The organism is Desulfobacula phenolica (assembly GCF_900105645.1).
GTDB classification, from domain to species: domain Bacteria; phylum Desulfobacterota; class Desulfobacteria; order Desulfobacterales; family Desulfobacteraceae; genus Desulfobacula; species Desulfobacula toluolica.
This window is the reverse complement of record NZ_FNLL01000006.1, coordinates 1-230686: the sequence shown is the minus strand read 5'-3', so window position 1 is coordinate 230686 and position 230686 is coordinate 1. Positions and strand designations below refer to the sequence as shown.

Here is a 230686-nt window from a genome sequence, read left to right as displayed (position 1 = left end):
CTCTGATTTGGTGCCCGTCAACATGGATTTTTCCGGATGTCGGCAGTTCAAGGCCTGCCAGCAGGTTTAAAAGAGTTGTTTTGCCGCAACCGGATTCTCCCAGTATAATGACAAAATCACCATCATCAATGGAAAAAGAGATATCCTTTAGTACGATATGATTGTATATTGCGGATGTATTGTAACGCTTTGTTACTTTGTCGATTTTTATTTTCAATGATTTTTTTCCGACAGGGCGGTTAATATAAAAGAATTGTCCACAAGGGTATTTACATCAATTTTGTTTTTGAAAACCCCCATCGCGTCTGTCATATAGTTTTGAATCATATATAGTGCATCAATATCCGCAATTAATAAGGACGGATCAAAGTGTATGCCTGCTTTTAAAAGCATCTGCCGGGTGATTCCTTTGTTTTGTCCAAAAAAATTATGTGCCATAAAAAGAATGTCATCGTTTTTTGTGTCTTCAATGTGTTGCCCGGTTTGGGTAAATAAGGAGATGACTTCTTGAACAGCTTCGGGATGGTTCTCTATAAAAGAGGTTTTCAGGACAAATACACAGCAGGGATGGTTTTTCCACAATTTTTCCGACAAGCAGATTTTTGCGGCAGTTTTTTCATAAACCGCTTTGCTTCCATATGGCTCTGCAACGGCAAAGCCTGCAATGTCCTTATCCTGATCATTTTTTAACATTTCGCTCATCAAAAACGGGTTGACAACTTCACTTGCAACGTCTGTATCATTGTCGTCATGGGCACCAAGCTTAAGTCCAACAGATGATAAAAGCCGGTGAAAAAGCATGTGTTGAATGGAAAATTTTGAAGGAATAAGCACTGTTTTGCCCTTGAAATCAGAAAGATGTTTTATGTGGGAGGCACGGTTTTTCACAATAATGCTGCCGGACCGGTGGGTAAACATTAAAACTTTGATAGCAAGGCCTGATGCAAAAAGCTGGATTGCCATGGGAGACGGGATAAATGCACCATCGATATTCCCACAGGTCAAATCGTCACAGACTTGATTCCAGGAATTCATGGCAATGGTTTCAAGGGTTGAGTGAGTAAGGTTTCTTTTGCTTTTTTTCAGTTGAAGAGCGGCAATACCGAGAATAAGGTGATCAACAATTTTCAGATGCCCGATACGAATACAGGGAGTGTCCTTCATTAATATCTCTTTTAGTGGATCTGGCAGTATTAATACAGCTTTTAAATTTATTGTTTCATAAAATGATTACTCTTAGCACAGCCTCCAAAGCTTGGCAAGGCAAAGAAATTCAGCTTAAAAGGTTGGGTTGATCTTAACCCATCGTTTATTTGCTGGTATGAGTAAATACACCATCCCAGTTGATATCGGGTGGGTTTTTTATGAAAAACTCACATCTTTCCCGGTATATCGTATATAATTTTTGTTCAGGATAGGTTGCTGTAAGTTCACTGAAATATTGTTCTGCTTTAATAAATGACTTTTTTCTGTAAAGATTCAGACTCTTTGTGTATTCTTCAATTTCTTTGCGGCGCTGAGCCATGTTTTCCTTAAGTCCTGCATAAACCGTAAAGATTCTAACCGGTTCGGTTTTTCCCTTAACTCTTACCAGATCTAATTCCTGGGTTAGCATCTCATGAGAACAATTTTTGAGGATAGTCTCGCTGACAAGCAATTGAACACCGTAAAATTTTGTCAGGCTTTCCAGTCGGGAAGCAAGATTAACATTATCACCGATAATGGTATAATCAAAAATATCGGCTGATCCCATATTGCCCACCCTGCATCGGCCTGAATGCAACCCGATTCCGATGGCCAGACAAATGCCGAATTTTTTTTTAAAATCTTTGTTTAACCTGTCCAGTGCGTCCAGCATTTCTATTGCTGCTTTTATGGCAAACCATTCATGATCATCCACATCCACTGGGGCATTCCAGAAACACATAACGGCATCTCCGATAAATTTGTCGTGGGTTCCATGATTGTTGATAATAATTCTCGTTACCGGGGTAAAATAATCATGCAGCAATAAGGTGACTTGTGAAGGAGAAAGACGCTCGGAAAGTGTTGTAAATCCGCGAATATCCGAAAACAGGATGCTGATATTTTTTTCTTCTCCTTCAAGGCTTAATTTTTCAGGATTTTCAGCCAGCTGGTCAACGACTGTCTTGGATACATATTTGCTGAAGGCACTGCGGAAAAACTTTTTTTTCCTTTCGGAAAACCAGTATTTTTGGGTGGTTAGAATAGAAAAATTCACAACCAGCACCACGATGGGGAAAAAAGGGGACACCCAGATATTCAACCGGTCAAGTGTCCACAGGCCGCCATACCACGCGCCAAAACCAAGTACGAGTGTGACGGGCAAGGTCAAGGCAGCATTGGTCCATCCGATCAACACGGTTGTGATAAATCCCCATGCAAGAATGCAGAAAAGCTCCAGGCCCGGAGTCCAGTCCGGCCTGTGTATAAAATCACTGCTCAAAATATTGTCCACAATAGTGGCATGAACTTCAACGCCCGGGAATACCTGATCAAGAGGAGAAACCCTGATATCCTTCAGCCCTGCTGACGAGGTTCCCAAAAAGATAATTTTTCCTTGCAATTCTTTTTGATTCACCTGATCTTCCAGAATTTTACCGGCAGAAATATAAGGGAAGGTTTTGCCGGGTCCCCGGTAATTTAACAGCATGGCACCGTTGGATTGCAAGGGTATAACCGTGTTACCGATTTTTATTGATTCAATGCCTCCGCAGGTTACCTTGATGGCCGGATCAGGTATTTTTTTGTTAAACGCCTTTAATAATGTCGCCAGGGACAGTTGCGGATATAGTTTGTTTTGCCAGGAAATGAACAAAGGAGTTCTCCTGAGAACACCATCCTTATCCGTCAAGGTGTTCATAAAGCCGGCAGGAGTGCCGCCTTGTAAAAAAACCGGCAGGGGCGGGACCAATTTTGAAGCTTTGAAAAGATAATTGTGAGCCGGTTTTGCTCCGGGTTCCTTTATTTCAACTGCATTCAAATCAGGGGGTATCATGGTCACATTGATTTTATCATTTTTTTCAAAATCAAAAGAATATCCCAGGACATATGGTCCTTTGTGCAGTATGGTTGCCAAAAGCCGGTCATTATCCAGAAGTCCTTCCGGTATGCCTGAAAACCCTATATCGACATGCAGCTCTTTTTTAAGAGCTTTTTGCAACACAACAGGTGATGTTCCGTCAGGTTCTGCAAAAAGAATATCCATTCCCACGGCAAGAGCGCCCGCCATACTGATTTTTTGCAGCAAAAGGGCCACACGATAGCGGGGCCAGGGCCATTGTCCGAATCTTTCAAGACTGTAGTCATCAATATCAACAATCACAGCGGTATTTGTTTTTTTTCCTGAAGATATTTTTTGAATAAAAACATCATACAGTTTATATTCCAGAAGGCTTAGATATGCTGGTTTAAAGATATATATTCCGGCAGTCAGCATGGTGATGGCAAATCCTACAGCCACGATGGTCCAGTTTTGTTTTTTAAACACTCTTGATATTTTTTGAAAAATTTGTGTCATTAGTCTTTTTTTTATCCTTATTTTTTAAAAAATATTGCCTTTTAAGATTGCTTATATGCTTCTTTGTTAAAACAATATATTTCTTGACAAATTTAACATGCTGGGATTTATAGTAATCTGCACACAGTGGTATTTCAATGAAAAAATATTATGGCGGCACTATGATACCGAGGAGACAAAATGCATAAATTGATTTTAAATTGTTTGGTGATTCTTTTTTTTACAGCTGGTTTGTCAATAAACAGTTATGGCAGTGATGAATCTCAAAATATTAAAAATCCGGAATCAGGACTTACCCTTCATGCTCTTTTAATGCAGCTTGAGGAAAATCACGAGGAAATAAAAAGTTTTAAAAGCCAGGTTAAACAAGCCCGGGCTCTTTATTTTCAGAGCAAAGCACTGTATTATCCAACCATGAATCTTGTGGCTGATGGCGGCATAGAAAAAATAGACAAAGAATTCACCAATGATACAAATGAGAACCGTTACAATATTACATTAAGAGCTGGCCAGTTGATAACGGATTTTGGAAAAACAAAGGATGTTGTTGCAAGGTCAGCCGTTTTTCTTGATCAGGCCAAAGCCCGGCTGGAATCAAGCCGTCAGCAAATAATACTGGAAGGAATCAAGGCTTATATAAATGTTGTCCGGGCAAGAGAACGGCTCAAATCCGCCCGCCTGTCAGAAGCCAGAATTAAGGAGTTAACCGGGATTGAAAAAATTTTGTTGGAAAAAGGGGCTGGTCTTTCTTCTGATGTGCTGCAGGCAAAATCACAACTTGTCGGTGCCATGGCAATGAGGGTTGAAGCAGAAGGTGAACTCAGCATTGCAAAAAATCGTTTCCGTGCTGTTTTTTCTCGCCTTCCAAACAACCGGGAAATTTCTCAATTCAAAGATATTGATTTTCCTCACAATAACTTGCCGGTTCGCTTAGATGATGCTGTTGCCAAAGCCCAAAAACAAAATCCGGAACTGTTGATTACTCAATATAATACCCAAATTGCCAAAAAAGATATAGATATTGCCAAAAAAGCGTTTTATCCGGGATTAAATTTTTTTGCCGAAGCGCTTAGAAAAGACAATGATGCAGGTGTCAAAGGATATAGCAATGAAGTGTCTGCCGGTGTAGAGTTAAGATATAATTTTTTTAACGGCGGCGGAGACAAGGCAGCATTAAATTCAGCTTTGGCAAACAAAAAATCTTCCTCATACCATACCGAATATATTCAGAGGCTTATCAAGGAGCAAGTCAGCAACAGCTGGGATCAGTTGTCGATCTTAAAACAAAGAAGTGAACTTTTAGACCAGCAGGCAGATATAGTGGAAAATTTTTTAATGCTGGCTAAAAAAGAGCGTAAAATGGGAACAAGATCCCTTTTGGATGTTTTAAACGGTGAAATTAATTATATCAATGCTATTGCAACATCAATCACAGCCCGTCAAGATACAAAGATTGCAGCCTACAATCTTTTGTTTTCAATGGGAAGCATCAATTTGCAATTGTTTGAGTAATGGTGTCCGCCAGCCATGATTCATCAATACTGCATAAATATAGATTTATATTGATTTTGTTATGAAAGAATTTATTCGCCGGTTTCTCCGAAAACCTGTATTGGCAATAGAAATTATTGCAGCCACTTTTTTTATCACTGTTCTATCGCTTGCCATGCCGCTTTATGTCATACAAATCTTAAACCGGTATATCAGTTATGGTTTTCATGGTACGCTTATCACTTTGACTACAGGGATGCTGATCGCAATTTTATTGCAGCTTGGATTCAGGATACTTCGAACAAAGATGGCCAGGGCAGTCAACCAGGAACCCAATGACACATTATCTTTAGAAGTGCTTACCATTGTAAGTCAAGCAAAGGCAGAATCTTTTGAACGATTTTCAAAACCAAGAATTCAAGAAGCGATTAACAGCGTTCAGACTGTTCAGAACTGCTATGAGGCTCAAATTTTGAACACCCTTATTGACGCCCCTTTTTCCCTGTTTTTTGTCATGGCAACCTATCTGTTGAGTCCGGTACTGGCAGGATTTTCATTACTGGGCATTGTCATCGGATTGTTTACAGGATGGTTGAGCATAAGAAAATCTCAACAAGATTCGGAACAGCTTTTGCAGGAAAGTTTAAAGCATCGAAACTTGAATTATTCCGCTGTTAATGCTTTTGACACTGTCCGTGTTTTCGGTGCTATTGGATTTCTTCAAAATCTCTGGCAGGGCCAGCTTTTAAAAATTAATACGCTAAGGGGAAACATAACGGATGCAAAAGAGTTGTCCCAGACTCTCACGTTGTCGGGCAGTTCTTTGACAAGTGTTTGTCTTTATGCGGTTGGTGCAACCATTGTGGTTCAGGGCGACTTGACTGTGGGGGCATTGATTGGTGCAAATATCCTTGCAGGAAGGGCCTATCAGAACATTACCCGGCTTGTTCATGTCAGCTATTTGCTGAGCAAAGGCAAAGAAGCATTCAAAGAGATTGCTTTGCTTAAAAAATTACCATTGGAATCCGGCACAGGTTCAGCCCTGAGAGAGTATAAGGGCCAAATTGAATTCCAGGATGTTGGATTTGCCTATCCCAACACTCCTCATCCGGTGTTTGAATCCTTGACATTCACCTTGGAACCCGGGAAAGCTTTGGCTGTTTATGGCCGGAACGGTTCTGGAAAAACGACCTTGGCAAAATTGCTTGTGGGTCTACTGGAGCCAAGAAGGGGAAGCATATTGGCTGACAAAGTCAATCTTCAACAGCTTGCCGCACCCTGGTGGAGACGGCAAATGATTTATATGCCCCAGGAACCGTCATTCATAAATGGAACCATAAGAGAGAACCTTCTTTTGTTGAATCCGGATCTGGATGAGGCGGTATTCAATAATATTCTCAGAACAGCAGATTTAAAACAGTTTCTTGATCTGACTTTAAATGGACTGGACACGCTTATTACAGACAATGGGAAGAATTTGCCATTGGGTATCAGACGCCGATTGTCCATGGCTCGAGGCCTTGTCACCAACGGCCGGCTTGTGATAATGGACGAACCCACTGATGCCATGGATGAAGAAGGGGTTCGGGCGGTTTACACCACCATGAATAATCTTATGAAAGCAAATAAAACTATTATTGTTTTTTCAAATGATCCCAAAATATTAAAAGGGGCCTCATCAGTTCTTAATTTGAATATTAAACCCAAACCCGAGTTGACGAACCAGGTCATGCCCGGGTTAAAAAGAGAATAATATTTATGTCCTTTTCTAAAGCTCAAAATCCAAGTCGTGTTACACATGCTTTTTTTGTTTTGATTGCTTTGATGTGTATCAGTTTTGTCTATTGGGCCTATCACGGTGAACTGGATATTGTCAGCGTTGCAGACGGGCAGGTGGTTCCGACAGGAAAGATAAAGCATATACAGCATCTTGAAGGAGGGATCATACGGAAAATAAACATAAGTGAAGGAGATGAGGTGATAAAAGGTCAACCCCTGATTGAGCTTGAACAGATCATGAGCGGGGCAAGCCTTGACGAAATGCTGATGAGAATGGACGCGTTAACCGTTGATATCATTCGGTATACCGCTTTGATAAATGATTTGGAAAATATGATCTTTCCAAATGGTTATGAAAAAAAACATCCCCGGCTGGTTCAGGATGCCCGGCGACTGTTTGTTGCCCATAAAAACAGTGTGCAGAGCAAAGTTGATAAATTGACCAATATTGTGGAACAAAAAAAACAGCGGATAAAAACCATTGCGTCTGATCTGGAAAACAAGCGCCAACGTCTTCCTTTGCTTGAAGAACAACTTTCATTATCTGAAGAATTGTTAAAAGACAACCTGACAACCCGTTATAAGCATATTGAAATCATGCGCAAAACCAAAGAAATTGAAGGGAGTATTAAAAATGACATGTCAGCTTTGATAGAGGCAAATCATGCACTGGCGGAAACCCGGGCGAATTTAAAAGAAGTGGCATATGTCTTTAAAGAAAAAACCATAGAAAAACTCAAGCAAGCCCAACAGGAACACAATGAATTTTCAGTAAGATTGAAAAAATTTGAGGACAGTTTGAAAAGAACGGTGATTCGTTCGCCCATTAATGGGGTCATTAAAAAATTATATCTGGTCACAAAGGGGGGGGTTATCAAGCCCGGAGACACCATAGCCGATATCGTGCCCTCTGAGGAAAGGCTTATTATCGAGGCGCATCTGTCAATATCCGACATCGGCTATGTACAAAAAGATCAATCGGCATGGTTGCAGCTGCCGACGGCAGATGCCCGTAAATATAACAAGTTGCCCGGAAAAATTGTCAACATTAGCCCGGATACATTTACCAGTGAAAACGGGCGGACATTTTATAATGTACTCATTGAATCGGAAAAAAATTATTTTCAGTCGGGTGATCAAAAATATAAGTTATATCCCGGGATGGTTCTGCTTGCCTATATCCATATCAGCAAGCGAACGGTTCTGGACTATATTGTAGATCCGTTTATGAACACACTTAGTTTTTCCATGCAGGAGCGGTAATAGTGAATATTGTATTTATTCATCCCGGTTTTCCGGGTCAATTTCGATTTCTGGCAGAAATGTTTGGTAAGGATAAGCGCAATAAAACCATCTTTATCACTTCGGTAAACAAGAATAAGGACAGGCAGATTCCCGGAGTACGAAAAATTATTTTTTCTGAAAAAATGCCTGGACGTAAAACCGGTGCCCCGTCGCCTCCAACTTCGCCCGGCCTTTCTGTCGCCAATATTCTTGCCGGCTTGAAAAAACAAAATTATATTCCAAATTTGATCATAGGAACTTCCGGGTCCGGTACATGCTTGTATGTGAAAGATGTTTTTCCTGACACGCCTTTTTTATGCTTTTTTGAATGGTTTCACAATCAGGATAACCTTCCTGACAACCTTAATTCAACTGCTGAACCGGATCTTAAAGTCCGCATGAAACTGAGAAACCGGAATCTGCCGGTTTTGGCCGATTTGTATGCATGTGATCATGGCATATGTCCCAGTGGCTGGCAAAAAAGCCAATTTCCAAAAGAGTTTCATTCAAAACTGAGCGTGGTTCATAACGGAATTGACATTGGTTTGTTTCAGCCGGGAAAGGATCAAAAATTTAAAACCGGTAATTTGGATCTGTCCGGCGTTGGCCAGCTGGTCACCTATACGGCAAATGTCCTGGCCCCTTATAAAGGGTTTCAACAATTCATGGAATCGTTACCGGCTGTTTTAGAACAAAAACCGGATGTCCATGTGGTTATTGTGGGAGCGGATCATGTTGTTATAAAAGATAAATCCGGCAACAAGGCATCTTATAAATCATTGATCCTTGAAAAAGTCAAACTTGATCCAGATCGGGTTCATTTTATGGATGAGTTGATCCATGAAGAGTATAAAAGGCTCCTTCAGGCATCGGCTGTTCATATCTGCCTGGATTCCCCTCTGGTTGTTTCAAAATTTTTGCTTTGCGCCATGTCCTGTGAATGCCTTGTGATTGCTCCCGATATTGCACCGGTCAAGGAAGTGATCACGGATGGGGCCAACGGGATCATTGCAGATTTCTCTTCCCCGGATAAAATTGCTGAAAAGATTGTGGCATGCCTGGACTATCCCTCTTTTATGACGGCGGTCAGGCAAAAAGCAAGACAGACTATTGCTGAAACATATGCCATTGAAAAAAATCTTCCGCTGCAATTGGATATCATTAAAAAATTGATTCATCAGGGTAAACCACTGAAACAGTTTGGATGATTGAATATTCGTGTTATCAGGATGTATGGGGTAAAGATAATTCTTCAGTTTTGCTTTTTGATGCAATGATGAACCGGTAACATTGAACGTATCGTTACCTTGTTTTCTGAGGATTTGGTCATCTCCAGGCCCTCCGTAAAGGATGTCATCCTGTCTTCGCCATCAAGGATGTTATCATTTGTCTACCCGTTAATGGAATCGTTTTCTGATCCACCGTAAAGATTATCATTCCCATCCTCTCCGGCAATGAAATCATTCCCTATCTCTACTAATATGAAATAATCGTTTTGCAATGTTCCTTTTCAGCTTCAGCAAATTAGCAATAATTTTAGCAATAATTGTGTCGTTTTATTAAGCTATTCATTGGTGCCGCATGAAGTGCCGGATTGTTTTTTTTTAAACGTTTTACTATAAAATAAAATAAATCTAATAATAAAGCACAAAAAATAGCTGTCTTTTGTAAAAAAAATATCAATTATCTAAAAAAAATATTTTGGTTTAGCATAGTTGACCTGTCATAAAAGGTGCTATTTTGAAAAAATCAATGTGTCCTTTCGGTAAGGTAGCGTGATTTTTTTCCGGTGGATCTTATTGAATTTTGAATCATAAAACGAATATTTATAGCCGATGACAGATATTTCCTGGTTTTATTGCAGATAAGAGTCTGATTTTTGTGCTTCACTAAATTAAATATCAATAGTATATAAGAAATTAACTGAGATGATCTTGATATGGCTGATAGAATAAGATAAAACAGATGATAAAAATAAAGATTAAAAATAAAGATTAAAATGACACAAAATTCTGATAAACAGGTCACCAAAGATTATTTTTTGAAACCTGGCTATATATATCTGCCGGACAGACCCACTACGATTTCAACTGTATTGGGATCGTCAGTGGCGGTTAGTCTGTATGACAAATCCCTTAAAACAGGTGGAATGAATCATTTCCTTTTTCCATATATTGAAACCCGGAAAAAAACAACGGCCCAGTATGGAAATATTGCTGTTCTGACCTTGATTCGAATGATGGCAGCCAATGGATCTGATATTTCAAACCTGGAAGCGCAACTGTTTGGTGGTGCGTTTAACCCGGAATATTCAAAAAAAGACATTGGCAAAGACAATTTGAAAACAGCCAGGCATATTTTATCCGGGAAAAAAATTAAAATAGTTTCAGAAGATATCGGTGGTGAATTGGGCAGGAAAATTGTCTTTAATACAGGCACCTATGAAATTGCGATATTAAAGGTGGACCGGTTGAGAGAGTCGGACTGGTATCCGTATTCAGGTGACAGGTAGCCAAGATCACAGCCGTCCTTTTTGAATGATGGCGATCAGCAGCCAGATTCCCATAACGGCAGCAGCAAGAAATCCTGCAATCCCGATCACGGATACCCCAAAAAGCATAGGCGGAACTTTTGAGTTAATAAGTATTGCCGACCCCAATATCAATGCCGCTATAATGATTGAAAAAGAAATTCTGTTGCTGGTCTGGTCCTGGGTGTTCAACATTTTATCCAGGCCTTTAATGTTTATATCAAAAGACAGTTTTCCCGATTTTATAAGGCGCATGATCTCAACAGCATCCGTTGGAAAGATCCTGAGCAGTTTATAAGATTCTCTTGCCATACCCATCAATTCTTCAGTGATTCTTGAAGTTTTAAACTTTCGGTATTTTGCAGCCGTCACATATGGAATTGCATGGGAAATCATATCAAAATCAGGGTCAAGCTTTTTAGCGACACCTTCAATGGATATAAATGCTTTTATCATCAGGAAAAAATCCGGTGGTATTCGAAGTTTATGTGTCGCACACATTTCAAGGAATTGGTTGACCATTTTTGCGGTTTTAATATCTTTTAACGATTTTGACAGGTGCAGGGATACAAATTGAGACACATCTTTTTCAAGACGTGTTAAATCCGGCTGGATTTCATATTCAGCCAGTTCACACACCAGCCGTGAGGTGAGTTTGAAATTATTGGTGGTAATACTGTGAATCAGATCCACAAAAACCTCACGGGTGGCCTGATCAATAAATCCCGTCATCCCAAAGTCCACAGGGCAGATACGGTTTTTTTCCATGATAAAGATATTGCCGGGATGTGGGTCTGCATGGAAAAATCCATGTTCAAACACCTGCTTCATGATGAAATCAGCCCCCCGCCGTGTGATCAGTTTTTTATCAAGTCCGGCGGATTCAATTGCCTCAACATCATCCGCCTTGATTCCTCTGATATACTCCATGGCCAGAACCCGTTCGCTGGATTCTGCGTCATAAACTTTGGGAATCTGTATGGTTTTGTCATCTTTGAACTGCTGTGCCATTCGTTGCATATTGGATGCTTCAATAGAGTAATCCAGCTCTTTTTCAAGGGTTTTGGCAAATTCTTCCACAATTTTGACCGGTTTAAACAGCGCTACTTCCTCAATATTGTTTTCCATGATGGAGGCAAGGTGAAGCATGATTTCAAGGTCTGTTTCAATGGTTTTCCGTATGCCGGGTCTTTGAATTTTTACAGCAATCTGATCCTTATTATGGGTTTGCGCCCGGTGAACCTGTCCAATAGAAGCACTGGCAAAAGGCGTTTGTTCCATTGAATCAAATATTTTTTCATGGGATTTGCCAAATTCAGAGGCGATAATGGTTTTTACATGTTCAAATTCAAACGGCTGAACATGGTCCTGCAATTTTTCAAGTTCATTTAAGAGGTCAACGGGGATGAGATCCGGACGGGAAGAAAGAATCTGGCCCATCTTGATAAATGTTGGCCCAAGTTCTTCAAGCATCATTCTGATGCGCTGGTTTTTGGAAAATTTTTCTACTTTTTCATGTTTATTGACAACGTGAATGAGCTGAAGGCCCGATTCAATGTATCGTTCAATATTCATGGCATCAATGATGTTTTCAAACCCATACTTTAAAATGACACCAATGATGTGCTGATACCGCATCAGGTTGCGGTATCGCTTGCTTACCCGGCCGATTTTTTTAATGCTCAGCATAAAAGCTCAACAATCACTCATGGGTGGTCAGACAGTTTTTTCGTAAGGTCATCAATCCGGTCATTGAGTTTTTTGATATCTGATTTGGATGGCAGCTCCAGCTTTAACATGATCTTTTCTATGGTTTTTTCAACTTTTTTATCAAATCCTGTCCTTGCTTCTTCATATTTTTGCTGGCATTCCTGTAAAAAATCTCTTGCTTCATCCTGGCTCATTTTGGATTTTTGGGCAAATTCCTTTGCCAGGTCTTCAATTTCGTTTTTAGATCTTAAGGCCAGCCCCACACCGGTTAACAAACTTTTTTTCAGATATTCAAACATGTTCCCTCCAATAATTTTATATAAAAATGGCCATGGCGGTTATTTTGATCCAAAAGAGACATCCAGAATATCTTCCACACTGGAGTCGCCTTCCAGAATGGCATCCATCTTACCATAAGCTGACGGCAAAAGAGTATGAATAAAAAAATTAGCCGATTCAATCTGGCCTGCGTAAAATGCGATGTCTTTATTTTTTTCAGCTTTTGCAGCAACAGTTTTCTTTTCAAGACTGCCGATTTTTTGGGCAAGTATGGGTGCGGCAATAGATGCCCTCCACAAATGCATCCATGCAAAAGTGACTTCCCCTGTCACTTCAAGAAAAGGATGGGCAAAGGCAAAGGCATTCAGGACTTTTTCAGATCTGGCCCTTTCTCCGATATCCCGGGCAAGGGCTTCAAGTCGGGATACTGCATGGTTGACTTTTTCAGCCAGTTTTTCAATACTTTTAATTTGTTTTGCTGCGTCAACAGTCTTTCTCATCTGATTAATGAAGTATTGAAAACTTTTTTTGTTATTCAGGCCAAGTTTTCTGCCGATAAGATCCATTGCCTGAATACCATTTGTGCCTTCATAAATCATGAAAATTCTTGAATCCCTCATGAGCTGTTCAACCGGGAATTCACGGATATAGCCATAGCCGCCATAGATCTGTACGCCATGTGAGCATACCTCGAATGCCTTGTCTGTGATATGCCCTTTTAGAATGGGGGTCAACACTTCAACCAGTGCAATTGTATCTGATTTGAGTTGTTTGTCATCTGTGGTGTGTATGATATCAACGCATTTGCAATAATAATAGATCAAGGAGCGCATACCCTCAGTGTAGACTTTCATGTTCAGCAGCTGGCGTTTCACATCAGGATGCTGGATGATGGTTACATTTTGGGCTGCCGGATTTTTGCCGGCAAGCAGATGTCTTCCCTGTACCCTGTTTCTGGCATAATCAAGGGCATACATATAAGATGCAGATGCAACTGCAAACCCCTGCATGCCTACAAAGGCACGCGCTTCATTCATCATTCGGAACATGGCTGCCATGCCTTTGTTCTCTTCTCCCAAGAGCGTGCCGATGCATTCTCCTTTGTCTCCAAGGGAAAGAGATGCGGTTGCACTCCCGTGAATGCCCATTTTGTGTTCCAGTCCCGTGCACACGATATTGTTGAAGTCCCCCAGACTGCCGTCGTCATTGACACGATATTTGGGAACCAGGAACAAGGAAATTCCCTTGGTGCCGGCAGGTGCGCCGTTAATTCTGGCAAGTACCGGGTGAATGATGTTGTCGCACAGGTCATGGTCTCCGGCCGAGATGAAGATTTTTGACCCCTGTATAGAATAAGTGCCATCCTCTTTTTTGGTTGCCGTGGTGGTCAGCGCCCCTACGTCTGATCCTGCATGGGGTTCTGTTAAAACCATGGTGCCGCCCCAGATACCGGCAAACATTTTTTTCATGTAAAGTTTTTTTTGTTCTTCAGTGCCAAAGGCTTCCACCAGCTTGGCCGCACCGTGGGTCATGCCGTAGTAGAGCATGAATGCTGAGTTGGCACCCACCATGTGTTCCAGGACGGCACATCCGACAAGTTTTGGCATTCCCTGACCCCCAACATCAGGATCATCACACATGGCAAGCCATTCACCTTCACAATAGAGTTTCCAAGCCCGTTTAAAGGATTCCGGAACTGTTACCCGGCCGTTTACAAGTTTGCATCCTGTCTCATCCCCATCCTTAAACGTGGGAAGAATTTCTTTTATGGCAAGGTTTCTTGCTTCTGAGACAATCAGGTCAATGGCTTTTTTATTAAACTCTTTAAATGCTTTATGTTCAACCATCTTGATCTGCTCATGCAAAACAAAATCTACATCTCTTCTGTCACAGATAAGTTGTGCCATATATTCGTCCTTCCCTTTATGTAACTGTTTTTGTTTTACCTTGAACAATGCCGTCGGTTTTTAGGCAAAATAAACAGCATTGTCAAGTTATGAGCGTGGAAAAGTTTGATAGTTTTTCGTTTTTTTATAAAATTGTTAACAACGTTTTCGGGTTGATTGTTATACGAAAAAATTAATTTTACAATACAGTAGTTTGATTTTACAGGTTTTTTTTTGCATTGGCAAGGGGGGAGTGACAGCGATATTTTCCACCATTGAATTCAATATTCTTTTTGTAATATCTGTTTTGATGGATGGGTCTTTGATATGTTTTTTCTATATGAAAGTCTTTAACAATCCAAACAGTGACTTTCATGTTTTGTTGTAGGCAAATCTTAAATGAAATATCAGGTTTGCCTGTGGCAATTACTACAAAAATATTTAAAGCTCAAAAAATCAATTATTAAGTAGACGAAGAATTTATGTTGTGATACAGAAATAAACATGGATATCAAATGCTGGGGCTCAAGAGGGTCCATCTCTGTATCGGGTGAGAAATACAAAAAGTATGGTGGGGATACAACCTGTGTTGCAGTTACTGCAAAATCAGGGGAAACGATCATTATTGATGCGGGAACAGGTATCCGTCGCCTGGGCAATTCCTTAATCAAACAAAAGATCACCCGGTATTATCTTTTGTTTACCCATGCCCACTGGGATCATATTTTGGGAATTGCTTTTTTCAGACCGCTGCAATTCAGTAACGTTAAAATAATATTACAGGATCGTAAATTTTCAGATATCAGTACCCGGGCTGTATTGGCTGAAGTTATGAAACAGCCTTTTTTCCCGATCAGTTTAAAGGATCTGAGAGCAGATATCAAATTTGACACTGCATTAAACGATACATTCACCATCGGGTCTGTCAGGGTTGAAACCATTCCAACCAGCCATAACGGCGGAGGGTTGGGGTATAAGTTTATTGAAGACAAAAAAACATTTGTTTTTTTAACAGACAATGAACTTGGATTTGATCATCCTGAAGGAAAAGGCTTTGACGCGTATCTGGAATTTTCACGAAATACAGATCTCTTGTTTCATGATGCAGAATACACTGAAAATGAGTATAGCTTAAAAAAGGGTTGGGGGCATTCGTCGATTCAGGATGTATTGGATCTGGCATTAAAAGCCAACGCGAAAAAACTTGGGCTGTTTCATTTGAATCAGGACAGAACCGATGCCCAGATGGACAATATTGTCCGGAAGTGCCGGTCTGAACTGAAAAAGAAAAATGCCGTCCTCGACTTTTTTGCAGTCCCCTGCAATATGGAAATCCATCTTTAATAATCTAAGGATCAGGGACTTAAATCCCTACTCATGAAACACCTATCCAACTTTTCTTTTTTGCACACTGTCCGTATCATGTTATCCTGGAAAATGATGGCCATGTTTTTTTTTGGTTTCTCCTCCGGGTTTCCATTTTATATTGTCAAGGACGTATTAAAATTGTGGATGACAGAGTCCAATATAGATCTGACGACCATCGGTCTTTTTTCCGCCCTAAGTCTTCCTTACACCTTGAAATTTGTCTGGTCTCCGTTGATGGACGGATATGTTCCATGTTTTTTGGGCAGACGCAGGGGGTGGATTTTGATTGCTCAATTGGGGCTTATGATAAGTATTGCACTGATAGGGCAATTTGACCCTTCAGATTCACTGTTTGGAATTGTTTTCATGGCATTGTGCATCAATTTTTTCGGGGCAAGCCAGGATATTTCCCTGGATGCATTCCGGCGCGAATACCTGACCAGCGATGAACTTGGATTCGGCACAGGGGTATGGATGAATGCCTGGCGTCTTGGAATGTATGTTGCAATAGGTCTGTCACTTTTAACGGAGTTAAACATCAGTTGGGCCACAATTCACATCCTTTTGTCCTTGATGATGGGAATTGGCATGTTAACAACCTTGTTTGTTTCTGAACCAAAAATAGATGAAGGTCCGCCGGTTTCAATTAAAGAGGCGGTTGTTGAACCTTTTGTTGAGTTTTTCAAACGCAACAGTGCTATGCTGGTTCTTTTATTCATCTTATTATATAAAATAGGCGACAATATGGCAGGTGCCATGACCATTCCTTTTATTCTTAAAATGGGGTTTTCCAAAACAGAATATTTTGTCATTGTCAAAGGCATCGGAATGTTCGGACTGTTTGGCGGAGTGATTCTCGGGGGGGCTGTCATGATTCGCCTGGGCATTGCCAGGTCCCTGTGGGTATTTGGTGTTCTTCAAGCCTTATCTACTGCGTTCTTTGCCATATTAATTGTCATGGATCATAATTCATTGATCTGGCTGGACTACCGCCAGATTATTCTGGGGTGTGTTGTAGGGTTTGAGTTCTTTTCCACGGGGCTTGGGCAGGCAGCCTATGCAACCTATATGGCGATACAGACCAACAAAAGATTTACCGCTACCCAATATGCATTGCTGACAAGTTTAATGGCTGTTCCCGGGGTTTTTGCCGCATCTGTTACAGGGTTTATGGCGAAATATCTGGGGTGGGATCTGTTTTATCTTTTGTGTGCCGGGTTTGCTGTTCCGGGAATGCTGCTGTTGTTCAAAATTGCACCCTGGAATGCAAGCAACGAAGCTCTGGAAAAAGGATTTTGAGTGTAAATCAGCTTTTTTATGCAGCCGATTTTTAAAAAAATCGCCACAGTCGCCACAGGCAGATCCGGCCTTTCACATTGGTTTGACCAAACCATTCATATAAAATAGTGCTTGACAAAAAACACCCGTTTTTTTACTTAGAAGCAGGTGATTAGCAAACACTATACGATATGGATGTATTCTATATAACCAGACCGCTTTACTTGATATGTAAAGGTTTTAGCATATTGTGCAACCCAATTGCACCGATATAAATAAACTGACTATAATTAAACTGATCAGAATAATTTCGTGGTCAGATAAAACTTATTACAGAATACCGTTTTTAAGCCTTGATAAGCATCAGGCCAATGTTTTCAAGGCTCATGGAAAAACCGGGTTCTATATGTCTTTTTGCGAACAACTGATTTGCAGGTGTTTCGGTCAAAACGGGAAATTACATGAAAGCCTGATCAGTTGAGGAAAATTCAATTGTCAGGTTTTTTTTGTTTGGATCTTTGTTTGTTTTTGGGGAATAATTTAGAGCATACAGGGTTCATAGCTTTAAACTGTAAAGCTTGTTTAAACGGTTAGGAGGTTAACTAATGACTCAAGATTCAACACCACAGAAAGATATTTCAGGTTCTGTCATGGTTCTTGGCGGTGGAATCGCAGGAATGCAGTCTGCAATTGATTTGGCCAATTCAGGGTATTATGTGTACCTGGTTGAAAAATCATATGCCATTGGTGGTATGATGGCACGGCTGGATAAGACATTTCCGACCAACGACTGCACAATGTGAGTGATTTCACCTAAACTGGTCGAGGTCGGCCGGCATCTGAACATCGAATTGTTGACAAATACGGAACTTCTTGAGGTTGATGGCCAAGAAGGAAATTTTACTGCAAGGGTGAAAGAAAATCCAAGGTTTGTTGATTTGTTGAAATGTACGTCATGTGGGGAATGCGCCAAGGTGTGCCCTGTGGAAGTGCCCAGTGAACACAACCAGGGGCTTGCACCGCGAAAAGCTGTCTTTAAACAATACGAACAAGCCATACCGGGTGCATATGGGATTTCCAAAAGATCTACTGCCCCTTGTAAGGCAACTTGTCCGGCTCATGTGAGTATCCAGGGATTTATCGCTTTGATGAATCAGGGCAATTATGCCCAAGCGCTTAAGCTGTTCAAACAAGAACATCCTTTTCCCGGTTCCTGTGGCCGTGTCTGTCACCATCCCTGTGAAGCGGTTTGTACAAGAGGGGATGCGGACGAACCCCTGGCCATCCAGTACCTTCACCGGTATCTGGCTGAACTGGATTTTGAAGAAGATGATCCGTATATTCCTGAGGTTGAAGAGAAGCGGGATGAAAAAGTGGCTATTGTCGGTTCCGGGCCTGCAGGCCTTACCACGGCTTATTATATGGCGCAAAAGGGGTATACCGTTACCATATTTGAAAAACTGCCGGTCAAGGGCGGCATGATGGCTGTTGGTATACCTGAATACCGTCTGCCCAAGGCTGAGTTGGCAAAAGAAATTGACGTTATTGAAAAACTTGGTGTTGAGATCCAAACTTCGGTTGAATTCGGCAGGGATGTGACCTTGGAAAGTCTTAAAAAAGACGGGTACAGCTCCTTGTTCATGGCCACAGGTCTCCATGGTTCCCGCGGGTTGGGTGTTAAGGGCGAAGACCTTGACGGCGTGATCAAGGGGGTTGAGTTCTTGAGGGATGCAGCCCTTGGCACAGCTGAAAAACTGACCGGCAAGGTCATGGTTATCGGAGGCGGTAATGTGGCGGTTGACGTTGCCTTGACAGCCAGAAGGCTTGGCTCTGATGATGTTACCATGGTTTGTCTTGAAAAGCGGGATGAAATGCCGGCCTGGGATTATGAGATTGAAGAGGCTATTGAAGAAAAGGTTAAAATTATCAATAGCCTTGGACCCATAAGGTTTATTGAAGCCAACGGAAAAGTAGGTGAAGTTGAGTTCCAGGAATGTACCTCTGTATTTGATGAAAACGGCAGGTTTAATCCCCGGTATGATGATTGTAAATTAACTTGCTATGAAGCTGATACCGTTATTGTGGCCATCGGTCAGATGGGAGTTCTGGATTTTGCAGATGAACAAGGCATTGCTTTGACGCCTCCCGGCGGACTTGAAGCTGATCCCGTGACTTTGCAGACGCCCATTGACTGGGTATTTGCCGGTGGCGATGCGTTTTACGGTCCCAAATCTGTTGTGGATGCCATTGCCAGTGGAAAGACTGCGGCACAAAGTATGCACAGGTTCATCAATGGTGAAGATTTGATGGAAGGCCGTGAAGAAAAATCCTGGGATTATGAAAAACCCGATATTGATAATGTCCCAAGACTCCAGAGGCCGATACCTGCAAAAATCAGTGTGGAAGAAAGAGAAGGCAATTTCAGGGAAGTAACCTTGAATCTTGCCAAAGAAGCCATTGACAAAGAGGCGGCCCGTTGTCTTTCCTGTGGTATCTGTTCGGAATGCTACCAGTGTGTGGATGCCTGTCTTGCAGGGGCGATCAACCATGAAGAACAGCCGAAAATAAGAGATCTGAATGTGGGGTCTGTCATACTGACAACCGGTGCAACAACCTTTGATCCGTCAGGGCTGGATGATATCTACATGTACAACCGGTCACAAAATGTGATGACATCTCTTGAGTTTGAAAGAATTTTAAGTGCGGGCGGCCCCACCATGGGCCATCTTGTCAGACCTTCTGATGAAAAAGAGCCTGAAAAGATTGCATGGCTTCAATGCATCGGGTCAAGGGATACCAACCGGTGCGGTAACGGTTATTGTTCATCGGTCTGCTGCATGTATGCAATTAAAGATGCCATGATTGCCAAAGAACATTCCGACAAGGAACTGGATGCGGCCATATTTAATATGGACATGCGGACCTTTGGCAAAGATTATGAAAAGTATTATAACAGGGCCGCAGACCAGGAAGGGGTCAGGTTTGTAAAATCAAGAATTCATTCTGTAGTTGAAGAGCCTGGAACAGACAATCTTATTCTCAATTATGCCGATGAAGAAGGCAAAATGCACCAGGAAGTCTTTGACATGGTTATTTTGTCTGTGGGGCTTGTTATTCCGGAAGAGAGTGTGGCTCTTGCCAACAGGATAGGAGTTGAGCTGGACAAGTATAATTTTGTTAAAACCCCAACCTTTAACCCATTGCAGACATCCAGGCCGGGGATCTATGTATCCGGCTCTTTTCAGGGCCCCAAGGATATTCCTTCTTCCATAACAGAGGCAAGCGGGTCTGCATGTGCAGCCGGAATAAAACTTGCTGCAGCGCGTCATACCAACACAAAAACCGTTGTCATGCCTGAGCAAAGAGATGTTTTAGGAGAAGAACCCAGAATCGGGGTGTTTGTCTGTAAATGCGGCATTAATATTGCCGGGATTATTGATGTTGAGGAGGTTGAAAATTATACCAAGACACTTCCCAATGTCGTGTATACCGGTGAAAATCTGTTTACCTGTTCCCAGGATACCCAGGTTTCCATTAAAGAAATTATCAATGAACACAACCTTAATCGTGTGGTGGTGGCGTCCTGTACACCCAAGACCCATGAAGGCATTTTCATGGATACCCTGGAAGAGGCGGGTTTGAATAAATATCTGTTTGAAATGGCCAATATTCGAAATCAGGATTCCTGGATGCATTTTCACGAGCCTGAAAAAGCGACCCGCAAAGCCAAGGATCTGATTCGAATGGCAGTGGCAAGGGTGGCAACATTAGGGCCGCTGCATGACAAAAGAATCTCGGTCATTGACAAGGCATTGGTGATTGGCGGCGGTGTGGCCGGTATGACGGCGGCAAAAGGTCTTGCAGATCAAGGTTACCATGTTACCCTGGTTGAAAAACAAAATCATCTTGGGGGGCTTGGAAACCGGTTGCACCATACAATTGAAGGCGATGATATAAAAGCTTATTTGAAAGAGCTTATTGACACGGTTGAGAATCACGATAAGATTGAAATTCTTAAGCAGGCATTGATTGTCGAGTTTGGCGGATATAAAGGCAATTTTAATACTACGGTACTTGTCGGCACATCAATGGAAGAAAGAAAGATTGACCATGGTGCCATGATTGTGGCAACCGGTGCAACAGAATACCAGCCCACGGAATTTCTTTACAATGAAAGCGAGGCTGTGGTCACTCAGCTTGAATTATCCGACATGATGGAGGAGAACAAGGTTGGAAATCCTGATCGTGTTATCATGATTCAATGCGTGGGCTCAAGAAACCAGGAAAATCCAAATTGTTCACGAGTATGCTGTCAGAGTGCAGTTAAAAATGCCATTGCCTTGAAAGAAAAAAATCCTGATACAGATGTGTTTATTCTTTACAGGGATATGAGAATGTATTCCATGCTGGAAGAGTTTTACACAAAAGCAAGGAATATGGGGGTGATTTTTTCACGGTTTGATCCTGAAAACAAACCAGAGGTAACCAAAGGCCAAGACGGTAAGCTGTCTGTGACATTCACGGATCATGTGCTGGGATGCAAAGTGGAAGCAAGTGCGGATCTTGTTGTCTTGAGCGCCGGTGTTAAGGCTGCGGATACTGAAGAACTTGCAACAATTATTAAAACCAACACAAATGCAGAAGGCTTTTTTATGGAAGCCCATGTAAAGCTCAGGCCGGTTGAAGCGCCCACGGAAGGAATTTTTATCTGTGGCACTGCTCACGGACCAAAATTAATTACCGAAACCATTACGCAGGCTATGGCAGCAGCATCACGGGCAACCACATTCCTTTCTCAGGAATCTTTGACCCTGTCGTCTGTAACCGCAGAAGTGATGCAGGAAAATTGTGCTGCATGTCTGGTTTGCGTCAGATCCTGTCCGTATAATGTGCCGGTTATAAATGAACTTGGGGTAAGCTATATTGACCCTGCATTGTGTCAGGGATGCGGGGTGTGCGCATCTGAATGTCCTGCTAAAACAATAAAATTAAACTGGTATGAAGATAATCAGTTGCTCAGCAAGGTTGAGTCTTTGCTGGAGGGGGTAATATGACAAAAGATTTTGATCCAATTATTTTGGCATTTTGCTGTAATTTTTGAGGGTATTCAGCTGCGGACCTGGCAGGTTCCATGAGATTGAAGATCCCGTCAAATTTTAGAATTATTCGTGTTCCCTGTACCGGAAAAGTGGATATTATTCATATCTTGCGAGCCTTTGAAAAAGGAGCCGACGGGGTGTATGTTGTTGGTTGTATGGAAGGCGATTGCCATTACAATGAGGGAAATTTCCGGGCCAGAAAACGAGTTGAACAGGCGGCCAGGATTCTTGACAAGGTCGGAGTTGGAGGCGACCGTGTGAAAATGTTTAATTTGTCATCCGGCGAAGGACCTTTGTTTGCCCAGTATTCCATTGAGATGGATAATATGATTAAAAAATTGGGGCCAAGCCCTATCCGGGTTGCAAAACAGAACAAAAAAAAACAAAAGGCAGCTTAAAGCCGTAACCATAAATAACAGCTAAATATGAGGTTGGTTTATGATAATAGCAGAGAAAAAACCCATTGAAGAGATTATTGATGAAGTCAAAGGCTTCAACCGGATACTGATACTCGGGTGTAATGAATGTGTGACGGTTTGTGAAGCAGGCGGTAAAAAGGAAGTGGAAGTGCTGGCGTCTGCGTTACGAATGTATTTTATCAATCAGGGCGATGAAAAAATAATTGATGAAAGAACACTTGAGCGCCAGTGTGATCATGAATACTTGGAAGAAATTCGCAGTAATATTGATGATTATGATGCCGTTATTTCTCTTGCCTGTGGTGTAGGGGTACAGTTTGCCGCAGAAAAATATCTGACCACGCCCTTGATTCCGGGGGTAAATACCATATGCCTTGGTGCTAATGAAGACAGGGGGCTTTGGACGGAAAGATGTCAGGCTTGCGGTGCGTGTGTTCTTGCTAAAACCGGTGGTATCTGTCCGATTTCCAGATGTGCCAAAAGATTGCTAAACGGCCCTTGTGGCGGTTCATCCAATGGTAAATGTGAAATCAGCAAAGATGTTGACTGTGCCTGGCAGCTTATAGTAGATAGATTAAAAGCATTGAATAAAATGGAGGATTATGAGAAAGTTGCACCGATAAAGGATTGGTCCACAGATAGAGCAGGCGGGCCTCGAACGGTAACCAGGGAGGATGTGAAAATATGAATGCTTTAAATACGGAAAGCAGGCTGGAAAAAGTTTTAAAAGCAGGGCATATAGGTGTCACTTCTGAATGTGGTCCTCCCAGGGGAAGCGATGCACAAGAAGTTAAAAAAAAGGGCTTATTGATCAAGGATTATGTGGATGCGGTTAATGTCACCGATAACCAGACAGCCATGACAAGAATGTCTTCCCTTGCCGCATGCATACACCTGAAGTTGATGGGGATTGAACCTGTTCTGCAGATGGTGACACGCGATAAAAACAGGGTTGCGCTTCAAAGTGATATTCTGGGAGCAGCCTCCTTTGATATTCCGAATATGCTGTGCCTGTCCGGTGACCATCAAAGTTTTGGCGATTGTGCCCAGGGACAGAATGTTCATGATCTTGATTCCATGCAATTGGTTCAGACGGTTCGCTACATGCGGGATGAAGGAAAATTTCTGGGTGGGGACAAGATCAAGCGGCCACCGAAAATGTTTGTAGGCGCTGCTGCCAACCCGTTTGCCGATCCTTTTGAGATCAGGGTGCCGCGTCTGGCCAAAAAAATTGCCTGCGGTGCTGAATTTATCCAGACTCAGTGCATTTATAATCTGGATAAGTTCAAAGAGTGGATAAGATTGGCTGTTGAAAGGGGACTGACGGAAAAAACCTTTATCATGGCAGGCATGACTCCCATGAAATCAGTTGGTATGGCCAAATACATGAAAAACAGGGTGCCTGGAATGGACGTGCCTGATGAAATTATCAAGCGTCTGGCAGGTGTTGCCAAAGATAAGCAGGCCCAGGAGGGAATTGATATCTGTGTGGAACACATCCAGGAACTCAAGGAAGTGACAGGAGTTTCAGGATTCCATATCATGGCCATAGAGTGGGAGGAAAAAGTTCCTGAAATAGTTGAAAGAGCAGGGCTTTACCCAAGACCGGAATTATAGTTCAAGTCCCTGTTAACGATATTGAAGGGATAGTTGAAAATATCGAAAGGATACAGTTAAGGGAGCCCCCCTTTACCTGTATCCTTTTTTATATTAAGACTTAAGTGAAAATATTACTCCAAGGAGACAAGATGGCCGTAATTGTAAAATATATTGTTGTCAGGAATGGAGAGGAAAAAATGACATTTGCGACAAAAAAAGAAGCAGACGCATATGATAAAATGCTTGATATTGCCGACAACTTGTTTGAATTCCTGGAAGGTTCAAAAATAAAATTCAGTGAAGATCAGCTTGAGGATATTTCTTTGTTTATAGCAGAAAACAGTGAAACAGTGATTCCTATTTTGCGGGGGGTCAAGCCAAAGAAAAAAGAAACTAAAAAGCCTGAACAAAAAGAGAGTGTCCCCAAAAAAGTAAAAGCACAAAAGAATTAATAACTGCTTGTTTCTATCATAATATTTGCCGGGGAAAATGGTATTATAACAGTGAAATAGGGAATTGTAAGCACCCACAGAGATCAGGTTAAGATTTTTGCAGGTGCTTTATGATTAAAAAATTATTTTTTTCGGTCAATATCAGCAACAGCTTTCTGGACAAGTCGTTGAACCATGCTGTCCATTGTGATTCCACCAGCCTGGGATTGAGATAGGCCGAGAATGGATGTGCCTTTTTTACCCAACTCCATTTTATCTTCAAAATAACCGGTTGATACTTGTTCGGAAGTTGAAGCGTCCATGATTTTATATCTCATGCCAATAATCCAGACACCGGCGGATTCAGCGCTTTTAATAGAAGAAATAGCGGTATCGCCTATAAAACCGTCTTTACCGCCCACTATAGCACCGAAAATACTTCCAACAGCATCACCGCCAAATCCCTGGTTTGCCTGGGCTACTTTTTCAGCTTTCAGAACATCCAATTGTGCAAACCATTTGGTGGTTTTGAATTTTCCTTTTCTAAATTTTTTTAGAGACTCTGTATCACCCATATTGGCCGCCAGGGTAATTTCATTGAGCATGGGGCCTAAATCCGATCTTTCAAGAACCCTGAAATTGGCGTTGCCCAGTTCCAGTTCCGCATAATCTGCAATGTTATTTGAAGTTATTTTTTGAGCAAATGTTGCGTTATTGCTTTTTATTTTACCTGGTAAAACCACAAGCACAGGTCCTTTGATATGTGCGTTTTCATAGGTGATGGGCTGGTAGATCTGTTCGTCGGCCATTGCATTGGCCTTTTGTGAAGCACTGCCGCCCCCTGTTACTCCTGAAACGCATCCGCACAGCATGAACATACCGGAAAGTATTAAACCGGTTGCAAGTTTCAATTTTTTCAATTTCATCCTCCATAAATAATGAATTAATAATGAGTTATATTCTATAATACAACTATAGCACTACAAACAATTTGTGAAAAAATACTTTTTCACATCCTTATTTAAAAATCATTCACTGCAGCAAGGGCTTTTTCTGCAATTTTATTGCCTTGTTGAGATAATTGTTGAACCGCTTCCGGATTGATCCTGGCCACCTGGGTCATTGTTGCTTCGGTTCTGGCTAAATTCTCAATTCGTTCAGGTGTTGCCTCGGATAATGATGCCGGCAGGGTCTTGTTGAACTTGCCGGGCAGGTCATCAATTTTATGGGTTGTATGAAAATCAACCCTGACGACATCTCCCCGGGCAGATACCAGCTTAAATACATCTTTTCCGAATTTTCGATTCAAAGGCTTGATAACCGTATCGTTTATGATATCGGTAAAATTTCCACGGGTTCCGGCAAAATCAATTTCATAAAACGACAGTCCTTGGGCATCAAAATTACGAAAATCAACATTCATGACCGGACGAAGGCCGATCATTTCTTTTTTAAATAATGTTCCCGTGTCATAGTCCGGCAGGCCAAAAATTTCAAGCTGGAAGATTTTTGATGTTCTCATCAGATGATCTTCAAAAAAACCTTTGGAAAATTGTTCTCCAATGAGTTTTCCAATATCATCCATGGCCGCGTCTTCATCTGACCAGCTTTTGTTTCTCGGTATTGTGTTGTTAAAATAGACTTCCTCTGATGTATAATTATTAATGCATTTAATTGTCCAGGAAGTGAGAACATATTTAGTTATTGTCAGGCCGGAGGCTTGAAGTGTAGCTGTAAGCGATTTGAACTTAACCTCTCCTCTTATGGAAAAATCTGATGTTTTGATATGAGTTGCCAAGGTTGTGGCATTAGACTGATTTTTCGGCATAGTGCGGTCTGCTGTTTGAGCGTCTAACTGACCGGCATCTTCCGACCAGACCCGATAACCAAATTTGGAAAACCGTTCTTTTAAAATGTTTTCTGCGACATCAGAGCGTTCCGGGGCAACTCTTGATCCGCGTTTTGCATCCCTGATGGTAATGGCCACTGATATTTTCGGATTCCCATAGTCCTTCAGCAGACTTAGCCGCTCTGTCTTTGACATGACCTGAAGGGAGTCCTTGATTGAAGAAAGGTAAACCTCAGCTTTTAAAAGCATGTGCATAAAGCCGTCTTCTCCTTTCCATGGAGGGCTTTCTTTTATAACCCTCTTGATCAGTCCCTTTGTCCGGGTTAGAATTTTATCATGAATCAGGGCATAATTTTCAACAAGGGTTGAACTTTCAACATAACTGCCCACTGCCTTTTCAATGACCTGCCGTTTTGCATCCTGCCGCAAGGCGTCAAGAAGTTTGCCTTTGTCATTTTGATAGATATCTGCTTGAGGATCTGCAAGGCCTTCTGCTGAAACAAGAATGGTCTTGCCGGCAGCATTGGCCAAGTTCGGCGAAAAACAGGCCATCAGGCCTGCCATAAAAAAAAATAAAACAAGAATAATCGGATTTAATCTTTTTTGATGTTGATAAGTGTTCATGATTTTTATGCCTTAAAAGTCTGTTACACTTTCTATTTTTGGTTTTGTTTCAGGCGGTTGCCTGGGATTAAAGTTTTTTTGTTTGCCTGAATTCTTGCAATAATCGTTGTAAAGACGTGCGACCACCAGGCCGGATTTTTCTTTGACAAGAGCCAGGGCTGCCGCCAATGTGTTTTGTCCTGCAAAAGACTCTCCTTGTTCCGTCACCCTTGAAATGACTCGTCCTGCTTCATCCACAAGGGTAAAAATTATGGTTATGGATACCTCATTCACGCCTACAATATGATTTACCCTTGTTTTGTGTTGAATTAATCCCCTTAAAATAAAATCAGCTTTTAATTTGCCGGCAGCATTGGCAGCCGCATTCATATCATTGGATAAAAAGGCATTTATTTCAGCTCTGGCGATCCGTGCTGTTATTTGTTTTTGAGAGTAAGTTTTTAACCCCAGTTTATGAAGCTCGTTATTTATTGGAAGGAATAACGGGTCATAATCTGCCCGACCGTCTTCCTGGCCGATGATTACGGCAATTTTTTTTTCTTTAAGGTCATCCCGGCAGGCAATGGACAAAAGTCGGTCAATTTTTTTTTGGGTTTTGTCCTGTTGCTGTTTTTCCTGTAGTACCTCTTCTTTTTCATATTCGCTGAAAGAAAAAGAAAACACAATCGCAGGATAAAACATCAATATCAGCAAACACCATAAACTATTTGGTTTTTCCATTGAATATCCTTTGTTAACAGTATGTTCCTGTATTTAAATATTTGACATCGGTATATTTATATTGCTTGCTTTGTCGTTATATTCCTGCCTTTGATACTTGCCGATGTTTCAGCATTTATTCTCTGGCGAACCGCTACCATGTCTTGCCCTTTTTCAGTGATGCGAATTTCTAGTTCAATGACACATATAGATAGCAAGCAGCTTTTTGTCAAGAGAACTAAAGGGCCAACAGGTGCCTTGTTTTTAATAAAGTATTGATGTTTCAGCTAAAAATAATTATAATGCCATGGTTTTTTTGTTGATTTTTACCTGGAAATTTAGAGGGGAAGAAGCGTTAATGGGAGTTAAAAATTGGTCGGAATATTTGCAGCAGCATACGGTACTTTTAGTTGCCGTTGTTGTTGCTTTTTTTGTTTTGGAATTTGGGATTTTTGTCAGCGCCTCCATGCGTTCGGGAAATCAATCATATATGCAGGTGTTGAACGATTCCAATGATGTTGTTTACCAGGTCAATGGGTCAACCATGACAAAGTTTGATAAATATTATTTTCAAAATATCTTTGGCCCACTTGAAAATTATCGGGTCAGACTTGTCACCAAGGATATTCCTTTTCCTTTCAGGGCTTGGTTTTCTGCGGCCGTAGGGATTCCGGTTGGGCTGGTTCTGCTGATAGGGTTTGTGTTAAAAGCGGTGATGACCTTTCTTCAGGGAAGCGAAGAATCTAAAGAGGATTCCGGCAAGATTCCGGCAGACAAAGCAAATAAGGTTGATACTTTTTTTTTCCGTATCAGCCGGTTTAATATTTTTATTATCGGGTTTCTTATTTTTGCAGGTGTCTTCCTCTACTGGGTCATTCCTAACCTCCTCACTTTTCTTGCCCGCACAGGCATGGATATCATTGTCGATTTCAAGTGGTTTTTTGTGGCTCTGGGTGCAGCAATGTTTTTTCTCTTTGCCTGGTTTATGTACATGAAGTATAAACTTGCACAAAAGAGCATGGAGGTTCAAACTGAGATCAGGAAATACGAACTTCAGCTTGAGTATAAAAGAGCGGCCGGAACAGTTAACGCCCTTGGTTATGATGATCAAGCAGAATGCAAGATGATCGACTATGTGGAACAGGAACATGTTAAAGAAGATGATGACAAAAAGCAGGATAACAAAGAACAATGAATATTATAGCCATTTTGATATCAAGGAGAGAATAATATGGAGTTGAATGGGAACATGTTTGATGATGAGACTCTCCACCCTGGCAGCTGCTGCCGGAGGAACGACAGGCACGGCATATTTTTATTAACCCAAAATGTTGAGGACAAATACCTTGGCTGAACAAACATATATCATTGGAATTGATCTTGGTACAACCAACAGCATTGTGTCATATACAAAAATAAATCCCGCAGAAGGTGAAGAAAATACCATCAAGGTATTCAATATTCCCCAGCTTGTGGATGCAGGGGTTGTGGTAGAGAGGGAGATGCTCCCCTCATTTATTTTCATGCCTGAAAAACACGATGTGTCCGACGGTGCCCTGGAGACGGGTTTTGGAACCGGAAACGCTATAACTGTGGGGGAATTTGCCAGAAATCGCGGTGCAGAGATTCCTCAGCGCATGATTTCGTCTGCCAAGTCATGGCTCTGCAATACCCTGATCGACAGGAACAAACCGGTGCTGCCATGGAAAGGGCCGGGAGATATTTCAAAAATGTCTCCGGTGGAGGCTTCTTCTGCTATTTTATCCCATATCCGTGATGCCTGGAATCATGTGATGGCAAAAGACAATAAAGATTTTATAATAGAAAATCAGGATGTCTACTTGACCGTTCCCGCCTCTTTTGATGCAGTGGCCAGGGAATTGACGGCAAATGCCGCCACAATGACCGGTTTTGAGAATATAACCCTTCTTGAAGAGCCCCAGGCCGCTTTTTACTCCTGGATAGAAGCCCTGGATGACAAATGGCGAAAAGTTGTTAAAAAAGATGACACTGTGCTTGTATGTGATATTGGTGGGGGAACTACGGATTTTAGTTTGATCCGCATCTCGGAAGAGGAGGGGGATCTTGTACTGGAAAGAGTTGCCGTGGGAGACCACCTTCTTGTGGGCGGGGACAATATGGATCTTGCCCTGGCCTATTTTGTTTCCCAAAAGCTGGCGGAAAAAGGCAAGAAACTGGATGTCTGGCAGATGCAGGGCTTGAGCCACAGCTGCCGGAATGCCAAAGAAAAAATGCTTCAGAATCCGGAAATGGATAAGTTCCCCGTCACGGTTCTCGGGCGGGGCAGCGGTTTGATCGGTGGAACCATTAAAATAGACCTTGCAAAAACAGATGTTGAAAATATTCTTGTGGATGGGTTTTTCCCTCAATGTGACAGCAATGCTATGCCGGTTGCGCGACAGAAATCAGGAATCCGGGAGCTGGGTCTCTCTTACGAGGCAGATCCAGCAATCACAAAACATATGGCCAAATTTCTTTCCCGGCAAAAATCAAATGGCGAGAAAATGGAGATTCCCAACGCGGTTCTGTTTAACGGCGGTATCATGAAGGCTGATCCGGTACGAAAAAGGATTCTGGATACGCTTTTCTCATGGCGCAAGGAGGCAGGGCTTGACTCGCCTGAGGTGCGTGAAATTGCTTCGGAAAATTTTGATCTCTCCGTGGCAAGGGGTGCGGCCTATTACGGTCGGGCAAGAAGGGGAGACGGCATACGTATTCGGGGCGGCCTGGGACGATCCTATTATATGAGTATTGCGGCGGCAATGCCTGCGATTCCCGGACTGCCTGCACCGGTCAAGGCCCTTTGCCTTGCCCCTTACGGTATGGAGGAAGGCACCGAAGCACATGTGGAGGACCAGGAGTTTGTCATTGTGGTGGGAGAAGAGGTCAGTTTTGATATCATGGAGTCAACATGCCGTCATGAAGATGTTGTGGGAACTGTGGTGGAGGAATGGGAACAAGGCGAGATAGAAAATATGAGTACCATTGAAACCGTGCTTGAAGGAGAGTATGGGAGCGTGATTCCTGTGACCATTGAAATCAAGGTGACGGAAATAGGAACCCTTGAATTCTGGTGCGTTTCAAGGGAAGATGGCCAGAGATGGAAGCTTGAATTTAATGTACGGGAGAGAGACGATTTTGAATCTTGATGCCATTCGATATATCATTGGAATTGATCTGGGAACAACCAATACAGCGGTCTCTTATGTGGATCTTGAAGAAGGCGGTGGCAGGGGAAAATCTTATGCAAAAGGGATAAGAATTTTCAAGGTTCCCCAGCTTACAGGTGCAGGAGAGGTGAACAGGCTTTCGGTTCTTCCCTCTTTTCTCTACATCCCGGGTGAGTATGACATATCGGAAAATTCCGTTTTTCAGCCCTGGAACCCCACCCAGAAAAATTTTGCAGGGGCTTTTGCAAGAGATCACGGATCAAAGGTTCCTTCCCGTCTTGTCTCGTCCGCCAAGAGCTGGCTTTGCCATGATAAGGCGGACAGGCGGGCAAAAATTCTTCCCTGGGGAGCGCGAACGGATATGGGAAAAGTTTCGCCTGTGGATGCCACCTGTGCTTACCTGGAGCATATAAAAAAAACCTGGAATGCCGGGCGGGGAAACAATGAGGATCTTTACCTTGAAAACCAGTTTGTCGTGATAACGGTTCCCGCCTCTTTTGATGAGGTGGCAAGGGATCTGACTGTTGAGGCAGCAAAAATGGCCGGTCTTAAAAAAGTCACCCTGCTTGAAGAACCCCTGGCAGCCTTTTACAGCTGGCTGATTAAGCACGAAAAAGACTGGGCCAGGCATGTTAATCCGGGAGAACTTATCCTGGTGTGCGATATCGGCGGCGGTACAACGGATTTTACCCTGATTACCCTGAGAGAAACCCAAGGCACCTCCCGGTTTGAAAGAATTGCCGTGGGGGATCACTTGATCCTGGGAGGCGACAATATTGACCTTGCTTTGGCTCTAAGCGTGGAGAAAACTTTTGATAAAAACAGGCCGGCCCTTTCCGGAGACCGGTGGAAAGAGCTTTGTCACCAGTGCCGCCGGGCCAAAGAAAATATTCTGAGCGGCAAAACCGATGTGGAACATATTGCCATGAGGGGAGAGGGCAGGAGTCTGATCAAGGGTACGGTTTCTGCAAAACTGACCCGGGAGATGCTTGAAGAGACTGTCCTGGAAGGGTTTTTTCCGGATGTGGATATTGAAACGGTAAAAAAAGCTGACACGAGAAAAGGGATCAGCGAATTCGGGCTTCCTTATGAGCAGGAACCTGCCATGACAAAACATCTGGGATGGTTTCTGGAAAATCACAAGGCTGATATTGAACAGCTGCTCAACAAGAACCATGCACCCGACCATATTTTCTTTAACGGGGGATCACTCAAACCCAAAGTGATTACGGAAAAAATCAGAAAGGCTGTGCGGTACTGGTTTAAAGAGGAGGATGAGACCCTTCCCAGAGTCTTGGAAAACCCTGATCCTGATCTTTCCGTTGCTCTGGGCGCATCCTACTATGGTCTTGCAAAAATCGGCAAAGGCGTCAGGGTGGGAAGCGGCAGTCCCAGGGCCTATTATCTTGGAATTTCTGTTTTGGAAAATGGCAAACAGACTTCTGCCAAGGCTGTATGCCTTGTGGAAAGGGGGCTTGATGAAGGCACCGATATCCGGCTTGAAGGCAAGAAAATGACCGTGCTTGCCAACCGGCCCGTGAGTTTTGAAGTGTTCAGTTCCAGTTACCGTTCCGGCGATAAATGCGGTGATGTGGTTGATGTGGATGAGACTCTCACAACCCTTCCTTCCATTCAGACCGTCATCAAATTCGGCAAAAAAGGTGAAGCAGCCGAGATCCCGGTTCAGGTTGAAGCGCAATACACTGAAATCGGAACCCTGGTTCTCTGGTGCCGTTCCCTGGCTAGTGACCACCGGTGGCAGCTTCAGTTTCAGCTTCGTTCGGGAAATGGTGCGGATGCTGTTGAGGTTGTTGAAGCGGAAGTGTATGAGGAAAAGCTGGTTCAGGCGGCACTGGGTGTTATACAAACCGCTTTTTCCAAAGAAAACAAACAGGATGGAGCCGGGATTCCACTGGTATCAGTGCCCAAAACCATTTCAAAAATGACCGGGACCTCCAAAGCCAAATGGCCCCTTTCCTTTGTCCGTGCCATTGCCGATCAGATGCTGGAAAATATTGAGGCCCGGAAAATATCGGCACAATTTGAACACCGCTGGCTTAATCTGACCGGTTATGCTGTTCGTCCCGGCTTTGGTCAAAGCTTTGATGAAGAAAGGGTCAAAAAAATATGGAAAATTTTTAAGCAGGGGCCGGTCTTCAATAAAAGTGCCCAGGTCAAATCCGAGTGGTGGATTCTCTGGCGGCGGGTGGCGGCGGGTCTTACCGCAGGTCAGCAGCGGCAGTTTGTTCAGGAACTGAGTTCCCTTATCAGCCATAAAAAAACAAGCGCCCCTAAAATTTCTCCCCAGGAGCGTCTTGAAATATGGATGGCAGTGGCCAACATGGAACGGCTGCTGGTCAAGGACAAGGTGAAATGGGGCAACCAGCTTTTGTCCGAGATGATTGCTAAAAAAGCAGTTGACCAGCATTTCTGGTCCTTGTCAAGAATTGGGGCAAGAGAGCTTCTCTATGGGTCTGTTGACCGGGTAATTCCCCCGTCAAAAGTGGAGCCGTGGATTGAAAAGCTGATGTCTCTGAAACGGCAGAACCCAAAACCTGTGGCTACGGCCCTAATTCAGCTGGCAAGAAAAACCGGGGATCGCATGAGAGATATTAATCCGGACAAAATTGACCGGATACAAGACTGGATGACAAAACAAAACATTTCCGATGCCATGACAAAACCGCTTCATCATGTGGTTTGCCTCAGTAAAAAAGAGGAGAACACTATTTTCGGAGAAGCGCTTCCTTCGGGGATTGTTCTTCATGGGTAGTTAGCTTTCCTTCTTCTTTGTTGGCAATTTGTGCTGTATTTTTTTTGAGACGATTGTTATGGGGGTGGTCAGGAATGAAGACATCGAGGAGACAATACCCAAATGATGAAAAACTCATACAAAATTAAGGGATTCAGCTCTGTTGTTTTTAGATTCTTAAGGGTTGTTATTGTTCTGGCCGTTGCTGTTGGTGCTGCAAAACTGCTCATCTCTTTAAAAGAAAAACCTGAAAAAAAACAAATTGTTAAAACACCTCCAAGTGTAAAAATCATGGTGGTAAAACCGGTTTCAAAAACTATGACCATAGACGCATATGGCACGGTAAAACCAAGAAAACTGGTAAAAATTGCCGTTGAGGTTCCCGGACGAATTGATTATTTGCATCCTTCTTTTATTGAAGGGGGGATGATAGGCAAGGGAGATCTTCTGGTCGGGATTGATCAAAGATCGTATCAACTGGAGCGGCAGACAGGGCAGGTGAGAATCCGGCAGGCAAACGCGGATATTGAGAGCTTGAAACAGGATATTGAAAATTTGAAAAACGATATCCTGCTTTCAACGGCCAATGTTGATTTAACCCAAAAAGAACTTGAAAGAGTCAAAACATTGACCCGTAATCAATTTGCGTCGAAAAACAGCCTGGACAAGGCTGAACAGCAATATTTGCAGGCAAAGATTCAATTGCAGAATATCCGTAACCGGCTTTTTTTGACAGATACCTTGATGGAGCAGAAAAAGGCAGCCCTTGCCATGGCCAGGGTTGATTTGCAAAAAGCCGACCTTGCGTTGCAAAAAACCCGTATTAATTCTGAGTTTAATGGGTTTGTCCTGGATAAGTTTGTTGAAAAAGCAGAATATGTCACCCCAGGTCAAATCCTGGGAGCAATGTATCAAAAAAACAGCCTGGATGTTGATGTGAGAATCCCTTTGGAAAAAATGAAATGGATTGAATCTTTTTTTCACAATGGAAAAATGCCGGTTGCAAAGGTAATCGTGGCTAATTTTGACAGCATAAAAACATATGTATGGGACGCGAAAGTCGCCAGGTTAAAGGCCAATATCGATGAAAAGACAAGGACTTTGCCCATGACACTTGAAATACTGAACCCTGATGTCAAAATAAAACATATATTTGATTTAAGACCGGGCACATTTGTCAAATGCAGCATTATGGGACAGACTTACGACAATCTTTTTGTATTGCCAAGGCATCTGTTAAGAGACGGTGATGTTTTTTTTACGGTAAACGACAGTCATTTGAAAATGAAGAAGGTCACTGTTTTAAGAAAATTTGAAGAAGAAATTTATATTAGCAAAGGACTTGCTCCGGGCGATAAAATAATCACATCTCCGCTTCCCGGTGCCAGGGAGGGAATGGCCTTGGCCATAAAATCAAATGGGAACTAAAACATGAAAGCATTGGGAAATTGGTCTGTTGAACACAGGGTGTCCGTGAACCTGATCATGATTTTTCTCATTGTGGCAGGCCTGTATACGATTTTAAACATGAAACGGGAAATGTTTCCCCAGTTTTCTCTTGATATGATAGATATCTCGGTAGTATATCCAGGAGCATCCCCGGAGGAGGTGGAAGAAGGAATCTGTATCAAAATCGAAGAGCGGCTTAAAAGCCTTGAAGATGTCAAAACAATGTACTCGACAGCCCTTGAGGGGCAGGGTTCGGTATTGTTGGAATTAAAGGCCGGGACAGACATAAATGAAAAACTTGATGAGATTAAAACCCAGATTGATCTGATTGATTCATTTCCTGATCAGGCGGAAGACCCGGTTGTCGTGGAAATTAAAAACAATGATCCGGCCATATATCTTGCTGTTTACGGGGATGCTGACGAAAGGGTGTTGCGCCATACAGCCGAAAAAATAAGGGACGATCTTGTAGAAACCGATGACATTTCACTTGCAAGCCTTATTGGTGTCAGGGACTATGAAATTTCCGTTGAGGTGTCAGAAGAAACCCTGCGGCAGTTTAATCTTTCTTTTGACCAGGTTGCTGCTGCGGTAAAAACAGGAAGCCTTGATCTGCCCGGGGGCAAGATCAAGACAAAGGGGGGGGAGTTTCTTGTTCGTGCCAAGGGAAAACGCTACACTGGCGAGGAATTTGAACAAATTCCAGTGGTGACAAGAGAAGACGGGACAACCCTCCGGCTTGGGGATATTGCAACAGTTATCGATGGATTTGAAGATACGGATATCAAGGCACGTTTTAACGGTAAGCCTGCTGTACTGGTTGTTGTCCGGCGTACGGACAGTCAGGATAACATTGCCATTTCCAACACGGTAAAAGCGTATATTGAAAATCATAAAGATTCTCTTCCCAGAGGAATTGTCCTGGGATATTGGTTTGATATGGCCGATATGGTACAGGGCAGGATTGATCTTTTGTTGAAAAACGGCATCCAGGGCATATTGCTGGTATTTATCGTGCTGGCTTTGTTTCTTGATCTCGGACTTGCCTTCTGGGTGGCGGCAGGCATTCCCATATCCTTTATGGGGGCTTTTCTTGTTCTGGATTATTTGGGTGCCTCCATAAACATGCTCTCCTTGTTCGGGTTTATCATGACATTGGGTATTCTGGTGGACGATGCCATTATTGTGGGTGAAAATGTCTATACTCATTATAAAATGGGGAAATCTGCCAAAACCGCAGTGATTGACAGCATTGGCCGGATTGGGGCACCGGTTGTGATGGCCGTGACCACAACCATTGTGGCATTTATACCGCTGATGCACATTGCAGGGATTATGGGCAAATTTATCTCTATCATGCCCCAGACTGTGATCTGTATTCTTGTCATTTCTCTTGTTGAAGCCTTTATCATTTTGCCAGCCCACCTGGATCATGCATTGACACCGGCAAAAAAGAATAAAACCTTGATTTGCCGTGTCTGTTTTTCCTGGCTGGACTGGTTGAAAAAAGATCTTTTAGACGGTCATAAATGGTTACGGGACAGGGTTGAAAAAGCCTTGACCGGCTTTATTTACTCAATTTATACCCCTGCTTTAAAGTATTGTGTCAAGAACCAATATTTTACACTTGCCGTTGGGTTTGGGGTGCTGATTGTCAGTATCGGCTTTATGGCAGGCGGTCATGTGCCTTTTGTGTTTTTCCCGAAAACCGACAGCAACTGGATTGTCGCAGACATTATCTATCCCTTGGGAACTCCTTTTGAAGCTACGGAAAAAACCATAAAGCAAATTGAAAAAGGGGCTGTTGAACTTAATTCTTTTTTCAGGCATAGGGTGGCAGGAGGAGAAGATCTGGTTGTCAATCATTTTTCCCAAGTGGGTATCATTCCCAGAAGAGACTGGAAACCTGGTGTTTACGGAGGGCATTGCGGAGAAGCCTGGATAGAGATCCAGCCTGCATCAAAGCGGCCTGATATCTCCGCGCCCGATGTGACGGCAAAATGGCGTGAATTGACCGGAGATATTTTAGGGGCTGAACAGCTGAGCTTTTCCATTATAGGCGGAGGGCCAGGTGGAAACCCCATTGAAATTCAACTGGCCGGATTTGATCTGGAGCAGCTGGAACTTGCGGCAACCGCCTTGAAAAATGAAATTGCCAAATATCCCGGGACTTTTGATGTTACGGATAATTTCAGGCCCGGTAAAATGGAAAAACGCATTCATATCAAAAAAGGGGCCGGGTCATTGGGCATAACCATGGCAGATATTGCCACACAGATACGCCAGTCCTATTATGGAGATGAAGTTTTAAAGATCCAGAGAGGCAGGGATGATATCAAGGTAATGGTGCGCTATTCTCAAAAAGAAAGGGAATCGGAATCCAGTATTGATGAGTTGAGGATAAAAACCCGTGACGGCAGGCAGATCCCGTTGAACCAGGTGGCGGATATTGAAATGAAAAGAGGGTATTCAACCATTCAGCGGGTGGATAGAAAACGGATCATTACTGTTATTTCAGATATTGATGAAACTGCTGCCAATGCAAGACAAATTGTTGAAGATTTGAAAGAAAATTATCTGGACACTCTTGTCAACCGGTTTCCGGGAGTGAGTTATGATCTGGAAGGCCAGGCCAGGCGGACCGAAGAATCCATTGACAGCCTGAAACTGGGATTTTCCCTTGCAGCCATGATCATGTTTTTACTTCTTGCCAGCCAGTTTCGCTCCTATATCCAGCCGGTGATAATCATGACCGCCATTCCCTTCGGTCTTATCGGTGCGGTTGCCGGTCACTATGTCATGGATCTTGATATCACCATGATCAGTATTTTCGGAATTGTTGCTTTGTCCGGTATTGTGGTGAATGATTCATTGATTTTAATTGATTTTATCAATTCAAAAATCAGGCGAGGTGCAGGCATGTTCGCCTCTGTTATTGAAGCCGGTCAAAACAGGTTCCGGCCGGTTCTTTTGACATCTGTGACAACTGTTGCCGGACTTTTTCCGCTGCTTTTGGAAACCAGTTTCCAGGCCCAGTTTTTAATTCCCATGGCTGTTAGTATAAGTTTCGGCCTCATTGCAGCCACTGTTTTAACCCTTATTTTTGTTCCTGCTCTATATGTTGTTATTAACGACTTGACAAGACTCTTTGTTGCAGGAGAGGATGAAATCAAAGTAGAAGATGAAATCAAGTAAAAACAAACCATCATTATATAAAGCAATCAAATAGAAAATTAACCTAATAAAAACAACAACCCAATAAAAAAATAACCCAATAAAAAAAGCAATCAAAATGGACAATATATTTAATAAAAAATTTTGGCTCACAGAGTGGGAAAAGGATAAACAAACAGATACCTACAATGTTCATAAAGGTTTTTCCACCCCGGAATACTGGGATAAAGCTGCACAAACATATAATCAGAACAAAAAGGAAGTCCGGGATCGCCGCCTGGAAAAAACTCTTGAATTTTTAGAAAGAAGCGGGCTTTTGTTCAAGGGAATGACCGTCCTTGAAATCGGTTGCGGGACGGGTATGCTTGCCATTGAACTGGCAAAACAGGGAGCAAAGGTGACTGCCCTTGATTTTTCCCAAGGGATGCTATCTGTATTTAAACAAAACATTCCCAATGAAATTAAAGAACAGATCACTATTCTTCATGAAGATTGGTATAAGACGGATATAGCAGCAAACGGATGGGAAAAGAAATTTGACCTTGTGATTGCATTCATGTCCCCTGGTGTTGCAGGCCCTGACTCTTTTTTCAAGATGATGAGTTGTTCAAAAAAAGGCTGTGCCATAAGGGGATGGGCTGCAAAAAGAAAGCATACCATTCTTTCAGATCTGTGGCAAAAAATTATGGGAATCCCTTTGGAAGATAAACCGCAGAGCATTTTGTATAAAATAAATTTATTGTTTTCCATGGGTTTTTTTCCGGAGATTACCTTTGATACCATTGAATGGGAGCAAATTGTTTCAATTAAAGATGAATTTGACAGCCAGATGGCTTTTTTTCAAAAGGTAAGCAACAAACCTGAAGTTGAACTTGAAGAGATTATCCGACGTCATCTTGATACTGTCTCAACACCTGACAATCATATTGTCAGGCAGCATAAAGGGCTGACTGCCACGGCTGTCTGGATAATTGACAAACCTTATCCATAACGGTTGGAAATTAATCCTGCAAGGAGATGAGTTTACATGAAATCAAACGGGCGTATTTCCATTTTTCCTTTCATACTGCTAATAAAGGAATATGAGAATTTGTCATTTGTTTCAAGTCATTCCAATGTAAGCGATCAGTAAACCCCATCTTTTAGTTTGGCTCAGCACATGAGAAGATAACCTAAATTCAAATTCAAGGAGAGTTATAAAATGTCGGACAGGCCCAAAGAAGCCAAACGGAAGCATACCCAATTTCTGGAAACACCATATAGAAGAATGGTCCAAATCAGGATTATCCCAGAATGCTTATTGTCGATAAAATGGTTTAAAACCCAACCTGCTCATCTATTGGAAAAATAAAGTCAAGCGCCAAAATCTCCCGGCAGAGTTTGCCCAGGTGCTTGATGGTGCAAATTGCTGAGCTGCTCAATTCCCGTAGAGAAAAACTTATGTTGAATATCGATTCAGGATATCAGATCGAAATACCGAACGGTTTTTCCCTGACGACATTGGCGCAGTTACTCCAGGTATTAAGGATGGAACAGACATGACCATAACCAACACAAAGACGCAGGAAACATGTTATGACAATTCATTCATTACAGGTTTAATTTAATATAACTGATATTAAAATGAATTCCGGTTAATCGCCAAATTCAGAATTGCTGCATAAAAGATGTTCCCGTGATCATCCTTATCCCTGTCTGCTCAGTTCATCCTTGCTTCGTTTTCAGGTATAAACAAGGCTTGGGAGACAGCTGAAAGGCTTGAGCTGTTGAGGATTTTCAGCTGCTTGTTATAGCGGTTGCAAAGTTTTTTTACTTTAAGACATGCGCCATGGCTGTTGCAGTTAACCGGACATAAGACCACGTCGCACTGCTTGACTTTTGCTTTCAGATTTGTATGTGAATTTTTCATATATCCGTCATGATAGTTGAATTCTCCTCCTGCGGTTTCAACGATTTTTCTGTAAAGTGATTCCATTTTGGTTAGTCCGCCGATCATAAATATCCGTTTGGCACAGAGCTGATATCGTGGGCATGTATTTTCAGTACAATTACCGCTGATTTGGCAATTGCTTTTTTCAGTGCAGCCCGGAGATGCACAGAGTTTGAATCCCTCTACCAAGGAGTGGATTTCCTCTTTCATCAATTCGTTTTTATTCCTGACACTGAAAAGCTCTATCTGGATGGATTTTTTTTCACGTTCCTTGATCCTCAACTTTTTCTGTTCGTTTTTAATGCATTGTTCAAGATCAGTGATTTTTAACTCTAAGCTGCGGGTGGTATTTTCCTGATAGCTCTTCGGATCAAGTGTTTTTTCCAACTCAGTTATCCTTGTTTGCATGGTAAGGTTTTCAGCCTTGAGCAAGGCTATTTTTTTTTTGTCTGCCTTTCGTATATCAGACAGTGTTTTGAATTCTTCATTTTTAAGGGTTATTTTTTTTTGCATTTGTGTGAGGATTTCCTCTGACCTGCGCTGTTTTTGCCGGATATGAAAAATTTCAGTCATGTTGGCATGTGCCTGCATATGTACTTCTCCGTAGACATCCTGGAGCAGTTCCATATCGGTGTTTTTATAGGAAACGATGGCATACATCATGGGGCCTACGTTTCCTTTTTTTAATTGTTTCTTCCAAAGTGATCGTATTTCATGATCCGGCAGGCCGTTGATCCGAATCATCAGCTTACGGGCAATGTTTAGGATATAATTGTTCACCTTTACCGACACATGGTTTTTATCATGAAGCTTTATCATGATCTGCTGGTGGTATTCATAGGGCTTCATTTCCTTTACGTTATAACCACATTTCTTTAAAATGTTTTTATGCTTTTCAACAGAAAGCATTGCACCAATAATCGGACACTTGAAATGGCTTTTCACTTCCCAGATGTTCATAAATTTTGACAGTATATCTGACATGTTTTTTCCTTTATTCTGATATTATTTCTTGGTTGAGTGTTTTTTTTAGTTTTTAAATAAAAGTTTGATTTCATACTTTTATCCTTAAAGTTAAAGATAACAAAGTTTGGATTGTCCAACTTTTTAAAAGAGAATATAAACTGGGTATCTGGGTTTTGTCAATAAAAAAAGTTAGGCAAGGCTAATTTTTTTATTAAAGCTAATAGAAGTATTCAATTCCAATTATCCGGACAGTTTTAATTCCTATCGTTTTTACATTTGTAACGCCTTCTTTCTTGTTTTTAAACTCATTATCTGACTTCCTTGTCTTATCTTTATTGCATGAAACTGGATATTTGCTTTGTCAATAAAAAAAATAGGTGTAGTTATATTTATCTTTTAAGACTAATATCGCGTCTGCGATTCCATGTATCCGGACAGTTTAGTTTCTCAGGATTTTTACGCTTTCAATGTGTTTTTTTTTGTTTCTAACTCCCTTATGGAGCATAAAAACTCCCTCTCGGGGTAGTAAATAATGATTTTTATATGTTAGGAGTGCCAAATATTTTAATTAAAAGCTAATATTGTATTGATTTATAATCAGGAGGTTGAATGGTCGGAAAAATATTTTTTATTGCAATTTTGTGTCTGTTTTTAATTCCGGGATTTTTTTGTGTAAATGCTCTGGCGTTAACAGGCCGGGATGTGATGGTCATGGTTGATGAGCGTGAAGATGGCGATGATTCAAAAACAATTGTTGAGATGACCCTTGTAAATCACAGGGGAAAAAAACGGGTAAGGCAGATGGTCTCTTATAGAAAGGACTATGGCAAAGATTCCAAAAAGCTGATGTGTTTTAAAAAACCAGCAGATGTCAAAGACACCTCTTTTCTCTCGTGGGAATGGGATACACCTGGCAGGGATGATGATAAATGGCTCTATATGCCGGCCTTAAGAAAGGTAAGGAGAATTTGTGGGGAATCCACCAATGATTATTTCATGGGAAGTGATTTTACCTATGATGACATGGGCAAAAGAAATGTTGATGAAGACACCCATTTCTTAACCGGAGAAGAATCAATCAATGGCTCAGACTGCTGGAAGATTGAGTCAGTTCCCCTTGAAAAGGACACCTATTATGACAGAAAAATTCTGTGGGTCAACAAGGATGCAAAGGCTGTTGTTAAAGCTGAATATTATGATTCCCAGGGTTTGATTAAAACCTTTACGGTCAAGGATTTAAAGCTGCACAACAATATCTGGACCATCTTTGAGATGGAAATGCAAAATACAAGGGAAAATCATACCACAAGAATGAAGATGAGTAATGTTAAACACAATATCGGCGTTGCGGATTCTTTTTTCCAGACTGCTACAATATCCCGGGGTATCGTCAGGTGAAATTTTGTCGGATAAAGGCCTGCCTTGCGGTTTTTTTGGGCTTTATTTTTGCCGCAACATCCCATGGTTTTGAATTTTCAGGTCAGGAATTTGATTTTTCAGGATATGTGGAGACACGGCATTGTATGCAGGTTGAAAGCCCCAATGATCTGCTTGCATCAGAGACAATGGCAAGGCTTGAAACGCGAAGCTTTAAGGACGGTTGGTCTTTATTTACATCAATAAATCTTTCGGCAAATCATAAATTGGAAGATGAATCAGGAATTTCGATGCATGAGGCATATATTGATTATGTTGCTTCATCATGGGATTTACGTCTTGGAAGGCAGATTGTTATCTGGGGAAATGCCGATGGCGTTCGCATCACGGACAATATCTCGCCTTCTGATCTGTCTGAATATATCACCAGGGATTTTGATGAGATCAGGATGGCGGTTGGTGCCGTAAAATTAAGGTTCCTTGGAACTCATGGTACAGGCGAGGTGATTTATATTCCGTTTTTCAGGAAGGGTATTTCACCGGATAGAGACAGCCCCTGGTCTTTGGGAAATTTATCCGGCAACAACGCCACGGCCGGGAATGAACCTGAAAAAAATATTGAAAACGGGGAATTGGGAGCGAAATATGCCCTGTTTTTGCCGGGGTTTGACATGGCATTTTCATATTTTTATACTTGGAATGATTTTCCGTATTATGCGTATACCGGCAATACTGGTTCGTGCCGGGTAAATCCGGAGTTTCACCGTCTCCATATTTTCGGTTTGGAATTATCCAGGCCCTACAAAGATTTTGTTTTCAGGGGTGAGGCGGCTTTTTTTCATGGTAACCGTTATTTGTCAACACCCAGGGATGCTTTATTTGAGAAAAAAGACCAGGTCAAATGGCTTCTGGGTCTTGACTGGTCACCGGGAAGCAACTGGTTTTTGTCGTTCCAGGTTACAGAAGACAGAATCCTTGATTATTCAGCAAAGATTCAGCAGACAAAACAATCAGCAATGGTAACGGCGAATATCTCTAAAAAATTATTCAGGGAAAAGCTTATTTTATCAGGGATGCATTATTTAAATCTGGATGAAAAGGACAGCTTGACCCGGCTCAGTTCGGAATACCAGGTCATGGATGGTTTTTCCCTGTTTTTTGGTTCGGATATCTTTACAGGAAAAAGATCAGGCGGTTTTGGAAGATACAAGGATAATACCCAGGTATGGGCCAGGGCAAAATATAGTTTTTAATTATAATGAAAATTTTACAAAAAATTACAGGGAGCAACCATGATTGAAATTAAAAAAATCAATTGGTTTTTTTATGGGCTGGCTAAATTGATAGTACGGTTCAGGTATGTGAATATCCTTTTGTTTATTATGGTTTTAGGCATTGCTTTTTCAGGGCTGTCAAAAATCAAGACCGAGGCCGGGTGGGACGGCTATATGCTTGAGAATTCCGCATTAAAAATATCCGAAGACGAGTTTAAGGATATTTTTGGAAACAGTGATTATGTGGCGGTCATGGTGGAGGTTGACGATCTTTTTACGCCTGAAATTCTGTCTAAAATAAGGGAGCTTGGCCATGAGCTCAAACAAAAGATTCCCTTTGCAGACGATATCATGTCAATAACGGATTGCGAATTTTCCATTGGAAATGAAAGCGGCATTGAGATCATAAATCTTGTTCCGGATATCATCCCGACAGATCCCGGACAGTTGGAGGAAATAAGAAATCTTGCCCTTTCCAAAAAACTGCTTGCGGGAAAACTTATTTCAAAGGACAGTACCCAGTCCTGGATCATGTTAAGACTTCACCCCTTTCCGGATGGGTGGCGAAGCAAAACCAACCAGGGTGCTGATATGGTTGTGGGAAAAACGGCTGTCAAGATTATCGGGCAGGATAAATATCAGATACTCAATCCAAAATCGGCAGGCCTTCCGGTTCTTTCCCATGAAAAAATGAATTTTTTCAAACATGAGATGAAAAGAACCATGGGGCTTTCCCTTCTGGCATCCCTTGTTGTGCTGTCCCTGGCACTGCGGTCTTTCAGGAGTGTTTTGATTTCCATTCTTGTTGCATTCGGCAGTGTTTTTATCACCTTTGGGATTCAGGGGCTTCTGGGTATTTCCATTGATATTGGAATGGTAGTTGTCCCGATATACCTTGGTATTGCAGTTTCCATCGGTTATTCCATCCATGTGTTTTTGTTTTTTGACAGGGAATTTGCAAAAACAGGCAAAAGAAAAGAATCCATTTATCATGCAATGAAAGAGACAGGGTGGCCCCTTCTGTTTACAGCGCTTACCACCATTGGAGCTCTTGCCTCTTTTCATTTTGTAGAGGTAAAACCTGTCAGGTGGATTGGTTCAGCAACTTCCCTGCTGGTTGCCGTGATTTTCTGCATTGTAATTATAATGATTCCAACCTTATTAAGTTTTGGAAAAAATAAAACGCCCCAACTTGAAAAAAAACGTGCAAAAAGCATCAATCACAGGCTTGGAAATTTTATGGACAGCCTTGGTATAATGGTACTTGCCCGGCCCGGGTCAATAATGGCGGTTTTTGTTTTTAGCGTCCTCATATGCGGGTTTGGTCTTACGTTTCTTGAAGTCTCCTTTGATATACGAAAAAACATGGGATTAAAAGTTCCCTATGTTGAAAGATTGGATTATGTCAGTCATTCCGAGGTGGGCTCTCTTTATTCTTATAACCTTGTTGTTGAGTTTAAGGAAAACGGCATGGCAAGGGAACCTGAAAATTTAAAGAAGCTTGATCAACTCATGCAGGAGGCTAAAGGATATAAGCTTACAAAAAGGGTGACATCCATTGTTGAGATCATAAAGGACATGAACCAGGCGTTGAACCAGGGAGATCATGAATTTTATAAAATTCCCGAAACCCGGGAAATGGTTGCCCAGATCATGCTCCTTTATGAGAACGCCGGTGGAAAAGAAGCGGAAAAATGGATTGATTATGATTATAGACGCTTAAGGTTCATGGTTGACCTGGAAGATTATAATTCCTTTGAGGCAAAAAATGAACTGTTAACCTTAAAGGCAAGTGCGCAAAAAATGTACCCAAATGCCACAATTTCCATGGCAGGTTCCATAGCCCAGTTTACAGTCATGCAGGACGTGGTTTCCTGGGGGCAGATCGTTTCTTTTTTCGTAGCCATATGCGTTATCACCCTGTTGATGACCATTGTTTTCGGCAGCTTTAAAACCGGGCTTATTGCCATGATTCCCAATATTACCCCGGCCATAGCCGTTGGAGGACTCATGGGATGGGCAGGTGTTCCCCTTGATATGATGACCATTACCATTATGCCCATGCTGCTGGGCCTTGCCGTGGACGACACCATCCATTTTATCAACCATACAAAACTTGAGTATGAGCGATGCGGGGATTATCACATGAGTACAAGAAAAACCTTTACGGCCATAGGGGTTCCTCTGTTTCTAACCACTTTGATCATCATGGCGAATTATTCGGTTTACCTGACTTCCATCGCCAATGTTTTTGTTATCATGGGGACATTAACAATAGTGGGTATCCTGTCAGCCCTTCTAACCGATTATTTTGTTACACCGATATTGCTTGTCTGGGCAAAACCCTTTGGGAAATAGCCCGTTAAATCAACCCGATAAACAGGAGAAGAAAAATGAACAAAAAAATTACCATGTGTTTTACTTTGATTGCAGCACTTGCTTTTTCCACCAGTGTGTTTGCCCATTCGGTCTGGATCAACTCGTTTGAATCCCATGCCCACAAGTCCAGGCATGCCATGATTTCCCTGGGATGGGGGCATGCTTTGCCCATGGATGATATCCTTACATCTCCAAACGGCCGGATTGCCATTGAACAATTTGAACTGATTGATCCAAATCTTAAGAAAACAGATCTTATCAAACCGGAATTCAAGCTCAGCAAGCCGGATCTTACCACAGGCAATTTTGATCTTTTTGCCGCTGACCTTGGCACCCAGAAAATCGCTCTCAAAAAAGACAGCGCTGAAGGTGTGTATCAAATCAGTGCAATGTCAAAACCCACATTTTACACCCAGTTTATTGATAAAAAAGGCAATAAACGGCTTAAACTGAAACCGAAAAACGAAGTCAAAGACATTAAAAAAGTATTAATGGCCGTTAAATATCAGGCCTTTGCCAAATCCTACCTCACGGTTGGCAAATGGACCAACCCAAAACCCCTTGGTCACGGTCTGGAAATTATTCCTCGCACTGATCTGAGCAATCTGCATATAGGTGATCTGGTTGAGGTGGATGTGCTTTTTTACGGCAAACCCCTGGATGCCAAAGCCGGGAGTATGGATTATATCACCGCCCATAGCAGCAGCTTTGGACAAAGTGACGGTTTTTCATTATTTTCTTACATTAAGAAGGGAAAAGCCCAGTTCCGTGTACTCAGTTCAGGTCAGTGGATGATCGGTGTCAGCCACAAGGAAGATGTGACCAAAGACGGTCCTCTCAAAAACCTCTACGGCAAAGCCAATCAGGTTTACCATGGTGGCAGTCTGACTTTTAACGTTAAATAGACCAGGTCTGTACGGCAGGCTGTTTTAAAGCAGCCTGCCTTGCCATGGAAGTAATATAGCTTTTCAGCAGGGCGAAATGGCAGGTGCCATGATTCGTACGGGATTTTAATTTTTTTAATTTCGCACTTTGACAACGCCCTTGAATGATATGGATCTCGATACTGCAAGGAAATGGGATAAATCGTCAAGTATTTATAATACAAGAAAAAAAGAAAAGGAACTTGTAAAAATGCAAATCATTAAAAGCAGGGGCAGGCTTTTTATAGTTGTGGCTTTGGTCTGGCTTATTTCCGCCCAGGTACAGGCACAAGATGCGGTACAGGTTGATACAATCACCATAACCGCCAACAAGATGGAAGAAAACATCCAGGATGTGGCGGGCAGCGTATCAGCCTTGAGTGAAATGCAGATAGAGGATGCGGGAATAAATTCATTTAATGATATCCACATTCATATCCCGAATTTTTCGAGCTATGCAAGCGGCAACATGGGCGGTTATGACAGCATAAGGGGACAGACCAATCTTATAACTTCTTCAAGAGCGGTTGGTATATATGTTGATGACGTGCCTGCAATTCTCTCTTCATGGACAAAGCTCACAAATCTCTATGAAACCGAGCGCATAGAGGTATTGAGGGGACCTCAGGGGAACCTGTACGGATTAAACTCCGCCGGAGGCGTTGTAAATATTATAACAAAAAAACCAGGCAACACCTTCAGGGCAAATGCTACGGCGGAATACGGAAATTATGATTTAAGATCATACAAGGCTTCGGTAAGCGGACCTGTTGTTAAAGACAAACTTTTTATGGGATTTGCAGGAAAATACAAAACAAGGGACAGCTATATTGAGGAAGAGGGCGCGGATACGCACAAGGACAACTGGATTTCAGGCAGGTTTCAGATGAGATGGGTTCCTTTGGATACGACAAATATTCTGTTTACCTCAATTGATGAGGATAGCGATTCCGATCATGGAGTATGGGTTCCAAAGGACAGTGATCCCTTTAAAATTAAAAACATGGGACTTGATGAAAAAGGTGATACATATGGAAATATCAGGTCTCTGAGAATCAAGCATCATACACCATGGTTTGACCTTACATCAATAACGGCAAAGGTTTCCGGTGAATCTCAAAGTGTTGGCGGAAAGGATTTCGTTTCCGGAGGGGCGAATCTCAAGTATATGGTTAATGATCAGGACAGTAACAAGTGGATGCAGGAGCTTCGCTTTGCTTCCACGGATAAAGAAAATGCTTTTCAGTGGATTCTTGGAGGGTTCTATCTTAAAGGGGAAGAGGATACCAACGGTAATTTCTGCAAAGACACCGGAACCATTGATGCTCCCACCGGAATATATGCCGATGATATAACCGAATCTGAAATTGAAACAGACATATTCTCATTATTCGGGCAGGCAGGGTATACCTTTCAGGAAAGACTGACTATTACTGCGGGACTTCGTTATGACAGGGATAAAAAAGAGACCGATTTCCTTCACAACGCGAATGGAACGGTTATCGCAGACTATGAGGCATCCACAACCTGGGATGCTGTTTCCCCCAAGCTTGTTGTGGATTTCAGGGCGAACGATTCAATCATGACCTATGTGAGCGTTGCAAAGGGATATAAATCAGGAGGTTATTCCTCACATATGGGAGATACACCTGAAGATGCCATGTTTGATCCTGAATATGCATGGTCATATGAGACGGGAGTGAAAACAAACTGGCTGAACAACAGGATTATTGCGAACATGTGCGGATTTTACACGACCGTGGACGATATCCAGATAATGTATACTGATCCCGACACATGGCAGATGAGTTATAAAAATGCAGCGGAAGCAACTCTCTGGGGAATTGAGCTGGAGACAATCTTCCGCCCGTTTGCCGGGCTGCAGGTTATGGCATCTTTTGGCTTGCTTGAAACGGAATTAGAAAAACATGAAATCAGGGAATATGAGGGAAACCGTGTCCCATTTGCCTCAGATTATAATGCAGGACTCGTCATACAGTACAATTCTCCATGGGGAATATACATCAGGGGCGAAGGTTCCTGGTTCGGTAAAAGTTATTTCGGCGAGGATAACAAGTACAGCCAGGAAGCCTATATGATTGCAAATTCGAAAATAGGATATGAAACTGAAAATTTTAATATCAATTTTTACATAAAAAATGCATTTGATAAAACATATTATAACTTTGTCAACTGCAGGGGTGGCGTAGAAAAAGGAATATTAGGCACTCCCCTCACATGCGGAGTTCAGGCAACGCTGAGGTTTTAAGGCCTTTGCTAAAGATTTCAAAATTCTCAATTCAATCCCGGACCATGACCGATTTTGAATGATATGGATCTTTATATTTCAAGGAAATAGCTGGAATTTCCGGATACTATAATAAAAGGGAAAAAAGAAAAGGAAAATTTGAAAAATGCAAATTCTTAAGAGGGCAGGCAGGTTTTTTATGTGCCTGGCCATGACTTGGATGATTTTTGCCCAGGCACAGGCACAAGAATCGGTACAGGTTGACTCAATCACCATAACCGCCAATAAGATGGAAGAAAATGTTCAGGATGTATCAGCCGGCATAACTGTTTTTACTGAAAAAAGCATTTCAGATTTAAGGATTGATTCAATCTCGGATGTGGCGGCCTATACACCCAATTTCATGATCTATGAAAACGGTATTTCAGGTGCAAATGCTCCGGTCATGAGGGGGATGTTTGCCGATATTCATTCCCATTCCGTATCCGCCGGCATGTATGTGGACGGGGTTCCCATTCTTGACGGCATGGCCTATGAACAGGATATGCTTGATATTGAAAGGATTGAGGTGTTAAAAGGCCCTCAGGGCACGCTATATGGTAAAAGTTCCGAGGCAGGTGTTATCAATATAGTAACAAAAAAGCCCGGCAATATTTTTACAGGCAAAATCGCAGGTGAAGCCGGTATGGACAATAAACGCAAGGCTTTGGTTTCCATGTCCGGCCCCATGAAAAAAGATAAGCTCTATTTTGGAATCTGTGCCCTTCAGGATGAAAAAGACGGCTGGGTTGAGGATAAAAATTCAGGCGAAACCGTGGATGATATACAGCGCCGGTATGGCAGCGCAAAATTGAGATACACGCCGGCTGATAATCTTGACATCGTTTTGCAAGGATCAATCCGTCAATATGATGATGAACAGGGACATATGAATTTAACTCCCATGGGAGCTGCAATGTATGGCCTTGCAGCTCCTGAAAACAGAAAGGTAACCAGTGATTTTTCAGGGGGCAATAAGAGCAAAATATCCTCACAATCCTTGAATGTTGACTGGGATGTTACTGAAAACCTTAAAATAACATCAACCACTGCCCATCGAAAGTTAAGCAAGGATATGGTGCTGGATTATGATTTTTCCCCCCAGACTTTTTTGCATTGCGTTAATAACGACTCAAATGCCAAGTTGTCCCAGGAGTTAAGGACCGGTTTTTCAAACGAGAAACTTAAGCTTGTAACAGGCTTTTATGCTGATAAAGATAAAATCGTTTCAGATTATACTTTATACTCAATCATTCCGGGCATGGCAATGGCTTCTAAAGACGAAATAAAGGGGACATCCGGTTCTGCGTTTACCCATGCCGGTTTTTTACTTGGTGAAAAACTGACGATTCTTGGCGGGCTGCGATATGATTATCAGAAAAAGGAGTATGAATCTGCCGGATATTCAATTGATAATAACTGGGATGAAATTTCTCCCAAAATCGGGGTGGAATATAAAATTAAACCTACAATAATGACCTATGCCGGCATTTCAAAAGGCTATCTTTCCGGCGGGTTTAATCCTTATGCCCATGAACAGGCGTATCTGTCCTATGATGAAGAAAAACTGTGGTCCTATGAAATTGGTGCAAAAAGCAGCTTTTTTGACAACAGGCTTATTTTGAATGCTGCTGTTTATTATATGGATATTGATGATTTGCAGGTACATGAAATGATTGATTCTGCACGATCCTATACAACCAATGCTGCCAGGGCAACAGGAAAGGGCTTTGAGCTTGAACTTACCGCCATGCCTGTACGGGGACTGAGTTTCATGGCAGGAGTTGGCTTAAGTGATGTTGAGTTTGATGAGTTTAAAGATGCAGCAGGAAATTACAAAGGCAATAAGAAACCCTATGCCCCGGAATATAGCTTTAATGTGGGCGTTCAGTACAGGAGCGTCACAGGGTTTTATTGCAGGGCTGATATAACGGGATATGGGGGTATGTATACGGATAAGAAGAACGAGTTTAAAAGAGATGCCTACGAGCTTGTCAATGCAAAGATCGGCTATGAAACAGAGAAATTTGATGTGTATATTTACGGGAAAAATATATTTGATAAAGCATATGATTCCGTCTATGGAGATGGGTTCTATGTAAATTACAGCAAACCTGCCGAAGCCGGAGTGACAATCACATACAGGTTCTAAAAAAAGGTGAATTCATGAAATTAATACGCACACAGATCAAGAAGGGTTTGGCCATTTGCCTGTTACTGCTGGCTGTTTCCGGCATTTGCCATGGAGAGGAAGAATAATACAGGCTTGAGTCCGTCACCGTTACGGCAGACAAAAGAAAAGAAAATATCCGGGATGTCCCGTCGGCCATCACGGCATTTACCGAAACGGATCTTGAGGATGCCGATATCGTAGATATCAAGGCTGTTACAGACATGATCCCCAATATGATGATCGATTCCGGAATAGGAGGCAATAATAATGTTATTTTCCGGGGGATCGGTTCCAGCATGTTTACCGGCAAAAATCCTGTTGTTCTTTATGTGGACGGTGTTCCCTTTGATCAGGTCTCCCATTATGGCGCGGACCTTGTCAATATTGAACGGGTGGAGGTGCTTCGCGGTCCCCAGGGCACCCTGTAAGGGAAAAATGCCATTGGCGGTGCCATTAATGTCGTCTCCAAAAAACCCGGCAATACCATGGAATCAAAGGCAAACATACAGGCGGGCTCGAATGAAACCTATGGTGTCAAAGGTTTTATTAACGGACTCCTTATAAAAGATGAATTGTTTTTCGGCCTGTCTGCCAATTATAATGAATCAAGGGGCTTCATGAAAAATGAAGATCCGGGCCAGGATTATTTTGATGCCAAAGAAAATAAAAATGCCAAGGCCCGGCTTCGATGGCTGCCGACAGATCAATTTGAGGTTAATTTCCATGCCGGTATTGATCAGTTAAGAAACGGTTCCGACACAAGCATTGCCCCGGGTCCACTCAGGTACCATGAAAAAAGAAATCCGCATTCAGTCACTGGAAAACAGCGGGCGATTAAAATGGATGGGGGGACTCTACTATTCCTTTGAAGAACAGGATTATCATGATTTTTCTATAACCTATGATACCATGGCGTTTGGCCATAACACCAAATATAACTGGCCCGGGAACAGGAGTACAAAGACCATGGCGGCCTTTGGGCAGGTGACCGTCCCCATTGCCGGTTCCCTTGATTTTACAGCAGGACTCCGGTGCGAAAGGGTTAACAAGGAACTTGACTACCGGCATTATGATACCCGCACCGATACGGGAGAACGGCTTTCCTCCGTGGAATGGAGCCGGGAAGAAGACTGGGATGCCCTGCTGCCCAAAGCTGTTTTGTCCTGGCGTATGAACAAGGATGCCATGACCTATTTCAGCGTATCCCAGGGGGATCTGGCCGGTGGTCTTAATGCAAACGGGGATGATAAAGAGACTGCCAAATTTGATGAGCAGACATCCTTGAATTATGAAATCGGTGCCAAGACGGCCTTTCTTGACAACCGGCTGTTTTTCAATGCCGCCAAAGCCCACAGCCAGGGCATTGAGCTGGAATTAAAAGCAAGACCTTTGCAAGGCCTTGATATTTCCACGGCTTTTGGATGGACGGATGCCGAGTTTGATGAATACAAAAATTATACCGGGAAAACCCCAAAGCAGATGCCTGCCTATACCTTTAATCTTGGCATCCAGTACAGGGTTCCCTGTGGATTTTTTGTGCGGGGTGAGATGGAAGGGCTTGGCAGAACCTATTATGATGAAGCCAACACAATCAAGCAGGATGCCTTTCAATTGTATCATGCCAAAATCGGTTATGAAGCATCAAATTGGGATGTCTACCTTTATTGCAATAACCTGCTGGACAAAGAGTATTTTTCTTCCATGTCCTTCGGCAGATTCTCCGTTGCCGAGCCGCGTACCTTTGGTGTTCTTGCTTCTGTTCAAATACACGATTCCGCTAAAAAAATAAACAGAGTCGTTATCGGCCTTGCAAAATTTATGGTTTGTTCGTTTTATAAATCAGGAAGTGGTTATGAAACTGCATTCAATTTTTTATTGGGATGATTATAACACAGATTCTTTTTAAGAAATTAAATTTAAAACAAGGAGCTTTGATGAATAAGTTTGAAAGTCAAAAAAAAATAGATCAACATGTTATATTGAAAAGCACGGTATTTATAGTTGTTTGCCTGCTGTTTTCTTTTAATGCCTATGGACATTCTCTTTACATACAGTCCAGTCGTTATAAGGTACATGAAGGAAAACGGTCGCCTCTGTTTTTTTGCTATGGTCATCATATTCCCGTTGATGACGGTGTAAAAGGAAAAAAACTCAAATATATCAAGATACAGTCTCCCGGAGCCGCTGTTCAGGAACTAGAAATACGAAACGAGACCTGCTTGCATTCATATATGGTTAATTACAGCACTCCCGGCACCTATGTGCTGTCGGCTGAAACCACTCCCGGTTATTACACCGTCTACATTGATAAAAAAGGGCGTGAGCGTCATACCATCAAGCCTAAAAGCGCTGTTATCAAAAATGCTCAGAAAATTATAAAAAGCCTTTACAGTAAACAGTACACAAAAACATATGTGGTGTGTGATACTCCTTCCAGTAATTTTCCATCCCATGTCGGACTGAATCTGGAACTTGTGCCGGTCAAGGATATTTCAACATTGAAATCCGGAGAAACCTTGGAATTAATCGTCTATTACAAAGGGAAACCATATAAAGGAGAAGGAACCTGGGATGCCACTTTTAACGGATTTTCAACTGAATCCGAAGATAATTTTTATCCGAAAACCAGAGTATCAGGCAGTGATAGAATAAAAATTCCCATTCCTAATGCGGGAAGGTGGTTTGTTCGATATTTTATTAAAATTGATGCCAAGGGTGAAGAACTGGAAAAGTTTTCTCAAATGAAATATACAGCCTCTCTGGTATTTCAGATACCCAATAAGAAAAAAGAAGCCAACCTTTAAATGACGACCGTGGCAGATCAAGCTACCACAACTAAAAATTAAAGAGTTCTGATTCTTAAGAGATTGAAAGTTCTTTCATATAAAAAAAATCAAAAAGGATTACATCATGAAAAAATTGATGCCGACATATTTTCCTGAACAAAATTACCATAAACTGCCCTATCTTGCAGTTCGCTGGGAAGCGGTTAAAACCGCTTTGCAGTTGGGTATTTTTGATCACTTGCTTGAGCCGAAAAATGCTTCTGATCTTGCGGCACTGATTGAGGGGGACCCAAAGAATACCGAATACCTGCTCAACGCATTGACCGCACTGGGGTATTTGCATAAAAAAGACGGCTGTTTTTGCAACAGCGAGCAAACAGAACGTTTTCTTACCAGCCGGGGAGAAACCGGCCTGGCGGAACATTTGCTGACCTGCGACCAGTGGAATGAACCCGTTTTGAACGGACAGATGCTTAATCTGATCAGGGAGGGGGCGCCTGCAACCAGGGATATGGTATCTGAACAGGTTTGGGCGGATTCTGCCCGCAAATCAATTAATAGCATCCGTTGCGGCAGAGCCCAGAAAATCGCACGGTTACTTTCTACCTTTCCTGATTTTGACCGGTGGCAAAAGGTTCTTGATCTGGGTGCCGGACCGGGGCTTATAGGAATTGCTGTTGCCGCCGCTCACGTTAGTTTGCAGTGCCATCTTTTTGACCGTCCCACGGTGGTCAATGTAGCACAGGATATGATTGAGGAATATGGTATGGAAGACCGTGTGAAAACCATCAGTGGTGATTATTCTGTCGATCCATTAGGGGAAGGTTATGATGCTATTATCGCAAGCTATACCCTAAATTTTTACAATGAGGCCAAAAAATTAGCCCTGATTATGGAAAAATGTTTTGCGGCATTAAATTCAGGTGGCTGCCTGATTATATTTTCAGGTGGTTTGAGTGCGGAAAAAACCCAACCGGCTGATCTGATTGTCAGCTGGCTGTCCAGCTCTTTAATGGGACAAGAGTTTTCCTTTGAAGAAAATGTGTTGCCCCGGGCCATGCTTTCAGCCGGTTTTGCCTCAGTGCGTACCAAAGCGCTGAATGATCAGCTTATTGCACCATATGGGATGGCTGAATTTCATGTTGCCCGTAAGTTGTAATATGCAGACAAGTCAGCAATTGCCGGTTGAATGGATTATAGATATCGTTTCTATATGAAACTTTTCAAAACACAGACAGCAATTTTTAAATTTTGTTGCAGGTAAATCTGGAAGAAATATCAGGTTTGCCTGTGACCGCAATAAGGAGATTCAAGTATTGATTTGTTTTAAAAAAAAGATGGTTCTGACAGTTACAGCAATTGCTGTTTTTTTTGCTATAACCGCCTCGGTTTTGTTTGCTCATACATTGTACATGAATGTTCTTGATAACGAGGATGGAACCGTAACAGTTGAAGGAATGTTTTCCACGGGAAGTGAAGCTTCCGGTCTCCCCCTTTACCTGGAGGATACAAAAGGTGAAGTGATTAAAAAATTAAAAATGGATGAGTCAGGAGAAATAACCTTTAAGGCGCCTGATGTTCCATATATGATTTTTCTGGACGGAGGACCCGGGCATACTCTTCGCGAAGAAGGGCCGTTAAACCAATAATGCTGTTGGCCACAGTATAAAATCAACTCAAACAGGAGAAAAAAATGAATAAAAAATCTATCATGTGTTTTACTTTAATTGCAGCTTTGATTTTTTCCACCAATGTATTTGCCCATTCTTTGTGGGTGAATCTTAACGAGTCGTTTTCACATCCTCCTGGACATGTCATTTCTTCATTGGGATGGGGACATTCCGTGCCCATGGATGATTTTCTCATGTCAAAGGGGGGAGCTGTAACCATTGAACGTTATGATCTGGTGGGGCCGGATAATAGCAAAACAGCCATGCCTCTGCCTGTAATCAAACAAGAAAAAGTATTTGAATCCAAAACCGGTATGAATATTGTAACCGGCGATTTGGGTCTTAGAAAGATATCTCTTACAGAGGATACACAACCCGGCACCTATCAAGTGATTGCAGAATCAAAAGCCACTTTTTTTACCGGGTATGTTGATAAAAATGGAAAAGTTAAAATGACAACAAAACCCATGGATAAAATCAAGGGAGCAAAGAAATTTAATTACAGCACAAGATATAAAGCTGTGGCTAAATCATACATGGGGATTAAAAAATGGACCCAGCCAATGCCGGCAGGCCATGAACTCGAACTGATGCCCACATGTGATTTAAGCAATGTCCGTGCCGGTGGTATTGTGAGTTTTGAAGCAAGCCTTAATGGTAAAAAATTAAATTGTGACATGGATGGGATGAATTATCTTCTTGCCAAAAGCAATACTTATGGGGTTCCAGACGGGTTTATGCTCAGTGCCTATATCATGGATGGAAAGGCCCGGGTCAGAATTCCCACAGCAGGGGAATGGGTTGTCATTGTCATGGTTCAAAAAGAGGTGACACCGGAAAATGAACTAAAAGACCTTGTTGGAAAATGCACAATGGTTCATTACGGAGCAACCGTCAGTATGAATGTGAAACCTTGATTGAGCCGGAGTTCTGATGTCGGATTACAACGGCAGACAGATTTGAACAAAGAAATGGAATGATAAATTTGGAAAATAATCAATTGAAGTAGCGTTTTTTTTAAGGAAACCAAGTTATGATTTTTGATAAAGATTATTATCGGTGGATTTGGGCTGTAATCTTCGCAGCTGCCCTGTCCCTGGCTCCATTATCAGCAACCTTTGCAGGGATCGGGGAAAAAGGTTCAGGACAAAACACGACCCGGCAGGAAAATGCCCGGGGGGAGCATAAATTAGAATCCATCACCGTAACCGCCCAGAAGCAGAAAGAAAACGTTCAAGATGTGCCTGTGAGCATTACGGTGTTTAATGCCCAGTCGATTGAGGACAGAAAGATTGAATCGGTAAAAGATATCGCCGATTTTGTTCCGAATCTGGCCATCATCGATAATGGTATGTCAGGCATGGGTACGCCATCCATGCGGGGGCTTCATGTTGCTCCCTATACCTATACAACAACAACCGGCTTGTATCTGGACGGTGTCCCCATGATAACGGGTGCCGGTTTTGAAGAAGCTCTTATTGATATTGAACGCGTTGAGGTTCTCAGGGGACCCCAGGGCACCTTGTACGGCAAAAATACGGAAACCGGGGTGATCAATATCATTTCCAGGCAACCGGATAATGAATTTAAAGGAAAAGTGTCTGCGGCAGGGGGAGAAGATAAAAAACAGGAGATGTCATTCAGCCTGAGTGGTCCCATTCAGCAAGACAAGGTTTTTTTCGGTGTGGCAGGGCAATATTATCAAAAAGACGGGTTCATCGAGAACACAGATACCGGCGACATGGTGGATGACAGAGAACACTGGTTCGGCAGGGCCCATCTTCGCTGGACTCCGGTGGAGGAACTTGATGTTTCCCTTATTGTTTCACGGCTCAAATATGACGAGGGTGATGCAAATATGAATTTGACGGAACAAGGCGCCGCCATGTTTGGCCTTGACGCCCCCCTTGAGCGTAAGGTGACATCCAATTTGGATGGATGTAACAAGGCTGCCAGGAATGCGCAGTCCCTGAAGCTTGTTTACGGCCTCACCGATTCTCTCACCCTGACATCCGTTACAACCAACAGGGTTTACGCGGACAGAGCTGTGTCTGACTTTGATTTCAGCAGCGCCACCATGATGCATGTCGTCGATAAAGACAACAACTATGAAAAAATATCCCAGGAGCTGCGCCTGGATTCATCTGCAGAGCAATTAAAATGGCTTATCGGTTTGTATTACGATAAAGATCAAAACGATATCAACGTTGTCCAGGACTCAATGGTTCCGTCAATGGTCGGGGTGAAGAGCCGGAGTACCAGCGGGGACGCCTATGCCGTGTTTGCAAATCTCACCTGTCCCTTGATCGGACAACTCAGCCTGGTCGGCGGTTTGCGCTATGAACAGCAGGATCAGGAGTATGAGGATCATATGAGCAACTTTAAAGTTGACGATTCATGGGATGCTTTGACGCCGAGGATCGGTCTGGAGTATCAATTCTCTACCGCCATCATGACCTATGCAGGCGCTTCAAAGGGATACCGGTCCGGCGGGTTCAACAACCTAACAACAGATCCGGAATATTACAGCTATGATGCGGAAGAGTTGTGGTCCTATGAAATCGGTGTGAAAAGCGTATTTTTCAATAACCGGCTTGTGTTGAACGGGGCTGTTTACTACATGGATATTTCCGATATGCAGGTGGAAGAAGCTGTTGGCCCGCTTACCTCCTACATGACCAATGCGGCGGAAGCAACGGCCAAAGGGGTTGAGCTGGAGATGACGGCAAAGGTGATGGACGGGATGACCCTGATGGCGGGCGTCGGGTATAACAATATTGAATTTGACCAATTTAAAGACATCAATGGGGATTACAAAGGCAATAAAAATCCCTTTGCACCGGAATATTCCTTTAATGTCGGTGTGCAATACCGGCACGGCAGCGGGGTGTATGCCAGGGCTGACCTGATTGGTTACGGCAAGACATATTTGGACAAGGCAAATGAATATTCAAGGGATGCCCATGAAATTGTAAATACAAAAATCGGTTATGAAACCGAGAAGTTTGATATTTACCTCTATGCAAAAAATCTTTTTGACAAGGAATATGATTTAGTGGGGTATTACGGCGGGATGTATACGATCTACAGTGATCCCAGAGAAATTGGCCTGCAGGCGGTTTACAGGTTTTAAACTTAACATTTTTTATAAGGAATAATCCATGAAAAAATCGTTGCCGACAGATTTTCCAGAATTGAATTATCATGAACTGCCCTATATTGCAATTCGCTGGGAAACGGTTAAAACAGCTTTGCAGTTGGGCCTTTTTGATCTTCTGCCCGAACCGCAAAGTGCTTCTGATATTGCTGTGCGGGTTGAGTGTGATGCAAAAAATACCGAATACCTGCTCAACGCATTGACTGCACTGGGGTATTTGTATAAAAAAGACGGCCTTTTTTGCAACACTGAGCAGACGGAGCGTTTTCTTACCAGCCGGGGAGATACCGGCCTGGCCGAGTCCCTGCTGGCCTATGATCAGTGGAACGAACCGGCTCTGAACGGTAGGATGCTTACGTTGGTCAAGGAGGGCGCTCCTCTCAGCCGTGATATGGTATCTGAACAGGTGTGGGCGGACTCTGCCCGCAAATCAATTAACGGTAGCCGTTGCGGCCGGGCTCAAGGAATCGCCCGCTTGCTTTCCTTGTTACCCGATTTTGATCAATGGCAAAAGGTTCTTGATATTGGTGCCGGTCCGGGCCTGATAGGGATTGCCGTTGCTGCTGCACATCCTACGTTAGAGTGCTGTTTGTTTGATCGTCCAGTGGTGATTGATGTGGCACAGGAGACAATCAAGGAGTACGGTATGGAAGACCGGGTGAAAACCATAAGCGGGGATTATTCTGTCGATCCGTTTGGAGAGGGGTATGATGCAATTATCGCCAGTTATACTTTGAATTTTTATAATGAAACTGAAAAACTGGCCCCAATTATGGAAAAGTGCTTTGCTGCATTAAATCCCGGTGGCAGCCTGATTGTTTTTTCAGATGGTTTGAGCGAGGAAAAAACCCAACCCACTGATATGGTTATCAGCTGGCTGCCTACTTCGTTGATGGGGCAGGACTTCTCTTTTGAAGAAGAGGTGTTGCCCCGGGCCATGCTTGCGGCCGGTTTTGACTCGGTTCGTACCAAAACATTGACCGACCAGTTTATTTCACCTCTTGGGGTGACGGAGTTTCATGTTGGGAGGAAACGTTAAAATGCAAAGGATGTTTGAAATAAGGTTATTTTATCTGGAGGATACAAACGGTGAAGTAATTGAAAAAGTAAATAGGAGGAATTGAGTAATCTGCCAAGTGGGCTTAATAAGTGTGAGGACGACTATGTGTTCTTGCTTTTGTCCGGTTTTAATTCTCAGTTGATGAAATAAGCCGATCATTATCTGAAATTGAGATAGATATATTCTCATTTGTGCTTGACTTTTATTTTATCGGTGATTATAAGCTTAAGTACTTTGTTCTGGTGCTTAAAAGCATAATAGGGAATTCCGTGAAAATCGGGAACGGGCCCGCCGCTGTAACCGGGGACGAATGCCGCAGAAAATCCACTGCCTGAATTATTTCAGGTGGGAAGGGGCGGTTGTAGGACGAACCGGAAGTCAGAAGACCTGCCTGAACAAAATGGTTTATTTCTCGTGGACAGAGAAAGCCATACTATGATTTTAAGGGATGAAAACGGATATCCTCAACCAATTTTATATTGGTTGAGGATTTTTTTTTGCATCAAGCTATGTGAAAGTTAGCGTTTTTTTAAATTTTATTATGGACTCAGGAGGCAAATAATACTTGAAGCCAAGAAACTAAAATTCAATATGGATACCTTGGCGCAAAGAAAACCTCGGGTTCTATTAAGCTTTGAATCCTGGGTTTCAACTAATCGGTTATGGCACTTGGGTTATGCCGATGCAGGCAGCACAAATGAAAAAGATATTACTGATACCATCTACTCAGACCAATAATAAAGAAAAAAACCTGATTAACATTCCCCCATCCATTGGTACAGGGAGTATTGAAATTATTCATTTGAATTACGGTATTCGATTGGTCATTGCGGATTACAGCCTGAACCAGCCGACTATTTTGGAATGCGGAGTGTCTGGTACTTCTTTCGGATTCGGCTTCTGCCTTTCGGGGACTATAGAGTCACATCCGCCATATTTTAAGGAATCGTTTTTTGTAAAAAAGGGGCAAAGCGGTTTTTTTTCTTTCCCGGACACTCTTGGTTACACTGAAATAATCGGCCTTGAGCGAGTGATCAGAATATCGATTTTGATGGACCTGGATCAGATGTCAGCTTTTGTAATGGAATACCCGGATCAGTTTATGAGCGTATTGATAAACATAAGTGAAACCTCTTTTCGTTTTCCAGATATGATTTCTCAGCCCATGTGGGGCGCACTTGACAAGATACTGCATTGTCCTTATCACGGGTTAACCCGCAAATTTTTTATTGAAGGCAAAGTCATGGAGCTGATAGCCTACAAGATGGAACAGCTGGAAATAGAAAATTGGCAAAATCCTGAAGAATCTGTTTTAGCACCCAATGAAGCTGATTGCGTTTGTCATGCCGCCCGATTGTTAACTCATGATTTGGAAAATGCACCGGGTTTGATAGAACTTGCCCGTTCCGTGGGGATGTGCCGCAGCAAACTGCATCATTGTTTTTGTAAGTTCCATGGTATTTCCCCTTTTGAGTATCTGCGTAACCACCGCCTTGAGGCTGCCAGACGCCTTTTGAATGAAGGTAAAATGAACGTTACCGAAATCGCTTACAAGGTTGGCTACAGAAGCCTCAGTCATTTTTCCAAAGTATTTAAACAATATTTTGGCTGCCCGCCCGGAAAATGTTTGAAAAATGCTGTTTCCTTATCAAATAGACGATTGCGCTAAAAAAATAAACATGACCATTATCATATTCCCAAAATTTGTGTTCTATATCTTCAGGAATTAATTAAAATCCGCAGTACTAAGGAGAAGGAAATGCAATTATAGAGCCATGTTTTTAAAATAAGGAGAAAAGGACGGTTGGAGTAATTCTCTCGTGGATGAAAGAGGAGTTTATGCTTAGAGAAAACAATGTATTAAAATTATACGGTCTGTTTTTACTATTTTTTATTTTTTTTGTTACAGGCAATGCAATCGGAAGACAAAATGAAATTACAATAATTGATGCCATGGGGAGAGAGGTAACAATTAAACAGCCGGTTAATCGTATAGCCTTTAGTGGCACCTGTATTGCTGAAGCGCTCAGGTTAATCGGTGTTTGGAACAAAGTGGTTGGAAGAGGATATATGGTTATACCGGATAAACATTTATATCCGGATATCGAAAAGTTAACTGTTATTGCCATGGAACCTCCCGGCCCTTATAACATTAATTGCGAAAAGTTATTAGAACTTGATGTTGATCTTTTGATTACAATGAGTTTTTCATTTGAGGGGTTTAAAGGGATGAATGATAAAATAAAATCCCGTACCAAGGTGATTGCTTTAGACATGTTTCAACCGGATACGATAAAAAAAAATTTTGAAATTCTGGGTAAAATATTCAATGAAGAAAAGAAATCTATGGATTATCTTAACTGGTCTGAAAATGTGATGAACAAAATTGTTAATAAAACCTCCAAGCTTTCTTTGGCGCAAAGAAAAAAATATTTTTTTAAATGGAGTTTCGGCGGGTTTGATGAAATTAGGACTCTCTCCGATAAATTTTCGGGAATGACCAAAGTAAATGAAATTCTTGGCGGGATAAATATTGCAGCAGATTTAAACAGAGCCTGGGGAGGGATACTTGATCCTGAATGGCTGATTCAACAGGATCTTGATATCATCATATGTCAGGATACAATATTGAATGGTTATGGCATAGGCGTTGATAATAATGAGGTTATCAGGTCTTATAGAAAAAAAGTTATGGGGCTTTCCGTCCTTGCATCCAGCAAAGCCGTAAAAAACAAAAAGGTTTACATGATAAGCCCTCAATTTATGCATTCTTCAGGCTTTGTGATTTATTTTGCATATCTGGCCAAATGGTTTCATCCGGATCTTTTTCATGATTTTGATCCTGAATCTATACATCAAGAATATTTAACCCGTTTTATGGACGTTGATTACAATTTAAAGAAGCATGGCGTATTTGTTTATCCTTATTCCACAGACGCAACAAGGTTTGATCAATGAGCAATTTATCGGCAATCCAGCAGAAACGTATTGATTTGAGACAATCCTATTTAAAACACAAAGGCAGAAAACAATTATTTGTTGGTATTCTAATTCCAACACTGTTGATTCTTGTGGGATTTGCCGTGTCAAACGGCTCTGCAAGTATTTCATTTGCAGATGTTTTTACTGTTATTTTAAAAAAAAATCTACCTGGATTAAATTTGGCGACCGTCCATGCAGATGTTATTATCTGGCAGCTCAGGCTGCCCAGAATAATAATGGGTGTTATGGCCGGTATGGCCCTTGGTTCTTCCGGAGCAGTGATGCAGGTTGTCCTTAAAAATCCTTTGGCTGATCCTTATATGCTGGGTATCGCTTCTGCGGCAAGTTTTGGGGCATCCCTGGCAATTATTTTCGGCATAGGTTTTTGGAGTGGACCCTATTTGGTTATTGGCAATGCTTTTTTCTTTTCCCTGTTATCTTCGTGTTTAATACTTGGTTTGTCAGGAAAAAAGGATGCATCCCCCGAATCCATGGTTCTTACAGGCCTTGCACTTCTTTTCTTTTTTCAGGCCCTGACAACGATTGTTCAATATTTTGGAGATGCAGATGCTGTTAAAGCTGCGGTTTTCTGGACAGTTGGAAATCTGGGCAAGGCTGACTGGAGCAAAATTTCAATATTGTTCCCATTGGTTATGGGGGGCTTGCTGCTCCTTTTCTGGAGATCCAATGACTTGAATATAATGAATGCAGGGGATGCCACGGCTAAAAGCCTGGGTGTCAATGTCGGATTTACCAGAATTTTTAATATGATTATCTGTTCATTGCTTGTTGCCGGTGTGGTAAGTTTTACAGGAACCATCGGTTTTGTCGGCCTTGTTGCTCCCCATGTTGTCAGAATGATTATTGGTTGCGACAATAAATTTCTTGTGCCGGCTTCAGGACTTGTGGGTTCTGCTCTTTTGATTCTTGCCGACACTGTGGCACGAACTGTCATGTCTCCGATAATTCTTCCGGTGGGCGCTGTTACCTCTTTTTTCGGAGTCCCTTTATTTGTTTATTTAATAATTAAAAAAAATGGAACAAACCAATGAGAATTGATATTCGTAATCTTGACTTTTCCTATCCAGGCAGAAAAGTTCTCCACGATATAAACGTAATCATGGATGATTCTGAAATCGTTTGTTTAGTCGGACCCAACGGCAGCGGCAAGAGTACAATTGTAAAATGCATTGAGTCTCTTCTTGTTCCTGATAAAGGCCGGATACTTCTGGATGGCAAAGAATCCAGGAATATGAAAAGAATTGATATGGCTAAAAAGATAGGTTATGTACCCCAAAGCTCTAATCTTACCTTTTCCACAACGGTTTTTGATGTTGTTTTAATGGGTAGAAGACCTCACTCTTCATGGCAAAGCAGCATGATAGATATTGATATTGTAATTGATATACTTGTTTTATTGGAGTTGGAAGACATTGCCTTAAGGCAGTTTAATCGTCTCTCAGGCGGGCAACAGCAACGTGTTTTGATCGCAAGGGCTATGGCTCAGCACCCCGAATTATTACTTTTGGATGAACCGACTTCAGCCCTTGATATAGCCCACCAACTGGATATAATGAATATTATAACTGATTTTGTGAATGAAAAAAATATGTCGGTGGTTATGGTTGTCCATGATTTAAATCTGGCAGCAAGGTATGCAGACTCAATCATCATGCTCAAAAATGGGAAAATATATGCAAAGGGTAAACCGGAAGAAGTTTTTACAAAGGAAAACCTTGCCTTTGTCTATGATGTTGAGGCTGCAATTGGAAGCCAGAAGAACAAAGTCACAATTATTCCCATTGCCAGGAACGGCTGCCGTCTACAAACCGGAACCTGACCTTTGATTTTGAAGGCGTTGTGCTATTTTTAAACCGGGATGCCAGATAGGTGCTTGATCACAATGTGGGCCAATGGGGTCATGATTTTTACTTGTCTTAAAGGCGTATCAATTGGAGCATATTGTGGAATATGTGCCAATTGATGCAACGAAGAAGACGAGTAAAAAGACAAGCCATATGGCGGGTTTTGTTTTTTTCAAGCTCCTAATGCAAGGGAAAATCTTGTTCGGGATATAAGAAACCAGCCAATAATAATTTTTTTAAAGGAAGGCGCACCGGCTTTTGAATCAATCAAATTCAAAGCAATAGTGCTATACGAAATTTTCCGATGACCAAAGCGAATCAATCGGGTTCCCTTTTTGCAAAAAAATCCTGAATTGATCTGAAATTCTATCATCATTTACAACGTGATCCCAAAATTTATGAGCTAAGCTTTTAATCATCCATAACTGTTCCTCATCAATATCTATTTTATCGATATTTGGCGGTTTAAAAGAAAATGGCGGGACTTCCCCTCCGCTTCTTGGTGCAAACCCCATGGAACACATATCATAGACCGGCAACAACTGGAATGAATCATATTCTATCGTTAGACTCAAATTTCCTAAATGCATATCTGTATTATTTATGAGACGGCCAAAATGCCATAAAGATTGTGCATCCAGAGCATTTTGTTTAGAAACCATGTTTTTTTTGCAAAGATCTCGCATGATTAAAGCCCAATTATTTCCCAGGCCGACAAACTCTGCATCAATAACTTTGAGAGAAATCATTGGTAATCTGCCGAACTCTTTGAACCTATCGAATCGCTGTGTCTCCAGAAACAATCTCCCGTCTATATCGAAAAGCCTGGGCTTGGCAGCGGGAAAGAAACCGGTGCTAATAATTTTTGCGGCCCAATATTCTGTAATTAAAATATCACGCCATCTTGCTGCAATTTCGTTATCCCCTTTAGGGGTGAATTTGACAATCACATGAGACGAAAGGTCTCCATTAAAAGCTGTAAATTTTGGCTGCTCACCGCCAGCCGATGAACCCGGGACATCTCCGCTCATAACGTTTTCTGCAAGTGCAGGATAGTCCGTATCAGACACGCAGGCAGGTTTGCGTTTAACACGCAGTAACGACGGTTCTCCAAATATAAAACACCCAGGCAAATCATCACCATTGGAAATCAAATAACGACCAATGTGATTGGTAGTCCAGGTGTCTGGGTTAGAAGGAAAATCATCTGATTGTGAGGCTATCGCATGGGCAATTTGTCGGCCTAAAAAACCTTGGGGTCTTAGGTCGTATAGGAAATAAGGCAGGTCATCATACAGCCCGTCTCCATTCTCACCAAGTAAAAGGGGAGAGAAGTCTCTGACTATTTCCACAAAAAAGCCGCCATAGTTCAAAGGCCGTATGTAAGCAATTAAAATAGTTTCCCCTGACACATTGATCATGCTTAAAGGCAGTTTGTCGTTAGCTCCAAAGGCGTTGCGGGTGGCCGCATATCTTGTTGAACGCCCTCTTTTTAACTGTATGACACTATCTCCCTTTTTTTTTAATAGGCGAGAAACCGTACTCTGGCTCAGGCCTGTTGCCGCCTGGATCTCTTTAGATGTTGAGGGGCCTCGCTCTAAATATTCGGTTATTGAAAGTGTCATGCTTTATTCTCCAAAACATCAAATGGGTGATAAATCGGGTTTGTGTTTGAATAAAAAAAAGGCAATCATAATTTAAAAATTAACAATTTATTCAATTAATTATAAAATTAAATTAGACGAATTTGACTAATTATATGAATAGTAACATGAATGTCAAATGAATTCGAGAGGGACGGTGGAAAATAGTCGAGAATCTTGTCTGCTAATGGTTTATATCTTCCGTATGGTATCTTTATTCCTTCCAGTTCAATGCCGATCCGGGCAAATTGTTTTTCTGGACGGCAAAACGGAAGGGCATTTTAAAGCAGTTTGTCCGGTTTCTGGGGAATGGTAATTTACCGGATTTATAAATTTTTTTTTCAGTGTTCCGGGATTGATGTTAAACTGCTTGCGAAACGCGGCACTGAAATGGCTGATATTTGTATAACCCACCATGGATGCAGCTTCGGTAACCGATATGTTTTGCTCTTTGAGCATGTGCCAGGCAGTTTCCATTCTATGTTTTTTAAGATAAGCAAATATGGTGGTGTTAAAGGTTTGTTTAAACCCTTTTTTCAGCTTGAATTCATTAATACCGCAAATCCTTGAAAGAGTTGCAATGGTAGGCGGGTTCTGGATATCCTCAAGCAGAATATGTCGTGCCGAATGAATGCTTTCAAGATCGGAGCCGGTCATGTGAAACGGTTTTGAAATCAAATGTTGACCCCCTAAGAGTTTAAGCTGCATGGCCAGAAGTTCCAATGCCCGGCTTTCATAAAACAGGGTACTGGCACTTCCGGTATAGGCCGGCGGATGAACAATCTGCAGGGCGGTTGTTATCATGTCCCGGCTCATGGGGCAGGTAAAGTAAGTCTTTTTTTTACTATCAAACAAGTCCCGGACTTTTTGGGATGCCTGGTCCAGGTTTTCTTCCAGGTAGGAAAATAAAAGATCTGGATCAATTTTAAGGCATACGCATGCCAGGGACTGGTCTGGGTCAAGATTCATCTTCCCTTCAATATTAGGAAGACAGGAGACCATATTCATGCCCGGTTTATGGACTAATTCAATGGTTTTTTTTGGGTTCAGGCCTTTAATTCTGTGGACACAGGAACCTGAAAGAAAAAAGGAAAAATCCACAGGTGCATTTTTGACTTCAAATTCAATGTGTGGATAGATTTTGGTTGAATTTGTGCAAAAGGATAAACAAAGGCCGGGTTTGACAGGAATGACTTTAAATATCTGTTCCGGATTTGCCATGCCTGTGACGTCATAGACAAACCTGCCATAGGGATTTTGGGAGCCTTCATCCGGGGGGGTATAGTCTGATTTATAAAATACTGATGCGCTCATGATTTGCCGGCTCCCTGTTCCATTTGCCGGATCAATGCCAAGGCTTGTTTTTTATAACGGGAATGGCAAGATGCCTTTTCTAAGGCTTTTTTTGCAATCTCATGTCGGCCGGCTTTGCAGGCACAAAGCCCGTGCATGAACAATGATTTTGAATCGGATTTTTTCAGTACGCATGCCTGTAAAAATGCTTGCGATGCCTTGTGAAATTCTTTGTTGTCATAATGAATCCAGGCTTTGATTTTCCAAAGGGCCTGGGATTTCGGATGGATTTTCAGGCCTTGTTCAGCAGCCCTCATGGCTTTTTCAGGCTTGCAGGCCTCAAGCCAGGCAGATGCCAGCCGTTCATATGTTTTTTTTTCAGACTTTTTTTCAATGACTTTTTCATAGTGCAGTGCAGCTTTAAACGGAATCCCCAGGTTGTTATAAAGGTCAGCCAGAAGGGTTTGTTCGGCAATGGCCAGGGGGCAAAGCATACCATAGACTGATAAGGCTTCTGCTGCTTTACGGTATTTATTCATGTGCAGATACAGGTTCGCTGCAACCCTGAAAAGACATGCATCAGGATTTTTTTTATCCAGCAGGTTTTCAACAATGGCAATGGCTTTTTTTGCCTGTTGTTGTTCAATGGAGAGCCGGGCCATGAGTTTGACCCAGCCGGCTTCAGGTGGCCCTGCTTTGCCGGATGTGAGAAACTGCAGATGGTTCAGGGCTTTTTCAGATTTTTTGTCAGAGATATGGGCTACAGCAGCATGGAACAGCAGTAAATGATTTTTCCGTCCCGTAAGTTCATAGGTTTTTTCCATGGCAAGGGCTGCCTGGTTAAATTTTTTAAGGTCAAAGCATATTTTACCCATATTCTGCCAGGCCGGGGCATAACCTTCGCACATGTCAATGGTTTTTTGATACTGGGCAAGGGCCTGAGAAAGCAGATCTTTTTCAACCAGGAGATTGGCAAGAGTATAGGCTACATAGGGATGGTTTTCATCGGGATACTCCTGGTTGAATTTGAGAAGAGTCTGTCTTGCATTTGAGGGGTTGTTTTCATTTATCTGTTTTTGAGCAGCTACCAGTGCAATGCGGGCGTTGCGGCTCAAGGTCTTTTCATCCGGGCATTGAGCATCTGCGGCACCTGTGCCTGCCGGTAATAATACAAAAACAAGAAACAACCACAAGGCTGTCACATATTGTGTCCGGGGTCTTTTCTTTTTCATTATTGGGCCTCCATTTTAAAAATAATGGTAGTGGTGACCATGGTGGCGACTTTCCTTCCCATCAGCTCACCAGGTGAATATTTCCATGAGGAGATTGCATTGATAACGCTGTCATTGAAAATACCCGGAACACTGGCCTGGATAATCGTAATATCAGACACTCGTCCCTCCTTGTCCACCAGGAATTTTACCTTGACCTCACCTTCAATTCCCATGCGTTTGGCACGATATGGATACCTGGGGTGATTCTTAAATGTAGGCATGGGAATGGTATCTACTGCGTCTTGATCCATTACAGCATCAAAGTCCGGCATGGATCTGGCATCCAAATCCTGCACCACGGGCTCCTGTGCCGGGGAAAACACAGGTACCCCGCCTGATATTCTTTGATCAATATTAAGATCCATGGCAGGTATATTCAGTTTCAGCTCTCTTTTAGCAACCTTTTGGGGCTTTTGACGGGTGGCCGTATAAATTTTTTCCGGTTCTTTTTCCGGTTCTTTTTCCGGTTCTTTTTCCGGGGGGGGCTCTTTGGTCTTGGTCTGCGGGGGGGCAGGTTTGATTCGTGTGAAATTCACCACATTCAGGCTTTCAAGATCATCCTTTTCAGTTTCCATGATGATCAGGCCGGGTAAAGAACAGAACAACAGCATATTTATGATAAGTGCCCCCAGAAAACCCTGTACAAGATAAGATTTGAATACAAGGTTTTTCATCGGTTTTCACCGCTTTTTTTAGATGCGGCAATACTCACCCGCCTGGCCCCGGCCAACCGGCACTGGTCCATTACCCTGATTACAATACCGGTATAGCTGATTTTGTCGGCTACAATGACTACTGATCCTTCGGGGTTCTCTGAAATGGCCCGGGTGATGTGGGATCTTAAGCTCCTGATATCAATTTTTTTGCCGTCAAAGTGAATGGTTCCTTCATTGGAGACTGCTACCAGGATATTTCCGTTTTCAGTAAGAGCGGCTGATGATGCCGACGGTCTCTGGACATCAATTCCAGTCTCCCTGACAAAGCTTGTGGTCACCATAAAAAAGATCAGTAACAGAAAAACAAGATCAATCAGCGGGGACATATTGATGCCCACTTCTTTGCTTCGCATCCTGACAGAACTTCTGACATTTATCATTTTAAACTCCTTTTTAAAATCATAACCGCCTCTTCTAAACGGGTCCTGGCCCGGGACGACTGCCTGTATAAAAAAACACTCATGAAAAGCCCTGGTATGGACACCAAAAGCCCGCTTTGGGTGGTGACCAGGGCTTCTGAAATTCCGCCGGCCATAGCCCTGGCATTTCCTGTGCCAAACAGCGTGATAACGTCAAAGGTAGTGATCATGCCGGTGACTGTGCCCAGCAGTCCGAACAGGGGGGATACTGCCGCCAGTACTGCAATGGTTGCCAGGAAACGTTCCAGCCGGGAAAAAAGCGGCATGGCACATTCGTCAATGATCCGTTTGTCTGCCACACGGTCATGGGTTCTGCGGCTCATGATCTGATTGATAAGGTAGGCACGGATTCCCGGATGTTTGTCAGGCCTCTGATCCTGTTCAAGTATACGGAACATCTGGTGCAGCTCTATATCTTTTTTTTCAAGCCTGAAAAAAAAGATTGCCCGGTCCAGGATCAATGTCCACATGATGCAGGAACACAGGATAAGGGGAACCATAATCAGTCCCCCCTGCCTCAGATAAAGGTAGATTTCATTTGCCATATCCATTGGTTTCTATTTGATCTCCCTGTAAATAATATTGGTCAGGGCGACGGCCTTTTCTTCCATATCCCCTATCACATGCTCCACCCGTCTGCACAAAAAGGTGTACAACAGCATGATGGGGATGGCCACGCCCAGTCCCATCATGGTTGTCACAAGGGCGGTTGAGATGCCGCCGGACATCATTCTCGGGTCTCCGGTGCCGTACAGGGTGATGACATGAAAGGTGGAGATCATTCCTGTAACAGTTCCTAAAAGTCCTATGAGAGGGGCGATGGACCCCATGATATTGAGCATGGGAAGGAATCGTTCCAGTCTGGGCAGTTCCTTTAAAATAGACTCCTGGAGGATACTTTCCAGGGTTTCCCGATTTTCAGATCTGGCACCCAGGCCGGACCGCAATACATTATAAACAGGGATTTTCTTCTCTCCTACCATGGCGTTGCAGTCTTCCCAGAGCCCTTTGGCCGCCAATTGGTTTACCTTTCCCATGACTTTGTCTGTATTGGCATGGACCCTTCCCAGGAAAAATGTTCTTTCAATACCGATGAATACGGCAAACATACCCAAAGCGAGAATGGGCCAGACCAGTAATCCTCCTTTTTGAATCTGATCCTTGAGGCTTTGTTTGTGGGTGATCTGGCGAAGGGCTCCGCCCCTGGAAATATCGATAAAGACTGAATCGGATTCACCGCTCATGTATCGGTCCAAGGTTTTTCGGACATGCCGGGAGGGAAGGGCGGACAGGGCATACAATTGGTTGCCTTCAGGGGAATAATTTAAAAATCCTGTCTTGTCCCCAAGCCTGTAGGCAGCAGTGAATCCCCCAAGGATCAGTACATCTCCCCGTACCTTTTCACCCGTATCCGAGACAAAATTCATTGGTTTTAGCTCAATGCCTCCGGCAAGCGCGCTTTCTTCCAGGAAAAGATTTGAGATTGTCTTCATATCATCAATGCCGGGGAAGCGGTCGGTATCCAGAACAGGGGCAAGTTTGTCCCTGCGGCCGGTATCATCCGCCGTATACATTGAGGCGGTAAGTATGGCGCTGAGGTTTCCTGCCGCCACACGGACTGCACCGGATAATTCGTCCATTTGCGCCTTGTCCCGGGCAGCTTCTTGTTCCATCGTTTCATTTTCAGTATGCAATAATGCAATTTCTTGATCTATGGTTTTGATATTTTGTTTCAATTGTGTGTTTCGGGCTTCAAGGCGGTCTATCTCCTGAGTGATTGAAAGTTTGCTTTTTTGAATATCGGTTTGGCTTTGTTGATCCCTTTCAAGGGTCATTTCCAGTTCTTTTTTTGCCATCAAGGCTGCCTTGCGCATATCTTCGGCATGAAGGGGAGATATGAAACAGATCAGCACAAAGAGAGTTAATAATGTTTTTTTCATGGTCGTACAATCCTTCCCAGGGGTAGTTTAACAAGTTCAACACTCCGTTCCAGTCTCGCCATGGCAAGAGCTTTTGCCATATCCCGGTTTACATCTTCGGGCAGAATTTTCCAGTTTTTTTCCCTTATGTCAAAATAACCGCTTTTTTTCTTGTCAATGGTCTGGCAGAAAAGCGATACCCGGCCCAGCCTGAAAACATTCACCAATACCTGTGTGCCTTCAAAGGTGATTGTTTTCTGGCTTGCCTCTATGGTGGTGCCGTATTCCGTTTCAATCTGGAGGGCTTCAAAAATCCGCCTGAATTTTTCTGCTGAGGATTCTGTTGGGTCCACCATCATGTCTTTCAGGGAATCTATTCTTGCCTGTCTTTCAGCCATTAGAAACGGCAGATCCTGCTTGATATGGGTTTCAAGTTTTACCAGTACGGAATCCAGATAATCGGACAATTCATTGCGTACACGGTCAGCCTCTTTTTTCTTGCGCTTGTTTTCCGCATGTTTTTTTTCTTCCAGGGTCTTGAGGCGCATAAGCTTTTGCAACTTTTTTTCCATACGTTGTTTTTCTTCCCTGAGCCGGTTAAGCTTGTCCGACAGATCTGCTGCTTTTTCAGTCCAGGCAGTTACTCTTTTTTGAATTTTTTTTTCAACATCCATGGCTTTGGATATTTCATTACGGACAGCATGACTTGTGATATCAAAATTTTGAGCTAAAGACGGGGGCAGGGCAATCAAACATGTCAGTCCTGCTATAATAATATTTAATAGTATCTTTCGATAATACACTGAATTATCTCCTTATTTTCCGAGGGTCTTTTTTATATGAAAGTCTTAAAAAAATCATACAGAGACTTTCAATCTTTGTTGTTGGCAAGCCAGGATGAGATACCAGGTTTGCCTGTGGCGGTTAGTAAAAAATCCGCCGATAAGTTCGATACTGAAAAGATTTGAAAATATGCTATATAACATAATATTATTTGTTTCAACTAAAATTTTAATAAAAATTAAATTTAATTAGCTTTGAGGTCAAATGATTTTAATTTTAAAATTTTTATTATAAACAATATAATGTTTTGTATGTCAAACATATTAAATTAAAACAGATGATTTATATGATAGGTGTCAGTGTTTGTCTTGTGTGATTTTAAAAGATAAGAAAAAAAGAGTTTGTGTAGGCTATCTTTTTAGGGTGACGGTGTAGATATGTGCTTGATTTTTTAATAAAAAAAGTTAGGCTTGGCTTGTTTTGTCGAAAAGGCTAATCGCTGTTCGGGTTAATATCATTATGGGGGCAAGTGTCAATTTTGTTTATAAACTTTTTAAACTTATTAAAGGTCTGTTGATTCATTGCATGTTCCATTTGGCATGCCGTACGGTCTGCTGTTTTTTCATCCACCTTTAAAACTCTATAGAAAAAATCTTTTAAAAAAATATGACGGCGCTCAATCTCCAATGCGATTTTTTTGCCTTCAGGGGTTAATGTGACATATCCATAGGGCTCATAGTTGATAAGTTCTTTTCCGGCAAGCTTTTTTAACATTCCTGTAACGGAACCTCTTTTAATGTCCATTTTCTCGGCAATATCCTTGGAACGGGCAACGGTTTTTGTTTTTTGTAGTTCAAGTATGGTTTCAAGATAATCTTCAAGACTTTCTGAAAGTTGATTTTTTTTGGCCATGTCATTTCTCCATTATATTTGTTTTTATATGTTTATATTTAAACATATAGTAAGTCAAATAATTATTTTGGTCAAACGACTAATTCTTTTGTCGGATTGCATAAAAGTTAGGCGGAAAAAAATATTTTACAGCTCCTTTTACAGCTCCATGGTTAATCAGTTTCAGGGTGTCGTTGTAAACTGGTTTTGTCGTTTCGGATCAATCTTGCGGAATTGAGTACAACCAGCACCGAACTTATATGGTGAAACAAGGCGGCAAGCCACGGACTCAGGATTCCCACCGTGGCAAGTACAATGCCGATGGTATTGAAGCCAATGGCCCAGGCATAATTTTCCTTGATAATACGGATCAGTTTTTTACCCTTTTCCAGGATGACAATCAGGCTTGCGGCATCATCCCGCATCACTATGATGTCGGAAGACTTGACAGCAAGATCAGCTTTGGTACGTCCAATGGACAAGCCACCGCCGTCACCGCAGCCATTCGAATAAGACCGGCTGTAAGGTCTTTTGTGAGAAATCCGGTAACAATAAATACTCCCAGGGCATAGATGACCACACCGGAAATAAAGAATTGAACAATCCTGTCAGCGGTGATGTGAGTTTTGGGTTTAACCTTAAGGGATGCTTCTATCTGTTTTGCCATTACATAGAAAAATCCCTTGTTCCCTGCCTTTTCTGCCTTGATTTTAAGCTGAGACGTGGTGGTGATTGAACCCGATGTTACGCAATCTCCCGTCTGCTTAAACAAGGCAAAGGGCTCGCCCGTGATAACGGATTCGTCAATGGATGAGGCACCCTCTGTGATCACTCCGTCAAAGGGTATCATCTCCCCTTGGGGAACCACTACCTCATCACCAGGGCAAACTTGGTCAATGGGAATTGCCTTGATGATACCATCCTTTACAACCCGGACGACCTTGTTTGTTTCCCTGGTGAGGGCTGCAATTTTACGTCCGGTCCTTTCTATGATGGTAAAAGATATTGCAAGACCCATGCTGATAAACCATGCAACCAATGCACCGCTCAATATTTGTCCCGCCAGAAGAGAAACTATCATGACGGTTACCACCAGAAGATCTGCGGTTACCTTTTTCATTTTGAACAGGGCAAGATAGAGAGTCTTCAGGTACATTGCAAAGCAGACAAAATAGAAGATCATTCCTATCCATTTAACAGGTGAGAAGTCTGTCCATGAATTCAGGGTAAAACATATAACAGCAGTGAAAGCAACTATTGTTCTTTTTATAAATATTTTTGCAGTCATTTTTTTCTCCCGGAAACAATTAGTCATACAGAACTTTATATGCCTAACATAAAGAAGTAAAAGGGGCAATCTAAAATTGAGACATCCGGACTTGGCTTGATTTTTGTCTCTCAGCTTAAAAAACTACTTGACAAAATAATTCCATAATGACATTTAAGGTTTTCAAGTCTTAATTAGGTTAGCCTAACATAAGAATATGATACTTATAACTTAGATTCTGTCTAATAAAAAAAGGATGGGTGATAATCTAAGATAATTAAACCACTATCCTTTCATAAACGGAAACGGGCTCATTATCTGTGATTAAACCATTGATTTTTTAAGGAGAGCGTATGACTTTGGATGAACTTCAACCGGGCAATGAATGTAACATTAAAAAACTGTCAGCACGAGACAAGCTGGGACAAAGGCTTATGGATATGGGGATTTATCCGGGCCTGAATCTCAAAGTTGTAAGGAATGCCCCATTGGAAGATCCCCTGGAAGTGGAAGTAGACGGTTATTTCATCAGTCTGCGTCATGATGAGGCCCGTTTTATAGAGGTGGAACGTAATGGGGACAGATAAGCTGCTTGTCAGCCTGGCTGGCCAGCCCAATTGCGGGAAATCAACCGTTTTCAATGCCCTTACCGGTGCCAAACAGCATGTAGCCAATTATCCCGGTGTAACCGTGGATAAGATGGTGGGTTGGTATCATTGTAACGGCACCCGGGTGGAAGTGGTGGATCTGCCGGGTACCTACAGCATGACATCCTATTCTCCTGAAGAACGGGTGTCCAGGGATTTTATCCTTCATGAAAATCCGTCCGTGGTCATTAACACCATGGATGCAAGCAACCTCAAGCGCTGTCTGTATCTTACTTTTCAGCTCCTGGAAATGGAAATTCCGGTCATTTTAAACCTGAATATGATGGATGTGGCGAAAAGTCGTGGAATGGCCATTGACCGTGCAGCCCTGTCCAGGCAACTGGGTATTCCAGTGGTTGCCACGTCCATGAAACAGGGCCGGGGTAAAAAAGAGCTTATAGATGCCGTACAGGCTGTTGGAAACCGGAAAGCCCCCCAGACTCCGGTCCGGGTGGATTACAAGGAAATGGAATCCTATCTCAGGGATATCAGGGATTTGCTTAAATCCGGCACAGATTTTGAGGATGTATACCCCATACGCTGGATGGCCATCAAGCTCATGGAAGGTGATGAGGAGGTCCGGCGCCTTATCCGGGAAAAAGTATCTCGTGCAGAAGAGCTTCTGGCAAGGGTTACGCTCATCAGGGAAAAATTTGAGACAGACCTTGAGGAAACAGCGGAGATGTATGTGGCCCAGTGCCGGTACATGGCGGCCGAAGCCGTTTGCAAACCCTGCCTGACCATGCCTGCTACGGCAAAAAGACCATTATCCGATAAAATTGATAATGTCGTCTGCCATAAATTTTTAGGGCCTGCCGTCATGGTGGGTGTTATCTGGCTTTTGTATTACCTGTCCATTGTCCAGGGCTATAACCTGACCAATTATACCTGGCCTTGGCTGGCCAAAATACGGAATCTTGCGGCAGCGGCAATGCCTGATCCGGGATTTATCGACATACCGCTGATCCGGGCCTTTACTTTGTGGCTGGTGGACTCGGTCAATGCCCTGCTCAATTATATTCCCATTTTTTTCATCCTGTTCGCATTGATTGCCATGCTGGAGGACAGTGGGTACATGCCCCGCATGGCATTTATCATGGACAGGCTGTTTAACCGTTTCGGCCTCCACGGCCAGTCCACCCTGCCTATGGTGCTGGGCGGCATTTATGTGGGGGGGTGCGCGGTCCCCGGTGTAATGTCCTGCAGGGGCATACCGGATGAACGCTCCCGGCTGACCACCATCTTTATTATTCCAATGCTTAACTGTCTTGCCAAGGTGCCTCTTTATGTTCTACTGATCAATATTTACTTTGCAGAGCACAAGGCAATGGCCATGTTTTTTATTTCTACCATAAGTCTTTTGATGGTGCTGCCCGTATCAAAGCTTCTGACCATGACGATTTTAAGGAACAAGGAAACCGCTCCCTTTGTCATGGAAATGCCTCCCTACCACATGCCTACCATTCGTGGGGTTCTGGGACGGGCAATAGAAAGGGTCTGGATGTTTATCCGCAAGATTACCACCATTGTGGTGGCCCTGGCTGTGGTCATTTTCATTCTTTTGCAATTCCCCGGCATCAGCAGGGAAAGCATTGACAATTATAATGTAGGAAAAGATAAGGCCATTGCAAACTTCCGGGAAAAGATTGCAGACACCTCCTATGAACAAGCATTGGAAGGGAAAAACCTCATGGCCATGATTCTTTTCTGGGAGAGTTATAAGAACAAGAAAGTGTTGACCAGGGGACCTGAGGCAGGCAAGGTTCTAAAGGAGAAATTTAAGGCCAGGAATCCTGTTTTTTTCACTATTGCCCAGCCCGGCAAGGATAAGGTCGCTAAAAAAGTGAACAGGGCATTTAAAAAACTGGTTAAGGCCAGAAAAAAAATTTTGCGCGAGATGCGTAAGGAACGTATTGATCAAAGTTTTTTGGGACGTCTTGGGAAGGCAATTGTACCGGCGACCCAGTGGGCCGGTTTTAACTGGCGGGTCAATGTAGCGCTGCTTTCCGCTTTTGCTGCCAAGGAAAGCTCAGTTGCCACCCTGGGAGCCCTGTATGAACAGGATGATGCAGGTGAATCCCTTGAAAATCGCATGGCCAAAGGAGAAGAAGGATTTACTCCTCTGCATGCTCTGGCCCTGATGATGTTCATGGTATTATATCCGCCCTGTCTTGCCACTTCCATTGCCGTGAAACTGCTGTCGGGTTCTGTAAAGTGGATGATGTTTTCTATGACATACCAAATGCTTCTGGGTATCATTGTTTCAACCCTGATTTTTACGGGCGGAAGCATCCTTGGACTTACAGGGCTTCAGGCAATGGTAGCATTTTATGGGCTGGCACTGACCATCACAATTATAATGGGTTTTATTAAACCAAAATCAGAACACGCATAAAAAAAGGAGATTGATTTCATGTTAAACAAAACAAAATTTTTCATCGGCATAATAGGGTTTGGATTTTTTATGGCGGGAATCTGTTATGCCCACACACCCTTATGTTCCTGCTATGACAACGCAGACGGTACAATTACCTGCGAAGGAGGATTTTCAGACGGTTCTTCTGCTTCAGGAGTGCAAATTAGAGTAGAGGACAAGGCTGGCAAAATACTCATCAAAGGTAAAATGGACGAAGACAGTGAATATACCTTTGACAAGCCTTCCGATTCATACAAGGTGATATTTGATGCAGGTGAAGGCCATAAAATTGAAGTGGACGGCAAAGAGATTATGGAATGAGATATGAGAACCGATGGTTTACTACGGCTTAAATCCCACGATGCTCATATGGAAAAAATAACAGAATGTTAAAGGAGAAAATTTAGATGAAAAAGTTGTATGTTATGTTAACAAGCTTGGCTGTTATGGCGATGACGGTTCCTGCATTTGCTCATTTTCAAATGATTTATACGCCGGAAGCAGCCTTGAACAAAGGCGGCAAAATTCCTCTGGCTTTGGTATTTACCCATCCCTTTGAAGCCGGTCATACCATGGATATGGGAAAGCCCGAGCAGTTTTTTGCCGTCCGTTCCAGAGGAGAAAACACACCCAAGAAAATTGATCTTCTGGACAGTTTGAAACCCATTACCTGGACCAGCCTGACCAATTCGGGCAACGCCTGGGAAACCACTTATTCCGCCCGGGGAGGTGATCATATTTTTTGTCTGATTCCTGATCCTTACTGGGAAGCCAATGAATCTTTTTATATCAAACAGAACACCAAGGTCATCATTAATGTGGGCGGAGAGCCTGGTGCATGGATGGAGCCTGTCGGCCTTCCCACGGAAATCGTTCCCATGGCCAAACCCTATGACCGCTGGACCGGCAATGTCTTCCAGGGCCAGGTACTTTTCAACGGTAAACCGGTTTCCGGTGCGGAAATTGAAATCGAATTCATGAACCACAAGCCCTTGCTGGACAAAAAAACCTTTGCCAAAGAAGCCAAGGCCACTGCGCCCCAGGACGCCTTTGTTCTCCAGACCATTTTTGCAGATGAAAACGGTGTATTCACCTTTGGTATTCCCAAGGCAGGATGGTGGGGATTTGCCGCACTTGACCTTGATCCCGACTATACCCACAAGGGTAAAAAGTGTTCCAGGGATGCTGTTATCTGGATCAAGGCCGTTGATATGAAATAGTAGCCTTCCTGCAGTTTGTACATTCTGTGCAGACTGTTTATGCCGGGTCCTGTTTGGTGAGTGCGACATCTTTTATGATTTGTTTCAACCATCAGACAGTACCCGACTTTTTTAAACATATCCCTGGGAAAAATGCCATGACACCTGTTATTGAAGTTAAACACCTGGTCCATTAATAAGCACCTGGCTAAAATTTTTTCCGATTCCAGCTTTGAAGACGGCCTCTCAATCAGGAAATTTCATTGCTATATACAGGAAGGAACTTGTGTCCAGGTGTTTATGGGAAAAATATCATTTGCAAAGACTTGAACTTTATAGTTATTTCTGGAAACATCACCGTGGATCATGGAAAATTTTACAGCTTATCTTGGTATCACCCTTATCAGTTGCAGGTGGGGTCGTTTTTATGATTAAACGTTTTGTCAATACTTGCAAAAAAAAGTAATGATGCAGTTGCGGCATAGGGGTGTGCATTCTTGTCAAAAAAATCATGCCCCCGGATTTTCACCGGATTTTCAAGTGATACATAAAAAATAAAGGCCGTGTAAATCCATTTCTTTTCAGTGTGTATGGAATTGGTAGCTTGTACTGGTTTTTATTTTTTAGGTTGTCAGATGTTAATATGATATTATAATAAATCCATATTCGCTATAATAATACTAACATTAATTTTTTTCTTAAGAGGTGGTTTATGACTGATGACAGCAAGCCGATTACACCTGAAATAGTTGAAGAAGAGAATGAAAAGTCAGATGGTCAACTGGTTCAGCAAATCTCAAAACCGGATGTTTTATACTTGATTCCCATTACGGGACGGCCTCATTTGCCTGCACAGGTTCAACCCCTTATCGTCAGCAAGCAAAGATGGGAAGAAACACTGACCAAAGCATCCAAAGATTCTAAAAATCTTCTGGGTATCGCATATGTGAAAGAAGTAAAAGGAAAATATATATATAAGGAAAATTTTCCCAAAGTAGGATGTGTTGCCAGGATGATGAATATAGCAGATGTTCAGGGGAATATTCAGTTTATTGCCCAGGGGCTTGAAAGATTTCGAATCAAGCGGTTTCTTTCGGATAAACCCCCTTTTGTGGTTGAAGTGGAGTACTTTGAAAAAACAAAAGAAAATGAAGATGAGCTTAAAGCCTATGCTATTGCTATTATCAATTCCATCAAGCAATTGCTTTCATTGAATCCATTATATTCTGAAGAGGTAAAGCAATACCTGGGAATGTTCAGCCCGGACCAACCCTCACCCCTGACTGATTTTGCCGCTGGAATTACCACGGCATCGGGTGATGAACTGCAGGAAATTCTGGAATTTTCATCTGTTATAGAACGTATGAAAAAAGTGATGATGCTGCTTCAAAAAGAGATAGAAATAGGAAAGCTTCAATCCAAAATCCAGAAAGATATCAATATTCAGGTGGATGAAAGCAAGCGAACCTTTTTTTTGAAAGAACAGCTCAAAGCAATTCAAAAAGAACTCGGACTGCAAAAAGATGATAAAACTTCGGATGTGGATAAATTTAAAGAAAAGTTTAAAAAACTTGATCCGCCCGAACATGTGGTGAAGCGGTTTGATGAAGAGATTGAAAAATTATCCGTGCTGGAGACAGGATCAGCTGAATACGGAGTCACCAGAAATTACCTGGACTGGATCACCGCTTTTCCATGGGGAGTCCATTCCGAAGACAATATTGATATTCAAAGGGCTGAAGAAGTTCTTGACCGGGATCATGCAGGGCTGTCGGACGTCAAAGAAAGGATTATAGAATTTTTTGCCGCCGGTATTTACAAAAAAGATATTTCAGGTTCCATTATCCTGTTTGTCGGTCCTCCTGGTGTGGGTAAAACCTCCATTGGAAAATCAATTGCCGAGGCCCTGGGAAGAAAGTTCTACCGGTTCAGCCTTGGCGGGATGAGAGATGAGGCCGAGATCAAAGGGCATCGAAGAACCTATGTGGGGGCATTGCCTGGAAAACTGGTACAGGCCTTAAAGGATACGGAAGTTGCAAACCCGGTGATAATGCTGGATGAGGTGGATAAAATCGGGGCATCTTACCAGGGGGACCCTGCATCTGCTTTGCTTGAAGTGCTTGATCCTGAACAAAATTCAGAATTTCTGGATCATTACATGGATCTTCGGATTGATTTGTCAAAGGTTTTGTTTATCTGTACGGCCAATCAGCTGGATACCATCCCGCGGCCTCTTCTGGACAGGATGGATCGTATTAATCTGTCTGGCTATATCACGGAAGAAAAAATGGAAATTGCAAGAAAACATCTGTGGCCAAAGCTTTTACGGCGAAATAACCTGACATCTCAGGTGATCACCATAACAGAACCCACCATCCGGTATCTGATTGAAGGATATGCCAGAGAAGCCGGGGTCAGAAATCTTGAAAAGCAGCTCAATAAAATCATCAGAAAAAGCATTGTTACAATATTAAAGGAAAAAAAAGAGCAGATCAGGATCAACATTAAATCCCTGGAAGATTTACTGGGTCCGCCGATTTTCAAACAGGAAAAGCCCATGTCCGGCATTGGGGTGGTAACAGGTCTTGCATGGACCCAGATGGGCGGTGCAACCCTTCCCATTGAGGCGGTTCGGGTTCATGAAAAAAATGCGGGATTTAAACTTACCGGCAAGCTCGGGGATGTGATGCAGGAATCAGCAGCCATTGCATACAGCCATGTCAGGGCCAATCTGGGATCATTTAAAATCAGTAAAAAATATTTTGATAATGCCTTTATACATATCCATGTTCCTGAAGGAGCAACCCCGAAAGACGGCCCAAGTGCAGGTGTCACAATTGCAACAGCCATAGTGTCCCTTGCCACGGGCAAGACCATCAATCGTCCCCTTGCCATGACAGGGGAGATCACCTTGACAGGAGATGTCCTTCCGGTCGGTGGAATAAAAGAAAAAATTATTGCTGCACGGCGGACCGGTATTCGAGAAATCATTCTGCCGGAAGGGTGTACGCCTGATTTTAAAAAACTTCCCGAACATATTAAAGACGGTATTGATTTCCATTTTGCAAAAAAATACAAGGACGTGTTTAAAATTGTCTTTAATGATTTCTAAGGCAGTCATTGTTTTTTTAAGGGCTCCTGAAGAGGGAAGGGTAAAAACAAGACTTTCCAGGGGATTGAGCAATGCCTTTGTGCTGGAGTTGTATAAGGCATTTGTCTGCGATACCCTGGAAGCTCTGTCATTAACCGGGGATAAACACCTTTATTTCTGGCCCAGGGGAAAAGAAAAAACACTTCAAGAATGGCTTGGAACTCAGTATCAATATTTTTTGCAGCAAGGTGAGAATATCGGACAACGAATGGCCAATGCATTTGTTGATATATTCAAAAAAGGATATGATTCAGCCTTGCTTGTCGGTACTGATATACCGGAACTCAGCACAAATTTGATTTGTCTTGCTTATGATGCGCTTCAAACCAAAGATGCCGTGATCGGCCCCTCAAGTGACGGCGGGTATTATTTGATAGGATTTGAAAAATCCGCGTTTTCAAAAAACATGTTTGATGGAATTGACTGGTCAACATCGGCAGTTATGGATCAGACGATTAAGATTATGAACCGGATGTCCATTCGGTATGGATTGCTTGAAGAAATGAATGATATTGATACGCCAGCGGATTTTAACGCTTTGATTGAACGGGTGAAAAAAGGCGGAAAGGCAGGAAAAAGAACTCATCGTATTCTTGACGCATATGAAGACGGATATATCAATTATCATACCTGTGTTAAATGAGCAGGAAGGTATAAACCAAGCCATAGAAAAGATTTATCAGCAGGACTTTTCAGGAACATTGGAAGTGATTGTGGTGGATGGAGGCAAAAATGGCAGTACGATTTGTTGCGTTAAAAACAAAGATGTCATAACTGTTGTTTCTCCTCTTGGAAGAGGTTGCCAGATGAATTCTGGTGCAAGAATGGCTTCCGGGAACATTCTTTTGTTTCTTCACTGCGATACAAGTCTGCCGGAAGGCGGTCTGAATGCCGTGCAAACAGTGATGGAAAATTTGTCTGTAAAAGCAGGTGCCTTTGATCTGTCAATTGCCGGCAGGGGTTTTTTTTACAGGATGGTTGAAAAAACAGCTTCCCTTCGTTCCCGTATCACAAGGATTCCCTATGGTGACCAGGCTGTTTTTATCAGGAAAAATTATTTTTTCGACATCGGGCAATATCGTGAAATTCCCATTATGGAAGATGTTGATCTGATGGTAAGAATCAAACAAGACAAAGGCAGATTAAAATTTATAAACACCCGGACATCCACATCATCAAGGCGATGGGAGCAGGAAGGAAGGATTTACGGAACCCTTAGAAACTGGGCGATTTTAACCTTGTTTTTTTTAGGTGTCAAACCTGAAAAACTGGCAGGTGTTTATAAAATTAAGGGGAGCAATAAGGGAGGGTTGACAGATTTGAAATCTGTCAACCCTCCCAAGATCAAGATAGATTCATCAGATTAGATCAGTTTTCTTATTCTTGACCAGACCTCTTCTGGAAGCTGGGCACCCATGACCTGGCAGGCCTCATAGCCGCATGCGGAAGCGATCTGTCCGCTTTTTTCAATGGAAAATCCATGGGCAATGCCAAAAAGAAATCCCGCAGCCCAGAGATCTCCTGCTCCTGTTGTATCAACAGGGGCTTTTCCTTTGATGGCATCAATTCGTATGATATCGTTATGGTGCGAGACATAACTGCCTCTTTCTCCAACTTTCAATACCCCATAGGATACTCCCTGGGATAATTTTTCAACGGCTTTTTGTTCGTCATCAAATCCGGTATATGCTTTTGCTTCATCTTCATTGGCAATAAGGATATCAACAAAGTCTTTTATGATATCTTCGAGAATATCGCCTGATGCATTGACCACTTCAAAACTTGCCAGGTCCAGAGCGACCAGAGATCCTGCCGCTTTGGCAGCCGTTAGTGCAGCTATCATTAAGTCCCTGTTGAATAAAAGATAACCTTCAATCATGGAGATGGCAGTATCTTGAAACATATCCGGCGTGATTGAGTTTGGGTCAAGCTCTGTGGATGCACCTAGAAAAGTGAACATTGACCTTTGAGCATCCGGTGTTATAACCGATAAGACCTTGCCTGTCGGAGAACCGGAGATTGAAACAAGGGGTTCAACATTGCAGTCGACCATCTGTTGTTCAAATGTTTGGCCGAACTCATCATCTCCTCTTCTGCCGATAAACCTGGCATCACCGCCAAGGTTGCCTATCCCGACAATGGTATTGCACGCCGCACCACCTGGAACAACAAAAGGGGTTTGGTTTGTTTCAGCTAATATCTGCTGGATATCCTTATCCCCCACAAGGGTCATTCCGCCTTTTTCTTTTTCAAGCGTTTTTAAAAACTGATCGGATTCATTGATTAAAATATCAACCAAGGCAGATCCGATTCCTGTGATTCTCGTTCGTCTGTTTTCCGGCATATTTTCTCCAAACGTGTTAAGTTCCATTGTCATAAAATCATCAAAGAATAAAAATTATGAAATAATTGTCAAGTAATTTATAATTTAATGAAAAATAATAAAGTTAGGCGGATTTTTTTATTGACAATAAAAATCGGGACTTGTATTTTGGATGGGAACTAACATATCAATATATTTTGATATGTTTATTTTTAGCTGAAACGAATATTGAATTGACAATATAATTATCCCAGATAATAAGGAGTTTGGAATGTCAGAAAAAAAATCTTTCATGTTTACATCCGAATCTGTAACAGAAGGTCATCCTGATAAAGTAGCAGATGCCATATCTGACGGTATCCTTGATGCCATAATGACTCAGGATAAAAAATGCCGGGTTGCGTGTGAAACATTGGTAACCACAGGCCTTGCAATGGTTGCAGGAGAAATTACCACAGACTGCTATGTGGATATTCCGGATGTGGTCAGAAGCACCATCAAAGATATTGGATATAACTCTTCAAACATGGGATTTGACTGGCAGACATGCTCGGTTGTTACAAGCATTGACCAGCAATCAGCTGATATTGCCCAGGGAGTGGATGAAGGCGCAGGACTTTACAAAGAGCAGGGTGCCGGTGACCAGGGTCTGATGTTCGGTTTTGCCACAAACGAAACCCCGGAACTGATGCCCATGCCAATTACCTATGCCCATAAACTGACCAAACGTTTGGCCCAGGTCAGAAAAAACGGTGCCCTTGATTTTTTAAGGCCTGACGGAAAATCCCAGGTAACCGTTGAATACATAAACGGAGGCCAGCCCAAAAGGGTTGACACTGTTGTTGTTTCCACCCAGCATTCGCCTGATGTTTCTCATGATGATTTAAAGGCGGCCATCATAAAAGAAGTCATTAGAAAAGTAATTCCTGAAGAGATGATAGACGGGGATACCCGTTTTTTTATTAATCCCACAGGCCGTTTTGTTGTGGGAGGCCCTATGGGAGACTGCGGGCTTACCGGCAGAAAAATCATTGTTGATACCTATGGCGGCCAGGGCAGTCATGGGGGAGGATGTTTTTCAGGAAAAGATCCTTCAAAAGTAGATAGAAGTGCATCCTACATGGGCCGATATATTGCAAAAAATCTTGTTGCATCCGGTGTGGCTGATAAATGTGAGATCCAGGTGGCATATGCCATCGGGGTTGCCCAGCCTGTATCCCTTCTGGTTGATTTTATGGGAACAGGAAAAATATCTGAAACCAGGGCTGTTGATATTGTCAAAGAGGTGTTTGATCTAAGGCCTGCCGCCATCATTGAAACTCTTGATCTGCTTCGTCCTATTTACAGGAAAACATCAGCTTATGGACATTTTGGAAGAAAAGACCCTGATTTTTACTGGGAAAGAACAGACAAAGCTGATCAGATAAGGGATCTGGCCGGATTATAGTTGCCTGTCCTCCGGGATTTTAAGTTTTGATAAAAGCCGCTCCAGCTTGAAAATTAAAGTTGAGGCGGTTTTTTATTGACAATAAAAACCGATACTTGTATTTTTGACCAAAAACAACATATCAATATATTTTGATATGTTTATCTTGAAGTGAAATTAATTAAGGAGTATTTTTAAATGTCACAATTGAGTAAAGACCCTTCCTATATCGACCTTGACCTTGATCTTAAATATAAGATCAAAGATATTGCCTTGGCTGAAGAAGGCCATAAGGACATGCAGCTTTCAGAAAAGGAGATGCCGGGTCTGATGGCCATCAGGGAAAAATATGGGCAGGAAAAACCCCTTCAGGGATTAAAAATCATGGGCAGCCTGCATATGACCATCCAGACCGCCATGCTCATTGATACATTGTATGAACTGGGTGCGGATATTCGATGGGCATCCTGCAATATTTTTTCCACCCAGGATCATGCAGCCGCAGCCATTGCACAAAAAGGATCGGCAGCCGTCTTTGCCTGGAAAGGGGAAACTCTTGACGAGTTCTGGTGGTGTACGGAGCAGGCATTGATCTGGCCTGATGGTTCTGGGCCTGATCTGATTGTCGATGACGGAGGGGATGCAACTCTTTATGTCCACCAGGGTGTGAAAGTTGAAAAAGATCCGTCTTTGCTGGATAATCAATTCAACAGCCTTGATGAAAAATGTCTGATGAAACGCCTGGGAGTGAGTTTTCAGGAAAATCCTGAAAAATGGACCAACATTGCCAAAAAAATCAGAGGGGTTTCAGAAGAGACAACAACCGGTGTTCACAGGCTTTATCAGCTGGCTGAAAAAAACGAACTCTTGTTTCCCGCTATCAATGTGAATGATTCCGTGACCAAATCTAAATTTGATAACCTTTACGGATGCAGAGAATCTCTTGCAGACGGTATCAAGCGGGGAACCGATGTCATGATCGCGGGTAAAACCGTTGTCATAGCCGGTTACGGGGATGTGGGCAAGGGTTGTGCCGCGTCCATGAAGGGATATGGTGCCATTGTCTGGGTCACTGAAATTGATCCTATTTGCGCACTCCAGGCCGCCATGGAAGGCTACCGGGTTGTGACCATGGAAGAGGCTGCACCTCACGGAGATATTTTTGTGACAGCCACCGGCAATTACCATGTGATCAAAGGAGAACATATGGAGCAGATGAAGGATGAATCTATTATCTGCAATATTGGTCATTTTGATAGTGAAATAGAGATGAGCTATCTGGATAATCACCCAACGGCCTTTAAAATAAACGTTAAACCCCAGGTGGACAAATGGACATTGGAGTCGGGCCGGTCCGTTATTGTTCTTGCCGAAGGACGGCTTGTGAACCTGGGTTGTGCCACAGGACATCCCAGCTTTGTGATGAGCAACAGCTTTTCAAACCAGACTCTGGCTCAGATTAAACTGGCCAAGGAAGATCTTGAAAAAAAGGTGTATACCTTGCCCAAGGAGCTGGATGAAGAAGTGGCAAGACTGCATTTGAAAAATCTTTCCGTCAGCCTGACCACGATGACTCAGGAACAGTCTGATTATATCGGTATTCCCATCAACGGCCCGTTTAAAGCAGATATTTATAAATATTGATTTTGTCTGTTTGGGGCTTTGGGTGAAAAGGGGTAAGGCTTTAGTCTGTGATGTTAAAGTGGTTCAAAATTTTGAACTATTGCCAGTTAATTTTTTATATTATTATTTCAATGTGTTATGCTTAATATGAAAAATAATGATCTGTTTTGGTTCAAGATTTTGAACTTTTGATGTTTGAAAAAACAAACAAGGGTATTTCTTGAGTTGCATGCTAAAAAGAATATTGCTTTAAATAACTGTAAAATAAGTGGTTTTTGAATTTGTTGGTTTTTTAAAATTATGTGGTACGATCCTTGCTTTATTAAAATACAAAAGATTGATTTTTTCATCTTTTTTCCCTTTTCTTAATTAGGCTGCTTCCAAAAGAAGCAGCCTTTTTAAGTTTTAATTAAAAGTCGCTGTTTGTTTTTTTAAAGACTTTCATAATAAGAATAAACAATGGAGTATGTCCGTGGATTTTAATCCCTGTATGAAACACCAGTTGATACGTAAAACCGTAAGAGAGTTTGCGGAAAATGAAATCAAACCTCATGTTTCCCTTATGGATGCGGAATCACGGTTTCCCTGGGAAATTGTTGAAAAAATGAAGCCCTTGAATTTCTTCGGACTTCAGGCACCAAGAGCTTATGGGGGTGCAGGCCTTGATACCATAAGCTATGCCATTGTCATTGAAGAATTGTCAAGGGTTTCGGCTGCACTTGGGCTTTGTGTTACTGTCCATAACAGTGTGGGGATATTCCCCTTACTTAAATTCGGGACCACAGAACAGAAAGAAAAATTTGTACCTGCCATGGCCTGGGGGGACAGTATTGGCGCTTTTTGTATTACCGAAGCCAATGCAGGTTCTGACGCAGGTGGGGTGGAAACCAATGCCGTGGAGACTATGGACGCATTTGTGTTGAACGGCACTAAAATTTTTGTTACCAATGGTGGTGTATGCGGTACAATACTGGTGTTTGCCGTTTCTGAAACCGAGAATAAAAAAAATCGGGCCAGTGTCTTTATCGTGGAAAAAGACCGGCCCGGATTTAGTGTGGGTGAGATAGAAGACCTTTGCGGCATGCGTGCCAACCCTGTGTCGTCCCTGTTTTTTGAAGACTGCAAAGTGCCGAAAACAAATCTTTTGGGCAGGTTGGGGCAGGGAATCAATATCGGGTTGACAGCTCTTGATACTGGCAGGATAGGGATTGCAGCCCAGGCCCTTGGCATTGCCCAGGCAGCTTTTGAAAGTTCGGTCTCCTATGCCAGGGAACGCCAGCAGTTCAACAAATCCTTGTCTAAATTTCAGACCATCCAAAATTATCTGGCTGACATGGCCACCAAAATAGATGCATCACGGCTTTTGCTGTACAGGTCAGCTGCGTGCAAGGACGGCAACAAACCTTTTTCCTCAGAAGCATCCATGGCAAAGCTTTATTGCAGTGCCACGGCAAAAGAGGTGACTGATATGGCCGTCCAGATCCATGGCGGATATGGTTACAGTAAAGAGTATGACGTGGAACGATATTTCAGGGATGCCAAGGTGACCCAGATTTATGAGGGAACCAGTGAAGTCCAGAAAATGGTGATTGCCCGGTCTATTCTGTCCCAACCCAGTTGAATTTGTCCCAACCCAATTGAATTAAGGTAAAGCAAATGTTGAAGATTATCGTATGTATCAAACAGGTCCCCATGGTGTCGGAATTGCCCTGGGATTCCAGGACAGGAACTTTGAAGCGGGACCTGGCCGAAGGAATGATGGACCCTGCAAGTCGAAGAGCCCTTGAGGCGGCATTGCAGATCAAAGAAAGCCGGCCTGCCCATATCTGTGCCATTGCAATGGGACCTGCCATGGCCGAAGAAATACTGCATCAGGCCCAGGCTCTGGGAGCTGATGAAGGGGTTTTGCTGACGGACCGGAGAATGGCAGGGGCAGACACCTTTTTGACCAGTCATATCCTGGCGAAATTTATCCGGCAGGAATGCAAGGATTTTTATCTGGTGCTGTGCGGCTCACAAACCAGTGACAGCGAGACTGCCCAGGTCGGTCCCCAGCTTGCCGAGGAGTTGAATATCCCGGCTGTCACCTATGCCAACTATGTGGAAATAAAAGATCAAACTATTGAAGTTCAGCGCCAGGTGGATAATTTTTTTGAAATTTTGAATATGGATCTGCCCGGATTGGTGACCATTGATCTTGGTGCCTATAAGCCCAGGTATCTTGCCCTTGAAGGGGTGGAAACGGCTTTTGAAAAATCTTGCATCAGGCAAATTAACGCTGAAAAACTGGGACTTGATGCGTCATTTAATGCCTTAAAGGATTCTCCCACAAGGATTGTTGATGTCTACTCCCCTACGGCTCAAAAAGAGAACAGGGTAATGAAAGGTGCGGTTAAAAAACTGGTGGATCAGTTGTTTGACGAATATGGCAAAGTGATCAGTTCTGCCATGGGCAAGGATCTTAAAACACATGAGCATGATGAGGCATGATGAACAGCAATAAAGATATCTGGGTTTTTGGCGATTACAGAAATTATTTTCAAAACAGGGTAACCCTTCAGATCCTTGCAAGGGCGGTTGATCTTTTTTCCACGACAGGCTCAAGCGTCTGTGCGGTTGTGTTTGGCCGGGATGTGGATGAATATGTGGCGGAATATATTGCCCATGGTGCGCAAAAAGTCTATGTAATGGATGATCCTGCACTCAATACCTACTCTATTGAGACATATTCATGGTTGATGAGTCATCTGGTAAAACTGTATAAGCCTGAAACCCTGCTGGTTGGTGCCACAAGATTCGGCCAGGAGATTGCCCCAAGGGTTGCGAAAAAGCTTAAAACAGGTTTGACTGCCGATTGTATTGATCTTGAACTTGATGAAAAAGGGCGTCTGGTTCAGATTGCGCCTTCCTTTGGCGGCAATTTGATTGCAAAAATCATCACTCCTGTGCAGCGCCCGCAGATGGCAACAATCCGGCCTGGAACTTTCCAGGAGCTGCCCCATGATTATGATGCTAAAGGTGAAGTGATTTGCCTGCCGGTTCCCGAAGATCTTCCAAAGGATGCCATCCGGCTTATCACATCCGAGCGCAGGCCTTCCGAGAAACAGAAAATTGAAGATGCAGATATTGTGATTTGCGGGGGCCGGGGCATGGGAAGTAAAGGAAAGTTTAAAAAGCTTTTTGAGCTGGCTGAACTCATGAATGCCGAGGTTGGGGCCACACGACCTGTGGTTTATTCTGAATGGGCATCTCATGACTCTTTGGTGGGACAGGCCGGGAAAAATATAAAGCCGAAAATACTATTGTCATTTGGTATCAGTGGTGCGATTCAGCATACGTCTGCATTAATGGGTGCTGATTTTATTATTGCGGTCAATAAAAATCCCAATGCCACCATGATGAAAATGGCGGATCTGGCTATTGTTGCAGATGCCAACCAGATGTGCCTTGGTATCATCAAGGCCATAAAAGAGAAGATCAGAACTTGAGTCTTAATTGTCTTTTTTGTCTGTTTTTTTATCGGTAATAAAATTTTTTATTTTTTTTATGTGGGGAATCAATACCATAATGATAATGGCTGCAAACAGGTACTGGATCATGTGAAAGCGCTGCTCTAAAAAATCAAAGCAGTAAAACCAGACAATGATGGCGGCCAGGGTGCCTGAAAACGTGGCACTGAAATTTCTGAACGGGTTTAACCTGATCATGTATCCGATAATGGAGCCCACCACAGGTCCTGTCACCGGGAGCGGAAGCATGACAAAGATAAAAATACCGATCCAGCCCAGGGGTTTTACTCTTTGTGTCTGCTCAAGAGCTTTTGCAGACAGCCGGTCCATGAATTTTGTCAGCCATTCAGCCTTTAAATAATTGGTGGTGCTTAAAACAAAGGCGGCATAGGTGAAGCAGACAATGAGTACTTCAATATAAAAATTGTATATAATGGTGGGAAGGGCACCAAATTCATTGAGAATACAAAGGCCAATGCCTGCGGCCCGGCCACCAAAAGCATGGGCAAAAAAAACAAGAACAAGGGTTTTGGCTATGTGAAGTTCGGTGATGCCATAGAATCCGATAAGAATCAAGAGCAGCGCACTTAAGACAATACCGCTTATCAGAAGTCTTCCTTCTGTTGTATTTAAAAGGGTGTTTTTCATATCTTTTTTTACAATGTTAAAGTCATTATTCCAGCCAGAGTTTTATAGAGTAAGCCGGGAATAATGTCAAGAAGGATACAATCTTCAAATCCACCACGGTTAGTTGCTTTTTTTATAAAATGGCCCTTTTTAAAAGCAACTCCTTTTAATTTCCTTTAAACCGTTTTATACTGTTAAAAAAAGGTGATTGATGTTTCTGCTATTTTCGTTGTTTAAGATTTTTGATTCGTTACAAGGTAAACCTAAATTAATTCAAACCTAATTTTATTGGAGGCTCAATGAAAGATATTCTGATTAAAGAGGTAATGATACCTGTTTCAAATTATGTGACAATAAAAGAAAATAATACATTGTATGAAGTTTTTCAGATCCTTGAAGAAAACAAAAAAGATAACACAAGACATGCTCACAGAGATGCAATTGTGGTGAACGGCAAAGGCGAATTTGTGGGAAAAGTAACCATGATTGATATTTTCAGAGTGCTTGAGCCTAATTATAAAAAATTGATCAAAAATTATAAAGACGGTACTCTGACAAAAGAGTATGTAATGAAAGCAGTTAAAGATTTTAACCTGTGGCGTGAACCCATGTATGACTTGTGTCAAAGAGGTTTTGGCTTAATGGTTTCAGACGTTATGCATATACCCGAAGATCATGAGTATGTCCGGGAAGACGATTCCCTTGAACAAGCCCTTCATAAATACGTCATGGATGTCCATCAGCCTCTGATTGTTAAAAAAGAAGATGAGATTACCGGCGTGCTGAGGTTTGGAGACCTGTTTGAAATTATAAGAAAAGCAATGCTGGCCTGTCCGATTTAAGTTTGTTTTGAGTTGTGCGTTTAACATATGACAGTGTTGCCAGCGCAGATATAAATGGTGTCAAAACCATTGTGATACCGGATTAAACGCTTTAACACCGCCTGTTGTCTGTCTGGCATTCTGATTCCTTCTTTTTTTCAGACAGCCGCAGCGTTCTTCTTGCAAGGGCTTCCCTGTTTCTCCTGGCATCTTCTTTTGTCACAAGCTTCAGAGGAGGTACTTTTACGGGCCGGTTGTTTTCATCTAAGGCAACAAAGGTCAGGTAGGCAGATGCAAGGTGGGTCTTTACCCCGGTCAGCAGATCTTCGGTTTCAACCCTTGCCCCGATTTCCATAGACGTTTTACCCGTCATGTTGATGCCTGCTTTTACAGTTATTAGGTTGCCGATAAATGCGGGCTTGTGAAAATCCAGGCGATCTATGGATGCGGTGACGCAGATTCTTCGGGTATGTCTTACTGCTGTAACACCTGCGGCATTGTCGATTTCTTTCATGATGACACCGCCGTGAACAATCCCTGCCGGATTGGCATCCCCGGGCAGCATGACCCGGGAGATAATTACGCTGGAATCTTGTATGTATCTTTCTTTTTTCATTGAATCCGCCTTTGCAGTCTGTGTTAAAAATGCTGTTACTTTAAGACACAGTATCCGATCAAAATTAGTTCAAGTCAATCAAAGAATTATAACGCCATGAAATGATGTTATATATGTGTCTGCCTTATTTTTCTTGAGGTAAGTATCTTGTCCGGGCATATTGGCGTTGGACCGGATTGAAATTTTTGATATTTCTTTTCGGAAAAGGACATGATATTTTGTGTAAAATAATTGCCATGGGTGGGCTTGGTATTTCATCAAGGTTTGCCCATAATAAAGGTTGAAAGTTTCTGTGTGAATTTTTTAAGCCTTCCTTATGACGGCCATGGCAGATCATTCTGCCACAATAAACAATGAAAGATATTTGATTTCAGCAAGTTAAAAGTTATTTTATATAAAAAAAAGACAAAAAAAAAGAGAGAGTGAAAGTGAACCTGTTCAAAATAGATGGCGATAAATGTGATAAAGACGGTGTGTGTGCCATGGCATGCCCTGTTCATATTATTAAAATGAGCGAGAAAGGGCCGATTCCGGTAAAGGGGGCTGAAAAAATTTGTATCCAGTGCGGCCATTGCGTGGCGGTTTGTCCGAAAGGGGCTTTGAGCCTGGGGTTTCTTTCGCCGGACCAATGCATGCCCTTTGAAAAGGAACTTGAACTGACGGCAGTTCATGCCGAGCATTTTTTAAGATCCCGCAGGTCTGTGCGAAAGTACAAGGATCAGCCCGTTCCAAAGGATGTTTTTGAAAAAGCCCTTGCAATAGCCTGCTGTGCGCCGACTGCCGCAAATCGGCAAACCGTTAAATGGCTTGTAGTCGATAAAAAGGCGGATGTAGTAAAAATAGGTTCCCATGTGGCCGATTGGATGAGGGATGTCGTCAAAACCCGTCCAAAGTTTGCCCGGATACTGAATATGGAAGTTTTGATTTCCGAATGGGATAAAGGGATAGACAAAATATGCAGGGATGCTCCTCAGCTGGTGTTTGCTTATGCATCCGATGTGTTTGGAAATGCTGCGGCAGATTGCCATACTGCGCTGGCATACCTGGAACTTGCCTTACCCTCTTTCGGTCTTGGCAGCTGCTGGGCCGGGTATGTTAATTATGCGGCAAGCCAGTGGCCCGCGCTTGCAGAGGAATTGAGCCTGCCTGAAAAGCATACCTGCCATGGCATACTCATGGTGGGATTTCCAAAATTAAAGTATCACAGGGCACCGAGAAGAAATGCCCCGGTTATCCGTTATCATATTTAATATATACGCCAAGTATTCAGTTTGTTTGGGCTTGATCGCAATGTCTATCAGTACTCCCCAATGGCCGATGTTGTAATCAATTTCGTTTGTATTGTGATCAAACCCGTTTGTTTCAATATAAAAAGAAATTTTATATGGCTGAAAAACTTACCTATGAAGAATTAGAAGAAAGGGTTCTGCAATTAGAGCAGGCACTGCAACTGGAGACTTCTTCCCGGACACAGCAGCTTTATGAGGGTTCTCCCATCGCATACCAGTCATTGGATGAAAACGGACTTATTCTTGAGGTGAACTCATCCTGGCTTGAGGCCCTTGGATATTTGCGTGAAGAGGTGGTTGGAAAATCTTTTCGCCACTTTTTACACTCTGACTGGAAAAATCATTTTAATGAAAATTTTCCCCGTTTCAAGGCTGTTGGAGAGGTGTTGGGGGCTGAGTTTGAAATGGTTAAAAAAGATGGCTCATCCATTCTTGTTTCATTTAACGGGAAAATAGGGAAGGATGAATACGGTTGTTTTCAGCAAACCCATTGCATTTTTCAGGATATCACCAGATATCGGAAAAAAGAGGATGAACTCAGGCAAAACAAAAATCTTCTCAAATTGATTGTCAACAGTTTTAACGGTTTTATCTATACTGTTTTGGAAAATTATCAAATTGAATTTATGAATACCGCTTTGCTCAATTATGTCGGCTATAATGCGGTGGGTGAAAATTGTTTTAAGGTCATTCACGGGCTTGATGAAAAATGTCCATGGTGCCGTGGCAAAAGCGTATTTTCAGGAGAAGTTTCAAGCTTTGAGCAGAAAAGCCCGAAAGACAACAAATGGTATTATTATGCCAGTACGCCTCGATTGGATTCCAATGGAAAAACTGTGGCTCAGCAGATTGTTGCCATAGATATCAATGATCGGAAAATAAGGGAAAATGAGCTTGAAAAGAGCAAAAAACAACTGCAGCAGGAAAATATATTATTAAAATCCGTAAAAATTAATCGTTACGGCCTTGATAATATAGTCGGACACAGTCTCCAAATGCAGAGAATTTATAACCTTATTTTGGATGTTGCTTCTTCCGATGCAGGAGTTCTTATATCCGGGGAGTCAGGTACGGGAAAGGAACTTGTAGCCAATGCTATTCATAATTTAGGGTCTCGAAAGGATCAGGTGTTTTTACCGGTAAATTGTGGAGGAATCCCTGAAAACCTGATTGAAAGTGAATTTTTCGGATATCAAAAAGGGGCCTTTACCGGTGCAAATATTGATAAGTCCGGTTTTCTGGCAATAGCAGATGAAGGCACCTTGTTTCTGGATGAAATAGGGGATATTAATTTGAATATGCAGGTAAAAATGCTTCGGGTCCTTGACGGAGAAGGATATACGCCACTTGGCGGCAATATGCCGATCAAGCCTAATATACGCGTTATTGCCGCTACTAACAAAGATTTGAACAATCTTGTAACAAAAAAAATTATGCGTGCTGATTTTTTTTACAGAATAAATGTTGTTCCAATACATATTCCTCCTCTTCGAAAAAGAAAAGAAGATATTATGCTTTTAATTTATCATTTTTTGCGAAGATTCAGCGGGAAAAATCCCATTCCTCATATCCCTCCCCAAATAATGACGGAACTGGAAAATTATGATTGGCCGGGTAATGTCCGGGAGCTGCAGAATATTATTCACAGATATGTTGTTTTAAATAAGCTTGATGTGTTTGATTCTTTTTTTTCAAAACGAGGTGAGAACGAATCTGTTCAGGAAGTTGAATTAAGTCTGAATCGCCAGATTCTTAATTTAAACGATGCAATTCAGAAATATGAGAAAAAAATAATTACCCATTGTTTGAAAAAAAATCAATGGAATCAAAGCAGAGTTGCTTTGATTTTAGGGGTAAACAGAAAAACACTTTACACAAAAATTAAAAAGTACGGCATTGTGAAATTCTGAAAAATGCCTCATTTGAGGCGATTTGACCCCACGACATGCGATTGCTATTTTATTACAGCGTGTTATCATGATAAATGTGCAACAATGGGGTGGTTCGACCCCATTGTATCAATTTTGCCTTATCTTCTTTAAAAACGAAATTATTCTATTAAATCAATGAAATAAAAAATATTGTTTATATGGCATATTAATTGCTAATTAAATAAACGCGATGAAAATTTTAATAATTGAAGATACAGAGCCGATTTCAAAGTTACTGAAATTACATATGGAGAAATGGAAACACAAGGTAACAGTAGTTGATACCGGCAAAAAAGCTTTAGAGATAATTAAAAATGAAATATTTGATCTTATTTTGATGGATATTTTTCTTCCGGATACTGTTGCCTATGATTTAATTCCAAAAATGAAAAAAGAATGGTCTGGTATGAATATCATTACCATGACCGGCTACAGTTCCAAGGATGTTGAAAAAAAAGTCCGAAGCCATGGAATTATGTACTACATGGAGAAACCGGTTTCTCTTGTTGAACTTAAAAGTATTATCCAGCACATGAACAAAAAAATTGAAAACTAACTCATATTTCGCAATCTATTTTTAGTGATTTATTTTGATAAAATTCGCCAATAACAGCCATAGTAAATAATATCATTCCTTTTCAAAACAAGGCTGCAAAGCTGAAAAAGCTTGATATCATATTGTTTTTTTAAAAAAATATAAAAAGAATCATAAAAGGAGACATTATGAGTTGGAAAAATTTAACCATTGGGAAAAAAATTGCAACCGGATTCAGTCTTGTTATAATTTGTCTGGTGATACTGGGAGGCATAAGCTTTACCGGCGTGGGCAATATAGTGAAAAATGCTTCTGAGGTTATTGCCGGAAAGTCTCTTGATGGAGAACTTGCCCAGAAAGAAGTGGATCATCTCAACTGGATCGGTGAAGTCAATAAGCTGTTAACAGATTCCAATGTCAATAAATTAAATGTGCAGACCGACCATGTTAAATGCAGTTGCGGCAAATGGCTGTATGGTGAGGGGAGTCAGAAAGCACAAACCATTGTTCCCTCCCTGGCACCGCTGTTAAACAAGCTTAAGGAACCGCATCGGCTTTTGCATGAATCCGCAATTAATATCGGCAAGGTATATTCACAGGCCGACCCGGGGCTTCCCGGATTTATCGCAAGCAAGCTCAGTGATCATCTTGAATGGGCATCAGTTATTCAACAATCCATACTGGAAAATCAAAAAAATATTGACATACAAACAGATCATGCCCTGTGTGAATTTGGCAAATGGCTTTACAGCGATGCTGCCGCAAAAACTGCAAACTCGGATACGGAACTTGGACAACTGCTTGAAAAGGTTAAAGAACCCCATAAAAAACTGCATGCGTCAGCAAAAAAAATAATGTCATCTTACAAACAGGTAAATGAAGGCCTTCGAAATACACTGAGCATGAGGCTTGATGATCATAGAAAATGGTCGGACGTCATAGCCCGGGGGCTTATGGCGGGTTCAACAATTAATGTGGAAACAGATCCTGATAAATGTGATTTTGGCAGATGGCTTGCATCAAAACAAACTGTTGAACTGATGGAAAAAGATGCTAAGTTTAAAGAAATTTTTACAAAAGTAAAACCGGCCCACGATGCTCTTCATAGGACAGCTGTTAAAATCAATGATGCCATTTTGAGGGGCAATCCAAAACAGGCAAAAATTATTTTTAACACAGAAACAACTCAATACCTTACAATTGTTTCAGACCTTTTTGGCCAGGCAATACAATATGAAGACAGTCTGGTGGCAGGGCGCGATCAGGCCATACAAATTTTTAAAAATGAAACCTTGCCAATGCTTTCAGAAACAAAGCAGCTTTTGGATAAACTTAAACACAGAGCCCAGAAAATGCTTGAAGGTCAGTACCAGGCGGCTGAGATTTATGCCAATCACACAGTACCCAATCTTACAATGGTTCGAACGATTCTTAATGAATTACGGCAGGAAGTCAAAAAACATATTCTCACAGATCAGGCCATGCTTGAAGCTGCTACCATAACCAAAAGAAATGTGGCAATTGTTTCGGTTGCGGCCATTTTTGCCGCTATTTTTCTGGCTTTTGTTATTGCCAGGGGAATTATCGTTGTGTTGCAAAAAATTACTCTTGGGATGAGCGAGGGTGCCAATCAGGTGGCTTCAGCAGCCGGCCAGGTGTCTTCATCAAGCCAGTCCTTGGCGGAAGGTTCGTCACAGCAGGCTGCTTCCATAGAAGAAACATCATCCTCAATGGAAGAGATGTCTTCCATGATAAAGAAAAATGCTGAGAGTTCAAACCATGCCGATACCCTTATGAAAGATGCCAACCATGTTGTTATTACGGCAAATAACTCAATGGAACAGTTGAAAAGATCAATGGAAGATATTTCCAAGGCAAGTGAGGAAACTTTTAAGATTATAAAAACAATTGATGAGATTGCTTTTCAGACTAATCTGCTGGCCCTTAATGCCGCTGTAGAAGCTGCCAGGGCAGGAGAAGCAGGGGCAGGGTTTGCGGTTGTGGCAGACGAAGTAAGAAATCTTGCCATGAGGGCGGCGGATGCGGCAAAAAACACGGCTGAACTTATTGAAGGCACTGTTAAAAAAGTTAGTGACGGGTCAGAACTCGTATCAACTACAAGTGAAGCCTTTGCCAAGGTTGCAGACACTGCTGTCAAGGTTGGAGATCTTGTTGCTGAAATTTCAGATGCGTCTGGTGAACAGGCCAATGGAATAGAGCAGGTGAACGTGGCTATTTCAGAAATGGACAAAGTGGTTCAACAAAATGCCGGCAATGCAGAAGAATCCGCTTCTGCGGCTGAAGAAATGAATGGCCAGGCTGATCAGCTAAGAGATTATGTGGGTGAACTGGTTATGATGGTTACGGGCAAAAAAGAGCCGAATGTCAGTACGGGCAGAAATAAACAAGTGAAAACAGCTTCCCGGCATTTGCAATTGTCCGGTTCCGGAAAAAAACAAACGCCGGTTTACCATCCAAAAGAGGTTAAACCGGAACAGATCATTCCGTTTGATGACGATGATTTTAAAGATTTTTAGCATATTAAAATCAATCGTATAATTAGGGCGGGATGGTTACGGCTCCATCCTGTCCTGCATTTTATAAGATTTATAAAATTGTTAGGTAAAAAAAATATGAGACACGGACTTCTGATATTAAGATCAGGCATTAAGAACGGATAGGCCATTGGGATATAAATAAAGGGAAAAAGGGAGGAGGCATGAAGATTAAATATGGAATTTTTGCATTGATGCTGCTCCTTGTCATATTATTTTCAGGCGCATCCTCATATCAAAGTTATCTCAGGCAGCGGACCATGCTTATTAATGGTATTGATAAACAACTTTATACTGCTGCCATGATGGCCAGGGCCACTTTGCCCATTGATTATCATGACAGTATCGTTGATGCCGCTTCTGTGGCAAAAAAAAGATTTGATGAAATTGTTAACAGATATAATGAGCTTTGTGTTGAATTGGAGATGGAGTACCTTTGGAGCCTGATGAAAATCAATGGAGAAATTGTTTTCACCTCCTCGACATCTCCTGATAAAATTACAAATAATGAAAATCATGCCAAATTTTTTGAGAGTCATACAAATCCTGAATTATATGAAACCGCCTTTTTAACTCAAAAACCACAGTATCAGCAGAATATGGATAAATGGGGGAAGATTCAGGTGGTTCTAATCCCTTTTATGGACAGTCACGGCAGGCCATACCTGTTTGGTGCAGGTATGAAGCTGTCAAGGGTGGATGGGTTGCTCAGACGTAGTATGAACGAGTCAATAATTCTTGGAGCAGTTTTTTTGCTTGCCGGACTGATACTCAGTTATATTCTGGCAAGAATGCTGTCGGTGCCTTTGAATATTCTTGCTTTTGAAACTTCGAAAATAGCTTCCGGTCAGTTTGATAAAAAAGTTAAGGAAAAGGGCTTTTATGAATATGTTGTTCTCGCACAAAGTTTTAATCAAATGGCTTTGGCAATCAATGAAAAGATAATTGCCCAGACAAAAAGTGAAGAAAAATACAGGTTGTTATTTGAGAAAATGATGGATGGTTTTGCGTTACATAAAATTATTCTCAACCAAAACAACCAACCTGTGGATTACCGGTTTGTTGAAGTGAACAAAGCTTTTGAAAAACAAACAGGGCTGAACCGTAATGATATTATCGGCAAAACAGTAACTCAAGTGCTTCCAGGTACTCAGGCCGATACTGCCGACTGGATCGGCAAATATGGAAAAGTGGCATTAACCGGAGAAGAAATCAGTTTTGAACTTTTTTCTGAAGTACTGTCAAAATGGTATCAGGTTGTGGCCTATTCGCCTAAAAAAGGATATTTCGCCACCATATTTATGGATATCACCGGGCTAAAGCGCGCGGAAAATAGATTGCAAAAGAGTGAAAAGAAATATCAAGCTATCATGGAATCAATGAAAGAACCGATATATAAGGGTTCCAAGGATTTGATCATTGAATATATGAACCCAACCATGATTGCAAAAACAGGTCGTGATGCAACCGGAGAATATTGTTTCAAGGCGATTCACGGTTTTGATGAAAAATGCCCGTGGTGCAATCATGAAAACGTTATAAACGGCAACACCAATGAGTTTGATGTGGTCAGTCCCAAAGATAATTGTTCATATCATATCTCTTCAACTCCACTTGTGAATAATGACGGCACCATCTCCTCATTGAATGTGTTCAGGGATGTTACTCAACTGCAAAAAATGGAAACCATGCTCAAGCAATCCCAGAAAATGGAAGCCATTGGCACTCTTGCAGGTGGTATTGCCCATGATTTTAACAATATCCTTTTTCCCATCCTGGGTCATGCAACAATGCTGCTGGAGGATGCTCCGGAAGACAGTCCGTTCCGCAACGGCCTGAATGGAATTTACAGCAGTGCATTGAGAGCAGGTGAACTTGTAAAACAGATTCTTACCTTTTCCCGTCAGGAAATGAATCAATTACACCCCATGAAGATTCAACCGATTGTCAAGGAAGCTTTAAAGTTTATCCGGTCTTCAATCCCGGCAACCATTAATATCAAGAATGATATCAGGCCTGAATGCGGTGTGATTAAAGCTGATCCCACACAGATTCACCAGATTGTGATGAATCTTACAACCAATGCATTTCATGCCATGGAAAAAACAGGCGGGGACCTGACAGTCGTTTTAAAGGAGGTGGAATCAGATGAGCATAATATTATAGCGCCTGATATAACTCCTGGTGTTTATGCATGTCTCATAGTTGCCGACACAGGTGAAGGGATGGACAAAGAGTTGATATGTAAAATTTTTGACCCGTTTTTTACTACCAAAGAACATGGAAAAGGTACTGGAATGGGACTTTCTGCAGTGCATGGAATTGTTAAAAGCATGGGGGGTGCCATTCATGTTTACAGTGAGCCCGGCATAGGAAGTGAATTTAAACTCTATTTTCCCTTGGAAGACAGTTGTTTTGAACAGCAGACAACTCAAACCCATGAGGCAATGCCGACCGGAGTGGAACAAATTTTGCTGGTGGATGATGAAAAAGAGATTGTTAAAATGGAAAAACAAATGCTGGAAAGGTTGGGGTATAAGGTTACACCGTTTTCCGACAGCCGTGAAGCCCTGAGTGCTTTTCGTGATGATCCTGATAAATTTGACATGGTTATCACTGATATGGCAATGCCAAATTTGCCTGGAGATAAACTTGCAGTTGAATTGATCCGAATACGTCCTGATATTCCTGTCTTGCTTTGTACCGGGTTCAGTGAAACCATGTTTGCTGAAAAGGCCATGGCTCTTGGTATTAAAGGTTTTTTATTGAAACCGATTGTAAGAAAAAAACTTGCAAAAAAGATACGCGAAGTACTCAATGACAATAAGCATCAGCAGATGCCCAACTGATCCAAGCAGCCTGGGGACATCAATGACATCCCCCATTTCCATGGTTTTAACAGTTATCTTACATAACCCTCATCAACCAGCATGCCGCCTCCTTGCTGACTGGCAGCACTGTTTGCAAGGATATCGGCTCTTTCATTGAGAACATTGCCGGCATGTCCCTTGACCCATTTAAAGGACAGCTTCGGGAAATGTTCAACAAGATCAAGCATGACAGCCCAAAGATCAGAATTAAGAGCGGGTTTCCCGTCAGATTTTTTCCAGCCTTTCTTTTTCCATCCTTTGGCCCACCCCTTGGTGATCCCGTTGATCGTGTATTGGGAGTCGCTGTGGATCGTTACAGGGCAGTCACGGTCTTCAATGTTCTTTAAGGCAGTTATAACAGCCATCATTTCCATTCGGTTATTGGTGGTGTGTTGGTATCCTTGAGAAAATTCATGGGTTGTTCCGTTTGACTGAATTATGACACCATATCCTCCCGGTCCCGGATTGTTCAGGGCAGATCCGTCTGTGTAGACCGTTATACTGCCGGACTGGCCTTTGGGAATGCTCACGACTTTTTCTGATTCACTATTATCTTTTTCCCTAATAGCCGGTATCTTTGACGGCATGGTTGCAAAGACCTGATAAACACTTCCGGGATGGTTAACATGGTAAGCCTTTGCTTCTTTAGAATTTGTAAAGATTGCTCCATGTCCGGTTTTTGACGTTGATATGGTATGGTATTTCATAAAACTCCTCTTTGTCTGATTTAAATAAACAGGTGTTATATTACAATAAAATCAGATTAAATGGCAGCATAATGGATGGCCTTTTAAAATAAATAATTGATCATGCGTAAAAAACAGCTTCTCACCATCTGTTTTACGGCATTATTTGACATGTCTGATGCAATCAGACTTTTATTTTTATTTATAGTGGATTCTTATGTGGAATTTGGTATGAATTTGTGTTTAACTTAGCGTTGCTTTGGAGACTTTCCGGAAAAGGGGATTTTTTGGTGAAACTGAATAAAAAAAGAAAAAGGCTGCTGTCATTATCCGGACGTTGTACAGTTTGCTTTTTAACGGTTTGCGTTTTATTGTCAGTATCTTTTTCCATTGTTTTTTTTATTACAGGGCGCAAACAGATGATGGCCGATCTTCAAACCAGGCTTTTGAATATTGTTTCTGTCAGCCGCTATTTCGTGGATAAAAATTCCCACGAAGGCCTTCTTGATTTTAAAAAGCCAGATACTGCATTATATCGAGACATTCAAAAAAGTCTTCAAAATATTCGTGATGAAATCAATGATATCTATTATGTGTACACTATGACAGGAAATGATAAGGGAGAAATTGTTTTTTTGGTGGATGCAGAAGTAAATCCTTTGACAGCGGCAAAAATCGGTCAGGTCTATGAAGAACCGGGTACTGCCCTTAAACAATATTTTTACAAGATGTCGGGACCTCTGGTAGAAAAAAAGATATACACCGATAAATGGGGAAGCTGGCTTTCAGGGTATATCCCTTTAAAGAGTACGCGATATCCGATAATCCTTGGTATGGATATTTCCGCAAGCACAATAAAACAATACACAGATAAACTTTTGATCCAGGCAGTTTTAATTTTCTTTTCATCATTTCCATTTATTCTTCTTTTTGGTTACCTCATTGGCAAAACACTTGTTAATCCCATTATTCAGATGACCCGGGCCTCAGAAGAGATCGGTAAGGGCAATTTTGATCAAAGAATTTTTGTTGAAAGAGATGATGAATTAGGAGATCTTGGCGACAGTCTTAATATGATGGCAGAACAGCTTCAAAACAATCATGCTGAGATGGAAGCTATGATCGTAAAATACCGGGGCCTTTTTGACAACGCAATAGAGGGTATTTTCCAATCGAGCCATGAAGGAAAACTCATTACGGTTAATAAGTCACTTGCTGCCATGACAGGCTATGGATCTCCCGGGAATATGCTGGAAAAAATAAAGAATATGGATGAAGATTTTTACGCATTTAAAGAGGATAGAAAAAAATTTTTGCAGCTTATTGATAAAGATAAAAAAGTGTACGGGTTTCGATTTCAGATACGTCGAAATGACAACTCTTTTTTCTGGGCTGAAATGAATACACGTTATATTGAAAGTGAAGATCTTTTCGAAGGTAGGATTTTAGATATATCAGAACGCCTTGAGGTTGAAAAAGCTGAAAATGAACGTCTGGCCGCATTGGCTTCATCTAATGCAAAAAGCAAATTTCTGGCTAACATGAGCCATGAGATCCGTACTCCCCTTAATGCTGTTATCGGGTTAGGAGATCTCCTGAGAAGAACAGCTTTGTCTGAAAAGCAGGAGCAGTATTTGAGTAAAATGAACTCTTCTTCCCATGCTCTTCTTGCTCTCATCAACGATATCCTTGATTTTTCAAAAATAGAAGCAGGGCATCTTGAGCTTGAATCTATACCTTTTTCGCTCTATGAGGTTATAGAAAACCTCACGGAGATGTTCGGCCTTAAGGCAAATGAGAAGGAAATCGAATTTCTTGTTGCAATTGAAAAGGGAACACCCAACGCTTTAATTGGAGATCCGACACGCTTAGGTCAGATTCTCATCAATCTTACGGGTAATGCCCTTAAATTTATTCAAAAAGGTGAGATTGTTATCAAAGCGGGACTTGAGGAGGAAAAAGAGGATGGTTCTCTTGTTTTTGGTTTTTCTGTCAAGGACACTGGACCCGGAATTGAACCGTCACGCATCAACAGTATTTTTGACTCTTTTACCCAGGAGGACCAATCTGTTACGAGAAAATATGGCGGAACTGGGCTCGGTCTTGCCATCACAAAACAATTGGTGGAAATAATGGGAGGAGACATATCTGTTGAGAGCAAGCTTGGTGAAGGCAGTACGTTCTCGTTTACCGTATGCTTCAAATCCCAGCCCTTGGACAAGCAGCTGATTATTAACCCTCCAAAAGATCTTCGAGGGCTTAGCGTTCTTGTGGTTGATGATAATCAGGCAGCAAGGGAAATTATCAGTGAAATAATTGTCTCTTTTCAAATGAAGGTGGAAATTGCCTCTTCAGGTGAACAAGCTCTTTCTATGCTGAAAAATAAAAACAACACCTACGATCTGATTCTCCTTGACTGGAAAATGCCCGGTATGAATGGAATAGAAACAGCAAGGCAGATAAAAAGAAGTGTGAAATTGGATAAACTGCCTATCATCTGTATGATATCAGCCTATGGAAGAGAAGATCTCATGCAAGAAGCAGATCGGTCTTTTCTTGATGTTTTTCTTCATAAGCCGATCAATCCTTCACTTCTTTTTAACTCTATAATGGAGATCTATGGGCGAAAACGACAGGATGAAAACTTTCAGAGAAATGGCTTTCAGGAAGGTGATTTTTTAGGCAGCGCCCAGAAAAACACTGCGGCCATTCCCCACATCAAAGGAAATATCCTGCTGGTGGAGGATAATACAATTAACAAGGAAATTGCTCTGGAGTGGCTCACCCAGGCAGGATTAAACGTTCTTTGTGTGGAAAATGGGCGTGAAGCCATTGACCAGCTTGAAGCCAGGCCTTTTGATCTTGTATTGATGGATATTCAGATGCCGGTCATGGACGGTCTTGAAGCAACCCGTATTCTCAGATCAAGAAAAAAATTTAATTCTCTGCCGATCATTGCCATGACAGCCCATGCATTGAGCGGAGACAGGGAAAAAGGCATAGAGGCCGGGATGAATGATTATATAACCAAACCCATTGATCCAGCCCTTCTTTTTAAAACACTTTCCATATATCTTAAGCCTTGTTTACGATCAGGAAGAATTAACTCTTCAAAAAAGAGTTTGCCCCTCCACTTGACTGATATTGCAGGCATAGACCTTGCTACAGGGCTTTTTAGATCCAATAACAATACCCTTCTATATGAAAAACTGCTCAAAAGTTTTTACAACGATTTTTTTGATGCTTCTGAAAAGATCAAGACTATGAAAAATGAAAAAAAATATGATGATCTCAAGCGATATCTTCATTCAATAAAAGGTATTGCCGCCAACCTAGGGGCTCAAAATCTGTCCGATAAAGCCGCTGATCTGGAAACCGTACCTGATTTTTCAGGTAAAGAAAATAAAGAGTTCTTAAAAGAGATTAAAAAAGTTATGGAAGGACTTGCCGATTTTTGTAAAAAAACAAAACAAGAGATACAAACAGATCTGAATTTGCCCCCGCAACCTCCTTCTGTGATAGATGTGAATACTTTTATTAACCTTTTACAAGAAGTTGAACACGATATCTTTGATGATCTCAATTCTGTGAACCGATATATCAACAAACATGAGCATAGTTTTCAATATTATTTAGGCGCTGAATCCTTTGATCTGTTAAAATCATATCTGTCTGACTTTGCACTGGAAGAGGCTGAAGAACAGATTCAAAGTATTATTGATCATTTAACTTCAGGAGTTAATGCTTAATGCACAACAACAGAAAATCTTTGCCCAAAATTCTTATTGTGGATGATAATAAGCAGAATGTAGAACTTTTGGTCAGCCTTTTTGAACAAGAGTTCAGAGTTGTCCCGGCAACATCGGGAGAAAGGGCTCTTAAAATTGCAACATCCAAGAATCCGCCGGATATTATTCTTACCGATATTATGATGCCTGAAATAGACGGTTACCAGCTATGTACATCGCTTAAGAACAATCCTGAAACCCGTCATATTCCAGTTTTATTTGTTACGGCGATCTCAGAGGTGATGGATGCCACCAAGGGGTTTGAAGCAGGGGCCGTGGATTATATAACCAAACCTTTTCATCCTCCAATGGTTTTGGCCCGGGTCAATCTTCACCTTGCCTATCAGAGAAAACAAAAACTGTTAGAAGACTTTGCCTTTATAGATGCTCTTACCGAGATACCCAACAGACGAAGATTTGATCAGGTGTTTGAAAATGAAGTGCTTCGTGCCTGTCGTTCTTCACAATCCATATCCCTTCTTTTTATGGATATTGACTTTTTTAAAAAATATAACGATACCTATGGACATGGCAAAGGTGACAGCGCTTTAAGACAGGTCGCCCTTATGCTCCAGAGTACCTTAAAAAGAGCAGGAGATTTTGTTGCCCGTTATGGCGGAGAAGAATTTGTAGCTGTTTTGCCCTATGCCGATGAAAATGAGGCGTTTGACATATCTGTTAAAATACGAGATGCCATAGCAACACTTAAAATACCCCATAAAACCTCTGAAGTATCGCCCTATATAACTTTAAGCTACGGCCTTATAAGTATTCTTCCCGATATGAAAATAGGTTTGGAGTTAATTGTAGAAGCGGCTGACAGGGCATTGTATGAAGCTAAAAGAACAGGACGAAATAAAATCTGCCGTGGAAAAATATGATCTCAATTCTTTTTTTGGCCGGTTTGTACAATTTCGTGTCAGGGAAATACTAAGACACCTGCAAAAGATATTATAATATAAAAATTAAATTAATTTTTATATTATAATCCCTATTTATGCGTGTATTACACATCTTTTTAAAAAACTAGGGGTTTTTACCTATTGTTTTTTTCATCCTTCCTTTATACAAATAAATGGCAAAAAAATATTACTTGTTTATAGACTGTTTAACAGATTGTAATAGTAATTTACAGAGCGGAACTATGATTATATTACGCTGGGTTTCAGCTGACAGTTTGCAATTATAGTAATCCTGCTTTTATTTTTAGTTGCACGATTTGTGACTTGTTAAAATCGTTAATTTTGTTTTTTAGATCTTCATACAGTCAGATTTTTGCTTATCAATACGGTTACCAATATACTTGATAAAATTAAGTATATTATGCATAAAGCAGATATCGTCTATCTGTAAACAAATGAATTTGAGCATCATAACAATTATTTAAACTCAAGGAGGAACGATCATGAAGTTGCAGAATGTTCGCTGGAATTGGCTTAAAGCCATGTATATTTATTCCGCAGTAATAGCAAGTGCCTTTGGATTGGGCATACTACTTGCGCCCGATATGATGATTTCCATATTTAAGCTGCCCCCACAGGAACCGGTTATGTTCGGTATCACGGGTGGAGCTGATCTTTCTGTAGGTATTTGCTGCATACTTGCCTTGGTTCTGAAAACCCCCCTTAAATTTTCACCTGTTCTGTTTTTTCAGATGACTTATAAATTACTTTGGTCAATATTTGTTATCTTGCCCATTCTATTTAGGGGTGAATTGCAAGGCTATGGATGGTTCTTTTTCTTAAGCTATCTGACCTTTATTATCGGGGATATCATTGCAATTCCTTTTGCTTATATCTTTTCAAGCAATGAAGCAGAGTAAACAGGAAAACAACTGTGGTTCCCGGGCATTGCTATGAACATCTTTATGTATATCATCGCTTTTGATGTCCGGGAAACTTAAATTTTAAAAGCAAGGAGGTTTACAGTGCAAATTGATTTTCATCACACAGTTACCTACGTTACGGCACGGCTGGCAAAGTTTTCAATGCAGGATGCCAATATAATCAGCCATTCTGCTCAATATGTGGATGACGCAGTTAATTCAGGCAGCATAAAATTTCGAAATAAAGCCATGTACAGTCGGATCAGTTCAGCCCATAAAATGCTGGATTATCGAAATTTTGAGGAGCTGGCCAATCATTTTACATGGGTGCCGTTTCATTTTTTACCGGGAAACGGCGGGAAAAGGGCAGGGGATAATCCGGACGGCAGTTTTGTCAACAAGCTGGTCTGTTACCCGGACAGTTATGTTGCAGAAGATATGATGAAATCCTGCATCGACTGTCATGACTTGCCATACGGGCTGCACAGGCTGGGCATTAGCATGCATGTGCTGGCAGACACCTTTGCCCATCAGGGTTTTGCCGGTATTAATCATCAAATAAACGAAGTTGAAGGCTTAAAGAAAAAAGATGATCATAATACAACTCTTTTGGATAAGGTGGCCAACTATTTTGCTCATTGTTTTAACCGTGAGACAAGCAAAATAATCAATGATGCCTTTCCGCTAGGTCATGGTGCAGTACTGACTTTTCCGGACCTGCCCTACCTGAAATGGCAGTATAAAAATGGCTTTGGAAAAGAGATTGTGCGGGATAATACAAAAATTTTTATGGATGCCGTAAAGAGAATGCACCAGGCTATGGTCTGCTTTCGGATGAAAGATCCGGATTACACTCTGGAAGATTGGGATGAGATACCCGCCAAAGACCTCAATAAAATCGAGGAAAATTTCAGGGCCTTTGAAGATGAAGAAGGCGAAGACCGCCATATGAAATGGTTGAAATCCATTGCTGCCGGCGATTTTAGTTTTGCTGAAAAAGGCGAGGAAAACTTGTCATATATACAAAATGGTAAGGATTCGTGGAAATATAAGGCACTGAAAACGAAAAGGGAATCCGAGACAAAACACGAGTTGTTTCCATTCTCCCCTGAATTCCTCCGGAGTGACTGGAAACTGTTTCATGATGCTCTACAGATCCACAGGATTGATATCATCAGGAATATCCTCCCAAAATACGGAATCTGTGTGGCCTGACAAGGTACGTTTGAATTGATATGTTATCTTTCAATAAACAGTAAAAAATCTTTGATTTCAAGAAGTTGGAAATTCTTTCATATGAAAAGGAAATTTGACGTGTATAAAAAAACAGATGAAGTAAGAGATAAACTCAAGGAGTATACCCCTGGAAATCTGAAAACAAAACTTCCCCTGCTGGATACATTGCTGGAGTTGCACCGCAGCGCCACTGCCGCCGTCGATATTGAAAGAGCCAAGTATATGACGGCCTATCTCAAGGAAACCGAACATCTGAACCTGCCCATGCCGGTCAGAAGAGCTGAGGCTGTTGCCGGTTATCTGTCCAACAGGGAAATATGTTTCCATGACGACAATATGCTCGGCGGGGCCACCACTGCCAAAGCTCTGGGAGCCCCGGTTTATCCCGAGTTTTTTGGTTTGAGTATCTGGCCTGAGCTGGGAACTATCAGTACAAGAAAAGATAATCCACAGTTTCTTGATAAAAAAGATGCCGATATTTTGAATTTTGACGTATTCCCCTACTGGATGGAAAAATCAATGTCCGAGGAAGTCCGGAAAGTGGATCCTTTTCGGCAGGGCCTGCTGGAAAAAATGATTATCTATACCATTGCCAAGGCCGCGACCATTTCACATACCACTCCTTGTTATGAGTTGGTACTTGAAAAAGGGATTCAACGCATAATGGAAGAGGCGGCAAACAAAGAAGAGGAACAAGGCAATGATAAGGAAAAATTGTTTTTTTACAGGTCTGTCAGGATCGCGATGCAGGGCATACTTGATTATGCAGCCAATATTTCCAGGGAGGCGGCCAGGAAAGCTGATAATGAAACCGACCCGGAACGAAAAAAAAACCTTCAAAGTATTGCAGAAATTTGCAAAAGAGTTCCGGCAAAACCGGCAGAAACCTATCATGAAGCTGTAAATGCCCTTTGGATCTGTCAGGTCTGTGTGTTTGCAGAAAACTCGAACATGGCCATCAATCCAGGACGCCTTGATCAAATATTATATCCTTATTTTATCAGGGATTATGAATCCGGAGTGCTTAGTATTGAGGAGGCGCTGAATATTTCAGGGTCCTTGTGGTTTAAAATTGCCGATAATGTTAACCTTGTGCCGGAAGCTGCAGAAAAACTTTTCGGGGGTGCGGGCGCGGTTCCCGCTGTCACCCTTGGCGGAGTGGACAAAAAAGGGAACAATGCGGTCAATGAACTGACATATGTTTTATTGAAAATCACGGAGCTTTTGCCGATTCGGGACCCCAATGTAAATGCCAGGTTTCATCCGGAAAAAAATCCCGTTGAATACAGAAATGAGGTCAGCAGGGTCATCCTGACCAACAAGGCCATTCCGGCTTTTTTCAATGATATTCAAAATATCAGGACCCTTGTCAACCAGGGGGAGACTCTTGAGCATGCCCGAGATTATGCCGTCATAGGATGTGTTGAGCTGGGAAGCGCCGGAAGGGATTACAGCGCCAGTTCCTCCATATTCATGATGATGTATACAATTTTATACATGACCCTTCACAACGGCCGAACAACGGTTACAGGAGAAAAACCGCTCTGGAAGGCAACCGGTAATCCATCTGAGTTCAATACCTTTGAAGATTTCTGGGATGCCTATGCGGAACAGACAAGGCTTATGGCTGAAAATGCGATCTCATTGAACAACACCTATGGAAAGACACACCAGCAATTCCTTCCGACTCCGCTTTTGTCAGCCATATTCAAAGGACCTTTGGACAAGGGCAAAGATCTGATTCAGGGTGGGGCGATCTATAATTCTTCAGGAGTCACTCATATTGGTTTTCCTGATGTCTGCGATTCCATTTGTGCCATAAAGGATCTGTGTTTCAATGAAAACGACACCGGCATGAATCTGTCCCTTGCCGAACTGGTTGAGGCGGTTGACAATAATTTCAAAGGGCATGAGTTGCTTTGCGCATATCTGAAAAACAAGGCGCCCAAGTACGGCACAGACCATCCTGTTGCCGTTGATATTTCCGGAAGATTAATTGATCTTGGATATGAAGTGTTCAACACAAAGCAAAACTATAGGGGCGGCAATTACAGGGTTGCTTACTGGACAATGACAAACCATGCAGGATACGGCAGTGTAACAGGAGCCCTGCCCAGCGGAAGAAAAGCAAACATACCTTTTTCCAGCGGCATCACACCGGCTTCACAGATAGACACTTGTTTGACAACCGCACTCAATTGCGTTGCAGGCCTCAACAGCAAGCATATACCCGGAGCCTATGCCCTGAATATGAAATTTTCTCCCGTGGAATGTTCTCTTGAAAATGCAGATCGATTTGGAAGCGTTGTTCAAGCCTATATGGAAAAAGGCGGACAGCAGGTTCAGTTCAATATACAGGATTATAAAACTCTGGAAGAAGCCAGAGCCGATCCTGACAGCCATCCCCATCTTCTGGTCAGAGTGTCAGGATATTCTGCTTATTTTAAATCCTTGAACGAGGCAATGAAAGACGAATTGATTATGCGAAGCCAGTACAAACTCTCTTCAGGTGAATTTGTCCCATTAATCAAAAAGGAGTCTTAATATGAATTTATTTGATCAGCTCGAGGGGCTTTCAGAAAGGATGCAAAAAACACTGATTGCAAACAACTTGAGAACACTTAAAAATGATATTGAAAACGAAGTTGCCGGAGGAGCCCTGGACAACCTGCTTTATCTGCTGCTCAAGGCCATGAGCCTTTTGTTTGTTGTCAACAAAGATTACCGGAAAAACATCAAGGATTTTACCGCCTCATATGCCATCTGCAGCAGGGACAAAAAAATAGATGTTTCTGCCGTATTCAAAAAGGTCAATGTGTTGTTTGCTCAACAAGACGGGATGAAGGCTATGGACAGCCTTGTTGAAAACCCGACCACCACAGTGACGTTCAAGGACGGAAAGGCAATGGCTGATTTCCTGCTGTCCGGTAATACCGATGTGATTGCAGGGATGCTGAATAACCAGTTGAGCGTTTCAGGAAACCTGAATTATCTTTTCAAATTCATATATTTGCTGTGGCTGATTCCTGAACTGCTGGGAATCAATGATTTTAAAGAATTGTTAAAAGATCATGCATAAGTGTATCACAACCGGACCGGAGCCATTGATTTTCGATATTGCCAGAGGATCTTTTGTTGACGGTCCGGGCGTGAGGACAACAGTCTTTTTTAAAGGCTGCCCCCTTTCATGTCCCTGGTGTCATAATCCCGAATCCCAGAATTATGAAATGGAGACCATGTTTTTTCCGGAAGACTGTATTCATTGCGGCAACTGTACCAAGGGAAAAAAATGTTTTGCACTTGCACGGCGGAATATCGGGAAAACTTATTCTCCTGAACGGCTGGCAAGTCTTGTGTTGCAGGACAAACACTATTATGAGACATCAGGGGGAGGGGTGACATTTTCCGGGGGAGAATCCCTGGGGTTTATAGATTATATCTCCCGGGTAATCTTGTTGCTAAAAAAAGAGCAGATTCATATTGCCGTTCAAACCTGCGGATATTTTGATTTTAATGAATTTGTTTTAAAAATTTTGCCGAACATTGATTTGATCTATTTTGATTTTAAGATCATGGATAACGAGATTCATAAGCGCCTGCTTGGGAAGTCAAATCATCTTATACTTGAAAACTTCAGGCAGCTTCTTGAACACGATATCTCCGTACTGCCAAGGATTCCCCTGATTCCTCATTTTGTGGCAAACAAAGAAAATCTTGCCGCCATAGCTGATTTCTTTTTAAAATACAGAGTAAAGCATTGTGAGTTCCTTTATTATAATCCAGGTTCGCGGGAAAAAATGATCCGGCTGAACCGTAAGCCTCATGAGAATTTGAGTGACAAACCGGTTTCCATGGCTGAAAACAGAGCCTGGATAGACTATTTCAAACAGAAGATAAATGCCTGATAAAATATCAGGTTTGTCTATGATACTGGATGGCTTTGTCCAACAATGCGTTAAAGGTTTCAGGGTCAAAAATTATCAGGCAGGGATACTGAGCGTAAAACAGCTGCCCCGGCCTTTTGTACTTGTCACATCAATTTTCCCGTTGTGATACTGGACAATATGCTTCACAATGGCCAGTCCCAGGCCTGTACCTCCTTCGTTTCGGCTTCTGGCCCTGTCCACCCTGTAAAACCGGTTAAAAATTTTGGACAGGTGTTCCTTGTTCATTCCATTGCCGTTATCCTTGATCATTATATCCACAAACCGGCCCTGACTTGTGACCGATATGTGGATTGATTTTCCTTCAGGGCTGTATTTAACAGCATTGTCCACGATATTTATGATGGCCTGTTCCATTAAACCAGGATCAACCATGGCAGAAATATCCTCCGGGCAATCAATACTCACGGAAATGTTTTTTTTCTCAATGCTGAAATCACAATTGCTGACAGCTCCCTGAATCAAGCCTGAGATATTGTGTTTTTCAAGCTGGATTTTGGTTCCCTGAAGGCGTTCAAGTTTTGCCAGGGCCAGCAGATCATTGATCAGATCAATCATCCTGTCTACATTTTTTTCAATAATATTTAAAAAAGCTTCCCCCTCTTTAAGCTCATTTTTAACCGTCATTTGCTGAAGGGTCTCAACAAAGCCTTTTATGGTTGTAAGCGGTGTTTTCAGCTCATGGGACACATTGGCTGCAAAATCTATATGCATTCTTTCAAGTCGCCGAATCCTGGTGATATCATGAAAAATAATCAAGGTTCCCATCCGCCGTCCTGCTGTTTCATAAAGCGCTGTTGAATGGATATTTAAAATTCGTTCTTTATCCCCTGCAATAACAATATCATCTTCAACCGGCTTATGGGTTGCCAAAGCTTTTTGAATAAATTTTTGAAGTTCAAAATGCCTTGCTATTTCAAGTATATACCTGGCTTTTAACTTTGATGCTGAAAAACCAAAAACCCTGGCTGCAGCATCATTGATTGTTATGATTTTTTCATTTTTATCAATTGCAATAACACCTTCTTGCATACTGGAGTGGACTGCCTCCAATTCCATGCTTCGATTTTCAAATGCCGTGATTTTATCATCCAGGGCTTGTGCCATATGGTTCATGGTGACGGCAAGTTCAGATAATTCTTCTGATTCAGGAACCGCAATTCTTGCCGTAAGATTCCCTTTGGCAAATTCGGCAGTGCCTTTTGTCATCTCTTCAACAGGATGACTGATTCTCCCGGCAACATAAAGGCTTGTCAATCCGGCAATAATAATGGTAACCAGCAGCGCAATCAGAATATTATTCCGGATGGATTTGATCTGTGTGTCTATGCCGGAGATGGATACGGCTGTTCTCACAACAGCGGCAACCTCTTTGTCCTGCAGAACAGGCAAAGCAATATACATCATATTCTTATCCAGAGTTGCACTGTATCGCACACAGACACCTTTTTTCCGTTTCATCGCCTCCATTATTTCCGGCCGTTTCATATGGTTTTCCATGGTTGCAATATCACCTGAAGAATCCCCTATCACAACACCTGACGGCAGCAAAACCGTTACCCTGGTATCTGTTTTTTCTTCTATATCTTTGCAATGCATATCAATCTGATGATAATTATCAGGACCATTTTTCAGCATATCTGAAAATTTTTTTTGCAATAATGTTGTCCTGATGGTCAACTCTTTTTCCGAGTTCTTCAGAAAAAACTTTTTAAAATAACTGGTTGAGTATGATGTGATCGCTGAAAGCGAAAGAAAAATTATCAAAAGAAACGAAGGGAAAATATGCCAGATTAATTTCTTTTTTCTTTTTTCCATTTTTATTCTTTAAACCTGTAACCAACACCCCGGACGGTTTCAATAGAGGATGCATGATTTTTTAATTTTTTTCTCAGGCCGACAATAACAACATCAACACTTCTTTCGGTTACAGAATAGCTTTCACCATGAATTGCATCAACAATCTGTTTTCTGGTAAAGACCCACCCCTTTTTGTCCACAAGAAAGGAGAGCAGTTCAAATTCTGAAAAAGTCAGATCCAATACATTTCCTTCAATTGTCACCAGATGCTTTGCCCGGTCAATGATCAGATCTCCTTCCTGGTTGATCCTTTCCGGCGGCTGGCCCAAATCTTTTTTACGGCGGCGTAATATGGAACGGATTCTGGCAATCAGGACTTTGGGGCTGAAGGGTTTTGAAATATAATCGTTGGCACCGATTTCAAGCCCTATAACGATGTCGGATTCTTCTCCTTTTGCCGTGAGCATGACAATGGGAATGTAACTTGTGTTGTCATTGTTTTTAAGGTATTTGGTGACCTCAAGTCCGTCAATTCCCGGCAGCATCAGATCAAGGACAATCAGATCCGGATGGAATTGCTTGGCCATTTTTATGGCCTGTTCACCGGTTAATGCCGTCAATATGCCATACCCTTCATTTTCCAGATTATATTTGATCAACTCAACAATATCTTCTTCATCATCCACGATCAGAATGGTTTCTTTTAACATCTTTTTTTTCCTGTATGCATAAATTTATTATTGTTTCAAATAACTGCCACTGGCAGACCTGGTCATTCAACTTGGTTTGCCCACAACAAAACATGAAAGTCACTGTTGAAATTTTCGAAAACTTTCATATAAAAATTGAGAGGCCGGGCATTTAAGTATGCCTGATAATTTCGCCCTCTATCAGATAGATCACCTCTTCCGCAATATTGGTGGTATGATCCCCGATACGTTCCAAATGCCTGGAAATAAGGTACATATTAATAATTTCACCCACCATTTCAGGATGTTTTTGTATGTCTTCTTTCATTGAATCATAGGCATCATTTCGCATGATGTTCACATCAGAGTCCATATCTCTGACTTCATATGCCATATCCACATCCATTTTTACAAGGGCATCCAGACTCATTCTGAGCATTTTTGCAGTCTGCTCTCCCATGGCAGTATAATCATACCTGAACTTATTGGGATTTTCAGAAGATGCCTTGAACCGTTTTGAAATATTTGCTGCATAATCCGCAATTCGTTCAAGGTCATTGTTTATCTTGACAACTGCCACAAGAAAACGCAGGTCCATGGCCACCGGCTGGTACAGCGCAAGAATCTTCAGGCACTCCTCTTCCACTTCGATTTCACGTTCATCCACTTCAAAATCCGTATCAATGATGGTCTGTGCCAATTTTAGATCTTCTGTTTTGATGGCATACACAGCTTTTTTAAACCGGTCTTCCACCATGGCCCCAAGGGAGAGGATCTCTTTTTTTATTTTTTCTATTTCTTTTTGCAAATGGCTTGCCATGATTTTCTCCTTATCCGAATCTTCCGGTAATATAATCTTCGGTCTGTTTTAATGCCGGTTTGGTAAACAAGGTGTCGGTATCGTTGACTTCTATGAGTTTTCCCATATAAAAAAAAGCGGTTCTGTCAGACACCCGTGCTGCCTGCTGCATATTATGGGTGACAATGATAATGGTCAGTTTTGAAGACAGGGTGGTGATCAGTTCTTCAATTTTTTGCGTGGCAATGGGATCAAGGGCTGAAGCCGGTTCATCCATCAACAGCACGTCAGGTCCCACAGCAAGGGCTCGGGCAATGCACAATCGCTGCTGCTGGCCCCCGGAAAGACCAAGAGCGGATTCGTTCAACCGGTCTTTGACTTCATCCCAGATAGCGGCCTGTTTTAAGCTTTTTTCCACAATTTGAGTGATTTTTGCCCTGTCTTTAACGCCATTGACCTTTAATCCGTAAGCAATATTTTCAAAAATAGATTTGGGAAACGGGTTGGGCTTTTGAAATACCATGCCGACCCTTCTTCTCAGGCTCACCACATCAACCAACGGATCGTAAATGTCATTTTCATCCAGCATGGCCCGGCCCTTGACCCGGATGCCGGGAATCAGATCGTTCATGCGGTTCAAGCATCTTAAATAGGTGCTTTTCCCGCACCCTGACGGACCGATAAGCGCTGTTACCTGGTTTTCGATAAACTCAATTGAAATTGTGTGAAGGGCCTGAAAGTTACCATAAAAAAAACTCAGATCCTGAGTATGCATTTTAAAATTGTGTTTCATTGAAGCTAAATCCTTAACTTTTTTCTCATTTTAGACCGCAGAATGATTGCTGCAAGGTTCATGCCGAAAACCAGGACAATCAGCACAAGGGCGGTTCCGTATTGCAGGTGCCTTGTGGCTTCAATATTGGTTCCTGCCGTGGCCAATACATATATGTGATAGGGCAATGCCATGACTTCATCCAGAAGGGAACCGGGAAGATCAGGGGTAAAAAAAACAGCGCCGGTATACATGATCGGGGCGGTTTCACCTGCCGCCCGGCTCAACCCCAGTATTGATCCTGTAATAATTCCTGGAAAAGCTGACGGCAGCACCACTTTTCTTATGGTCTGCCATTTGGTTGCCCCCATGGCAAGGGAAGCTTCACGATAGGTGTTGGGAACGGCCTTTAATGCCTCTTCAGAAGCACCGATGATCACGGGCAGGGTCATGATCCCCAATGTCAAGCCGCCTGCTGCAATGGATACTCCCATTTTCAGTACGATACAAAAAAAGGCAAGTCCGAACAATCCAAATACAATGGACGGAACCCCGGCCAGATTGTTAATGCCCAGGCGGATGATCCTGACCAGTTTGCCCTGTCTTGCGTATTCATTTAAATATATGGCAGAGGAAACCCCGATGGGCAACGCCACCATAATGGTCATCAAACAAAGAGACAATGTTCCCACAATACAGGGTAAAATGCCGCCTGCCGTCATGGAATCTTTTGGCGGCTGGGTTAAAAATTCCCATGAAATGGCCCGCCATCCACGGGATACCATGAAATATACAATCACTAAGAGCGCTGCACCATTGAGCAAAGCCGCTGCTTTTAACAATAAAAAAAATATCTTCTGTGCCAATAACCTCTGTTTTATCATTATAAGGATGCCTCTCCCACCTGCCTGAATTTATAGGAAATATAATCGGCAATCAAATTAAAAACAAATGTAAATGCAAACAACACAATGCCAATGGCAAACAAAGCGTGATAATGCTCACTTCTGAATGGTGCTTCAGCCATTTCCGCTGCAATGCTTGCCGGCAATGGCCGTACCGGATCAAAGATGGATGAGGGTATCATGGCAGCGCCGCCTGCGGCCATCAACACCACCATGGTTTCTCCGATGGCACGGGACAGCCCGAGAATAACGGCTGTACATATGCCGGACAATGATGCAGGGATAATAACTTTTGCAATGGTTTCAAAATGGGTGGCCCCCAGGGCAAAAGAGGCTTCTTTTAAAGCCGTGGGGACGGAAAATACAGCATCCTCTGAAATACTGCAAATGGTGGGAATGGCCATGAACGCCAGCATCAGGGATGCGTTAAACATGTTTAACCCGACTGGAATGTTAAAAAGTTTTTGAATAAACGGCGCCACAACCACCATACCGAAAAAACCAATGACAACCGATGGCATGGAGGCCATCAGTTCCACAATGGGCTTGACTATTTCAGCAACCCGGGGGGAAGCAATCTCCGCCAGGTAAACGGCTGTCATTATTCCCAATGGAACCGCCATCAAACCTGAAAGAAGTGTGACACACAAGGAGCCCAGAATAAGGGAAAGAATTCCGAAATCCGCAGGGTCATCCGTGGGATACCAGAACTTGCCGAAAACAAACTCTTTGATACTGATATGCTCTAAAATGGGTATGCCTTCTATAAAAAGAAATACCATGATCAAAAACAAGGCGGTTATGGAAAACAGTGCAATGAGCAAAAATCCTGACTGCACTGTTTTATCAATATGCTGACGTTTCAACATTTTTCTCCGTTACACATTAGAACAGCGGGATGGACCCGGCTTGTTTTACAAGTTCCTGTCCCTTTTGTGACAGGATAAACGATAAAAACCCCATGGTATCACCTGTCGGCCATCCTTTTGTAAACATGAACAAGCCTCTGGCAATGGGAAATGATCCGTTCAAGGTGTTTTCTTCTGTTCCGGGTGTTCCGTTGACTTTTACAGATTTGATGTCGCCATTCAGATAGCCCAGGCCGACATACCCTATGGCACCCGGTGTGTTTGCAACCGCCTGGACAATACCGCCGTTTGAAGGCACGGTCAGTGCGCCGGGAATGACCCGTTCTTTTTTCATGACCAGATCTTTCCATACGCCAAATGTTCCGGACGAACTGTCCCGTGAAATCACGACGATTTTACCAGGTGTTCCGCCGACCTCACTCCAGTTTGTTATCTTTCCAAGATAAATATCCTTCAGCTGTTCCAGGCTAAGATCGTCAACCGTGTTTTTGTAATTTACAACCGGAACTATCGCGTCCAGTGCAACCCTGAAGGGCACTGGATAAACGCTCTTGTCGTGTGCCAGATCAACTTCTTTTTGCTTGATAAAACGCGAGGCGTTCCCAATGTCGGCCGTACCGTCAATGATCGCTTTTATTCCGTTCCCGGACCCTCCGCCGGAAAGCGAAATTTTTACGTCAGGATGTTCGGCCATATAAGCTTCAGCAGCTTTCTGAGCAATGGGCAAAACCGTTGTAGAGCCTTTTATCACCAATTCTCCTGCAAAAACACTTGATGATATCATCAGTAAACAGAGCATAAAAATAAATACGGGTACATATTTGTTCATATTTTCTCCAAAATAATTTTAAAGATTGTATTATTACAATTGACCTCATGGTTAATTTAAAGAGGAGTCTACTAAGTTTATATTAGAATTTTATTAGAGTTGTGTTACGGCAACATTAAATGATTCCGGTGCGGAATGCTTTCAGAGTTTGCCCGGTATGTTGTATATGAAAGTATATTGCCAGGGCTTTTTTATTGTCGATGTATAATTAACAATCAGGACTTCCGGTCAATTCTGGATCGGATTTAGTGCCATCGGCCATAATTGGAAACGCTGCAATATCCCAGGTTCTGTTTTTGCTGATTTTTTGATCTGTTTTAAGTGGGTTTCCCAGGGCTGTTATCGGCACTTCTTTTGTTGTTATCTTTTCCGGGTGTTTATCTTCTGTTAGTGTCATGTTTGCTGTATGGCCTTGGCAGTTGTGACGATTTGATGTGCCGGATGTTCCGATAACGGCAATTAGATTTTGTACCATTTGAATCATTTTCCGGGCTTCCTGCAACACACTTTTTGATGCAATAGCCGACTCTTTTGCATGGGCTGTATGCTGCTGAATTAATCTGTCCATTTTTATCACTGACGCATCTATCACACCTATGCCATCGGATTGTCTGCCGGACTCTTCCACAATCTCTTTAATGCAGGTTTTCATATTAACAGAGTTATCCAAAACCTCCAGAAAAGTATCTGAAACCTGCTGCATCATATCAATGCATTTTATGACATTATTCTCAGTGGTATGGATGAAATTTTCGCTAACCTTGGCTGCTTGTGCAGACCGTAAAGACAAATTCCTGAACTCTTCAGCCACAACGGCAAATCCGGCTCCTGACTCTCCTGCACGGGCGGCTTCGACAGAGGCGTTCAAGGATAATAAATTGGTCTGGAATGCAATGTCATCAATGGTTTTAATAATCCGGGCCGTTTCTTTGCTCGAATCCTCCAATTCTCCCATGGTGATTTTCAGCTCATTGAGCATACGGTTGGATTTATTTGAAACCAGCTGGTTCTGATCAACCAGGCGATTGGCCTGATCGGCATGGTCGGCATTGTCTTTTATCATGACGGATATCTGAGATAAAGACGCAGCCGTATCTTTCATGGACATGGCCTGTATACCTGCACCATTTGCCACTGAATTGCTGGCAGCCGTAACCTGGCGTGCAGCATCCGTGACATTTGCAGCACTTTTTTGAAGTGCGGATGCAACAAGTTCCACCGGAGTTATTATACTTCGGGTAAAATAAAGACCTGCCACAAGGGACATCAAAAGAAAAACACTGCCTATCAGGATGGTAAATCGCTGAAGAGAGTCTGCCACTTTCATAAAATCTTCAACTTTCTGAGTGACAACAATCGTCCATTTTTTTGCATCAACCGTTGAAAAACCTGCTATTTCATGCAGGCCGTCACAATTGTATGTGTCAAGGCCGGTTTCCATTGATAAAACAGTTTTGGCAAAAGATTCCATGCCCGGTTGCTTTTTTATGTTGGTTTTCATGACATGTTCAGGATCAGGATGGGCAATGGTACGACCATTTTGATCAATCATATAAGCGTATCCTGTCTGGCCTATCTGTGTTCCGGTTATAAGATTTGAAACAGCATCCAGTTTCAGGGTCATTCCGACAGCACCTGCAAATTGTTCACGTTTATCAAGTATGGGGGCACAAAAAACAATGACCGGTTTCTGGTTAAATTTGGACAATAAAACCTCGCTTGAACAAGGTTCTCCGGATTTTTTGGTATTTATAAAAAAATGTTTTGCACTTATATCCTTGCCGAAAAAAGGAGTTTCCCCGGAACCAAGAGTCCCGGCAAAAATAATACCCTGGGCGTCAGCTATAAAAATACTCTCGTAGTTTGCACCCATTTTTTTAACGGTTCTGTGGATGGTCTTATTCAGCCTCTTGGCAGTCAGATCATCAATGCCCTGTCCTCCGTAAAACCGGATATCCATACCCCCAAAAGACCGGAAATTTTCAGCAAGACTGCGGATAATTCGAATTTGTTCTGCCAGCACCAGATTTGTTGACTGTGCAAGACCGGCTGCAATTCTGACCGCTTGCACCTTGGCATCATCTGACACGGTCTGTTGTATTTTATGGCCTGAAAAGTAGCCGAGAACCAGCATTGGAAGAGTTACCATTAAAGCCGCCGCCATCATAAGCTTGAACCGGATGCTTTGTTTTTTTATGTTCAATTTTTTCAAAATCACCTCCATTACACCCATAATTTTATAAGTAAATCATGTGCATGATCGTCTTTATTTGGGCAACCCTAATCAATCGGTATTCAAAAATCAAGTTAGCTTTTGGTTAGCTGGAATGCAGGAATTTTCCAAACCAAAACTCAATGACAAAAGGATATTTTATGACCGATTTGGAGCAGCTGATATTTGAGATTAATGCAAAATTAATGATTATATTGCAGTTGCTTTTTACCTGAGCGTCTGATATTTTTTTATGCATTTTATCGAATTGTTAAGTGATGTTTTCAACATCTTCATTTATAAGGATTATTATTTTGCACTCAAGCTCTGAAATCAGAAGTAAACTTGAAGACCTCTCTATAGAATTTATCCTGGTTGATGTTGATAACCCTGAGTCATTTTCAAATAGTATCACCTTGTTAAAAGACATTAATAACATGTCAAAAAAAAGCGGCATGCATGAGATTACCTCATGTGTTAAACAGATCCGCAATCATATTGAACAAGTAACAACTTATAAAAAAAATGAAAATCATGACGCCTTAATTCATATTGAAGATATCATTTCAGAAATGAAATTGATCGTCGATCATTTAACCCTGGGCCAACAAACTGATAATGAAATTTGCAAGGCATCAAACTCCAATCCGCCTGAAACTGCATCAAAATCTACGAATAAAAATACAAGTATACGCCATCCTGAAACACTTCCTTCTTATTTGAGCATGGAGGATTTTGCTGAATTTTTATCCTCTCAGCAGTCAGTTCTGGATAAATTTGAAACTCTTGTTCTTGAATTTGAAAAAGGTGACCTAGTACATTCTCCAAAAGAGATGAAACGTATTATCCATACAATAAAAGGAGAAAGTGGTTTTCTGGCGCTAAAAGAAGTTGAAAAAATCTGTCACCGGACTGAGGATTTGTTTTCACAAGACGTGACTGTAAAATTTGCTGAAATTCTTTTTAGCGTAAAAGACTGGTTGTCTGATACATTTTCAGTGTATTCAGGAGCAGATGCTTCTCCAAAAGATTCCGAACAAATTCTTAAATTACTTAAAGAGTATGAAAACAAATCAGGTATGGAGCAAAAAAATCAAAATGATTTTGCTTCTCATCACAAAATGCCTTCTGATACTCAACCCGTAAAGGCAGAAGATGCCAAAAGCAATACGTCTGTAAAAAAATCCATAAGGGTTGATTCAGACAGATTGGATCATTTGATTGATACAATCGGCGAACTTTCCACTGCAGAAGCTATGGTAATCCGAAATAACGACAACAAAGACAAAAAATCTTCCGAATACAGAAATTCGCTGCGAGCGCTCAGTGAGATCACAAAAGAACTTCAACGAATTGGACTGTCATTAAGGATGGTTCCTTTAAAAGCTCTGTTTAACAGGATGAAAAGAGTTGCAAGAGATTTGTCAAACAAAAACAACAAGCAATTTGATTTTATCACAAAAGGAGAAGAAACAGAGCTGGATAAAAACCTGGTTGACGGCCTGAGTGATCCGCTTATTCATATTATTCGAAACAGTGTCGATCATGGCATTGAACAAAACATTCAAGATAGACTTAAAGCAGGTAAACCTGAAATTGCCACGGTGACTCTTGAAGGATATCACAAAGGCGGCAGTCTATATATTGAAATTACAGATGACGGGAAAGGAATTGATACCAAAAAACTTATTGAAAAAGCTATTTCAACAAGAATAATTGACGACGCATCCCAGCTTGATCAAAATTCCATTTATAATCTTATTTTCCACCCGGGGCTGAGTACCGCAGATCAAGTCACTGATATTTCAGGCCGAGGAATTGGTATGGATGTGGTAAAAACAACAATCAACCAATACAATGGTAAAATCCATATTGAGTCCACACAGAAAATCGGAACAAAGATTCAGATAAAACTTCCCTTAACCCTTGCGATTATGGATGGTATGATTGTTGGTGTTGGTGATCATAGATATGTAATCCCAACCCTTTGTGTTTTGACTTCCATAGAACTCAAACCTGATATGATTTCAAGCGTCTTTCAAAAAGGTGAATTTATTAAAGTACACGGCAAGATTATCCCTTTGTTCAGGCTTCATAAATTTTTCAATCTTTCCAATGATATCTCAAATGGTGCCTCAAATAACAATACGGGTATTGTTGTCGTAGTGGAAGACTCCGGGTTCAAAGCTGCACTGCTGATAGACAAGCTTCTTGCCAAGCAAAATGTTGTTAGAAAAAATTTGGGCACTTTAATGGAAAATATTCCAGGCATTTGCGGAGGTACAATTATGCCGGATGGAAAAGTCTGTCTGATTCTTGATATAGCAAGGATAATATCAATCGCAAATGGAATATCCACTTAAAATATCATAAAAATAAAATCCTGTTTCGACCCATATTCTTGGCTTTATAAAGAGCTGCATCCGCTTGTTTTATGAGCATATCAGACTGTTTTGAATTGCTGTCCTTTGATTTTTTCAGGAAAGCCACTCCAGCACTCAATGTTATTTGAAAAGAAATGTGATCATATTTAAACACATAATCAGCCACATCGTTTCTTATTCTTTCACAGACGATTTCAGCTCCGTTTCGGTCCGTATCCGGCAAAATCAGGCTAAATTCTTCTCCCCCATACCGACAGGGAATATCATATTCGCGAACTGCATTTTTAATAATATCAGCAATTTTTTTTAAAACCGCATCACCAACCACATGACCATATGAATCGTTGACCATTTTAAAGTGATCAAGATCAATCATGCAGAGTGCTAATTTTTTTTGATATCTTTGTGCGCCGGAAATTTCACGAATCAGAGCTTCAGTAAAATATCGCCTGTTATAGATGCCTGTCAGTTCGTCTTTTGCAGACAAATCTCCCATTACCACCATTGCTCTTTCCTTATCCTGATTCAGATAATGCTTTTCAAGAACAAATTCAATGGATTCCAACAAGGATTCTTTGTCCAGTTTTGTTTTAGACAAATAATCACCTGCTCCATGCCGAAGTATTCTTGAAGCGATACTCTCACTTCCTTGGCCTGTAAGAATAATCACAGGAAGATTTAATTTTTTCAGGCGTAAAAAATCCAATAATTCAAAAGCATCTCCATCAGGCAATAAATAATCAAGGACAATCAGATCAAAGTCTTTTTTTAGCAGCAATGATTTGGCATTGCTCAAAGAATCGGTATTCTTTATATATTTGTATTTTGTATCCTTTAGCAAGGCGCGGATATTTTCAAAATAAGCATGATCATCTTCCACATGTAAAATTTTTTCTTTCTGATGAATGTCTACAATGTCAGCTCCGGCACTGTAAGTTTTTTTGACAATACGTTTGACCCTTTGTATCTTTTTGATGATATTTGCGATCCTGTTGCCTGAATCACTTATCTTTGAAATATATTCGGTTAGTTTTTCAGGATCATTTCGATCCAGCTTCAGTAATTCAATATTTCCGAGAAGAATCATCAATGGTTGATTTAATTCGTGAGCTGTTGCACCTGCCATTTGCAATAGAACTTTAAGTCTTTCTTCTTCAATAGCGGTTTTTTGCTGTTTAACAATTTCTTCATTCGCTATCCTGAGTTCTTGCTCCACCTTTTTTCGTTGTTCAATTTCCTGCCGGGCTTTTTTTTGCATTTCCCGGTAATCAATGATTCTGTAGGACAGTTCAGTAAAATCTTTTATGGCAAAAAGAGCGTAATACTGATTGTCTCCCTCTGCGGGAACATTTGAAACAGTTGTTTGCAATATCCTGAATTGACCATTTGAAAGTTTTGACGGAAAAAGATGCCCGTGAAGCTGGGATGAAAATATTGCAGGAGGCCCCCCTGAGAGGATAGGATCTATTCTGCAGGTATATTTTTTTTCATTAAAATGAGGGTATATTGTTCCCAGTTTTTTGTTTAAAACGTCAGCTTTTTTTTTTTTTGTCCAGGATTCAATGCAATTGTTCCAAAAAACGATATTATATGCTTTATCAACCACACAAATAGCTATGGGAACATTATCAAGTAAACGGAATTGTTCAAGGGAATATATTATTTTATTCATTTTCTATAATTCTTCGATCATTTCAATCAGTCTATCCAAGGCAGAAACTTCAAAAAACAACATAATATCTCCATCAATATTCAGTTCTTTGATAATGAATTTTGTTTTTGCAAGTAAAACTTTCATATCAAAGTCAACAGCTTTTTCAGAAAAAATATTTTCAGCAAAATCTTCTATATACTCTGGTACGGAATACTTAAAATAGGATGAAAAAATATTGGAGATTGATCCCATTACGCCATTTAAAACAACATTGCCGATTTCACATAGGGTTCCGGATCGAATTGAATCAAAATCCATTCCTATCGGATTTTCACCAACCAGACTATTTACTAATATCATGGCTGTTTCACTGGGAAATATCAATTCGGCACTTCCTGAAAAAGGACCATCAAATTTTAGGATGACAGTTGACAGTTTTCCTTTGCTAAAGGCTTTTACTTCATTGTTTAATTCTGAAATGTCAAGAATTTTTAATAAAGGAACTTGAAGAATAATATGAGAGTTCAACATTGTGTTCAGAATTGAAGCGCTTTTGCCAACACCAATATTTATGAGTTCCCTTAACGCTTCTATTTGCTTTTCTGTTGTTTTCATATATTTCTCTCAGATTTATCTATATTTGCAGAGCTTTTTCCAATACTTGCAAAACCTCTTCCACCATTGGCGGTTTATTGAGGAAATCAAAAGCTCCTAATTTTAAACATTTACTTTTAGCAGTATCCTGAATATCCGCACTGCATACAATAACTGGTATTTTAATGTTTTTTTCTTTTAATATCTCTAAAACTTCATACCCGTCCATCTCAGGCATTAAAAGATCAAGAAAAATACAATCCGGACATTCGTCTTTGATTTTCTCGACTCCATCCATGCCATTTTCCGCCTCGACAATTTCATGTCCGGAAGAACTAATCATTCCTGAAAGACCTCTTCGAGTCAACCAGGAATCATCTATCAATAGAATTTTAGCCATAACTCCATTTCCCATTTTTTTTCGGATATTACATTCTTTAAATTCCAACAAATAATTTTAGTCACAACTTAAAGTATTAATGGAATCCTTTCAATAAGTTTTTCAGGCTCGATAGCTTTTTACCAAATATTCATTGCAATTCTCCATATACGCTTTAGTTGCTAATCCACAACCACAAGCCTTCCAATACTAATTGATAATAACAGATCAATTGTTTTATTTTTGCTGTTTTTGTATCACAGATCATTTGCAGCCCAATTGCAACCATACCCATATTTTATATTTTTCACTAAATTGGCTGCTGGCTGGCAAACCCTTTTGTTTACCAATACCAAGCACTGGAAGTCAAATATCTTTTTTAAATATAGCAAAAAAAGAAATGATTCATAGGTTTGATAGCTCAATATATTTTACGGTAAAACAGCCTGATTGATATCTGCTGAATACTCTAATCTAATAATGGAAAAACCGGCTCAATATAAAAAAGAGCCGGTCTGTCTAATTGGGAGAAATAAAAATAAAATTTATTTATTTTTTGTATTTTAAATGCCTATGAGTGAATAGGCATGACTTTGCGATATACTTTATTAAAAGGCAGTTTATTTCCATTAATCGTTAAAAGATCCTCTTCAATGGTGATACCAAATAAAATTTTATTTTCTTCAAGATAGGGACGGATCAACTTCCAGTCCGCATCTGTCAACTCTGCAAATACACCGCCGTTTAAATGTTCATCCACCACTTTTTTGTCCGGGTCTCTCAGGTAAATGGCCCCGCCTGAGGCAAGGGAGAACAGGTTGGAGCCAGGGTAGGGCATGGGAAGATCAATCACCTTGCCGTTATCATCAAAGGTAATCCCGTTGACAATGACAAAACCGCCGCCGTTCAATGGATCACCCGCCATAAAAGATTCTGCCAGGTAATCAAGGCAAGTTCCATTGATCACCACGCGGGGGCCGCCTGTGGCATTGATCAGAGGACGTCCTGCAGCATTTCCCAGGATGTAGACTTCGCCGCCTTTGGCACCATACATGAAGGTTTGCCCCACATCTCCGTGTACCACGAATTTGCCTCTTTTCATGATCTGGCCCAGCTGGTCCTGGGCATTTCCGTGAACATGGATCTGCATGCCGTCAATCCCAGAGGCCATATAATCCCCGGAGCTGTCGTACACATCAAATCGAACTTCATCAGAATTCGGCCCAAATCCGCAGCCGGTAAATCTCTGGCCTTTGTAGCCATAGCACAGATACTGTTTCCATCCCAACCGGTAGGCCTTGTTGATCAATCTTGAATCACAGTTTTTACCTTCCGGTTCAAATTCTTTTGCATTCACCACAAGGATTTTTTCATTTTCCAGGGGGGATCGCAAGTCCTTCCGGGTCGCCCGGTCAATATAAACATACCTGCTGTTTTGATGATCGCCTATTTTGGGAGAGGATTTGAAAATAGCGGCAAGGCTTTCCCGGATGATCTGGAGAACAGAGCTTCGTTCTTTATTGCCTGTTGGAAAAATCCTGTCATTCAAATGGGTTAACAGATTAATAGCCAGGGCTTTTTTATCATCGTCCGTGCCGGCCAGAGCTTCTATTTTATGACACAAATTCAGGATCTGTTGAAAATGCAGTTCAGTAAATTCAGATATGCAGTATTGTTTGAGTCCCTGTAAATCATTTTCGTGAAAAAATCCTTCAATTTTTGCTGTCCGGGCATTTTTTTCAACCACAGTGGAGATATTCACAGATACGTCAAAATGCATCTGACCCTCAGGTGTTTGAACGATCTCACCAAATTTATTCTGGGTGACCAGTTTTTTTGAGCCGTCGCCTTTTCCCGAATCCTTGATGGTAAAGGTAAAGGCACCGCCATCTGTTGAGCTGCCGCCCCTGGCATTCCAGTATTTGTCGGCAATGGGGCAAAATCGGCTGTCTTCGGCTGCAATGCTTTGCAAGGTGGCATCAATGGCCTGTTTTTCAGAGCAGACAAGACCGATCTGGACATCGTCGCGTTCCTGGAGGGCAAAGACCTGGGGCCTGAGCATGGCCGTATCCGTGATACCGATCAATTGCATCAGGTCCTTGTACGGGTCATTTCTGGCAATGATGAAAAACCAGGGACCGTCAGGGGAGCCGGTCATGTGCTGGGACTGGATATAACGGTAAACCTGCTGCTTTTCAGGAGAGAGGCAGTCAAAATCATACTCCGTGGTCGGTGCCAATGCCTCTATGATATATTCCAGTGGATACTCAAACACCCGGTTGTACAAATCCAGCAGCAGCACAGCAGTCTCCGTGTCTGTCAGGAACTGGGGATAGATGTTGTGCTGGTTCAAGTACTCGCTGACAGCATGATAATTGGCAAAATCACCATTGTGTACCAGGGCTTCATGCATGCCGGAAAACGGATGTGCCCCGCCCGGATGCCACAAGCGCCCCCGTGTGGGATACCGCTGGTGGGCAATCCAGCCATGGGCCCTGAAATTGTCCAGGCAATAATATTGGGTGGCCTGTTCGGCATAACCCACTACTTTGAGGATCATCACGTTCCTGGCATGGGACAGGACAAAAGCCTGTTTTTCCCCAAGTGAGGCATAATAAACCTGGTTCAGCCGGTTGGAGTTCTGGAAGACAAATTCGTCTTCCGCCTTTCTTTTGTCCATGTCATAAAAATGATTGGCCTGGATAAATTTTTCAAGCACGGCAGGCCTGACCCTTACAAAATAGCGCCATACATCCGGCGGCTTGACCTCCAGACCGATACTGGTGTAATCATCAATCGTCGGTATTTTTTCAGATGAGTAGACGTCAAAAAAGGGTGTGATATTGGTGGCCTCCACCCGGGCAATGGCTGTATCATCCAGGTATGCCACCTGCAAAAGGTAATGGTCTTCCAGCACATCCTGCGGAACCCCAAGATCGCCGGCACTCAATCCCACCGCAGCAATGCCGCCGCCCTTGCCGTTACCCCGGTTATGCATTTGAACCGAGGGTTCGTAAATATGTTTTCCTGCAACGGGAATGGAGGCCATAAATCCTGTCACGCCGCAGCCGCCCTCTTCATCGCATTTGTTCACAGGTGTCTTAATGTGGGGAAGTCTGCCCCTTGAAGCCAGTATATTGTTTATGATTTTATTCTTGTTGATGTTTGTCATTATCAAAATTCCTTATTGTTAACCGTTAATTGCTAACCGTTAACAGCTAACCGTTAACCAAAATTATAAAACCATTTTGTAACCGGGTGCAGGCTGGTATTTTTTTCTTTCCTGTTCATCCAGATAATCCAGGTGTACCAGAAGATCTGACCGGCCCCGCAGTTCCCTGATGCTTTTCAAGCCAAAAGACCTTAAAATATCGCACCACTGTTTGCGCCAGGCCATGTACATGTTGACCAGCCGCTGTTCCACATAATCTTCATCAATCATGTATCCCAGTTCCGGGTCTGTGGTTGCGATCCCACGGGCACATCCCCGGCCGCTTTCACAATTGCCGCACCTGACACACTCAACCGCCACAAGATCAGCTGTTCCAATAACACACCCGTCAGCACCCAGGGCAATGGCTTTTGCCACATCAAGCCCGTTCCGTATGCCGCCGCTGGCGATCAGGGTGATTTTGTCCCTGGCACCTTCCGCCTCAAGAAAGCGGTGAACCTTTGGAATGGCATATTCAATGGGCATGGCAATGTTCTTTTTGGCAATGTCAGGGGCCGCACCAGTGCCGCCGTAACTGCCGTCAATATGAATGATATGGGCACCGGCATAATAGGCCCCTATGGCCACCATGTCCACATCCGTGGGGGTGGACACCTTTATGGAACACAGCACATTGTGGTTGATCTCTTTCATCCAGTCCACATGCTTTTTATGATCTTCAACAGAATATACGGAATGAAACGGAAACGGTGAAAAAAGAGAGCTGCCCACAACGGTTTCTCTCATTTCAGCAACGGCCTGGGTGACTTTTTCTCCCAAAAGATGACCGCCAAGACCTGGTTTTGCTCCCTGGGCATACTTGAATTCCATAATAGGGCAATTTTGTATGGTTTCTTCTCTGACCCCGAAAAGGCCGGTGGCAACCTGGGTGATCACATGTTCTTTGTAGGGAAGAAATTGGGGCGGATATCCCCCTTCACCGGTACATGTAAGGGAATTGAGTTTTTTGGCAGCCCTTGCCCGTCCGACAATCACGGACAAAGCTGTGGACCCATAAGACATGCCGCCGCCGTAACAGGGCATGGAAATGGTTTTCAGGGGGCGGCCGTCTCCTGTTTTATTCAGGTCAATACTGGTGTCTATTTCCTCATCACGGATTTCAATGGCAAAATCCGGGTCAGGTTTAATAAAACGCATCTTGTCAAATCCGCCGCCGGAATTGCCCAGATTATATTCCAGATCCACATGAGGAGGTTTGCCGGTTTCCGCCATGGCAAAATGGCCCAGCAGCATGTCGGGAGTCCATCGGTAATCGCCCATGGTGTCCAGAAGAGGATTTTTTTTCATGACCAGTGCGTCTTCCGGGCAGTGTTCAATGCAGTAGTGGTCTGTGTTTTTGCAGTCAAATCCGATGCACTTGTGTTCAACCGGCCTGAAAGGAGAAGCATGATTGTCCGGCATGATATGAACGCCAAAAAGACAGATTTGCGCACATTTTCCACAGGAGACACAGTTTGAATTTCGTTTGATGATATATTTTCCAATGGTATTGCGAAACCGTGAAGGAGTCTCCCTGGTTTCGGGCAATGGATTTCTTGGTTGTTGTTTTAATTGATGTTTTAATTGGCTCATAACTTATCCCACGTCTATAGATAATTTGCGTTCACCAAAAATCGGCGCAAAACTTTCTTGTTCAAGATCTTCAAACCACATGGAACGGCCGACTTCACCTCGAAGTCTTCTGGCTTCCCTTAATCCCATGGCACCCATCATTTCAAGCATCTGGTTTCGCCAGGCCCCCATGAGATTTACGATCCTATTGCTGCCGTATGCCGGATCAATGGTTTCCATTTCAACAGGACAGGGCAACTCCTTTTTGCAACGGCCGCACAGCCGGCATTCCATGGCAATGAGCAGGGGAAGATCAATAACAACCCCGTCTGCCCCGCAGATAATGGTCTTGTTAACATGTTCGGCCATTCCTATCCCGCCCGAGGCAAGGATGTTGATCTGCTGCCGTGTAGCGGCATCAATCAATGCCAGGTGAATATCTCTTAACATATCCTTGATAAATCGCGGATTTTCTGACTTAAATTCCCTGCCGTTTGCATCGGCATAAACATGGAGGGTGTCGATGTCTGTTTTAGAAAGGTCGGCACAAATTTGGGCATAATCAGAATCAGCCCTCAAGGGCAGGCCTATACTGATACAAAGGGTTTCATTTGTAGACTTTAAAGCAGAGATTGTTTTTTCAATACCCGGTTCGTATTCAATTTCAACCATGTCGGCAAGTGCCATAAGTTTTGAATAATCTTGAAAATTTTTCTTTGTGACCACAGGAATAATGGTGGATACAAACGACATGAGATCTTCACTCACATCTGCTGCCGGAACAAACATTTTTGTTCCAATAGTCCGGGCTGCTTTGAGCATTGAAACACGGACATCCTTGCTTAATACGCCAAAATCAGGCTGCTGGAACACGATGGGCAGCGGGATCTCAAGGATAGGCTTTACATCGACTGCAAGAGACCCGTCCGTATTAAAGCCAAGCCTTTCCGGCCGTCTTGAAAGCTCTATGCAGGTATTGATATATTCACGGCCATGGATGCCGTCCCGTGTGGGCCGCACAATCTCGGACATGTCCGTCCACATGGAGTCAAAGCCCTTTCCCACAAAAGGTCCCCTGTATCCGGCACCCGATACGGGAATGCTGCCGGTATGGGCCTGATACCAGGTGCGGTGAAGAATATCGGGTGTCCAATACTCATTGCCGATCTCCCGGTATTCAGGATTGACCACACGGGAAAAAATTCCCTTGGTGCATTCCTGGATGCACCTGAAACATGAATTGCAGGTGTACAGATATTCAGGCTCCTCCATTTTGCTCATATGAAGGTAATTTTCCTTGAAAATGTCATACACACATTTTTTTTTCACACACTCTTTGCAGCTTCCGGCACACTCTTCCCTGAATTCTATGGTGGCATATTTACCCACGGGATAAAATCTGGGCAATGCAGGCGTTGTATGGATATTATATTTTTGAGGCATATGCTGACATCCTTTTGTTTTAGTTCAAACCGGCCTGTTCCACAATCCTGGCAACAGCGTCTTCCCATTCAATGGCCATAATATGAACCCCGTGTACCCCGGTAAGTTCCTTGAGGGCCTCAATGGTTTCAAGGCAGATTTTAATGCCTTCGTCTGCCTGGCACTTTTTTTCAACACCGTCCATTCGTTTGATGATCTCTTCAGGCACATCCATACCGGCAACTTTTTTGTTCATATACCGGGCCATGCCAGCGGATCTTAACGGAGTGACGCCACCGAGGATATACCCCTTTTGTGTCAGGCCTTCCTCATTGGCCAGCCTGATCCATTCCTTGAACCGGCCCATATTATAGATGCACTGGGTCTGAACAAAATCCGCCCCGGCATCAAACTTTTTGCCCAGCCGTATTACACGGTATTCAAAGGGGTCGGCAAAAGGATTGGCTGCAGCGCCGATAAACATCTGAGGAGCCACATCCAGATCAAACCCGCTCATGTCCTTGCCTGTATCCCGCATGTTGCGAACGGTTCGGATGAGATTGACAGAGTCGATGTCAAACACATTTCTGGCCTCCGGCTGGCTGCCGAATTTCTGGTGATCTCCAGACAAACATAAAATATTTTTGATACCAAGAGAATAGGCTCCCATGATATCCGATTGAATGGCAATTCTGTTGCGGTCCCTGACCACCATCTGCATCACCGGTTCCAGGCCTGCGGCAACCAGGTGGGCGGAAGCCGCAATACTTGACATCCTGACAATGGCAGTTTGGTTGTCTGTGACGTTTACCGCATCCACAAAGCCCTTGAGCAGCTTGATTTTTTTATCAATAACCTCTTTGTTAGCCCCTCTTGGAGGGCCGCATTCGCCTGTTATTGCAAATTCACCCCTGGAAAGTTTTTCATGAAGCTGGCTGTAAGTTTTCATATGATATGATCCTCCCTGATCAATTTTCTGGGTCCGCCGGAAAGACTGGTATTCCAGCTTTTTGGAGGGATATAGTTTTTCAGATTGGAAAGTTGCCCCAAAGTTGTCAGCCGTTCAATAATCAGGTGCCAGGCACATGGAGTATTTGGATCGACTTCACAAACACCGTTTTGGGAGCCGCCGCAGGGTCCGTTGAGTAATTTTTTAGCGCATCTGGTGACCGGACAAACACCTCCGAAGAGAGCAAGGCCGCAGTTACCGCAACCGGAGCATTCTTCGGTAAAAATACCCGGGCTTTCCTGGATACCGATAAAGGTGGTATTTACACCCGGTAACACCACTGCTTTTGCAAACCGCTTTGCCAGGGCCTGAACACCTGCACCACAGGCAAGGGAAAGGACGGCATCATTTTTGCCAACCCCGGATGATGCACATTGTATAAACTCATTTTCACACTGGCGCTCAATGGTCAGTTCTTCTATTTCAATGGATTTGGCCATTTTCTTGAACGCAAGCCTTAGAGCGGATGCAAGAACAGCCACTTCGTCTTCACCACCTGCAAAGCATGTTTTTACACAGGTGCCGCAACCAAGGATTAAAATTTTTTTATAGGGTTCTGTAAGTTGAACAATCTCATTAATGGGTTTTTGACTACCGGTTATCATTTTATACTCCACTTTTTTTGGGGGACAGGTTTGGCACATAACATCCATGCGGATGGTATTTTTTTTATATGAAAGTCTTCAAAAAATTCAAACAGCGACTTTCAATCTTTGTTGTGGGCAAACCAAGGTGAAAGACCTGCCCGTGGCAGTTATATGAAAGTCTTTAAAAATCCAAACAATTACTTTCAATGTTGCTTGTGGCAGGTCAATCTGCCATTGCCGTTATTAGAACAGCATCTATGGGATGATGAATTAATTTGGATAATTTAAAGCGGGATTCGGGCCGATCGTGTCAAGCTCCAATACCGTTTTTCGGATAATATCTTTAATTGAATCGCTGTCGCTTGAGGTTGTGTTGAATATGTTCAATCGTCTTCCATCCATTCCAATATCATCTAAAATGGCTTTTACATACTCAACCCGTTTTTTCGCCCGTATGCTGCCCTGGGCATATCGGCAGCCTTTTTCAGGGCAAACCAGTACCAGAACGGCATCAGCTCCTGCTTCAAATGCCTTTAAAAGATGGATATCCTTTGTCATTGAGGAGCAGGCCATTTTAACGGTTTTAATTTCACAACCGTCAAACAGTGAAACGGTTTCTTCAAAAGAGTGTAAACAGTGAAACAGCGTAAGTTTTGGTGTGCTATGAATTTTCATTTTTTCTTCCCAAAATCAAAATAAAAAAAGGCATTTGCCCAGGTTATAATTTGGGAAAACGCCTTTGTTTTCTTTTAACTTTGCTAATACGCCTTTGTATTTAGCCAGATAAGTTAGGTTAAAGACTATTGTTTAAAATGTCAAGGGTTTGAAAAAAATAAAATCTGGATGGGATGTCAAAATGCACACTGACTGGCAGAATCGTTCCTGAAATATAAACATTTGGATATAAGTTGATTTCTGTACATGACAATAAATTTTACTGATTGAGAGGCTGTCTTAAAAGTTGGAATCGGAAAAAAAATTTTAATCCAGGTGCTTACCAGTCACAGCACAATTGTCCTGCGTTTTTTTGCTTAGCTTGAATTTTTTTCTATTCTTACGAATTGTTTTTTGATATGTGATTGTATATCATCTTTATTCAAGCAATTTAAAAACAATTTAAAAAAAAGAAACTCAAAAAAAATCGGCCTTTTGTAGTGAAGAAAAAAATTGATCCGGAATCAAAAAAAATTGCCAACCGGGATCTGCTGCTTCCATATGGAGTGCCCTATTTTGCATATGTGGGCATTGCCTCATTGAGTCAGGGCACAATTTCTGTTGAACTCAGCTATATTTTGAAAATCATTATTGTTCCTTTTTTTTTATACTGGGGCTGGAAATGGTATACCCCCATCACGGGCCCCAAAAGAGCTTTGGCATCCGTCTGTTATGGAATTGTTTTCGGGATTGCAGGTTTTGCAACATGGTGTCTGCTGATGGCCCCTTTTGTTGATGTTTCAGGCGATCCCTGGTCCGGTTCAGGATTTTTTTTACGACTTTTTGCCGCTTCATTGATTGTTCCGGTTTTTGAAGAATTGTTTATCCGGGGATATATATTGCGCGTGGCGCTTCAATGGGATATCAACAGGCAAAACAATAAACTAAAGTCACCTTTAAATGAAACATTGGATCATAACAGCCTCAATGATGTCAAGCCGGGTGCCTGGAGCATTATGGCCATTTGCATCTCAACATTTGCATTTGCAGCCGGCCACCTTTTGGCTGAGTGGCCGGCCGCTGTTGCTTACAGTATTTTGATATCCATTTTATGGATCACAAGAAAAGATCTTTTGTCCTGCATGGTCGCGCATGGGACAACCAATCTTACCCTGGGGCTATATGTCTTTTTTTCCGGCCAGTGGGGATTCTGGTAGGCAAAATAAACATTTTTTGAAAACAGTTAAGAGGACGACTCATTATTAAAAATCTCATTGGAGAGAACCACAGCTTCGGCCACTTCACGGATGGATTTTCTTGAATCCATGCTTCGCTTTCGTATCCAGCCATAGGCTTCGTCTCCGGTCATCTTTCGATTATGCATGAGAACCTCCTTGGCTTGTTCAATTTTTTTGCGGGCTTCCAGCTCCTCCTGGATAACACGGGTTTTTACCATCAGTTCCGTATTGACAATGGCAACAGCCGATTGATTGGCAACCACACTTAAAAGATTTATTTCCGTTTCGGAAAATTCATGGGGAGTTGCTGTAAAACAGTTTAAGACCCCAATGACTTTTTCATCTTTTGTTATCAAAGGGATACCAACCATTGAGACAAGGCCCAGTTTTTTAGCCATATCTTTTTCTTTGAACCGGTCGCTTTCCAACACATCGTTCAAAACCAATGGTTTTTTGTGTGTCGCCACATACCCCACAACACCTTCATCCAGGTTCAAAGCCCGATCCTTGATATACTCCGGTGAAATGGACTGGGTGGCCTTGAGGCGAATTTTCGGTGGTTTTTCATCTTCGTTGACAATCCATAAAGAACAGATCTCAACTCCGGTAACCTTTGCGGTTACCATAACAATCAGTTTTAAAAGGTCTTCGATAAACAGATCCGATGTAATGGCACGACTGATATCGGTCAAAGCCTTTATATAGTCGTCATATGTCTGTTCCGGTTTTTCCATAATATCCTCTATGCTAATCAAAAATCACAATTCATTTTCAATCAAAAAAATAATTCATTTTGTTTTTTTACAGGGCAGAATTGGGGATTAAATCCCATATCCCGCACGGACAGGCTCCTTTACAGAAACCGCAGCCAATACAAAGATTTGCATCCACTGTATATTCAAATGCACTATTGTCTGTTTCAATTCTTTTAATGGCAGCTTCAGGACAGATTGCCACGCAGATTCCGCAATCCCTGCAATTTCCGCAGGAGGCACAATCCGCACCGCAATCACTCAAATTGTCGGCAATAGTTCTGGGGTTATAATATTCAAGACTGATCCGCTGCTTGTCCACCTGGGGCAAACGATCTCCATGATTCGGACTTTTTCCGCTGATGATCCGGTCGATGTTACGGGCAACTCTTTTTCCTGCCCCAATGGCATCCGTGATCAAACCGGGTCCTACAATATCTCCAATGGCAAATATTCTGGGGTCGGAGGTCTGGTTGAATTTGTCAACTGTAACAAATCCGTTTTCAATTTTAATGGTATCATCAAGAAAATCAAGATCCGGAACATCCCCTATGGAGATTACTACAGTATCGGCCTTTAAAAACTCATCATCCTGGAGGAACAGGCCTTTTGACGTAATTTTTTGAGTAAAGCAGGGCCACTTGAAAACAGCACCTATTGCCTTTGCATCCTCTTTTTCCTTGCCAAACGCAGCAGGCTTTTGAACGTCAATCAAGGTGATTTCTTCGGCCCCCAGGCGGTGGGCTTCGGTTGCCACATCACACCCCACATTTCCGGCACCAATGATGACCACTTTTTTTCCGGGTGCAGCCTTGTCTTGTTTGGCACTTGCAAGAAAATCATTGGCAAACACGGCTTGTTCAATGCCTTTAATCGGCAGAGATCTCGGCTTTTTAGCGCCCGTAGCGACAATGGTGAAATCATAGTCATATTTGATTTTTGAAAATTTTTTGCTGTCTATGGTCTGGTTTAATTTTATGTCGGGAATCATGTTTTTAACCCGGGTAAGTTCTGTTGCAAGGGTCTCTTGGGGGAGTCTTGAACCGGGAATAATAGAAGAAATTTTTCCGCCAATGGTATCGCTTGTATCAAATAATGTTGCTGTATGCCCCTTTAAAGTTAGTTGCCATGCAGCTGAAATGCCGCCCGGGCCTGCACCGATAACGGCAATCTTTTTTTTGCTTTTTTTAGCGGGTGTCGGCAATTTGACGTTTTCCCCAGCCTTTCCCAAAAGCCGTACATCAATTGGAGACAAATAATTCTGATGCCTTGTGCAGGAGGCCATACATGGGCTGGGGCAAAGATATCCGCAGACAGTCGCCGGAAACGGGGTGTATTCAAGGCCCATGCTGACGGCCTCGTCAATATTGTCCAGCCTGACCATATTCCATCTTTGCTGAACCGGAATACCTGTGGGACAGGCAGCCTGACATGGCGCCATATATTTTCCCTGTTCCCATACCGGAATGTATCGTCTCAAATCCCCCCGGGTAATTAAGGGAATGGTTCCTTTTTCTGTCTCCTGAAGATCGCCGATCAGCCCGCCTTTGCCCAGTTCCTTGTCCCACACCTGTTCTCGGAACCAGGACATGGATGGCTTTTCAGGTCCCTGAGCTTTTTCCCTGGCGGATTTTGCTTCAATAAGCTGCCACTGGGAACGTTCTGAATATGATTTTAACAGATCGCTTTTATTGATTTTTTTCAAGAAAGCATCCAGGTTGATCACCAGCCATTGCCACTGTTCATCCGACAATGTGGATAGTTTGGCATCTTTTTGTGAAAAGCCATTTACACTGCCCCGGACAAAAACCTTTCCCCCCACCATACCCACAAGGGGTCTGTATCCTAAAATTTGATCCTGAGGATCTGCATTGTAACCGCAGATAACGGCAATACCACCTGCCATGAATTCACCAAAATAATCGCCTGCAGAACCCAGTACCCAGAGTTCGGGCGGTTCAAATCTCGGGTTTCTTTTGGTCATGGTCATGCCACGGGCACCAATGGAACCGCCGATATAGACTTTGCCCTGGGCAGCTCCGTTCATGACCCCATTGGAAGCATGTCCGTGGACAATGATTTCAGCACCTGCATTGAGCCAGCCAACATCGTCAGAAGCCGGCCCCATGACTTCAATCCGGGTGTTTGCATTGCCCATAGATCCTGTTCTCTGACCGGACTGCCCCGTAATCCGAATGTGGATATTATCGCTTCCTCCATCCCAGAGTCTTCCGCCGATACCATGTTGCCCGTATCCTTCTACTTCAATATTTCTGCGGCCGTTTTTAATATGATGATGAATGATCTCTTCCAAGATCCTGGAAGGAATTCTTTTTTCATCTTTTTTGCCGGATAATTTAATAAATGCATCTTTTTTCATAAATCACACATCCTTAGACCACATACTTTATATTGAGGCGTTGAGCTGCCGCATGATCATCAATTCCAAGGGCATCCGACATCCCGATGGGCAACGATGTTGAACGCCCAAGCGGAGCAACGATCTTTTTAAGCTCGGTATCAAAGCAGACAAAAAGATCGACGATTCTTTCTGCCACGTCTTCAGGATCAAGCCTTCTGTAAAGCCTTGGATCCTGGGAGGTGATGCCTTTGGGGCAAATTCCAACATTGCACACATTGCATCGGTCTTCTTCGGTTCCAACGCAACCGGCAGCCGCCTGCATCACATATTTTCCTATCTGAACTCCACTTGCCCCCAGCATTATCAATGCAGCTGCATTGGCTGCAAGGTTTCCGTTTTTTCCAATACCTCCACCGGCAAAGATGGGAATTTCATTTTGCTTTCCGATTTTGGTCAGGTTCAGATAATTATCCCGGATACAAGAAGCAATAGGGTGACCCATATGATCCATGGAAACCGTATACGCAGCACCGGTCCCACCATCTTCACCGTCAATGGCAAGCCCTGAGGCATAGTCGTTCCGGGTCAGGTTGTTCAATACGGCAAGGGATGTCGAAGATGCGGAAATTTTTGGATAAACCGGCACCCTGAATCCCCATGCCATGGACATGGACAAAATCATTTTTGCCACAGACTCTTCTATGGAATACTGGGTCTGATGGGTTGGCGGACTTGGCAGGCTCACGCCCTGGGGCACCCCGCGAATGGCGGCAATGAGCTTGTTGACTTTGTGCCACATCAACAGTCCCCCGTCCCCTGGCTTGGCTCCCTGGCCGTATTTGATCTCAATGGCACAGGGGTCTTCTTTCATGTGGGGAATGGCATGGATGATCTCATCCCATCCAAAATACCCGGATGCAATCTGGAGAATTACATATTTTAAAAACCTGGACCGCAGCAGCCTTGGCGGGCATCCTCCTTCTCCTGTGCAGATCCTGACCGGCATGCCAAGCTCCTCGTTCAGGTAGGCAACCCCCATCTGGAGACCTTCCCACATGGTGGGAGAAAGAGCGCCAAAGGACATGCCGCCGATGATCAACGGATAAATTTCTCTGACCGGAGGAATCCATCCTTTTTCCCTCAACCTCTTCATGTTTTCCCTGGGGGAAAGTACACGCCCCAGAAGAGTTCTCATTTCAAACTCATGGCGGCCCGCATCAAGAGCAGGATCGGTGAGCATGGAGATACGGGTGAACTTGATCCTGTCCAGTACGGATTGGGACGAATTTCTTCGGCCTCCGCGTCTTCTGGGGACACCTTGTTGGTTAACATGAAATTTGAGCCTGTCCAGTCCTGGGTTTTTCACCGGGGCAATGGCATCATTTGGACAGGCCATGGTACACATGGCGCATCCTATGCAGGCATTTTCCACCCGGGTTGTCTGGCGAATACCGTAAAAAGTGTCATACTGGTTGGAATGGTCTTTATCTTTTTGAATAGAGGTTTTAATGATTCGTTTTTGAAACACATCCAGTTCAATAGCCTTGACGGGACATACCGCAGTACACTGACCACACAGGGTACACCGGTCGTTGCTGTACCGGATCTGCCAGGGCAGATCATTCAGGCTTAAAGAGGAAGGTTCAAGGCTTCTGTTTGACGACATATGCTTACCTCCTGGCGGTCGGGGCTGACAATTGCTGTATCAATGTGCATGGGTTGTATATCTTTTGATTTATCCCGATCCGGGATCACGGCATCAAGACCGCAGATTTCAGAGGAAAGTCCAAACAGACCGGGTTTTCCACCCACCACACCGGGGCGAAGTTTTTTTCTGTCCTGAACCATGAACATGGAATGGTCCGGCAGGGTCCCGATAACACAATTGGGACCATCAATAATAAGGGGCCTGCAGGTTCGTTTCAAGTGTGAAAGGAACAGGGCATCCGGGTGTTGCTGAAGATCATCTTCCTGTAAAGGAGTAATCACATGTTTATAAGCATCAATTCCCAGTTCAAGGCCAACCATTGAATAGTGAAGGATATGAGCAAACACCTCGGAATCGGAATGATACCCCATATAACCTGGAAATTTCCTTGATGACAAAAAATCTTTGATAGGAATAAAAGCTGTATTTTCTCCATTTGTCATGGTGCAGTAGCCATTGATAAAAAACGGGTGGCAGGCATAAAGATTGATTGCATAATTTGTATTTTGACGGCCCTGGGCCATAATAATTCTGGCATTGAGTTCTTTTCTATCCAGGCCCAGATGTTCGGCCAACTGCATGGGATCACCGATCTCCTTGATCATTATGGTATCCGGCCAAAAGGAGAAGACCATCATATCTTTTTTTTCTTCACCCATTTCACGGATTTTCAACAGGATCATCATCAGCCGTCTGGAAATTTCATCCGGTTCGAGATTGTCCCAGTCTTCGGGCAGTTCGTAGGCTCTGATCAGGTAAAGATCTCGCTTGGGAATGCCCTTAACCGGTTTTTTGGGAACCTTTAAAGAAATCTTATATTTGGTAAGAAACCCCTGGTCCATCATGAAAAGATCCAGACGCCGGATACCTTCTTCGCTGAATATACCGGATAAAATCGGTGCATCTTTCATCTCTTCAAAAGGGCCACCCAGATCCTGAAGCAGCAATCCCACGCCAGATCCGTCATGACCCTCTTTCATCACATCAAGGGCTTTGACGGCAAGCATGGGACTTACAGGATCCTTGCTGGTAAGTGCAAACAGACGACACATTATATCTACTCTCCTTGTCTTTAAAATATCAAAGCATTTGCTTGATTTTTTTAAAAAAAGTACTTTAGGGTAAATCTTTCAAAAACTTCAGTGTAAAGAACGAGCTTTTATATGTCAATAATTTTATTTGTTTTTCAATAGGTTACATAAACTGGGGTTACGTCAACACGATGGTTGTAATACAGCTATAAAACAAGATTATTCAAAGGAATTGAAAATCCAACATTTTGATATAATTCTTGAATTTTCAGCAAATCCTCTTCAAGGGTTTTTCCAGGGTTGATTTTACCAATCCAGCGGGTTTTTTTTGCCTGATTATCAAGATACCAGCAGAGAATAGGCACATTCGCCCCTTTTGCAATATACCAGAAACCTGTTTTTATGGATGCAACATTTTTTCTTGTGCCTTCCGGCACCAGTGCCAGGATAAGATTTTTTCTTTTTTCAAATTCCCTGACTACGGTTTTAACAAATCCATGGGTTTTATCCCTTTTTATCGGCATGCCGCCAAGGCTTTTAAGGATAATGGACATGGGGAAAAAAAAACACTCCGTTTTAACCAGAAGCCGGGCATTGATCTTTGCAATTCTGATATAGGTCAATGCCCGGACAGTATCCATGTTCGCTGTATGAGGAAATCCGATCACCACACATTTGCCGGTCCAATAATCCGGCAGTTCATCATAGGTCCATCCCATGAACCGATATAATAATTTGCCTATCAGGCTCAATATAGATTTCAATTTGGTTCGTTCCTAATGATGGTGTCCGCAGCCGCCTTCCTTTTTGTTCTTTTTTGTCTGGCAAAAATCAAATATATGGAACGGCTTGAGTTCGTCTTTTTCAAGAAGGTCCAGGTTTTTCAGTATGGTGTCTTCTACAGCCTGATAAACCTTAATGCCTGATGACGCAAGGTTCCTTTGAGACCCGTCCCCCATGCATTTGGTTACAACCGCATCCACATTGTCTTTTTTTTCAAACAGGCCGGTTTTACATCTGGAGCCTTCAGCTGAAAGCTTTTGATTTTTTTTAAGCTCAATTTCCCGGGTTTCCATGTCAACAATTAAAAAATTTTCAGCAACACCAAAATGTTCATCCACGATACTTTCCAGTCCGTTATTTTCCTTAACAGGAAAGGCTATCCTCATTGCATCCCTCCAAAAAAAATGATCAATTCTTAACGCCATCATACCAAAATAATAAGGTAAAAGATAAGAATTTATTTTATAATGACAAGAGTGCTTTTCTTGAATTCAGATTAAAAACAGTTCATAATCACCATATATAATATGAAAGGCCACAAAAATGAAAAAATGCCGGATACTTATTTTTATTTTAGGATTATGCATCCTTTCAAATCTGCATGTTCATGCAGATGAAAAGGACAATATTCTTGTGGGCGCGTTTTCCCAACAGACACTTGAAGGGTGGGAATCTAAAAAGTTTGTTAACGAAACCACTTACTCGCTTGTCATGGTTGACGGCAACATGGTATTGAAGGCAGGCAGCCAAAACTCTGCCTCAGGGCTGATAAAAAAGATCCGGGTCGATCTTGAAAAATTTCCGGTACTGAACTGGCGATGGCGAATTGAAAACCGGCTGGCAGGCACTTTTGATGAAAAACAAAAATCCGGTGATGATTATGCTGCCCGGATTTATGTAGTAGTTTCCGGCGGTATTGCTGTTTGGAATACCCGTGCCATGAATTATGTATGGGCTAAAAATTCTTTAAAAGGAGACGTCTGGCCCAATGCTTTTGCTAAAAAAAATGCCGTGATGGTTGCTCTGCAATCATCTCAAGCTCCGGTATCGGTATGGCATGCGGAAAAAAGAAATATACATGAAGATTTTAAAAAATACTTTGGCAAAAAGATCCGATTTATTGATGCCGTCGTGCTGATGAGCGATACGGATAATACAAAAAAAACGGTGACGGCATATTACGGAGATATCTATTTTTCAACCAGATGAAAGGAAGAAAGTATGACCACACACAATTGCGGTAACTGTAGTTTTAGATCAAAATATGACCACAATCCAAAATCATTTTTAGGCAGGATATGGAAATGGCATGCAGGCTGGTGCCCCGGCTGGAAAAAATATATGAAATCTCTTCCAGACCAGGAACGACTCAAACTGGCTGAAAAGTATGATATGAAAAAGTATAAATAATACTGTTACAAATATTATAAAAGAGGTTCGAAAATGCAGTTTTCCGAACCAAAATCGTCCTTTTTCCTTGCAGGCAGGGTAGGGTCGGCAATCTGGCTGTCATTGTTCAGGATATAGGCGTATCTGTGTTCTCCGGAAACAACCGGAAGATTGAGTTCCCAGTAACCGCTGTTGCCGATTTTTTTCATGGAAATCCGCTGCCACCCGATGAAAGATCCGGTCAATTCCACCTGGTCTGCGGCAGGGTCGAAAAGAACGAACCGATTGCTAAAGGAGTGGGGCCCCGGAGACTGAAAAAGGCTAAAAAATATCAGCACGGCTGCACAAAACCCGGCAGCCGTGAATCCCAAGGACTTTAAATAATTGTTTCCTCCCGGCGTTTCCTGATCGAATCCAGGGCTGCATTACGGGCAATGGTGTAGAGCAAGGCACAATTATTGTTCTTGCAGCGATACCTGGAAAAGTACCGGGTGAAGCTTTCCTGCATGAAATCAAAGGATCTATGGTAGTCCCCGGTCAGGCGGAGCAGGTAGGAAAATACTCTGTCTTTATTTTTCCTGTAAAAACTGTCGTATGAATCCACTTTTTCCTTTAAATTTAAAAATGTGCCTGGCTCACCCCTCCACCATTACCACCGCCTCCACCATTGCCACCACCACCGCCACCCCCACAGCCACCGCCACCGCCACTTCCGCTGCCGCTAACGCCGCTAACGCCGCCACTGCTATCATTGTCACTTTTACCGCCTTTGCCAATTGATTTGGCATGTTGACGGGCAACCTGCCGGGATGATGCCTGATGTGTCTGCTGAGCGATTTGGCTGCGCAATTGCTTGATTTCCTGATGGGAGTATTTATTCTGCAGCGACTGGCACAGAATATCGGATACATCAGAAGTCCGGACACCCAATCGTGACATGGTACGAACGGTCAGCATGGTTTGCATGGCCAACTGCTCGTTCTCCGCCTTGTTTTTCGTTTGTTGACGAGACTGAGTGCGAACCTGCAACTGGGTTCTAACTGTTTCCAGATCCTTGGTATTCATTCCGGCTGCCAGACTGTCAGCAAGTGCTTGGGTAATGGAATTAATATTTTTTTTATCATCGGACAATGATTTTGCAAATTGGTTTGCATATGCATAGCGACTTTTCACAGCTTTCATGGCCGAGATGATTTGTTGTTCCTTGGCCTGCTTGGCCATGCCTTCTATGGCTTTGCTCATTACCGGTTCAGTAGGCAATCCTGCCCTGGCAGTATCCATGACCACCTGTTGAACATGAATTCGGCTCTGTTCCCGGACGCGGTTTTGAATCATCAATGTCAGCATTTCCCGGGCCTGGGCTTCTGGTATGCCAAGGTTACTCATCTCACGGACCTGCTGCTGAACGCTTTCCATGGCTTGTTGTGAAAGCATCTGTGATTCCTCAGTCAATGCGGATGATACAAGATAAAACAAAAACAATTAAAATAACTTTTTTCATACTTCCTCCTTATAACTGCCACGGGCAGACCCGGTATTTCACCTTGGTTTGTCCACAACAAAGATTGAAAGTCTATGTGTGAGTTTTCAAGACTTTCTTGTAAAAAAAACATGATCTTCTGTCTATATAACGGGGTAAGGCATGAAAGGTTACAATAAAAATATCATTATCAAAATCCAGTAATCAAATGTGACTCTCCAAACAAAAGATTGCCATGCCTGTATTTTTCTGGTAGCGATTGCCTGTTATTTGATTAGTTGTTTTGGGCTTGATTATAATGTCTGCAACCCGTTACATTTGCTGAACCAATTGAGCCCGGCTTATGTTATGATCAAGCTCGTTATTATTTTGAATAACGGCCATGGCAAATTGATCTGCCACAACAAAAAATGAAAGAGATTTTATTTCAACACGTTAGAAGTTCTTTTATATAACTGCTACGGGCAGACCTGGTGTTTTATTTAAGATTTGCCCACAAAATCACATAACAAAATATCCATACTTATTTGTTACCGGACCTTCTGTTATCCGGTACACTGATACGTCAGCATTTTACCATAACGGCAAAAAGGGAGGTAAAAATGAAAGTAAATAAAGTCGATCACATCTGTATTGCGGTTAAAAACATAGATGAAGCTCGTAAAATATGGGAGCCTGTACTGGGTAAATCCGGGCCGGATGATGAGTACATAGATGAACCTGAAAAAATCAAGGTTGCAAGATACTGGGTGGGGGAAGTGGGGTTTGAGTTGATGGAATCTACAGCCCCTGATGGGGATGTTGCCAAGTTTATAGAAAAAAAAGGCGAAGGTGTCATGCTGATAAGCTTTAACGTTGACAATACCCGTGAGTCCATGGATGAACTGAAACAGAAAGATTATCCTTTTATCGGCGGTGCCCGTCCGTTCAGGGATTGTGAATTTGCATTTGTTCATCCGAAAAAAATGAACAATGTTATGCTCGAACTCATTGATGATAAGGCAAAGATGTTGAAAGATTATTAGCAGCAGGCAACCCGGATACCTTAAATATGTTCGAGGTGGTCCAAGCTCAAAGGAAAAGCACAAGCAGCTCAAGCTTATCAAAAAGGTATTCCCACGCAAAGCGCGGGAATACTTATAAATTAAGAGGGTCAATCTCCGGAACAAATTCTTTTTTTAGCATATGAAACAAGTCCGCCCGCATTGATCAATTCACTGATAAAATCAGGATAAGGCGCAGCTTTGAACACTTTTTCACGGGTAATGTTTTCAATAATGCCGGCACTGAGATCAATTTTCAGCACATCCCCGCTTTCAGACCCATCTACAGCTTCGGGACATTCCATAAGCGGAAGGGCAATGTTTATGGCATTGCGGAAAAAAATTCTGGCAAAACTTTTAGCAATAATACATGAAACACCAGCTCCTTTAATGGACCATGGAGCTTGCTCACGCGATGACCCGCATCCGAAATTGGTTGACGCCATCAATATGTCACCTGGTTTTACATTTTGGGCAAACTGATCATCAAGATTTTCAAGGCAATGCTTGCCAAGATCCTCAGGAGTGGGCAAATTGGCATATTTTGCAGGAATGATTACATCCGTATCAATGTTTGCTCCGTATTTATGCAACAGACCTTTAATCATGTTTCATCACCTCCTCGGGATTTATAATTTCTCCGGCCACGGCACTTGCAGCAGCCACCGCTGGTCCGGCCAGATAAATATTGGCTTCCGGACTTCCCATTCTGCCGATGAAGTTACGGTTTGTGGTGGATATGCAATGCTCGCCCGATGCCAGCACTCCGGTATGTCCCCCCAGACAAGGCCCGCAGGTGGGAGTGCTTACGGCAACTCCCGCTTTGATGAATGTTTCGATATATCCTTGTTTAAGGGCGGCAAGATATACTTCCTGGGAGCCTGGAACAACAATGCATCGAATAGAAGGATGAACATGACGGCCCTCGAATATTGCCGCTGCATTGGCAAGGTCACTGAGTCTGCCGTTTGTGCAGCTTCCTATGACGGCCTGGTCTATTTTAGTTCCCGATGCCTTGCTCACCGGAACCGTGTTTTCAGGCGAATGAGGCATGGATATTTGAGGCTCCATATCGGTAACATCATATGTGATAATTTTTTCATATTCAGCGTCCTGGTCTGACGCATACACTTCATAGGGGTGCTTTGCTCTTTTTTCAACATATTCAATGGTTTTTTCATCCACACCGAAAAGACCTGCTTTTGCACCGGCTTCAATGGCCATATTGGACATTGTAAAGCGATCATCCATAGTAAGATTGTCAACAACCGGTCCGGTAAACTCCATTACCGAGTATATTGCACCATCCACACCGATCTGCCCGATAGTATAGAGAATCAAATCCTTGCCGCTGATCCATCTGCCGGGAGTGCCTGTATAAACAAATTTAATGGTGGGCGGCACTTTAAGCCAGATTTCTCCGGTTGCCATGGCAACGGCAATATCTGTTGAGCCCATTCCTGTTGAAAATGATCCCAATGCCCCGTATGTGCAGGTGTGAGAATCTGCTCCCACAACCAGTTCACCCGGTAATACCAGGCCTTTTTCCGGCAGTATCACATGTTCAATTCCGCTTTCCTGGCCGCATTCAAAATATTGGATGCCCTGGCTGCGGGCAAAGCTTCGCAGATTTTTATTGATTTCTGCTGCAGCAATGTCTTTTGCAGGCACGAAATGATCCGGCACAATCACGACTTTTGTTTTGTCAAAAACCGCCTTTGCCCCCATCTTTTCAAACTGTTTAAGCGCCATGGTTGCAGTAAGGTCGTGGGCCATAACCATATCCACTTTTACATTAACAAATTCTCCGGGACTGACCCGTTTTTGGCCGGAATGAGCGGCTAATATTTTTTCTGAAATATTCATTTAATTTTCTCCGGCTTTTTTTATATATAAACGCTGCCTTCCATAATACGGCGTGCAGTACGAAAAATTTCGGCAGTTTCCAGTTCAAAGCCATTCTCTTTAAATTGTCCGCCCACCCTCATGGGAAGCAGGCCGGAGAAATGACCAATGACAACTTCATCATTTGTTGCCTTGCCTGCCGGGACACATTCATGGGCAATGGTGCCGGGAATTTTAGCTGCCGTACCTGTTGCAATGGCACCTGTAACAGGGTATGCCTTATGCATCATGCCCGCAGCATAGACCTTGGCCATAATATCAAAATCTTGAGCAAAAACATCGTCACCAGACACATAATTTTTATAATCCATGGGTGAGCGCACAACAGCCAGCATGGGTAAAAGCGGGCTTCTTCCGGCAAGATCCGTTAATTGGGCAACCTTGAGCCTTATGGCCTCCATCCTGTTGATCAGATCTTTATTGCTGTCGTGTATTTCAGGGGTTTCACTGCCGTCAAGACCCAGATCTTTTCCCCGTACAAATGCCACAACCGTTGAAACATCAACAACAGAGACTTCAATATCACCTGCCCCTTCCACGGATATTACATCAGTGAGGTTGCCTGTTGGAAGCAAACTGCCTGTTATCAAACCTGCCGTATCTGAAAAATCAATGGGAATTTTAGCACCCGTGCCAGGCACGCCATCCATTTTATAATCCCCATTGTAAACGGCCTTCCCGTTATTTACTTCCACGGTGGCTCCCAGATAACGTTCTACTGTGGGGCACCATATTCTCACATTCGTATAGGGTTCAACGCACTTGACAAGCCCTTCATCAATTGCAAATGGTGCAACAGCAGCCGTAAGATTGCCACAAAGAGTATTAAAATCCACTGTAGCATTTGTAATTCCCACTTGGCCGAATATATAATCTATATCTGCATCAGGACGGCTTGACGGGCCTATGATGACTGATTTGGAACTTAAAATATCAGCCCCGCCCAATCCGTCAACCTGCCGTTTATCAGGGCTTCCCATAACCCGCAGAATTGTTTGGGTTCTTTTTTCAATATCCAGGGGCAACTCATTTGCATGAAAAAAAACACCTTTGCTTGTACCGCCCCGCATGATGACACATTGTAATTTGTTCATGAGTATGCTCTCTTAAGAATCAGGGTTGACAATTATTTGTAAAAACTCAGCTCCAGCTCGCGCATTTCTTCAAGGCCCATGAATTTATTAAACTCATCAAAGGTCACCATATTATCCAGAAAACCTTTGGAACTTCCGGTGTTCTTGATCTCAGTCATAAGGCCGGTAACTGCTTTTTTTATGGCATAGGTTGATGCCACCGGAAAAACCACTACATTATATCCGATTTCTTCAAGTTCTTTTGCCGACAACAGAGGAGTTTTGCCTCCTTCGATATTATTGGCCAGGGTAGGGGCATCCACTTCCCGGTTGATACGGATCATTTCTTCTTTTGTAGTGGGGGCTTCAATAAAAACCATGTCTGCACCGGCTTCACGGTAAAGGTTAACCCTTTCAATGGCATCGTCAAGTCCATGAACCGCCAGGGCATCTGTTCTGGCCATCATGATGAAATCATCATCTTTTCTGACGTCAAGTGCGGCTTTGATTTTGGCAATCATTTCTTCTTTTTCAACAACTTGCTTGCCTTCCATATGGCCGCATCGTTTGGGAAAAAGCTGATCTTCAATAAACATGCCTGCCGCCCCGAGCATCTCCAGTTTTTTTACGGTTCTCTGGACATTGAGTACACCGCCGTGACCGGTATCACCATCGGCAAGAAGCGGTATATCAACGGCATCTGCCATATTCCCGATATAATCAGCCATCTCCGTCAGGGTTAAAAATGAACCGTCCGGCCTTCCAAGCAATGCTGCCGTACTTGCATATCCCCCAAGAGTAACTGCTTTAAATCCAACATCCTGAATAACTTTTGCAGTGAGTACATCATGGGCTCCGGGCATTACTAAGATTTCATTGTCAAGAATTAAATTTTTCAGTTGAGTCGTTTTTTTCATGTTTTTTTGGCCCTCGTGATCGTTTTTACCCGTTCTGTTTGCTGATAGTGAACAAAACAGGTATGTTTTTTGTTAATCCTGCCTGCGGGGGTTGACAAACACAACCAGCATGCGTGCAGGCTTATCGTCAAGGCTTCGTCCCAGATGAGGCCGGTCGGAATCAAAATAAAGACAATCACCTTTTTGAGCTATAAAGGATTTGCCGTCATATATGAATTCCTTGCGTCCTTCCAGCATATAAACCATCTCCTGGCCCTCATGTATCATGGGCTCTTTGGTCATACCCGGCTCCAAGGTAACAATATAGCCGTCCATAATTCTATCCGGTTTTTTAAAACTTATGGATTCATAAGAATAACCACTGGTTGCACCCGGATGGATAATGGGGCGTCTTTCGGAAGAACGAACCATGGTCATTTTTTCTTCATCATCATCTTTTTCAAGATTCCAAAAAGATTGTACATTCTCCCCCAAAGCATAAGCAATTTTGGTTAACGTCCCGATTGTAGGAGTTTTTTCATGATTTTCTATCTGGGACAGGTAACTTTTGGACAAGCCTGTAATTTCAGCAAGTTTTCCCAAAGTCCATCCCCTGTCCTTGCGAAGCTCTCTAATCCGCTTGGCAATAGCATCTTCCATTTTTTTTGTTTCTTGTTCTACATCTTTCATGAAAATTTTTGTACACTGTGAGCAAACGAAAGTCAATTTGTTTATATGAAAGCCTTAAAAAAACTATCCTTAAAACAACTATACAGAGATTTTTAATTTTTATTACGGGCAAATTTTGAATGAAATACTAAGTCTGGCCGTGGCAGTTATGCAAAATTAAAATCAAAGGATTAAAGAATTCTTGTATAAGACCTATTGCTCGTTTATATTTCCAGATTGTGGCAAGATAGATTTTTTAAAATAATTGATGAGGTTATAATTCAAAAGGGGCATCATTGAATAATACAGGAGGCATTGATTGAAAATATTGTTTGCAGCGTCTGAAGATGCATGGGGTGGTTTTTTGAACCGAGTGAAAAAAATATTGCCTGGTCATGAGTTTATTGCAGAGGGTCGTTTTGAAATTACAGATTTGTCCGGTATTGATGTTTTAATTCCAACAATGTCAAGAGTGACCGAGGAGACACTTAAAACAGCCGACAAACTTCAACTGATCCAGCAATGCGGTGCAGGCCTTGAACTGGTGGATATTAATGCTGCCCGCAAACGTGGAATTTTTGTTGCAAATGTTCCCACTGATGTCTCAGGAAATGCCGATTCTGTTGCAGAACTTGCTATCTATTTAATGATAGGGTTATCACGAAATACTGAAATGATGAAAGACAGCTTGAAAAATCGAATCATGGGAGGCCCCATGGGGCTTTCATTAAAGGGACGCACAGTAGGAATAGTTGGGCTTGGCGGCATTGGAAAAGCATTGGTACATCGTTTAAGGCCTTTTGGCGTCAAATTGATTGGGGTTAAACAGTCCAAGCCTGTGCAGGCTCAAAAAGATTTGTGCCTTGACTGGGTTGGCGGTCCGGATGATCTTGATATTCTTCTCAGGCAATCCGATTATGTGGTCTTGTGTCTGCCTTTAAATGATGCCAGCCAAGGGCTCATCAATCATGACACATTTAAAATAATGAAACCGGGGGTATTTCTTATCAATGTATCCAGGGGAGGCCTTGTGGATTACAAGGCTTTAAAATCGGCCTTAAAATCAAAAGTTATTGCAGGTGCAGGTCTTGATGTCTTCTGGGAAGAACCCCCTGACCCTGAAGATGATATGTTTCAATACAATGTCATGGCAACACCCCATATCGGTGGTGCAACAGATGTTTCCATGCAGGGAATCGCAAAATTGGTAGCAAAAAATATTAATTTTATTGCAAACGGTAAAACACCTGTAAACCAGATGGGAAAGGCGTAATAAAGATTATGAACTTATTGATCCTGCTATTTTTAGCCGTAACAATAATTGGATTAATTGTTGCAAAACAAATTTGGTTGCGTATCGTTTTTCTTTTGGTTTTTCTGCTTGGTTTTGGGGTTGTATTGCCTGAAATCAATTATATGATCAGCCATGATAAATTTTTAAACAACAAAACGGTATTTCAGCATTTTATTAAAAATATTCGTAGCGATTTGCAAAACAAAAAATATGAAATCATATCAAAGGATTTAAAAAGAATTGAATTGGTTTTTGAGAATCCACAGATTAAATCATCTGATCAACTGGATGCATCGTTTATGGTGATAAAAAAAATTAATCATGAGAAAAATAAATTCCATGAAATGCAAAAAAAAAGGGCTGCCAAAAATGAAAAAATTATTATTCCAAAAGGTTAGAATTTCTTTTATATAAAAAGCAAGTATACCATTGCACAATAAATTTCATTGTGCTATCTAATATCGACTTCACAAACCTGTGCGCCCGTAGCTCAGCTGGATAGAGCGCTGGACTTCGAATCCATAGGTCGGGGGTTCGAATCCCTCCGGGCGTGCCACTGATATCAAGGGTTTTTAAGCATATACTGAAAACCTTTTTTTGTTCCATGTGACATATAGGTGACACCGGGCAAGTTTTACCTTGATTATTCCAGACTTAAAAATTTTAACAAAAAAGATCATTCCCACAACCCCAAAAAAATATTTTTAACCTTTTAGCTCGCAAGATTCCGTCCTGGCTCCTACCGCATGGGGCTGATACGCCCTGACAAAATCCTTATACGATCATTTTAAATCGGATTCATACTCATGTGCCCCATGAGTTTACCATTAAAGGGGCTTACATATAGGGTTCTTTTTCTTCTAATAAAATTCCTTTTATTAAACGGCTATTGACTGACTGATGAGCTAAGACATTTAGATTTAGACCGGGATTAACCGATATCAACCGGGATCTCATGGGAATGGTGGGGCTTTCGGTGTGGTTGGGGTGGCGTATTTTGTTTTAAAAGGCCATCTTTTATGAAAAAAGTAAAATGACCTTTTATGGGCGTTTCAGGCAGCAAAATAGCAGCCAAACTCAGAAAAGTATTTTTTTTAAAATTATTGCATCATCAACAAAAGCTCTGTTAATTGCTCCAGAGCTTTTTTGTTTTGTGGGTTTGCTTCTATTCTATATAAGGTATGTGCAATCTTATTGATCGCCTGGATCTTTCTTTTGAGGTCAGGACCGAAAGAGGACGGTGGAGCAGATCCATATGAGGATAAAGAACTTTCCAGACGGAGACAATAATGCGGCCCTGCAGGGGGTAGGGCCTCCAGCGTCAACGAAAGGAAAGTGCTGAAACACGGATGATCCATAATTGCAAGAATCGCTTGTATATCAACGCTTCTGGGCAGATAGACGTATAAATCAGTATCAATGCGCAAGTCGCCGTTATATAGGTTTAAAGTTAACCAGCATGACCAGAGAGCTGCCTTTCCGGGTTTGGGAGGCCGGTCTGGATCTTCCAGCATGATTGAGAGTTCGTGGTGGTGGTGTTCCGTCCAGGTTTGCTTTTTGGGGTACGTGTTTGGGGTCACAGCATATGAAATTTTTTTATTGGAAAGTTCTTTGAAAATGATTGCCCATATGTCTTTTTCGAGTCCGTTTTTTACCATTTTCCCTCCCTTTTGGTGACTTTAGTTGTCATTTGTGGTGATATTTCATCAATTATCGACCAGAGCCTTTATTGACAATCATTTTGGCGTTTTTCTTAAAAAGCGACTAATGACAACTAAAGTCACCCTTTTTTGATTGTTTTGAGGTGAATTTTATAAAAACGATGGAAAGAATTCAACGTCTATGGCTTGAGAAAAAATAGACGTTGAATTTGAATGATAAAAAATCATGCAGGGTCTATAACGTATCTGATTTTAGATTCCAGATGTGACAAAAAAAATTAAGGCCACCTGATTTTCTTAATTTGATTTTTTCCCTAAGTAAATTAATCATTGTCAGCCCAATATTTATTTAATATGTTCGATAAAATCGTTTTGATTCATTCGATTCAAATGATCTTTAATATATTTGAAAGGAACTCAAATGGCGCAACATAGAACAATGCAACTCAGCATTCTCAATATCAAGATTCATCCCCATACTCCTGACCTTTATCATCAAATGTTTAAAACTGCTTTTTCCCGTAGACTTGTTGGCAAGATCCGTGGTGTTGACAGCGGTATGATTGGCTCTTTCAGGGAGGATCAATTCGAAGAAAAAGGTGTTTTGTTCGGGTATATTTTTAAATTCTTAAATATCAACCCCCATGAAAAATGGTTAAATCTAAGCAATTTTGAAACCATAGATCCATTGGAGACCGGTGAATTGCCCGTCCCAGATACATTAAAACCAAATCTGCGGCAAATTGGATACGTGTTTTATCCAGAAAGGCATAGACTTCTTTTTGACAGCACATTAATCACCCCTGGTTCAGCTTTAAATTTCTTCAAAAGGCTATTCGGTGATCAAAGCATCGTAAGTCAATTTGGGCCTGTGGATATCAATATTGAAGCAACCCATGAAGCTATCGCAAGGATCCTATCCATTCCCCAAATAAAAAAGCTGGTGATTAAATTCACACGGCCCAACAACGACGATACTGCCGGGCTTGAAGGTGCCATCCAGGCAAGGATTGAGGGACAGAACATTAAAAGATTTCAGCAGGAAGCCTCAACTGACGAAGCTGAAGGTATAGTGCCGGATGCAGAGACAAAAGCCCTTATGAATGTTGCAAGATCAAATGGAAGTGTATTTGCCATGGGGTATGATGGCGATGAAAAAATTGAACACTCTACGATAGACCATCCAATCAAGGAAAGAATGCTTTATTACCCTGACCTTGAAAACAAAACCCAAACCATGATAAACTTCAGCATAAGTCTGATTAAAAAATTCTTTGGATAAATCATGCCTATTATTCGCAATATCAAAAAGCAGTTTCAGGGGACAAAAGAGTCTTGGGGAATATATTGGGAATTATACGGCGGATGGAAATCAATAATCAGCTCAACCTATTTTTTAGTCGCCCTGGCGTTTACTTTGGTATGTTTTCCAGTGTGGTTGAAAGGCAACGAAAACTGGGCATGGTTTAATCTCAGCAATTCAATCTTGCCGAATATTCTTGGATTTACATTGGGCGGTTATGCGATCCTGCTGGCATTCGGCAGCAGCAAATTCATGGAATTAATTGCAGGAGACAATCCAAAAGAAGAGGGAGCGTCTCCTTTCATGAAAATCAATGCAACTTTTTTACATTTTATTATTGTTCAGGTGATCGCTCTTCTGATTTCTGTTTTTTCACTGATCTGGGATTTCAAAACCGGGATTGTCGCCTTTATCGGCTTTCTGATTTTCTCATATGCAATAGCAACATCGACTGCTGCAGCCTTTGCAATACTAAGATTAGCCCGTTGGTATGATTCCTTTATTAGTTCCAATAACAAATGACTTTGATTTTTTATCTCCTCAGCATACGTGGCCAAATTCATAGTTGATCACCAGGAGTCCGCCGGTCATTTTAAGGTTTGCAAATTTTACACGGCTCATACCCTGCTGATATTGCTTGATACCTGGAATTAAATACCCTTGTACATTTCGAACAATTGTAATATTTGCAGCCAGGGCGATGGAACTTCCGGCTTGAAATATTGCCGTGATACTCACCGGCCACCACTGGCTGAACTTCACTATTTTCAGATCTGGCTGACCAGATGTTCAGACCCTGGGATCGGGCCTCCTTTTCCCAAGTCAAAAATTTAGCATGGTGTCTTTCACTGGTCCCGTATTTTGTATAGTACTTGGACCACCCTTTTTGGATCAGTTCCAGATTGAAGTTTTCTCCGTCAAGAATGACATAGGCCAGCAACCGCCCATATTTTCCACGGGTTTTGCTTTCAAATTCCAAATCAACCGATTTACCGGCAAGCCTATATTTTGTATATGCGGATGCTTTCCGGCCCATTTCACAATTTTTTGACTGATCCGGGTGAACGGATTCCGGCGTGTTTACGCAAAGCATTCTGACACGTTCTTTCTTGTCATTATAATTGATATCAATGGTGTCCCCATCAATGACTCGCAGGACTTTGTATTGATCGGCAAAGCAGGGTACATTGAGAATGAAGATGGAAAGGGTTATAAGGATGATTTTTTTCATTTTATGTCTTTTTCAACTTTTTTTTCTTGCACAATTTTCACCACCAACCATCCATATAAACCTCCCAAGATCAGCCTGGCGAAACAATCTGTGCGAAGGATAGCAAGAATGATTAAAACCAAAGTGATTAAAATTAATATTGGGATATCCATGATTAAACTCCTTGCCTAGCATACGTGGCCAAATTCATAGTTGATCACCAGGAGGCCACCATCTCCTGACGGCATGACCCGGCAGCGGCGGAGTTCCGGAGAGCCTCTGAAATCGACCAGGAATGTGAATTCCATGGTCCTGCCTGTTTCCAGAACATGTTTGCAGATGGCGTGAAATCTGTATCCATCCACGAACAGGTCCTGGATGTATGTGTTGATGAGCTTGTCCGGCTCCGGGTGGGTGGGGTTGAAGATGTCCAGAATCCGACCGTCCTTGTCGGTCCAGACCAGCGTATCCTTCCAGTGATAAAGAATGGAATCCGGCCCTATTGATTGTCGGTTCCGTTTTTCCTCCTGTCCGGCCCCTTCCAGGGCTGCTTTTTTTTCCGGCGGTCTGAGCCGTTTCCGTCCTGATCACTTCCCCTCTTATCTTGATTCCTGTTTGACAGACCTTTCATTACCCTGGCCATATCACCAGCCGCCCGGATTGACTGCACGGTGCTTTTAAAAAGGCTTTTATCCGTGTTCTGAATTAGAATAAGTTCTTTGTTGAGATCCTTACCTAATTCCGGGTCCTTGAACTGTTTAATGATATCCTGATGTTCGATGACCACCTTTGTAATATTATCGGAGGGAGGCTGGGATATTTCTTTTTCTGACTCTTTTCCCCATAAATAATAATCTACTGATTTACCTGTAATCAATGACACAGCTATTATGTACTCAAGAGAAGGTTTCTGTTTAGTCCTCCCATGAACATTTGATACAACATTTTTTGAAACCCCCACCATGTCAGCCCAAACACCTGGTTTGTATCTATTCTTTTGGTGTTCAATTCGTAGGCGGATAGCATCAAAATCAAGTTTTAAATCAATTTTTTTCATAACAGCTTAACATTTATTATTGACAACAATTAATAACACATGTACTTTTAAGCACAGCTTAACGAAAGTAATTAATAAAATCAGTTTCAACCAAGTTACTTAAAAAAGGAGTCGGTAATGAGCGAAACCAAAACCATGACCCCAAAACAAATCAAACGAGCGCTGGATGACGTTGACATTTCCCAGGCCGGTCTTGCCCGGGATCTGGACGTATCCAGGTCCATGGTCGCTATGGTGATTCACAATAAAGCCACCAGCCACCGTGTCCGGTGCCACATTGCCAAGGCCATCAACCGTCCGGTGAACGAAGTCTGGGAGATCAAAAAGAATCCCACCCAGACCGGCCGACCGCTGACGCATGGCCTGTATGACCGTCAAACAGCAGCAGCGTAAACCAACAACCATATACAAGGACAGTATTATGCCAAATTTAATCAAATTTCAAGTTCCCATATTTAACCTGTTTTCAAAATAACCGGATTTAAGGGTGAAAACAATGTCTAAACGTAAACAAAAAATAGACCCCAAGCAAATGGAATTTGACTGGGATTTTCCCAGCAAGCTGGAGAAGGTTCTCCATGATCGAAAAACGATCCAGGAAAATGTTGCAGCAGGCCCGCCAAAGAAGGAAAAAACAGAAAACGAATATGACTTGTGCGTGTTGCTTGCCGCCGGTGTTAAAAAAGCCGTCAATAAGTCCGGCCTGAGCCGTGACCAGGTGGTGGATGGTATCAATGCATATTTTGGAAGAAATCAGGAGGACGCAAACAAAGATGAGGGGATCTGCCGGAAACCCCTGACCCTTCACATGTTGAACAATTACCTGTCAAAACCGGCTGACTGTCCCATGCCTGCCTATTATTTTTTTGCCATTCATCACATCACCAAGTCGCTGGAACCGGCCAAGGTGCTTGTGGAGGCGGAAGGGGCAAAGATTGCCACCGGATCTGATATCCGGCAGATGGCCTTGGGCAAGCTTGAGGAACATATTGTTGAAATCAATAAATTGAAAAAGGAGATCAAATGTCAGCGGTAAACCATCCCCGCGTTTCAGATCTCAAAAACCGGCAGATCCTTATGGATCGTGTCCGGCGGCAAAAAGCCGTCCAGCACATCAATAAAAGAGGTGGGCATGATAATAAACCCCGCTTCATAGAGTGCCTCGGCACATTCATTATAAAAGCCCGCCGCTGTTTTAAGAGGCTTTATCTGTATTTCAGACACATCAATATCAGAATAATCGGGATTGTCCCGGTATTCGGAATAAAAAGGAGTAGAGTCAAATGAATAATATAAAGTGTTGCGGCTCAGATGATCAATTACAAAACCGGCAACCAGAAACGGCATGCCAACCTGATTTTCAAAACATTCCCGAAACATCCGGACATGACTCACATCAGGATGATAAGCCTTCTCTGTTTCGTATAATACGCGGCCCGGAAAGTATTCAGCCGGAAATATTTCTGCCGTTCTTAAAATCTCTCTTGCCATCAAAGTATGAGCTATTTTCAAAGGTCGTAGCAGACCGTGAACTTTGGCAGTCATTACGCCAAAGGGCAGCGGAGGCTTTTTGTAAGGCGGACAAAGCGTATTTTTTAGAATGCAGCCCGGCCTGGCCTTTTTATCTGTCAGATATAAGGGTGAGAATGAATTGTATTCCTTCCCTGTGGATACGAGATCCTTCAAAACTTGTTTTGTATACATTAGACGACCTCGCTGAAATTGCTGAAAAAGTTATTTTTGAATCTGATAACAACCTGCATGAAAATTTTCAAGAAAAATAAACCGGAGAAAAAATGATCGGAAGAACATTAAGACCCTGGGGGGTCAGGATAAACGGCGAATGGTACTGGGATGAGGCGCTGTACGGCATGCGCGGGATGGTTTACTGCGGTGAACCTGCCGGGAACGGCGTTGATGTTTACGACAGGGGCGGGTGCCGGATCTGCATGGCTACATTGCAAAAACTGGAGGGATAGAAATGGAATTGGACTTGGACTTGATGACTCAGGAAGAAACAGGACGCCTGGAACTGCTGGAAGCGGTAATCAGGAAAGATCTGAAAGGCTTTATCCGGGTGGGTATGGCATTGAAGGAAATCAAGGATAAACGGCTGTACCGGGGCAAATACACCACCTGGAAAGATTACTTGAAAGGCGAATGGGATATCAGCAGAGCCTATGGAGACAGGTATATAGATGCGTTTGAGGTTATTGAAAATCTTAATTCTTCTTTTAGAAAAAGTGCGCCAATTGGCGCACTTTTGGATGAAGACGGCCCCGATCAGAATGTCCACCATGGTGGCCATTCTGAAGAAGATTCCGATGCTTTTGAATTTCCCTTCCCCAAAAACGAGGCCCAGACCCGGCCATTGACCCTGCTGAAACCGGAACAACAGCCGGAAGCCTGGAAGATGGCTGTAAGGATGTCCGGGCACAAAGTCACCGCCCTGGCCGTGAACAAAGTAGTCCAGGAGATCCTGGAGGCCCAGCTTGAAGAGGATAAAAACGGGATTCAGCAAACCATCATCAAAGAAGTGACGGTGCCGGACGATTTTTCCAGCCAGTTCACTCGGCTGCTGGAGATCCTGGACATGCACCGAAAGTCCGGGTGGAAAGAGTTCAACCGGAAAAAAGCCCTGGAATTCATCAAAAGCATTGAAGAATACCTTAATTCATAGGTGGTCTTATGAAGCCCGAAGTCAATATCAACACAATCCATTCGGCTCTGTCAAAGATTGAAGATGTCAGTCTCAGGACCGTTATGAGACGTGCCTCACGGGAAAACTGGTTCTGCCGGGAGGCCAAAGGCACCGGCAGGGGCGGCAAGACCCGGTTGTCCCTGACCCCCCTGCTCCCCGCCGATGTCCGGGCGGCGCTCAAGAGCGTTTCGGTTCCGGCGGTCATTGAAAACCGTTTGCCCGCATATGAGGCTCATAAAGAGCAAAGATTGTGCGAAGCCCAGGAACAGAAAGCCTTTGCCAAGGCAGAGCTTGCCAATGCGTATGTAACCCGGATGGAATCCGCCGGTCACGGCCAAAAAAAAAGGCTCAAACGGTTGTTTTTTGAAAACTACAATCTTGGCGAACAAGGGCTTTTGCCTGCGGTTTACAAGCATGTGGGCAGGGTGGACATGAGGGGCAGGACGGTACACGGCTGGATCACAAAGCTGAAGAAAAACAACTGGGACCCCATGTGCCTTGCAGATCGAAGGGGATACTCCGGCAAAGGCAAGCGGGCCGTGACACCGGAACAAATGAAAATCATCCTGTCCATCGTCCAGTCCCCGTACAATGTCCCGGGCAAGCCGATTGCGGAGATCATTCGCCAAGCTAAGGACATCATGACCAACCGGGGAATCGACACGTTGTCGGACACCACTTACCGGCGCTGGCTGGAAAAAGACTGGATTCCCTACAACTATGATCAGTGGATCTTTTGGCGGGAAGGCGACAAGGGTCTGAACGACAAAGTTCTTTTCAACCTTATCAGGGATTACGACAAGGTTGAATGCGGGGATTTGCTGGTGGCGGACGGGCATGTGCTCAATTTTGAAATCATCAACCCGGATACCGGCAAGCCCAAGCGAATGATGCTCATCCTTTTTTATGATTTCAAAAGCAGTTATCCCCTGGGATGGGAAATCATGGCCACGGAAAATACTGAGTCCATATCCATGGCGCTGCGCCGGGCCATCCTTCGCCTGGGGAAAATACCCACCGCCGTCTATATTGATAACGGTCGGGCCTTTAAAGGTAAATATTTCATCAACAGGAATCCGGGAGAAGAGTTAACCGGGCTTTACCAGCGGCTTGGCATCCGGAATATTATCGCCTGGGCATACCATGGCCAGAGCAAGCCTGTGGAACGGTTTTTCAGGACCTTTGCGGAACTTGAGCGCTTGGCCCCGTCTTATGTGGGAACCAGTATTGACAACAAGCCCGTTCACCTGAACCGGGGAGAAAAACTGAGAAGACAGCTTCACCTGAAAATCACCTACGGTGTGACACCCACCATAGAGGACGCTCACCGGGCCATTGCCATGTGGTTTGACAAGTATGCCAACACTCCCCAGTCGGCCAGCAGTCATCTTGCCGGACAAACCCCGGCAGAAGTCATGGTGCCGGGTCCGGGGGTTGACCCGGTAATGCTGCGGTGTTTGATGATGAAATCGGAACAGCGGCTGATTCGGCAGAACGGCGTCAACCTGCACGGAAAAGGCTCCTGGTACTACAGCCCGGAACTGTACGGGAGACGGCATGCCGTTTACTGCCGGTATGATCTTGTGAACAAGGATTCAATCCTGGTTTACGATGTAAAGGACGATTCTTTTATCTGCGAAGCCTTCAAGGTCGGCAAGGTCCATCCCATGGCCTCCATACTTGGGACCGAAGCGGATAAGGCCGAACTGGAGCGCCAGATCGCCATGAAAATGCGTGGAAGGAAACAGACGGTTGCCACGGCCAGGGAGATCGCGGAAACCCAGGTTCTGCCGGAATCAAGGCAACGCATTGAATCCGCCGGTTTCCGTATTGAAGGCAATCAGATCAAACAGCCAAAAGCCCTTCCCGCCCCTGAAGATAACACCCCCATAGATGAAGAGAAGATCAAAAGAGACCTGGAAGAGCTTGAAACCATCCGGGAGGATGATCCGGTTGAACCGGTATCGTCGTATGAACCGGAGGTGATGAATGAGGCGGAACAGGTTTTTTCCCGGCTCAAGGAGCTGTCGGAATACGACCGGTTTGAAAAGCTGATTGAACTTGAGGTCAAGGGCTGGCTGATCCCCAGGGAACAGCAGGCGTTTATGAAATATTTTGAACAGAGTACGGAATATGAGCGGCACAGGGAATATTTTGAGGATTACCGCGTGAAAATGGCCGTGGTGTATGACGTGGAAAACACAGGAACTGAAAACTGAAACGGAAAGGAAATGGAATGGAAAAAACAGTGTTTAACCCGGTATTTGTAAAGACCAAGAATGTAAGGAATTTTGAGGTTATGATGGACGCCCTTGAGCTGAACAATGATGAGGGATGTTTCGGCATGGTGTACGGCCAGGCGGGCCGGGGCAAGTCCAGAACCAGCCAATGGTATCAGGCCCATAATGATTGCGTATATCTGCGGATCATGCGGGTGTGGCGGCACAGCGAGCTGGAGTTTTTGCGGGAACTTTGCAGCAAGGCCGGTGTTATAGAGCCTCCGGGCCGGAAGGCGGCTGCTTTTGCATCAATCATAGATGCCCTGGTTAAAAACCCAAGACCGGTGTTCATCGATGAAGTGGAAAAAATGAAGCCAGGGTTTATTGAAATCGTCCGGGACCTGGTGGACGCCACGGGCCAGATCTTTGTCCTGCTGGGAGAAGAGGAACTGGTTCCGTACATGCAGCGGCACCGGCGGGTCTGGTCCCGGACCTTCCAGCAGCAGGAGTTTGCGCCCATCGAAATTGCGGACATCATCATGTATGCCAAGGAATCAACCGGGCTTAAGCTGTCCATTGATGTGGCATCCATGCTGCACAAGGCAAGCGAGGGCTCCTGGCGGCCGGTTAAACGGGCATTGATCGGCATGGTTCAGTATGCCAATTCCAATGAGACCAGGACCATTACTGTAAAAACCGCGCAGATGATTATTAAATCCGCATTGACGGGCAAATAGGGAGAAGAATGCAGATGGAAACAATGGCTGGAAAGATTCGGGCTTTATTAACCCGGTTAAGCCGGGACAGCGAAATTGTAACAGCACAGGCCCTGGCCTGGGAGTTGGGCTTGATAACCCGGGAGGAAAAGCTTCCCATGTATGGAACGCTGAAGGATATGAGGGATCGCGGGGAACTGATTGATACCGGGAAAAAAGGCGAATATCGGTTTAAGCCCGCAAAAAAGAAGTACCTGCGGACAGTGATGTGGCGGCTCCTGCGTGCCCGGCAAATAGTGACGGTGGAGGATCTGATGGAGCTTGCCGGGGTTTCGGAAGAATATGCCAAAGAGTGGCTGAGGATGCTGACAAGACAGGACATTGTCAAGCAGATGAAGGCAGGAGTTTTCAAGCTGGTGGCCGATCCGGTGGTAGAGCCCTTGAACACAGACCGTGCCGAACGGCTTCGGGATCTGCGGAAAAGGAAAAAGGCCATGGCTGCGCTGGATAAGGCATCCAAGGCTATTGATACCGCTAAAAAAGCATTGAGTGAAGATCAATAAAACGGCCTGGAAGGTGTAACAGCACCTTGCCAGGCCAAAACTGCAACTTAGCGGGTTGCGTTGATAGGGTAGCCACCCTGGCCGCTCTTGTCAAGAAAGGAGATTAAAAATGGACATCAGAACATTGAAAAACAGGATCACCACCGGGATCTTCGGCCCGGTCAACAAGCGGATGAAGTTTATGACCACCATGTTCTGCATTGACTGCGAGCATATGTGGGAAGCGTCCAGGATAAGCAATCCCTGCCCCAGGTGCGCATCAAAGGTTGTCATCCCGGCGGCAAAGTGGGCACCGGCAAAATACGGCGTGCCAAAGCTTGAAATGGGAAAGCTGGGAGAAGCAAAGGAGGACGCATGATCGACAATGGTAAAAAAGCCGTGATCCACATTGCCAAGGCCCAGGTGGGCATGAGTAATGAAGAGTACCGGGATCTGCTGTCAAGTGTTGGGGTCGCCTCTTCGGTCGACCTGGACAATAAAACCTTTGGCCAGGTCATGTCCCGGTTTGAGCAGCTCGGGTTCCGGACAACGTCAAAGACCCGGTCAAAGCGCAAGGTCGGCAACCTGCCGAAAGGCAAAAAGCAGCTCATGAAAAAGCTTGAAGCCATTATCCTGGATATGGATTTGACCTGGGCGTATGTGGATGGCATCGCGAAGAAACGGTTCAAGGTTGATGCCGCGCAGTGGCTGGATGGAGAGGACTTGTTCAAGCTGGTCCAGATGATGGTGATTCATCAGAAAAGGCAAAACAAAAAAACGGCAAAGGAGGCGTAGATGTTGAATTTGAGGTTGTCATGGCATTTCATCAACAACTGGCGCGATCGAGTGGGTAATGAGCCTACGGTGGGGGCTGTTAAGGCGATCATCCGCGAATCAATCATTATCCAGAAAGGCCGTCAGATAAAGGAGGATTACCGCAGTCTTACCCGCTATTGTCATTTTGGACTGAATCTCATCATCAGTATTGATCATATTTCCGGCACGGCGGTGTCGGTACTGAGTGACGTCAACATGCCCGGCGGCTATCAAAAAAAAACAAATGAGAAACAGCGGGTCCGGCACCCAGGTTATATCGCCATGACCATGCATAGATAAGGTAACAAGATGGAAAACAAAATCGATATTTTAAAAGAAGTTCTTCAAGAAAAACTGGAAGAAAAAAGGAGTGGAACTATGGCAAAGAATGTTGAAAAGCCACCTACAATAAGGGAAACGGAAAACGGCAAAGAAAAATGGTGTCCCAAAGGGAAACACTATGTACCGGCGGATCTGGAACATTTTTACAAGGACGGCAGGAGCAAGACCGGTTTGTCTTCCTGGTGCAGGGAATGCCAGACCGAAGGTTCCTCAAAAGGAAGTGACAAGAAAACAGCAAAGCAGGATATGGTTCTGACGCTTGATTTTTCCGTGTATGATCTTCTTTTTGAAGACATCAAGGCAGAGGCGGTTGAGGAGTTCAGAACCCCTGAAATGCAGGCCATGTGGTTGATCAGTGAAGCTTTAGAGGCGAAGTTTCAAAAGAAAGTGACAGAAGAAAAATCCGTCCCCAAAGGAGCATGATATGAATGAACCGGCAATAAACATGAAAGATTATATGGAAGACGGCCAGGGCCGCCTTGTGCATATCGACAATGTCAAAGAGATTGACAAATCCCGTGACGGCCTGGTACGGCACCTGGTTTCAAACGCACTGGATCTTCAAAAACTGGTGATTGACTTTAAAGAAAAAGCCATGAGTGAAATCGAGGCCTTTGTGGAACTGTCCGCCATGGAATACGATGTGAAGCTGGGCGGCAAGAAAGGCAATCTGACCCTGTATTCCTATGACATGAAATATAAGGTGCAGGTGCAGATATCGGAATACCTTGTGTTTGATGAACGGCTCCAGGTGGCAAAGAAGATGATTGATGAATGCCTGACCAACTGGACGGAAGGCAGCAGGAGTGAAGTAAAAACCATCATCAATGACGCCTTTTCCGTTGACCAGGAGGGCAAGATCAATACCCGGCGTATCCTGGGTCTCAGGCGGCTGGAAATAAATGATAAGCTTTGGCAAAAAGCCATGACGGCGATCACGGACAGCCTGCAGATTGCCGGGTCTAAATCCTATATGCGGATTTACAAACGGGTGGGTAAGGATGGACGGTGGGAGCATATAACACTTGATATGGCGGCGCTGTAAAGGGCACGAATGAGCCAGTGGGATGAAATAGAAATTGACGACCTTGAAGGCGATATGATCGATATTGCAGAAACCATCGGTTTGTCAGCAGCTAAAAAGCTGCTGACCGTCTTCGGGGGAGAATCCATTTATATCCCGAAACCGGAAAGCGTTATCCGCTCCCTGCGTGACCGGAAAATATACCAGGAATTCAAGAACGATAATTACCGGCAACTGGCGGCCCGGTATAATCTTACCACCCGACAGATCCGGGCCATCATCAAAGAACAAAGATCCCGCAATCCTAAATCCGGATTCCACGAACAGGAACTTTTCTAAACAGCTGATCAACTTAAAAAATCCCTTTCAACTTTGGTAATGCTTATTTTTCTGTGAAGTTGCTTTTTATATGCAGAAGATACCCGGAAATCCGTTTATCATAATTATTTGAATGTTATCCTGTCAGGAATTGACATTTTTTAAAGAATATCGTTGTGATCTCCATGTCGTTTTGGTAGCATTTGAGGTGTTATCTTATTTGTTAAAATTTAATAGTAAACAGAAAAAAAAACTGAAGAATTCATTGTTAGGCAGCCACAAAAAGACGAGAATTATCATGTCAGACAATCCTTATAACCAAAGCCATATAAAGCATGGGCAAATAACTGGAAATGAGAAAATCAACAGGTTCATTTGTTGTTTCTTTGAATATTTGTGCGAAGAAGATCAACGGAAATTCAGGAGAGAATTCCGTCATCTACCACCAGAATCAGATCAAACAATGCATACTTTAAGAGAGTTGATTATAGGTGCACATCTCAGCGCAAATGGTTTCCAAGTAAGGCATGACTATGCCATAGATAATCAAACGCCTGATTGGTGTATTTTTGATGATGAATTAGCGGTAATCGGAATTGTTGAGCTGACGAATTTTCATATTGACAAGGCTACTGAAATCGAAATTAGGAAGAAAAGTAAACTTAAGGAAAATTTCGTCTATTGGCGAGATGGAAACAAAAATAATGTTGACCGGTTATATCATTGCATAGAAGTTAAGGCACAGGCATATCGATCCCAGGCATTATCACTGGAGGTTCCATATGTAGTGGCTGTGTTTGGAACGTGGGAAACAGCGGTGGATTTTGATGAAATTTGTTCCTGTCTTTTCGGTAGCGAGACCGGGCTTTTCGACCTGTATCCAGAAATGAGCGGCGTTTTGTATTTTGTTGAACAAAACGCCTTGCGATACTTGTTCAATTATGCAGAAAATCCAAATGCATTACAGCCAATAAATATGCCCACTGGTATTTTTCCACCAGATGCCACCTAATAGCACGGTTAAGATTAATGCCATAAAAGCCTAACAGGCGCGTGAACCGGACAGCAAGGGTCTCTTTTTTTTAAAGGTTGAAAAAACTTTTGAATGATGTGCTTTTAATTAACTTTTTTTGGAAACCCTTGCTGTCCGTTACCCAAATGTTGGGTAACAAACTAAGGCAAAGACCAAAGGAGGATGGGCATGAGAATACTTTTGACATTGGTGATTGTGGCACTTCTTGCTTTTTCAAATTTTACAAGTGCGTATGCTGGCAGCGGTGAGACGAGGACGAAGATGGCAAAAGAACTGACTATGAAGTACAAGGCAGAGGGTTTTCCAGTTACTTTCGAAGCCACCGGCAAAGATAAAAACATTATCAGGATCACACAAAAAAACATCATTCAGAATCCATTGCTTACAGAAGGGCAATTGATTACCTTGCTCGGCATTTACTTAAAAGATGGCATTCAGTCAAGGCTGAGAAAAGCAGGCTTTATAAGGGGCGAGGTCTTAGACGGCAAATCAAGGAAGTACCCGTTCGACTTGTAAAAAAAATCCTGGGGGTAATGCCTTGCTTTATAGCACAACAATAAACTGGTGATTTTCAAGTTATATATTATCAAGGTGACAGCCGGGCAAATTGTCAGAATCAACTCTTTAATATAATAACATAACCTTATAACTCCCTATCTTATAACCTTCACCCGGAGCCGACACCGTCGGCTCCGGGTGAAGTGTTTTTTTGAAGCATTTCAAAAGACAATCCCCTCCTCAAAGCATTAAGCTGTGTCCGATTTCAGATGATTTTTTAATATAACGGACACAGGAGAGCTTAATGTCATGCCGCGATTTTCCAACCAATCCAACATGAAACTTGATACCTGTCATCCCCTGCTCCAGGAGCTGTTCCGGGAAGTGGTGAAAGAATACGACTGCGCCGTCATCGAGGGCCACAGGACCAGAAGGCGGCAGAATCGATTTTATCAGCAGGGCAAATCAAAAGTGAAATGGCCGGACAGCAAGCACAATGTCATGCCGTCGGAAGCGGTTGATGCGGGGCCGTGGATCGAAAACAAAGGCATCCCCTGGCAGGAGCCCAACCAGTTTTATGCCTTTGCCGGGTTTGTAAGGGGCAAGGCCTCCCAGATGGGGATACAGATCCGCTGGGGCGGGGACTGGGACGGGGACAATGACGTGAACGACCAGAAATTCAACGACCTGGTTCACTTTGAACTGCTGAGCACTCAAAAAAAGACGGCAATTGAATCTTAAAAGGAGAGACAATATGGACTTAACCGGAATAGGATCTGTGGCCGATTTCGCAGGGGACCTCGTAAAGCGATTTTTCCCCATGAAAATGACGGATGCGGAAAAGGCCCAGGCACAAATGAATCTCCAGGGTATGCTCCAGGAACGGGAAGCATCCCTTGTTGAATCTCAAAAATCAATCATTGTTTCCGAGATGCAGCAGGCGGATAGATTCACAAAGCGGGCGCGGCCAAGCATCGTGTATGCCGGGCTGTTATTTATTCTTCTGGTTCATGTGCTTTTTCCCATTGCTGCATTTTTTACGGCACGGCCCATGCCGACTCTGACGTTGCCCACTGAATTCTGGTGGGCGTGGTCCGGGGTGTGCGGGGTGTGGGTGATCGGCAGAACGGCGGAAAAGCGGGGTGTTGCAGGCAAACTGGTCAACATGATTTCAGGAGGTAAATGATGTCGCAGCCGACCGATTATTCCGTTCTTAAGTTCTGGTTTGATGTGGGGCAATACCTGATCACCGTTGTTATTGCGGTTTATGTATGGTTGAGCAACCGGGTTAATGCACGGGCAAAGGATGTTGAACAGATGGGCAACCGGGTTACAAAACTGGAATCCGGCAGTATTTCCCATACCGACCTGGGCGTTGTGTATGAACGGATTAACAAGGTGTCTGATCAGGTGTCAAACATATCCGGCACCGTGGACGGCATCAAGGGTACGGTGGAGATGATTCAGGAATACCTGCTGAACAATGGAGGAAAAAAATAATGAAGTACGAGCAAACAGTTCAGGAACATTTAAGGCTCACCATATTGCGCCTTTTATCCGAGGACCCGGATTACACCATGAACGATTCCCTTATCACGGATCTAACGGAAAATTACGGGTTCACGCCCAGCCGTGACCGGGTGCGCACGGAACTGGCCTGGCTAAGGGAACAAGGTTTTGTAACAACCGATATCGACCCCGCCATAACCATAGCAATCTTGACCGAACGGGGAGCGGATGTGGCACGGGGCCGCGTAACTGTACCGGGAATTAAACGGCCTTCTCCCGGGAGACGGTAATGAGATATAGGTGCAAGCCTTCAGGCCGGGGACGGCCATCCAGTATTGATCTTTTACCGGAGGATATCCGGTCGCAACTGAATGCGGCCCTGCGGGACCGTCGCATGACCCAGAAGCAGATCCTTGAGATCATCAATCCCCTGCTTGATGAACGCGGGAAAAAGCCCATATCCAGGTCTGCCATCAACCGGTACTCCATGCAGATCGAGGAAAAAGGGGCCATGATGCGGGAGGCCCGGGAAGCGGCGGACGCATTGGTGGGCGGTCTGGGAGAACAGAAAACCACGGACCTTGGCCGGGCGGTCACGGAGCTGGTCAAGACCCTGACATTTGACCTTGTGCTGTCCGGACGGGATGAAGAGGGAGAGGCCATCGGCGTGGATACCCTGAATAAGGTGGCCCTGATCGCCCAGCGCATCGAGCGGGCCAGCAAGATCAGCCTGGACCGGGAAGCTCAAATCAGGAAACAGGTGCTGGAGCAGGCTGCGGATGCCGTGGATGAAACGGTTGTTGAAGGCGGTCTGTCCGATGAAGCAGCCGATATGATCCGGCGGCAAATCCTTGGGATAAAATCATGACCCTGACCCATGTAAAGGAAGATCGTTCCAAGCGCACACCCATGGTGCTTTTGCCCTATCAGGTGAAGTGGCAGGCCGATCCATCCCGGGTTAAGGTGATTGAAAAATCCAGGCGGATCGGTTTGTCCTGGGATGAAGCCAGCGAGGATGCTTTGCTGGCAGCGTCTAAAAACGGCATGGATGTTTTCTATGTCGGGTACAACAAGGACATGGCCCAGGAATTCATCAATGACTGCGCGGACTGGTCAAAATTCTATAACAAAGCGGCCACGGAAGTTGAAGAATATGTTTTCAAAGATGAGGACAAGGACATTATCACTTTCCGGATCAAGTATGCATCCGGTCATAAAATAGTTGCTCTTTCTTCCAGACCGTCAAACTTAAGGGGGATGCAGGGGAAAGTTGTGATTGATGAAGCAGCTTTCCATGATGACCTTAAAGGCCTTTTAAAGGCGGCTCTTGCATTGCTCATGTGGGGCGGACGTGTGGTGGTTATTTCCACCCATGACGGTGATGAAAACTATTTCAATGAAATCATCAAAGAAATCCATGCCGGGAAAAAACCATACAGTTGGCACCGGATCACTTTTGATGATGCCCTGAATGATGGCCTGTATAAGCGGATCTGCTTAAGGCTTGGAAAGGAATGGAGCCAGAAAGACCAGGATCAATGGCGACAGGAGACCATTGACTTTTATGGTGATGGTGCAGACGAAGAATTATTCTGTATCCCTTCCCAAGGCGGCGGCACCTATTTTACCCGGCCCCAGATTAAAAACTGCATGAAAGAGGATATAGATACCCTCTTCTGGGGCCAGGAAGACGATTGGGCTGAACTGCCGGACGAAGACCGGGAAGCGGAAACCCTGGAATGGCTGCAAGAAATTGTGCAACCCTATATAGACGCTCTGGACCCGGACCGTAAAACCTGGTTTGGAGAAGACTTTGCCCGTGACCAGAACCTTACGGTGATCTGGCCGGTTCAGGAAAAAGACGATGCCAACTTAAGAGTGGCTTTTAACCTGGAGCTTTTCAATATTCCCTTCAGGCAGCAGGAACAAATTTTGTTCTATATCCTTGATCGCCTGCCATGTTTCCAGGGCGGTGCCATGGATGCCAGAGGCAACGGTCAGGCTCTTGCAGAATTTACCATGCAGCACTTCAGCCCGGAAATGATTCACATGATCAAGGCCACAGAATCCTTTTATGGCAGATGGTTCCCCATCTATAAAACCACCATTGAAGACAGAGCCATTGATATACCGGCCAGTGCGGATGTGATGGAGGATCACAGATCTGTCAAAAAGATAAAAGGTATTCCCAAAATAATCGAGGCCCAGGCAAAGGATAAAAAGTCCAAAAAGAAACGCCACGGTGATTCTGCCATTGCCGGATTAATGGCTGTTTATGCGGTCAATGAAATCGTGGGCACAGGAGAGATTGAATACGAATCAACCGGTAAAAAACGAGACTTTACCAAAGCAGATGGATTTTTGGAGAACTGATGAAAGACGAAAAAATAACCAAGGTTCCGATCACAGATGAAATTGCCATTGCTGAAAAAGATATTGATATTTATTCCGGTTGGATCAATCGTCTGGAAAATCCTGATCCTGTCTTAAGGAGCGAATCCAACGGCAAGGGCTTAAAGCTATACGATGAAGTCAACCGGGACGGCCATGCCGGGGCAGTGCTGCAGCAACGGTATCTTGCTGTGGTAAGCAAGCCCTGGGACGTCATACCGGGTGAGGATAATGACCGGGCAAAACAAATCGCGGCCTTTGTCAAAGAATCCCTTGAAGGAATCAATCTAAAACAGGCCTGCCAGGAAATTTTGGAGGCAATTCTTTACGGATATCGTCCCCTTGAAATCATGTGGGGTGAAAAAGCCGGGAAATATATCGTATTAAAACTTAGGGCCAAACATCCGAAACGATTTCAATTCACACCGGATCGTGAATTAAGAATGATCACGCCGGATAACATGCTCGAAGGGGAGCCGGTGCCGGATAGAAAATTTGTTGTGTTCACCTATGGTTCCAGTGACAATCCCTATGGCAGCGGCCTGGGTCAAAAAATGTGGTGGCCGGTCTGGTTTAAAAAGCATGGTATTAAATTCTGGATGATCTTCCTGGATAAGTTCGGCAGCCCGACACCAGTGGGCAAGTATCCGGCAGGCACGAAAAAAGACAAGCAGGATGAATTATTGAATGCCCTTGAAGCCCTGCAGCAGGAAACAGGCGTCAAGATACCTGATACAATGCAGATAGAGCTTCTGGAAGCCACGCGGTCCGGGAAAGTGACATATGAATCCCTGTGTGATTATATGGACCGTCAAAACACCAAAGCGGTATTGTCCCAGACCGGCACAACGGATATCAAGGATGCCGGTGCCTACAATGCCTCCCAGACACTTGATGAAATCCGCCAGGCCATTTGCGAGGCCGATGCAGAGCTGCTTTGTGAATGCCTGAGTGATACATTGATTAAATGGCTTGTTGATTATAATTTTGCCAACGTTGAACACTATCCAAAATTCAGGATCTATGCAAAGCCGCCAAAGAATACCAAGGATCATGCCGAAACTGATAAGATTCTGGTCAATGATATCCGGCTGCCGGTGTCCAAAAAACACCTCTATGAAAAATACAATATCCCTGAACCTGAAGATGGAGAAGAACTTGTCAATTCTCCGGAGGCTACAAAGCCTTTTGAACAATTCTCTGAAGGCGGCTTTGATTTTTCCGATGCATCCATTGCATCCATGGATGAAGTTGACAAGCTGATAGACCAACAGGTCAAATTTGCTGTTCCCGGATTTATCAAAAATACGGATCTTGTAAAAGACTACCTTTCCCGGGCAAAGAGTTTAAAGCAGGCAAAAAACGGACTGGTTAAGCTGTTTGATGAGATGGACACATCACGGCTGTCTTTAAGACTTTCTACGGGGTTGCAGGACTCCTGGGATATCGGTGTCAACAGTGTCGGTGTTGAAACAGATTTTGCCGAAGTATTATGGGGTCCGGGAACACCTTTCCGGTCTGCAATAGAGTATTTTGAATCCAGGGGGTTTTACATCAGCAATGTTACAAATGCCAATATCCTGGCTTCTGTTGAAAATGAAATCATAAAAGCCATGGAGGGCGGTGTTACGTTAAATGATTTCAAAGCTGATGTGGATAATATTTTTAAAGCTCAGGGTTACGATTCGTTGGCGCCATTCCACATCAAAACCATTTTTCAAACCAATTTGCATATCAATTACCAGGGCGGCCGGTACAATCAGATGAAAAGCCCTGCCGTGGTCAAGGCCAGACCGTTCTGGCGCATGGTGGCGGTTAAGGACGCATCTACAAGGCCGGATCACTGGGCCAACCATGGCAAAATATTTCCCCATGATCATGATTTTTGGCTCATCTGGTATCCGCCCAACGGATACAACTGCAGGTGTACTGTTGTATCGGTTTCTCAACGGGAACTGGACCGCAACGGCTGGAAAGTTGAAACGCAAGATCCCACAGGGCTTCTTTATGCACCAGTTGACCCTGTTACCGGTGCTGAGATGCCGGCCAGAAATTTAATGCCTGATCCAGGCTGGGCAAAGAATCCTGCCCGGGAAGTATGGAAACCCGATTTTTCCAAGTACGGCAAAGACCTTGCTGCAAAACTCAAAAAAGAATTGGGGGCTGATTATGCCTGAACATGAACCCTATTACATTTATGACGACAGTGACCTTCAGGGGCTTTTCAAAAGGTATATTGCCAAATTCGGAAATCTACAGCCTGCCACTGAGATTATCGGGGACATCATTCAGACTTCCATTTTGCGAAATTTTGAAGAGGGGGGACGTCCTGAAGCCTGGCAGGATCTTGCAGACAGCACCAAAAAGCAAAGAAAGAAAAAAGGCAAATGGCCCGGTCAGATCCTTGTGGTATCCGGGACCAGAGGTGGCCTTATCAGCTCTATTTCATATGATGCTATGCCGGATAAGGTTGTATTTGTCGCAAACAAACCCTATGCCGCCATTCATCATTTTGGCGGCATGGCATGCAAGGGACACAAGGTAGAGATACCAGCCCGGCCATTCATGATGATTCTGGATGAAGACTGGGAAGAAATTAATGCGGCTTTAAATGAATTTATTTTAGAGGTGTGAGTATGAAGTTCAAAGGATTTGAGGAGTACATAGAAATTTTTAAGGGCGGCAAACAGACAGACAGCAGCGGCACGCCTCATGATGGAGACAAGTTGATTGAAAAAGCCCTTGCTTCCTTTAATGCAAATGACCATGAACCCCCTGCGGTTATCGGACATCCTAAAGAGAATGCCCCGGCATTTGCATGGGTGGAAGGTCTTAAGGAGGAGGTTGTTAACGGAACTAAAGTCCTTATGGCCAAATTCAAACAAGTGGTTCCGGAGTTTGAAGAAATGGTTAAAAAAGGTCTTTTTAAAAAACGTTCCGCATCCTTTTATCCAGATGGCAGATTACGGCATGTGGGGTTTTTAGGTGCAGCACCGCCGGCTGTTAAAGGACTTGCCGACATCGGGTTTAACGAAGACGACCAGGTCACTTTTGAATTTGAGGAGTCCTGGAAAATCAACAGCATCGGACGTCTGCTGAACAATATAAGAGAATTTATTATTGAAAAGTTCGGCATAGATGAAGCAAACAAGGTGCTTTCTCAATGGGCAATTGAAGATATTAAAGAACCAATAACAGAACCTGATGAATCATTTTCAGACGGTTTAAAACCAGGAGAAAAAAAAGACATGGCAACATTCAGTGAGGAACAAGTCAAAAAAGCGGTTGAGGATGCAAAAAAGGAAGAACGTGACAAGGTGAATTCAGAGTTTGAAGAAAAACGGCGAGAAAAGCAACTCTCGAACGATCTCGAAAGCGTTCAGGCGTTTTGCGACACAATGGTAAAGGAGGGGAAAATTGCCCCTGCATGGATAGATTCCGGCTTAAAACAGTTTATGGAGTCTTTGGCAGGATCTGAGCCCATTGAATTTTCTGAAAACCAGAAACAAACGCCTTTAGAATGGCTGAAAGATTTCTTTGAAAATCAGGTGCCCAAACTTGTTGAATTCAAGGAAATTGCCACAAGAGAAGATCTGCCGAATGTGGAAGCGGAATTTGCAGAATGTGAAGATGAAGACCGGCTTGAGCTTCACAAAAAAATAAAAGCCCTGGCTGCAAAAGAAAACATTTCCTATGCCGAGGCGGCTGACAGAGTGTCATAGATAAACTGGCATACAGATGAAAATTAATTTTAATTAACCATATTTACAGGAGAACATCATGGGACGATTAACAAATTTAAGAGGGGTTGACCCGGTATTAACGACGCTTGCCAGGGGATACTCAAATGCAGAACTGATCGCAGCGGCTCTTTTTCCGGTTGTTCTGGTGCCAAAAGAGGCGGGCCAGTACCCGGAATTTGGGAAGGAAGCATTTAAGCTTTACAACACTGAACGCGCCTTAAGGGGAAAAAGCAACCGGATGGACCCGGAAGCTTTAAACTGGGTTGATTTTACCACTAAAGAAAATGATATCGAATATCCCATTGATTACAGGGAAAAAAACGAAGCTCTGTTCAACACCCAGAAACACGGAACAGTGACGGTACAAAACATTCTTCTTTTGCAGCGGGAGTATCAAGCTGCAGCCCTTGCGCAGAATGTTGCCACGTACGGGGCCAGTAACAAGGTCGTTCTGTCAGGGACCAGCCAGTTTACGGATTACACCAATTCAGATCCTGTTGCTGTCGTTGATGCAGGGAAAGAAGCGATTCGGGCCAAAACAGGAAAATATCCCAACACCATGACCATGGGTGCAGTAACCTTCAAAACGTTAAAAGAGCATCCAAAGCTTATAGAAAAAATTAAATATTCCATGAAAGGTGTGCTCACTGTGGAATTGCTGAAGCAGATCTTCGATATTGAAACTCTTAAAATCGGCAAGGCTGTTTATGCAGATGATGACGGAACGTTCCATGATGTCTGGTCCGATAACATTACCCTGGCTTATGTGCCGAAAAAACAATCCGGCATGGACAGAGACTGGCATGAACCCAGTTTCGGATACACCCTGCGACGGACAGGCTATCCTTTTGTTGACCGGTATGAAGAGGGTAAAAAATTAGAACTCGTCCGCGATACCGATAACTTTGTGGTCAAAGTTGTGGGAGCGGATGCCGGATACCTGATCAGTGATACCAACGGTTAAGCGGTAAGGCGATCGGAATAAACTTAAATTCAAATATGAGGTTATGCCATGAAAACAGCAATACACTCAATGACATTCGGAATCACAGCCGTTTCAGCAATAGCGACACAGCGGTTTGTCGATTATGACGGAAACCCTTGTGCCGCTGGTGAAAAAGCTCTTGCAGCAAGTCATGCCGGTGGGGCTGAGATTGGTGAGGAATGCCCCCTTGCCCTGGGTATCGTCCTGGTTGAAGCCGGTGCTGCCATAGCCAAAGGCGATGATGTTGAATCTGATGCAAACGGCAAGGCAATCACACAATCAGCCGGGGTCGTTAATGGAGCCGCCCTGGATGCTGCCAGTGCAGATGGAGATATTATCAGGGTTAAAAACATCTAACCTGATCAATTAATGAATAACCGTACATGAAAATGGAGGCCGTTATGGCAGATCCCAAAGAGAAAAAAGACATTAAACTGGTGGCTGTAGAGCCAATACTTCATGATGGTGAAAAAATCGCCCCAGGTGAAACATTCATGACCGATAATAAACAAGCTGACCGGCTCCTGAAAAAGAAAAGGGCTGAAAAGGTTAAATAACCATGGCGTATTGCACCCGAGAAGATATTCAGGGCAAAATCAGCGAGGCCGAACTAATACGGCTTACCGATGACTCCGGAACTGGTATTCCTGATTACAGCAAGATTGATACTGCCATTACCGAAGCTGAGGCTGAAATCGACAGTTATTGTGCCAAACGGCACACAGTGCCGTTTCAGCCTCCGGTCCCTTCCATGATTTCCAAAATGTGCAAGGATATCGCTGTTTACAATGTCTGGTCCCTAAGAAACGCAGCGCCTGACGATTGTGAAGACCGATACACCAGGGCGGTTGCGTATCTGAAAAATGTGGCAAAAGGTATTGTCGATCTGGGGGGAGATACTCCTTTGGAAATTGACGATGGCGGACCGTCGTCCAGTAAATCATCAGACGACAGAAGATTCAGCATGGATAATATGGAGGGATTTTGAAAGAGTTATTAGACAAGATTCAAACAGAACTTCAAAGTCGCCTGAATAATATCAGAGACGTGGATATTTTCATCACTCCCCACGCAAATCTTATTCCGGGCGGAACACAATTTCCGGCTATCGGGATTAAAGACGGTACTGTTAAACGGCATGAACTTGCCGGTGGTGAAGAACTGGATAAAAAACAACATGTGAGCCTCATCCCATATGTAAAAATGTATCCGGGAGAACAGAGCATCATGGGCGGGTCTGGTTTCAAAGGCATCCTTGAATTTGTTGAGGATCTGCACGAGATCCTTGATAAAAATCTTTTGGGTATTGAAGGTATGGAGGCGGCATTCTGCGAAAATGAAAAAGAAAGCGAAATGTTTGGAAAGCCGGGAGATGGACTACAGCGTAAAATTATAATCTATAAATATGAAAGAAGGAGTGAACGATGACCTTTAAACTCAAAAAAGGCCAGGAAACGTTCCAGGTTGTTGACGGCCCGGATGCGGGCCGGACATACGAGCGGGGCCAGGAATATGAAACCCTTCCCAAAGGTGAGGAACACCGGTTTGAAAAGGTATCTGTCCCGACAGCGGCGCTGGTTAAAAGCAAAGAGCTGAAAACGACAAAGGAGAAGAAATAATGCGGTCCATCAGAGCAAACCACAATATCATTGCGGTATCCGCCTATGCAAAAGAGACGGCCATCAATACGGCCCAGACACTGGATCTTTCTTTGCTGGCATCGGTGGGGGATATCATTACCCTTGATCCCCGGCGGGAGTCCAATAAGGATGAATTGACCGGCAAAGAAGAGGCGGATACCATATATAATCTGGGGCAGACAGCCAGCCTCTCCCTGAACTTTCCCAAGGCCCAGCCCCAGCATTTTGCCCTGCTCTATGCCTATGCCCTGGGCACTATCGCATCAACGGCAGCCGGAACCGGATACCTGAAAACCATCACTCCCCTGGACGGGGATCTGGAAACCGCCCGGTCCCTGCCTTCTTTTACCGGGGGACAGCGCCTGGGCAAGACCATTGCCAAAGAGCGGTTTAGTTCTCTGTTTGTCAACGGCGTGACTTCCACCTTTGCCCGGGATGACTGGTGCAAGGTTGTCGGGGATATCGTGGCCACGGGCAAATATGACACATCCATTGAAGAGGAAAGCATCACGGCGGCGGAAAATGTTACCACCCTGACCCTTGCGGCCAATGCCGTAGCCGGATCAACGGCCCAGGAACGTTTGGACGCCATCCACCGGATCAGGGTGGAGACCTCCGCAGGGGTATGGGAAGAGGTGGCTTTTTCTGCGGTATCTTCCGCCACCCCGGCCGAGATTACCATCACGGCCCTGGGCGCTGGAACGGATGACAAGACCTATAAAGTGCTGTATGCCCCGGCTGAAACGGCCTGGATGACCTTCCCGGCCCGGGTATCCGAAACGCCCTTGCGGGTATCTGAACTGACCTTCAAGATTGGGGGCAAGTATGACGGGTCTGCATTCCAGGGCGGCCGGGAGCTGGGCGCGGAGATCAATGGAATTGAACACCGGTTGTCCAACAACGGCAATGTAGAGTTTGTTCCGGGCGGAGGCGGGTCTTATGCCTCCCAGTATTTCCGGGATGGCCGGGATCAGACCCTGGCTCTTGACCGTGAATTCAGGGATTACATTATCCGGAATTACATGAACACCGACGAATATTTCGGTGCCTCCATCCTGGCCGAAGGTGCCGAGTTTGACACCGGCCATAAGTACGGGGTTGAAATCATATTTCCCCGGCTGGGCGTGTTAAAGACACCGGTTACGGCCAACGGCAAGCGCCTGGCGGAAAAAGGCGACATGACCGTGCTGGAAGATGACACCTATGGGTCTGTGATCGTGAAGGTCAAGAACCTGGCCCAGTATTATGCAAACTGATTTAAACCTAATAATTCAGGAGAATATGAATGAGAATTACCACAAACAAACCCAATACACTAAGACTGCACGACAATATCTCTGATTCAACCCTGGAATTGTATTTCCGGACTCCGACAGCAAAAGAGCAGGCCAAATACACAAACGGGATGACAAAACGGATCAGAAACAAAATTGTCAATTGCACGGGGGAATGCCGACAAAAACACGGCAGGGATATTCTGGAAGGATGGCGGGAAGGTGATTTCGGGGAAGAAAAAGACGGCAAAGTTGTCGTGATTTCATCAAAGTCCGGATCATCCAATTTCAGGCAGGACTGGAAAGAATGGTTTTGCAAACACAATGCCGACCTGGTTGAACGTCTTGCCATTCATGCATTTGAACAGACTGCTGACACAGACGATAGTGAAGACCTGCCCGGAGAAGAACAGGAAGATAGCGACCCAAACTGATTCTGGAGCATGATCTTGAAGCAATATCAAAGGGGAATATCTGCAGTGAAAAAGACCTGGCAACGTGCAAGGAAGAACATGATGAACCGGAGCTTGAATGGGCTTGTGCAAACTGCCCGAAAATTCAAGAGTGGGAGATTCATCCTTACACCAGAAAGCTTCTGGCGGTCAAGAAATTATCCATTGCAGGGTTCCCCCTTGATTCGGAAATGCTCACTTATAACGAATGGCTGGACCTGGGGAGAGTTAACGAATGTCTAACACCGGCACCATTCAAATAGCGTTAAAAATCAACGATAAGGGAGTTGTTAAGTCCATCCGGCAGGTGGGAACAGAAGCTGAAAAGACGGGCAAAAAAGGCAGCAAAGCCTTTTCTGATATAGACGGCAGCACCCGGAAGATGACTGGCGGGATAAAGGACTCCACTGCAGCCATGTTGAAAATGGGAACAGCTGTTTTTACTTTAGCAGGCACAACGGGACTGGGATTGTTGGTGAATTCATCACTGAATGCCTCAACGGAGCTTGAAAAGAATGCCAAAATAGCAGGGCTTTCCACCACGGCCTATCAAGAGCTTGCCTTTGCCGCAGGGCAGCATTCCATAACCCAGGACGCATTGACGGACGGGATGAAAGAATTAAACCTGCGCACGGATGAGTATGTTCAAACGGGTGCCGGGTCTGCACAGGAAAGTTTTGAACGGCTTGGGTTCAGCCAGGAAGAGCTTAATGAGCGGCTTAAAGATTCACCCGGGCTTTTGAAGGAAATTATTCGCCGCATGGAGGATCTGGATACGGCGGCTCAAATACGGATTGCCGACGAGATTTTCGGCGGTACCGGCGGGGAGCAATTCGTTGCCATGATCGATGCCGGGGCGGATGCGCTGGATGGATTGACAAAAGAGGCTCACGCCCTGGGGGTAGTCATGGATGAGGATTTGATCCGGCAAAGCATTGAAGCCGAAAGACAGATGGATCAGCTGGTGACTGTTGTTTCAATAAATTTCCAGACTGCCGTCGCACAATTGGCTCCGGACATCAAACAATTAACCGCTTTAACTGCCGCATGGGTCAAACAAAACAAGGATCTGATTGCACAAAAAGTTCCGGAGTACCTGGGGAATATCCGGGACTCCGTAAAAAAAATAAAAGATATTTATGATGCCGTCCCGGACGACATCAAAGGACCGGCCGGAATGGGATTAGTAGGAACCGCCTTGCTTGGTGGGGCCGCAGGAAAAACTATTTTTGCGTTAACCGTAATCAATAATTTGTTGGAATATACCGGCAACAGCCTTGATGATCTTTGGGAAAAACAAAAAAAAGGACTGGAAGCAAGGGATAAACTTTTTGAAAGCATAAAAGATGCTCTCGGCTTCAATGATGAGATTGATCCGGCGGCATTAAAACATTTTCAAGATGTGCTGGGCATTACGGGCATGGTAACCAAATCAATTAATGAGACAACAGAAGGTATTGAAAAATATACTGGAGTCGTCACCAAAACTATTAACGAGATGACACAAGGCTTTGATCTGTATAACAAAAAAAGTAACGGCCTTTTAACTGAAATCCCGAAATGGGTAAAAGAGTACGAAGAAGAAGCACGAAAAATAATTGAGTCTTCCTTTGAATATCAGATCCAACTCAAGCAGGACGCTCTTGATCGATACAAGGCTTCTGAGAAAGCAAAATCCGAAATTGTGGCGGTAATGCAGGCGGAAATCAATCAACTCGTGGACGCCGCAACTGATAAGGCGATAGAGTCTATTTCAAAAGAAGAAAGAGCCCGGAAAAACGCCGCCGCCAACATAGCCTCTGCCATGGATTCAATGTATGCGGATATCGGGCTTAAGGGCCGGGAAAATTATGATTATCAGAAAGGACTGCTTGAGGCACAGGCTGAAGAATATGAAAAGATGGGAATTAAGTCTGAACTGGTTGAAAGATGGTTCACAGAAAGACATCGGGAACTGAAAGAACAGCAGATTTTGGACAGTGACGATTTCTTTGCCGGGGTAAAATTGGGTCTTGACGGTTTTCAAGAGGACATGGCGACCTGGGCGGAGGCAGGAGAGACAATGACCCGGGACATGTTCTCCGGCATGACCGACGCCCTGACAGACTTTGTGATGACCGGCAAGGCTGATTTTTCCGACCTGGCGGAATCAATTATCAGTGATCTAATCCGGATTTCCATTCAACAGAATATCACGGCTCCCCTTGCGGCGGGGGCATCCAGTTTATTGGCATCCGGCGTTGGCAGTTTGTTTGGGTTTGCCCAAGGCGGCGTGGTTACTGGGGCCAGCATCAGCCAATACAGCAACCAGGTCATTGATCAGCCCACCCTGGCACCAAACACTCGTATACAGGCATACGCTACCGGCGGGGCATTATTTGGAGAAGCGGGACCGGAAGCCATCATGCCGTTAACCCGGATGCCCTCCGGCAATCTCGGTGTTGAATCATCTGCCGGTGCAGCCCCGAATGTGGAAATCAATATTACAAACAACGGCCAGGCAGTTCAGGCCACCCAGGAGAAACCACCGCAATGGGACGGGGAAAAATGGGTAATCGGCATTGTCCTGGACTATGCGGCAAATAATAAAGGCAACTTCAGAACCAGCTTAAAGGGGATGATTTCATAATGGCGAATTTTCCAGACATAGCGGTTTGTTCCGGGTTTACGGAAGCAGACATCGGCAATCGCCTGATGGAGACATCTTCGGCCGGGTACACCATGATCCGGGGCCGGGGTACTGCTGTTAAAAAAGAGTTTATCCTGGATTGGAAATTGATGACGTCGGCGGACAAAAATACACTGCAGTCGTTTTTCAACACCTATTACGGTCAGTCGTTTATCTTCACTCACCCTGAAACCGGCATTGATTACACGGTGTGTTTCCAGGAAGATAAGTTGAATTTTAAATACAAAGCCAAAAACCGCTGGCTGTTAACTTTAAAATTGAAAGAAATGTAACATGCCCATTGACCTGTCCAGCAACCAGATTATCGAAAAAAATAAGCTGTCATCGGACAACATTGAATTATTGCTGCTTGAGATTACCTATGAATCGGAAGATCCGGTCCGGGTGTGCCTGAATAACGAAACAATCTCCTGGAATTCTTACACCTGGTATCCGGCTTTGTTTTCCATTTCCGGCATCAAAGAGACAAAGGATGCCGAGATCCCGTCCGTGACATTGACCTTTGTTGACATCACCCGGCAGATTATCCCGCACATTGAAACCTATGACGGCGGGGTCGGGTCCCAGGTGGTTATAAGGGTTGTGGATTCAAAATACCTGGAAGAAACCGTTCCAAAAATTTCATTGGCTATGGAAATTATCGGGTGTTCCATCAGCCATTCCGGGCAGGTAACCATAAATCTTGGCGCTGAAAACCTGTTGGACCGGCGCTGTCCCAAGGAGCGGTATCTGAAAAATCATTGCCGGTATAAAGAGTTTGGCGGTTCCCGGTGCGGGTATGTCATCACCGGCAGTGAAACCTGCGACAGGACTTTTGCAGCCTGCAAGGCCCTGGGGAACCAGGCCCGGTTCGGCGGGTTCCCGGGCGTTGGCAGTGTGGGGTTTATGGCATGATTGATTTCAGTGATTTGATCGGCAAGCCTTTTTGTGAGGACGGGTACGGGCCGAACGGGTATTCCTGCTACGGCCTGGCCGTGGAAGTATTCCGGCGGTATGGGATCGACATCCCCAGGACCAATATAGCTGTCTGCGCCTGCAAGCAGGCATCCCAAAAAGAAATAAACAATCATCTTGAAAAATACTGGGAACCCGTATCCAGCCTTGAGACACCCACCGGATTGATTATTCAATCCACCCACCCGGAGTTTGCGGATCACATCGGCGTGTATATTGGAAACCGGCGGTTTATCCATGTCACCCAGAACAGGAACGTAGTGATTGACAGGTTGTCCGACTGGAAAAGTAAAATTATAGGATATTATCGTTATGCCGGTAACACTCACTAAAATACCCAATCCGCTTCAGCCGGAAATCAATAAGAAAGAGATCCTTGATTTCATACCGGGTGGCAGCCTGCATCAATACCTGGCTGATTTGCCGTTGCATGATGACAGAATTGAATTTGTTGTTGCGCTCAATGGAAAAGTTGTTTCCCGGCCGCACCATGAAGTTCACGTTTTTGACGGGGATATTATTTCCGTATGCGCGAAAACAAAAGCAACCGTGGCCGGTGTTGTTGCGGCTGCTGTGGCCGGTATATCAACCAATGCCGGTTTTTTCGGTACGCTTTCCGTTTTGGCAAATGCGGGAGCATACGGTACAGCGCTTGTTTATGGAGCAACGTATATCGGGGCCATGGTCGCCATCGGGTATGGTATGCAAAAACTTGCCTCCGCCCTTGGACCAGATCCGGTATCTTCTTCAGATTCATCATCCACGACTCATTATACCTGGGGGAATCCCCAACAAACCACGGCGGAAGGCGTCAATATCCCGTACCTGTTCGGCACAAACAAGGTTTACGGCCAGATCATAAATCAGTTTGTTACCTTTGACGGAGATAAGGAAACCCTGAACGTCCTCATGGGGATATGCGACCATGAAGTGGATAGTATAACTGATGTAAGGATCAGCGATCAGCCATATATTTATTATAAAGATGTCACTGTTTATACGGACAGAATCGGCGCCCTGACGGATGAACCCATTCCCGGATTTTCGGAAATCGTTGGGCAAAATGATGTGGGCATTAAATTGGTTAAAGACGTCCAGGTCACCCAGCAGACCGACGGTACCGCCGTTGAAAAACTGAACATCATTATCACGGCTCCAAGCGGTCTTTATTACAGCAATGACAGCGGCGGATTTGATTCCAGGTCCGCAACCTTCACGGTTGAATATAAAGCCATTGATGACACGGAATATATTGTGTATTCAACGGAAACCATGTCCGGAGCCACAACGGAAACACAGCGGTCCATTATCACCATTGATGATTTGACGCCCGGTCAATACGAGGTCCGCATCACCAGGACCAACGAAAGTGTTGACAGTTACCGGGGTAATTCGGATATCTATTTTACCTGCCTCCAGGAGATCATCAAATATGAATTGTCATATCCCGGGCTTGCAAAGTATGCGGTGCAGGCACTGGCCACGGACCAGCTGTCGGGATCGGTGCCCACCTTCTCCTGTCTTGCCACCAGGTCGATGCTATATATCTACGATGAGGACAACGAGACGTGGGGATACAAACGGGCAACGGACCCGGCATGGATCTGTTATTATCTTTTGGTTGAATATGCTGGTATTGATAAAGACAGATTGATCTGGGATGACTTCAAGGCCTGGTCGGATTATTGCAGTGAGGCGGTTGATGATGAATACCGGTTCATTGTCAACACCATTATATATGAAGGCAATTTTTGGGAGCAGATACAGAAGGTTGCCAGGATGGGGCATGCCGTCATCATTCGCCGCGGCTCTTATTATGGCGTTTTTGTGGACAAAGAGGATGATATTGAATCCCATTTGTTCACCATGGGCAATATCATTGAAGGCAGCTTTTCCATTCAGTATCTGCCTAAAAAGGACCGGGCCGATGCTATCGAAATCCAGTACACAGACCCTGACCGGGACTACACCACACAGATTGTAACGGTATATTCTGACAGTTATATCAACGGTGATGACGTAGCCCAGAAGACCAGTGTTACAATTGAAGCAGCCATTCCCCAGGCTCAGGCAGTTCGGGAAGGCGTATTCCGGATCAATTCGAACAAATATCTGGTCCGTACCATCACCTTTGACGCGTTTGTGGATTCATTCGGCTGTGTCATCGGGGACGTGTTTTTGTTCCAGCATGAGATTTTGAATTTTGAAAACTCAAACACCAGCGGCAGAATTATAAGTGCCGACAATGACGACGGTGCCGGATCTCCTTATGTCAAGCTTGATCAGGAAGTGGAGATCAAGACCGGTATTGCTTACCGTATACTTGTCCGGCTGGTAAATGCATCAGGCCAGGAAGAGTATATCGAAAAGATTGTCAACAATGCAGCCGGTACAACCGACACGTTGAGCTTGACGTCGGCATGGACAACGGTGCCGGATGATCAGGCGGTTTTTGTCTTCGGCACGGCGGACACCTATAAGAAGCCTTACAGGATTGTTTCCATTGACCGGAAGGATGATTTTACCAGGACAATGACGGGCCTTGAATATATTAGTGAAATTTATACTGAAACAGGCGGCGTAATCGAGGAACCGCCATGGGAAAACCCGAAACAGGAAGCCATACAGGTTTTATTGTATGAATTCCTGGCATATGCCACTGATGGCAGTTACGAATCAAATGTTCAGGTTTCCTGGCACAGTAGTCATTCTAACACCGGAGGTAACTGGGCGATTTGGTATGAGGATGTAACCGCCGGAACATCCCCTAAAAAATTGGCAGATGTTTACGTTAACAACTATACCATTGATACGTCCCTTGTTATCGGCAACACATATCGGGTTTATGTTGTTGTGTCTGGTGAAGGCCCCGTTGATACAGGCAATAACACTGCCGAAATCACTATCCAGGGCAAACTTGCACCGCCGTCGGACGTAACCGGTTTTGTCGGGCAATGGGATGCCCTGCACCGGGCAATTCATTTTTCCTGGTCCCATGTCAACGACATTGATTTGGATTATTATGAAATTCGGCAGGGGCCTGAATGGGTTGTTACCAGTTCATGCGAACTCACATTGAATCTTTGTAATGAATCTCTTGGAATTATCGATGAGGAAGTTTTTGTTCAAGGATGTTATGGCATTGATGATCCCTCCGAAATATCCGGTATCACACCCCAAGAGGGTGATATTTTTATAAAAACCACTTCGTCGATGGAAAACGACCTGAAAGTGGCCAGAACAAGTGACAATACGGTCAGTATTTATATTGATGAGGGTGTGTCAGAATCCCGGACTTATCGAATCAAAGCCTTTGATACTTCCGGGATTGAATCTGAAAACGAAGATGTATGCGTAGTGGCCATTGATACCAGTGACTGCAAACTTGCCGTTCCAGGGGCACTACAAGTGACAAGCTCGTCTACCATTGGTCCGGATGGTACAGACATGATTGTTATGATAGCTACCTGGAACGCGGACGCTGAAATATCCGATGATTTCCACCATTATGAGTTGCAGGTGGAAAATATGGCAACCGGTGCCAAAGCCGAGTACGGCACCACCGACAGGACGTATACCTGGGAAAATGTCCTTGCGAACACGCAATATGCCATAATAGTCAGGGCAGTTGATGTTTCGGGCAATGAAACGGCATGGTCTGCTGTTGTTTTGCACACAACCTGCAAGGATGAAGAGCCTCCGTCGGTACCCACCGGATTGTCGGCACTCGGAACGTGGTCAAGCATCATTTTGCGTTGGGAACATGGTGCGGAAAACGATCTGGATCATTTTGTTATATATAGAAATACAAGTGATGATTCAGCCACGGCAGAGGAGCTTGCAACAGCTGTAAAATCTTATATTTCAACGGTTGCCATGTTCACGGACACCCCTCCGGATTCGGCTACTTATTATTACTGGATCAAAGCCGTGGATACATCCGGCAACGAAAGCGATTTTTCCGATAGTGCCAGTGCCGACGCACCCGGGGTATTGTGGGAAGATATCGACGTCCCGGAACAAGCCATCACAACCACCATGATTGCCGACAATGCCATTGAAACACCGAAATTGGCTGCAAATGCCGTGACTGCCAACGAGATTGCGGCCGGTGCCGTTTTGGCAGAAAGCATTGCTGCCAATGCTATTTTAGCAGCCCACATCAATGCCGGTGAGATCGGAACGGATCACCTGGCTGCCGAATCGGTTGATGCAACCAAAATGGCGGTTGAAGCACTTTCCGCGATCACCGCAAACATGGGAACATTGACAACCGGGTTGATTCAAAATGCCGACGGCAGTATGTCTATCAACTTAAATAACAATTCTTTTAACCTTGGCGACAAATTGACCTGGGACGGCATAGCACTTACCATCAGCGGATGGAATCCATCAACGGATACCACGACCATAGACGGTGGAAAGGTTTGGGCCGGGTCTTGTATCACCATTGGAAATATGGATGGAGTTTCGGATTTTGTTCAGATCTCATCAAATGGGATTATCACCTACAGATATTTCAACGCAACCATAGGGCATCAGCCGGTCAAGAGTTTAAAAAGAATCGAATATGGGTATTGTGAGAGCGGTGTAACCGTTACACTGCCAGGGTACTGGGCTAAGCAGCCGATCATCCATGTCAGCCCGAGAACGATCAAAACATATGTTAATGCTCACAGTGATTATGACCAGCAAATAGAGTGCCCCAATCCGGTTTCTTATGAAGTTTCCACGGGCGTATGGGCCTTTAATGCTGTTGCCCAGTTGATTTTGTCCGACGGCGCAGGCGGGCAAAACATAGGATATTCAGCAACGACAGATACAACAGAACACTCATCAGTTTTTTACGCCACGCCTGCTGAATATTCCATTTCTGAAGCAAGCACGGAATCCGTGAAAGCCTTTGTCTCATTGTCCGGATTTTATGAACAGTATTGGAACCAGTGGACAATACGACATTCGATTTTGGTTATTCTGCAAATTCGATACAAAACGGGAGGGGCTTGGAGCGATTGGACAGGGGACGATACTTACTGGGTTGATGAAAACAAAACAAGCGCTGATATTTCCGTAACAAGCGGAACGGCAATTACGGATGTTCAGGTTAGAGCGGTCTGGTACTGGGATGATGATTATATTGCTTCTGATTATTATGATTATCACTGGCCGGCAGAGCCGCCTGTCTCCAATATATCTTGCACGTTAGAAAGTTATGAATCAACATTGTCTGGATTCACAGAAATTGCAACCGGTACTCTGAACTACATTGCCATAGAACCCAGTGGCGACATTGCCGATGCTGGATTGGTGGGGTCAAAACCACTGGATCTTCTGCTTTGTGATGAAAGTTTAAGTGTCATGGACGAGCCGGTTATTATAGAAGGATATGCCTATACCGACGATCCATCTTACCATACCGGTCTGCTGCCGGTCGAAGGTGATATCTTTATAAAATATACAAATTGAATTAAGGGAAAAACATAATGGCTGATATGCTCGGTACATGGGCAAAACGGAAAAAACTTACGGTTGATTATACAAAGATAGATGAGGATTTAACTCATTTCCCAATCCCTCTTGTTGTTGATGATACTGAAATTTTTGATGACTTGGAATATAGTTTTACCGGGGATGACTTCACCGGAACCGATGGGGATTCTCCAAACTCCGACTTATGGACTGTTAATAACACAGATAATAGTAATTGTGAGATAAATTCAAATAAATTAAATATTCAAATACCAACTATATCTACATCAAAGTATGCATATGTAAAATCTATACCTGTTTTTCCAGGGGATTTTGATGTTCAAGTAGACGTATCAAATATTGTAGCCACTTCAGCGGATGCTGGTTGTGAAATTCTTTTTAAGGTTGATTCTGATAATAAAATGTATGTGAAAGGTTTACTGAACCAATCCCTATCTGACGGTTGGTTTGCATACTCGACCGTTTCTGGAACAGCAGATGATGATCATGATACCCGCTCTAATTCATATGGGCGTTTAAGAGTGGTAAGAGCTGGTAGTACTATCAATCTGTACTACGACGATGGAAGTACTGGATCTTGGACACTATTGCATACAAGAACAGGGTTTTCAACAGATACAGGATACATAGATTTAGCTGTTTGGACTGATGAAGAGACTGTATCAGCGAATTTTGATAATTTTACAATCAACTCCGGCACGGTAGTCTGGCCAGGTAACACCCATCCCAACAGAAAAAAAATAGCCATTACCAAATCTGATGGCACAACCCAGATATACGGTGAGATTGAGCATTGGGATTCAACTAATAAAAAAGCTGTCATCCATGTTTCAAAATCCGACCTGGAATTATCAAGCACTGAAGATTCTTTTCTGTATTTTTATTATGATCCAAATCAGGAGGATAATACGGCATATATAGGGGATACTACGGAGACACCAGCACAAGCGGTCTGGGACAGTGTGGCTAAAGTTCGACTTGGAATGGCCCAGGACCCATCAGGTGGAACCAGCTGTATATTAGATTCTACTTCAAACGCAAATCACGGAACACCATATGGCGACATGGATTTTAATAATCTTGTAGACGGTTTAATTGGAAAAGCTTTAAGTTCTGATGGGATAGATGACTATATCGATCTTGGAAATATTTTAGATTTCGGAACCGATGATGATTTTACTATAGAAATGTTCTTTAAAACATCGCTTGCTGACTCTCTCATACAAAAAAAAGCAACGCATACAGGAACTTCGGAACCTGGTTATGCTTTGTATCTCAGGGATTCGGCCCCATATTTACAGGCTATTTTTAGTGATGGAACGACCAGGTTGGAAGCTTTTGATAGTTTTTCAACAAATTTAATTGACAATGCATGGCATTATATAGCTGTTACGATGGATGGTGGACTTGGAAAAGTTCAAGGGTATGCTGATGGAATTTTTTTAGATGACGGCACTGCATCGGGCCTTGGGACGTTATTAAATTCACAATCTCTTGAAATAGGGCGAAATTATAACAACGATTCTCCAACAAACTATTTTAACAACTTAATAGCAAGTACAAAAATATCAAATACAATTCGTTCTGCAGCCTGGATAAAGGCCAGTAATTATGCCCTGCGGAACGAATTAATAACATGGGGAGCTACAGAAACAGCAACATACGAAAACAAAATCCTTATCAATTCTGAGCAAAAAGTCTTTGAAGACTGCTGGAAATATATCAGCGGGCAGTGGGTCCCTGTGACAAGTATTTCTAAGAATGGGGATACCTGGGAGTTTTTAACCGATTAACTTTTTTAAGGACTATGAGTCCCTTTGCACAAGTCTTTGAAGCAGGGGGAGATACCAAGTTGAGCGAATTTACACAAGGAGAATCCTGATTATGAAAAGTCCTCTGGCTTATATCGGTGGCAAATCAAAACTGGCAAAACAGATAATATCTATGATCCCCGAACATAAAACATACTGTGAAGTTTTCTCAGGAGCCGCCTGGGTTTTCTTCAAAAAACCATCTTCAAAAGTGGAGGTCATCAATGATCTGATAACCTTTTACCGGGTTGTCCAGAATCATTTGGAAGAATTTTTAAAACAGTTCAAATGGCTCCTGACTTCCCGGGAATGGTTCCAGGATTGGAAAGATCAATTGGAAGTACGAGGGTTAACAGATATTCAAAAAGCTGCCCGGTATTATTATGTCCAGCGTCTTGCCTTTGGCGGGAAAGTCAAAGGTCGGACATACGGTGTCCAGATTGACAGGACCGTTCCCAGGATAAACCTGCTCAGACTTGAAGAGGAAATGTCAATGGTTCACCTTCGCCTGGCACACGTCCGGATTGAAAACCTGAAATGGCAGGAACTGATCAAACGGTATGACCGGCCGGACACATTTTTCTATTGTGACCCTCCCTACCATGGCCACCCCGATTATAAGCACAATATGATCCTGGATGATTACATTAAAATGGCTGACATTCTATCCCGTATCAAGGGTAAGTTTATTCTCAGCATCAATGATAATTCAGATATGAGAAGCGTTTTTAAAAATTTTAAAATCCAGCCGATATCATTATTATATAGCGTCGGTAAAAAACCAACCAAGGCAAAAGAATTGATAATTAAAAACCTTTGACAGCATTAAAGGAAAATTTTAAATTTCTGATATTCTTTGGAAGACTTTCTGATATTATGAGCGAAATTACAACGGCTTTATTTTGCAGAGTCCTTTTTGCAATCCCTGATATTAATTGAACATAAAATTGGCCATTGCTTTTTGAATTCCAACAACATCCGTACCCTTTTTCAATGTTTTTATAATGGGATCTTTTGAGCTTGATATCCAAATTTTTAATTCTGCATCCATATCAAAATGCCCGGCTGTCTCTACTGCAAAATGTGATATCGATTTATAAGGGATAGTGTGATAATCGACCTTTTTCCCTGTAAGCCCCTGTTTATCAATAAGCAATAATCTTTTGTTTGTGAAAACGTACATATCTCTCAGTACTTTATAGGCCATTTCTATAGATTCCCCATCAGCCAATATCGGGTTTAGTTCTTTTTGTAGATCCTCCACTTTAACTTCGGTTGCATTGCCTAATAAACCGTTTAAAATACCCATTTCAAGTCCCTTCAAATATTTGATTTATCATTTGCGTTTAATTTAAGATAACAGTAAAAATAATGTTCACAAATGTTCACATACGATAAAAAAGAAATTATTTCAATCCGGAAGCATAGAGAATGCCTCTCTACAATTATTAGCTGCCGTAAATGATCATCCGGCCCGGCCCAGGATTCTATTATGCTTTTTTATTTTTTCTAATCATCTTCTAACCGTTTATTAAAAATCAACTAATAAATTTAAGTTATCTTTGCAGAGTAAGTTTTGATTTTAAACAAATTAAAAGAGGTTGTTTTGACACCGTTACATTTGCTGATAACATTATTGCTGCTTTCAATGATAGGCTATTATCTGGGTAAAAAACGCTCTTTTTTCGTTGTGAAAGAAAGCGGCGGGCCAAAATTTTTGCATTCCAGGCCGGGATATTATGGCGCTTTAACAGCGCTTTGGTGTGGTATTCCGGCTGTGCTGGTTTTTTCATTCTGGCTGGCATTTGAACCGACTTTAATCGCACAAATGGTTCTGTCTCATTTGCCTGTTGAAATAAAATCGCTTCCCAAAGACCAATTAACTTTGACCATGAACGATATCAAAAACCTGGTAAACGGGAATATTGTTTCAATAGAAGTCAATCCCGCCATTCAAAAGGCTTCGGAACATTATCAGCATCTGCAATTTGTCAGTCATGCTGCACTCACCGTTATTGCCATTGTTATTGCCATTGCAGGGCTTGTATACGTTCAAAAATTAATTACCCCTGAGTTAAGAGCCAGAAATCATGTGGAAAAGGTTCTTAAATGGGTTTTGATCGCCTGCTCAACCATTGCGATTTTTACCACCATTGGTATTGTTTTGTCTGTTCTTTATGAGGCCATCCGGTTTTTTAAAATAATTCCCATTACGCAATTTTTGTTTGGACTGGAATGGAGTCCCCAGATGGCGATCCGTTCGGATCAGGTGGGATCATCCGGTGCTTTTGGTGCCATACCGGTTTTTGCAGGCACGCTTTTAATTTCGGCTATTGCCATGTTTGTTGCCGTACCTGTAGGGCTTATGTCTGCGATTTATCTGTCGGAATATGCAAATAAAAAATTCAGGGCAGTGGCAAAGCCTTTATTGGAAATACTGGCAGGTATACCCACTGTTGTATATGGTTTTTTCGCCGCTCTGGTGGTGGCGCCCGCCATTCGAAATGCCGGTGCTGCTGCAGGGCTTGATGTATCAAGTGAAAGTGCCTTGGCAGCAGGCCTTGTCATGGGGGTTATGATCATTCCCTTTGTTTCATCACTTTCAGATGACGTGATCAATGCTGTTCCACAGTCATTGAGGGACGGTGCATACGGGCTTGGTTCCACACAGTCGGAAACCATCCGGCAGGTTATTTTGCCTGCAGCCCTTCCAGGAATTGTCGGCGGTGTTCTTCTGGCTGTTTCCAGAGCCATTGGCGAGACCATGATTGTTGTGATGGCAGCGGGTTTGTCCGCCAATTTAACGATGAATCCATTGAAAACCGTTACAACGGTTACTGTGCAAATTGTAACGCTTCTGGTTGGTGATCAGGAATTTGACAGCCCTAAAACTCTTGCTGCATTTGCTTTGGGCTTGATGCTGTTTGTAACAACTCTGATTTTAAATGTCATTGCATTGATTGTGGTTCGAAAATACAGGGAGCAGTATGAATAAAAAAAACAGACCCAAAGAGTCCAGATCCAAAGTGTCAACTGGATACAATGATTCAAATGATTCAAGTGTGTCCAATGATTCAATTGGATTGGTACGGTCAAATAAGTCAGCACAGTCAGGTGAGTCAGTACGGTCGATTGATATTGTCCAGAAGGGCCTGAGCAAACGATATAACAAAGAAAAGCGTTTTAAACTGTATGGTCTGTCGGCCATTGTTCTGAGTTTGATCTGTCTTGCATTGCTTTTTGTCAGTATCTTTGCCAATGGGTATACGGCGTTTCAACAGACTTTTATTGAGATAGAAGTCTTTATTGATCCGGAATATATTGATAACAATAATTTGGCGGCATCAGATTTCCATGGGATGGTCAAGGCATCCCTTAGAAGCGCTTTTCCTGAAGTGACATCCCGGCAAGACAAGAAAAAACTTTATGGTCTGGTCAGCTCAGGCGCATCATATGATTTGCAGGATCTTGTCAAAGAAAATCCTGATATAATCGGCAAAACCTTGCGTGTATGGGTTCCGGCGGATGATGATGTGGATATGTTTTTTAAGGGGCATATTAAAAGGGATGGGCCGGAGGTTGATCGTCGTTTGAAAGATAATCAGATATCCTGGATTGATGCATTTGAACAACAAGGCAGGATAAGAAAGCAGTTTAATACGACATTTTTCACGGCAGGAGACTCAAGAGAACCTGAACTGGCAGGTATTTGCGGGGCTGCAACAGGATCTTTTTTTACCCTTTTGATCACCTTGGTGCTGTCTTTTCCCATTGGTGTTGCATCTGCTGTTTACTTGGAAGAGTTTGCACCTACAAACCGCTGGACAGACCTGATTGAAGTGAATATCAACAATCTTGCCGCCGTACCTTCCATTGTTTTCGGATTGCTGGGACTGGCGGTTTTTCTTAATTTCTTTGGTTTGCCACGGTCTGCACCCCTGGTGGGCGGGTTTGTTCTGACCTTGATGACTTTGCCAACAATTATTATTGCCGGCAGGGCATCTTTGAAATCCGTACCTCCATCCATACGAGAAGCAGCTTTGGGTGTGGGCGCTTCAAAAACTCAGATGATAACACATCATGTTTTGCCACTGGCATTGCCGGGCATGCTGACCGGAACCATCATCGGCATGGCTCAGGCCCTTGGTGAAACCGCACCGCTTCTCATGATCGGCATGGTTGCATTTATTGTGGATATTCCGGGGGGAGTTACAGATCCTTCAACTGTTTTACCGGTACAGATCTTTTTATGGGCTGACAGTCCGGAAAGAGCATTTTTAGAAAGAACTTCTGCTGCAATCATGGTTTTGCTGTTGTTTTTGATTACCATGAATTCATTGGCAGTTGTTTTGAGAAAGAAATTTGAAAGACGATGGTAAACTTGATTTTAAGTTTAAATAACTGCCATGGGCAGACCCTGATATTTCATCTTGGTTTGCCCACAACAAAGATTGAAAGTCTCTGTATTAATTTTCAAGACTTTTATAAAAAAACAACCAGAACATTTAAGAACAGTTAGGAGATGAAAATGAAAAAAACGTTATTCACCGCTCTATCCCTCTTGTTTGTTATTAGTATCAGTAATGTGTGGGCCGGTTCTTCAAGAGATTATATTTCGATTGTCGGCTCTTCAACGGTTTATCCGTTTGCAACTGTTGTTGCTGAAAAATTTGGCAAATCCACCAAGTACAAGACACCTAAAATTGAATCCACAGGTTCAGGCGGCGGACACAAATTGTTTGGAGCAGGTGTCGGCGTTCAGCACCCGGATATTACCAATTCGTCCAGAAGAATTAAAAAATCTGAATTTGAAAAAGCCAGTAAAAATGGTGTTGCTGCTATTATTGAGGTCAAGATCGGTTATGACGGCATCGTGGTTGCCAATTCTAAAAAAGCAGGTGCATTAAAATTAACCCGTAAAGATCTTTTTCTTGCCCTTGCAGAGCAAGTTCCCAATCCTGACGGAAGTGACACATTGATTGCTAATCCATACAAAACCTGGAATGATGTTAACTCTTCTCTTCCCAATACAAAAATTGAAGTTTTAGGACCGCCTCCAACATCCGGAACAAGGGATGCATTTGTTGAGCTTGCCATGGAAGGCGGAGCAAAAAAGTTTGGTTTTATCAAGGCAATGAAAAAGACGGACAAGAAGAAATATAAATCTGTCTGTCATACTGTTCGTGAAGACGGTGCATATATTGAAGCCGGTGAAAACGATAACCTGATCGTTCAAAAACTTGACTCTAATCCCAATGCTTTGGGGATTTTTGGTTTCAGTTTTCTTGACCAGAATACAGACAAGATTCAAGGGTCTTTTATTGACGGTGTTCAACCGACATTTAATGCCATTGCAGACGGGTCTTATCCTGTGTCGCGTCCGTTATTCTTTTATGTAAAAAAAGCCCATGTGGATAAAATTCCTGGAATCAGTGAATATCTCAAGGAATTTACAAGTGAAAAAGCCTGGGGTGATGAAGGGTATTTGACAGACAAAGGACTGATTCCCATGCCTGAAGCTGAAAGAAAAAAATATTCAAATGCGGTTGCAAATTTAACACCGTTGTCAATAGACGATTTATAGTCTGTGAATATAAAAAATACCGGATGCTTGAAATATGCGTCCGGTATTTAAACCTTTGAACATGTTACAAAATAAAGAGAATAAGGCTTAATGGAAACACAGATTGCACAGATTGAGATTGAACAGATTGAGATTGCACAGACTGAACAGACTGAACAAAACAAACAGATCATGGTCACACAGATTATTTCAGATGATGAAGCGATGGATAAAATCATGCCCGGGAACCCTCAGGTGAAAAAGGTGGAAAAGGTGAAAAAGATGAAATCCGGACTTGTACCAAAGGATGATCGACGGACTGTTGGAGAAGCAACCGTGGAAAATCCGAGGATGCGGTGTGAAAATATTGATGTGTATTATAATGATGGTGAAAAAAAAGCAATTAATAATATTTCCCTTGATATTGGCTGCAATGAAGTTATTGCAATGATCGGGCCTTCAGGGTGCGGTAAGTCCACTTTTTTAAGAAGTTTGAACCGGATGAATGATACCATTGAAGGGTGTCGCGTAGATGGCAAAATCCTTCTTGACGGTAAAAATATTTATGATAAACAAGTTGATGTGGTGCCTTTAAGGGCACAGGTTGGAATGGTGTTTCAAAAACCCAATCCTTTTCCCAAGTCAATTTATGATAACGTTGCCTATGGCCCTAGAATCCATGGCCTTGTCCAGAACAAGGCTCAGTCTGATGAACTGGTTGAAACATCCTTGAAACGGGCCGGGCTCTGGGAAGAAGTAAAAGACAGACTGGATCAGCCCGGCACCGGGTTGTCAGGGGGGCAGCAGCAGCGGTTGTGCATTGCACGCACCATTGCCGTGGGTCCTGAAGTCATATTGATGGATGAACCCTGCTCCGCGCTGGACCCCATTGCCACTGCCATTATAGAAGATTTGATAGATGAACTAAGACAAGAGTATTCCATTGCCATTGTAACCCATTCCATGCAGCAGGCATCCAGGGTATCCCAGAGGACTGCTTACTTTCATCTTGGTGATTTGATTGAAATCGGTCCCACAGAACAGATTTTTTTAAATCCGCTACATCAATTGACCCAGGATTATATTACAGGACGATTTGGATAATTTGAGGAAATAGTATGCAAGAGCATATCGTAAAATCATTTGACAAGGAAATCAAAAGTCTCAGAGATAAGATCACATTGATGGCAAAAAGCTGTGAAGATCAGATTAATGGGGCTACACAGGCGTTTGTTCATATGGATGCCGAACTTGCACAAAATATTATTAAAGGCGACAGCCATATCAACCGTTTTCAAAGAGAGATTGAAGATAATGCGGTCCGGTTCCTTGCCAAACGCCATCCCCTGGCAGTGGATTTGCGACAAATTTTGTCTGCCATGAAAATTGCTTCGGAACTTGAGCGGATCGGTGATTATACTGCCAATATTGCCAAACGCATTGCTAATTTGTCTGAAAAACCTTTATCAGACGCCTCAGATCTCATCATGAAAATGGCACAAACCTGTAAAATAATGCTTCATGATGCCATTGACGCCTTTTTGAGTTTGAACATTAAACAAGCTGTTGCCGTATGGCAAAAAGACGATGAAATTGACGGTTATTTTTCCGAAATGATGACAATGCTTCAAGAGCAGATGCAGTATGAAACCACAGCCATCAACGACTGTACCCAGCTGATTTTTATGGGAAGATGTTTTGAAAGAATTGGGGATCATATTACAAATATCGCCGAAAATATATACTATGTCGTAACAGGTCAAAACTATATCGACCAGCTTGAAGAATAAATTTTTTTTGGCATCCTGTGCCCATAATGCCAACCTGTTCATAAACCAGTTTTAACCACGACCCCTTCTGATATCATCTGTTGTGATCAAGCACTCTTTTTCTTTGTCGTCATGAGCCGGTAATAGATTAAAGGCTTATAAATAAAGACGATGCAAGAGCAAATCTGTTCTGTGGCAGTTATTTTAAACAAATTTTTAGGCATTTTATAATAAAAGCCAAATATTAATGTGAGAAATAATAATAGATGATTAAATTATATAATCAAAAATCTCTATTGTGGTGCAGGAATTAAGATGAAAACTTTCACAGCAGATTCAATGAATAGGATAAGTTATATCAGTAAAAAAGCATATACAGTGTTGCAAGATGATCCGGTCAGCAGCGTAAAAGAATTTTTTGATAAAAACAAACCTGTAAATGCTGTGGTTGTCGTCCAGGGATCAAAAATCCTGGGGCTTGTGATGAATATACATATGAATTTTTGTTTAAGTCAAAGATATGGCTTTTCCTTGTTTATCAACAAGCCGGTTTGCGCCATAATGGACAAATCCCCAATGATTGTCTGCCATGATGAAAGCATTGAGGATGTGGCATCCAAAGCCATGAAAAGAGAAAGCAATAGGATTTATGACCATATTATAGTTGTTAAAAACGGACATCTTAACGGTATTGTCTCTGTAAAAACCATTTTAAATTTTCTGGTTAAATCCCAAAGAGAACGCACCAATATCCTGGAGCGGTATGCAACTATGCTGGAGCGGGAAGACACTGACAAAAAAAAGGCCATCCAGGGATTAAAAGCATCAAAAATGGAAGCCATCGGTCGGCTTGCCGGTGGTGTTGCTCATGATTTGAATAATATATTGTCCGGCATTATAAATTATCCTGAGCTGATGATGATGGAGCTGCCGGAAAACAGCAATTTGATCAAACCTCTGAAAATCATACAAGCCTCTGGAGAAAGAGCTGCTGCCGTGGTTCAGGATCTGTTGACGTTTTCCAGAAGAGGTAGAGTAAATAAGGATATGCTGAATTTGAACAGCATTGTCTGGCAATGTATTTATTCGCCTGAATTTTTCAGGCTCAAGCTTGAATTTCCCTTAATCAGAATCAAAAACGAACTCGAACCTCAACTTATGGTGATTGAAGGCTCTTGTACTCATTTGAACAAATTAATTGTAAACCTTGTAAATAATTCAGCAGAAGCTATTGAAGGACCGGGCAAGATTATTATTAAAACATTTAATCAATGTTTTGATAACCGTTATCACAAATTGAGCCATTTAAACTCTTTGCCGGGGGATGATTCGGTCCGTCAGGGTGAATATGTGGGATTGTCTGTTTCTGATAACGGCCCTGGTATTTCCAAAGACGACATGGATAAAATATTTGAGCCTTTTTATACAAACAAAAAAATAGACAGGGACGGTCAAGGTTTGGGTATGGCTGTTGTATGGGGAACAGTAAAGGAGCTTGGCGGTTACATTGATGTGTCAAGCAAGCCTGGAAATGGCACTGTTGTTACCATCTTTTTTCCTGCAAAAAAAAGAACCCTTGAGCTGGTTCCGAATGTTTGTTTGTTGGAAAACAGGAAATCCCAGTAATCCCAAGTGCGATTTTTGATCACTATTTTTGATTTTGAATGCAAAATATATTTAAATTCATAATACACGGTGTTCATAATACATGATTTTGAATATGCTTCATAGCCATGCCTGTCCTGCTGTCAAAAATTTCCCTGATGCTTGTTAACAGTTCGTCTTGTAATACCGGTTTCATAAGGATTTTATCCGGTTTAAAATCAATCGTCCTGCTGGTTGCTGTTTTTTTGCTGAATCCGGTACATAATATTATGGGAATAGCGGGCTGTATTTTTTTTATTTCCATGATCAGTTTTTCTCCTGCAAGATTGGGCATGGTCATATCCGTTATCACCATGTCATATATTTCAGGAGAATTGCGAAATGCCTCAAGGGCTTCAATGCTGTTGCTGTAAGAACTGGCCTGATAACCAAAATAGGTCAATATGTTTTTAAACATGATGGTGATATTGATTTCATCATCAACGATAAGAATATGTTCATTACCATTGGGTTTGTAGTTTGATTGAATACGGTGAGCTGTTTGTTTTTTGGGGCTTTTAATGCAGGGTAAATAAATAAAAAAAGAGGTTCCTTTATCAGGAGAGCTGTAAACCATAATTTTCCCGTGATAATCTTTTACAATGCCGTGGATCAAGGCAAGCCCCAAACCTGTTCCCTTGCCTTCTTCCTTGGTTGTAAAATAAGGTTCAAAAATTCTTTTTACTGTGATTTCATCCATCCCGATACCCGTGTCGGTTACTTCAAGGCAAATGTATGAACCAGGTGCAAGATCCGGTGAAGGAACCGCATTTTTTTTTAAATCAACTTCTCTGAGTTTAACCGTCAGCTCTCCGCCTTTTTCTTCCATTGCATGCAAAGCGTTGGTGATCAAATTCATTACAATTTGATGAACCTGGGTAGGATCTGCCATTACCATACCCACATCATTGGGGATATCCGTGAAAATTTTGATGCTGGCAGGCAGGGTGGCCCTTGAAAATTTTAAAAGTTCTTTTATAATTAATTGTACTTTGAGGGGGTGATATTCTTTGTCTGTCTGCCTGCTGAATGTTAAAATTTGTTGGACAAGCTCTTTTGCACGGCATGCTCCGTTTAAAATTCCTTTGATTTGACTTTTCATGGGGTTGTCATGGGGCAGGTCTTGATCAATCATCTGGGCAAACCCAATGACTGGAAATAAGATATTATTAAAATCATGGGCAATACCACCTGCAAGCGTACCAATGGCCTCCATCTTTTGCGATTGCCGCAGCATTGATTCCATTTCCCGACATTCGCTTTCAAGTGTTTTTTTTTCTTTAATCTCGGTTCTCATTCTTTTGAATAATTTTGCATTATCAATGGCAATGGAGGCAAGTTCGGCAAAATGTTCCAGGATCAAGGCGGTTTCCTGTCCGATTTTTTTGCCGTTTACATGATGACTTAGTCCAATGGTTCCTTCAATGTTTGATCCTGATGTTAATGGAACACCGATAATGGATTTGACAAAATTAAATTGAGGATCAGACGTTTTTCCTATCCAGTTTTGATAATCATTTAATAGTATGGATTCCCCGGTTTTCCACACTTTTCCGGAAAGACCTTCACCAGGTTTTAAATTTTTGCCGGTTAATCCTGAATACTTTCCGCAGCCTGCCTTTATCTCCAGAATATGTTCCACAGGGTGATAGATTTGTATGAACCCATCCGGTATTTGAGTTAAATCGGATGCTCTTTTAATGATAGAATTTAAGAGTTTCGATAAATCAAGACGACTGAACATTCCAAGTGAAGTATCATGAAGTACGGACAGATATTTGTTTCTTTTTTTTAATTCTTGTTCTATTTTGTTTGCATGATCAATTTCTTTTTTAAGGATTTGATTGGCCTTTTTTAATTCAACTATCTGTTCTTCAAGATGATCTTTATACAATATTAATTGATCTTCAGATTGTTTTTGCTTTAATACAATTTGTTTGAACTTTGATTTTTGACAGACTGATTCTGATAATTGATTTGTACTTAAAAACAAGTATTCTCTAATTTGTTCAAACTGCTCCAACGGAATTATGTTGCCTTCATCTATTTCATATAGTTCATCTGTTTCATCAGTGCATTGATTGATGTGCATAACCTTTCCTTATTGTTCTCCTAATTTGCATGCAGTTTTATCAAATTTGTTCTTTGCCAGCACTCCCGATGTTACTATATTGATAAAAAATGAGGATAGGATTAATGTCAGGTTTGAATTGTCTTAATGTTTGTTTTGGATTCTATGAGGAAAATTAAGATCTGAACACCGCTGCCGGTCACAGGTAATCGGTTATTTGTTTTTTTGTGTCTGTACGGCAATGATATCATGGATGGCCTGATAATCTTCATTGCAGACTTTCTCAATTCCGGTCAGTTGCATGTTATTTAACATCTGCTCCAGTTGAGGTGATGCTGACGACAGTATAATGTTTTTGATTTGAGTCCTTAATGGCTCATTGACGCTGCCGCCAAATACAAAAGGATCATAATGAATTGGGTTGGAACGCCACAGAATTACAATTTGATCGGGGGGTATAAGCTTTTTTTGAACAGCTTCATCTATTCGGACAGACGCAACAAAAGCTGCGTCAACAAATCCGTTTGCAACTGCCTTGATGGAGCGGTCATGAGAACCTGTGTAAACATGTGTACCGAAGAAGGTTTGCAGCGGCTGTCCAATATGCTTGGAAAATACCATATTCGGAATTATGGCACCAGAGGTGCTTGCCGGGTCAGTTAGGGCGATTTTTTTCCCTTTCAGTTTTTCAATAGTGTCACATCCCGTATGTCTAAGCGTAAAAAGAATAGAATGGTAATAGCTTCCCTGTGGGGTTGTAAAACCTTTTTTAGTGGTAAAGGAGGCAAAGGCATCCACACGGTTATCCCTTGCCCTTGCCTTGGCATATGATGCCGGTCCTAAAATCGCAAAATCAATGGTATGTGAAAGAATACCCTCTATAACGGCTTGGTAGGAATGGGGACGGATGATTTTAATTGGTCTGTAAAGTTTTTCTTCCAACAATTGAAACAGGGGAGCCAGATTTGATATTTGCTGATCTATGTTTTTTTTGGGAATCAATGAAAAAGATAGAGGTGTTTTGATTGTGTTATCAGCATCAGATGACTCAAAAGCAGGGGAAGTTTTATTAAAAAATAATAAACCAAAAAAGATTAAGAATATAATAAAAAAGTTTTTCATGCTGGGATACTCCTTAATGGTGAGATGAGGAATTCACGGATTTGTCTTTCAGGAACCGGACGGCTGAAAAAATAGCCTTGCACCTGATCGCAACCTGCAACTTTAAGATTGACAAGCTGCTCATGGGTTTCTATCCCTGTAGCAACAACAGTCAAATTAAGCTTTTTTGCAAGAACAATTGTTGATAAAATAATGGAGTTGTCATTGAAATTATTTCGAATTTTCTGAATAAAACGGCGGTCTATTTTAAGGGTTCTTATGGGAAGTGAGCTGATACGATTTAGATTGGAAATCCCGTTGCCATTGCCATTGCCAAAGTTATCCAGTGAAATTCTTACGCCTTTGGATAAAAAGATTTCCAGGTTTTCAATGACGTTGTTTTTTCCCTCAATAAAGGCAGTTCGTGTGACTTCGATAGTAATATTTTCCGGTAATAGCTGATTGCGGCTGAGGGTTTCGAAAAAAAGATCGGGATATTTTTTGCTTTTCAGCAGTACGGGAGAAACATTCACAGCCACCGGCACAACTTTCAACCCTGCGGAACGCCATTTGACTATCTGTTGACAGGCAGCCTCAAGTACCCAGTTGTCAAGTGTTGTAATTAAATCGGTATCTTCTGCGGTTTTGATAAAGTCGGATGGGTATACAAGATGATAATCAGGGTGCTGCCAGCGGATCAAGGCTTCCAGCCCAACAACACGGAAGTCTGTAAGCCTTATGATCGGCTGATAGTGCAGTATAAATTCATTATTGGCAATGGCCGACGGCATGCGCTGTTCCAGTCCAAGATCCTGGATGGAAACGGTGTTGAGACTTGTATCAAAGAAACTGTAGAGTCCTCGCCCGGAACGTTTTGAGTTGTACATGGCAGCATCTGCATTTTCAAGCAGGGATTCTATATCTTCACCGTCGCTGGGGAATATGGAGATACCAATGCTTGGACTGGTTGTAACCAGGTGTCCGTCAATATTTTTAAAGGGTTCTGAAACAACAGTGATAATTTTTTCGGCAATAGGAGGAATGTTTTGTTCTGTTTCCAGATTGGCCAGCATGACAACAAACTCATCTCCTCCAAAACGGGCAACAATATCCGATTTGCGTGTGCAATCAACCAGACGTTCTGCAACTGCCTTAAGCAGCAAATCCCCGATGAGATGTCCCAGGGTGTCATTTATGGATTTAAATCTATCCAGATCAATGAAAAGGATGGCATAAACAAACGAGTTACGCTTGCCCAGGGCCAGGCTTTTCTTTGCCAGGGAAATAAACAGACGCCTGTTATAAAGACCTGTTAAAGGGTCGAAAGATGCTTCGTTAACGGCAGTCTGATGTTTTTGCTCCAGTTGTACGATCAGCTCATTGTTTTTTGCATTGGAAGCCTTCAGCTCAATCAGATATTGCTGCTTTTTGTTTATCATTTTGCATAACAGCCAAAGGCCGATAAAACAGAAACATGTGAGAATCGAAAGGCTCCAAATCTGTTGTTTTGTATTTTGATAAAAACTTAAAAAAAATTCTTTCAATTCCTGGCTGACGGTAATAATGAAAGGATAGTTCCTGACATGTTTGTAGGAGAAACAGTATTCTTCCTGACCGGGAAATTGTAAAATTTTTGAGCCGGAAACGTTTTGCATGTAAGCAACCGTCGGTTTTTCAGACAATGAGCTTTCAATGATCAGGCCACCGTTTTCAAAGCGAATAAGCTTTTTGCACTGCTTGTTGAAGATGGTAATGTTTCCTTTTTTGCCTATATCAATATCCCGGAAAAGATTAAGAATATATCCGATATCCAACTCAAGAAGCATTGCTCCTTGTATGTTTTTCCCTTGTTTCAGTGGAAACAATATTGGCATTTGCCAGGAAGTTTTCATGGAATCAATCTGGCAATTAAGGATCATTGCTTTATGATTAATCGCCATCTCATTAATATGTTGCTTGATATGCTCCTTATTTTCTGGGGGGAGCTTACGGGGTGAGGATTGATAAAACGTTTCTCCTGATAGTCTATAAAGAACGACTCTGTTGAAGGTACGTTCTCCGTTAATAAAGTTGGTAATATCGTTCAAGGATTTTTGCTGGTGATCGGAAAACCATTTCTGGGCGAGCAATTCAATGGGCCTCTTTTGCTCCAAAGCCTGAAACATATTTTCTGTAAGTATACCGATTATGTTGTTTTGTTCCCGTTTCAGGTTATGTAAAAGAAAATTTTTACTTTTATGAAGCTGGTTTAAGGTCAACCCCCATATCAGCATAGCGATAAAACAGCAAAAGAAAATCAGACCTGATTGCAATTCACTATGTTTTTTGTCTTTCATTTTTTTTGTCTATAATAATACCTTTTCTATTCTCACCTGATTTCCCGGTCAGGGTATTCAAGTCAGCTTCAATGGTATAATCCTGTTTGGTTAAAAACTTACGAACAATTCAATCACAAGACATAATTTATACAAGACAATTTATAAAGTAAGAAAAAAGGAAGAACAATAGTTTATTCCAGGTTTTATCAATTTAAAATGATTTCTTAATTCAATTCTCATATGTTTTTTTTAAAAGTAGTTGAATTTAATAAATTGTGGCTTCAGGAGGAAAAATGATAGCAGATCTTCATGTCCATTCAAAAGCATCTAAAAGACCCTCGGAATGGTTTTTAAAAAAAGTAAACGCAAGAGAATCTTATACTGATATTGACACTTTGTATAAAATTGCAAAACAAAACAAAATGGATTTTGTTACAGTAACGGATCATAACACCATTGAGGGCGGACTTGAGCTGATCCAAAAATATCCGGATGATACTTTTTTAAGCGTGGAAGTTACGACATATTTTCCGGAAAATAATTGTAAAATTCATGTTCTTGTATTTGATATCACACCAGAGGAATTTTTAAATATAGAGGCGATACGCCATAATATTTATTTTTTTAGAGATTATTTAAAGGCTCAGGATATTGCTTACTCTGTTGCTCATGGATTTTATAATGTTAATCAAAAATTGAGTATTGAGATTCTTGAAAAATTGATTCTTTTGTTTGATGTTTTTGAAGGGTTAAATGGTGCCAGAAACAGACATTATAATGAAATATGGAAGGAGGTTTTAGAAAATTTAACCCCGGATATGATTAAAGATTTGTCTGAAAAGCACAAGCTAAAGCCCATTAGTGATACTCCGTGGATAAAAGGATTTACCGGTGGTTCAGATGACCATGCAGGACTGTTTATAGGCCTGACAGCAACAGTCAGCAATGGTGCTGTGTCAAAAAAACATTTTATTGCACAGATTAAAGACAAAAAAACATATTGCAAGGGCAGGTGCAATGATTATAAATCTTTTGCCTTTTCAATTTATAAAATTTTTTGTGATTATTCTTCTAATGGGCGGAAAAACTCTCCCGGCGGGATAATGTCCTTTTTTAATGACGTTGTATTTGAAGACCGGCAAAGCCGTTTGAAAAAATGGATCACGTTAAGAAAAATCAAAAAGGGCAAACAAATAAAAGATAAAATTATTTTAAAATTTTTTGAAGATTTGCACAATTGGTCCCATAACAAAAATTTGGATATGGAAACCAAAATAGAAAGTATCTATCACAGCATGGGACAATTGCTGGACGAATTTTTCAAAATGCTTCTGGAATCATTTGTAAATGATTTTTCCAAAGGTGATATTGGAAAATTATTTAAAAACTTAATGTCTGCCCTTCCTGCTTTGTTTGTAAGTTTTCCTTTTTTCTCATCTTTGCGTCACCTGTCGCAGGACAGGGATATGATTCTTTCATTAAAAAAAAAATGCAATGGAAACGATACATTATCTGATAAAAAGGTTTTATGGTTTTCAGATACTATAAATGATCTCAACGGTGTGTCAGTAACTTTGAACAGCTTTAGAGAACAGATTGTAAAAAGAGATCTCAATGTTAGTTTTGTAACCTGTGTTTCCAAAAAGCATGGGCCGGACAAATCAAATGAATCCAATATCATGTACCTGCCGTGCATATATAGCGTTACACCTGAATTTTATGCATCCTGTTCTTTGAATTTTCCATCTCTTCTGGCTTCCATGGAAATGATTTATCAGTATAGGCCGGATCAAATCATTGTTTCAACACCCGGGCCGGTTGGCATATTAGGCATGATTATGGCCGGGCTTCTGGGAATCGACTGTGTTTCAATTTACCATACCGATTTTGCCGCCCAGGCAGAGTATCTTTTTGAAGATGAAGCCCTGGTCGGATTGATCCAGGTTTGCATCAACCGGTTTTATTCTTTTTCAAACCGGATAAAAGTGCCGACAAACGAGTATATTAAAATCTTGTCACAACAAAATTATGCAATGGATAAAATGAGTATTTTTAAACGCGGGTTTACTGTGGAAGATTTTAAGCTGTCTTTATCCTGGAAAAAAGCCTTTAAAAAAGAAAAAGGCATTAAAAGCGGTACAACATTGATGTGGGCCGGCAGAGTCAGTAAAGATAAAAACCTTGAGTTTTTGATTGATGCCTATCAAAAAGCATGTGAAAAAATTCCTGATTTAAATCTTGTTTTGTGCGGCAATGGCCCTGATTTTGAATTTTTCAAATCACTTTGCCAACCTTTTGATAGAATTCATTTGAAAGGGTATGTGGAAAATAAAGAACTTCAGCAATACTATGAAATATCGGATCTCTTTGTTTTTCCAAGCACCACGGATATCTTTGGCATGGTTGTTTTAGAAGCCCAGGCCAAAGGTCTTTTTGCTCTTGTAACTGATGTGGGCGGTCCCAGGGAAATTATAGAAAGCGGTGTAACAGGAAAAGTTTTGAGTCTTTCTGATGCAGATGCATGGGTGGAGCAGATTTGTTCCGTTCACACCATGAAATCTGAGTGTCCAAACGATTTTGCTATGATGAGAGCAGCCTGTCAGGATCGAATAAAAAATCAATACAGCTGGGATGAGGCTTTAAATGATATTTTGGGCGGCACCAAAAAAATGAAATCAGCCATTTCCAGCCCAACTATTCCCAGACCAGCCATTCCCAGACCGGATATTGCCCTGGAAAATGATATGGTTTGTTTGAAATCAGAACGGATTTTAAAAAAAAATGTAGCCTGAGGCAGGTTTGATATGAGAATCTTATACGGCATACAAGGTACGGGCAATGGTCACATGACCCGGGCAACTCAGATCATTGATGAATTACAAAAAAAAAGTGTCATAGTGGATGTTATCTTCAGCGGCTGTGGCAAAGATAAATTTTATGATCCATCAATTATCAGTCCTGTGGGATTTTATAAGGGGTTTACCTTTTCCATTAAAAAGGGAGGTATCCAGATTTTTCATACGGCAAAAAACTTGTCTGTAGGTCAGTTTGCAAGAGATGTTCTGTCATTTGATGCATCTGGCTATGATCTTGTCATAACTGATTTTGAACCTGTCGCGTCAATGATTGCCAAAAAAAATAAAATTCCCAGTATCGGCATAGCCCATCAATATGCTTTCTTACATGATGTTCCCATGGATCGGTCCAATTTTATCGCCCATATGATTATTAAACATTTTGCACCGGCTGATTATACAATTGGTATGCACTGGCACCATTTTAATCAGCCCATAGTCCCTCCTGTTATTCCAACCTGTTTTAAAGCGTCCAACGTAACGGATGAAAAGCTTATTCTTGTCTACTTGCCTTTTGAGGACAAAGATCATGTCCGGGCATTTTTAAAGCCGTTTTCAAGGTTTACATTTGCCGTATATGGCGGGACCAGAAAAATGTCTGAAATTAAAGAGGATAATGTCATTTGGCACCCGTTTTCCAAAACAACATTTTATGATGATCTTGCGGCATGTTCGGGTGTGATCTGCAACGCAGGATTTGAACTGCCTGCCGAAGCTATTTTTCTGGGTAAAAAAATATTGGTAAAGCCTTTGAAAGGTCAGTTTGAACAGGTGTCCAATGCCATGGCTCTGGAAATCTTAAATTCAGGAATGGTTATGAATTCATTGGACAAAAATAAATTGAACCTATGGCTGAGCCAATCTTCAAAAATAAAAAGAGAGTATCCCAACGTGGCCGGTCGGATTTCCCAATGGGTATTGAATGGAAATTGGTCGGATACAAAACAATTGATCAGCAAAACCTGGAATTAAAACGTTAAATCATACAATGTAAGGAGAAGAAAATCATGGAAACAACAAAAACCATGGATATTCATTATTGTTTAAACAATGAATCTTATATGAATGAAAACCAGTTGGTCTATTTTAAAAACAAGTTAAGCTGGCTTAAAATGGAACTGATTGAAAAAATACACCAGACTAAAAGGCAAATCAAAACAACGGGATCTGCCCACCCTGACATTCTTGATCGCAGTAATTCATTGGTTGATATTGAACAGCAGCTTTGGGTTCAGGAACGCAATACCAGTCTGGTCAAACAAATTGATGCAGCTTTAAGAAGAATTGAAGACGGCAGTTTCGGGTATTGCCAGATCACCGGCGATAAAATCGGTTTGAGGCGGCTTGAAGCATTACCGTTTACAAATCTTTCAGTTCAGGCACTAGAACAAATTGAAATGATCCCGCAAAAGGTTTTTTAGCCTTGATTTTTACCTGGAACCATAAGGAAAATACCAATGAAATTCAGCTTGAAAAATAAATTTTTAGTTCCTACTGTGGCGGCAGTTATTGTTTGTTTGGCTGCAATATTTTTTATGTCATACTTGAAATCAAGCAAGGCCCTTGAAAATGCCATATCCGATCAACTGGGGTATGTGTCTGATTCAATCTCAAAGCAATTGAGCAGTTGGATAATGGAGCGGAAAAATGATGCGGTTAATTTCAGCAGGGAAGATATATTTCAAAATGCAGCATATGAATCTTTACGCCATGGGGGGGAGCATAAAACAGCAAGCCTTCGTTTGAAAAAGATCATAGAAAATAATGCATTTTTTGAACTCATTGCTTTGGCAGATAACCAAGGCGAAATTATTGCCTCCTCTGATTCCAGCCATATCGGAACCATGAATGTTTCGGATCGAAATTATTTTAAGCAATCCATGTCCGGAAACGTATCGGTTTCAGGAGTCATAAAAAGTAAAATATCAGGGAAACCGATTTTTTGCATTGCTTCTCCTGTAAAGCAAAACAATATAATAGCCGGTGTTTTGTTTGAAGCTGTTGATTTGAACCATTTTATCAAAACATTTGTTGATTCAGAACAGGTTGAGGGCCTCAGATATACATATATCATTGACAATGCCGGAAACGTGATAGCCCATCCTGACAAATCAAAAATTTTAACATTTAATGTTCGCCGATATGATTTTGGCTATCATATGATGGAAAAAAGAAGCGGTCTGATACATTATGCCTATGACGGTATTGATAAAATAGCGGCATTTACAGAAGAAGCAACCATGCGTTGGATTGTGGCGTCTACTGCAAACAAGTCTGAAGTCTTTGCTCCCGTCACACAGATTCGCAATATGAATATCATTATGGGAATTGCCTGTGTGATCATTATTGGCGGCATAATGTTTTTGATTACAAGGTCAGTTGTCAATCCGATTAATAGAATCATCAAGGGAATGGGAGAAGGGGCAAGGCAGGTGGCGTCTGCTTCGAGCCAGGTGTCTTCCACCAGCCGGTCCCTTGCTTTGGGGGCATCACAACAGGCGGCCTCCATAGAAGAAACTTCTTCGTCAATTGAAGAGATGTCTTCTATGACAAAAAAGACTGCTGAAAATTCAAGCCATGCCGATCACTTGATGAAAGAGGCCAATAAAGTGGTTGCAGCGGCAAATTACTCTATGGATCAGCTTACCCATTCCATGGATGATATTTCAAAGTCCAGTAACAAAACTTCTAAAATCATTAAAACTATTGATGAAATTGCTTTCCAGACAAATCTTCTTGCCCTGAATGCTGCGGTTGAAGCTGCCCGGGCAGGAGAGGCCGGAGTCGGTTTTGCAGTTGTTGCAGATGAGGTCAGGAATCTTGCCATGAGAGCTGCCGGTGCTGCAAAAGATACGGCAGATTTGATCGAGGATACAATAAAAAAGGTTGATGCCGGCTCAGCCCTTGTTTTAAAAACCTGTGATTCTTTTAATGACGTTGCTAAAAGTACAGACAAGGTTGGGCAATTGGTTGTTGAGATTTCAGAAGCCTCCCATGAGCAATCCCATGGTATTGAACAGGTAACCGCGGCAATTTTTGATATAGACAAGGTGGTTCAGCAGGCTGCCACTGATGCTGATGAATCTGCTTTTGCAGCCGAACAAATGAATGCCCAGGCTGAACATTTGAGAGAATATATGAACGATCTTGCTCTGCTGATTTCGGGAAAAAATATGCCGGGGCAGGATAAGGCGACGGCGGCAAACTCTCAAAAACACATAAAATCATCATTAGAACAAAAAAAGGCGCTTGTAAACCGGCAAAATGAAGTAAGTGCCGATCAGGTTATAACCTTTGATGCAAAGGACGAGTTTAAAGATTGTTCCCTTGGTTTCAACAATATGATAACTCAATCATAGTTTTTGATACAAAAAAACGTCTGCCTAATTAAGCTTGAACACACTGTGAAAAATATTTCAGATGTGTTCAAGCATTGCAGATAGATTTTCTGCTGATTCTTTTATATGGTTAAAATATCGGCTGCGCAGCTCCATCATCAATAAGCCCTTGTATACCGGTAAAATTATTTCCATAATACGTGCAATGGGAATTTTTCCCCAACCAACCGGCATGTGGGAGTCTCCTTTGCCAAAAGGAAGCTGATGGGTCTGCTGTTTTTCATAATGGTTTACCACACCGCCAAAGTTATCATGGATATGGGTATGTGCGATTAAATCCTTGATGTTTGAGACGGCTTTTACAGGGTCATAGTTGTAGAATGTGGAGGTCATGTAAAGATGCCCCAAATCAAGATTGATTTTTACATTTTCTTTGTTGATGCACAGAACTTGATGTTTTAAATCCGGGATAAATTCAGCATAAGTATAAGGGCTTTGATTCAGATAGGGCCGTGCATTTTCCATGGCAATGATGATATCAGGGTATTGATCTGCAATGGTCTGCAGCAGCAAAGCTTCTTGCTCAAGAAGATCATTTTTTTGTTTTTGCGAAATGCTTGGTACAGAAGAAAGGCCAAACCATTCTTCGGGTATGAATCGACCCGGATGAACAACAACAACGGTAGCACCAGCTTGTTGTGCAAATTCAAGAGATGCCAGCAGAACATCTGAATGGAGATCAGGATTTTCTTTGTCCATAAGGTTCAATGGATTGGGGGCGTGAACAGAATATTGAAAGTCAAACTCTTTTAAAATTCCCAATATCTCTTGTACCCGCCTTTGGTGAAGCTTTCCGTTTATGATGGCATCAAGCCCGTGAACAGGCAGTTCTATCGCATGAATCCCCATTTTTTTTATCTCTTCAAGGTCTGTTTGAAATTTATCCATACAGCCGTCAATTCTCACTTCATCAATTTTTGAGCCGATCCGGTTCATAAAAAGGTTCCTTTTTTTTTATATGAAAGTCTTCATAAATCCAAATAGTGACTTTCATGTTTTTTTGTGGGCAAATCTGAGCGAAAGACCAGGTCTGCCCGTGGCAGTGCAGTTATATGAATTTCATTCTGATTTTTCCGCAAAAATGGTCAATAATCCCAACCGTCATAATAATGATGATCATCATGGTGCAAACTTCTCTGAATAAATAACCGTTCAGCTTATCAAAAATCAAAAATCCAATGCCTCCTGCACCGACAAATCCCAGAATAGCAGCACTTCGAACATTGGATTCAAATCTTAGCAGGGTATAAGAGACTAAAACCGGCATGATCTGTGGCATAACGGAAAAGGCAATGATCTGGAAAGCACCGGCTCCCGTAGATGTGAGGGCTTCCACCTGACCGGATTCAATTGCTTCAATCTGTTCGGAAAAGACTTTTCCTAAAATTCCAAATGTATGAATCCATAGTGCCAGAATACCGGCATAGGGCCCAAGTCCTATAACGGCGACAAAAATAAGGGCCATGACAAATTCGTTGAATCCCCGGCATGAATCCAGAAAACGCCGGACAAAAAAGGTGATGCTGCTGCGTATTGATCTGGATTTGAGATCTTCTGATGAAATGATTAATTTCAGTGTGTTTTTGGCTGCAAAAAAAGAGATCGGAATGGCACAGATAACTGCCAGCAATGTTCCCCATATTGCAATGGCAACTGTTTCAATCAAAGCAATGATATAACCCCTTATTTTGGGCAAAGATGTTTCAGGCGGAAAATATCCCCCACGCTTGTCAATTAATGCGTTTTTTCTGGCCTCGTTTTTAATGAGTTGTTTTTCTTGTTCCTCCATTTGTGCAAGCAGTTTTTGTTTAACAGCATCTCTTTCTTTTGCTTTTTGTTCAGCATTCGGCTGTTGTGAAAATACAACATCCCGGTATTTATTGGACATGAATTCTCTTGCCAGGCCTGCAGCCTCAATTTCCAGGGCACGTTTTTCCTGGTTGTTTATGTATTCCATATCACTTTGGGATAATTGCCTGCCAAACAGATACTCTTTGGCATTGCCCCTGTTTTCCCAGAGTTTTGTCGGACTGACATCGCACCATGCATAGGTGATGATAAGAACGGTAAACAAAGACAGTATCATGCCAAAACGTTTATATTCAATGCTGACAGCAGGTTCCTGAATAATGTGTCTGTAAAAATTCTGATTTTTTTCAATTGTCTGGTATTGGTTTTTATAAAAAAAAGGTAGCAGGCAAAGGATACAGATACCGGCAAAATTTAGAATCAATCCCGGCCCCAGGTCTTTGAGCGGATGGAAAAAAATCATGCTCGTATCCATGTTCAGTTTTATGATCTCCATGGCCGGAGATGATAAGCTTATCATTAGTACCCCTGAATCCTTGAATATCAAGACGGATATCAATATCTCCAAAATCAGGATTCCTGCCATACCAGGATAAAGAATTTGATACGGCCTTGGTCTTTTGTTTATCAGAACCGGCACAACGGCTGCAATTCCTGATATGGGGAGAATAAATAAAAAGGCATGTCCGAGCGTGGCAAAAAAAAGACCTGAGAAAAAAAAAGGTGTCTTAACCAGCCAGGGCAGAAAAAAACCTGCCACAAGCATTGATCCAGCAATGGCAACCCATATTCTGTATCCTTTTGTCATGTTAATTGCCTTTCTTTTCCTGAAGTTTGGCTTTCAGACGTTTCATATAGCGGACAACATCATAGGTTGTATCATCCACAGGGGCATAGCCGCCTGTCTGGAGTTTGTCAAGCCCGCTTTTATTAAAATTAAATGACATTAAAGCACCTGTAAATGCGGCTTTCAAGCTTTCCGGCAGATCTTTTCTTCCGCACATGGGGGAACCTGGGATCAGTTCGGACTTCCAGATAATATTAAAATCATCTTGGGAAACCGCCCCTTTTTCCGTCATTCGGTCCAGATCAATGTTGTTGGTGGCTGCAACCTGAATTTTATTGTTTTTAACAGCCAGAATACTGGCACCATGAGAACCTGAAAAGGAGACTTCCCTGAAAAGTTTTTCAGGCGGTGTTTCAAGGTCTCTATAGAAAAGAACGCTTGGAACAAGGCAGCCGGAGGTTGAGTTGGGGTCTGTAAACGCAAAGGTTTTGGTTTTGTCTGTGGCCTGGTCCATGGTTGTGATATTTGATTTTTTATTTGTTATGATCACACCATAGTAGCCTTTGGCCCCATTTTTATTCAGCTCTAATGCAAGGGCCTGGGCATTGGCGCGTGCTGATGCTTCAACATAGCTTTTAGGTCCAAAGTATGCAAAATCAATGTGCTTATGGGCCATGGCAGTTATGATGCCGGCATAATCGGACGCTGAAAATGGTTCTACTTTCAGGCCCAGGCAGTTTTCAAGATGATCAATCAGTGGCTTGAAACGCGTTTTTATGTCCGCACCTCCTTCAGTTGGTATTAACCCAAGCTTGATTTTATCAGGCCAGTTTTGGCTGGCAAGTCCGTTTCCGCCTGCAATCAGAGTAAAAAAAAATACGGTAATAATAATTTTTAAAATGCTTTTCATGGTTTTTCTCCTTAAAATAATTGATAAATTACTAAGCTGCTGCAACCTGTTTTAGTTCATTGGTACAAACCGCTGATTCAAACTGGGTGCCGTAAATGGTTCTTGCAATGTCCAGGCTGAAATCATCCACTTGTCCATTGAACATAAGATTTCCTTCCTGAATACCAATAATCCGTGTGGCAAATTGCCGGGCAAGGTCAACCTGATGAAGATTGACAATGACCGGAATATTTTTGGATTCACTGATCTGCTTTAAAATGCCTAAAACCCTTTGCGAACTGGCCGGGTCAAGGCTGGCAACGGGTTCGTCCGCAAGAATCACTTCAGGTTCCTGGGCAAGTGTTCTTGCAATGGCTACTCTTTGCTGCTGCCCTCCTGAAAGACTGTCCGACCTTTTGGGTGCAAGGTGTTCAATTCCAACCCGTTTTAATGCATCAAAGGCTTTTTGTTTGTTTGTTTCATTGAAAAACCGGAAAATTGATGCAGTACACCAGAAAGGATTGCTTGTATGACTAAGACGTCCGGCCAGAACATTTTCAAATACCGTTAATCTCGGGATAAGGTTGAATTGCTGGAATATCATACCAACATCACTTCTAAGCCGCCTTAATGCCTGGCCTCTGCATTGAGTGATATCTTTTCCATTGACCAGAACTTGCCCGGTACTTTTATTGATCAAACGGTTCATGCACCGAAGCAGGGTGGATTTGCCTGCACCGGAAGGGCCTAAAACAGCCACCATCTCTCCTTTTTTTACCTGGAAAGATACATCGTTAACTGCTTTTATATTGCCGGGATAAATTTTTGTAAGATTGTTTACTTGTAAAACAGGCTGGGATTCTTGTTCCATTGTTATTCCTTTAAAAAAATTAGTATCACTGGATTTGAAAAATGCTTTTTCCTCTGACAAACGACCGGGTAATGTGTGCCCATGAATGATCTTGGTTGACAATAATGATGTCTGCATCCGAACCTTTTTCAAGAACGCCTACATTTTTTGTGGGTTTCAAGAAACTTCCCGGCCCAGAGGTGACTGTTTGAAGAGCTTTCTCCCGGCTGGTTGTGAAATTTGATGCAATAAATGCGGCCTGAAAAAGGGATTCAGGATAATAGTCTGATACAAGCCCTGTGCAAAATCCGTGCTTGAGAACATCCGAGGCTTTCAGGTTGCCGTTTGTGGATTGATTGCGGATCAGGTTTGGAGCGCCCATGAAAATGTCCATTCCGGATTTGTATGCCAGGGTTGCAGCCTCCAATGTAACAGGGAATTCACTTGCACTGACACCTAATTTTTTTATCAGATCAATTTTTTGCCGAGTATCATCATCATGGCTTAAGATTGGAATACCGGCTGCATTGACCATATTTATAAGTTTTGTCACCATTTGCCATGATTTGTGATTTTCAGCCTGTTTTTCAGCTGCCTTTTCAAGAATTTCATGTTGGGAAAGATAATATTCGGTGGTGTGGAATTTGATATAAGATTCCATGGATCTGAACTGACCCTGGCCCGGTGTATGATCCATGACGGACATGATATCAATCATGCCTTGGTTTAACAGCTCTTTTATTATGTGAAAGCTTTTTTGTGATCCAACTTCATAGCGGATATGTGTGTTGTGCTTGACCAGTGACTGCTCGGATTTATTAAAGTTTTTGATTTTTTGTACACAATTTCGAGCTTCTTTGGGGGATCTTAACCCCAGTTCATCATCGGCAAAGCTTATGGCATGGCAAAAAGTTGTTATACCGCAGGCTGCAAGCTGTCGGTCAAGGTTTAAAAGGGCAAATTCAATGTCAAAAAAGACTCCTTTTCGCTTTTCAATGCTTCGTTCAAGACTGTCTGAATGCAGATCCACGAGTCCCGGCATGATCAGGTCTCCTTGGGCATCAATATCGGTTGCATCGTCAATACAGACAGCTCCGTTAAAAACTCCTGCTATCTTCTGGCCTTCAATTAAAACTGATCCCTGGTCATACAAATTAAATCCGTCAAATAAAGGACCATTGGTAATAAGTCGTTTATTGTTCATTTCTTTTAAATCTCCTGAAAAGACTTTGCAGACATATCAATAATCCGGTCTGCAATGGTTTTTTGATCAGACTTGTCGTGAAAAATGGCAAGAACACAAGTGCTGTTGCCAATGGCTTCTTGAATCAATTCAATTACCACTTGACGGTTTCTTGCATCTAAAGATGCAGTTGGCTCATCCAGTAGCAAGATGGGGTAGGGTGCAATAAAACCTCTGGCAATATTGATTCGCTGCTGTTCTCCACCTGAAAAAGTAGCGGCGGAAAGGTGCCAGAGACTTTGTGGAATATTTAGCCTGTCCAGCATCTGCTTTCCTGTTTTTCGGGCAATGGATTCACTGATATTTCTGGCAATGAGGGGTTCTATGACGGTATCTAAGGCAGATACCCTTGGGACTATTCTTAAAAACTGGCTTACATATCCTATGGTGTTTTGCCGTATGCTGTAAATAATGGATGGAGAAGCAGCTGCAATATCCACCTGTTGATTATTATGCTTTATTAAAATTTTGCCTTTGCCTGTTTTGTAACCGGCATAAATCATTCTAAGAAGAGTGCTTTTTCCTGACCCTGACGGGCCTGAAAGAATTGCAGTTTCCCCCGGGAAAAAGTCCATGGAAAAGTTGTCCAGCACAACCAGTCTTGTTCCATGCTGATGGTGAAAAACAAAATCTTTTCCAATATCGATTAATTTAAGTACCCATTCCAATAATAGTGTCCTTTTCATTTGTTTGTTTAAATCAGTGTTTTTTGTTCAACTCTTTGCAAATAAAATTGCGGTTTTCATGATCAGTTGTGGGGCAAACCAAGTTGAAAGAAGAGCAGATCTGTCCGCAGCAGTTCTTTTAATCAAGCCTGATGATTTTCAGGGGGTTAATACAGATGAGACCAGCAGTTGGGTGTAGGGCTTTCTCGGATCATCGAGAATCTGGTCACTTAAACCTGATTCAATAATTTTTCCGTTTTTCATGACAAACAGCCTGTGGCACATCAATCTTGCCACTGCCAGATCATGTGTGACCAGAACCATGGACAGGTTAAGCCGGGTAACAAGTTTGCGCAACACATCTATAAGTCTTGCCTGTACAGAGACATCCAGGCCTGATGTGGGTTCATCCATGAGCATTATTTTGGGTTCCGTGACAAGATTTGCAGCGATCTGCAAACGTTGCCTCATGCCGCCGGAAAATGTTTCAGGTGTGTCATCAATCCTTTCAGGGTCGATTTCAACTTTTTTAAGCCATTCAAGGGCAATATTTCTGATCTGTTTATAATTTCTCATACCGTTTGCCATGAGTCGTTCACCTATGTTTCCCCCTGCACTGATGCCCATTCGAAGACCGTCCCTGGAATTTTGTGTAACAAAGCCTGTCTGGGTTCTTGAAATTTTTCTTAACAAGGCTTCATCAGACTGGCAAAGGTCAATAATTCCATGAGAAGAATTGAAAAATACAGCTCCATTTGTCGGAGGCATCTTGCCTGCAATACAGTTGAGCAAAGTTGATTTGCCTGATCCTGATTCTCCTACAATACCTATGACTTCACCTTTTGAGAGTTCAAAATTGATGTCATAACATCCAACACGTTTGCCGAAAAATTTAGAAAGATTTTTCACTTTCAGTAATGGTAAAATATTTTTTGAAGGCATGGTTGTCATGATTCCTTTCCTTTTGATACTCTTTGGCAGTATTCGGTATCCGAGCATATAAAAAGTTTTTTGCCGTTGTCATCCATGATTATTTCATCTAAAAAACTATTTTTTGAACCACAAATGGCACATGGTTCCTGCCATGTTTCCAACTCAAAGGGATAATCTTCAAAATCAAGGGTTTTTACATCTGTATAAGGCGGTACGGCATAAATGCGTTTTTCCCTGCCCGCACCAAAAAAATGCATGGCCGGAGATTGATGCAGTTTTGGAGTGTCATATTTTGGAATGGGGGACGGACTCATTATATACCGGTGATTTACCTGTACAGGATAATCAAAAGCCGTGGCAATTTTATTATATTTTGCTATATCTTCGTATAATTTAACATACATGGTGCCGTATTCTTGATACGCATGCATTTTTACTGTTTGTGTGTGTTTGGGTTCGATAAATTGCAGCGGTTCCGGAATCGGCACCTGGAAAATCATTATTTGACCTTCCTTTAGTGGTGTTTCCGGGATTCTGTGCCGGGTTTGAATAAGTGTTGCTTCTTCGGTTTTTTCCGTAATGGTTATGTTGGCGGTGGTTTTAAAAAAATCTTTAATGCTGATGGCATTCACAGTATCATCTGATCCCTGATCAATGACTTTGAGGGTGTCATTTTTTCCCAAAAGTGAGGCGGTCAGCTGGATTCCTCCTGTTCCCCATCCATAGGGCAGCGGCATTTCCCTTCCACCGAAAGGCACTTGAAACCCTGGTATGGCAACGGCTTTTAACATTATACGCCGGATCATTTTTTTTGATTGTTCATCCAGATAAGCAAAATTATATTGATGACTCAACGATTGGACTCCTTTTTGGATATTGTTGTTTTAAGGTTTCGGATCAGGATCAGTTCTGATTGGAAATCAACATAATGGGGCAGCTTTAGATGCTGCACAAATCCGGATGACTCAACATTATCGCTGTGGGACAAAATAAATTCCTGATCTTGCCCGGGATATGTGACGTTTTTGTCTATTTCATTTGATTGTAAAGACCTGTCCAGTAAAGACATTGACATGGCTTTTCTTTCATTCTGGCCAAAAACAAGCCCGTAGCCATTTTTAAATCCGGGCGATTGATTTTCTGAACCGTCAAACCGGTTCAGCATAAAACATTCTGTAATCTTGATCCTGCCGATATTTATTTCAAATCCCAATTCAGGCGGTGTGTATTTTACACTTACATACCCGACACGAAGTTCACCTAAAAAAGGATGTCGATCAAGACCAAATCCTCTTTGCAGCGAGTATGCCGATCCCAGCAGGAAGCCTTCATCTCCCCGGGCAAGGTTTTGAAGTCGAATACTTCTGGAAGCAGGTAATTTAAGTGGTTCTCGTGTAAGGTCTTCTACCTTGTCACCGATTAGTTCTTCAGGCTCTTCTTCCATGAGTTCTTGTTTCTTTAACAGATCAACAACGCGAGCAAATTTTTGTGGTGGGTCGGAAGGCTTTGATGGTTTGGAATAATGTTGCGGTTTGGAATAATTATTCTGATCTGAAGCCGTTTCCTTTATCAGCGGCCTGGTTTCTTGTTCTTTTTTGTCATCAGTTTTAAAATCAATGAGCCTATGGGTGTAATCATAGGTGGGACCTAAAATCTGTCCGCCGGGAATATCTTTGAACACACCTGATATGCGGCGAAGAATTTGCATATTTTCCGTGTCAATGGGTTTTGATGTGCCAAATCGTTTAAGAGTAGATCGAAATGACCGGACCAGAAAGATGGCCTCCACAGTGTCTCCCTGGGCCTGTCTTAGAGCTGTAGCCGCAGCTTTTTTATCATATAAAGAGCCTTCTGCCATCACTCTGTCAACAGCAAGTCCCATCTGGTTTTCTATCTGGTCTGTGGTGATTTGTGGAATGCTGTCCGGTCCCCGCCGTTTTTTTGCAATCATCTTTCTGGATTGTTTGACAGCTTTTTCGCCTCCCTTTACTGCAACATACATCAGAAGATCTCCAGTTTTGTTGTGCGCGGAATAGCAACAAAACGGTTGTTGTAAATAAAAATCATATCAATTCCCAGTGGATAGTTATTAATCATATCTGCACGCTTATGCAGGAAAATGTCTTTTACCCCTTTGAGGTTAAGATAGGTTTTGCATTGAATGCCCGGTCCCGTAAGCTTTATCCTGCCATTATTTTCCAGCCCGCTTGTTTGAATCAAAAGGGTTGTGGATTGATCAGGAGACTCAATGGTCCCCTGGTTAAACTCAGCAGGGTCTTTGAGTTGTTCCAGGTTTGTGTAAAGTGCAAATAAAGATCGGTTTGGCATGCGGATAATGGGCGCACCAGTGTGAAAGCGGATCCACTGAATTGCTTGATCTGTATTTTTAAGATCCGAGCATAATGGGGTTTCAAAATCCAGTAATGCAAGCAAAATTGCTCCGGATGCCATATGAAGATTGCCCGGGCAGGCCATATCAAGTTCCATATCTTTGATAATTCCTGGCTTTGCCATAGCAGAAAGCAATTCTCGAAAAACATATTGAGTGTCATACGTTTCTGATTGAAAACCTTTTAGCATAATACTTGTAACCTATTCCCCTCTTTTTAATGTGAAAAATTCAACCCGTGTTTCTGCCACTTCTTGTTCAAGTTTTGTATCCTTTTTGATCTGTTTTTCAGCCAGCTTGTTGATTAAGTTTGTTTTTATGACATCATGATACTCAGGGATCTGCAGCAGACCATCAAATAGTGCTGCCAGTTCTGAATGTGCCGGATCTGATCCTGCGGTCATGGCATATCCGATATATTGTTCTTGTACTTTAAGAACACATTTTGAAACGCTCATTTCGCCTAAATGGAACCTGGAGTGTGATCCGTCTGCCCTGGCCTGTACCATGAGCATGCCTGTTTCAGGTTTTACAATATATTCGTAGTCTATTTCAGCGTTTAAATTTTTTTGTGCAGTTTTTAAATCCTTCAAAGAAGCGGTTGCCAAAAGTTCCATCCATTTTTTTCGAGTTGTTTTTTTGATTTCCATTAATTTCCAATCTTTTATGTTTATTCTGATGTCATCATTTAACCTTTATTCAATAAGTAGATGATTAAAAATCTATTAATTTATTGTTAAAATATAAAAATATTCATCTTAGTTTAATTTGCCGCTAATTCTTTTCTTACAATTCTGGTTTAGGGTTAAACACTTTTAATGGAAGGCAGGAACTGTGTTGAGATTAATCGATAATAACTGCCACGGACAAACTTGGTCTTTTATCTTGGTTTGTCCACAACAAATAATGAAAGACTTTAATTTCAGCATGTTAAAAGTTCTTTCATGTAAAAAAAATATGGTAACGATATGAGAACATTAAAGCATGAAAAATGGATTGAAAGATTATCAAAAATAGATTTTGCTTATCAGCCTATTGTAAATATCCATACTGGCAATGCCTTTGGATTTGAAGCATTATTAAGGTTTCATAAAGAAGCTGGTTTCTCATCCATCGATGATGTTTTTGACCAGGCCTACACACATGAAATGCTTCACCCGGTTGATCTTTTTTTGCGTGAAAAGGCCTTTGCCAAATTTGCAAAGTTTAAAGGGCAAAGTCATATCAAACTGTTTTATAATCTTGACAATCGTCTGTTTGACACAAATGATTATTCCCCGGGTAATACAGCTCAAATGCTTGGAGAGTATGGTTATTCACTGGATGATATATGCTTTGAAATATCGGAAAAACATCAGCTTGCCTGTAATAAGCATGTTTCAAAGATCTTGGATGTATATCGTTCCCAGGGGTATAAAATCGCCGTGGATGACTGTGGTACTGGATTTTCAGGGATGCAGCTTCTTTATTATACAGAGCCGGATTATATCAAAATCGACCGGTTTTTTATTCAGAATCTGGAAAATGATCCCAAAAAAAGACTGGTTGTGTCCACCATAGTAAATCTGGCCCATTTTATGGGCAGCCTTGTTCTCGCAGAGGGTGTTGAAACTCTTGATGAGTACCTTTTGTGCAAGGAAATAGGATGTGATATGGTGCAGGGGTATTTTGTCCAGAAACCTCAGCTGGATCTGAATCAACTAAAAAAAAGGTATATGAAAATAGGGCACATAACCCAAAATGAGCGGCGAAATGGCGTGGTTAAGGATCAGTCTCTTATTTCAAATCAGATCACCCATGCAACACCGGTATATTCGGATTGCAGTATCATCAGTATCTTTGAAAAGTTCAGGAATGAAGATAAAATCAGTTTTTTTCCCGTTATAAATCAGCATGATGAGCCTGTGGGCATTATAAGGGAGACTGCTTTTAAAGAGTATATTTTTTCAAAATTCGGACGGCAGCTTCTGGAAAATCCATCTTTTGGAAAAGATATCTCAAGGTTTGTTAAAAAAATTCCCATTTCAGACGTTCACTCATCTGTTGAAAATCTTATTGAAACCTATTCGCACTTCAATAATAATGAAGGTTTGATTATGGTTGAAAATATGAAATATATTGGAATTTTGAGTACAAATTCATTGTTAAAGATTATCAATGAAAAAAATCTTACCCTGGCAAGAAACCAGAATCCTTTGACTAAATTGCCGGGTAACACCATGATTCATGAATATTTCAGTAAAACCCTGGCCGATTTTTCAGCTACCTATCATTTGATTTATTTTGATTTTGATAATTTCAAGCCATTTAATGACAGGTATGGATTTAGAAATGGGGATCGCATGATTTTAATGTTCGCGGATATGTTAAAAAAAACAGGATTTTCTGAAAATCGCTTTGTCGGTCATGTGGGTGGCGATGATTTTTTTCTTGGGGTAAAACATTCTGAAAATAAGGATATATTGCTTGAAATGGAGAAGCTGGCCCGCCAGTTTAAGAAAAATGCAGAAAGTTTTTATGATCGTGAAACTGTTGAACAAGGATTCATGGTTGCCAGGGACAGGGAAGATAAAATAAGACAGATACCATTGATGACAGTTAGTATTGCCGTGCTTGAACTTCCGGGAGGAGTAGATAGAACCTGTTCAATTGAAGCGGCCGGTAATATGATTGCCCGTTTGAAAAAAGAGGCAAAACAATCCGAAACAGGCATTTGCAACTCAACAATGGGGATGCCTTATCCTCAAAATCAGACCGCTCCCTTTGAAGTCATATCATCCATTCTTGTCAAATAACATCAATATGCAAAGTATTAATCCAGATCCAGTTTAGATTTGCATTGATTGCATTTTACAACTCCCCGGAAAACTTTGTTGCCGCAATCAGTACAAAAATAGCGGGCCTCTTCATCGTGAACCCATTTTTTAGTGCCGAATTTTCGTCTATAAGGGACAGATCGTAAAATTACTTTTTTTCCAACAGCCATTGAAAAATTATCAATATATTGGCAGGGAAATTCATCGCATTAATAAAGACCACAAGGCGAAATGAAATCCGGGTTTGTTTTCATGGCTTTAATCTTTTCTTGTTTTTTTTAGTCCATTAATAAACCAATTAAGTTGTGCTAATATCAAGTTCCAGATTCTTGGATCATGGGTTGAAGCATATAAAGCTGAGCAACCGCTAATTGTCAAAACAATAAATTGTGCTGTTTCATTCAAATCAAGTCCTGGTTTCAGCATGTTTTTTCTTTGGATTCTTCCAGCCATCTTTTGATCACCGTTGAAAAACCAAACATTCCTTTTGAGACGCTGTTACTAATGGATTAGGAAAAATATTGCAAATTGAAGTTGATCCGATCCATCATCAATTTAAAAACTGTCAAAAAAGTTATGCTTAAAAGGCTTGATTTTGATGCGGTCTGTACAATGAAATAAGTTTATTTTATTTCAACTTCAGCGGGAATAATAATGGTTGAATCCTGAATATCTGAAAGTTTGGGGATCTCTTTTTTCCCAGCTTTCCATCCACGATGTTTTAACACCCCTTCAAAGGGAGGGTCGCCTGCCACATTCCCAACTAACTTAATTGAATCAATATCAAATCCAGGTTCAATAGATACCTTACTACCTTCTTCATTGTCTATTACCGGCTTTGGATCAATATATTTTTTGATTGTCTTTTTACAGTCCTCCTGAATACTTCTTACCGCTGCACCAATTTGTTCATCATCATATAAGCTTAAATCTTCGTCAAAAAAATCCAAAAGTCGCCCATCTTTTTGAAGAACAGACAGGCTGTGTAAAAACAGACGCTGCTTCCTCTCCACAGCTGTCTTCTGATCAACAAAATCTTTTTTGGATTTTCCTTTAGAGGGTATTTCATCCTTTGTAATATAAAATCCATTAAACGCCTTTGACACTGAATTTCTTAAAATGAGCCATAGCACACAACCCAGCAGCAAAAAAAAACCTATTACGGTCGGTATTACCCACAAATAAAAATTATGGAATATAAATTCTACATTATTAACAATCTCGGATATAGTCTTGGTAATAATTTCATTTTCTGTATTTTGAGAAAATTTAAGGGTCAGCCATCTCATGCCGAAATATAATCCGATATTTATGCCTGCACTGATCAATAAAGCCAACAGGGTAATAACACCAAATAATCTTTTTGAATATACTTTAGAAACTTCCAAATCCAAGGTCTCCCTTCCAAAAAATCCATTAATACAAAAAAAACACTCTGTACTCTACAAGATGATTCAGATAATAACACAAAAATAGACTATATCAAGCAAATGCTTTTTCCCGAATTCACTGTCTATCTTTTAATAGACCTGTCCAGAGCAAATTGGGGATTTTTTTTTAAGTTAGGCAACTGTTTCAATAGAATTTGTTTTTCCTTGTCTCAAACACTCAAGGAGTGCCATTTTGGGGGCGCAACTATTCTGTGGTGTTTGATATCTACATAAATTTGGGGTGGATATCTTGAGCATGAATTTATTCTGAAGGAGCTCAGAAAACCTTCTAACTGTCATTTCGCTGGTGTTTTTTTTCTTCAGACTTGAAAGGCATTGGGCCTTGTGCCATAGTATATTTTGACTTCGTATATGATGGTTTTCTTTTGTACAAAATACTCTATCTGCTTGATTTATCAGGCGAAAAGAGGTTTTGTTTTTTTTTGATGGTGGATTGGGGTTTTGAAAGATTAAAGATCAGGGGAACCGTATTAAGTCCTTAAAACCGTATTAAATTTTTATCCATATTAATCTTTTACTACGATCAGATCCTTATTGGCATCAAAAATTTTTAGGCCTATCCCTTTTACCTTCATAATATCCTCAGACTTTTCAAATGGGTGTGCTTTGCGATAGTCAATAATTCTATCTGCAATTTTATCACCAACATATTTGAGTACGACAAGCTCACTTTTGGTTGCTTCATTGATATTTATCTTTTCAGAAGCGGCAAAAACAGGTTGACAGAAACTGATAAACAATAGACTTATCAATAGTATAATGGAAGTTTTTTTCATTTTTGACATCCTCGTTTAAATGTTTTTTTTAAAAAACGGATCCCCTGATTCCAATAAAAATCTTGTTGCGCCATAAAATTTTGGAAAAAATACAATGATCAAATATCTATCTACATGAGTGGAAATTGCACATTCCATACAATGGACAGAACTATATTAAATCAAAGGCAAAGAATCAATTGGGGAAAACCCCTAGTTTTGCAAAAAAAAACAAACAATTTTATTGGGGCGCTGCTCTTTTGTGACATGCCTGACACATAGAGTAAGCTATCGTTATGTTGTTTATCTCAATTCACGATAACTATAATTTATTTCAATTTTGGCAAATTTTTTAGAAAAAAACTTTAAAATATGCTGGAATTATTACCCATATTCCAAAATACTTTCATAGAGTTTACACAAATTCAAGAAAAGTCTTCAATGGAATATAAAAGGTGTCTTAAGGACGTTAAAAATGTTTTAGTAATATTCTGAAACTCGACTCCTACGGAAAGCATATCCTTATCCCTTCTAACATTTCTAACACTTGCCATGACACCTACTTCTTTGGCAACTCCTGGAAATTGACAGTAAATTCTTAAAAGATCACCCTCTCTTAATGAATTAATATGGCTTTTTTGGTCAAGGTATTTAAAACTGCATCCTTTTTTGGTAATATCATACACAACCATGGAAAATTCAGCTTTTTTTGCTTCAATTCTGCCTGGAATTACAACTTTATTTCGTTTAACAAGCCTTAGTTCTCTTTGTTGAACCACTTTGGGGTATTCAATGGCCAACATTCTTATGGGGTTGGTGACCACCTCTATTACGCTGGTTTGAAATGCATATACTGACCCTTCATATAGATATTTAACAACCATTTTATTAGTAGGAAATAATTTGTTTTTAACACTTTTATATCTTTTAGGAAGGGTAACGATCATGAATTCATCTTTAAGCATACCAATAAAGATGCTTGTGACAGAAAAAGTAACACCTTCTATTTCAAGGTAAATTTCCGTGCCGATACCAATATAAAAACCTTGAGATTTGTTTAGTTCTAAGATCCCTTCCAATTCCCGCATCTAATGTTCCTCCAAGTGCGTATAAAATAATTGCAATGCATATTGCAATAAAATTAAGTATTGATTCATATTGTTTTTGTCAAGCCCTAAAGCTTTATTCCAGATGGATCGCGCATGTAAATATTCAAAAGTCCCTGCCTTATTGCTGTGAGTATGAATCACCTGAATACTAAATTTTCCAACTAAATCTTGAGTAACAATTTGACCCCTGAATTCCAAATAGCTACCACGGGCAGACCTGGTCTTTTATCCTTGTTTGCCCATAACAAAATACAAAAGTCTCTGTTTGGATTTTTGAAGATTTTTAAAAAAAGGAAAAAAGCTATGTACAAAGGTTACTGCATTACCGGAATAATTTTAAGCAACCGCATCAACTGGAAAGCTTTTCCCGTATCAGTGCGGGGCAGTATAAAAAGAATTCACTTTCCTGGATATTCAAGCATTCCAAATCGCCTGCGAGCATCTGTTTTGTCTATGTTCCACGTAATTATTCAGCAAATGAACAGGACAAACAAGAGTGGGCCAGGGATATCAGGGATCTATTGTCACAAGTCAATAAAACCGTGGATGATTCAGGAGGCCGGCTTTCTGAAGCAGATTCCATGAAATACATACAACAATATAGGGATCTGCTGGAAAAGGCCCAAGAAGAGTGTCCGCCTCCGGATGAAAGTCAACGAAAAGGAAAACGGAGCAGGCTAAAACGCTCCAAGTCAAGAAATCTTCTTGAATGGTTGATGAAAAGTCCCATTCAGCAATAACCAGGGTGAAAATGATATCAGGATGCTTTCGCTCCATGAAAGGCGCGGCTATTTTTTGCCGTATACGCATATGACTTGGCAACGTGCTTATATATAATAGATGCGCATGTTGTCATTAAGTGGTCTTGATTAACAACAAACTGCCTGTAGAGCTTGTTGGCAGCCTATGTGAAACCATTAAAAATAAACAGTCTGTTGTAATTTTTTACACAAATTATTTATAGTCATAGTTACGACCCATAATCTCATCTCAAACAGATTTTGGTATTTTTAAAAGAACAGTTTGTAAATGTTAAATGATTCTCTAAAAAGAAGATGCTTTTTTAAAAAAAATGGTTGACACCAACCAAAGAATCATGTAGTCTGCTTTAGTTGTTTGTGAGGGAAGTTGTTTTGATCTTTGAAAATTGGTCAGTGAGAAATTTTAAAGCGGGTCTTAAAACAAGACCTTAAAGAGTTTAGAAGTATCAAGGATTATAACTGGAGAGTTTGATCCTGGCTCAGAATGAACGCTGGCGGCGTGCTTAACACATGCAAGTCGAACGAGAAAGGGGTTGCTTGCAATCCTGAGTAGAGTGGCGCACGGGTGAGTAACACGTAGATAATCTACCTTCAAGCCCGGGATAACTGCCCGAAAGGACAGCTAATACCGGATGAAGTTGGTTCACACAAGTGAATTAATGAAAGATTGCCTCTTCTTGAAAGC

Annotated in this window: 205 protein-coding genes, 1 tRNA gene, 1 rRNA gene, 1 pseudogene and 1 riboswitch (1 of these 209 cut by a window edge); of the genes and pseudogenes, 126 read left to right on the top strand and 82 right to left on the bottom strand. The window is 42.4% G+C overall.

Translation table 11 applies throughout. The annotated features are described in order from the left end of the window. The 3 genes from BLT94_RS11905 to BLT94_RS11895 all read right to left on the bottom strand — a co-directional run. On the bottom strand, window positions 1–217 hold the beginning of the coding sequence (locus tag BLT94_RS11905; RefSeq protein ID WP_092234322.1) for an ABC transporter ATP-binding protein. 551 nt of this gene lie to the left of the window's left edge; only the first 217 of its 768 coding nucleotides appear in the window; its start codon is at window positions 215–217; its stop codon lies beyond the left edge, outside the window. After that, complete coding sequence (locus BLT94_RS11900) at window positions 214–1164, bottom strand: ABC transporter substrate-binding protein (RefSeq protein WP_092234319.1); 951 nt, start codon at window positions 1162–1164, stop codon at window positions 214–216. Before BLT94_RS11900 ends, BLT94_RS11905 begins: the two co-directional genes overlap by 4 nt. A gap of 145 nt (window positions 1165–1309) precedes the next feature. Next, the gene (locus tag BLT94_RS11895; protein WP_092234316.1) at window positions 1310–3541 is read right to left on the bottom strand and encodes a CHASE2 domain-containing protein; all 2232 of its coding nucleotides are present in this window, start codon (window positions 3539–3541) and stop codon (window positions 1310–1312) included. A gap of 180 nt (window positions 3542–3721) precedes the next feature. On the opposite strand from BLT94_RS11895, the gene BLT94_RS11890 reads away from it, so the two are divergent. The 4 genes from BLT94_RS11890 (at window position 3722) to BLT94_RS11875 (ending at window position 9303) form a co-directional block, all read left to right on the top strand. Next, complete coding sequence (locus BLT94_RS11890; protein ID WP_092234313.1) at window positions 3722–5053, top strand: TolC family protein; 1332 nt, start codon at window positions 3722–3724, stop codon at window positions 5051–5053. Between the two features lie 61 nt (window positions 5054–5114). Then, the gene (locus BLT94_RS11885) at window positions 5115–6785 is read left to right on the top strand and encodes an ATP-binding cassette domain-containing protein (RefSeq protein WP_092234310.1); all 1671 of its coding nucleotides are present in this window, start codon (window positions 5115–5117) and stop codon (window positions 6783–6785) included. Window positions 6786–6790: 5 nt separating this feature from the next. Then, window positions 6791–8074: an HlyD family type I secretion periplasmic adaptor subunit gene (locus tag BLT94_RS11880; RefSeq protein WP_092234307.1), complete on the top strand. Its 1284-nt coding sequence runs from the start codon at window positions 6791–6793 to the stop codon at window positions 8072–8074. Window positions 8075–8076: 2 nt separating this feature from the next. After that, entirely contained in the window at window positions 8077–9303 is a 1227-nt protein-coding gene (locus tag BLT94_RS11875) for a glycosyltransferase (protein ID WP_092234304.1), read from the top strand. Between the two features lie 182 nt (window positions 9304–9485). Here BLT94_RS11875 and BLT94_RS22655 read toward each other — a convergent pair whose 3' ends face one another. Next, on the bottom strand, window positions 9486–9596 hold the full coding sequence (locus tag BLT94_RS22655; protein ID WP_175530344.1) for a hypothetical protein: 111 nt from the start codon (window positions 9594–9596) through the stop codon (window positions 9486–9488). A gap of 498 nt (window positions 9597–10094) precedes the next feature. Between BLT94_RS22655 and BLT94_RS11870 the strand changes: the two genes are divergently transcribed. Further along, the gene (locus BLT94_RS11870; protein ID WP_092234301.1) at window positions 10095–10607 is read left to right on the top strand and encodes a chemotaxis protein CheD; all 513 of its coding nucleotides are present in this window, start codon (window positions 10095–10097) and stop codon (window positions 10605–10607) included. A gap of 6 nt (window positions 10608–10613) precedes the next feature. Here BLT94_RS11870 and BLT94_RS11865 read toward each other — a convergent pair whose 3' ends face one another. Genes BLT94_RS11865 through BLT94_RS11855 form a run of 3 tightly spaced genes read right to left on the bottom strand, consistent with a single transcriptional unit; the run spans window position 10614 to window position 14521 of the window. Further along, window positions 10614–12314 carry an ABC1 kinase family protein gene (locus tag BLT94_RS11865; protein ID WP_092234298.1) on the bottom strand — a complete coding sequence of 567 codons (1701 nt, stop codon included), beginning with the start codon at window positions 12312–12314 and terminating at the stop codon, window positions 10614–10616. 17 nt (window positions 12315–12331) lie between these two features. Beyond that, entirely contained in the window at window positions 12332–12634 is a 303-nt protein-coding gene (locus BLT94_RS11860; protein WP_092234295.1) for a phasin family protein, read from the bottom strand. Window positions 12635–12673: 39 nt separating this feature from the next. Next, window positions 12674–14521, bottom strand: coding sequence for an acyl-CoA dehydrogenase (locus BLT94_RS11855; protein ID WP_092234292.1), 1848 nt, complete (start codon window positions 14519–14521; stop codon window positions 12674–12676). 483 nt (window positions 14522–15004) lie between these two features. On the opposite strand from BLT94_RS11855, the gene BLT94_RS11850 reads away from it, so the two are divergent. The 7 genes from BLT94_RS11850 to BLT94_RS11810 all read left to right on the top strand — a co-directional run bounded on the left by BLT94_RS11850 (window position 15005) and on the right by BLT94_RS11810 (window position 24715). After that, entirely contained in the window at window positions 15005–15844 is an 840-nt protein-coding gene (locus BLT94_RS11850; RefSeq protein ID WP_092234289.1) for an MBL fold metallo-hydrolase, read from the top strand. 33 nt (window positions 15845–15877) lie between these two features. Further along, the gene (locus tag BLT94_RS11845; protein ID WP_092234286.1) at window positions 15878–17167 is read left to right on the top strand and encodes an AmpG family muropeptide MFS transporter; all 1290 of its coding nucleotides are present in this window, start codon (window positions 15878–15880) and stop codon (window positions 17165–17167) included. A gap of 584 nt (window positions 17168–17751) precedes the next feature. Beyond that, on the top strand, window positions 17752–22200 hold the full coding sequence (locus tag BLT94_RS11830) for an FAD-dependent oxidoreductase (RefSeq protein ID WP_175530342.1): 4449 nt from the start codon (window positions 17752–17754) through the stop codon (window positions 22198–22200). Then, window positions 22197–22643, top strand: coding sequence for a hydrogenase iron-sulfur subunit (locus BLT94_RS11825; RefSeq protein ID WP_269764181.1), 447 nt, complete (start codon window positions 22197–22199; stop codon window positions 22641–22643). Before BLT94_RS11830 ends, BLT94_RS11825 begins: the two co-directional genes overlap by 4 nt. Window positions 22644–22683: 40 nt before the next feature. After that, window positions 22684–23352, top strand: coding sequence for a methylenetetrahydrofolate reductase C-terminal domain-containing protein (locus BLT94_RS11820; RefSeq protein ID WP_014958674.1), 669 nt, complete (start codon window positions 22684–22686; stop codon window positions 23350–23352). Further along, entirely contained in the window at window positions 23349–24281 is a 933-nt protein-coding gene (locus BLT94_RS11815) for a methylenetetrahydrofolate reductase (RefSeq protein ID WP_014958673.1), read from the top strand. The genes BLT94_RS11820 and BLT94_RS11815 overlap by 4 nt, the downstream gene beginning before the upstream one ends. Window positions 24282–24412: 131 nt before the next feature. After that, on the top strand, window positions 24413–24715 hold the full coding sequence (locus BLT94_RS11810; RefSeq protein WP_014958672.1) for a YebG family protein: 303 nt from the start codon (window positions 24413–24415) through the stop codon (window positions 24713–24715). A 122-nt stretch (window positions 24716–24837) separates the two neighbouring features. On the opposite strand, the gene BLT94_RS11805 is transcribed toward BLT94_RS11810, so the two are convergent. From BLT94_RS11805 to BLT94_RS11795, 3 genes are all read right to left on the bottom strand, one after another. Further along, window positions 24838–25620, bottom strand: coding sequence for a hypothetical protein (locus BLT94_RS11805; protein WP_083863760.1), 783 nt, complete (start codon window positions 25618–25620; stop codon window positions 24838–24840). A gap of 95 nt (window positions 25621–25715) precedes the next feature. Next, window positions 25716–27167, bottom strand: coding sequence for a hypothetical protein (locus BLT94_RS11800; RefSeq protein WP_092234280.1), 1452 nt, complete (start codon window positions 27165–27167; stop codon window positions 25716–25718). 12 nt (window positions 27168–27179) lie between these two features. After that, the gene (locus tag BLT94_RS11795; RefSeq protein ID WP_092234277.1) at window positions 27180–27887 is read right to left on the bottom strand and encodes a hypothetical protein; all 708 of its coding nucleotides are present in this window, start codon (window positions 27885–27887) and stop codon (window positions 27180–27182) included. 337 nt (window positions 27888–28224) lie between these two features. On the opposite strand from BLT94_RS11795, the gene BLT94_RS11790 reads away from it, so the two are divergent. From BLT94_RS11790 to tnpA, 7 genes are all read left to right on the top strand, one after another. Continuing rightward, window positions 28225–29061, top strand: coding sequence for a hypothetical protein (locus tag BLT94_RS11790; protein ID WP_014958668.1), 837 nt, complete (start codon window positions 28225–28227; stop codon window positions 29059–29061). Window positions 29062–29212: 151 nt separating this feature from the next. After that, window positions 29213–31036: an Hsp70 family protein gene (locus tag BLT94_RS11785; protein ID WP_092234275.1), complete on the top strand. Its 1824-nt coding sequence runs from the start codon at window positions 29213–29215 to the stop codon at window positions 31034–31036. Continuing rightward, the gene (locus tag BLT94_RS11780; RefSeq protein WP_245743093.1) at window positions 30978–33830 is read left to right on the top strand and encodes an Hsp70 family protein; all 2853 of its coding nucleotides are present in this window, start codon (window positions 30978–30980) and stop codon (window positions 33828–33830) included. The genes BLT94_RS11785 and BLT94_RS11780 overlap by 59 nt, the downstream gene beginning before the upstream one ends. Window positions 33831–33932: 102 nt before the next feature. Further along, window positions 33933–35237 carry an efflux RND transporter periplasmic adaptor subunit gene (locus BLT94_RS11775; RefSeq protein WP_092234270.1) on the top strand — a complete coding sequence of 435 codons (1305 nt, stop codon included), beginning with the start codon at window positions 33933–33935 and terminating at the stop codon, window positions 35235–35237. Between the two features lie 3 nt (window positions 35238–35240). After that, the gene (locus BLT94_RS11770; RefSeq protein WP_092234269.1) at window positions 35241–38453 is read left to right on the top strand and encodes an efflux RND transporter permease subunit; all 3213 of its coding nucleotides are present in this window, start codon (window positions 35241–35243) and stop codon (window positions 38451–38453) included. Between the two features lie 97 nt (window positions 38454–38550). Further along, complete coding sequence (locus BLT94_RS11765; protein ID WP_092234266.1) at window positions 38551–39423, top strand: class I SAM-dependent methyltransferase; 873 nt, start codon at window positions 38551–38553, stop codon at window positions 39421–39423. 205 nt (window positions 39424–39628) lie between these two features. Further along, window positions 39629–39742 (top strand): IS66 family insertion sequence element accessory protein TnpA, encoded by a 114-nt coding sequence (gene tnpA, locus BLT94_RS22650; protein ID WP_407641562.1) that lies wholly within the window; start codon window positions 39629–39631, stop codon window positions 39740–39742. Between the two features lie 389 nt (window positions 39743–40131). Here the strand turns inward: tnpA and BLT94_RS11755 are convergent, their stop codons facing one another. Continuing rightward, window positions 40132–41346 carry a DUF2325 domain-containing protein gene (locus tag BLT94_RS11755; RefSeq protein WP_092234263.1) on the bottom strand — a complete coding sequence of 405 codons (1215 nt, stop codon included), beginning with the start codon at window positions 41344–41346 and terminating at the stop codon, window positions 40132–40134. A gap of 591 nt (window positions 41347–41937) precedes the next feature. Between BLT94_RS11755 and BLT94_RS11750 the strand changes: the two genes are divergently transcribed. The 6 genes from BLT94_RS11750 (at window position 41938) to BLT94_RS11725 (ending at window position 51720) form a co-directional block, all read left to right on the top strand. Continuing rightward, window positions 41938–42726 carry an outer membrane lipoprotein-sorting protein gene (locus tag BLT94_RS11750; RefSeq protein ID WP_092234260.1) on the top strand — a complete coding sequence of 263 codons (789 nt, stop codon included), beginning with the start codon at window positions 41938–41940 and terminating at the stop codon, window positions 42724–42726. Further along, entirely contained in the window at window positions 42723–43958 is a 1236-nt protein-coding gene (locus BLT94_RS11745) for a DUF1302 family protein (RefSeq protein ID WP_245743092.1), read from the top strand. Before BLT94_RS11750 ends, BLT94_RS11745 begins: the two co-directional genes overlap by 4 nt. 39 nt (window positions 43959–43997) lie before the next feature. Further along, entirely contained in the window at window positions 43998–46337 is a 2340-nt protein-coding gene (locus BLT94_RS11740; protein WP_092234257.1) for an efflux RND transporter permease subunit, read from the top strand. Between the two features lie 35 nt (window positions 46338–46372). Next, entirely contained in the window at window positions 46373–47263 is an 891-nt protein-coding gene (locus BLT94_RS11735; RefSeq protein ID WP_092234254.1) for a DUF4198 domain-containing protein, read from the top strand. A gap of 229 nt (window positions 47264–47492) precedes the next feature. Continuing rightward, the gene (locus BLT94_RS11730) at window positions 47493–49550 is read left to right on the top strand and encodes a TonB-dependent receptor (protein WP_175530341.1); all 2058 of its coding nucleotides are present in this window, start codon (window positions 47493–47495) and stop codon (window positions 49548–49550) included. Between the two features lie 145 nt (window positions 49551–49695). Continuing rightward, window positions 49696–51720, top strand: a complete 2025-nt coding sequence (locus tag BLT94_RS11725) for a TonB-dependent receptor (protein ID WP_092234248.1) — start codon at window positions 49696–49698, stop codon at window positions 51718–51720. On the opposite strand, the gene BLT94_RS11720 is transcribed toward BLT94_RS11725, so the two are convergent. Next, window positions 51704–51964 carry a hypothetical protein gene (locus BLT94_RS11720; protein ID WP_092234245.1) on the bottom strand — a complete coding sequence of 87 codons (261 nt, stop codon included), beginning with the start codon at window positions 51962–51964 and terminating at the stop codon, window positions 51704–51706. The two genes, BLT94_RS11725 and BLT94_RS11720, sit on opposite strands and share 17 nt — an antisense overlap. Here BLT94_RS11720 and BLT94_RS22345 point away from each other — a divergent pair. From BLT94_RS22345 to BLT94_RS11655, 13 genes are all read left to right on the top strand, one after another. Then, window positions 51876–52169: a TonB-dependent receptor plug domain-containing protein gene (locus BLT94_RS22345; RefSeq protein WP_092234242.1), complete on the top strand. Its 294-nt coding sequence runs from the start codon at window positions 51876–51878 to the stop codon at window positions 52167–52169. The genes BLT94_RS11720 and BLT94_RS22345 overlap by 89 nt on opposite strands. A gap of 57 nt (window positions 52170–52226) precedes the next feature. Beyond that, window positions 52227–52610: a hypothetical protein gene (locus tag BLT94_RS11710; protein ID WP_092234239.1), complete on the top strand. Its 384-nt coding sequence runs from the start codon at window positions 52227–52229 to the stop codon at window positions 52608–52610. Continuing rightward, window positions 52531–53625, top strand: a complete 1095-nt coding sequence (locus BLT94_RS11705) for a TonB-dependent receptor (RefSeq protein WP_092234236.1) — start codon at window positions 52531–52533, stop codon at window positions 53623–53625. The genes BLT94_RS11710 and BLT94_RS11705 overlap by 80 nt, the downstream gene beginning before the upstream one ends. Before the next feature lie 50 nt (window positions 53626–53675). Beyond that, the gene (locus tag BLT94_RS11700; protein WP_092234609.1) at window positions 53676–54545 is read left to right on the top strand and encodes a DUF4198 domain-containing protein; all 870 of its coding nucleotides are present in this window, start codon (window positions 53676–53678) and stop codon (window positions 54543–54545) included. Window positions 54546–54651: 106 nt separating this feature from the next. Further along, window positions 54652–55686 carry a class I SAM-dependent methyltransferase gene (locus tag BLT94_RS11695; protein ID WP_092234233.1) on the top strand — a complete coding sequence of 345 codons (1035 nt, stop codon included), beginning with the start codon at window positions 54652–54654 and terminating at the stop codon, window positions 55684–55686. A 157-nt stretch (window positions 55687–55843) separates the two neighbouring features. Further along, window positions 55844–56176 (top strand): hypothetical protein, encoded by a 333-nt coding sequence (locus BLT94_RS11690; RefSeq protein WP_014958645.1) that lies wholly within the window; start codon window positions 55844–55846, stop codon window positions 56174–56176. A 44-nt stretch (window positions 56177–56220) separates the two neighbouring features. Continuing rightward, window positions 56221–57114 carry a DUF4198 domain-containing protein gene (locus BLT94_RS11685; protein ID WP_041279599.1) on the top strand — a complete coding sequence of 298 codons (894 nt, stop codon included), beginning with the start codon at window positions 56221–56223 and terminating at the stop codon, window positions 57112–57114. A gap of 116 nt (window positions 57115–57230) precedes the next feature. Beyond that, a complete protein-coding gene (locus BLT94_RS11680) occupies window positions 57231–59330 on the top strand; it encodes a TonB-dependent receptor (RefSeq protein WP_092234230.1) in 2100 nt (699 codons plus the stop codon). Between the two features lie 28 nt (window positions 59331–59358). Then, window positions 59359–60393, top strand: a complete 1035-nt coding sequence (locus tag BLT94_RS11675) for a methyltransferase (protein WP_014958642.1) — start codon at window positions 59359–59361, stop codon at window positions 60391–60393. Window positions 60394–60637: 244 nt separating this feature from the next. Beyond that, window positions 60638–60823, top strand: a riboswitch (cobalamin riboswitch). A 288-nt stretch (window positions 60824–61111) separates the two neighbouring features. Further along, window positions 61112–62083: a helix-turn-helix transcriptional regulator gene (locus tag BLT94_RS11670; RefSeq protein WP_175530340.1), complete on the top strand. Its 972-nt coding sequence runs from the start codon at window positions 61112–61114 to the stop codon at window positions 62081–62083. A 170-nt stretch (window positions 62084–62253) separates the two neighbouring features. Then, window positions 62254–63372 carry an ABC transporter substrate-binding protein gene (locus BLT94_RS11665; protein WP_158406135.1) on the top strand — a complete coding sequence of 373 codons (1119 nt, stop codon included), beginning with the start codon at window positions 62254–62256 and terminating at the stop codon, window positions 63370–63372. Beyond that, window positions 63369–64448 (top strand): FecCD family ABC transporter permease, encoded by a 1080-nt coding sequence (locus BLT94_RS11660; RefSeq protein WP_014958639.1) that lies wholly within the window; start codon window positions 63369–63371, stop codon window positions 64446–64448. Before BLT94_RS11665 ends, BLT94_RS11660 begins: the two co-directional genes overlap by 4 nt. After that, window positions 64445–65236: an ABC transporter ATP-binding protein gene (locus tag BLT94_RS11655; protein ID WP_092234224.1), complete on the top strand. Its 792-nt coding sequence runs from the start codon at window positions 64445–64447 to the stop codon at window positions 65234–65236. Before BLT94_RS11660 ends, BLT94_RS11655 begins: the two co-directional genes overlap by 4 nt. Before the next feature lie 312 nt (window positions 65237–65548). Here the strand turns inward: BLT94_RS11655 and yjjJ are convergent, their stop codons facing one another. The 11 genes from yjjJ to BLT94_RS11605 form a co-directional block, all read right to left on the bottom strand. Continuing rightward, window positions 65549–66886 carry a type II toxin-antitoxin system HipA family toxin YjjJ gene (gene yjjJ / locus BLT94_RS11650; protein WP_092234221.1) on the bottom strand — a complete coding sequence of 446 codons (1338 nt, stop codon included), beginning with the start codon at window positions 66884–66886 and terminating at the stop codon, window positions 65549–65551. Between the two features lie 246 nt (window positions 66887–67132). Then, window positions 67133–68218: a helix-turn-helix domain-containing protein gene (locus tag BLT94_RS11645; protein ID WP_014958636.1), complete on the bottom strand. Its 1086-nt coding sequence runs from the start codon at window positions 68216–68218 to the stop codon at window positions 67133–67135. Next, window positions 68215–69429: a tetratricopeptide repeat protein gene (locus BLT94_RS11640; RefSeq protein WP_245743091.1), complete on the bottom strand. Its 1215-nt coding sequence runs from the start codon at window positions 69427–69429 to the stop codon at window positions 68215–68217. The genes BLT94_RS11645 and BLT94_RS11640 overlap by 4 nt, the downstream gene beginning before the upstream one ends. Further along, window positions 69429–70145, bottom strand: a complete 717-nt coding sequence (locus tag BLT94_RS11635) for an energy transducer TonB (protein ID WP_014958634.1) — start codon at window positions 70143–70145, stop codon at window positions 69429–69431. Before BLT94_RS11635 ends, BLT94_RS11640 begins: the two co-directional genes overlap by 1 nt. Then, window positions 70142–70567 carry an ExbD/TolR family protein gene (locus BLT94_RS11630; RefSeq protein WP_014958633.1) on the bottom strand — a complete coding sequence of 142 codons (426 nt, stop codon included), beginning with the start codon at window positions 70565–70567 and terminating at the stop codon, window positions 70142–70144. The genes BLT94_RS11635 and BLT94_RS11630 overlap by 4 nt, the downstream gene beginning before the upstream one ends. Beyond that, window positions 70564–71157 carry a MotA/TolQ/ExbB proton channel family protein gene (locus BLT94_RS11625; RefSeq protein ID WP_041279597.1) on the bottom strand — a complete coding sequence of 198 codons (594 nt, stop codon included), beginning with the start codon at window positions 71155–71157 and terminating at the stop codon, window positions 70564–70566. The genes BLT94_RS11630 and BLT94_RS11625 overlap by 4 nt, the downstream gene beginning before the upstream one ends. Before the next feature lie 6 nt (window positions 71158–71163). Continuing rightward, window positions 71164–72546, bottom strand: a complete 1383-nt coding sequence (locus BLT94_RS11620) for a MotA/TolQ/ExbB proton channel family protein (RefSeq protein WP_092234219.1) — start codon at window positions 72544–72546, stop codon at window positions 71164–71166. Beyond that, window positions 72543–73328 carry a DUF3450 domain-containing protein gene (locus BLT94_RS11615; protein ID WP_092234216.1) on the bottom strand — a complete coding sequence of 262 codons (786 nt, stop codon included), beginning with the start codon at window positions 73326–73328 and terminating at the stop codon, window positions 72543–72545. Before BLT94_RS11615 ends, BLT94_RS11620 begins: the two co-directional genes overlap by 4 nt. Window positions 73329–73800: 472 nt before the next feature. Continuing rightward, entirely contained in the window at window positions 73801–74220 is a 420-nt protein-coding gene (locus tag BLT94_RS11610) for a metal-dependent transcriptional regulator (protein ID WP_014958629.1), read from the bottom strand. Window positions 74221–74372: 152 nt separating this feature from the next. Further along, window positions 74373–74681: a hypothetical protein gene (locus tag BLT94_RS22190; RefSeq protein WP_217641242.1), complete on the bottom strand. Its 309-nt coding sequence runs from the start codon at window positions 74679–74681 to the stop codon at window positions 74373–74375. Next, entirely contained in the window at window positions 74627–75487 is an 861-nt protein-coding gene (locus tag BLT94_RS11605; protein WP_217641241.1) for an HAD-IC family P-type ATPase, read from the bottom strand. Before BLT94_RS11605 ends, BLT94_RS22190 begins: the two co-directional genes overlap by 55 nt. Window positions 75488–75819: 332 nt before the next feature. On the opposite strand from BLT94_RS11605, the gene BLT94_RS11600 reads away from it, so the two are divergent. From BLT94_RS11600 to BLT94_RS11570, 7 genes are all read left to right on the top strand, one after another. After that, complete coding sequence (locus tag BLT94_RS11600; RefSeq protein WP_014958627.1) at window positions 75820–76053, top strand: FeoA family protein; 234 nt, start codon at window positions 75820–75822, stop codon at window positions 76051–76053. Beyond that, window positions 76040–78508: a ferrous iron transport protein B gene (feoB, locus tag BLT94_RS11595; protein ID WP_092234213.1), complete on the top strand. Its 2469-nt coding sequence runs from the start codon at window positions 76040–76042 to the stop codon at window positions 78506–78508. The genes BLT94_RS11600 and feoB overlap by 14 nt, the downstream gene beginning before the upstream one ends. Before the next feature lie 18 nt (window positions 78509–78526). Continuing rightward, window positions 78527–78850 (top strand): hypothetical protein, encoded by a 324-nt coding sequence (locus BLT94_RS11590; protein WP_014958625.1) that lies wholly within the window; start codon window positions 78527–78529, stop codon window positions 78848–78850. An 86-nt stretch (window positions 78851–78936) separates the two neighbouring features. After that, window positions 78937–79749, top strand: a complete 813-nt coding sequence (locus BLT94_RS11585; protein ID WP_014958624.1) for a DUF4198 domain-containing protein — start codon at window positions 78937–78939, stop codon at window positions 79747–79749. A 691-nt stretch (window positions 79750–80440) separates the two neighbouring features. After that, complete coding sequence (gene lon, locus BLT94_RS11580; protein WP_092234210.1) at window positions 80441–82840, top strand: endopeptidase La; 2400 nt, start codon at window positions 80441–80443, stop codon at window positions 82838–82840. Further along, the gene (locus tag BLT94_RS11575; protein ID WP_092234207.1) at window positions 82830–83522 is read left to right on the top strand and encodes a TIGR04282 family arsenosugar biosynthesis glycosyltransferase; all 693 of its coding nucleotides are present in this window, start codon (window positions 82830–82832) and stop codon (window positions 83520–83522) included. The genes lon and BLT94_RS11575 overlap by 11 nt, the downstream gene beginning before the upstream one ends. Beyond that, window positions 83482–84246 (top strand): TIGR04283 family arsenosugar biosynthesis glycosyltransferase, encoded by a 765-nt coding sequence (locus tag BLT94_RS11570; RefSeq protein ID WP_092234204.1) that lies wholly within the window; start codon window positions 83482–83484, stop codon window positions 84244–84246. The genes BLT94_RS11575 and BLT94_RS11570 overlap by 41 nt, the downstream gene beginning before the upstream one ends. On the opposite strand, the gene BLT94_RS11565 is transcribed toward BLT94_RS11570, so the two are convergent. Then, window positions 84243–85223 carry an adenosine kinase gene (locus BLT94_RS11565; protein ID WP_092234202.1) on the bottom strand — a complete coding sequence of 327 codons (981 nt, stop codon included), beginning with the start codon at window positions 85221–85223 and terminating at the stop codon, window positions 84243–84245. The two genes, BLT94_RS11570 and BLT94_RS11565, sit on opposite strands and share 4 nt — an antisense overlap. Before the next feature lie 250 nt (window positions 85224–85473). On the opposite strand from BLT94_RS11565, the gene metK reads away from it, so the two are divergent. The 5 genes from metK (at window position 85474) to BLT94_RS11540 (ending at window position 91739) form a co-directional block, all read left to right on the top strand. Then, a complete protein-coding gene (gene metK, locus BLT94_RS11560) occupies window positions 85474–86649 on the top strand; it encodes a methionine adenosyltransferase (RefSeq protein ID WP_092234199.1) in 1176 nt (391 codons plus the stop codon). Window positions 86650–86826: 177 nt separating this feature from the next. After that, on the top strand, window positions 86827–88272 hold the full coding sequence (ahcY, locus tag BLT94_RS11555) for an adenosylhomocysteinase (protein ID WP_092234196.1): 1446 nt from the start codon (window positions 86827–86829) through the stop codon (window positions 88270–88272). Window positions 88273–88723: 451 nt separating this feature from the next. Then, window positions 88724–89872 (top strand): acyl-CoA dehydrogenase family protein, encoded by a 1149-nt coding sequence (locus BLT94_RS11550; protein WP_092234603.1) that lies wholly within the window; start codon window positions 88724–88726, stop codon window positions 89870–89872. A 35-nt stretch (window positions 89873–89907) separates the two neighbouring features. Next, window positions 89908–90741, top strand: a complete 834-nt coding sequence (locus BLT94_RS11545; protein WP_092234193.1) for an electron transfer flavoprotein subunit beta/FixA family protein — start codon at window positions 89908–89910, stop codon at window positions 90739–90741. Beyond that, the gene (locus BLT94_RS11540; RefSeq protein ID WP_245743090.1) at window positions 90738–91739 is read left to right on the top strand and encodes an electron transfer flavoprotein subunit alpha/FixB family protein; all 1002 of its coding nucleotides are present in this window, start codon (window positions 90738–90740) and stop codon (window positions 91737–91739) included. The genes BLT94_RS11545 and BLT94_RS11540 overlap by 4 nt, the downstream gene beginning before the upstream one ends. A gap of 3 nt (window positions 91740–91742) precedes the next feature. Here the strand turns inward: BLT94_RS11540 and BLT94_RS11535 are convergent, their stop codons facing one another. Further along, a complete protein-coding gene (locus BLT94_RS11535; RefSeq protein ID WP_092234187.1) occupies window positions 91743–92408 on the bottom strand; it encodes a small multi-drug export protein in 666 nt (221 codons plus the stop codon). Window positions 92409–92686: 278 nt separating this feature from the next. Here BLT94_RS11535 and BLT94_RS11530 point away from each other — a divergent pair, with 278 nt between their 5' ends. After that, a complete protein-coding gene (locus BLT94_RS11530; protein ID WP_092234184.1) occupies window positions 92687–93229 on the top strand; it encodes a CBS domain-containing protein in 543 nt (180 codons plus the stop codon). A 91-nt stretch (window positions 93230–93320) separates the two neighbouring features. Here BLT94_RS11530 and BLT94_RS11525 read toward each other — a convergent pair whose 3' ends face one another. Further along, complete coding sequence (locus BLT94_RS11525) at window positions 93321–93824, bottom strand: acyl-CoA thioesterase (RefSeq protein WP_014958612.1); 504 nt, start codon at window positions 93822–93824, stop codon at window positions 93321–93323. Between the two features lie 428 nt (window positions 93825–94252). Between BLT94_RS11525 and BLT94_RS11515 the strand changes: the two genes are divergently transcribed. The 5 genes from BLT94_RS11515 to BLT94_RS11495 all read left to right on the top strand — a co-directional run bounded on the left by BLT94_RS11515 (window position 94253) and on the right by BLT94_RS11495 (window position 102983). Further along, on the top strand, window positions 94253–95074 hold the full coding sequence (locus BLT94_RS11515; RefSeq protein WP_092234178.1) for a nitroreductase family protein: 822 nt from the start codon (window positions 94253–94255) through the stop codon (window positions 95072–95074). A 134-nt stretch (window positions 95075–95208) separates the two neighbouring features. Beyond that, window positions 95209–97023 carry a sigma-54-dependent Fis family transcriptional regulator gene (locus BLT94_RS11510; RefSeq protein ID WP_092234175.1) on the top strand — a complete coding sequence of 605 codons (1815 nt, stop codon included), beginning with the start codon at window positions 95209–95211 and terminating at the stop codon, window positions 97021–97023. Window positions 97024–97234: 211 nt separating this feature from the next. Further along, complete coding sequence (locus tag BLT94_RS11505; RefSeq protein WP_092234172.1) at window positions 97235–97600, top strand: response regulator; 366 nt, start codon at window positions 97235–97237, stop codon at window positions 97598–97600. 167 nt (window positions 97601–97767) lie between these two features. Then, complete coding sequence (locus tag BLT94_RS11500; RefSeq protein WP_092234169.1) at window positions 97768–100116, top strand: methyl-accepting chemotaxis protein; 2349 nt, start codon at window positions 97768–97770, stop codon at window positions 100114–100116. A gap of 182 nt (window positions 100117–100298) precedes the next feature. Then, the gene (locus BLT94_RS11495; RefSeq protein WP_092234166.1) at window positions 100299–102983 is read left to right on the top strand and encodes a hybrid sensor histidine kinase/response regulator; all 2685 of its coding nucleotides are present in this window, start codon (window positions 100299–100301) and stop codon (window positions 102981–102983) included. Between the two features lie 53 nt (window positions 102984–103036). On the opposite strand, the gene rnhA is transcribed toward BLT94_RS11495, so the two are convergent. Further along, a complete protein-coding gene (gene rnhA, locus BLT94_RS11490) occupies window positions 103037–103711 on the bottom strand; it encodes a ribonuclease HI (RefSeq protein ID WP_092234163.1) in 675 nt (224 codons plus the stop codon). Window positions 103712–103980: 269 nt separating this feature from the next. Here rnhA and BLT94_RS11485 point away from each other — a divergent pair, with 269 nt between their 5' ends. The 7 genes from BLT94_RS11485 (at window position 103981) to BLT94_RS11455 (ending at window position 114444) form a co-directional block, all read left to right on the top strand. Next, the gene (locus BLT94_RS11485; RefSeq protein ID WP_139169018.1) at window positions 103981–107439 is read left to right on the top strand and encodes a response regulator; all 3459 of its coding nucleotides are present in this window, start codon (window positions 103981–103983) and stop codon (window positions 107437–107439) included. Continuing rightward, window positions 107439–108359, top strand: coding sequence for a GGDEF domain-containing response regulator (locus BLT94_RS11480; RefSeq protein ID WP_014958604.1), 921 nt, complete (start codon window positions 107439–107441; stop codon window positions 108357–108359). The genes BLT94_RS11485 and BLT94_RS11480 overlap by 1 nt, the downstream gene beginning before the upstream one ends. A 524-nt stretch (window positions 108360–108883) precedes the next feature. After that, entirely contained in the window at window positions 108884–109300 is a 417-nt protein-coding gene (locus BLT94_RS11475) for a hypothetical protein (RefSeq protein ID WP_014958603.1), read from the top strand. Window positions 109301–109405: 105 nt separating this feature from the next. Next, window positions 109406–110518 (top strand): DUF6765 family protein, encoded by a 1113-nt coding sequence (locus BLT94_RS11470; RefSeq protein WP_092234158.1) that lies wholly within the window; start codon window positions 109406–109408, stop codon window positions 110516–110518. 81 nt (window positions 110519–110599) lie between these two features. After that, complete coding sequence (locus BLT94_RS11465) at window positions 110600–113083, top strand: pyruvate formate lyase family protein (protein WP_092234155.1); 2484 nt, start codon at window positions 110600–110602, stop codon at window positions 113081–113083. A 1-nt stretch (window position 113084) separates the two neighbouring features. Continuing rightward, window positions 113085–113618 carry a hypothetical protein gene (locus BLT94_RS11460; RefSeq protein ID WP_014958600.1) on the top strand — a complete coding sequence of 178 codons (534 nt, stop codon included), beginning with the start codon at window positions 113085–113087 and terminating at the stop codon, window positions 113616–113618. Beyond that, on the top strand, window positions 113611–114444 hold the full coding sequence (locus BLT94_RS11455) for a radical SAM protein (protein ID WP_092234152.1): 834 nt from the start codon (window positions 113611–113613) through the stop codon (window positions 114442–114444). The genes BLT94_RS11460 and BLT94_RS11455 overlap by 8 nt, the downstream gene beginning before the upstream one ends. A gap of 75 nt (window positions 114445–114519) precedes the next feature. On the opposite strand, the gene BLT94_RS11450 is transcribed toward BLT94_RS11455, so the two are convergent. From BLT94_RS11450 to BLT94_RS11415, 8 genes are all read right to left on the bottom strand, one after another. Further along, window positions 114520–116301 carry a sensor histidine kinase gene (locus BLT94_RS11450; RefSeq protein ID WP_092234148.1) on the bottom strand — a complete coding sequence of 594 codons (1782 nt, stop codon included), beginning with the start codon at window positions 116299–116301 and terminating at the stop codon, window positions 114520–114522. Between the two features lie 2 nt (window positions 116302–116303). Then, window positions 116304–116993 (bottom strand): response regulator, encoded by a 690-nt coding sequence (locus tag BLT94_RS11445; protein ID WP_014958597.1) that lies wholly within the window; start codon window positions 116991–116993, stop codon window positions 116304–116306. A gap of 151 nt (window positions 116994–117144) precedes the next feature. After that, a complete protein-coding gene (phoU, locus tag BLT94_RS11440; protein ID WP_014958596.1) occupies window positions 117145–117792 on the bottom strand; it encodes a phosphate signaling complex protein PhoU in 648 nt (215 codons plus the stop codon). Between the two features lie 10 nt (window positions 117793–117802). Next, a complete protein-coding gene (gene pstB, locus BLT94_RS11435; protein WP_092234146.1) occupies window positions 117803–118564 on the bottom strand; it encodes a phosphate ABC transporter ATP-binding protein PstB in 762 nt (253 codons plus the stop codon). A 5-nt stretch (window positions 118565–118569) separates the two neighbouring features. Next, on the bottom strand, window positions 118570–119427 hold the full coding sequence (gene pstA / locus BLT94_RS11430) for a phosphate ABC transporter permease PstA (protein ID WP_014958594.1): 858 nt from the start codon (window positions 119425–119427) through the stop codon (window positions 118570–118572). After that, complete coding sequence (pstC, locus tag BLT94_RS11425) at window positions 119427–120317, bottom strand: phosphate ABC transporter permease subunit PstC (protein WP_175530339.1); 891 nt, start codon at window positions 120315–120317, stop codon at window positions 119427–119429. The genes pstA (BLT94_RS11430) and pstC (BLT94_RS11425) overlap by 1 nt, the downstream gene beginning before the upstream one ends. 16 nt (window positions 120318–120333) lie before the next feature. Next, window positions 120334–121146, bottom strand: coding sequence for a phosphate ABC transporter substrate-binding protein (locus BLT94_RS11420; protein WP_092234142.1), 813 nt, complete (start codon window positions 121144–121146; stop codon window positions 120334–120336). Window positions 121147–121354: 208 nt separating this feature from the next. After that, complete coding sequence (locus tag BLT94_RS11415; protein ID WP_175530338.1) at window positions 121355–123358, bottom strand: methyl-accepting chemotaxis protein; 2004 nt, start codon at window positions 123356–123358, stop codon at window positions 121355–121357. A gap of 314 nt (window positions 123359–123672) precedes the next feature. Here BLT94_RS11415 and BLT94_RS11410 point away from each other — a divergent pair, with 314 nt between their 5' ends. After that, on the top strand, window positions 123673–125721 hold the full coding sequence (locus BLT94_RS11410) for a chemotaxis protein CheA (protein ID WP_175530337.1): 2049 nt from the start codon (window positions 123673–123675) through the stop codon (window positions 125719–125721). A 4-nt stretch (window positions 125722–125725) separates the two neighbouring features. Here the strand turns inward: BLT94_RS11410 and BLT94_RS11405 are convergent, their stop codons facing one another. The 9 genes from BLT94_RS11405 to BLT94_RS11365 all read right to left on the bottom strand — a co-directional run bounded on the left by BLT94_RS11405 (window position 125726) and on the right by BLT94_RS11365 (window position 136845). After that, entirely contained in the window at window positions 125726–127414 is a 1689-nt protein-coding gene (locus BLT94_RS11405; protein WP_092234134.1) for a diguanylate cyclase, read from the bottom strand. Window positions 127415–127417: 3 nt separating this feature from the next. After that, window positions 127418–128011 (bottom strand): hypothetical protein, encoded by a 594-nt coding sequence (locus tag BLT94_RS11400; RefSeq protein WP_092234131.1) that lies wholly within the window; start codon window positions 128009–128011, stop codon window positions 127418–127420. A gap of 19 nt (window positions 128012–128030) precedes the next feature. Continuing rightward, on the bottom strand, window positions 128031–128390 hold the full coding sequence (locus tag BLT94_RS11395; RefSeq protein WP_092234597.1) for a response regulator: 360 nt from the start codon (window positions 128388–128390) through the stop codon (window positions 128031–128033). Window positions 128391–128940: 550 nt separating this feature from the next. Continuing rightward, window positions 128941–131541, bottom strand: a complete 2601-nt coding sequence (locus tag BLT94_RS11390; RefSeq protein WP_092234128.1) for a GltB/FmdC/FwdC-like GXGXG domain-containing protein — start codon at window positions 131539–131541, stop codon at window positions 128941–128943. A 63-nt stretch (window positions 131542–131604) separates the two neighbouring features. Further along, on the bottom strand, window positions 131605–133173 hold the full coding sequence (locus tag BLT94_RS11385; RefSeq protein WP_245743087.1) for a glutamate synthase-related protein: 1569 nt from the start codon (window positions 133171–133173) through the stop codon (window positions 131605–131607). Window positions 133174–133176: 3 nt separating this feature from the next. Beyond that, window positions 133177–134595 (bottom strand): glutamate synthase-related protein, encoded by a 1419-nt coding sequence (locus BLT94_RS11380; RefSeq protein WP_092234125.1) that lies wholly within the window; start codon window positions 134593–134595, stop codon window positions 133177–133179. A 19-nt stretch (window positions 134596–134614) separates the two neighbouring features. After that, window positions 134615–135523, bottom strand: a complete 909-nt coding sequence (locus tag BLT94_RS11375) for a methylenetetrahydrofolate reductase (RefSeq protein ID WP_092234122.1) — start codon at window positions 135521–135523, stop codon at window positions 134615–134617. Beyond that, entirely contained in the window at window positions 135520–136188 is a 669-nt protein-coding gene (locus BLT94_RS11370; protein WP_014958581.1) for a methylenetetrahydrofolate reductase C-terminal domain-containing protein, read from the bottom strand. Before BLT94_RS11370 ends, BLT94_RS11375 begins: the two co-directional genes overlap by 4 nt. A 252-nt stretch (window positions 136189–136440) precedes the next feature. Beyond that, window positions 136441–136845, bottom strand: a complete 405-nt coding sequence (locus BLT94_RS11365; protein ID WP_092234119.1) for a hydrogenase iron-sulfur subunit — start codon at window positions 136843–136845, stop codon at window positions 136441–136443. A 479-nt stretch (window positions 136846–137324) separates the two neighbouring features. On the opposite strand from BLT94_RS11365, the gene BLT94_RS11360 reads away from it, so the two are divergent. Further along, on the top strand, window positions 137325–138041 hold the full coding sequence (locus BLT94_RS11360) for a CPBP family glutamic-type intramembrane protease (RefSeq protein ID WP_245743085.1): 717 nt from the start codon (window positions 137325–137327) through the stop codon (window positions 138039–138041). Between the two features lie 26 nt (window positions 138042–138067). On the opposite strand, the gene BLT94_RS11355 is transcribed toward BLT94_RS11360, so the two are convergent. From BLT94_RS11355 to BLT94_RS11330, 6 genes are all read right to left on the bottom strand, one after another. Continuing rightward, window positions 138068–138796: a GAF and ANTAR domain-containing protein gene (locus BLT94_RS11355; protein ID WP_092234116.1), complete on the bottom strand. Its 729-nt coding sequence runs from the start codon at window positions 138794–138796 to the stop codon at window positions 138068–138070. A 67-nt stretch (window positions 138797–138863) separates the two neighbouring features. Further along, a complete protein-coding gene (locus tag BLT94_RS11350; protein WP_092234113.1) occupies window positions 138864–141194 on the bottom strand; it encodes an FAD-dependent oxidoreductase in 2331 nt (776 codons plus the stop codon). A 13-nt stretch (window positions 141195–141207) separates the two neighbouring features. Then, window positions 141208–142842, bottom strand: a complete 1635-nt coding sequence (locus tag BLT94_RS11345; RefSeq protein ID WP_092234109.1) for a glutamate synthase-related protein — start codon at window positions 142840–142842, stop codon at window positions 141208–141210. Further along, on the bottom strand, window positions 142806–143936 hold the full coding sequence (locus BLT94_RS11340) for a class II glutamine amidotransferase domain-containing protein (protein WP_014958576.1): 1131 nt from the start codon (window positions 143934–143936) through the stop codon (window positions 142806–142808). The genes BLT94_RS11345 and BLT94_RS11340 overlap by 37 nt, the downstream gene beginning before the upstream one ends. 185 nt (window positions 143937–144121) lie before the next feature. Further along, window positions 144122–144679: a 1-acyl-sn-glycerol-3-phosphate acyltransferase gene (locus tag BLT94_RS11335; protein WP_092234106.1), complete on the bottom strand. Its 558-nt coding sequence runs from the start codon at window positions 144677–144679 to the stop codon at window positions 144122–144124. A gap of 12 nt (window positions 144680–144691) precedes the next feature. Beyond that, on the bottom strand, window positions 144692–145084 hold the full coding sequence (locus tag BLT94_RS11330; protein ID WP_014958574.1) for a NifB/NifX family molybdenum-iron cluster-binding protein: 393 nt from the start codon (window positions 145082–145084) through the stop codon (window positions 144692–144694). Window positions 145085–145241: 157 nt separating this feature from the next. On the opposite strand from BLT94_RS11330, the gene BLT94_RS11325 reads away from it, so the two are divergent. Both BLT94_RS11325 and BLT94_RS11320 read left to right on the top strand, forming a co-directional pair. After that, complete coding sequence (locus BLT94_RS11325) at window positions 145242–145907, top strand: DUF3047 domain-containing protein (RefSeq protein WP_014958573.1); 666 nt, start codon at window positions 145242–145244, stop codon at window positions 145905–145907. Window positions 145908–145919: 12 nt separating this feature from the next. Further along, window positions 145920–146108, top strand: coding sequence for a hypothetical protein (locus tag BLT94_RS11320; RefSeq protein ID WP_092234103.1), 189 nt, complete (start codon window positions 145920–145922; stop codon window positions 146106–146108). Between the two features lie 14 nt (window positions 146109–146122). Here BLT94_RS11320 and BLT94_RS11315 read toward each other — a convergent pair whose 3' ends face one another. The 3 genes from BLT94_RS11315 to BLT94_RS11305 are packed head-to-tail and all read right to left on the bottom strand — an operon-like array spanning window position 146123 to window position 147521. After that, window positions 146123–146425, bottom strand: a complete 303-nt coding sequence (locus BLT94_RS11315; protein ID WP_175530336.1) for a glycogen-binding domain-containing protein — start codon at window positions 146423–146425, stop codon at window positions 146123–146125. 38 nt (window positions 146426–146463) lie between these two features. Next, window positions 146464–146691: a sigma factor gene (locus BLT94_RS11310; RefSeq protein ID WP_014958570.1), complete on the bottom strand. Its 228-nt coding sequence runs from the start codon at window positions 146689–146691 to the stop codon at window positions 146464–146466. Between the two features lie 14 nt (window positions 146692–146705). After that, window positions 146706–147521, bottom strand: coding sequence for a hypothetical protein (locus BLT94_RS11305; protein WP_139169016.1), 816 nt, complete (start codon window positions 147519–147521; stop codon window positions 146706–146708). Between the two features lie 648 nt (window positions 147522–148169). On the opposite strand from BLT94_RS11305, the gene BLT94_RS11300 reads away from it, so the two are divergent. Next, window positions 148170–148592, top strand: coding sequence for a VOC family protein (locus BLT94_RS11300; RefSeq protein WP_092234094.1), 423 nt, complete (start codon window positions 148170–148172; stop codon window positions 148590–148592). Between the two features lie 128 nt (window positions 148593–148720). Here BLT94_RS11300 and BLT94_RS11295 read toward each other — a convergent pair whose 3' ends face one another. The 5 genes from BLT94_RS11295 to BLT94_RS11275 form a co-directional block, all read right to left on the bottom strand. Continuing rightward, the gene (locus tag BLT94_RS11295) at window positions 148721–149218 is read right to left on the bottom strand and encodes a 3-isopropylmalate dehydratase small subunit (protein ID WP_092234091.1); all 498 of its coding nucleotides are present in this window, start codon (window positions 149216–149218) and stop codon (window positions 148721–148723) included. Further along, entirely contained in the window at window positions 149211–150476 is a 1266-nt protein-coding gene (leuC, locus tag BLT94_RS11290; protein ID WP_092234088.1) for a 3-isopropylmalate dehydratase large subunit, read from the bottom strand. The genes BLT94_RS11295 and leuC overlap by 8 nt, the downstream gene beginning before the upstream one ends. A 20-nt stretch (window positions 150477–150496) precedes the next feature. Then, the gene (locus BLT94_RS11285) at window positions 150497–151609 is read right to left on the bottom strand and encodes a 2-methylaconitate cis-trans isomerase PrpF family protein (protein ID WP_092234085.1); all 1113 of its coding nucleotides are present in this window, start codon (window positions 151607–151609) and stop codon (window positions 150497–150499) included. A 32-nt stretch (window positions 151610–151641) separates the two neighbouring features. Next, window positions 151642–152505, bottom strand: a complete 864-nt coding sequence (locus BLT94_RS11280; protein ID WP_014958564.1) for an isocitrate lyase/PEP mutase family protein — start codon at window positions 152503–152505, stop codon at window positions 151642–151644. A 72-nt stretch (window positions 152506–152577) separates the two neighbouring features. Then, window positions 152578–153174: a helix-turn-helix domain-containing protein gene (locus BLT94_RS11275; RefSeq protein ID WP_014958563.1), complete on the bottom strand. Its 597-nt coding sequence runs from the start codon at window positions 153172–153174 to the stop codon at window positions 152578–152580. A gap of 298 nt (window positions 153175–153472) precedes the next feature. Here BLT94_RS11275 and BLT94_RS11270 point away from each other — a divergent pair, with 298 nt between their 5' ends. The 3 genes from BLT94_RS11270 to BLT94_RS11260 all read left to right on the top strand — a co-directional run bounded on the left by BLT94_RS11270 (window position 153473) and on the right by BLT94_RS11260 (window position 155003). Next, window positions 153473–154426, top strand: a complete 954-nt coding sequence (locus tag BLT94_RS11270) for a 2-hydroxyacid dehydrogenase (RefSeq protein WP_092234082.1) — start codon at window positions 153473–153475, stop codon at window positions 154424–154426. Window positions 154427–154434: 8 nt separating this feature from the next. Next, window positions 154435–154845 (top strand): hypothetical protein, encoded by a 411-nt coding sequence (locus BLT94_RS11265; RefSeq protein WP_014958560.1) that lies wholly within the window; start codon window positions 154435–154437, stop codon window positions 154843–154845. An 81-nt stretch (window positions 154846–154926) separates the two neighbouring features. Then, a tRNA-Arg gene (locus BLT94_RS11260) sits at window positions 154927–155003 on the top strand. A 544-nt stretch (window positions 155004–155547) separates the two neighbouring features. On the opposite strand, the gene BLT94_RS11255 is transcribed toward BLT94_RS11260, so the two are convergent. Further along, entirely contained in the window at window positions 155548–156105 is a 558-nt protein-coding gene (locus tag BLT94_RS11255; protein ID WP_092234080.1) for a hypothetical protein, read from the bottom strand. Between the two features lie 424 nt (window positions 156106–156529). Between BLT94_RS11255 and BLT94_RS11250 the strand changes: the two genes are divergently transcribed. Both BLT94_RS11250 and BLT94_RS11245 read left to right on the top strand, forming a co-directional pair. Further along, complete coding sequence (locus BLT94_RS11250) at window positions 156530–157390, top strand: DUF4747 family protein (RefSeq protein WP_092234077.1); 861 nt, start codon at window positions 156530–156532, stop codon at window positions 157388–157390. Window positions 157391–157393: 3 nt separating this feature from the next. Beyond that, on the top strand, window positions 157394–157933 hold the full coding sequence (locus BLT94_RS11245; protein ID WP_092234074.1) for a hypothetical protein: 540 nt from the start codon (window positions 157394–157396) through the stop codon (window positions 157931–157933). Between the two features lie 70 nt (window positions 157934–158003). Here BLT94_RS11245 and BLT94_RS11240 read toward each other — a convergent pair whose 3' ends face one another. Next, entirely contained in the window at window positions 158004–158642 is a 639-nt protein-coding gene (locus BLT94_RS11240; RefSeq protein ID WP_092234071.1) for a thermonuclease family protein, read from the bottom strand. Next, complete coding sequence (locus BLT94_RS22020) at window positions 158639–158794, bottom strand: hypothetical protein (protein WP_175530335.1); 156 nt, start codon at window positions 158792–158794, stop codon at window positions 158639–158641. Before BLT94_RS22020 ends, BLT94_RS11240 begins: the two co-directional genes overlap by 4 nt. 171 nt (window positions 158795–158965) lie before the next feature. On the opposite strand from BLT94_RS22020, the gene BLT94_RS22015 reads away from it, so the two are divergent. Continuing rightward, the gene (locus BLT94_RS22015; RefSeq protein ID WP_175530334.1) at window positions 158966–159127 is read left to right on the top strand and encodes a hypothetical protein; all 162 of its coding nucleotides are present in this window, start codon (window positions 158966–158968) and stop codon (window positions 159125–159127) included. On the opposite strand, the gene BLT94_RS11235 is transcribed toward BLT94_RS22015, so the two are convergent. Then, entirely contained in the window at window positions 159121–159678 is a 558-nt protein-coding gene (locus BLT94_RS11235; RefSeq protein ID WP_092234068.1) for a hypothetical protein, read from the bottom strand. The two genes, BLT94_RS22015 and BLT94_RS11235, sit on opposite strands and share 7 nt — an antisense overlap. A 117-nt stretch (window positions 159679–159795) precedes the next feature. On the opposite strand from BLT94_RS11235, the gene BLT94_RS11230 reads away from it, so the two are divergent. Both BLT94_RS11230 and BLT94_RS11225 read left to right on the top strand, forming a co-directional pair. Further along, complete coding sequence (locus BLT94_RS11230; protein WP_092234065.1) at window positions 159796–160071, top strand: helix-turn-helix domain-containing protein; 276 nt, start codon at window positions 159796–159798, stop codon at window positions 160069–160071. A gap of 103 nt (window positions 160072–160174) precedes the next feature. Further along, window positions 160175–160714, top strand: coding sequence for a hypothetical protein (locus tag BLT94_RS11225; RefSeq protein WP_092234062.1), 540 nt, complete (start codon window positions 160175–160177; stop codon window positions 160712–160714). Between the two features lie 14 nt (window positions 160715–160728). Here the strand turns inward: BLT94_RS11225 and BLT94_RS11220 are convergent, their stop codons facing one another. Then, window positions 160729–161382, bottom strand: coding sequence for a hypothetical protein (locus tag BLT94_RS11220; protein ID WP_092234059.1), 654 nt, complete (start codon window positions 161380–161382; stop codon window positions 160729–160731). Between the two features lie 92 nt (window positions 161383–161474). Between BLT94_RS11220 and BLT94_RS11215 the strand changes: the two genes are divergently transcribed. The 37 genes from BLT94_RS11215 (at window position 161475) to BLT94_RS11035 (ending at window position 193645) form a co-directional block, all read left to right on the top strand. After that, entirely contained in the window at window positions 161475–161657 is a 183-nt protein-coding gene (locus tag BLT94_RS11215; protein ID WP_092234056.1) for a hypothetical protein, read from the top strand. Between the two features lie 2 nt (window positions 161658–161659). Then, window positions 161660–162358 (top strand): hypothetical protein, encoded by a 699-nt coding sequence (locus BLT94_RS11210; protein ID WP_092234053.1) that lies wholly within the window; start codon window positions 161660–161662, stop codon window positions 162356–162358. Window positions 162359–162366: 8 nt separating this feature from the next. Then, window positions 162367–164598 (top strand): Mu transposase C-terminal domain-containing protein, encoded by a 2232-nt coding sequence (locus BLT94_RS11205; protein WP_092234050.1) that lies wholly within the window; start codon window positions 162367–162369, stop codon window positions 164596–164598. Between the two features lie 17 nt (window positions 164599–164615). Next, a complete protein-coding gene (locus BLT94_RS11200) occupies window positions 164616–165335 on the top strand; it encodes an AAA family ATPase (protein WP_092234046.1) in 720 nt (239 codons plus the stop codon). A gap of 14 nt (window positions 165336–165349) precedes the next feature. Beyond that, a complete protein-coding gene (locus tag BLT94_RS11195) occupies window positions 165350–165877 on the top strand; it encodes a hypothetical protein (protein ID WP_139169015.1) in 528 nt (175 codons plus the stop codon). Window positions 165878–165986: 109 nt separating this feature from the next. Then, window positions 165987–166235, top strand: a complete 249-nt coding sequence (locus tag BLT94_RS11190) for a hypothetical protein (protein WP_092234040.1) — start codon at window positions 165987–165989, stop codon at window positions 166233–166235. Beyond that, window positions 166232–166651 carry a regulatory protein GemA gene (locus tag BLT94_RS11185; protein ID WP_092234037.1) on the top strand — a complete coding sequence of 140 codons (420 nt, stop codon included), beginning with the start codon at window positions 166232–166234 and terminating at the stop codon, window positions 166649–166651. Before BLT94_RS11190 ends, BLT94_RS11185 begins: the two co-directional genes overlap by 4 nt. Continuing rightward, the gene (locus BLT94_RS11180; protein ID WP_092234034.1) at window positions 166652–166972 is read left to right on the top strand and encodes a hypothetical protein; all 321 of its coding nucleotides are present in this window, start codon (window positions 166652–166654) and stop codon (window positions 166970–166972) included. A gap of 9 nt (window positions 166973–166981) precedes the next feature. Continuing rightward, on the top strand, window positions 166982–167437 hold the full coding sequence (locus BLT94_RS11175; RefSeq protein ID WP_092234031.1) for a hypothetical protein: 456 nt from the start codon (window positions 166982–166984) through the stop codon (window positions 167435–167437). Between the two features lies 1 nt (window position 167438). Then, window positions 167439–168059 carry a DUF3164 family protein gene (locus tag BLT94_RS11170; protein ID WP_092234028.1) on the top strand — a complete coding sequence of 207 codons (621 nt, stop codon included), beginning with the start codon at window positions 167439–167441 and terminating at the stop codon, window positions 168057–168059. A 9-nt stretch (window positions 168060–168068) separates the two neighbouring features. Further along, window positions 168069–168377 carry a Mor transcription activator family protein gene (locus BLT94_RS11165; RefSeq protein ID WP_092234025.1) on the top strand — a complete coding sequence of 103 codons (309 nt, stop codon included), beginning with the start codon at window positions 168069–168071 and terminating at the stop codon, window positions 168375–168377. A 277-nt stretch (window positions 168378–168654) separates the two neighbouring features. Continuing rightward, entirely contained in the window at window positions 168655–169368 is a 714-nt protein-coding gene (locus BLT94_RS11160; RefSeq protein ID WP_139169014.1) for a hypothetical protein, read from the top strand. Window positions 169369–169557: 189 nt separating this feature from the next. Further along, complete coding sequence (locus tag BLT94_RS11155; protein ID WP_092234020.1) at window positions 169558–169905, top strand: hypothetical protein; 348 nt, start codon at window positions 169558–169560, stop codon at window positions 169903–169905. Window positions 169906–170196: 291 nt separating this feature from the next. Next, window positions 170197–170628, top strand: coding sequence for a M15 family metallopeptidase domain-containing protein (locus BLT94_RS11150; RefSeq protein WP_092234017.1), 432 nt, complete (start codon window positions 170197–170199; stop codon window positions 170626–170628). A gap of 13 nt (window positions 170629–170641) precedes the next feature. Beyond that, window positions 170642–171073 carry a holin family protein gene (locus BLT94_RS11145; RefSeq protein WP_092234014.1) on the top strand — a complete coding sequence of 144 codons (432 nt, stop codon included), beginning with the start codon at window positions 170642–170644 and terminating at the stop codon, window positions 171071–171073. Further along, window positions 171070–171387 (top strand): hypothetical protein, encoded by a 318-nt coding sequence (locus BLT94_RS11140; RefSeq protein ID WP_139169013.1) that lies wholly within the window; start codon window positions 171070–171072, stop codon window positions 171385–171387. The genes BLT94_RS11145 and BLT94_RS11140 overlap by 4 nt, the downstream gene beginning before the upstream one ends. Continuing rightward, window positions 171387–171686, top strand: coding sequence for a VpaChn25_0724 family phage protein (locus BLT94_RS11135; RefSeq protein WP_092234008.1), 300 nt, complete (start codon window positions 171387–171389; stop codon window positions 171684–171686). The genes BLT94_RS11140 and BLT94_RS11135 overlap by 1 nt, the downstream gene beginning before the upstream one ends. Beyond that, a complete protein-coding gene (locus BLT94_RS11130; protein ID WP_092234005.1) occupies window positions 171686–172264 on the top strand; it encodes a DUF3486 family protein in 579 nt (192 codons plus the stop codon). Before BLT94_RS11135 ends, BLT94_RS11130 begins: the two co-directional genes overlap by 1 nt. Continuing rightward, the gene (locus BLT94_RS11125; protein ID WP_092234002.1) at window positions 172261–173769 is read left to right on the top strand and encodes a terminase family protein; all 1509 of its coding nucleotides are present in this window, start codon (window positions 172261–172263) and stop codon (window positions 173767–173769) included. Before BLT94_RS11130 ends, BLT94_RS11125 begins: the two co-directional genes overlap by 4 nt. Continuing rightward, the gene (locus tag BLT94_RS11120) at window positions 173769–175964 is read left to right on the top strand and encodes a phage portal protein family protein (RefSeq protein ID WP_092233998.1); all 2196 of its coding nucleotides are present in this window, start codon (window positions 173769–173771) and stop codon (window positions 175962–175964) included. Before BLT94_RS11125 ends, BLT94_RS11120 begins: the two co-directional genes overlap by 1 nt. Then, on the top strand, window positions 175957–176421 hold the full coding sequence (locus BLT94_RS11115; RefSeq protein WP_092233995.1) for a phage virion morphogenesis protein: 465 nt from the start codon (window positions 175957–175959) through the stop codon (window positions 176419–176421). The genes BLT94_RS11120 and BLT94_RS11115 overlap by 8 nt, the downstream gene beginning before the upstream one ends. A gap of 2 nt (window positions 176422–176423) precedes the next feature. After that, the gene (locus tag BLT94_RS11110) at window positions 176424–177509 is read left to right on the top strand and encodes a hypothetical protein (RefSeq protein ID WP_092233992.1); all 1086 of its coding nucleotides are present in this window, start codon (window positions 176424–176426) and stop codon (window positions 177507–177509) included. A gap of 58 nt (window positions 177510–177567) precedes the next feature. After that, window positions 177568–178494: a major capsid protein gene (locus BLT94_RS11105; protein WP_092233989.1), complete on the top strand. Its 927-nt coding sequence runs from the start codon at window positions 177568–177570 to the stop codon at window positions 178492–178494. Window positions 178495–178542: 48 nt separating this feature from the next. Further along, window positions 178543–178872, top strand: a complete 330-nt coding sequence (locus BLT94_RS11100; protein WP_092233986.1) for a DUF2190 family protein — start codon at window positions 178543–178545, stop codon at window positions 178870–178872. A 44-nt stretch (window positions 178873–178916) separates the two neighbouring features. Next, window positions 178917–179072 carry a DUF7210 family protein gene (locus BLT94_RS22010; RefSeq protein ID WP_175530333.1) on the top strand — a complete coding sequence of 52 codons (156 nt, stop codon included), beginning with the start codon at window positions 178917–178919 and terminating at the stop codon, window positions 179070–179072. Between the two features lie 2 nt (window positions 179073–179074). Then, window positions 179075–179503, top strand: a complete 429-nt coding sequence (locus BLT94_RS11095; RefSeq protein ID WP_092233983.1) for a gp436 family protein — start codon at window positions 179075–179077, stop codon at window positions 179501–179503. Further along, a complete protein-coding gene (locus BLT94_RS11090) occupies window positions 179500–179943 on the top strand; it encodes a hypothetical protein (protein WP_092233980.1) in 444 nt (147 codons plus the stop codon). The genes BLT94_RS11095 and BLT94_RS11090 overlap by 4 nt, the downstream gene beginning before the upstream one ends. Then, the gene (locus BLT94_RS11085; RefSeq protein ID WP_092233977.1) at window positions 179940–180134 is read left to right on the top strand and encodes a hypothetical protein; all 195 of its coding nucleotides are present in this window, start codon (window positions 179940–179942) and stop codon (window positions 180132–180134) included. The genes BLT94_RS11090 and BLT94_RS11085 overlap by 4 nt, the downstream gene beginning before the upstream one ends. After that, window positions 180134–181411, top strand: coding sequence for a hypothetical protein (locus tag BLT94_RS11080; protein WP_092233974.1), 1278 nt, complete (start codon window positions 180134–180136; stop codon window positions 181409–181411). The genes BLT94_RS11085 and BLT94_RS11080 overlap by 1 nt, the downstream gene beginning before the upstream one ends. A 29-nt stretch (window positions 181412–181440) precedes the next feature. Further along, window positions 181441–181863, top strand: a complete 423-nt coding sequence (locus BLT94_RS11075; RefSeq protein WP_092233971.1) for a hypothetical protein — start codon at window positions 181441–181443, stop codon at window positions 181861–181863. A gap of 253 nt (window positions 181864–182116) precedes the next feature. Next, window positions 182117–184510 (top strand): phage tail tape measure C-terminal domain-containing protein, encoded by a 2394-nt coding sequence (locus tag BLT94_RS11065; RefSeq protein ID WP_092233965.1) that lies wholly within the window; start codon window positions 182117–182119, stop codon window positions 184508–184510. Beyond that, window positions 184510–184842 carry a hypothetical protein gene (locus tag BLT94_RS11060; RefSeq protein WP_092233962.1) on the top strand — a complete coding sequence of 111 codons (333 nt, stop codon included), beginning with the start codon at window positions 184510–184512 and terminating at the stop codon, window positions 184840–184842. Before BLT94_RS11065 ends, BLT94_RS11060 begins: the two co-directional genes overlap by 1 nt. Window position 184843: 1 nt before the next feature. Further along, the gene (locus BLT94_RS11055) at window positions 184844–185464 is read left to right on the top strand and encodes a DUF1833 family protein (protein WP_092233959.1); all 621 of its coding nucleotides are present in this window, start codon (window positions 184844–184846) and stop codon (window positions 185462–185464) included. Next, entirely contained in the window at window positions 185461–185856 is a 396-nt protein-coding gene (locus BLT94_RS11050) for a C40 family peptidase (RefSeq protein ID WP_092233956.1), read from the top strand. The genes BLT94_RS11055 and BLT94_RS11050 overlap by 4 nt, the downstream gene beginning before the upstream one ends. Continuing rightward, complete coding sequence (locus BLT94_RS11045; RefSeq protein WP_092233954.1) at window positions 185837–190990, top strand: host specificity factor TipJ family phage tail protein; 5154 nt, start codon at window positions 185837–185839, stop codon at window positions 190988–190990. The genes BLT94_RS11050 and BLT94_RS11045 overlap by 20 nt, the downstream gene beginning before the upstream one ends. A 17-nt stretch (window positions 190991–191007) precedes the next feature. After that, window positions 191008–192807 carry a LamG domain-containing protein gene (locus tag BLT94_RS11040; protein WP_092233951.1) on the top strand — a complete coding sequence of 600 codons (1800 nt, stop codon included), beginning with the start codon at window positions 191008–191010 and terminating at the stop codon, window positions 192805–192807. Window positions 192808–192898: 91 nt separating this feature from the next. Then, entirely contained in the window at window positions 192899–193645 is a 747-nt protein-coding gene (locus tag BLT94_RS11035; RefSeq protein WP_092233948.1) for a DNA adenine methylase, read from the top strand. A 111-nt stretch (window positions 193646–193756) separates the two neighbouring features. Here BLT94_RS11035 and BLT94_RS11030 read toward each other — a convergent pair whose 3' ends face one another. Further along, on the bottom strand, window positions 193757–194134 hold the full coding sequence (locus BLT94_RS11030) for a PH domain-containing protein (protein ID WP_041279594.1): 378 nt from the start codon (window positions 194132–194134) through the stop codon (window positions 193757–193759). Window positions 194135–194431: 297 nt separating this feature from the next. Here BLT94_RS11030 and pstC (BLT94_RS11025) point away from each other — a divergent pair, with 297 nt between their 5' ends. The 6 genes from pstC (BLT94_RS11025) to BLT94_RS11000 all read left to right on the top strand — a co-directional run bounded on the left by pstC (BLT94_RS11025) (window position 194432) and on the right by BLT94_RS11000 (window position 201783). Then, window positions 194432–195820: a phosphate ABC transporter permease subunit PstC gene (gene pstC, locus BLT94_RS11025; protein WP_014958559.1), complete on the top strand. Its 1389-nt coding sequence runs from the start codon at window positions 194432–194434 to the stop codon at window positions 195818–195820. Window positions 195821–195908: 88 nt separating this feature from the next. Further along, a complete protein-coding gene (pstA, locus tag BLT94_RS11020; RefSeq protein WP_014958558.1) occupies window positions 195909–197204 on the top strand; it encodes a phosphate ABC transporter permease PstA in 1296 nt (431 codons plus the stop codon). Between the two features lie 149 nt (window positions 197205–197353). Further along, entirely contained in the window at window positions 197354–198409 is a 1056-nt protein-coding gene (locus BLT94_RS11015; RefSeq protein ID WP_014958557.1) for a PstS family phosphate ABC transporter substrate-binding protein, read from the top strand. A 261-nt stretch (window positions 198410–198670) separates the two neighbouring features. Continuing rightward, window positions 198671–199492: a phosphate ABC transporter ATP-binding protein PstB gene (gene pstB, locus BLT94_RS11010; protein ID WP_051012576.1), complete on the top strand. Its 822-nt coding sequence runs from the start codon at window positions 198671–198673 to the stop codon at window positions 199490–199492. A 14-nt stretch (window positions 199493–199506) separates the two neighbouring features. Further along, complete coding sequence (phoU, locus tag BLT94_RS11005) at window positions 199507–200178, top strand: phosphate signaling complex protein PhoU (protein WP_014958555.1); 672 nt, start codon at window positions 199507–199509, stop codon at window positions 200176–200178. A 318-nt stretch (window positions 200179–200496) separates the two neighbouring features. After that, window positions 200497–201783, top strand: a complete 1287-nt coding sequence (locus BLT94_RS11000; RefSeq protein WP_175530332.1) for an ATP-binding protein — start codon at window positions 200497–200499, stop codon at window positions 201781–201783. Between the two features lie 73 nt (window positions 201784–201856). Here BLT94_RS11000 and BLT94_RS10995 read toward each other — a convergent pair whose 3' ends face one another. The 3 genes from BLT94_RS10995 to BLT94_RS10985 form a co-directional block, all read right to left on the bottom strand. Next, on the bottom strand, window positions 201857–203893 hold the full coding sequence (locus tag BLT94_RS10995) for a hybrid sensor histidine kinase/response regulator (protein WP_092233939.1): 2037 nt from the start codon (window positions 203891–203893) through the stop codon (window positions 201857–201859). Window positions 203894–204085: 192 nt separating this feature from the next. After that, window positions 204086–204994 carry a phosphate/phosphite/phosphonate ABC transporter substrate-binding protein gene (locus BLT94_RS10990; protein WP_092233936.1) on the bottom strand — a complete coding sequence of 303 codons (909 nt, stop codon included), beginning with the start codon at window positions 204992–204994 and terminating at the stop codon, window positions 204086–204088. Continuing rightward, window positions 204991–207309 (bottom strand): bifunctional diguanylate cyclase/phosphodiesterase, encoded by a 2319-nt coding sequence (locus BLT94_RS10985; RefSeq protein ID WP_092233933.1) that lies wholly within the window; start codon window positions 207307–207309, stop codon window positions 204991–204993. Before BLT94_RS10985 ends, BLT94_RS10990 begins: the two co-directional genes overlap by 4 nt. Window positions 207310–207584: 275 nt before the next feature. Here BLT94_RS10985 and BLT94_RS10980 point away from each other — a divergent pair, with 275 nt between their 5' ends. The 4 genes from BLT94_RS10980 to BLT94_RS10965 are packed head-to-tail and all read left to right on the top strand — an operon-like array spanning window position 207585 to window position 213505. Further along, complete coding sequence (locus BLT94_RS10980) at window positions 207585–210083, top strand: glycosyltransferase (RefSeq protein WP_092233930.1); 2499 nt, start codon at window positions 207585–207587, stop codon at window positions 210081–210083. 12 nt (window positions 210084–210095) lie between these two features. Beyond that, window positions 210096–211118 carry an MJ1255/VC2487 family glycosyltransferase gene (locus BLT94_RS10975; RefSeq protein ID WP_092233927.1) on the top strand — a complete coding sequence of 341 codons (1023 nt, stop codon included), beginning with the start codon at window positions 210096–210098 and terminating at the stop codon, window positions 211116–211118. Between the two features lie 35 nt (window positions 211119–211153). Further along, window positions 211154–211567, top strand: a complete 414-nt coding sequence (locus tag BLT94_RS10970) for a TraR/DksA family transcriptional regulator (RefSeq protein ID WP_092233924.1) — start codon at window positions 211154–211156, stop codon at window positions 211565–211567. A gap of 36 nt (window positions 211568–211603) precedes the next feature. Continuing rightward, window positions 211604–213505 (top strand): methyl-accepting chemotaxis protein, encoded by a 1902-nt coding sequence (locus tag BLT94_RS10965; RefSeq protein WP_092233921.1) that lies wholly within the window; start codon window positions 211604–211606, stop codon window positions 213503–213505. A gap of 57 nt (window positions 213506–213562) precedes the next feature. Here BLT94_RS10965 and BLT94_RS10960 read toward each other — a convergent pair whose 3' ends face one another. From BLT94_RS10960 to phnG, 11 genes are all read right to left on the bottom strand, one after another. Continuing rightward, complete coding sequence (locus BLT94_RS10960; RefSeq protein ID WP_092233918.1) at window positions 213563–214480, bottom strand: sugar phosphate isomerase/epimerase family protein; 918 nt, start codon at window positions 214478–214480, stop codon at window positions 213563–213565. A gap of 112 nt (window positions 214481–214592) precedes the next feature. Beyond that, window positions 214593–216161 carry a phosphonate ABC transporter, permease protein PhnE gene (phnE, locus tag BLT94_RS10955; RefSeq protein WP_092233915.1) on the bottom strand — a complete coding sequence of 523 codons (1569 nt, stop codon included), beginning with the start codon at window positions 216159–216161 and terminating at the stop codon, window positions 214593–214595. Between the two features lies 1 nt (window position 216162). Next, window positions 216163–217050, bottom strand: coding sequence for a phosphonate ABC transporter substrate-binding protein (gene phnD, locus BLT94_RS10950; RefSeq protein ID WP_014958544.1), 888 nt, complete (start codon window positions 217048–217050; stop codon window positions 216163–216165). A gap of 31 nt (window positions 217051–217081) precedes the next feature. Next, complete coding sequence (gene phnC / locus BLT94_RS10945) at window positions 217082–217900, bottom strand: phosphonate ABC transporter ATP-binding protein (protein ID WP_092233912.1); 819 nt, start codon at window positions 217898–217900, stop codon at window positions 217082–217084. 25 nt (window positions 217901–217925) lie between these two features. Then, window positions 217926–219083: an alpha-D-ribose 1-methylphosphonate 5-triphosphate diphosphatase gene (locus tag BLT94_RS10940; RefSeq protein ID WP_092233909.1), complete on the bottom strand. Its 1158-nt coding sequence runs from the start codon at window positions 219081–219083 to the stop codon at window positions 217926–217928. 5 nt (window positions 219084–219088) lie between these two features. Further along, window positions 219089–219790 carry a phosphonate C-P lyase system protein PhnL gene (gene phnL, locus BLT94_RS10935; RefSeq protein WP_092233906.1) on the bottom strand — a complete coding sequence of 234 codons (702 nt, stop codon included), beginning with the start codon at window positions 219788–219790 and terminating at the stop codon, window positions 219089–219091. A 156-nt stretch (window positions 219791–219946) separates the two neighbouring features. Beyond that, window positions 219947–220738, bottom strand: a complete 792-nt coding sequence (gene phnK / locus BLT94_RS10930) for a phosphonate C-P lyase system protein PhnK (RefSeq protein ID WP_014958540.1) — start codon at window positions 220736–220738, stop codon at window positions 219947–219949. Further along, a complete protein-coding gene (locus BLT94_RS10925) occupies window positions 220735–221574 on the bottom strand; it encodes an alpha-D-ribose 1-methylphosphonate 5-phosphate C-P-lyase PhnJ (protein WP_014958539.1) in 840 nt (279 codons plus the stop codon). Before BLT94_RS10925 ends, phnK begins: the two co-directional genes overlap by 4 nt. Continuing rightward, window positions 221571–222722, bottom strand: coding sequence for a carbon-phosphorus lyase complex subunit PhnI (locus BLT94_RS10920; RefSeq protein ID WP_092233903.1), 1152 nt, complete (start codon window positions 222720–222722; stop codon window positions 221571–221573). Before BLT94_RS10920 ends, BLT94_RS10925 begins: the two co-directional genes overlap by 4 nt. Continuing rightward, window positions 222722–223300: a phosphonate C-P lyase system protein PhnH gene (gene phnH / locus BLT94_RS10915; RefSeq protein WP_014958537.1), complete on the bottom strand. Its 579-nt coding sequence runs from the start codon at window positions 223298–223300 to the stop codon at window positions 222722–222724. The genes BLT94_RS10920 and phnH overlap by 1 nt, the downstream gene beginning before the upstream one ends. Window positions 223301–223312: 12 nt before the next feature. Further along, window positions 223313–223759, bottom strand: coding sequence for a phosphonate C-P lyase system protein PhnG (phnG, locus tag BLT94_RS10910; protein ID WP_092233900.1), 447 nt, complete (start codon window positions 223757–223759; stop codon window positions 223313–223315). Window positions 223760–224077: 318 nt separating this feature from the next. Here phnG and BLT94_RS10905 point away from each other — a divergent pair, with 318 nt between their 5' ends. Continuing rightward, window positions 224078–225904, top strand: a complete 1827-nt coding sequence (locus BLT94_RS10905) for a GGDEF domain-containing protein (RefSeq protein WP_092233897.1) — start codon at window positions 224078–224080, stop codon at window positions 225902–225904. A gap of 279 nt (window positions 225905–226183) precedes the next feature. On the opposite strand, the gene BLT94_RS10895 is transcribed toward BLT94_RS10905, so the two are convergent. The 4 genes from BLT94_RS10895 to BLT94_RS10880 form a co-directional block, all read right to left on the bottom strand. Continuing rightward, entirely contained in the window at window positions 226184–226378 is a 195-nt protein-coding gene (locus BLT94_RS10895) for a hypothetical protein (RefSeq protein ID WP_092233894.1), read from the bottom strand. Between the two features lie 170 nt (window positions 226379–226548). Continuing rightward, window positions 226549–227313 (bottom strand): DUF2760 domain-containing protein, encoded by a 765-nt coding sequence (locus BLT94_RS10890; protein ID WP_014958533.1) that lies wholly within the window; start codon window positions 227311–227313, stop codon window positions 226549–226551. A gap of 569 nt (window positions 227314–227882) precedes the next feature. Continuing rightward, window positions 227883–228152: a ComEA family DNA-binding protein gene (locus BLT94_RS10885; RefSeq protein ID WP_092233891.1), complete on the bottom strand. Its 270-nt coding sequence runs from the start codon at window positions 228150–228152 to the stop codon at window positions 227883–227885. Window positions 228153–228556: 404 nt separating this feature from the next. Further along, window positions 228557–229219 carry a flagellar brake domain-containing protein gene (locus BLT94_RS10880; protein ID WP_092233888.1) on the bottom strand — a complete coding sequence of 221 codons (663 nt, stop codon included), beginning with the start codon at window positions 229217–229219 and terminating at the stop codon, window positions 228557–228559. Window positions 229220–229719: 500 nt separating this feature from the next. Between BLT94_RS10880 and BLT94_RS22340 the strand changes: the two are divergent. Continuing rightward, window positions 229720–230048, top strand: a pseudogene (locus BLT94_RS22340) (IS66 family transposase); the annotation flags it as partial. Between the two features lie 409 nt (window positions 230049–230457). Further along, window positions 230458–230686 (top strand): 16S ribosomal RNA (locus BLT94_RS10865); the annotation flags it as partial.

Coding starts and splice junctions, on each gene's coding strand:
- BLT94_RS11900 (WP_092234319.1), bottom strand. CDS start 1,164: ATGAAGGACACTCCCTGTATTCGTATCGGGCATCTGAAAATTGTTGAT.
- BLT94_RS11895 (WP_092234316.1), bottom strand. CDS start 3,541: ATGACACAAATTTTTCAAAAAATATCAAGAGTGTTTAAAAAACAAAAC.
- BLT94_RS11890 (WP_092234313.1), top strand. CDS start 3,722: ATGCATAAATTGATTTTAAATTGTTTGGTGATTCTTTTTTTTACAGCT.
- BLT94_RS11885 (WP_092234310.1), top strand. CDS start 5,115: ATGAAAGAATTTATTCGCCGGTTTCTCCGAAAACCTGTATTGGCAATA.
- BLT94_RS11880 (WP_092234307.1), top strand. CDS start 6,791: ATGTCCTTTTCTAAAGCTCAAAATCCAAGTCGTGTTACACATGCTTTT.
- BLT94_RS11870 (WP_092234301.1), top strand. CDS start 10,095: ATGACACAAAATTCTGATAAACAGGTCACCAAAGATTATTTTTTGAAA.
- BLT94_RS11865 (WP_092234298.1), bottom strand. CDS start 12,314: ATGCTGAGCATTAAAAAAATCGGCCGGGTAAGCAAGCGATACCGCAAC.
- BLT94_RS11860 (WP_092234295.1), bottom strand. CDS start 12,634: ATGTTTGAATATCTGAAAAAAAGTTTGTTAACCGGTGTGGGGCTGGCC.
- BLT94_RS11855 (WP_092234292.1), bottom strand. CDS start 14,521: ATGGCACAACTTATCTGTGACAGAAGAGATGTAGATTTTGTTTTGCAT.
- BLT94_RS11850 (WP_092234289.1), top strand. CDS start 15,005: ATGGATATCAAATGCTGGGGCTCAAGAGGGTCCATCTCTGTATCGGGT.
- BLT94_RS11845 (WP_092234286.1), top strand. CDS start 15,878: ATGAAACACCTATCCAACTTTTCTTTTTTGCACACTGTCCGTATCATG.
- BLT94_RS11820 (WP_014958674.1), top strand. CDS start 22,684: ATGATAATAGCAGAGAAAAAACCCATTGAAGAGATTATTGATGAAGTC.
- BLT94_RS11815 (WP_014958673.1), top strand. CDS start 23,349: ATGAATGCTTTAAATACGGAAAGCAGGCTGGAAAAAGTTTTAAAAGCA.
- BLT94_RS11810 (WP_014958672.1), top strand. CDS start 24,413: ATGGCCGTAATTGTAAAATATATTGTTGTCAGGAATGGAGAGGAAAAA.
- BLT94_RS11805 (WP_083863760.1), bottom strand. CDS start 25,620: ATGAAATTGAAAAAATTGAAACTTGCAACCGGTTTAATACTTTCCGGT.
- BLT94_RS11800 (WP_092234280.1), bottom strand. CDS start 27,167: ATGAACACTTATCAACATCAAAAAAGATTAAATCCGATTATTCTTGTT.
- BLT94_RS11795 (WP_092234277.1), bottom strand. CDS start 27,887: ATGGAAAAACCAAATAGTTTATGGTGTTTGCTGATATTGATGTTTTAT.
- BLT94_RS11790 (WP_014958668.1), top strand. CDS start 28,225: ATGGGAGTTAAAAATTGGTCGGAATATTTGCAGCAGCATACGGTACTT.
- BLT94_RS11780 (WP_245743093.1), top strand. CDS start 30,978: ATGGCCAGAGATGGAAGCTTGAATTTAATGTACGGGAGAGAGACGATT.
- BLT94_RS11775 (WP_092234270.1), top strand. CDS start 33,933: ATGATGAAAAACTCATACAAAATTAAGGGATTCAGCTCTGTTGTTTTT.
- BLT94_RS11770 (WP_092234269.1), top strand. CDS start 35,241: ATGAAAGCATTGGGAAATTGGTCTGTTGAACACAGGGTGTCCGTGAAC.
- BLT94_RS11765 (WP_092234266.1), top strand. CDS start 38,551: ATGGACAATATATTTAATAAAAAATTTTGGCTCACAGAGTGGGAAAAG.
- BLT94_RS11755 (WP_092234263.1), bottom strand. CDS start 41,346: ATGTCAGATATACTGTCAAAATTTATGAACATCTGGGAAGTGAAAAGC.
- BLT94_RS11750 (WP_092234260.1), top strand. CDS start 41,938: ATGGTCGGAAAAATATTTTTTATTGCAATTTTGTGTCTGTTTTTAATT.
- BLT94_RS11740 (WP_092234257.1), top strand. CDS start 43,998: ATGATTGAAATTAAAAAAATCAATTGGTTTTTTTATGGGCTGGCTAAA.
- BLT94_RS11735 (WP_092234254.1), top strand. CDS start 46,373: ATGAACAAAAAAATTACCATGTGTTTTACTTTGATTGCAGCACTTGCT.
- BLT94_RS11730 (WP_175530341.1), top strand. CDS start 47,493: ATGCAAATCATTAAAAGCAGGGGCAGGCTTTTTATAGTTGTGGCTTTG.
- BLT94_RS11725 (WP_092234248.1), top strand. CDS start 49,696: ATGCAAATTCTTAAGAGGGCAGGCAGGTTTTTTATGTGCCTGGCCATG.
- BLT94_RS11720 (WP_092234245.1), bottom strand. CDS start 51,964: ATGTCTGTAACAGCCTTGATATCTACGATATCGGCATCCTCAAGATCC.
- BLT94_RS11710 (WP_092234239.1), top strand. CDS start 52,227: ATGGAATCAAAGGCAAACATACAGGCGGGCTCGAATGAAACCTATGGT.
- BLT94_RS11705 (WP_092234236.1), top strand. CDS start 52,531: ATGAAAAAAGAAATCCGCATTCAGTCACTGGAAAACAGCGGGCGATTA.
- BLT94_RS11700 (WP_092234609.1), top strand. CDS start 53,676: ATGAATAAGTTTGAAAGTCAAAAAAAAATAGATCAACATGTTATATTG.
- BLT94_RS11695 (WP_092234233.1), top strand. CDS start 54,652: ATGAAAAAATTGATGCCGACATATTTTCCTGAACAAAATTACCATAAA.
- BLT94_RS11685 (WP_041279599.1), top strand. CDS start 56,221: ATGAATAAAAAATCTATCATGTGTTTTACTTTAATTGCAGCTTTGATT.
- BLT94_RS11680 (WP_092234230.1), top strand. CDS start 57,231: ATGATTTTTGATAAAGATTATTATCGGTGGATTTGGGCTGTAATCTTC.
- BLT94_RS11675 (WP_014958642.1), top strand. CDS start 59,359: ATGAAAAAATCGTTGCCGACAGATTTTCCAGAATTGAATTATCATGAA.
- BLT94_RS11670 (WP_175530340.1), top strand. CDS start 61,112: ATGAAAAAGATATTACTGATACCATCTACTCAGACCAATAATAAAGAA.
- BLT94_RS11665 (WP_158406135.1), top strand. CDS start 62,254: ATGCTTAGAGAAAACAATGTATTAAAATTATACGGTCTGTTTTTACTA.
- BLT94_RS11660 (WP_014958639.1), top strand. CDS start 63,369: ATGAGCAATTTATCGGCAATCCAGCAGAAACGTATTGATTTGAGACAA.
- BLT94_RS11655 (WP_092234224.1), top strand. CDS start 64,445: ATGAGAATTGATATTCGTAATCTTGACTTTTCCTATCCAGGCAGAAAA.
- yjjJ (WP_092234221.1), bottom strand. CDS start 66,886: ATGACACTTTCAATAACCGAATATTTAGAGCGAGGCCCCTCAACATCT.
- BLT94_RS11645 (WP_014958636.1), bottom strand. CDS start 68,218: ATGAGCGCATCAGTATTTTATAAATCAGACTATACCCCCCCGGATGAA.
- BLT94_RS11640 (WP_245743091.1), bottom strand. CDS start 69,429: ATGAAAAAGAAAAGACCCCGGACACAATATGTGACAGCCTTGTGGTTG.
- BLT94_RS11635 (WP_014958634.1), bottom strand. CDS start 70,145: ATGAAAAACCTTGTATTCAAATCTTATCTTGTACAGGGTTTTCTGGGG.
- BLT94_RS11630 (WP_014958633.1), bottom strand. CDS start 70,567: ATGATAAATGTCAGAAGTTCTGTCAGGATGCGAAGCAAAGAAGTGGGC.
- BLT94_RS11625 (WP_041279597.1), bottom strand. CDS start 71,157: ATGGATATGGCAAATGAAATCTACCTTTATCTGAGGCAGGGGGGACTG.
- BLT94_RS11620 (WP_092234219.1), bottom strand. CDS start 72,546: ATGAAAAAAACATTATTAACTCTCTTTGTGCTGATCTGTTTCATATCT.
- BLT94_RS11610 (WP_014958629.1), bottom strand. CDS start 74,220: ATGGCCAAAAAAAATCAACTTTCAGAAAGTCTTGAAGATTATCTTGAA.
- BLT94_RS11605 (WP_217641241.1), bottom strand. CDS start 75,487: ATGACTGCAAAAATATTTATAAAAAGAACAATAGTTGCTTTCACTGCT.
- BLT94_RS11600 (WP_014958627.1), top strand. CDS start 75,820: ATGACTTTGGATGAACTTCAACCGGGCAATGAATGTAACATTAAAAAA.
- feoB (WP_092234213.1), top strand. CDS start 76,040: ATGGGGACAGATAAGCTGCTTGTCAGCCTGGCTGGCCAGCCCAATTGC.
- BLT94_RS11590 (WP_014958625.1), top strand. CDS start 78,527: ATGTTAAACAAAACAAAATTTTTCATCGGCATAATAGGGTTTGGATTT.
- BLT94_RS11585 (WP_014958624.1), top strand. CDS start 78,937: ATGAAAAAGTTGTATGTTATGTTAACAAGCTTGGCTGTTATGGCGATG.
- lon (WP_092234210.1), top strand. CDS start 80,441: ATGACTGATGACAGCAAGCCGATTACACCTGAAATAGTTGAAGAAGAG.
- BLT94_RS11575 (WP_092234207.1), top strand. CDS start 82,830: ATGATTTCTAAGGCAGTCATTGTTTTTTTAAGGGCTCCTGAAGAGGGA.
- BLT94_RS11570 (WP_092234204.1), top strand. CDS start 83,482: ATGAAGACGGATATATCAATTATCATACCTGTGTTAAATGAGCAGGAA.
- BLT94_RS11565 (WP_092234202.1), bottom strand. CDS start 85,223: ATGCCGGAAAACAGACGAACGAGAATCACAGGAATCGGATCTGCCTTG.
- metK (WP_092234199.1), top strand. CDS start 85,474: ATGTCAGAAAAAAAATCTTTCATGTTTACATCCGAATCTGTAACAGAA.
- ahcY (WP_092234196.1), top strand. CDS start 86,827: ATGTCACAATTGAGTAAAGACCCTTCCTATATCGACCTTGACCTTGAT.
- BLT94_RS11545 (WP_092234193.1), top strand. CDS start 89,908: ATGTTGAAGATTATCGTATGTATCAAACAGGTCCCCATGGTGTCGGAA.
- BLT94_RS11540 (WP_245743090.1), top strand. CDS start 90,738: ATGATGAACAGCAATAAAGATATCTGGGTTTTTGGCGATTACAGAAAT.
- BLT94_RS11535 (WP_092234187.1), bottom strand. CDS start 92,408: ATGAAAAACACCCTTTTAAATACAACAGAAGGAAGACTTCTGATAAGC.
- BLT94_RS11530 (WP_092234184.1), top strand. CDS start 92,687: ATGAAAGATATTCTGATTAAAGAGGTAATGATACCTGTTTCAAATTAT.
- BLT94_RS11525 (WP_014958612.1), bottom strand. CDS start 93,824: ATGAAAAAAGAAAGATACATACAAGATTCCAGCGTAATTATCTCCCGG.
- BLT94_RS11510 (WP_092234175.1), top strand. CDS start 95,209: ATGGCTGAAAAACTTACCTATGAAGAATTAGAAGAAAGGGTTCTGCAA.
- BLT94_RS11505 (WP_092234172.1), top strand. CDS start 97,235: ATGAAAATTTTAATAATTGAAGATACAGAGCCGATTTCAAAGTTACTG.
- BLT94_RS11500 (WP_092234169.1), top strand. CDS start 97,768: ATGAGTTGGAAAAATTTAACCATTGGGAAAAAAATTGCAACCGGATTC.
- BLT94_RS11495 (WP_092234166.1), top strand. CDS start 100,299: ATGAAGATTAAATATGGAATTTTTGCATTGATGCTGCTCCTTGTCATA.
- rnhA (WP_092234163.1), bottom strand. CDS start 103,711: ATGAAATACCATACCATATCAACGTCAAAAACCGGACATGGAGCAATC.
- BLT94_RS11480 (WP_014958604.1), top strand. CDS start 107,439: ATGCACAACAACAGAAAATCTTTGCCCAAAATTCTTATTGTGGATGAT.
- BLT94_RS11475 (WP_014958603.1), top strand. CDS start 108,884: ATGAAGTTGCAGAATGTTCGCTGGAATTGGCTTAAAGCCATGTATATT.
- BLT94_RS11465 (WP_092234155.1), top strand. CDS start 110,600: ATGAAAAGGAAATTTGACGTGTATAAAAAAACAGATGAAGTAAGAGAT.
- BLT94_RS11460 (WP_014958600.1), top strand. CDS start 113,085: ATGAATTTATTTGATCAGCTCGAGGGGCTTTCAGAAAGGATGCAAAAA.
- BLT94_RS11455 (WP_092234152.1), top strand. CDS start 113,611: ATGCATAAGTGTATCACAACCGGACCGGAGCCATTGATTTTCGATATT.
- BLT94_RS11450 (WP_092234148.1), bottom strand. CDS start 116,301: ATGGAAAAAAGAAAAAAGAAATTAATCTGGCATATTTTCCCTTCGTTT.
- BLT94_RS11445 (WP_014958597.1), bottom strand. CDS start 116,993: ATGTTAAAAGAAACCATTCTGATCGTGGATGATGAAGAAGATATTGTT.
- phoU (WP_014958596.1), bottom strand. CDS start 117,792: ATGGCAAGCCATTTGCAAAAAGAAATAGAAAAAATAAAAAAAGAGATC.
- pstB (WP_092234146.1), bottom strand. CDS start 118,564: ATGAAACACAATTTTAAAATGCATACTCAGGATCTGAGTTTTTTTTAT.
- pstA (WP_014958594.1), bottom strand. CDS start 119,427: ATGATAAAACAGAGGTTATTGGCACAGAAGATATTTTTTTTATTGTTA.
- pstC (WP_175530339.1), bottom strand. CDS start 120,317: ATGTTGAAACGTCAGCATATTGATAAAACAGTGCAGTCAGGATTTTTG.
- BLT94_RS11420 (WP_092234142.1), bottom strand. CDS start 121,146: ATGAACAAATATGTACCCGTATTTATTTTTATGCTCTGTTTACTGATG.
- BLT94_RS11405 (WP_092234134.1), bottom strand. CDS start 127,414: ATGAATAAAATAATATATTCCCTTGAACAATTCCGTTTACTTGATAAT.
- BLT94_RS11400 (WP_092234131.1), bottom strand. CDS start 128,011: ATGAAAACAACAGAAAAGCAAATAGAAGCGTTAAGGGAACTCATAAAT.
- BLT94_RS11395 (WP_092234597.1), bottom strand. CDS start 128,390: ATGGCTAAAATTCTATTGATAGATGATTCCTGGTTGACTCGAAGAGGT.
- BLT94_RS11390 (WP_092234128.1), bottom strand. CDS start 131,541: ATGACAAACATCAACAAGAATAAAATCATAAACAATATACTGGCTTCA.
- BLT94_RS11385 (WP_245743087.1), bottom strand. CDS start 133,173: ATGAGCCAATTAAAACATCAATTAAAACAACAACCAAGAAATCCATTG.
- BLT94_RS11380 (WP_092234125.1), bottom strand. CDS start 134,595: ATGCCTCAAAAATATAATATCCATACAACGCCTGCATTGCCCAGATTT.
- BLT94_RS11375 (WP_092234122.1), bottom strand. CDS start 135,523: ATGAAAACTTACAGCCAGCTTCATGAAAAACTTTCCAGGGGTGAATTT.
- BLT94_RS11370 (WP_014958581.1), bottom strand. CDS start 136,188: ATGATAACCGGTAGTCAAAAACCCATTAATGAGATTGTTCAACTTACA.
- BLT94_RS11365 (WP_092234119.1), bottom strand. CDS start 136,845: ATGAAAATTCATAGCACACCAAAACTTACGCTGTTTCACTGTTTACAC.
- BLT94_RS11355 (WP_092234116.1), bottom strand. CDS start 138,796: ATGGAAAAACCGGAACAGACATATGACGACTATATAAAGGCTTTGACC.
- BLT94_RS11350 (WP_092234113.1), bottom strand. CDS start 141,194: ATGAAAAAAGATGCATTTATTAAATTATCCGGCAAAAAAGATGAAAAA.
- BLT94_RS11345 (WP_092234109.1), bottom strand. CDS start 142,842: ATGTCGTCAAACAGAAGCCTTGAACCTTCCTCTTTAAGCCTGAATGAT.
- BLT94_RS11340 (WP_014958576.1), bottom strand. CDS start 143,936: ATGTGTCGTCTGTTTGCACTTACCAGCAAGGATCCTGTAAGTCCCATG.
- BLT94_RS11330 (WP_014958574.1), bottom strand. CDS start 145,084: ATGAGGATAGCCTTTCCTGTTAAGGAAAATAACGGACTGGAAAGTATC.
- BLT94_RS11325 (WP_014958573.1), top strand. CDS start 145,242: ATGAAAAAATGCCGGATACTTATTTTTATTTTAGGATTATGCATCCTT.
- BLT94_RS11320 (WP_092234103.1), top strand. CDS start 145,920: ATGACCACACACAATTGCGGTAACTGTAGTTTTAGATCAAAATATGAC.
- BLT94_RS11305 (WP_139169016.1), bottom strand. CDS start 147,521: ATGCTTTCACAACAAGCCATGGAAAGCGTTCAGCAGCAGGTCCGTGAG.
- BLT94_RS11300 (WP_092234094.1), top strand. CDS start 148,170: ATGAAAGTAAATAAAGTCGATCACATCTGTATTGCGGTTAAAAACATA.
- BLT94_RS11295 (WP_092234091.1), bottom strand. CDS start 149,218: ATGATTAAAGGTCTGTTGCATAAATACGGAGCAAACATTGATACGGAT.
- leuC (WP_092234088.1), bottom strand. CDS start 150,476: ATGAATATTTCAGAAAAAATATTAGCCGCTCATTCCGGCCAAAAACGG.
- BLT94_RS11285 (WP_092234085.1), bottom strand. CDS start 151,609: ATGAACAAATTACAATGTGTCATCATGCGGGGCGGTACAAGCAAAGGT.
- BLT94_RS11280 (WP_014958564.1), bottom strand. CDS start 152,505: ATGAAAAAAACGACTCAACTGAAAAATTTAATTCTTGACAATGAAATC.
- BLT94_RS11275 (WP_014958563.1), bottom strand. CDS start 153,174: ATGAAAGATGTAGAACAAGAAACAAAAAAAATGGAAGATGCTATTGCC.
- BLT94_RS11265 (WP_014958560.1), top strand. CDS start 154,435: ATGAACTTATTGATCCTGCTATTTTTAGCCGTAACAATAATTGGATTA.
- BLT94_RS11255 (WP_092234080.1), bottom strand. CDS start 156,105: ATGGTAAAAAACGGACTCGAAAAAGACATATGGGCAATCATTTTCAAA.
- BLT94_RS11250 (WP_092234077.1), top strand. CDS start 156,530: ATGGCGCAACATAGAACAATGCAACTCAGCATTCTCAATATCAAGATT.
- BLT94_RS11245 (WP_092234074.1), top strand. CDS start 157,394: ATGCCTATTATTCGCAATATCAAAAAGCAGTTTCAGGGGACAAAAGAG.
- BLT94_RS11240 (WP_092234071.1), bottom strand. CDS start 158,642: ATGAAAAAAATCATCCTTATAACCCTTTCCATCTTCATTCTCAATGTA.
- BLT94_RS22020 (WP_175530335.1), bottom strand. CDS start 158,794: ATGGATATCCCAATATTAATTTTAATCACTTTGGTTTTAATCATTCTT.
- BLT94_RS11235 (WP_092234068.1), bottom strand. CDS start 159,678: ATGAAAAAAATTGATTTAAAACTTGATTTTGATGCTATCCGCCTACGA.
- BLT94_RS11230 (WP_092234065.1), top strand. CDS start 159,796: ATGAGCGAAACCAAAACCATGACCCCAAAACAAATCAAACGAGCGCTG.
- BLT94_RS11225 (WP_092234062.1), top strand. CDS start 160,175: ATGTCTAAACGTAAACAAAAAATAGACCCCAAGCAAATGGAATTTGAC.
- BLT94_RS11220 (WP_092234059.1), bottom strand. CDS start 161,382: ATGTATACAAAACAAGTTTTGAAGGATCTCGTATCCACAGGGAAGGAA.
- BLT94_RS11215 (WP_092234056.1), top strand. CDS start 161,475: ATGATCGGAAGAACATTAAGACCCTGGGGGGTCAGGATAAACGGCGAA.
- BLT94_RS11210 (WP_092234053.1), top strand. CDS start 161,660: ATGGAATTGGACTTGGACTTGATGACTCAGGAAGAAACAGGACGCCTG.
- BLT94_RS11205 (WP_092234050.1), top strand. CDS start 162,367: ATGAAGCCCGAAGTCAATATCAACACAATCCATTCGGCTCTGTCAAAG.
- BLT94_RS11200 (WP_092234046.1), top strand. CDS start 164,616: ATGGAAAAAACAGTGTTTAACCCGGTATTTGTAAAGACCAAGAATGTA.
- BLT94_RS11195 (WP_139169015.1), top strand. CDS start 165,350: ATGGAAACAATGGCTGGAAAGATTCGGGCTTTATTAACCCGGTTAAGC.
- BLT94_RS11190 (WP_092234040.1), top strand. CDS start 165,987: ATGGACATCAGAACATTGAAAAACAGGATCACCACCGGGATCTTCGGC.
- BLT94_RS11185 (WP_092234037.1), top strand. CDS start 166,232: ATGATCGACAATGGTAAAAAAGCCGTGATCCACATTGCCAAGGCCCAG.
- BLT94_RS11180 (WP_092234034.1), top strand. CDS start 166,652: ATGTTGAATTTGAGGTTGTCATGGCATTTCATCAACAACTGGCGCGAT.
- BLT94_RS11175 (WP_092234031.1), top strand. CDS start 166,982: ATGGAAAACAAAATCGATATTTTAAAAGAAGTTCTTCAAGAAAAACTG.
- BLT94_RS11170 (WP_092234028.1), top strand. CDS start 167,439: ATGAATGAACCGGCAATAAACATGAAAGATTATATGGAAGACGGCCAG.
- BLT94_RS11165 (WP_092234025.1), top strand. CDS start 168,069: ATGAGCCAGTGGGATGAAATAGAAATTGACGACCTTGAAGGCGATATG.
- BLT94_RS11160 (WP_139169014.1), top strand. CDS start 168,655: ATGTCAGACAATCCTTATAACCAAAGCCATATAAAGCATGGGCAAATA.
- BLT94_RS11155 (WP_092234020.1), top strand. CDS start 169,558: ATGAGAATACTTTTGACATTGGTGATTGTGGCACTTCTTGCTTTTTCA.
- BLT94_RS11150 (WP_092234017.1), top strand. CDS start 170,197: ATGCCGCGATTTTCCAACCAATCCAACATGAAACTTGATACCTGTCAT.
- BLT94_RS11145 (WP_092234014.1), top strand. CDS start 170,642: ATGGACTTAACCGGAATAGGATCTGTGGCCGATTTCGCAGGGGACCTC.
- BLT94_RS11140 (WP_139169013.1), top strand. CDS start 171,070: ATGATGTCGCAGCCGACCGATTATTCCGTTCTTAAGTTCTGGTTTGAT.
- BLT94_RS11135 (WP_092234008.1), top strand. CDS start 171,387: ATGAAGTACGAGCAAACAGTTCAGGAACATTTAAGGCTCACCATATTG.
- BLT94_RS11130 (WP_092234005.1), top strand. CDS start 171,686: ATGAGATATAGGTGCAAGCCTTCAGGCCGGGGACGGCCATCCAGTATT.
- BLT94_RS11125 (WP_092234002.1), top strand. CDS start 172,261: ATGACCCTGACCCATGTAAAGGAAGATCGTTCCAAGCGCACACCCATG.
- BLT94_RS11120 (WP_092233998.1), top strand. CDS start 173,769: ATGAAAGACGAAAAAATAACCAAGGTTCCGATCACAGATGAAATTGCC.
- BLT94_RS11115 (WP_092233995.1), top strand. CDS start 175,957: ATGCCTGAACATGAACCCTATTACATTTATGACGACAGTGACCTTCAG.
- BLT94_RS11110 (WP_092233992.1), top strand. CDS start 176,424: ATGAAGTTCAAAGGATTTGAGGAGTACATAGAAATTTTTAAGGGCGGC.
- BLT94_RS11105 (WP_092233989.1), top strand. CDS start 177,568: ATGGGACGATTAACAAATTTAAGAGGGGTTGACCCGGTATTAACGACG.
- BLT94_RS11100 (WP_092233986.1), top strand. CDS start 178,543: ATGAAAACAGCAATACACTCAATGACATTCGGAATCACAGCCGTTTCA.
- BLT94_RS22010 (WP_175530333.1), top strand. CDS start 178,917: ATGGCAGATCCCAAAGAGAAAAAAGACATTAAACTGGTGGCTGTAGAG.
- BLT94_RS11095 (WP_092233983.1), top strand. CDS start 179,075: ATGGCGTATTGCACCCGAGAAGATATTCAGGGCAAAATCAGCGAGGCC.
- BLT94_RS11085 (WP_092233977.1), top strand. CDS start 179,940: ATGACCTTTAAACTCAAAAAAGGCCAGGAAACGTTCCAGGTTGTTGAC.
- BLT94_RS11080 (WP_092233974.1), top strand. CDS start 180,134: ATGCGGTCCATCAGAGCAAACCACAATATCATTGCGGTATCCGCCTAT.
- BLT94_RS11075 (WP_092233971.1), top strand. CDS start 181,441: ATGAGAATTACCACAAACAAACCCAATACACTAAGACTGCACGACAAT.
- BLT94_RS11065 (WP_092233965.1), top strand. CDS start 182,117: ATGTCTAACACCGGCACCATTCAAATAGCGTTAAAAATCAACGATAAG.
- BLT94_RS11060 (WP_092233962.1), top strand. CDS start 184,510: ATGGCGAATTTTCCAGACATAGCGGTTTGTTCCGGGTTTACGGAAGCA.
- BLT94_RS11055 (WP_092233959.1), top strand. CDS start 184,844: ATGCCCATTGACCTGTCCAGCAACCAGATTATCGAAAAAAATAAGCTG.
- BLT94_RS11050 (WP_092233956.1), top strand. CDS start 185,461: ATGATTGATTTCAGTGATTTGATCGGCAAGCCTTTTTGTGAGGACGGG.
- BLT94_RS11045 (WP_092233954.1), top strand. CDS start 185,837: ATGCCGGTAACACTCACTAAAATACCCAATCCGCTTCAGCCGGAAATC.
- BLT94_RS11040 (WP_092233951.1), top strand. CDS start 191,008: ATGGCTGATATGCTCGGTACATGGGCAAAACGGAAAAAACTTACGGTT.
- BLT94_RS11035 (WP_092233948.1), top strand. CDS start 192,899: ATGAAAAGTCCTCTGGCTTATATCGGTGGCAAATCAAAACTGGCAAAA.
- BLT94_RS11030 (WP_041279594.1), bottom strand. CDS start 194,134: ATGGGTATTTTAAACGGTTTATTAGGCAATGCAACCGAAGTTAAAGTG.
- BLT94_RS11015 (WP_014958557.1), top strand. CDS start 197,354: ATGAAAAAAACGTTATTCACCGCTCTATCCCTCTTGTTTGTTATTAGT.
- pstB (WP_051012576.1), top strand. CDS start 198,671: ATGAAATCCGGACTTGTACCAAAGGATGATCGACGGACTGTTGGAGAA.
- phoU (WP_014958555.1), top strand. CDS start 199,507: ATGCAAGAGCATATCGTAAAATCATTTGACAAGGAAATCAAAAGTCTC.
- BLT94_RS11000 (WP_175530332.1), top strand. CDS start 200,497: ATGAATAGGATAAGTTATATCAGTAAAAAAGCATATACAGTGTTGCAA.
- BLT94_RS10995 (WP_092233939.1), bottom strand. CDS start 203,893: ATGCACATCAATCAATGCACTGATGAAACAGATGAACTATATGAAATA.
- BLT94_RS10990 (WP_092233936.1), bottom strand. CDS start 204,994: ATGAAAAACTTTTTTATTATATTCTTAATCTTTTTTGGTTTATTATTT.
- BLT94_RS10985 (WP_092233933.1), bottom strand. CDS start 207,309: ATGAAAGACAAAAAACATAGTGAATTGCAATCAGGTCTGATTTTCTTT.
- BLT94_RS10980 (WP_092233930.1), top strand. CDS start 207,585: ATGATAGCAGATCTTCATGTCCATTCAAAAGCATCTAAAAGACCCTCG.
- BLT94_RS10975 (WP_092233927.1), top strand. CDS start 210,096: ATGAGAATCTTATACGGCATACAAGGTACGGGCAATGGTCACATGACC.
- BLT94_RS10970 (WP_092233924.1), top strand. CDS start 211,154: ATGGAAACAACAAAAACCATGGATATTCATTATTGTTTAAACAATGAA.
- BLT94_RS10965 (WP_092233921.1), top strand. CDS start 211,604: ATGAAATTCAGCTTGAAAAATAAATTTTTAGTTCCTACTGTGGCGGCA.
- BLT94_RS10960 (WP_092233918.1), bottom strand. CDS start 214,480: ATGAACCGGATCGGCTCAAAAATTGATGAAGTGAGAATTGACGGCTGT.
- phnE (WP_092233915.1), bottom strand. CDS start 216,161: ATGACAAAAGGATACAGAATATGGGTTGCCATTGCTGGATCAATGCTT.
- phnD (WP_014958544.1), bottom strand. CDS start 217,050: ATGAAAAGCATTTTAAAAATTATTATTACCGTATTTTTTTTTACTCTG.
- phnC (WP_092233912.1), bottom strand. CDS start 217,900: ATGGAACAAGAATCCCAGCCTGTTTTACAAGTAAACAATCTTACAAAA.
- BLT94_RS10940 (WP_092233909.1), bottom strand. CDS start 219,083: ATGAACAATAAACGACTTATTACCAATGGTCCTTTATTTGACGGATTT.
- phnK (WP_014958540.1), bottom strand. CDS start 220,738: ATGACAACCATGCCTTCAAAAAATATTTTACCATTACTGAAAGTGAAA.
- BLT94_RS10920 (WP_092233903.1), bottom strand. CDS start 222,722: ATGTATGTTGCAGTAAAGGGAGGCGAAAAAGCTGTCAAACAATCCAGA.
- phnH (WP_014958537.1), bottom strand. CDS start 223,300: ATGCTAAAAGGTTTTCAATCAGAAACGTATGACACTCAATATGTTTTT.
- phnG (WP_092233900.1), bottom strand. CDS start 223,759: ATGGAAATCAAAAAAACAACTCGAAAAAAATGGATGGAACTTTTGGCA.
- BLT94_RS10905 (WP_092233897.1), top strand. CDS start 224,078: ATGAGAACATTAAAGCATGAAAAATGGATTGAAAGATTATCAAAAATA.
- BLT94_RS10895 (WP_092233894.1), bottom strand. CDS start 226,378: ATGGCTGGAAGAATCCAAAGAAAAAACATGCTGAAACCAGGACTTGAT.
- BLT94_RS10885 (WP_092233891.1), bottom strand. CDS start 228,152: ATGAAAAAAACTTCCATTATACTATTGATAAGTCTATTGTTTATCAGT.
- BLT94_RS10880 (WP_092233888.1), bottom strand. CDS start 229,219: ATGCGGGAATTGGAAGGGATCTTAGAACTAAACAAATCTCAAGGTTTT.